Origin of the sequence: Pseudomonas sp. Pseusp16, from assembly GCF_047324915.1 — a bacterium.
In the GTDB taxonomy this organism is placed as follows: Bacteria; Pseudomonadota; Gammaproteobacteria; order Pseudomonadales; family Pseudomonadaceae; genus Aquipseudomonas; species Aquipseudomonas fluorescens_CD.
This window is the reverse complement of record NZ_CP168522.1, coordinates 517,555-743,511: the sequence shown is the minus strand read 5'-3', so window position 1 is coordinate 743,511 and position 225,957 is coordinate 517,555. Positions and strand designations below refer to the sequence as shown.

Here is a 225,957-nt window from a genome sequence, read left to right as displayed (position 1 = left end):
CGCCGACCACGATCTCGACGTTCTGCGCCAGGGCGGCGTCCATCAAGCGCTGCAAGGCGCGATCGTGGTCGAGAAGAGTGTAGCGACCCGCCAGCAGAAAACCGTCCGGCTGCGCCTCGCTCAGATCAAGGGTCAGCTCGCAGGGCTCTACCTTGTTCACCCCAAGGCCCCAGCCCTTGATCACACCTTCCTCACGCAGGCGGGTCAGCACCTTGAAGGCACCGGTACGGGCCTGGTTGAAGTACTCCAGCCATTGATCGCCATAGAAATCCTGGGCGATGTCGTGCACCCAGACGATGTCCAGGCGATCGGTCTGCAGCCGCTTGAGGCTGTCCTCGATCGAACGCAAGGTGGCGTCGGCGCTGTAGTCATTGACGATCCTGTTCGGGCGGCCGTGTTCGAACACCCCGCTCTTCTCGCCCAGGTCACGGGCAGCGGCGTCTTCGACTTCATCGAGAATCACCCGGCCGACCTTGCTGCTTAGCACATAGTCGTCACGGTTGTAGCGCGACAGTGCAGCGCCAAGGCGAATCTCCGACAGGCCCGAACCGTAGAACGGCGCAGTATCGAAGTACCGTACACCGGCATCCCAGGCCGCGTGGACGGTGGCTTGCGCTTCTTCCTCGGGAATGGCGCGGAACATGTTGCCCAAAGGGGCGGTGCCGAAACCCAGCGCGCCGGGCAGTTTGTCTTTCAAGCTCATGATGAATCCTCTGGAGTGTCAGGGGTCAGGTTGCTGACCGTTGAGCAGATCCTAGATTGCGATGTTCGGACCGTCCAAGACATAATACGCAGCACTTGAGTCCCTACAGGTCTGACATGATCGACATCCGCCAATTGCGCTACTTCGTTGCCGTCGCCGAGGAAGAACACGTCGGGCGCGCCGCCGAACGCCTGCACATTTCCCAGTCGCCCCTGAGCCGGCAGATCGCCCAGCTCGAAGAGCGCCTGGGCCTGACCCTGTTCGAACGCAGCCAGCAACGCATCCGCCTAACCCGCGACGGCCAGACCTTCCTCGCCGAAACCCGCGCCCTGCTGACCCACGCCAATCGCCTGGAGTCCCTCGGCAAGCGCCTGGGCCGCGGCGAAGAAGGCGGCTTGTGCATCGGCTACATCGAAAACGCCATGCACGCCGGCGTGCTGCCCAATGCCTTGCGCGTGCTGCGGGTCGACCGGCCGAACGTACACGTGGCGCTGTACAACCTCAGCTCGGCCGAACAGCTCGAAGGCTTGCGCCAACGCAGCCTGGACATTGCCCTGGTCAGCGAACCACCGACCGATGACGACCCGGACCTGCTGGGTTTTCAGGTGCTGGACGACCCGATGCTGCTGGCCCTGCCCGAGCACCATCGGCTGGCGCTGCAGCCCGTGCTGACCCCGACCGACCTCGCCGACCAGGAATGGATCGGCGTGCAGCACCGGCAGAACGCCAGTTGCCACGACGACTTCGTCAGCGCCTGCATCCGCGCAGGCTTCACCCCGGACATTCGCATGGAGGCCACCGAACCCTTCACCGCACTGGGGCTGGTCGCGTCGGGGCTGGGCATCGCGATGATCCAGAAAGGCCTGAGCCGCAACGCCCCGCCGGGGGTGGTGCTGCGGGAGGTGCCGTGGATTTGCTTCACCACGCCATTGTGGGCGGCGTGGCACCGGATCAACCTGCGGCCGCTGGTGGAGACGTTCCGCAAAATGCTCACCGAACCTGACACCTGTGGGAGCGGGCTTGCTCGCGAAAGCGGTGTGTTCGGCAACATTGATGTCGACTGACACTCCCTCTTCGCGAGCAAGCCCGCTCCCACAGGTCATCAGCGAATTCCAGATTCCGCAGCGTTTGGTGCTTTACTGAGAAGACTCCAAAACCCACCGAGAACCCGGGCATGAACCGCAACGACCTGCGCCGCGTGGACATGAACCTGCTGGTGATTTTCGAAACCCTGATGTTCGAGAAGAACCTGACCCGGGCCGGGGAAAAGCTGTTCCTCGGCCAGCCCGCTGTCAGCGCGTCGCTGGCAAAGTTGCGCGATCTGTTCGACGACCCGTTGCTGGTGCGCAACGGACGAACCCTGGAGCCGACCCCGAGGGCATTGCAGATTCTCAAGGAATTGCAGCCGGCGATGGACACCATTTCCGGTGCGGTCAGCCGGGCCAAGGATTTCGAGCCCTCCACCAGTCGCGACGTGTTTCGCATCGGCCTGTCCGACGACGCTGAATTCGGGTTGTTTCCGCCGCTGCTCAAGCAGATTCGCGAGGAGGCGCAGAACGTCGTGGTGGTGGTGCGCCGGGTGAACTTCCTGCTGATGTCGTCGATGCTGGCCAGCGGCGAGATCTCCGTCGGCATCAGCTACACCACGGAATTGCCGGCCAACGCCAAGCGCAGGAAGTTGCGCGACTTGAGTGTGAAGATCCTGCGCGGCGATGACCGTCCCGGCCCGTTGACCCTGGACGAGTTCTGCGAACGCCCCCACGCGCTGGTGTCGTTTTCCGGGGATCTGAGCGGCGCCATCGACAACGACCTGGCACGGATCGGCCGTTCGCGCCGGGTGGTGCTGGCGGTGCCACAGTTCGCGGGGTTGCGGGCCTTGCTAGCGGGTACTGACTTGCTCGCCACCGTGCCGGACTACGCGGCCAGTGCGTTGATCGAAGGCAGCAGCCAGTTACGGGCGGACGATGCACCGTTTGATATCAACCTGTCCGAACTGTCGATGGTCTGGAACGGGGTCAACGATAACGATCCGGCAGAACGCTGGTTGCGCTCGAAAATTGTACAGCACATGGCGGCGCCACTGTCGGGGCATTGATCGACTGCAGGACCACCGGTTCAGATTCGCGCAGGTACACCGGCATGTCGGTGACCGGTGGCATGGCCGGGATCTCGAAGTACATCTGCACCACCCAGCCACGGTGATAGCTGGCGTGGTTGACCACGTGCATCAGCATCGCGCCGGCGCTCATGACGCCGCTTTCGCCCGAGACAAAGGTGAACTCCACAGGTCTGTCCAGGGACGCATCGGTTTGCCGGGCGCTCCAGTCGCAATACCAGTGATCGATCTCTTTTTGCGCCATGCGCAGTTCGGACAGGTCGGCATGCAGCAGATCGTGTGAAGTCTTGAAGTTATGCCCCCGGCCTTCAAGGTGCGCCCGCCAGATGCAATCCACCACATAGACATGATTGAGGGTACCGATCATGTTCTTGAACACCGACACCCGTTCTTTTTTGACTTCGCCTGGAGGGAGCGCCGCAAGGCTGTCAAACAGGCGCTGATTGGCCCAGCGTTTGTAATCGGCCAGCAGACAGGCAGTGCGTACGGTGATCATCAGAATTCTCCGATGGCAGTAAGCGCACTCCCTAGCATAGACCCGATGCTCGCAAGGCAGCGCCGGCACTGATCATCGGTCGTCCAGGAGTGCCACCACGCGCTCGGCGAGCGCCAGGCAACTGGTCAGCCCCGGTGATTCGATGCCGAACAGACTCACCAGCCCCGGCACGCCGTGTTCGGCGCATCCGCTGATGAGAAAATCGGCGGCCGGCTCGGTCGGCCCGCTGATTTTCGGGCGAATGCCGCTGTAGGCCGGTTGCAGGCTGTTGTCTGGCAACCCCGGCCAATAACGGCGGATCGCCTGATAGAACCCTTCGGCCCGCCGGGGGTCGACGCGGTAATCAATGCGTTCGACCCATTCGACATCCGGCCCGAAGCGCGCCTGCCCGCCCAGGTCGAGCGTCATGTGCACGCCCAGTCCAGCGTTCTCCGGGGCCGGATACACCAGATGGCGAAACGGCGCCCGGCCGCTGAAACTGAAATAACTGCCCTTGCACAAATGCGCCCGGGGAATGAACTGCGCCGGTAGACCGACGATGCTGCTCGCCACCTCGGGAGCGGACAGCCCCGCGCAATTGATCAACTCGCGGCAGCCCAGCGTCATGGGTTGAATGCCGCCCATGTGCAGCTCGAAGCCCTGTTCGGTGCAACGGGCAGACAGCAGCGGCGTGCGCAAGGCCAGCGTCGCTCCGAACGTCTGTGCATCGCCCTGAAGCGCAAGCATCAGCCCGTGGGAATCGACGATACCGGTAGAGGGCGACCACAGTGCCGCGACGCAGGACAACGCCGGTTCAAGCTCCCGGACCTGTGCACCCTCCAGCCATTGCAGGTCATCGACGCCATTAAGACGCCCCTGCTCCAACAGACGCTGCAAAGCCGAGCGCTGTTGCTCATCGATGGCGACGATCAGCTTGCCCACGCGCCGGTAATCAACAGCGTGCCCGTCGCAATAAGCGTAGAGACGCTGCTTGCCCTCCACGCACAACTGCGCTTTGAGGCTACCGCCCGGGTAATAGATGCCGGCATGAATCACTTCGGAGTTACGCGAACTGATACCCGTGCCGATGCCCTCACCCGCTTCGACCACCAGCACGTCCCGCCCGCTCATGGCCAGGGCCCTGGCCACCGCCAACCCGACGACACCAGCCCCGATCACCACGCTTTGAATATCGACGTTCAACGGCCCTGCCTCCCTCTTGCCCCGTTCCTCGCTGCGGATAGTCGATCAGGCTGGAGAAAATCGCCAGCGGCAAGGCCATGAAATCACTGGTCCATGCGCAGAGTCGGCAATGCCGGGGAACTCTCGGGGACCGCCGCGCATCCTAAATTATGTGGTACTTCCCTTATGCTTCATGCTGTCGGAGGACACCGTCATGCGCCGTTTGTTTATCATTTCTTCCCTGTTACTTTGTTTACCCGCAGGTTCCGCTCTGGCCAAAGTCGATGCTGAAGATGTCGCCACCTCGGCCGGGGTTTCCGCCTCGCTGTACTCGACGTTCAAAGACGACAAACTCGTGATTCCCGCCCGGGATGACGCCTCCAGCTTCGTCGCCAGCGGCGGTGCGATTCGTGGTGCCTATCTGGAGGCGGTGTTGAAAAAGATCCGTCAGGACAATCCTGCCCTCAACAACGCAAGCGACGAAGACCTGGCCCGCGCCATTCTCGTCCAGGATGGCGTTGCCACCGATCACTGAAGATCGTCATCGCCAGTAGTGGGGCTTGTGACACCGGGATAGCGTTTACGGCCCTACCTGGCGTGCGTGGCAGCGGACAAGCGTGCCCACCCGGCCACCAGTTGCGCGTTGATACTCACCCCCCCGCACACCACGATCACCACGTCATTGGCGTCGGCAATCGCCGGGTGATCCAGGTAGGCAATCGCCAATGAAACGCCGCATGCCGGCTCGACCAACTGACGCAAGTCATTGGCGTAACGCACCACGCCCATGATCGCCTCATCATCACTGAGCACCACGCACTCATGGGGGAATTCGCCGATGTGCTTGACCGGCCAGGTGGCCACTTGTGCGGCGCCCAGAGACGTGGCGACAGTGTCGATTTTCGGCAGTCTGACCGGGTGCCCGGCCGCCACCGCCGCGGCGAACGACGCCGCGCCTTCGGTTTCGCAGGCAACGATGCGGCAATCGGTGCGCCGATGACGGATCAGGCCGGTGAGCAGCCCCGCCAGCAAGCCACCGCCGCCCACCGATGTCACCAGCACATCCACTGGCGGGCAGTCTTCAAGGATTTCATCGACCATGGTGCTGTGCCCTTCCCACAACACCGGGTGGTCGAAGGCCGGCACGAATTCACTGCGCGGGTCCTGGGCAAGTTCCCGTGCACGTTGATTGGCTTCGTCCCAGACCTTGCCGTGCACGATCACCTCGGCACCGGTATTGCTGATCCGCTCCCGGGTGCTTTGCGGGGTGGTGTGCGGCACCACGATGCATGCCTTGAGCCCCAGGCATGCGGCAGCCATGGCCGTGGCCAGTCCCGCGTTACCGCCGGAGGGACAGACCACCTTGCGCTTGCCCTGCTGCGCCGCCCGGCTGCACAGCAAGCCAATGCCGCGTATTTTGAACGAGCCGCCAGGTTGCAGGTTTTCCAGTTTCAGCCAGATACGGCGGGTCGGGGTCGACAGGCCAGGGTGCAGGATCAAAGGCGTTCGGATGTGAAGCATATGGGCTCCTGTTACACGCCACCGGCTCGACGAGCTTGCGCGAGCCGGTGGTGAACGGTCCTCTCTCCCAAGCTTAGTTCACCCGGCCTCGAGGTGACCGTCTCAGCGATAGCGCGGCGCCGGCGCGGTGTTGTGGAACAACCCGGACAGGGTCTTGCGCTGGGCTTCGTGGCGGTCCCACTGGCTGCCGTCGTGCAGGCCAGGAATGGTCACCACTTCGCCTGCCGCCAGGCCGACGAGCGCGGCATCGACCATGTCTTCGGCGGACATGACGATTTCCTTCGGCAAATTTTCCACCGGGTTGCCGGCCACGTTCCAGAAGTCGGTGGCAGTCGCTCCCGGCAACACAGCCTGAATGCGTACACCTTTGTCAGCCAGTTCGTGCTGCATCGATTGACTCAGGCCCAACACGAACGCCTTGGTGGCGCCGTATACGCCATTGAGCGTTTCCGGGGCGATGGCCACGATCGAGGCAATGTTGATCACGGTGCCGGTGCCCCGGGCTACGAAGCCCGGTACCACGGCATAAGCCAGGCGCATCAACGCGGTCACGTTGAGGTTGATCATCGCTTCCATGTCGTCCACGGGACTTGCAAGCAGCGAATTGACGGCACCGACCCCGGCGTTGTTGACCAACAGGGTGATGCTGGCGTCGCTGCGCAGAATCTGTTCGACCCGCAGCGAATCCGCCTTGTTCTTCAGGTCGGCGGCAACCACTTCCACGGTGCGTCCGGTCTGGTCGCTCAAATGATTGGCCAGGGTATTGAGCCTGGCCCGGCTGCGGGCCACCAGAATCAGATCGTAACCCTGCCGGGCAAGGCGATCGGCATACACCGCGCCAATCCCCGAAGAAGCGCCGGTGATCAGTGCAGTACCTTTGGATGAGAGCGCCATGGTGCAATTCCTCTACGGTAAGGCGAGAGACTCGCCGGGTGCAGACCGTTATAAAGGGACTTACGCCTGTCTCAAATGACGTTTAAAGTACGTTTTCAGGACATGACCATTTGAGGGCAGCTCCATGATCAGCGTGGCGTTCGTGGTATTCGAGGGTTTCCAGTCCATGGCGCTGGCCGCCATGCCGGTATTCGAGTACGCCAATTTCAGTGCCGCAGAGGCGCTGTATGACGTGCGCGTGCTGTCCGAAAACGGTGAAAACCTGCGAGCCTCTGGCGGTTTGAGCATCGGCACCGAACCCTTCGATGAGCGCGTGTACGACACCGTGATCGTGGTCGGTGGCGATTGCGTCATCGAACAGGCGCCCGAGGCCGTACTGGATTACCTGCGGGCCAGTATCAACACGGCACGCCGTACGGCGTCGATCTGCTCCGGAGCGTTCGTCATGGCCCAGGCCGGTTTGCTCGACGGACGGCGGGCAACCACCCACTGGGCCTACTCCCGGGAACTGCAGGCGCGGTTTCCGGCGATCAAGGTCGAGGCCGATCGCATCTATGTGATCGACGGTTCGATCTGGACCTCCGCCGGCATGACGGCGGGCATCGACCTCGCCCTGGCCATGGTGGAAAAGGACCACGGCGCCGAGCTGGCCCGGGCCGTGGCGCAAAAACTGGTGATGTACCACCGTCGCGCCGGAGGCCAGTCGCAGCACTCGGCGCTGCTGGAGCTGGCGCCGAAATCCGATCGTATTCAAACCGTGCTCGGCTACGCCCGGGAACACCTCGCCCAGCCCCTGTCGGTGGAGCAACTGGCGCAAGTGGCCAACCTCAGCCCCCGGCAATTCAGCCGGGCATTTCGCGCCGAAACCGGGCAATCGCCGGCCAAGGCCATCGAGAACCTGCGTCTGGAAGCAGCGCGACAGATGCTTGAACGCGGACGCCTGACCCTCGACCAGATCGCCCTGGAAACCGGGTTCACTGACCGCCGCCGCATGCGCGAAACGTTCCTGCGGGTGTTCGGGCAGCCGCCACAGGTGATTCGGCGCAACGCGAGAGCGTAGATGTTTGTGTAGGCGCCGGCTTGCCGGCGATTGCCTCTGAAGCCTGTGTCGAGTGCTCAAACGCCATCGCTGGCAAGTCGGAGCGCCGCACCGCAGCTCCTACAATAAAAGGAGGCACTTTCGCGTGTGAGGCACTTATGAAAATCTCCGCCAGACTGGCGTTTTTCGCCGTCGTCAGCACCCTCGCCTACCTTGGCCTGGCGATCTGGGGACTGGGTGGTTTCGCGGCTTATTTCAGTCACGGTTCACTGGTCGTCGTTGCCTTGGCCACCCTGATCATGGCCGTCGTATCACTGTTCAGCGAAGTCAACCTGAGTTCGGGAGAACGCGAAGACCGGGCCAATCGCTGGGTCCTCCCGGCTTTCGGCGTGATCGGTGTGCTGAGCGGCTTTCTGCCGGCCTATACCGACCGCATCGACTTCTGGACTTTCGGTGGAGAAGGCGTGCGCTGGCTCGGGGCGCTGCTGTTCATCGTGGGCGGCGCGCTGCGGTTGTGGCCCGTATTCGTGCTGGGCAAGCGCTTCAGCGGATTGGTGGCCATTCAACCGGGGCATCGACTGGTCACCGACGGCATTTACCGCAACCTGCGCAACCCCAGTTACCTGGGGATGATGGTCATCGCCGTGGGCTGGGCGCTGGCGTTTCGCTCGGGCGTCGGTCTGTTGCTGGCGGCGTTGACCTTGATCCCGCTGATAGCCCGGATTCATTCGGAAGAGGCCCTGCTGAAGGCGCAGTTCGGCAGCGAATACGAGGCCTATTGCGCCCGCTCCTGGCGGCTGGTTCCCGGACTTTACTGACTGGAACACTGATCCCCTGTGGGAGCGGGCTTGCTCCGCGCGGCGTTCCGACGAAAGCGTCCTTTCAGTCGACATGTTTGTTGAATGAGGGACCGCTTTCGCGAGCAAGCCCGCTCCCACATTAGACGGCGTGCAGGCGCAGACCGGCGGCATCCACCAGAACCCGCACCGATTCATAACTTGCCACCGTCGCATGCAAGGTCTTGATCGGCTGCTCATGGGTCGCAGTGACAATCATCACGTCCGCCCCCGCCGCCTCGGCCGCCAGAATCCCCACCGTGGCGTCCTCAAAAACCAGACACTGTGCGGGCTCGACATCCAGGCGCCGGGCCGCGAGCCTGTACCCCGCAGGGTCGGGTTTGCCGGCCGTGACGTCCTCGGCAGTCACCATCACCTCAGGCTCCGGAATCCCCGCCGCCGCCATCCGCCGCAACGCCAGTTGCCGCGGGGCGGAAGTGACGATGGCCCACTGTTTGGCTGGCAAAGACCGCAGGAACTTCGCCGCGCCGGCCACTTCCAAAACCCCGTCGACATCCTCGATTTCCGCTTCGGTAATCCACGCCGCTTCCGCTTCGGCATCCATCCCGGACAACCCCAGACGGCTGATGGTGTCGATGGCGCGGACACCGTGAATGGTCGGCAGGAAGCTGTCGACATCGACGCCATGGCGCACGGCCCAGGTTGTCCAGACCCGCTCGGCGGCGGCAATGGACGTCAGGACGGTGCCGTCCATGTCGAACAGAAAGGCACGGTAAGTCGAGTTGAAAACAGAGTGATCAGCCAAGGAAAAGAACCTCGCAGGCGCCAGACGGATTTGCCAGGCAATGTAGCATCTGCACGGGTCAGTTGATTCGCCTGGATTTGAAAGTATCGCCCACACAATCGAGCAACCCGCCGATCATCCAGGGCTTCTTGATGAAAGAGACCGTGTGCCGCACGCCTGAGCTTTCAGGGGTTTCGAAACCGGACATGATCATGATCGGCTTGTCCGGCCAGCGATCGCCGAACTGGTTGGCCAGGTCCGCGCCATTGAGCGTGCCGGGCATGCTGATGTCTGTCAGCAGCATGTGCACCTGCGGCGCATGCTGTTCCAGATAGATCACTGCCGCGTCGGCACTGATTTGCGGCTCGACGACAAAACCTTCCTCCTGAAGAATTTCACACAGAAACTCGAGGATCAGCGGGTCGTCCTCGACCACCAGGATCAACCCGCCAGGAAGATCTCCACCCGCCGTCGATGCTCGACTCATGACCGTGCCGCTCCCTGATTGCCTCTATGAATTCGCGGGCTCTAATCCGCTACCTAAAAGGTAGAGCTGCGGACTCGGCGGAAATTCATTTTTAATGCAGCCAGGTGACCGGCATCAAGCGTCCTGCAGGATCAGGTCGGCCCCCTTCTCCGCCACCATCAGCACGGCGGCGTGGGTATTGCCCGACGTCACGTTGGGGAAAATCGACGCATCGACGATGCGCAAACCGTCCAGCCCGTGGACCTTGAGACGCTTGTCCACCACCGATTTCCGCTCATCCGAGCCCATGGCGCAGGAACCGCACAAGTGGTAGATCGAGCCACTGTTTTCGCGGAAGTACTGCAACATCTGCTCGTCGGTTTCGACCACCGGTCCCGGCAACACCTCTTCGACGGTGATGCCCTTGAGCGCAGGTGCCTGCATGATCTTGCGCATCAGGCGGCTGCCCTGGATCACCTCGTCGATGTCTTTCTGGGTACTCAGGTAATTCGGGTCGATCAGTGCCGCATCCCGCGGGTTTTTCGAAGCGATTTCGATGTGCCCGCGACTGGTCGGCCGGCACGGGTTGAAGCACAGCAGGAAGCCTGAGTACGGCTCGGGCTTGAGGCTGGCCTTGTTGTTTTTCGGGATCTGGTACGACAGCGGGTTGAAGTACAACTGCAAATTCGGGTTGCTCTGCTGCTCGTCGCCACGGAAGAACCCGCCGGCCTGGTTCACGCTCATCGCCAGCGCGCCCTTGCGGGTCAACAGGTACTTCAGGCCCAGCTTTAACTGGCCGAACAGCGAACCGAGCTGGTCGTTCAGCGTCGGAATGTTGGCCTTGTAGTAGTAACTGGCGCACAGGTGATCCTGCAGGTTCTGCCCCACCGCCGGCAGGTGCTTGACCATCGGGATGTTGTGCCTGGCCAGCAGCGCCTGATCGGCCACGCCGGACAGTTGCAGGATCTTCGGCGTGTCCACGGCACCGGCGCACAGGATCACTTCCTTGTTGGCGATGAAGGTACGCACCACGCCATGCTGGCTGATGGAGACCCCGGTAGCGCGCTGCCGGTCGTCGAACAGTACCCGGTCCACCAGGGCGAAATGCTCGACCGTCAGGTTCGGCCGGATCAATGCCGGGTGCAAATGGGCGAAGCTGCTGGAGCAGCGCTGGCCGTCGCGGGTGTTGACGTCGTAGATGCCCGCACCTTCGAATTTCGGCCCGTTGAAGTCGTCGCTGATGGGGTAGCCCAGTTCATCGCAACCCTTGAGGAACACATCGCAGATCGGATGGGTCTGGCCCTTCATCGGCGTGATGCTGATCGGGCCGCTGCCGCCGTGGTAGTCGCTGTCACCCAGCGGGTGGTTCTCCAGCTTGCGGAAGTACGGCAGCACGTCCTTGAAACCCCAACCGTCGTTGCCGTTGGCCGCCCAGTCATCGAAGTCATGGGCCTGGCCACGCACGTAGACCATCGCGTTGATCGAGCCCGAACCACCCTGCACCTTGCCGCGCGGGGCGTAGATCTCGCGGTTGTTCAACTGCTTTTGCGGACGGCTGTAGTACATCCAGTTGAAGGTCGGGTTGTAATACATTTTGGCGAAGCCGACCGGGATCTTGAACCAGAAGGACGAGTCTTTCCCGCCGGCTTCCAGCAGCAGCACCGTGTATTTCCCGGAAGCCGAGAGGCGATTGGCCAGAACGCAGCCTGCAGCGCCGGCGCCAGCGATGATGTAGTCGTATGTCATGCACGGTTACCGCGTAAGTCGTTGTTCAAAAAAGCCGGAATGGGTAGAGCCCTGTAGGAGCGAGCTTGCTCGCGATGGTGGTCAACGATTACGCGGCGCACCTGACACCCCGCGGCGTTCTCGGATTCATCGCGAGCAGGCTCGCTCCTACAGAAGAGCGTCCCGTCAGCCCCTGGCCGGTGAGGTGTCTTTGACATCCGCCGGGGTGGGCGCCATTTGCAGGTGCAGGCGCTCGCCGGTGTATGGCGAATGCTTGCGCACCACGTCCATGTTCAGCTCCACGCCAAGGCCCGGCTCGGTGGACGGGATGATGTAGCCGTCCTCCCACTGCAACGGTTTGGTCAGGACTTCGGCATGGAAACCGCCCCAGGTCATGATGCTTTCCTGGATCAGGAAGTTCGGCGTGCACGTCGCCAACTGAAAACTCGCCGCCGCGCCAATGGGCCCGTTGTAGAGATGCGGGGCGATCTGCGCGTAATAGGCTTCGGCCATGCTCGCAATCTTCTTCGCCTCCAGCAGGCCGCCGCAGCGGGCGACGTTCATTTGCAGGATCGACGCACCGCCGGCCTGCAACAGCTTGAAGAACTCGTACTTGGTGGTCAGGCGCTCACCGGTGGCAATCGGGATGCTGGTCTTGGCCGCGACCTGCGCCATGGCGTCTTCCTGGCCCGGTGGCACCGGCTCTTCGAACCACAGCGGGTCGTACTTTTCCAGGCGCTTGGCCAGGCGAATCGCCGAAGACGGCACCATTTGCCCATGGGTGCCGAACAGCAGGTCGCACTTGTCACCCACCGCTTCGCGGATCTTGCGGCAGAAGGTTTCGCAGCGTTCCAGCACTTGCAGGGAAATCTGGTGCCCGGAGTACGCGGTGTATGGCCCGGCCGGGTCGAACTTCACGGCGGTGAAACCTTTGTTCATGTTCTCGATGGCGCACTCGGCGGCCAGGTCCGGGTCGTCATAGTCGTACTCGCCCTTGCTGTTGACCGGGTACAGGTAGGTGTAGGAACGCAGCCGTTCGTTGACCTTGCCACCGAGCAACTCGTAGACCGGCTTGTTCGCCGCTTTGCCGATGATGTCCCAGCACGCCATCTCCAGCCCGCTGACCACGCCCATCATGGTCAGGTCCGGACGCTGGGTGAAACCGCTCGAATAGGCCTGGCGGAAGAAACGCTCGATGTGGTGCGGATCCTGGTTCAGCAGGTAGCGTTCGAACACGTCTTCGATGATCGGCAGCATGGCCTTCGGGCCGAACGTCGCAGCGTAGATCTCGCCCACGCCTTCGATGCCGCAATCGGTCTTGAGCTTGACGAACAGCCAGTACATGCCGCCGATGTGTGGTGGCGGTACGGCAACGATGTGGGTTTCAAGGGCGACGATTTTCATCTCAGGCACCTGTCTTGTTCAAAGATTGACGATTGATTCGAGCGCGCAGGGTCAGGGCCGCCAGGGTCCCGAGCAGGCCGACGAAAGCGATGTAGCCGAAATACAGCTTGTAGCCAAAGGCACCGGGGAAATGTTCGGTCAGGTAGCCATTGATCAAGGGAATGAAGGCATCCGGCAGGTAACCCACCACCGAGACAATGCCGATGGCCAGGCCGGTGATGCGCAGCGGAATGTTGCAGGTGTCGAGGATCGCCCAGTACAGCCCGCGAATGGCGTAGGTCATCAGGCCGATGAAAATCACCGTGCCGATCAGCAGGCCCAGGCTGTTGAGCGCCGGGAACACGATCAGGCCGACCATCGCCAGTGTCGCCATGAACAAGGCAACGATCAGCACCGAGATATTGGAGAACTTGTCGCCGAGCCAGCCGCCGCCAATGCCGCCGATGGGGCGCATCCACAACTTGATGGTGGTGATGGTGCCGGCCATGACCGCCGTCATACCGCCGCCCTGCAGGTAATCGGAGAAACTGTAGGTGGCCCAGAAGATGTGATAACCGCAGAACACAATGGCCGTCACCAGCCACAGCTCAGGGATTTTCACCAGGGTGGTCAGGTCGCTGAGCAGGTTGTACTTGCCCTTCTCCACCGTCGCCGTGTCTTCCATCGACTTCGGGTCCTTGATCAACACCAGTACGCAGCCGATGGCGATGCAAGTGAAGGCATACAGGTAAACCACGTGCTTGAAGCCTTCGGCGGCCGACTCGCCACGGGTTTCGGTGGCGAAGGCGAACAGGCCCAGGGCAACTGTCGCCAGCAGCGCTTCGACCAAGCCACGGCCACCATCGAGGATGCCGAAAAACCGGCCCTGTTCAGTGTGATGGGCAATCATCTTCACCCGCTTGAGCACCGAGGCCCAGAAGGTCAGGCCGGTGGTCAGGCCCCAGCAACCGAAGATGATCATCAGGCCAGTCATCGACGGCGCGGTGGAGTACCACAGGCCCAGGGCACCGGTGGCCACCAGCGAGAAGAAGATCAAAAAGCGTGGCGCGATGCGATCCGCCAGCCAGCCGCTGGGCAGATACGAGAGCAGGAAGATCGTGCCGAGCATCGAGTACAGATAACCCAGCTCGCTGTGGCTGATCTGGAACACTTCGAGCATGGTGGTCTGGTAGACCTGGCGCAGGTACAGGATCGGGTAGATCGCACCGGCGGCGAGCACCAACAGCATCAGTTGGAAATAACGACTTCCCTTGTCGCTGTGGCTTTTTGAACCCGCGTTCGAACCCTGAACAGCGGCAACAGTGGTTGCAGGCTTGGACATCTGTGGGACCTCGGGCAGCCCGGTGGTCCGGGCGCCCTGAATAATTGTTTTTATGGGTGTGGCGTGTTGCGGGTGGATCAGTACTTCATGACCACCAAACGGGTCTGGGTAAATTCGAGCATGCCGTGCTTGCCGTCATCGCCACCCAAACCGGAGCGTTTCCAGCCAGCGTGGAAACCCTGGTACGGGTCGGCCGGGGTGCGATTGACGTACAACTCGCCGGCCTCGATGGCATTGGCGACTTTCTGCGCGGTGCGGTAATTCTCGGTGTACAGCACCGACGACAGGCCGAACTGGTGATCGTTGGCCATGGCCAGCGCTTCGTCTATGTCGCGGTACTTGAGCACCGGCAGCACCGGGCCGAAGATTTCTTCCTGGATGATTTCCATGTCCTGGCGGCAGCCGCTGAGCAGGGTCGGCGGATAGAAATGGCCGTTGCCCTCGGGCAGCACGCCGCCGGTCTCCAGCACCGCGCCATCGGCAATGGCGCGCTCGACCATGGCGTGGATGTTCTGCCGCGAACTGGCGTTGACCAATGGCCCCATCAGGCTGGCATCGGTGGCGCGGTCGCCGAATTTCACGGCACTGATTTTCTCTTTCAACAGGCCGAGGAATCTGTCGTAGACACTTTCCTGCACATAGACCCGCTCCACCGCCGTGCACAACTGGCCACAGTGGGTGGTCTTGGAAGCGACGATGGCGCTGGCGGCGGCTTCAAGGTCAGCGTCGGCCTCGATGATCGCCGGTGTCTTGCCCCCCAGTTCCAGGGACGGCTTGGCGATGTTGGCCTTGCAGTAATCGAGCACGATGCGCCCGGCGTTGACGCTGCCGGTCAGGGTGATCAGGCCCACGGCCTTATGGGTGCAGACAACAGCTGCGGTGCCGTGGTCCATGGTCAGGATGTTCACCACGCCTGCCGGCAGGCCGGATTGCTGCACGGCCTTGGCGATTTCGAAGGCCGAAGTCGGCGTGTTGTTGCTCGGTCGCACCACTACAGTGTTGCCGGCAATCAGCGCCGGGGCGATCTTGCGCAGCAGGGTGTAGACCGGGTAGTTGAACGGAATCAGGCACGCGACCACGCCAATCGGCTCGCGGTGCAGGAACAGGTTTTCGTTCGGGGAATCGCTGGGAATGATCTCGCCTTCGATACGACGCGCCCATTCGGCGTGATAGCGAGTGATCTGCGCCGCGTAACGGGCTTCGTTGCTGGCGTCGGCAACGCTTTTGCCGGATTCGCCGGCCAGGGCCTCGCCGATGTTTTGGGCGTTGGCTTCAAGGGCATCAGCGAAGGCACGCAGGTATTCGGCGCGCTCGATGCTGGTGAGCCTGCCCCATACTTTTTGTGCTGCCTGGGCCGCTTCGACCGCCGCCGTGGCTTCATCGGCGGTGGCCGCGGAGACGTGGCCCACCAGCGCTTCGGTCGCCGGGTTGTAGACCGCGATCAGTGCAGCGTTGGCCGGTTCAATGAAGTGGCCGTTAACAAAGTTTCGCTCGAGTCGCATGTGAATCGCCCATCGTTGTTTTTATCCAGTCCGGGCAGTCTTGGCATCTGACCCGCGTTGAACAAACGATTTATTGCGCGACGAAACATTCAAAAAACGCACGTTACCCCCTGTGAACGGTGTGATCCCCTGTAGGAGCGAGCTTGCTCGCGATGGTCTTGAGGGCACCGTGGGGTGTCAGGTTCCCAGCGTTATCGTTGACGCCCATCGCGAGCGAGCTCGCTCCTACAGGGGGGCTGTGGTGTTTCAGGAAGCCGCGGTAGACGGCTCCAGCTGCCTCTGCGCCAACCAGACCTCCTCCTGCAACCACTGGCTGAACACCTGTAACTGAGGCATCTGTGTCTGCTCCGGCCGGGTCACCAGCCAGTAGGACTGGTGCCCGTCGACATGCACGTTCAACACCTGGGTCAACTGCCCACTGGCCAATTCCGAGGCGACCATGTGCCAGTCGGCAATGGTGATCCCCAGGCCATCGATGGCGGCCTGGATCGCCAGGTCCAGCAAATCGAATTCATAACCGCCCTGGGTGTCGACCCCGCTGATGCGCGCCGCATCCAGCCAGTGTTTCCAGGTCAGGTAACGCTGGTCTTCCCGGGCCAGCACATGCAGCAGCGTCAGGCGATTGAGGTCCAGGCCCTGCTCGCTCCACTCCCGCGCATACAGGGACGGCGCGCACACCGCGATATGCCGTTCCTGGATCAGCAGCGAACTGTCCAGCCCGTCCCATTCGCCATCGCCAAAACGGATCGCGCAGTCCAGGGTGCTGGTCTCCGCCAGGCTGTCCTGCAGGCGCGTGGTGATGCTCAGTTCCAGCTCCGGATGCTGCTCGCGCAAGCGCCCCAGCCGTGGCATCAGCCAGCGGCTGGTGAAGGTCGGCGGTGCGTTGATGTGCAAACGGTTGGAGTGGGTTTTCTGCTGGATGCTGCGCACCGTCAGCTCGATCTTGTCGAACGACTGGTGCAATGCCCGCAACAGCACCCGGCCGGCGCTGGTCAGGTCGAGGTGATGATGCCGCCGCTCCAGAAGGTTCTCGCCCAATTGCTCTTCAAGCTGACGCACCTGGCGGCTGACTGCGCTCTGGGTGACATTGAGCAACTCGGCGGCCCGGGTGAAGCTGCCGGTGCTACCGGCCACTTCGAAGGCTTTGAGGGCATTCAGACCGGGCATTTTGCGTTTCATGAAAGACACTCGTGGAAGGCTGACCAGTTAATTAGCATCCCACGCCTCGTGGGAAATTTCCTGAGTAACATGCAATTTTGTGTTGCGTAGGACAACTCAGAAAGCACCGCGAACCGCTTTTCTGTGGGAGCGGGCTTGCTCGCGAAAGCGGTGTATCAGTCAACATTGATGTATCTGACACACCGCTTTCGCGAGCAAGCCCGCTCCCACAAGGATCGTGTCCAGCCTGTCTATTTCAGGCTCCGGCACAGCCCTGCGCCAGTAACATGCATTTATCGAAGGTTTCCCCGCTGAATTTATCGTTTGTCGTTCTTTGCCCCGCTGACAAAACTGCAGCCATCTCTAATAAAAACAACATGAGAGCTGCCCCATGCCTTACCTCACCCGCCCCCTCCCGAATACGCCCCGACCGCTTAAGCCTCCGGCTTCCCGCCCGCCTCGCCTGCGCCTGCACGGTGCTCGCCGCTGATTCTTTCGCTGACTTGATCCCTTGAGTTCCAGGCCGCCTGCGGCCAGTCGAAAAACGCACTTTGCTACGTATCGGAGAGGCTTTATGAACGAGCTGATGACACTGGACGGCACCGCGCCGCACCCTGCCGTCGACGACCTGTGCACACAGGTCAGGAATGGCCGGATCAACCGTCGACAATTCCTGCGCACCGCCGCCCTGCTGGGCGTCACCGTGGCCAGCGCCAGCACCTTTATCGGTTCGGCGCTGCTCGGCGATTCGGCGTTCGCCGCCGAGGATCAGCCGCCGCGCCAAGGGGGTAGCCTGCGTTTTGCCTGCGCCATCCAGGAAATCCAGGACCCGATGCTGATCACCTGGATCGAAGCGTCGAACCTGCTGCGCAATTCCCTGGAGTTCCTGACCTGGGTCGATGCGGAGAACATCACCCACCCGTACCTGGCCGAAAGCTGGAGCCCGTCCGAAGACCTCAAGGTCTGGACCTTCAACCTGCGCCAAGGCGTGAAGTGGAGCAACGGCGACGAGTTCACCAGCGACGACGTCGAGCACAACATCAATCGCTGGATCGCCGCCGACTCCAAGTCGGTCAACCGCACCGCGTTCCAGGACGTTGCAGCCTTCGAAAAAACCGGCCCGTACCAGTTCCGCCTGGTGCTCAAGCGCCCGATCCTGGCCGTTCCGGAAATGCTCAGTGCGTTCACCTGCACTCTGGTGCACCGCAGCTTCAAGAACGGCGACGACTGGACGAAAAACCCGATCGGCACCGGCCCGTTCAAGCTGGTTTCTTTCGCGGTCAACAAGCAGGCCACCTTCGCCAAACGCGCGGACTACTGGCGCAAGCCGGCCAACCTCGACGAACTGCGCTACGTCGACATGGGCACCGACATTTCCACCCACCTGGCTGCCTTGCAGGCCGGTCAAGTGGACGTGCTCTATCGCGTCACCGTCGCCGAGCTGGACCTGGCCAAACGCTTGCCGGGGGCGCAGCTACTGAGCTGCAAGTCGGCGCAAACCGTGGTCATGCGCATGGCCTGCGACCAGAAGCCGTTTACCGATGTGCGCATCCGCAAAGCCGTGGTGCTGTGTGCCGATAACGCACAGATGCTGAAGATCGCCTATCGCGGCATGGGCACCCTCGGTGAAGACCACCACGTCGCGCCTTCCCACCCGGAATACTCGCCACTGCCCAAGCGTGAGCGGGATGTGGCCGGGGCGAAAAAGCTGCTGGCCGAAGCCGGTTACCCCAACGGCATCGACATCGACCTGATCGTCGGCAACACCCAGGGCCGCTACGAACAGGACTGCGCGCAGATCCTGCAACAGAACTGCCTGGACGCCGGCATCCGCATCGCCCTCAAGGTGATCCCGGCCACCCAGTACTGGCCGATCTGGGACAAGGCGGCGTTCAGCCTGACCTATTGGGCACACCGCCCGCTGGGCGTGATGTCTCTGGAACTGGCCTACCGCAGCGGCGCCGCCTGGAATGAAAGCCACTACAGCGACCCGGCGTTCGACGCCGCGCTGGACAAGGCCATGGGCATCATCGATCCGCAGCAACGCGCCTTGGCGATGCAGGACGTCGAACGCATCCTGCAGGACGCCGCCGTGATGGTGCAGCCGTTCTGGGGTGACAAGTTCACCGCCACCAGCAAGAAGGTCCAGGGCTTCAAGGTTCACCCTTCGGACTTCTACCCAATGGATGAAGTCTGGTTGAGCGCCTGACCCGCAGCCCCGAAAGTGCCCGCCCACCGACCGGTGCGGCGGGCCGGCATCCCTTGATTAGCCGGAGCCTGCAAGCATGGCTGAATTTCTGTTACGCAAATTGATGGCGTTGATCGCGACCCTGTTGTCGGTGTCGCTGATCGTGTTCGTCGCCCTCGAACTGAATATCGAGGACGTGGCGATCAACGTCCTCGGCCCCTACTCCGCCGCCGACCAGCGCGCGGCGTGGCTGGTGGAACACGGCTACAACCAGCCGTTCCTGTGGCGCTACCTGGTATGGCTGAAGGATTTCGTCAGCGGCGACTGGGGCACCTCGGTGCACTTTCGCGAGCCTGTGATCAACCTGCTGCTGCCCAACCTTGGGCAAACCCTGATCCTCGCCGGGCTGGCGCTGTTGATCATGGTGCCGGTGGCTTTGACCCTGGGCATTCTGGCGGGCATTCGCCAGGGTTCGCCGGTGGACCGCCTGGTGTCGTTCCTGTCGATTGTCACCACGTCGATTCCGGACTTCGCCAGTGCGGTGTTCGTCTCGGCGATCTTCGTCTTCTGGCTCAACTGGCTGCCGGGCGTGAGCAGCATGAGCGAAGGCTTCAACGCCGCCGAACTGGCCCTGCCGCTGATGGTGCTGTGCCTGTTCGGCATCGGCTACCTGGCGCGCATCACCCGCGCCTCGATGGTCGAAGTGATGCAGGCGCCGTACATCCGCACCGCTCGCCTCAAGGGCGCGTCGACTTCGCGCATCGTCCTGCGCCATGCCCTGCGCAACGTGCTGATCGCACCGATCACAGTGATCATGCTGTACATCCCGTGGCTGCTGTCGAACGTGATCGTGGTCGAGGTGTTCTTCGCCTACAAGGGCTTCGGCTCATTGCTGTACACCGCCTCGCTGAACCACGACGTGTACCTGATCGAAGCCTGCGCCATGATCAGCGGCGCGGTGGTTGGCGCGACCAAAATCTTTTCCGACCTGGCCTACACCTGGCTCAACCCGCGCATCACCTTGCGCAGTCTTGGCGGAGGTGGCCAATGAGCTTCCTGCATTCGTTCAAACATCCTTTGGCCCTGCTCGGCCTGCTGCTGGTGGGCGGCTGGGTGCTGGTCGCCGTGTTTGCGCCGTGGCTGGCGCCCCACGACCCGCTGGAAAGCTTCAGCCCGTTGCTCACGCCGATGACCGCCGACCCCGGCGGCCAGAGCTTCCTGCTGGGCACCGACATGATTGGCCGGGACATTCTTTCGCGGCTGATCTGGGGCACCCGGACCGTGCTGTTCTGGTCGATCCTCGCCACCCTGACCGCGTTCGCCGCAGGCATCGCGATGGGCCTGTGTGCCGGTTACTTCAATGGCAAGGTCGACGCCTTCCTGTCCTATGTCGCCGACACCGTGCTGTCGTTCCCGGTGCTGGTGCTGTACATCGTGATCATCATCGCCCTCGGCGCTTCGGCGCTGAACATCCTGATCGCGGTGACCTTCACCAGCGCCCCGGCGATCTTCCGCATCATGCGCGCCCTGACCATCGACATCCGCTCCCGGGACTACGTGCTCAGCGCCATCACCCAGGGCGAAGGTTCGCTACGCATCATGCTGGTGGAAATCCTGCCCAACTGCGGCGGGCCGCTGATCGTCGATTTCTGCCTGCGCATCGGCTACACCGCGATCATGATCGGCGCCCTCGGCTTCCTCGGCCTCGGCCTGCCACCGCCGACCCCGGACTGGGGCGGCATGATCAACGAAGGCCGCAGCATGGCCATCGCGTTCCCGCACCTGGTGATCTTCCCGTGCATTGCCATCTCCACCCTGATGCTGGGCCTGAGCCTGCTGGCGGACGGCCTGGATGAACACGCCCAGAAAGGCGCAAGGAGCTGAGCATGAACAACCCACAGAAGCTGCAACAAGTGCTGCGCGTGGAGAACCTCTGCATCGAGCTGCCGGCCGGCGCCGACCGCAGCCACGCCGTGCACGGCATCAGCCTGGAGGTGCGCAAAGGCGAAATCCTCTGCGTGATCGGTGAGTCCGGCTCGGGCAAATCCGTACTGTCGGCGGCGATCATGGGCGACTACGCCAAAGGCCTGCGCCACAGCGAAGGGGTGATCGATTTTCTCGGTAACGACATCTGTCGCATGCCGGACGATGCCTTGCGTCAGCTGCGTGGCAATCGCATCGCGATGATTTTCCAGGAACCCATGGCGGCACTGAACCCGGCGATCCGCATCGGCCAGCAAGTCGAGGAAATCTTCGACATTCATGCACCGCAAATGCCCGCTACCGAACGCCGCGAACGCATGCTCGCCCTGCTCGACTCGACCCATTTGCCCGACCCGCCACGGATCGCCAACAGCTTCCCGCACCAGCTTTCCGGTGGCCAATGCCAGCGCGTGGTGATCGCCATGGCCCTGGCGATGAACCCGGACCTGCTGATCGCCGACGAACCGACCACGGCGCTGGACGTCACCACGCAAGCGCAAGTGCTGAAACTGGTGCGCGAACTGCGCGGGCGCGGCCAGCACGGGATTCTGTTCATCACCCATGACTTTGGCGTGGTCGCGGAGATCGCCGACCGGATTGCGGTGATGGAAGGTGGGCGGCTGGTGGAAATCGGTGAGCGCGACCAGGTGCTCAATGCCCCGACGCACCCGTACACCCGCAAGCTGATCGCGGCGGTGCCGGCGCTGCACCCGGAACTCCACGTACCGAGTGCCGACGGCGAACTGGCGTTGCGCATCGAGCACTTGAACAAGACCTACAACGTCGGCGGCCGCTCGGTGGCGGCGTTGCGGGATGTCTCGCTGCAACTGCCACGGGGCAAGACCCTGGCCATCGTCGGCGAGTCCGGCTCGGGCAAGAGTACGCTGGTCAAAGCGGCGATTCGCCTGGTGGACAGCGACAGCGGTCACGTCTGGCTCGGCGACACCGACTTCCTGGCTTTGCGCGGGGCTGCGCTGGCAGCCAACCGACGGCGCATCCAGATGATTTTCCAGGACCCTTATGGCTCGCTCAATCCACGCCATCGGGTCGGCGACATCATCGCCCGCGCCGCGCAATTGCGTGGTTTGTCGGCCAAGGATGCGTGGATCGAAGCCGGTGATCTGCTGGAGCAGGTCGGGCTCAAGCGCGACGCCCTCAAACGCAAGCCACGGCAGTTTTCCGGTGGTCAGCGCCAGCGCATCGGCATCGCCCGCGCGCTGGCCATGCGCCCGGAAGTGCTGATCGCCGACGAAAGCGTTTCGGCCCTGGATGTGTCAGTGCAGAAGCAAGTGCTGGAGTTGCTCGCCGAACTGCAACAGCGGCTGAACCTGAGCATCCTGTTCATCACCCACGACCTGCGGGTGGCGGCGCAGATCAGCGACTACATCGCGGTGATGCGCCAGGGTGAAGTGGTCGAGTACGGCACCGCTGAACAGGTACTGCTCAGGCCGCAGAACAGCTACACCCAGACGCTGCTGGCGGCGGCCCCCGGCGCTTCGGCGATACAGGCCAGCCCTGTCGATGGCCCGCCGTTGAGACTGATCCGACCCCAGGCCCGATAACCCGAACCCCTTTCCCCACGCCGCTGCGTTCGCTGCGGCTTGGGTTGCTGTTGCCAACATAAAATCAAAAACAGGAGTAAGACTTTGCGCACAACTACCCTTCGCGCGATTCATTCCATGGCCCTGATACCGGTGCTCGGCGCCCTGGCGGCACCGGCCATGGCGATCCAGGTCACCGACAACCTCGACCTTGGCGGTGCCGTCCGCGCCCGCTGGGACTACGACCCGGACCGCGACATCCAGAAGTTCGGCCTCGACACCGTGTTTCTCAGCGCCAAATACAACTCCGACACCTGGATCGGTGAGGCCCAGTACCGTTTCTACGGCCGTTCCTATCCCTACCAGTACACCAGGAACTATGGCGACATCCAATTCGCCAAGTACGCGTGGGCCGGCTACAAGTTCAACCCCGACCAGCAGGTGCAAGTGGGCCTGAACACGGTGCCGTTCGGTTTGCAGCCGTACTTCGGCAGCACCTTCTACGAAACCCTGGGCAACGTCATCGGCCTGGAAGATGTGCAACAGGTCGGCGCCAAGTACATCCAGCAAAGCGGTGACTGGAACATCCAGGCCGGTTACTACCTGCGCCCGGCCTGGCAAGGCAAAGGCACCAGCAACGGCGTCACCTACTCCAGCGTGGTGTCGGAGGCCGACAGCTATGTGGCCGACGGCAGCGACAACCAGGAACGCAATACCGTGGTGCTGCGCGTGGCCAAGGCGCTGGACCTGGGGCCATGGAAGTCCGAGGTCGGTGTTTCCGGCCTGACGTCGAGCATCCAGAACAGGGACACCGATAACGACGGCCGGCGCAATGCCGTGGCCGTGCACTACCTGGGCAAGAACGGCCCCTGGGGCGTGCAGTTGCAGGCAGCGCGGCAGCAGATGTCACCGCGCAACCCCGGCACTGATGAACTGGTGACCCTCGGCGGTTACGACGGCACCTACAACGTCGCCAGCCGCGGCAACCTGTACGTGGCGGACGTCAGCTATGACGTGGCCGGCAAGTACCTGTTCGACCAGGTCAGCGGGGTCAAGCTCTATGCCAACTACAGCGCCTTCGACAAATCCGCCGATGACTTCAAGACCTCCCAGCGGATGATCCTCGGCACCTCGTTCGCGGTCAGCAAATTGTGGGTCTACACCGAATGGCTGTTCGGCAAGAACGATCCGTACATTGGCGGCAGCAGCTATACCCAGAGCCTCGGGGCGGGTGGGACTGATCAGTGGGAGAACCAGTTGTACGTGAACATCGGCTACTACTTCTGATCCGGAATTTTTGGCGTCCTTGAGGACGCTTTCGCGGGCAAGCCCGCTCCCACAGGGATTTGTGGGAGCGGGCTTGCCCGCGAAGGCGTCAGCCCAAACAACACTTGCATCGGCTCGTTGCCAATAGTCAGATAGGCGCTACAAAACATCCTCGCAAATGAGCCCCCTCCCATGCGTCAACTGCCCTCGCTCAACATGCTGCGTGTCTTTGAAGAAGTCGCGCGGCATCGCAGTTTCAGCCAGGCGGCCCTGGGATTGAACGTCACCCAGGGCGCCGTCAGCCGGCAGATCAAACAGCTTGAAGATTATCTCGGCGTCGCGCTGTTCGTCCGCACGCCCCAGGGCCTGACCCTGACCGAAACCGGCACCGCCCTCTCGCCGCATCTGGCGCAAGCCTTCGACCATATCGAACGCGCCCTGCAAGCCGTACGGGTGCCCAATCTGCGCCAACGCCTGCGCATCGTCGCGCCGCCCACCTGGGCCACACGCTGGCTGTCGGCACACCTGCGCGCATTCGTGCAACGTTATCCCGATATCAGCCTGAGCGTGACCAACCAGATGGGCAATGAGAGCCTCGCGGAGATCGATTGCCACATCCGCTTCGGCCTTGAGGCGGCCAGTCATTGCAGCAGCCAGCTACTGGTGATGGAACGGCACATCGCCGTGGCCAGCCCGGAGCTGTTCAACGGTGACCAGCCGCCGGACCTGCGGCAGTTTCCATTGCTGCACATCCTGCACGACGGCAAACGCTTGAAGGTCTGGGAAAATTGGCTGGCGGCCATGGGCCGCAACGATGTCGATGCCGGGCAAGGGCTGGAATTCAGCACCCTGGACCAGGTGATCCACACCGCACTGGCGGGCGGCGGGCTGGCGGTGATCGACCGGCAGATGATCGAAAAGGAACTGGCCAATGGCAGCCTGCTGCCGATCACCCCGGTGGAAGTGGTCGGGCCGTATGGCTATTGGCTGGATGTGGCGAACGACAAGCAGGGCCTGTCGAAGGTACGGTTGTTTACCGAGTGGTTGGGGTTGGTCAGCAACCCTTAAGTCACCGACATTCCCCTTGTGGGAGCGGGCTTGCTCGCGAAAGCGGTGTGCCAGCCAACATCAATAGCGACTGACACGACGCCTTCGCGAGCAAGCCCGCTCCCACATTTGGATCTGCAACAGTCAGTCAGACCGGCGCTGCCACTTTCACCGCCACCGGCGATTGACCCTCAACCGGACTCTGCGCCTTGCACGCCTGGCTCAAGGTCAACGACTTGGTCTCCGGTGCCCACGCCCACGAAAGCAACGCACCGATGGCCAGGATCGCCGCGAGAATGCCCATGGTCGGGCTCAAACCGATCCCCGCCACGCTCACCGGCAACAGGAAGGTGCTGATCGCCGAACCCAGGCGACTCACCGCCGTGGCCAGGCCGATACCGCTGGCACGCACTTCGGTCGGGAAGCTCTCGGCCGGGAACACGCCCACCAGGTTGCTCACCGCCGACAGCACCAGGGTGAACACGCCGAACACCAGCACCATCAGCCATGCCGCGCTACCCGGCAACACCGCCAGCAGGAACAACGCTACCGCCAGAATGATGAACGAGTTGATCAGGAACCCGCGCCGGGTGAACTTGATGGTGCACCAGATGCCGATCAGCGCGCCGAGGATCAGCAACATGTTCAACATCAGTTCGGTGCCGAAGCCTTCGGCCAGGCCCATTTTCTGCAGGATCGACGGCAGGAAGGTGTAGATGGCGAAGTACGGCATCACGATGCACACGAAGAACAGGCAGTTGAACGCCGTGCGCTTGCGGTATTCACGGCTGAACAGCACGGCGTAACCGGAGCGGATTTCGCTGGACGGGGTTTCGTCGAGTTCGACGTGGTCGCCCAGGTGTTTCTTGACGATGGCGCGGGCCTCGGCGATGCGGCCCTGATTGACCAGCCAGCGGGGCGATTCCGGGGTGCCGATACGGGCAATCAGGATCAGTGCCGCCGGGATCGCCGACGAAGCCAGCATCCAGCGCCAGGCATCGTCGCCGAGGCTGAGCATGGCGGTGCCGACGAAGGTCGCGGCGACGTAGCCAAACGTCCAGATCACGCTGAACGAGCCGAGCAACACACCACGGTGCTTTCTCGGTGCGAACTCAGCGAGCATGGCGTGGCCGACACTGAAGTCACCGCCCAGGCCGATGCCGATCAGCACCCGGCACAGGAACAGCGCCATCGCCGATTCCACGTAGAACTGCATCACCGAAGCGACGGTGATCAGGATGAAACTGACCAGGAAGATTTTCTGCCGGCCGACCTTGTCGGAAATCCAGCCGAAGAACAGGCTGCCGAGAAACAGGCCGATCAGGGCCGAAGCGCCGATCAGGCCCTGCCAGAATGCATCCAGTTGCATCTGCGGGCTCAGCAGGGTGAAGGCGATACCGATCAGGCCGAGGATGTAGCCGTCGGTGAAGTGTGCGCCGAAGGTCAGGCCGGCGATCTTGATGTGAAAGCGGCCGATGGGCAGGTCATCGATTTTTACCGGTGTTACGGACATGTTCGTCTCCAGTTGTTGTTATTGATGGAGAAATGAAACGTGTATCCCTGTAGGAGCGAGCTTGCTCGCGATGGACTTCAGGGCACCGCGGGGTGTCAGGCTCCCAGCGTTATCGTTGACGTCCATCGCGAGCAGGCTCGCTCCTACAGGGGGGCGGCGTGGCGCTTACAGACCACCCATCAACAGGTATTTGAGTTCCAGGTAGTCATCCAGACCGTACTTCGATCCTTCGCGACCCAGGCCCGATTCCTTGATGCCGCCGAACGGCGCCACTTCCGTGGAAATGATCCCTTCGTTGATCCCGACCATGCCGGCTTCCAGGCCTTCGGCCATGCGCCAGACGCGGCCGATGTCGCGGCTGTAGAAGTAGGCCGACAAACCGAACGGCGTGTCGTTGGCCTTTTGCAGCACCTCGGCTTCGTCCTTGAAGCGGAAGCAGGCAGCCACCGGACCAAAGGTTTCATCCTGGGCGATCAGCATCTCGCTGTTGGCTTCGGCGAGGATGGTCGGTTCGTAGAACGTGCCGCCCAGCGCATGACGACGGCCGCCGCACAAGACTTTGGCGCCCTTCTCCACCGCGTCGCTCACGTGCAGTTCGACCTTGGCCAGCGCAGCGCTGTTGATCAGCGGACCTTGTTCGGTTTCGCCGTCCAGGGCGCTGCCGACACGCATGGCCGCTACGGCTTCAGCGAGTTTGCCGGTAAAGGCTTCGTACACGCCGTCCTGAATGAAGAAGCGGTTTACACAGACGCAGGTTTGCCCGGTGTTGCGGAACTTCGAAGCCATTGCGCCTTTCACCGCCGCATCCAGATCGGCATCGTCGAACACAATGAACGGCGCGTTGCCGCCCAGTTCCAGAGAGACCTTTTTCAAGGTGTCGGCGGCCTGGCGCATCAGCAATTTGCCGGTGCGGGTCGAGCCGGTGAACGACAGTTTTCGCACAACGCTGGACGCTTGCAGCGCGCCGCCAATCGCCACCGCATCGCCGGAAACGATGTTGAACACCCCGGCCGGAATCCCGGCCTGCTCGGCCAGCACCGCCAACGCAAAGGCCGACAACGGGGTTTCTTCCGAGGGTTTGAGGATCATCGTGCAACCGGCGGCCAGCGCCGGGCCGACCTTGCGGGTGACCATGGCCAACGGGAAGTTCCACGGGGTGATCGCCGCCACCACGCCGATGGCTTCCTTGACCACGATGATCCGCGCATCGGCCTTGTGGCTGGGGATCACGTCGCCGTAGGCACGCTTGGCTTCCTCGCCGAACCACTCCAGGAAGCTTGCGGCGTAGACCACTTCGCCCATGGCTTCGGCCAGTGGCTTGCCTTGTTCGCGACTGAGCAGCGTGGCCAGGTCCTTCTGGTTGCTCAGCATCAGTTCGCTCCAGCGCTTGAGGCGCTGGCTGCGTTCCTTGGCGGTCAGCTTGCGCCACGCTGGCAATGCACGGTTGGCGGCTTCGATAGCCAAATCAGTTTCTTCAGCGCCGGCCTTTTGCACCTCGGCGATCAGCTCTCCGTTGGCCGGGTTCAGCACCGGGTACGTGGCGCCACCGCTGGACCATTGGCCATCGATGAAGTTGCCGTGACGGATCAACGCGCTCATGCCACGGCCTCGGTCAGGTTGAAGCGCTCAAGGCCCGGACGGGCGGTACGCAGGATTCGTTTGCCGGCGGTGTAATCGTTGATCACGTCACACGGCGTGTAATTGCGTTCCAGCTCGTGCAGCTCTTCAGCATCGAGTTTGGTCTCCAGCGCTGCGAGGGCGCTGTCGAACTGTTCGGTGGTGTCGGCGCCGACCAGCATGCAATCCACGCCCGGATGGTTGGCCACCCACGCCTGGGCGATCTGCGCATTGGACACACCGCGGGCACGGGCCACGCGTTGCACCGAATGGGCAATTTCGAACGAGGCTTCGTCGCTGTACATCTGCTGGGTGAAGAAGTCGGTCTGATTGCGGGTCGATTGTGCGTCCCCCGTCAACAGGCCTCGCGCCAACGGGCTGAACACCGAGACACCGAGGCCCTGGTCGCGGCAGAACGGGATCATCTCGCGTTCTTCTTCGCGGTAGGCGCAGTTCAATTGCAGCTGCATGTTGATCGGCTTGACCCAGCCATTGCGCTCGCAGGCCATGAGGATCTTTGCCAACTGCCCGGTGAGCATGGTCGACACGCCGATATAGCGGGCCTTGCCGGAGCGCACGATGTCGTTCATGGCGCTCATGGTTTCTTCGACCGGGGTGTTCACGTCGAAGTAATGCAGCATGAAAACGTCGACGTAATCCATGTCCAGGCGCTTCAGTGAAGCATCGATGCTGTCCATGATGTGCTTGCGCGAGTGGCCGCTGGCGTTGATGCCGGAGCGGGTGCCGTAACCGACCTTGGTGGTGATCACCAGGTCTTCGCGACGGGCCAGGCGCTTGACGATGCGCCCCACCACTTCCTCGCCGACACCTGCGGAATAGAAGTCCGCCAGGTCGATGAAGTTCACGCCGTTATCCAGGGCGTGCCTGACGATCGGTTCGCTTTTCTTCTCATCGAAGATCCACGGTTTCCAGTCCGGGGTGCCCATGTTCATGGTGCCCAGGCACAGGCGGGAGACTTCAAGGCCGGAGTTGCCCAAACGGATGTATTGCATGGCGCGGACCTCAGGCTTTTGGCGTGTAGAAAGGGTTGCTGATGTGATTGACCACATCGGCCAGTTGCGCGGTTTCCGGCTTGCCGGTCAGGGCGGCGCGGATCGCGGTGCGGCAGGCGTTGTAGTTGTGCAGGTACACGGCGTCGAGGTCGTCGCAGGCCGGGTTGACCCAGTTGGCCGTCACGATGGCCCACTCGTCCTCGGCTTCCGGCGGCAGGGTGCCGTCGAGCAGCGCTTCGAGAACCGCCTTGGCGATGCCGGCCTGGGACGCGCCCCAGGTGGCGTTGCCGTGCAGGTCGCTGCTGATCGCGGCCTTGTTCACATACAGGGTCATCGGCTTGACCGGGATGTTCGGCTGGGCGATCACCATGAACGGGCAGTGTCCCTGGCTTGGCGAGGCCAGGCTGTTGGCGAACGCCTGCCCTGCCGGGCCGTTGCGCGGGCCGATCAGGATGTTGATGTGTGCGGCGTTCACGCCCGGGCCTTCGAAACCTTCACCGATGTACAGGTCGAGTTCTTTCATGATCATTACTCTTGGGGACGCAGAGGGATGTGTTTGGGTGTTCAGCAGCGCACGCAGGCACAGGGCCTGGCGTGGCAAATGTTCGGGTTCGAAGAGCGCAACAGGACGTTGGCGAAGACGCGGCAGTGATGATGAGTCATGGTTGCAAACGCTCTTTTTTGTTGTTGATGAGCTGGTTTGCGATTTTTTAACACCGGGGGTTGGCGGGGCTGTAACCATTAAAAGTCATGCGGGTATGACTTCAAGTCATACCCCTGCACAACACGACCCCCTGTAGGAGCGAGCTTGCTCGCGATGGAGTGTCAGTCGATGACGGGCTGACTGATACACCATCGCGAGCAAGCTCGCTCCTACAATGGATCGCGGTTGTCTGGACTTACTGCGACATTTCGCTTTTTTTCATCGCATCCTTGGACATCGCATCTTTTTTCATCGTGTCCTTGGACATTGCATCCTTGGACATGCTGTCTTTGGACATCGAGTCGGTCTTCTTCATCGCGTCTTTTTTCATCGCATCCTTGGACATGGCGTCCTTGGACATCGAATCCTTGCTCATGCTGTCGTTACTCATCGTATCGGCTGCAAAAACACTGGCAGCGCCAACGGCCAGGCACATGGACAGAACAACGGTGGTCAACTTTTTCATGATGAATCTCCTTGGAGCACGGGTTTGCGGACGGTGAATGTTTCGCACGTTCATCAGCTGCCACCGAACCAGTTGTAGCCCTGGTCTTCCCAGAAACCGCCGCTGTAGGTGTTGCTGACGAAAATCGCCTGAATGTGTTTGGGGTTCTTGTAGCCCAGCTTGGTGGGCATGCGCAGCTTCATCGGGAAGCCGTACTGGCGCGGCAGCACCTCGCCGTCATAAGTCAGTGTCAGCAGGGTTTGCGCATGCAGCGCAGTGGCCATGTCGATGCTGGTGTAGTAGTCGTCGGCGCATTTGAAACCGACGTACCTGGCATCGGTGTCGGCGCCGATGCGCTTGAGGAAATCGCTGAAACGCACGCCGCCCCAACGGCCGATCGCACTCCAGCCTTCGACGCAAATGTGCCGGGTGATCTGCTCGGTCTGCGCCATGGCGCGCAGTTCTTCGAGGCGCCAGCTGCGCTTGTCGGCGACCAGGCCGGTGACCTCCAGGCGATAGCTCTCCTCCTCCACCGTCGGCGCCTCGTCGATGCCGTAGAAGGCATTGAAGGGAAACGGCCGGGTAATCATCGACTCGGGATAGGTCGGCGCCATCGCGTTGGGGTTGAACAGCCAGCCCTGGACCCGATCGTTGAAGCGCGACATGGACGACAGCGCAGTCTCGACGCTGTCGTTGTCGGTGATGTTGCAGCCGGACAACATGGCCACGCCACCGAGGGTCAGGCCGCGCAGCAGGAACGAACGGCGCGAGCGGTCTTCGATTTGCGGGGCGAGGATCTTGCGGGCGTCGGTGAGGATCGAGGCCTCGTCCAGCCCGGGTACCTGAATGCGCTTTTTCATACCTGCTCCTTGCGGCCGACGATCATGGCCAACAGCGTTTTCGGAACCAGCGCGACCATCACCAGGTGCACCGCGACAAAGGCCACCAACAGCGCCATGGCGAAGAAGTGCACACGGCGCGCGCCTTCGTAACCGAACAGCAATTCACGCAACAGCGGGAACTGCACCGACTTCCACAACACCAGACCGGAGAGCACCAGCAGCGTGATGTCGACCATCACGAACAGGTAAGCGACGCGTTGCACCTGGTTGTAATGACTGAGGTCGGCGTGCCCGAGTTTTCCGCGTAACGCGGCCCACAGGTCCTGCAGCACGCCTTTGGGCGAAACCGGGAAAAACCGCCGCTTCAGGCGTCCGCTGAACAGGTTGAAGGCCAGGTAGATCAGGCCGTTGATCGCCAGGAACCACATCGCCGCGAAATGCCATTGCAGCGCGCCGCCCAGCCAGCCGCCGAGGGTGATCGCCTTGGGAAAGCTGAATTCGTAGATCGGCGAGGCGTTGTAGATGCGCCAGCCGCTGGTGACCATCACCAGCACCGCAAGGGCATTGAGCCAATGGGTCAGGCGTAGCCAGCGTGGATGACTGGACTTGGGTGAAGCAGTGGTCTGCGACATGTCCGGCTCCCGTTTGTTGTTCGTTGGGGCCGATTATGGGAGCGGGAAGATCGCCAAATCCTCACGCAGAGTTAAATTAATTGTGATAACTCGCTCCCAACGAACACCGAGAACCCTGTGGGAGCGGGCTTGCTCGCGAAGGCGCAGTGTCAGTCGCTATCAATGTTGACTGACACTGCGCTTTCGCGAGCAAGCCCGCTCCCACCCTGTTTTGTGGTGATTCACCAGTTGCGCAATTATGGTTAAATGCCGCCCCCTACAAATGACCGACCCGACCCGATGAACCCTGAAGCCCTCGCCATCCTCAACCAACAGGTGCTCACCGCCCTCGCGGCCGCCCCCGCAGAAACCCGCCGCCTGTTCCACGGCCGTGGCCGCTGCTGGCCGGGGCTGGAGCAAGTGACCGTGGACTGGTTGCAGGGCGTGGTGCTGGTGGCGTTGTTCAAGGAGCCGCAAGCGACGCAACTGGCAGACTTGAAGCAGGTGCTGATGGCGATCACCCAATCAGCGCAATGGACACAATCCGGTGCCCATACACTGCTGTTGCAGCATCGCTACCTGCTGCAAAGCACCACCGAGTGGCTGCTCGGGGACGTCATCGAGGAAATGAACATCACCGAGGGTGGCCTGAAGTACCGGGTCGACCTGGGCCGCAAACAGAACACCGGGCTGTTCCTCGACATGCGCTACGGTCGCGACTGGGTCCGCGCCAATGCCGAAGGCAAGCGGGTGTTGAACCTGTTCGCCTACACCTGCGGCTTCTCGGTGGCGGCCATCGAAGGCGGCGCGAGCCACGTGGTCAACCTCGACATGTCCAGCCCGGCCCTGAGCCGTGGTCGCGACAACCACCGCCTCAATGGCCACGACCTGAGCAAGGTGAGCTTCCTCGGCCACGACCTGTTCAAGTCCTGGGGCAAGGTGATCGGCAAGGGGCCGTACGATCTGGTGATCATCGACCCGCCGTCGTTCCAGAAAGGCAGTTTCCTGCTGACCAAGGATTACCAGCGCGTACTGCGCCGCTTGCCGGAACTGCTCAGCCCGCAAGGCACGGTTCTGGCCTGCATGAACGACCCGGCGTTTGGTGCCGACTTCCTGATCGATGGCGTGACCCGCGAAGCGCCGAGCCTGCGCTTTGAGCAGCGCCTGGAGAACCCGCCAGAGTTTCCCGATGCGGATGTGGAGTGCGGGTTGAAGGCGTTGGTGTTCAGGCTCGGAGACTGAGTCCCGCTTTTTTGTAGCCTGACTCAGATCACCGCGGCTGCAACACCAGTGCAAACAACTCGCCATGCCCGTTCACATTGAGCTTGTGATAGAGGTTGCGCCGATGCACCTTCACCGTCTCCGGGGAGATGCCCATTTTCTGGGCGATGGCCTTGCTGGAAAAACCCTGGAGAATCAGGCGCGCGGTTTCGATTTCCCGCAGCGTCAGGCGTGCGTCGAAGCGATCGAGTAACGTGGCCAGATCGCTGGCCGGCGGTTCGGCGACCGGCCCTTGCAGTGGCGTCAGATCCAGGTGTCGGCGCATCGCCGCCAATACCCAGTCACGCACGCACAGCAGGCGGCCTTGTTCCTCCAGGCTGAAGCGCACCGAACGCCCGAGGGACAGGCCGAGCACGGCGCCGTCGAGGTTCACCATGAACTGCAACTCGTCCCCACCGACCACGCGGCTGAAGTAACTCAGGTAGTACTCGCTGTGCTGGAACTGGTCGGGGGCCACCGATTCGAGGCTGTGCAAGCCGTCGGCGATGCCGGCGCAAGCGGCTTGATAGAACGGATCGAGCAGGTACATGCCGGCCCGGTAGTCCGCCAGCTCTTCCTGCTCGTCACCGTTGCCCTTGGCATCGAAATCAATCAGCAGGCGCGGCACATGGCCCGGCCGCATCAGCGCCACCAACGCGTTGTCCAGCGGCACCAGCAACCGCAGGGTGTCCACCAGTGCACGCCAGAAACCATCCCGCCCCACCGCCGTGAAGACCCGCGCCAGCCCCTGGTGCACCGGCAACTCTTTCAACAACGCGTCCACGCACTACCCCTTTTGAGTAACCCATGATGGGAATGGGTGAAGGCCACCCCGGTCGATACGCTGAAAACTCCTGAATACCACCGGCCGCAACAGGCCAGGAGTGCCGCATCATGAGTCGTCACCACTTGTATTTCAATCTGGGCTTTGGCGCCTGTCTGGCGGTGTCGCTGTCGGCGTTTGCGGTCCAAACCCCGACGGTGCACGTGTACAACTGGTACGACTACATCGGCCCCACCACTCTGCAGGACTTCAAGCGCGACACCGGGATCCAGCCGGTCTACGACACCTTCGACAGCGCCGAAGTGCTCGAGGGCAAGTTGCTCACCAGCCGCAGCGGCTACGACGTGGTGGTGGCCAGCAACTTCAGTTTGCCCACGCTGATCAAGGCCGGCGCCCTCGCCCCCTTGCCCCGTGCGCAGATGCCGGACTTCAAGAACATGGACACCGATCTGCTGGCGAAACTGGCCAACAACGATCCGGGCAACCAGTACGCCGTGCCCTACCTGTGGGGCACCAACGGCATTGGCTACAACGTCGACAAAGTGCGCGCGGTGCTGGGTGACAAGGCGCCGGTGGATTCCTGGGACCTGGTGTTCAAGGAAGAGAACCTGGCCAGGCTCGGCGAATGCGGCGTGGCCATGCTCGACTCGCCATCAGAGATGCTGCCGGTTGCCCTGCACTACCTCGGCCTGCCGCCCAACAGCACCAACCCCGAGGACTACAAGAAGGCCGAAGCCTTGCTGCTGAAGCTGCGTCCGCACATTGCCTACTTCAACTCGTCGAAGTTCATCAGCGACCTGTCCAACGGCAACATCTGCGTGGCGGTCGGCTGGTCCGGCGCGATGCTCGAAGCCAAGACCACCGCCGAGCAGGCCGGCAACGGCGTGAAGATCGCCTACAGCCTGCCGAAGGAAGGTGCGCCGGTGTGGTTCGACACACTGGTACTGCTCAAGGACGCCCCGCACCCGGAACAAGGGCTGGCCTTCATCGACTACCTGATGCGCCCCGAGGTCATCGCCCCGGTCAGCGACCACCTCAACTATCCCAACGGCAACCGCAGCGCCACGACACTGGTCGCCGAAGAGACCCGCAGCAACCCGGCCGTCTACCCGTCGGCCGAAGCCATGGCCACCTTGTTCACCCTCCAGCCCCTGCCGCCTGCGACCGAGCGCGTGCGGACGCGGATCTGGAGCAAGGTCAAGAATGGCCAGTAGACACACCACTAACCCTGTGGGAGCGGCGGTGCGGCGATCCGACTTGCTCGCGAAAGCGGTATGTCAGCCAACACTTTTGGCGACTGATACGACGCCTTCGCGAGCAAGCCCGCTCCCACAGGAACTGCAGTGCCCCACAGATTTTTTCTGCCACGACTCGAAGATGAGAAAACCATGAAACCACGTGCCCGCGACCTGAACATCCCGATCGGCCAACTGCAACCCGGCCCGCTCAATGCCATCACCGACGTTCCCGGCGTACGGGTCGGCCACAGCAATATACGAGGACGCACTGCCAATGGCCGCGACATCCTCACCGGCGTCACCGTCATCGAACCGCGCGCCGGTTCCACCAGCCAGCAACCGTGTTTTGCCGGTGTGCATGTACTCAACGGCAACGGCGATGCCACGGGGCTGGAATGGATTCGCGAAGCAGGCTTGCTGACCAGCCCTATCGCCTTCACCAATACCCACAGCCTGGGCGTGGTGCGCGATGCGCTGATCGTGATCGACCGCGAGCAGCAACCGGATGACGGGCGCCTCTACTGGAACATGCCGGTGGTGCTGGAAACCTTCGACGGCTTGCTCAACGACATCAACGGCTTTCACGTCAAACCGGAACACGTGGCTCAGGCCGTGCGTTCGGCGGCGGGTGGCCCGGTGGCCGAAGGCAATGTCGGCGGTGGCAGCGGCATGATCTGTCACGAGTTCAAGGGCGGCATCGGCACCGCGTCGCGACGGTTGAACAGCACCCAGGGCGGCTGGACAGTCGGGGCGATCGTCCAGGCCAACCACGGCATTCGCAATGAACTGCGCGTTGACGGGTATCCGGTCGGGCGCTACATGGAACAGGTCGATTCGCCGTTCCTCAAGGCATCGCTGCCCCATCCGGGCATGGGTTCGATCGTGGTCTGCCTGGCCACCGATGCGCCGTTGCTGCCGCACCAGTGCACCCGTCTGGCCCAGCGCGCCAGCCTCGGCCTGGCCCGCACTGGCGGCGGTAATGAAGACCACAGCGGCGACATTTTCATCGCCTTCGCCACCGGTAACGATCACGTGCCACCGGCCGCCTATGAGAGCAAGAAAGCGCCGACCACCCACAACCTGAGCATGGTCAACAACGACCACATCAGCGAGCTGTTCCTGGCCGCCACCGAGGCCGTGGAAGAAGCCATCATCAATGCCTTGCTCGCCGCCGACACCGCCGAAGGCAACGGGCACGCGGTACCGGGGCTGGATGCCGAGACCTTGCTCAAGGCCTTGCGTCGCGCCGGCTGGCCGGGGGATGCGACTAGCGGTACTTGAGTGAAACGCTAGGTCTTTTTAGGATGAAGTTGCGCAGTCGCTTGCTTGCTCAAGCCGCTGCGCAGGTGGTGAGTGAACTGAACCCCTACCAAGCTCACCGCCTGCTTCATGCGCATCTTGAGCCTCAATGGCTCTACTTCCTCCCCATCAAAGAGCTTTGAGGCTCTTTTTTTGCCTCTGAAAAACATCACAGCTCACTGTAGGAGCGGGCTTGCCCGCGATGGAGTGTCAGTGACACCACTCAGCCTGACACACCATCGCGAGCAAGCTCGCTCCTACAAGGGATGTTCATTGGAGTTGGGGATGCACAGTGACCGCCACGCCGCCTCGGCCAGCATGTCCCGGTACGCCTTCGGGCTGCCCTTGACCCGGCCCGACAACCAGGCGCGGCAGTAACTGTCTGCCTGGCCGACGATCAACGACGGTATCAACTCCGCCGGAAAACCACCCAGCTCGTTCCCCTGTGCGCCCAGCCATTCCAGCAACTGCTTGTTGCGTGTCTTGTTGCGGCTGGCGAGTTCGTCCTTGAACGGCCCCTTGGTGACGGAAAACCGCGCGTGGTACTGGAACCGCGCCCACTCCGGCTGGCTATCGACCCAATCCACGTAGCTGTGCACCAGCGCATGCACCCCCGTTTGTGTGGTGTGTGCCTCAGCCAGGTAGCTGTCGCGCAAGCGGGCCTGGTCGTCGAGAGCGGTAAAGAACAGCGCCGCCACCAGGCCTTCCTTGTTGCCGAAATGGTGATAGATCGCGCCGACACTGGTGTCGCATTCGGCGCGGATCATTTCGATGGTGGTGGCCTCGATCCCCTGTTCGTTGAACAGGCCGAGGGCCTTTCTGAAGATGTCGCGCTTGAGTTCGGCGCGTCGTCCGGGGTAGCAGCGTTCGAGCAGATCGGCGGTTTCCATGCTGAAAAACGGTCCAGAAAAGTCATAGGTGGAGCTGGCGGTTGCCAACGAACAAGTGGCACTAGGTTGACAGATTTCTCCTCGACAGAATACTGTTCCGTTGCAGAACATTATTCTGTTAAAGAATATTGTTCTTCAAACTGTCATCCTCAAGAGGCATCAAAATGAGTCAGTTCCTCAGCATGTTCAGCAGCGCAGGCCCGCAGGCGTTCAGCAAAATGGCCTGCCAGGTGGCGCCCTACTTCTCCACCATCAACCCGCTGGTCAAGGATTTGCGCAAAGGCAGCGCCACCGTGCACGTGCCGTTTGCCCGGGAAATCACCAATCATTTGGGTACGGTGCATGCGATTGCGATGTGCAACGCCGCCGAGCTGGCCGCCGGGATGATGACCGACGTTTCCATTCCCGCCGGCGCCCGCTGGATTCCCAAAGGCATGACCGTTGAATACCTGGCCAAGGCCAAGAGCGATGTGACGGCGGTAGCCGAGGGAGATGCCGTGGACTGGACCACCGAAGGCGACAAGATCGTGCCGGTGGACATTCACGATGCCGAGGGCAAGAAGGTGTTCACGGCGCGGATCACCATGAATGTGAAGCTGGCTTAAACGCTGAGCGAGCTCTCGCGGGCAACCAATCCCCTGTGGGAGCGGGCTTGCTCGCGAAGGCGTCGTATCAGTCGCCAAAAATGTTGGCTGACACACCGCTTTCGCGAGCAAGCCCGCTCCCACAGGGGGGGTGGTGTTTAGATGAACTCGGTCAGACCAACCGAAGTCGAGGACTACTGGCCGGTACGGCATCGTCCCCCAACCGCCCCCGCACAAATTCCTGGGCCTTGTGCGTCAACTGGTCCAGGTGCCGGTCGCGCTGTTTTTCCGCGTCGGTCATGGCCCGCTTGCCATGCTTTTGCAGCAAGTAGGTATGAATCTGCCGCACTTCCAGCGAGCTGTAGATCGACGCCACATCCAGCAGCGCCATCAAGCCATCGGTGGCGTGGTCACGGGTATTCATCAACACCTGGGTCGCACGCACGTCCACCACCTGAAAGCCCATCGCCTCGAAATACGGCACCTTGGCCACCGCGCAAGTCAGCTCGGCATGGGGATAGCGGCCGACCATTTCCCGCAGCATCCGCCGGGCCACGCCCTGGCGCCGATACTCGGCCTGCACCGCCATGTACGCCACGCCACACGCCTCGGGATCGTCCTGCACCGGCAGGTACAGCAAAAAGCCGATCACCTTTTCCGGGTCGTCTTCGTCAGTGGCAACGATCAACTCCACGGCAATGCCTTTCTCACCGTTCAACGCTTGCAGATACAGGTGCACCTCATAGCCGATCGCGTACTGATAAAGGTTGTACAGCAGGTTGCTTGGCGGGATCGCGACCATGCTGATGTCGGTCAGGTTGTCGACCACCATCTGCAGGATCTGGCTATTGACGTGCTCGGGGCACGGAGTCTTGAAGTGGCTGATCAGGGGCATTGCGGTGACAGGCTCCGGGAGGAAAAGGCGGCCTATCATAGCGCGCCTGACACCTGCGCGGTGGGGGGAACCGGGGGGTGAAGGCCCCCAACATTGAGGATTCCCCCCCACTGCGGCGCGATAACCGCCACCACAGCCATCAATCTTTTGATACAAAACGATTTTTCCTATCCCTCGGATCCACTCGCGATTGGCGCAGCTCTTGCAAAGAGCGAATTGCGAACGTCAGCCTCACCGGCGCGCCCCCGAGGAAATACAATATGAAGAGAATACCTGATCTCAAGTCGCTCGGCCTTTTCAGGAAACCGGGCATCGCCGCTGTGATGCTGATCAACATCAGCATCGGCAACGCCGCACCGCTTGATGATGTCAGCCAGCCGCCGCCAACAGATCCTTCGGCGTATACCAACCCGCCGGCCGACCCCAAGGCCGCGCTGGATGCCATACTGGCCATGCCACCCGCCTTCCAGGGCGCCATCGCCCTGCCCAATGGCGCCTTTGGCACCCGCCTCACCACGCCAACGACCGACAACGTGCTGCCGCCAGCCCTGCAGACATCCTTCAAGATCCCCACCAATGGCAAGCCCAGCCCATTGTTCGGGGCGCAGCCGTACACCCAGCAACTGCTGCTGTTCGAAGAATTCGGCACGGAAAAACTCGACCCGACACTGCCGGCACCGCCCCTGACCTTCCCGGTTCCGCTCGTCGGCCCGGCGCCCATGCAGGACCCGAACAACATCGCCCGCAGCGGTCCTTCGGCCGCGGCCCTGGAAGCCTTCATGCGCCAGCCGGGGCTGTACCCGTTTCCGTCGCAGTATTCCAACGTACTGGACCGCAACCCGTGGAAAGCGCAGATCGAAGCCTTCCTCAACCGCCATCCGGTCGGCTCGCCAGCCGAAGGTCGTCCGCCAGGAAAAGGCTGGTCGCACCAGCGCTGGAACGAGTTCTACCCGCAGGTCGCCTTCAAGACTGCTCAAGCGGGCGCCAAGCTCAATGGCGGCATGCGCGACCGTCGCCAGCTGCACAACTACGCCGTTGGTGAGTTCGGGCCTGGCGGGCTGTACTACCAGACTTCAGACCTCCCGACCACGACAGGCACCACCAAAGGCATCGACACCCGCTTCCACCCCAACATGCCGATCCAGAACCACAAGGCGCTCTGGACCTTCGACGGCACCTTTCCGCCAAAACTGCTGATGGTGCGCTACGGCCAACCGACGCTGATGCGTCACTACAACGCCCTGCCGATCGATCCGTCGGCCAACATGGGTTTTGGCCTGCACACCCTCAGCACCCACGAACACAACGGCCACACCCCGGCCGAAAGCGACGGCTTTGCCAATGCGTTTTTCTTTCCGGGGCAGTACTACGACTATCGCTGGCCAATTCAACTGGCCGGTTATGACACCATCAACACCAGCGCCCAGGATCCGCGCGCGGCGTTCCCCTGCGCCCCGGGCGAAACCCTGTTCGTCAACGATGCCACTCCGGGCCTGAAGACGTGCAACAACGGCAGCATCAAGATCCGTGGCGACTGGCGTGAAACCATGAGCACCCACTGGTTCCATGACCACATGAACGGTTTCACCGCACAGAACGTCTACAAGGGCAACGCGGTGATGATGAACTACTACAGCGCCCTGGATCGCGGTAACGAAGCCTTCGAAGACGGCGTCAACCTGCGCCTGCCCAGCGGTTCGGCGCTGCCCTGGGGCAACCGTGACTATGACGTCAACCTGATGGTGGCCGACAAGGCCTGGGACGCCAATGGCCAGCTGTGGTTCAACCCGTTCAACACCGACGGTTTCCTCGGTGATCAGATCCTGGTCAACTGGCAGTACCAGCCACGCCTGAATGTGCGCGCGCGCAGCTACCGCTTCCGCATCCTCAACGGCTCGGTGTCGCGCTACTTCAGGATCGCGCTGGTGCGTGAAGTCGCAGGCTCCGGTGGCGAATTCCCCGGCCCGGCAGGTTCCGGCGTGTCTTACACCCGCGTGCCGTTCCACATGGTCGGCAACGACGGCAACCTCATGGAACATGCCGTGCCGTTCGACGGCAGCATGGACCTGGACGGTGACGGCGACATGCAGAACCACAACGCCATCCTGCCCACCATGGGTATCGCCGAGCGTTACGACATCATCGTCAACTTCGCGAAAAACGGGATCAGCGTCGGCGACAAGCTGTACTTCGTCAACCTGATGGAGCACCAGAACGGCAAGGGTCCGGAGGCTACACTGCTGAGCCTGGCCGATGTCCTGTCCGGGAAGTACAAAGCGGTGCTCAAGCAGGGCAGCAAAGGGCTGGAATGGGACAACGGCGACCCGGGGGTGGGCAAGTTCCTGCAGCTGGTGGTCAAGCCTTATGCCGGCCAGGACGTGAGCATGAACCCCGCCGACTACGAACCCGCCAAACCGGGCAAAGCGGCCGGCAAGACCATGCTCCCGCTGACGATCAACCGCGACGATCCGGTAGTGCAGGCCAAGCTGAAGGTGGCACGCCATCGCGAGTTCATCTTCGGCCGCTCCGACGGCACCGACGACGCCCCCTGGACCATCAAGACCGACGGTGGTTTCGGCTACCCCATGGACCCTCGGATCATCAGCGCCGCTCCGCAACTGGCGAACGGCCCGACCGATGCCGGGTTCTCCGGCGACGGCACCATGGAAGTGTGGAAAATCAAGAGCGGCGGCAACGGCTGGAACCACCCTGTGCACGTGCACTTCGAAGAGGGGATCATCCTCCACCGTGACGGCAAGGCGCCACCAGAATGGGAAAAATGGGCACGCAAGGACGTCTATCGCATCGGCGAGGGCATCGACAGTTCGGTGGATGTGGAAATGGCGATCCGCTTCCGCGAATTCGCCGGGACCTACATGGAGCACTGCCACAACACCCAGCACGAGGACACCTCCATGCTGCTGCGCTGGGATATCGAGCACCCGGGCCAGTTCCAGTTGATGCCAACGCCCCTGCCTGGCTGGGACGGCGTCAACTACGTCAACTCCGCCGCGCTGCCAACCTTCCGCACTGGCGATACCCGTAACAACGACGGCGATAACAAAAATCCGATCGCCAACCCCGACAGCGCCATCAGCAACAACGGCCAACCAGTGCCCATCAACGTCCTGGCCAACGACTCCGACCCTGACGGTAACGTGCCGCTTAAAGTGGTGGGCCTGGAGCAACCGGACTCCGGCAAGGGCACGGTCAGCACCGATGGTCTGCGCGTGACCTACACACCACCGGCCACGGTCCCCGCGCCGTTCACCGCGACCTTTACCTATAAGGCCGCCGATGCCAAGGGTGCGGAGTCGGCACCGACGACGGTGTCCGTGGCGGTCTCGGCAGGTGTCGTCGAGAACCTGATCGTCACCAGCGCTACCGTCACCGCCCGCAGCAACAGCCGTTACTACTGGGTCCTGTCCGGCACCACCTCGCGTGGCACGGGCAATACCATCACGGCGACTGCCACGACCACCTCCGGTCCGGTGAGCCTTGGCACCGCCACCCTGACGCCGACGGCGACAGGCGCACGCTGGAATATAGCGGTGACCACCACCGGCAGTGGCCCGTCGCCTAACCCGACGGCGACCGTCACATCGGCCTTCGGCAAAACCGTGACGGTGCCAGTGCACTAGAGCGGATTGATCGACGCCCGGTCCATGCAATGTGGATCGGGCGTTTTTCTTTTGCGAATCGCAAGGTGGTACCGAGGTGAGGTTTACTGACTATCGGTTCTATCGGCAAAGTGCCTGGCATTTGCGCTGACGGTCACCGCTGCGGCGCCACCATCCGAAAGCGGATATTGATCTCGTTGGACACCACACTGTCCGCCCACTCGCCTTCGCCGATCTTGAAGTCGTCACGCTTGAGCACCAGCTGGCCCTCGAAAATGCCGATGGCGCTCTCCGATTTCAGCAGCACCGGTACACTCACTTCGCGAGTAAGCCCCCGCAGGGAAAGCTTGCCGGTGATGGTGTAGCGGTTATCGCCCAGGGCCTTGATGGACGTCGACTCGAAGGTCGCCACCGGATAAGTCGCGGTGTCGAACCACGCCGTTTTTTGCAGCTCGGTGTTGGCGTCGCTGCTGCCGGCGTCGATGCTCTTCAGGTAGATGGTCAGCGCGGCATGGGCGGCGCCGGGGTTATCGGTGTCGAAGTCCAGTTTGGCCTTGAACTTGCCAAAGGTGCCGTAGGCTCTCGAACCCATCTGCTCATAGGTGAAACTCAAGGTGCTGGCCCTGGCGTTCACATCCTTGTATTCCACGGCTTTAGCGAACGGCACCAGGCCGAACACCAGCGTGCCGGCCAGAACAACGCAACGCGCGGATCGAAGGTTCATGGCACTCTCCGGGAGGGCTCCCGTCTTGAGTTGGGGTGCCGCACAGGTCGGGTGGCATCAAATGACTTAAGCAAACAACCGGCGTTTATTCCACCTCACGCGGTGATTTGCGACCACCTGCCGATGGCCGTCAGCGCTACCCGCACTCCCCGCGTTGCCACGCCCGCTGCAACAGCGCGATCACCTCGGCATCCGAGGTCTGGGAAAAATCCATGTACCAATGCCCGATCGAAGTGAACCACTCGGGCATCAGCGGGCAGACCAGTTCATCCACCTCGTTGCGCAGCGCCTCCACCGTGTCGATCGGCGCCACCGGCACCGCCACCACGATGCGCAATGGCGCCTGCACCCGCAACGCCTGGATCGCAGCCCTCATCGAAGCACCGGTGGCCAGGCCGTCGTCGATCAGGATCACCACCTGATCCTTGAGCTGCACCGGCGGCCGCGTGCCGCGATAGACCTTCTCGCGGCGCAGCAACTCGCGGGTTTCCCGTTCGACCACGGCGTCGAACGCCGCGCGATCAATCGGGTGCACCCGCAGCGCCTCCTCATTGAGAATCCGGATACCGCCGCTGGCAATCGCGCCCATGGCGTACTCCGGGTGGGACGGCACACCGAGCTTGCGCACCAGCATCAGGTCCAGGCGAACCTTCAGCGCCGTAGCCACTTCATAGGCCACCGGTACACCGCCACGGGGCAAGGCCAGAACGATGACATCGGCCCGCTGGGCGTAAGGCAGCAGCGGCTCGATCAAACGCCGCCCGGCCGCCGGCCGGTCTTGCAGGATGGAATGGGACAAGGGGCTCATGTAAAAACCTCCCCAGGCGAACACGCCTGCCAACTTCCGCCAAACCTGCCTTCTGTAGCCACAGGTTTCGGTGCATAGCATTATCCGCCCCCTTCGTCCCGCCTACACCAACCGCTCAATCTTCTGATGCTGCCACACCAGTTTGTAATACAGCGTCTGCAACACCAGCATCCCCAGGTACGCCACCGGAAACGCCATCCACACCCCTTGCAGCCCGAACTTCGCATCCAGCAGATATGCCGCCGGCAACTGCACACCCACCACGCACACAATGGAAATCGCCACCGGCATCATCACCGTGCCGCTGGCACGCATGATGCCGCCGATAATCGCCTGGAAGCCGAACACCAACAGGCTCCAGAGCATGATGTGCAACAGGTGCTGAGCCATGTTCCGCGTCGCCTCCTCAGTAAGGAACGACGCCAGCAACCAATGCGACAGCAAATACCCCAGCACCACCAGGCCACCGGTCAGGCACACATTGATCATCAACCCCGTGCGCAAAATCGGCCCCATGCGCTCGATGCGCCCGGCCCCGATCGCCTGCGCCCCGAGGATCGACGCGGTAATCGCAATCGACAGCGCCGGGAACTGCACGTAATTGACGATCTGCGTCACCGCGCCATACGCCGCCGTCGCCTGGGAACCGTGCTGGTTCACCAGCGCCAGAATCACCAGTTCCGACAGCGACAACACCACCATCTGCAAGCCGGTGGGCAACCCGATGCGCAGCACCTTGCCGAGAATCGCCATGTCCAGCTTCATCGCCGCAAAGAACTCCCGGTCCGGCGCCAGCGGATGGCCCTTGCCAATCAAGCGCCACGCCAGCAACCCCATCGCCACCAGGTTACCCACCAACCCGGCAAACGCCGCACTCTGAATCCCCATCGGCGCAAAACCCAACCACCCGCGAATCAACGCCGGCGTCAGCGCCAGCCCAACAATGGTCGACACCACCAGCGCCAACAACGGCGACAAGGTATCGCTCACCCCACGCAACAACTGCGTGAACAACACAAACACCAACAGCGACGGCATGATCCACAACATCACATGGGCATACGCCACCGCATCGTCCAGCACATCCGTCGGCGTCCCCAACCCCACCAACGCCGACCGCGCAAACACACTCCCCACCACCGCCGCCACCAACCCGATCAATACCCCCAACAACAACGTCGCCCCGGCAATCGCCTTCACCAGATGCGCCTCCCGCGCACCCCACGCCTGCCCGATCAACACACCAGCCCCCGCACCGAGGCCGATGACCAGGGCGATGAAGAAAAACACGATGGGGAACATCCCCGACACCGCCGCCAGGGCCTGGGTGCCGAGCATCTGGCCGATGTAGACGCTGTTGACCGTGCCGGACATGGATTGCAGGAAGTTCGACAGGACCATCGGGGCGAGGAACAGCAGGTACGTTTGCCAGAGGGGGCGTTGGGGGGTTGCGGTTTGCATGAGCGAAGGTCCATCTCGACGGCAGGAGCGGTGATTAAGGATAGCGTTGGTGGCTGAAACCAAACGGCAGTGAACATCTCAGGTCTGTGTTTGTATTTCCAGCGACGTGATGTGAAAGGTCTGAAGTTTCATCGTCAAAGGTCCTACACAAAGCTCGGAATGCCTCACCTTCCCGCACTGATCCCGTGCGGCTTATAGTCGGCGCCGTCGCCCGTTATGGCGATTCGGGTTTGGCGACCTGACTTCAGAGAATGCGAAGGCTATCCGCTTTATTGCAGGTATCATCGCACCCGCAAAGCCGCTGTTATGGCGGCTGTGCGCGGGAGACCTTCGGGTTTGCCGGTTTTCTCTGTTGCCGGTTCGCCAACCTGCGCACAGCTGCCACCCAATCGTTTGGCGACGACTGAGTAACGGCCTTTAGCCAATCAAACAGAGATCTTCACAATGAATCGATACATGCCTCTCACCGGGATTGACCTGGTTCCGGCCTCCCTGCTCATTGATACCGAAGCTCCACTCGACGTTCTGCAAGCCATGGCGGATTACCGTATTCGTGCGGCTACGCAGGTGTTGGAGAATATTGCCTTCCGGGCTGAGATTGGTTGCGACACGGTGGTGCTTTCCGACTTTTCTAAACTACTGGCCATTCCGTTGAGGGATGGTTGTGATTTGATGGATGTGATTGGGCGGCGATTGCGGGCACAGGCGGCGGAGTGAATGAACGGGCGCTGAAGGCGCCCGTTTTTTTAACAAAAATATACACTATTTAATTCCGAGGCATCAGAAATGCCCACTAGTATCACAGAGCTCAAATATAGGACGAAACCACATCAAAACAGTGGATATATTACGAAAACGAGCGATAATAAAAGCATTATTTATGCCCCAAACCGCATTACTCTCAATAAGCTTCTGCAACACTGAACTAGTGCATTTTTTTGCACTATTATCAACACCTCTCAGTTGCGAAGCTTTATTTGGAGAACAAGATGCAAGAAATTTATGCTGAAGTGGCGAATATATGAAATATGAAATTTTTGATATATCAAACTTCAAACAGGAGGAATTCGAGCCTCTTGGCACCAAAGCCAAATACTGGTGCTCCGATCCTGCCGGAAATCATTATTTATTTAAGTCAATTGAGACATATGACTCTACCAACAAACTCATCTCAAGAGATGGGGAAGATTGGTCAGAAAAAATCGCATGCGAAATCTCCAAGAAATTATTTATTCCATGTGCGGATTACGAGTTAGCCCACAACAACACAACTCGCGGCGTAATAACTAAAAATTTCATCTCCAGCGATAATGCCTACCTTGTAACTGGTAACGAGATCCTAAAAAACTACAGCGCCCCAATCAATACTGAAATCCCAAAAAAATCTGAAAAACAAAACATTATGCATGTTTACATCATACTGCGACGAATAATAAGAAACAAACCTTTAGGATTTAACAGCTTACCCAACATTAAGAGCGCCGCTGATTTCTTCACTGGCTATTTGATGCTTGATGCACTGCTATCCAATCAAGACCGACACAGCGAAAATTGGGGATTAATTGTAACCGGCAAGGGACGTTTCCACCTTGCTCCGTCATTCGATCATGCAGCGGGCTTGGGTCGCAATGAATCTGATGCAACTAAGACGCATAGATTAAACTCACTCGACCAAGGGCAGCATGTTTCGACCTACGTGCAACGAGCGAAGTCGTACTTTTACTTAAAGGATAAAAGACTTCGCACTTTTAAAGCATTTGAATATTTTGGAATACTTAATCCGAGAGCGGCTTTGAGTTGGCTAGGCCAATTGAACGCATTGACTACTGACATAATGCAAGCTACTATCGACCCAATACCTGCGGAAATAATGAGCGATGTATCTAAAAAATTTGCTCTTGAAATGCTTCGTTGTAACAAAGCGAATATGATGACCTTGATACCTTTCTTTAAGGAAAACTTAGATCCATTATTTAGAAAGCGGCAGATAAAAACATATGAGTAGTGCATTCGTAATTTGGCAGGATCCCGAAACAACGATGTGGGAACCTGTGGCTAAGCTAACCGAGTCCCAGGGAATCTATAGCTTTGCCTACACCCAAGGAGCGCTTAACAAAAGCTTTATTCCGTTCCCGCGAATGAGCATCTTGAATAAAGAGTATGTATCAGCCGAACTTTTTCCTTTCTTTCAAAACAGATTAATTCCTGAAAGACGTCCAGAATATTTCACCATGCTTTCATGGCTAGATATGACGCCCGGTGCCAACGACCCTCTTGAAATTCTTAGCGCCTCAGGAGGCTCAAAAAAAACAGACAACTTTCGAATCATCAAAGTTCCGCAAAAAACAGCAAACAACGAATATAGATTAAAATTCTTTATGAGTGGCATTGCTTATATTTCAGATGCAGCCAAAAGAGAATTGCTCGCCCTAGAGAGCCATACGAAACTTACTTGTATCATTGAAGAAGGAAACCAAGCCGATTCAAATGCAATTTCGGTTGTGAACCCCGATACTGGACATCATCTTGGTTACTACCCTCACTACCTCAATGAAGATTTAATTCACGCAAATCGTATGCTCGGAGTTATGGGCAACCAACTTACCACTAGCATTCCTGTACTCAAAGTCAACCTTAGCGCTCCTGAGCAATACAGACTACTATGCGAGTCAGTAACTCCTTGGCCGGATGACTTCGTACCTTTCCAATCAGAAAAATACAAACTCCTTGCCGCGCGCAGCCGACTTTCTAGCCATCAAACAAGCTAAACTTGAAAAAACAAATAAATAAAATATTAAAGGGACAGATATATTTTTGACTGATAAATCCGTCCCCTTTCTCCACTCTTTCTGCAGCCCCCTTTCTGCATAGACAAAGGAAGAATGGGCAAGAGACTAGATCAGTCGAACCACAACCGCGACGACGACAAAGGTAGCCAGTGCCAGCGCGGCACCGATGCTGAACGGCACCACAGCAGAGCGGATCGCGTTTGGGGCGGGACGACGCATCTCTTCGGCAAAAGCTGCAACGTCGCGGTGCAGTTGTTCAATGCTGGATTGATTCGTAGGTTGTGTGGACATGCTGCTACTTCCTGTGCAGGTTACCGTTCGTGCCTGCTGAGTGAACCCATATCGGGCAAGGTGGGCTGCGCAACGGCAAAACTCAAGCGGCGACGATGGTGGTCACCCTACCAGCCCCTAACGCGAATGGATACCAGGAGGTCCCTTGCTTGAGTTTGCTTTGTTCCGCCATGAATTTTCGGGTTTCGACCATGAACCTTCGGATTTCACTCAGCGCACATTCCCCAAGCGCCAAACGACCCAGCCCACAGTCAATTAGCTAAACTTCACCAATAACCCACTTCGCAAATCCCTGAAAATTCAGGAGGCGAACCATGAGCAAACAACCGCAACCCCAAAGCCGCTCCAACCCCCAACCCAGATCTCGCCCGCTTGTACCGAACCTGCGGAGCAAAACCGGCAACAAGTCCGGTCGCCTGCGCGGCAACTATCCGCCGAAGAAATCGTAATTGCCCCTGGAGTACGACAGGCTTTGCAATGGAGCCCGTCGTAGTCCCCCGCCAATTCAGCATTAATTGCCTCTATATCGGACATTTTTTCCACGTGCGACGTCGTACCTGCCAAGAATGATGGCCAAGGGCTACGCTCTCCACGGCGTCTCAAATACAGCTAGGCCATGCCGCCAACAGATTCGCACCCCTGACTCTGAAAATGTCTGCCCCCTTAACGTACCCAAGCCTTCGCGATGTCCCGTGTTGCCATAAACCCTGCTTTTTCTGGCTCATTTACATGGAGTAAGCGTACATGCCCTTCCCCCCTCGTTTCCTAGACCACTACCGCAAAGCCGACCGCATCATGCTGGGCCTGATCTGGCTGATGTTCGTCTTCGCGGTGGGCCTGGCGTTCTGGCACGACACCTTCATGCAGGCATTGCTGGTGGGCGGTGGTACCAGTGTGCTGTTGACGCTGTTGTATCGCGCCATCGGCGGGTCGCGGTGGATGCGCTGTTTGCTGGGCGTTGGCCTGATGGTGATGGCCGCGCTGCATATCAATCAGGCCGAGGGGGTCATTGAGTCGCACTTCGGGATTTTTGCGTTGTTGGCGGTGTTGACGTTTTATCGGGACTGGCTGCCGATCCTGGTGGCTGCGGTGACGATTGCGCTGCATCACGTGGCGTTTCATGTGCTGCAGCATCAGGGTTTTCCGGTGTATGTGATGGCGCATCACGGGGGCTGGACGATGGTGTTCGTTCACGCTTTTTATGTGCTGATGGAGACGGTCGCGCTGCTCTATCTTGCGGTGCACAGCCAGGCCGATGCGGTGGAGAGCCAGGACATGCTGGACAAGATGCTCGCCACCACGTCTCAGTTCACCGGCGGTGCCGGCCAGGGTGACAAGGCGCGGGTGCATGTGTCGCTGGCCCAGCGCTTCGATCAGTTCCTGATGCAGATCACTGCGTTGGTGGACGGCGTGGTGCGTGACTCTCAGGGTTTGGGTGAGTTGGGCCAGGAGTTGGCCAAGGCCAGTAACACGCTGGAGAAAGGCGCGAAGCATCAGTTGACGGAAATCGCCCAGATGACCGGGTCGATGCAGCGCATGGGCGATGCGATGGAGCACATTGCGGTGCATGTCGAGCATGCCGTTGAGCACGCGGGCCAGGCCACTGTGCAGATCACCCGCGGGCAGGAAAGCGTGAACCGTGCGCAGCAGGAAATCACTCAGTTGGCGTCGCGCCTGAAAGGCACCAATGAAACCGTGCAGGTGCTGGCCGGGCAGGCACTGCAGATCGGCACGGTGCTGGAGGTGATCAGCAGCATTGCCGAGCAGACCAACTTGCTGGCGCTCAACGCGGCCATCGAAGCCGCGCGCGCCGGCGAGCAAGGCCGGGGCTTTGCGGTGGTGGCCGATGAAGTGCGCAGCCTGGCGCAGCGCACGGCGGTTTCCACCAAGGAAATCCGCACTATCATCGAGGCCTTGCAGCAAGGCAGCCGCAAAGCCGTGGAGGCCATGCAGGACAGTCGCGAAGGTGTGGAGCGTTGTGTCGAGGACAGTCAGTTGGCGGCGGCGATGTTGCGGGCGGTAGGCAGCGACATCTCGCAGATCGATGAGCTCAATGGGCGAATTGTCACTACCACCCGCGAACAATCCACGGCGAGCTTCGAGATTGTCGGGCGCTTGCAGTCGGTGCAGAGCATTGCGCAGAACACGGCCGATGATGTGCAGACGCTGGCGTCGAGCAGTCGGCGCTTGCCACCCATTGCCACGCGCCTGGATGCGTTGGGGCGTACTTTTCATCAATGATGGAGCCGTGGTTTGCATGAATAATTGTTCATCGTGCAGATCACGGCCTTGCGCCTATTGATGTAGCGGCCAGCTCCAGACCAGAGCTAATGGTTTATTCGCAATCTGCTGACAATCCCATCACATTTCGCCCGATAGCCTTGTTGCTCCAGCCGCTTCTCCGTCGCCACGGTGAGCGCAACGTGCGAAACAGTGATGAAAAATTCGTTAGTCCGGTTTGTGAAAAGTGACCAGGGTGCGCTGATCCTCTTGCTTGGCGTATCTGCGCTTCTATTGCTTTTCGGATTGGGCGCAAGGGAGCTTTGGGGGGCGGAAACGCGCTGGGCGAATATCGCGTTGCAGATGTTGCAGACCGGCGATTATTTCGACCCTTACCTCAAGGGCATGCCCTATTACGACAAGCCGCTGCCGTCCTATTGGTTGATTACCGCCACTGCCCATCTGATGGGTGGCCTCGGGCACTGGTCGCTACGCCTGCCTTCAGTTCTGTCGGCGTGGTTGAGTGTCTGGCTGGTCTACCTGATCGGTGAACGGCTCTATGGCAAAGGCACCGGTTTGATTGCCGGCTGGTTTCTGGCGACGACCTTCTTTTTCGTGTTCTGGGCGCGGGTCGCCACGGCAGACGTGCTGACGGTTTGCGGTGTGCTGGCGGCAGTGTGGTGGTATTGGCGCGGCCCGGATGACACGCGCCTGAGTCGCTACTGCGTGTTTTTCCTGATGCTGGCACTGACCTCGCTGTTCAAGGGCTTGATCGGGTTCATCCTGCCGGGGCTGATGCTGTTGCCGCATCTGCTTGGCGAGGGACGCTGGAAAAACCATCTCAATCCACGTCTGTTCCTGGCGATGCTGGTGGGTGGCGTGGTCTACATGCTGCCGTTCATATTGTCGCAACGTTACGGCACGCCGACTTTTGGGCCAAGTGGGCTGGGCCTGGTGTTTCAGGAGAACGTGGTTCGATTCTTCAAGCCATTCGACAACATTGGGCCGATCTATACCTATCTGCTGTATCTGCCGGTCTATACCCTGCCCTGGGCGCCCTGCTGGATGCTCGGCCTGTGGCTGGCAGTGCGAGGCTGGAAGCACACCGAAGCCAACGTTCGCTGGCTGATCCTGGGCCTCGGCCTGCTGTTCCTGTTCTTCACCGCCAGCGGCAGCCGGCGCAGCTATTACGTGTTGCCGCTGGTGCCGTTTGCGCAATTGCTGGCGGCCTGGTGGGTCACTCGGCGCATGGCCGCACGTCAGGCGGCCGGTAAAGCCGGCGGCCCCGGCTGGACGAAAGGCATTGCCGGGGCAGCCGGGTTCTTGTTGTTGATCCTTGGCGTTGTCTACCCCTGGACCAATGGCGGTGGCGGCGGAGTCATTCAGTTCACCCAGGATGTGCGCGCCGAAGCGATCAAGACGGCGCCATGGAACGAATGGCGCATGGTGCTGGTGGATGTCGACAACAAGCTGCCCATGTACCTGCAAAATCACGGCTCGCCGTTCTACTACGTGCTCCCGGATTCGGACATTCCACAAACCGGTGACAGTGCTGCGCTGATGGCGTGGCTGGAAAAGAAAAGTGGCGAGACCTGGAATCCGGACCGCACGATCATCGTGGAGCAATACAAGGATATCCATCAATTGCCGCTGGATTATCTGACGGCCGACCATCAGTTGATCACCACCAAGCCCAACAACGGCGCCCGGTTGTTCCATTCAACAGAAAATGGCAGTGCCGCCTTCATTCCCCATGGGAAAACGGCGGTGACCGGGCAAGCGGTAACGCAGGCATTGGATCAATGATGTATTGAGGTGAGCTATCAACAAAAACGGGCGCTTAAGGGGGCGTCCGTTTGTTTAGGTGCGAAAGTCCACTGGTCGCGGCAATATTGCTCTACAGATTCAATAAAACTACATTTGAATCTACAGATTCAGATAGAGCACACAAACATGGCCGTCCCCATCCAAGCCCAATCCTTCACAAAAAACCAATGCGTCACCGGCCTGCGTGCCGCGGTGAGCATTCTGGAAAAGTGGAAGGCCACCGGCGATCAGGCCTGTCGCATCCTGCGCATTTCCCGCAGCACTTACACCCGCGCCCGTCAGCGTGACCCGGATTGGGCGGTGGCGCTGGATGCGGACCAGATGCAGCGCATCAGCTTTGTGCTGAACATTCATGCGACGTTGCGGCTGGTGTTCGACAACCCGGACAACGTGTATGGCTTTGCCTCGATGGCCAACGACAACGAGTTTTTCAACGGGCGTTCGCCGCTGGAGATCATGGCCCAGGGCGACATGATTTCGCTGTATGAAACCTTCCGCCGCATCGACATGTTGCGGGGGGCGCAATGGTGATGGCGAGTGAGCTGACGGTGTTTGCCGGCCAGTCGTTGCAGGCTTATCGCCTGGTCAATTCGAAGTTTCCGCCCATTGCGTTGTTTGATGACGTGGCGGACGCGGATGAATTTGAAGTGTTGTTCGAGATTCAGGCGCTGACCAATCCGCGGTTGAAGAATGAAGTAGGTCAGCTTGAGTTGATTGCGCGCAGCGAGATTCCGTTCGGGATTGCGGGTTGCTCTTACGCCATCGCGCCGTTTACCCATGTGAATCCGGCGGGCTCGCGTTTCAGTGACGGCAGTTTTGGTGTGTTGTACCTGGCGGATTCGATGGAAGCGGCATTGGCCGAAGTACGGCATCACCAGGCCCTGTATTGGTCGAAGGTGCCGAGCCTGAACTATGAGCGCTTTGTGTTTCGCGGGTTGGCGTGTGCGTTTGGCGATGGCGGGATGAAGGACGCTGCGGCCCTGCCGATAAGCGATCCGGTGTATGCGCCGGACGACTACAGCCATTCCCGAGTCCTGGGGCGGTCGGTGCGGGACGCCGGTTGTCCCGGTCTGCGATATCACTCGGTGCGGATGCCGGGCAGTCATTGCTGGGCGCTGATGACACCGCGACCGGTTTCGTCGATTGTGCAGACGGCGCATTACGAGATGGTCTGGAATGGGCAGATCACCAGTGTGAGCCAGATTAGTGAGGCTTGAGCCCCGTTGTCAGACACATGAAAACCTGTGGGAGCGGCGGTGCGGCGATCCGACTTGCTCGCGAAGGCGGCGTGTCAGTCGCTAACGATACTGAATGTGCCGGCCTCTTCGCGAGCAAGCCCGCTCCCACAGGGATCTGCGATCCATTGACTGCGTCGATAGTCACCATTGATTCAATGAAGTTCTCTTAAAAAATCTCCGGCGTAACATCTGCTCCATACCAACCCATAAGCACCCCGGAGCACACCATCATGAAACGCCAAACCCTCCTCAGCATCGCTTTCTCGGTTTTCGCAGTTAACGCTTTCGCCGCTACCTCTGCTCAACCTGTGGTCGCTGAAGGCGGCTCGGATCGTCTGATTGAAAGCCTTGTCGCCGAGGGTGGTTCCGATCGTTTGATCGAGAATCGTGTGGCTGAAGGTGGTTCGGATCGCCTGTTGGAAAAACGTGTGGCCGAAGGCGGTTCCGACAAACTGCTGCAAAACCGCGTAGCCGAAGGTGGCTCCGACAAACTGCTGCAGAACCGCGTCGCTGAAGGCGGCTCCGACAAGCTCCTGCAAAACCGCGTCGCCGAAGGTGGTTCCGACAAACTGCTGCAAAACCGTGTCGCCGAAGGCGGCTCCGACAAACTGCTGCAGAACCGCGTCGCTGAAGGCGGCTCTGACAAACTGCTGCAAAACCGCGTTGCCGAAGGCGGTTCGGATCGCCTGATCGAAAGCCGCGCTGTCTGAATGCAGTGCTTTACCGCAGGACTCAACGAAAAGCCCGGCCTCAACAGCCGGGCTTTTTCGTGCGGGTCATCAATTCGCCGCTTGCTCATGCACTTTCGCGTATCGCGAGAGGCCAATTTTGATGCCGACCAGGATGGGCGCGGCAAAGACGAACAGCAGGGCCACGGCGAAGAATGCCGTATCGAAGGCAATCACCGTGGCCTGACCTGACACCGCTTTGCCCAGCAGGCTCGTGGCTGCCCGGCCAGCGGCCACCTGATCCATGCCCTTCCCTGCCAGCATCGTGGTTGTGGTCATCAGCCGTTCGATGAGCGCGTGCCCTCCCGGGGTGACGTTGGCGCCCAGGACCACGCCATTGCTGACCACCTGATGGTCGATCAAGGTCTGTAGCCCGGCGACCCCCATCAGGCCCCCCAACTGACGCCCTGTATTGAACAGGCCGATGCCGCTGGCCAGGTTGCGGCTGTTGAGGTGACTGAAGGCAATCAGCGTGATCGACAGAAACAGGAAGCCAAGCCCCAGGCCGCGCAACAGGATGGCCGCCATCATGTCGTCGCTGCCGCTTTCGCTGGTGGAGCCGGACAGCATCCACATCGCTGCCATGATCAGCAGGATGCCCAAGGGCACGGTCGCCACCGGCGGCACGCGGCGTACCTTGAACAGATAGGCGGCGATGAGCAGCGAACCGACAAAAAAACCGCCACTGGGCAACAGCAGCAAGCCGGCATCGGTCGGTGTGAAGGCGAGTACCGACAGGGCGAACGCCGGGATCAGGTAGGCGCTGCCGAACAGCGCGGCACCGGCAACGAAACTGACGCAAAAAGCAAAGGTAAAATCGCTTGATCTGAACAGGCTGAAGTCGAGCAGCCCCTGGCCGTTGGCCAACACCTGTTGGCCGAGAAAGACCAGCAGCGCGGCGCTACCGATCACCGTCAGCATCAGGATGCGCGGCTCCTCGAACCAGTCCCAGCGACTGCCCTGGCTGAGCACGTAGGTGAAACAGAACAGGGCTACAGAGAGCAGCGAGAACCCGAGCCAGTCGAACGAACGTTGCCGGCCCCGGGCAGGCACAGGGTGGTCAGCGATTAGCAAGAGGCCGGTCGCCGCCAGGGCCAGCGGCACCACGCTGAAGAAGATCCAGGTCCAGGACTGGCTATCGATCAACCACCCTTGCAGGGCTGGCGCGAGGGTCGCCGACGCGACCACCGCCGCCATGGCGAACAGGGCTTGCAGGATTGGCTGAAGCGCGCGTGGATAGCCACGAAAGATGATCGCCTGGCCCGCCACCAGCAGCGCACCGCCAGCGAAGCCTTGCAGGATGCGCAGTGTGATCAGCAACTCCAGCCGAGCGGTGATGGCAGCCACACCGCACGTCAGGCCCATGGCCAGGGTGGCGCCGATGATCACATTGCGCGCAGAAAATCGCTGCATCAGCCAAGGAGCGATCATGAACCCGATCAGCTTGAGTGCGATGTAGCCGACATCCAGCCAGGCGAACTCGTCGGGCGTGGCATGGGTGTCGCCGATGATGTCGCTGCGGCCGAGGGCCAGCACGGTGCTGGCGATCGCTTCCGTCAATGCCGCCAGGACGATGCCCGCGATGAGCAGGATGCCGGTCGACGGCCTGGCGCGGCTCATGACCCGGCCCCTTGTGATACCTCCACCCGTGCGGACAGGCCCGGCACGATGCGCCCCGGCAGCGGGTTGTCAGCCAGGCGGATCTTCACCGGAACGCGCTGCACGACTCGCACAAAGTTCCCGGTGGCGTTGTCGGGTGGCAGCAGACTGAACGCCGAGCCACTGCCCGGTGCAAAGCTGTCGACCACGCCATTGAGTGCCGCATTGGGGTAGCCATCGACCGTGACGCGCACGTGCTGGCCGGGGCGAATCTGTTCGAGCTGGGTTTCCTTGAAGTTCGCCACGACCCACACATCCTTGACCGGCACGATATCGAGCAGGGATACGCCCGGCGTGACGAAGCGGCCGAGGCGGACCTGACGGTTGCCGACCACGCCGTCCACCGGCGCATGCACCACGGTGTGCTCGAGATCGATCCGGGCGAGATCGCGCGCGGCCTCTGCCTGGCTTACAGCCGCTACGGCCGCCCCTCTCTCGGCCACCAACACCGCGATGTTTTGCTGTTGCGCCTCGACCGTTGCCGAAGCGGCCGATACCGAGGCGGCGGCTCTGGATTGCGCCGTGCCGGTTTCATCGACCAGGGCCTGGCTGACCGCGTTGCTGACGATCAGTTTGCGGCTGCGGTCGTGGGTCTTGGTCGCCAGGTTCATGTCGGCGGTGGCCGAGCGTCTTTGCGCTTCGGCCTGCCGGATCAGCGCATGCTGAAGCTGGATTTGCGCATCGACATGGGTCAGGCGCGCCTGGGCGGCGCTGACATTGGCCTCGGCTTGCGCGAGTCTGGCGCGATAGTCGCGGTCATCGATCCGAAACAGCACATCACCGGCGTGCACGGTCTGGTTGTCCTCGACCTCCAGCGCCGTGACATAGCCGGCGACCTTGGCGGCCAGCGAGGTGACGTCCCCGCGGACATAGGCGTTGTCGGTCGAGGTCACGCCACTTGAAAACGCCAGCGCCCCCCAGGCCGCCACGACCACCAGGGCACTGACGCACAGCAACACGCCGATGGTCTTGCGCCGGCTACGTGGTACCACGCCGCCCGGGGTGCTGGTGCTGGCGGCAATGGCCGCGTTGTCCTGGAGCGCGTTCATTTTTTCATTTCCTGTGCAGTACCTGGAACTCCAGCAGCCACAGGGCGGCAGTGGTCTGCCGCCCGGCTGTCGAGCCCTCATGAGCGCGTTGATCGGCTCACTGTTTGATCGGTGTCACGAGTACCTTTTCGTCGGTGTCGAGGACGAACACCGCCAACAGGCGTGCAGGTTGAGTGTCGCTGGCGTTGGCGCTGACCAGGTGCACGGAGCCCGGTTCCTCTACGAAGTTTTCGCCGGTCTTGTAGATCTTTTCCGGCTGGCCTTTGACCTGGATGCGAAACGAACCCTCCAGCACCGTTGCATAGATGAAGGCCGTTTTCGGATGGGTGTGGGCCGGCGACGCGGCACCCGGCCCATACTCGACGACCACGCCCCTCATGCTCTTGCCGGGGATGTTGGGAATGGGACGGTCGAACACCACCGTCACCTTGCCGGGGGGCGGCTCGGCGGCCGAGGCGGCGCTGATCGAGAGCACTGCGAAGACGGCGGCCATCAGCAATCGGGTAACCATGGGATTTCTCCTGGATTCGTGGGAAATGTAAGAGTGCGATCCGTTACTGCGCTGTCGACCGGGCCAGCCAGTCGTCGAAGCGAATCGCCCCCAGACGTGCGTTCTTGCCGGTGACCAGCGATTGGTCATTGAGTACGGCCCCGAAGTAGCGCGCATGCACGTCCGGCACGACCTTGCGGCTATCCTGGGTCGCTTTCAGATAACGCCTGGCCAGTTCGTCGATCGGCATGGTTTCCGGGCCGCCGACTTCAACCGTGCCATTGACCGCTGCTGCCAGCACGACATCGGCCAGCGCCGCTACCACGTCGTCGGAGGCGATCGGCTGGATCAGCGCCGGCGAAGCATGAATTTCCTCGCCAACGGCGAACGACTGGACAATGCCGCCGGCAAACTCGGAGAACTGCGTGGCACGCAGAATGGTGTAAGGCATGCCGGACGCCTTGATAAGGGCTTCCTGCGCGACCTTGGCCCGGAAATAGCCGGTATCGGGAAGCCGTTCGCTGCCGACAATCGACAGGGCAACATGATGACGAACCCCGGCAGCGGCTTCGGCGGCCAGCAGGTTACGGCTCGACGTTTCAAAGAAATCGAGAACGGCCTGGTCCTCCCACGACGGCGCGTTCGCCACGTCGACCACCACATCAGCGCCATCCATCGCTTCGGCCAGGCCTTCGCGGGTGATGCTGTTCACGCCCGTGCTGGGGCTGGCGGCGAGTGCGTCATGGCCGCGCTCGCGCAGGGTGTTCACAAGTTTCGATCCGATGAGGCCGGAGCCTCCGATGACGACGATCTTCATGGTTTTCTCTCTCCACTTGTCGAACGCAACCATTGCGTTGGTGTGTAGGAGAGTGCCTGCGTGCAGGAGGGAAGTCCTTGTGCCGGGCTTGGATTTGCCTTGGAGAAAGCCTTGAAATACGTCCAAGGCAGAGGCTGTTCGTCCCACCCCTCTGGCGCGGACGGTGCAGCGGGTGTCGAGCTGCCGTATCATCCGTCACAGTTAACAGCCGCCAGCCGCCCGGGACACGGCGTTGAGGGCGCTTCGCCAGGGGATGCTCGATTTGCAATTCGCTTTTGAAGACTACGTACTCGATCAAAAACGCCGGGAGCTGACCTTGCGCGGGCAGGTCGTGGCCGTCGGACCGCAGGTCTTCGACCTGTTGCTGCTGTTCGTCAACAATCCCGATTGCGTCCTTGGCAAGGACGAATTGCTCAAGGCGGTGTGGGGCGGCCGGATCGTTTCGGAGTCAACGATCACCAGCCACATCAATGCGGTGCGCAAGGCCATTGGCGATACCGGTGAGGAGCAGCGCCTGCTGCGCACCGTCGCCCGCAAGGGCTACCGCTTCGTTGGCCGGGTCCAGGTCGACATGACCGGGGAAGCGAAACAGCCTGATATCGATGAGCGCTCGACCGCCGCCCCGGAACAAATCCCCTCCCCTACGCTCGTCCTGCCGGAAAAACCCTCGATCACTGTCCTGCCCTTCCAGAACCTGAGCGGCGATCCGGAGCAGGAATATTTCGCCGATGGCGTCGTGGAGGACATCATCGCTGCCCTGTCGCGTATTCGCTGGCTGTTCGTCATCGCGCGCAATTCGAGCTTCACCTACAAGGGCCGGTCGGTGGACGCCCAGGGTGTCGGCCAGGAGCTGGGCGTTCGCTACGTGCTCGAAGGCAGCGTGCGCAAGTGCGGGAACAAGGTGCGCATGACCGGGCAACTGATCGACGCGACCAGCGGGACGCACATCTGGGCGGAGCGCTTCGAAGGCACGCTCGACGATATCTTCGAGCTGCAGGACCAGATCACCGAAAGCGTCGTCGGCGCTATCGCGCCACAACTGGAACGGGCGGAAATCGAACGCGCCAAGCGCAAGCCGACGGAAAGCCTGGACGCCTACGACTATTACCTGCGCGGCACGGCAAAACTGCACAGCGGCGGTCGGGAAGCCATCGAGCAGGCGCTGCCGATGTTCTACAAGGCTATAGAACTCGATGCGGAATTTGCCTCGGCCTATGGCATGGCCGCCTGGTGCCACTTCTGGCGCAAGATCAATGGCTGGATGATCGACCGGCCTGCAGAAATCGCCGAGGGCATACGGCTGGCGCGTCTGGCGGTGGCCCTCGGCCGGGATGATGCGGTTGCACTGACGCGCGGCGGACATGCCCTGAGCCATCTCGCCGGTGAAATCGACAGCGGCATTGCCCTGCTCGACAGGGCGCGCCTGCTCAATCCCAACCTCGCCCCCGCCTGGTTTCTGGGCGGTATCCTGCGAGCGCTGCACGGTGAAACAGACGCCGCCATCGAGCATTTGAACCATGCCGTGCGCTTGAGCCCGCTGGATCCGGAGATGTTCAGGATGCAGGTCGGGATGGCGCTTGCGCATTTCTTCGCCGGGCACTTCGATGTCGCTGCAGACTGGGCGGAAAAGGCACTGGGCAACCTGCCCAGCCTGCTGCCCGCGGCGACGCTGGTAGCGGCCAGTCATGCACTCGGCGGACGAATGGACAAAGCGAAGTGGGCGATGCAACGCCTGCAAGCGCTGGATCCCTCTTTGCGCCTGTGCACCCTCAAGGACTGGCTGCCCATTCAACGGCCTGAAGACTTCGCCCGTTTCGCCGATGGACTGCGGCTGGCCGGCCTACCGGAGTGAAGGCCCCTGACCTGTACCTGTACCTTTACCTGTACCTGTACCTGTACCTGTACCTGTACCTGTACCTGTACCTGTACCTGTACCTGTACCTGTACCTTTACCTTTACCTGTAGGAGCGAGCTTGCTCGCGAAGAACTCAAGAGCACCACGATTAGCCAGTAGCCCCTCGTAATCGTTGACGACCTTCGCGAGCAAGCTCGCTCCTACAGGGTTCAGGGTTCAGGGTTCAGGGTTCAGGGTTCAGGGTTCAGGGTTCAGGGTTCAGGGTTCAGGGTTCAGGGTCCGGCATCAAAGTTCATACGCCGTTTCGGTCGTGCGTTGGCTTTCACCTGGCAAAACTCACAGTTTGCAACGGTAGGCTAAGCTTTGATCAACTCGTTGCTCATGATGCTCGGTTCTGCAGGTTTTGGGTGTTTCTGGAGAGCGTCTGCAACAGCGATCTCAGACTGGCCCAAACCTTTCACGCAGGATTGACGTGATGACCGAGCCCCTCCTCAGTTTTGATGAACTCAAGCGCGCCGCGGCTGCCGGCGAAATCGATACCGTGCTGGTCTGCATGATCGACATGCAGGGACGCCTGGTCGGCAAACGATTCCAGGTCGAGTTTTTCATCGACAGCGGCCACGAAGAAACCCACTGCTGCAACTACCTGCTGGCCGATGACATTGACATGGAGCCGGTGCCGGGTTACGCCGCAGCCAGTTGGAGCAAGGGCTATGGCGATTTCGTACTCAAGCCGGACATGTCCACCCTGCGGCGCGTTCCCTGGCTTGAATGCACGGCGCTGGTGCTGTGCGACGTGCTCGATCATCACCATCGCCAGGACCTGCCCCACAGCCCTCGGGCGATTCTGAAAAAACAGGTCGAGCGCCTGCACGCGCGCGGCTATACCGGCATGTTTGCCTCGGAACTCGAGTTCTATCTGTTCGATGAGAGCTACGAGGCGATCCACGAGCGCAACTATCACAAACCGAAAACCGCCGGCCATTACATCGAGGACTACAACATCCTGCAGACCACTCGCGAAGAGCCAGTGCTGCGGGCGATTCGCAAGCATTTGCAGGCATCGGGAATTCCCGTGGAAAACTCCAAGGGGGAATGGGGCCCGGGCCAGGAAGAGATCAACATCCGCTACGCTGATGCCATGACCATGGCCGACCACCACGTCATCATCAAGCACGCCTGCAAAGAGATCGCGCAGTTGCAGGGCAAGGCGATCACCTTCATGGCCAAGTGGCGCTACGACGCCGCCGGCTCCAGCAGTCATATCCATAATTCGCTGTGGGACAAGAACGCCAAAAAGCCGCTGTTCTTCGACGTCAAAGCCGAATTCGGCATGTCGAAACTGATGCGTGCCTGGGTCGCCGGGCAGCTCAAGTACGCCAACGACATCACCTGCTTTCTCGCGCCCTACATCAACTCCTACAAGCGCTTTCAGGCTGGCACTTTTGCGCCGACCCGGGCGGTGTGGAGCCGCGACAATCGCACCGCCGGCTTTCGCTTGTGTGCCGAAGGCAGCAAGGCGATCCGCATCGAATGCCGCATCGGTGGCGCCGACCTCAACCCCTATCTGGCCTTCGCCGCGTTGATCGCGGCGGGCCTGGCCGGTATCGACGAGAAGCTCGACCTCGCGCCGCCGTTCGAAGGTGACGCCTACCTGGATGAGCATTTGCCGGAAGTGTCCAAGACCCTGCGCGAGGCGAGCGCCGCACTCAAGGCCTCCAGCATGTTGCGCAAGGCGTTCGGCGATGAGGTGGTCGATCACTACGTGCACACCGCCGAGTGGGAGCAGAAAGAGTACGACCGGCGAATCACCGACTGGGAATTGCAGCGCGGCTTCGAGCGCTATTGAGAACATCATGACTGCGAAGGTTCAACTGATCTCCCCGGTCGATGGCCGGGTGTACGTCGAACGCGAGGTGGCCGATGCGGCGCAGGTCGAGCAGGCGCTGACGGCCGCTGCCAGCGCACAGGTGTCATGGCAACGCCGCTCACTGAGCGAACGCGCAGCGTTTTGCACTGCCGCAGTGGACGCGATGCTGTCGATGCAGGCGGACATCGTGCCGGAGCTGGCCTGGCAGATGGGTCGCCCGGTGCGTTATGGCGCCGGCGAACTGCGCGGATTCGCCGAACGCGCCCGGCACATGATCGCTATCGCACCGCAGGCCCTTGGCCGGGTAGAACCCGAGCCTGTTGCGGGATTTCGACGCTATATCAAGCGCGAGCCGCTGGGCACTGTGCTGGTCGTCGCCCCGTGGAATTACCCCTATCTGACGGCGGTGAACACGATTATCCCGGCGCTGATGGCCGGCAACAGTGTGATCCTCAAACATGCGTCCCAGACGCTGCTGGTGGGCGAGCGTTTCGCCGAGGCCATGCGTCGCGCAAAACTGCCCGAGGGGCTGTTCCAGAATCTGCTGCTCGACCATGTGTCGACCGGGGCGATCATCGCTTGCGGGCGCGTGCAGCAAGTGAACTTCACCGGTTCCGTGGAGGCGGGCAAAGTCATGGAAAGCGCCGCCAGCGGACAATTTCTCGGCATGGGCCTGGAGCTCGGCGGAAAAGACCCGGCCTATGTCCGCGCAGACGCCAACCTTGAACATGCGGTGGAAAATCTGGTGGACGGCAGTTTCTTCAATTCCGGGCAGAGTTGCTGCGCCGTGGAACGTATCTACGTCGACCAGAAAATCTTCCCGGTGTTTGTCGAGCGCTTCGCCGAATTGACCCGCCAGTACGTGCTGGGCAACCCGCTGGACGAAGCCACCACCCTCGGTCCGCTGGTGACACCGGGCGCCGCATTCTTCGTTCGTGGCCAGATCGCCGAAGCGCTGGCCCAGGGCGCAACGGCGCTGATCGATCCGCAGGCATTTACCGCCGACGTACCGGGCAGTGCCTACCTCGCGCCGCAGGTCCTGGTCGATGTCACCCATCAAATGTCGGTCATGCGCGATGAAAGCTTTGGCCCGGTGGTCGGCATCATGCCGGTGGCCAGTGATGACGAGGCCATTGCCTTGATGAACGACAGTGAATTCGGGCTCAGCGCTTCTATCTGGACCCGGGATCTCGTAGCGGCCGAACGACTGGGCAACGAGATCGCCACCGGCACCGTATTCATGAACCGCTGCGATTACCTCGACCCGGCACTGGCCTGGACCGGCGTGAAGCACAGCGGGCGCGGCGTCACTCTGTCGCCATTGGGCTACGAGCACCTGACCCGCGCCAAATCCTTTCATCTGCGTCACGAGGTGTAGACCATGAACCTGACAGGAAACTGGAACTACCCCACCAGCGTTCGTTTCGGTGTCGGGCGCATCGCCGAACTGGCCGACGTCTGTCGCAGCCAGGGTATCCAGCGGCCGTTGCTGGTGACCGACAGCGGCCTGGCGCGCGCGCCGATCACCACGGCGGCGCTGGACGCGTTGCGTGCCGCCGGTCTTGGTGTCGCGCTGTTCTGTGACCTCAAGCCCAACCCGGTGGAAGCCAACCTGGCCGGCGGGCTCGACGCCTGGCGTGCCGGCGGGCACGACGGCGTGATCGCTTTCGGCGGCGGCAGTGGCCTGGACATGGGCAAGCTGATTGCGTTCATGAGCGGCCAGACCCGCCCGGTCTGGGACTTCGAAGACATCGGCGACTACTGGACCCGCGCCGACGACAGCCGCATCGCCCCGGTCATTGCGGTACCGACCACGGCGGGAACCGGTTCCGAAGTGGGTCGCGCGGCGGTGATTATCGACGAACGCACCCACACCAAACGCATCATCTTCCACCCGAAGATGATGCCGCGCGTGGTGATCAGCGACCCGGCCCTCACCGTCGGCATGCCGGCCAAAATCACCGCTGGCACCGGCATGGATGCATTCTCCCACTGCCTGGAAGCGTACTGCGCCCCCGGCTTTCACCCCCTGGCCGATGGCATTGCCGTGGAAGGCATGCGCCTGGTGGCCAATTCACTGGTGAAGGCGGTACACACGCCGTCGGACCTTGAGGCACGCGCGCAAATGCTCGCAGCGGCGGCGATGGGCGCCACGGCATTCCAGAAAGGCCTGGGCGGGATGCATGCGCTGTCGCATCCGGTGGGCGCGCTGTACGACACCCATCACGGCATGACCAATGCCACCTTCATGCCTTACGTCCTGCAGTTCAATCGCACGGCCATCGAGGAGCGCATCACCCGCCTGGCGGCGTACCTGCGCCTGCCCTCCCCGGGGTTCGACAGTTTCCAGGCCTTCGTCCTCAAGCTGCGCAAGGACATCGGCGTGCCCCATACCCTGGTTGAACTGGGCGTGGATGACCGGCAGGCCGACCTGATCGCGGACATGGCGATTGTCGACCCCTCCGCCGGTGGTAACCCGTTGCCATTGACCCGGGACGGCGTGGCAAGGATTTTCGACGCGGCGTTTCACGGCCGTCTGTAGGAGCGAGCCGGCTCGCGATGGACTTGAGGATGACGCGGGGTGTCAGGCTCCCCGCGTCATCGTTGACGCTCATCGCGAGCAAGCTCGCTCCTACAGAAAACCAAGGTCGAGCCTACGGCGGCTCAGTTCGGCCTGTCCAAAACCTGAAGGGGCACACATCATGAACCCAGCAAGCCAGCCCGGCACCGACGCGCACGACGATGACGTCAAGGTGCTGCACAGCATGGGCTATGCCCAGCAACTCTCACGACGAATGGGCGTTTTCTCAAACTTTGCCATTTCCTTTTCGATCATCTGCATCCTCTCGGGTGGCATCAACTCCCTGGCCCAGGGCACCTCGGGCGCGGGGGGTATATCCATCGGGATCGGCTGGCCGATCGGCTGCCTGATCTCCGGGGTGTTCGCCATGGCCATGGCGCAGATTTCCTCGGCCTACCCCACCGCTGGCGGCCTGTACCACTGGGGCTCGATCCTGGGTAACCGCTTCACCGGCTGGCTGACCGCGTGGTTCAACCTGCTGGGGCTGGTCACGGTACTCGGGGCGATCAACGTCGGCACCTATTACTTCTTTTTCGGGGCCTTCGGACCGGCACTGGGCATGGAGGACACGACCACGGTCAGGGTGATTTTCCTGGCGATCCTCACCGGCCTGCAGGCCTTGTGCAACCACTTGGGCATCGGGCTCACCGCCAAGCTCACCGACTTCTCCGGCTACCTGATCTTCGCCACGGCGCTGGCGTTGACCATCGTCTGCCTGATCTCGGCGCCCAGCTACGAGTTCGCCCGGTTGTGGACCTTCAACAACTATTCCGGCGAGTTGGGCGGCAGTGTCTGGCCGCAGGTCTCGAACGGCTGGATATTCATGCTCGGCCTGCTGTTGCCGATCTACACCATCACCGGCTATGACGCCTCTGCGCATACCTCCGAGGAAACCCGCAATGCGGCCATGTCGGTGCCCCGTGGCATGGTCATGTCGGTGGTCTGGTCGTTGCTGTTCGGCTGGCTGATGCTCAGCGCGTTCGTGCTGATGCTGCCGAGCATGGACGACGCGGCCAAACAAGGCTGGAACGTGTTTTTCTGGGCCATGAATACGCAAGTGAATCCGTTGCTTCGGGATGTGCTGTATGTGGCGATTTTCATCTCGCAGGTGCTCTGCGGACTGGCCACCGTGACCTCGGTTTCACGCATGATCTTCGCGTTCTCCCGGGATGGCGGCCTGCCTTGCTCGAAAGCGCTGGCCTCGGTGTCGCCAACCTTTCGCAGCCCGGTGGCGGCGATCTGGACCGGTGCCACCCTCGCCGTGCTGTTCGACTGGGGCTCGTCGGTGATCTCGGTCGGGGCAACGCCGGTCTATACGATCGTCGTCTCCTGTACGGTGATCTTCCTGTTCTTCTCCTTCGCCATCCCCATCGTGCTCGGCCTGTTTACCTTCGGGACTTCGAAATGGCCGACCATGGGGCCGTGGAACATGGGGCGTTTCTGGTACTCGGTGTTCGCCATCCTCTCGGTCCTGTCGATGATCATCATCTTCGTCATCGGCATCCAGCCACCCAACGATTGGGCGCTGTACATCACCATCGGCTTCCTGATCCTGACCGCCATCGTCTGGTTCGGTTTTGAAGCACGACGGTTCCAGGGGCCGCCGGTGGGCGACATGATCGTCAAGCGCCAGGCTGAAATTGCCGCGGCGGAAGCGGCGTTGAACAAATAATCTAAAGGGAATCACTGTAGGAGCGAGCTTGCTCGCGATGGTCGTTAACGATACCGCGTGTTTACTGGCTAAACGTGGTGCTCTTGAGTCCATCGCGAGCAAGCTCGCTCCTACAGGGTTCGGGCGTCATCAACCGGGCTTTTTTGCAGACCGATGATTTATCCTGTGCCTCCCCGATTCCGCCCCGGAGACACCCGTGCCCGCCCTCACCGCCCGCGAGGTTTACCAACAGTTGCGCGACGCCGCCCAGGGCATTCGCACGTTCAAGCGCCTCGATGAACACTGTGCGTCGAATCCTTTACAGGTCGACATCGACGGCTGGCGCCTGACGCTCGACGTCGACGCCGGCCACCTGCGCCACTGCCTGCACGGCCAGAGCCCCGATGGCCGCAAGTATGCGTTCGACAGCGGGCAGCGCTTCGGCACCGATCCGGTGAGTTTGCTCAGCACCTGGGAACTGGCGCAGATCGAACGGCTGCTGGCCTGAATCCTGCGCAACCTGTCGTTCCCTGGCCGCACTTGTGGTACACAAGCCGCAGTGATTTTTGCGTCCAAGGAGGTTCTGCCCATGCCCCGTTCCCCACGCCTGCCGCACTGGCTGGCCTGCGCCCTGCTCGCTTTGTCCGCTGGCGGTGTCCAGGCCAGCACGACGCCCCCGGCGCCCGATGCCTTGCAACCCTTGCTGGCAACGATGAATGAGCGGTTGAACATCAGTGAACTGGTGGCGCTGACCAAGTGGGACAGCGGCAAACCGGTCCAGGACAACGCCCGGGAAGCGCAGGTCATCGCCAACGCCAGGAAGCAGGCGGCCGAGCGCAAGCTCGACCCCGACGACGTCGCCGACCTGATCGCCGCCCAGATCGAGGCCAGCAAACTGGTGCAATACGGCCGGCTCGCGCAATGGCAAGCCGCGCACAAGGCACCGGACACACCACGGCCGGACCTCAACAACGAAATCCGGCCGAAGCTCGACAAACTGCAAAACCTGCTGCTCAAGCAGTACGCCGATTTCCTGCCCTACCGCAAAGACCCGAACTGCCCGCAATGGCTGGCCTCGGAACGCTCCGCGCTGATCAAGGATGACCTGCATGATCAGGCGTTGATTCGGGCAACCGGGGAGTTGTGTGTTGTGGGTCGATGGCAGTGATGTGATCGAGACGAAGAGCCCGGCCTGATCAGCCGGGCTTTTTCATGCTCCGGCCGACGATGTAAAACACCCTTTACATCCGTGAATTCTCCGGCGAATATGTAAAGGGACTTTTACATCAGGAGGATGCAATGAAACGCTTCTACATCGAAATGGGCGTCGCGATTACGCTGTACACCCTGTTGTTGCTGGTGTCGGTGATTTTGCTTAAAGACCAGCAAGAAATGGCCATGGCGCTGAAGGTCATCGTCACACTGTTGCCTGTAATTCCTGCGGGGCTGATGTGTTGGGCAGTGGTGCGCAATATGCGCACGCTGGACGAAATGCACCTGCGTATTCAGTACGAAGCGCTCGGTTTTGCCTTTGCCGCTTCGGCATTGCTGACCTTCACCTATGGTTTTCTGGAGAATGTCGGCTTTCCGCACGTGTCCTGGGTCTGTGTGTGGCCAGTGATGGGCCTGATGTGGATGATCGGGCTCAGACTTGCCAAGCGGCGGTATCAATGAAAAACCGGCTCAAGGAACTGCGCGCCGAACGCAAGTGGTCTCAGGTCGATCTGGCGGCGTTGTTGAATGTTTCGCGGCAGACCATCAATGCCATCGAAAATGGCCGCTATGATCCCAGCCTGCCCTTGGCGTTTCAGATTGCCCGGGCATTTGCGCTGCCAATCGAGAGCATTTTCGACGATGAGTTCGCTGGGTAATCTCCCTCTTCAATCAGGCGCCTGTCCATGAGCCGCACCGAAACCCTCGCCAAAATCCTGCTCGGCCCGTTGTTGCTGGTGCAGGGCCTGTACACACGGCGGGTGACGCCCCGGTTGCCGGAGGCCGAAGGTGAACGCCTGGGCGAGGCTGGCAGTGGCGACGTTCTGCGCCTGTTGATTGTGGGCGACAGCGCTGCTGCCGGCGTGGGTGCGGCGACTCAAGGTGAAGCCCTCAGCGGTCGGCTGGTCGAGCGCCTGGCCGATGATTATCAGGTGTCATGGAAACTCTGGGCGCGCTCCGGCCTGGATTCGCAAGGGTTGCTGGAGCTGTTGGAACAGCACGCCCCGGAGCCGTTCGATGTGGCGCTGTTGTCGATTGGTGTCAACGACGTCACCAGCTCACTCACCCTGGATCAGTGGCTCGCTCGGCAACAGCGATTGATCGCGCTGTTATGCGACAGATTCGCGGTGAGGCAGATTGTGCTGTCGCCGCTTCCGCCCATGCACCTGTTCCCCGCCCTGCCGCAGCCGCTGCGCTGGTTCCTGGGGTTCAGGGCGCGTCGTTTCAATGCACATCTTGCGGACCTGGCCGCACGCGTGGATCAATGTACGATGCTGAGCACCCCGCTGGCACCCGAACCGGGCTTGATGGCCAGCGATGGTTTTCATCCGGGGCCGATGCTCTACCGTCAATGGGCCGACGATGCCGCCAGGGTGATCGACCAACGTTTTCGCACCACAACAATAAAAAACAGGAGTTGAAGATGTCTGAGCTGAACCTGAACCCCAACGTCGCAGCGTCCCTGAAGCAGTGGCACGCGATGATCGGCAAGCGCGACTTGAGCGCCTTGCCCGAAATGCTCGACCCGCAGGCGGTGTTCCGTTCGCCGATGGCACACACGCCGTATCCGGGGGCGCCGGTGGTTTCGATGATCCTCAACACGGTCGTGAACGTGTTCGAGGATTTTGCCTATCACCGTGAGTTGGCCACGCCGGATGGCTTGAACGTGATTCTCGAATTCAGCGCCAAAGTCGGCGAGAAAGAGCTCAAGGGCATCGACATGATCCGCTTCAACGAACAAGGCAAGATCGTCGAGTTTGAAGTGATGGTGCGGCCGCTGAGTGGCTTGCAGGCGTTGGGTGAGGAAATGGGACGGCGGTTGGGGGCTTATCTGAAGGCCAGCAAGGCCTGACGTCCTGATCCCCACCTGTAGGAGCGAGCCTGCTCGCGATGAACTCAAGAGCGCCGCGTTTAGCCAGCAAGCACGCGTTTTCGTTAACGACCATCGCGAGCAAGCTCGCTCCTACAGGTACAGGTTTTGTGTAAAACCGGAAGCCATCACACCATCGGCTGGTGGCTGGTTACGCAGTGAATGCCGCCTCCACCCGCAGAGATCGCGTCAATGTCGATCTGCACCACCTCGCGGTCCGGGTAGAGTTCGGACAAGAGGTCGAAGGCTTTGGCGTCCGCTTCCTTGTCGCCGAATTGCGGTGCGATGATCGCGCCATTGATCACGAAGTAGTTGATGTAGCCGGCAGCGAAATCCGGGTTGTCCTTGCTGAACTTGCTGTTGCGCGGGTTGAGCGGCGGCGACACGGTATGCACCTGCAACTTGCGGCCATCGGCATCCGTGGCACTTTCCAGGATTTCCAGATGGGCGCGAGTGACCTTGTAGTCGTAGGACTCGGGGTCGTTGTCGAGGTTGGCGATCACCACGCCGGGCTTGACGAAGCGCGCATAGAAGTCGACATGGGCGTCGGTGATGTCCTTGCCCTTGATGCCCGGCAGCCAGATGATTTTGCGCAGACCCAGCCGCTCCTTCAGTTCCGCCTCGACCTCGGCCTTGCTCCAGTCCGGATTGCGATTGCGGTTGATCCAGCTGCTTTCGGTCATGATCCCGGTGCCGTGGCCATCCACTTCGATGCCACCGCCCTCACCCACCAGTTCGCTGCGCAGGTAATCCGCCTTGGCGTCTCCGGCGACCAGGGCGGCCAGTTGCGCATCGTCCTCATGCTGTTGTTTGTTGCCCCAGCCGTTGAAGTTGAAGTCCACGGCGCCGAGCTTTCCGTTGTCATCGATGACAAAATTGGCGCCGATGTCGCGCATCCAGATGTCATCCAGATCGGCGATCACGAAGGTCGTGTTGTGGCTGCCGCATTTGGCTTCGGCCAGGCGCCGTTCGCTCTGGCGACAGAACACGGTGACCGGCTCGTATTCCGCGATCGCGCGGGCAATCCGGCCAAGGGCGTCTTGCACGTGGGGCGTGAAATCCTCCCAGATCGCGGCCTGTGCCCCGAAGGCGATGAAGGCCCGCTGATGTTTGTCCCCTTCATCGGGCATGTACCACTTGCCGTTACCGGCCGCTCGCACCGGCAGGGAGGTAAAGCCCAATCCCATGGACGCCAGTGCGCCCAGTCCGGCGGCGACCGATACCTGCTTGATGAATGTTCGACGTGTCGGCATGTATTTTCCTGAAATCTCGGGTGTGGCCGGCCCTCGGGCCGGCCAGTGATCATTTAACGGTAGCGGTTTTGAACTTGGTCCAGGTGCGCATGCGTGCCCGCATGTCGGACTGGGGGATGTCCTTGCCGGGAATCAGCCGCGCGTAAGTGGCTTCATCAAGGTAGATGTCCGGGTTGTTGCGCATCACGGCATCGACGTCCGGCCGCGCCTTGGCGTTGGAGGTCGGATAGCCGGTGAAGTTGCTGATGGCTGCCATGTTCTGCGGGCGCATCACAAAGTTGATGAACGCGTAGGCGTACTCCGGATGCTGCGCGTCGACGGGAATGGCCATGGTGTCCATCCACACCGTGGTGCCTTCGCGGGGAATGCGGTAGTGGAAGGTGGTTTTCTTGCCGGCGCCGTCAGACGTGCGCTGCGCCTGGGTCATGTCGCCGCTGTAGCCGAGGGACACACACAGGTTGCCGTTGACCAGGTCGGTCACCGGTTGCGACTGGAACTTGCGAATGTACGGCCGCAGTTTCATCAGCAGCTCGCTCGCCGCTGCCAGGTCAGCCGGTTTGGCGCTGCGTGGATCGCGACCGAGGTAGTTGAGCACCACCGCCAGCACTTCGTCCGGCGAGTCGATCATCGAGATGCCGCAGTCGGCGAACTTCGCCGCCAGTTCCGGTTTGAACAGCATGTCCAGGCTGTCTACCGGCGCGTCTGGCGCACGCTTGGCAATCTGTTCGGCGTTGTAGGTCAGGCCGATGGTGCCCCAGGTATACGGGACCGTGGCCTTGCTCGAATGCTCATAGTGCGAGCGCAGCTTTTGCAAACCAGGCTCGACGTCGTTCAGGGCGGTGATTCTGGACTGATCCAGCGGCTGCAGACTGCCGGCGCGCATCAGGCGTTCAGCCACGGTGTCACCGGGGAAGATCAGGTCGTAGCCACTGCCGCCAGCGAGCATTTTCGCTTCCAGGGTTTCACTGCCATCCATGACATCGTAGATCACCTTGATCCCGGTTTCGGCGGTGAACCTGCTGAGGGTGTCCTCGGCAAAATAATCGGCCCAGTTGTACAGCCGCAGGGTTTTCTCCTCGGCGTGCAGCGCAGGCACCGCACAGGTCAGCGCCAGCCCCATGGCCAGGCACAGCTTGTTGATCGTGTTCATGTCACACCCCTTGGGTTGCCCAGCGTGAATGGATCTGACGACCGTCCTGGGTCAACAAGGCGCCGTACATTTCCGGACGGCGATCGCGGTAGATGCCCCAGGTCAGGCGGTCTTCGCGCATGGCCGCCAGGTCCAGGCTGTGGACCAGCACGCCGGTGCTGTCGCGGTCGGCTTCGGCGAGCAACTTGCCCTTGTGGTTGCAGATGAACGACGAGCCATAGAAGCTCATTTGCAGGGTCGGGTCGGTGGTCGCCGCTTCCCGGCCGACACGGTTGGCGGCCACCACCGGCAGCAGGTTGGCGGCGGCGTGGCCGCGCATGGTCATCTGCCAGTGATCGCGCGAATCCAGGGTGGCGCAGCCAGGCTCGGAGCCGATGGCCGTGGGGAACAGCAGCACTTCGGCGCCCATCAGGGCCAGGCAGCGGGCGGTTTCGGGAAACCACTGATCCCAGCAGATGCCCAGGCCGATGCGCCCGAACGCGGTGTCCCAGACCCGGAAACCGCTGTCGCCGGGGCTGAAGTATTCCTTCTCCTGATAGCCGATGGCGTTGGGGATATGGGTCTTGCGGTACACACCCAACAGGCGCCCGTCGGCGTCGGCCACGCTCAATGAATTGAAGTACGCATTGCCGGCCTTCTCGTACCAGCTCAGCGGCAGCACCACACCCAATTCCCGGGCCAGCGCGGCGAAGCGCTTGAGCACGTGGCTGTCGCGGTACTCCTCGGCCAGCGCCAGGTGTTTGTGGTGTTGCTCGATGCAGAAATACGGCGTGGCGAACAGCTCCTGCAGCAGGATGACCTGCGCGCCCTTGGCCGCGGCCTCGCGGACCAGTTGCTCGGCCTGGTCGAGGTTGTGTCTGAGGTCCCAGGTGCAGGGCATCTGGGTAGTGGCGATAGTCAGCAGTGTCATGGCATCAACCCCGCACCGGCCAGGCCGGCTGTTGCTGGGTGATGCAATGCACACCGCCGCCGCCATGGGCCAGATGGTTGATCCGCACCGGCACCACTTCACGACCGGGGAACGCCTGCGCCAGCACTTCGGCAGCAACCTTGTCGGCATCGATGCCATAGGCCGGCATGATGATCGCACCGTTGGCGATGTAGAAATTGGTGTAGGAAGCGCAGAACACTTCGGCCTCGGTGTCCACCGCATCGGTGGCTTCATGGAGTTCGATCAGCTCGAACTTGCGCCCCTGGGCGTCGGTGGCCAACTCCAGGGCGCGGCGGTTCTCACGGGCCACTTCGGCGTACACCGATTGCTTGTCGTGGGTGGCGTCCACCAGCAACACGCCGGGACGGGCAAACGCGCACACGCCATCGACGTGGCCGTCGGTCATGTCGCCGGTCACGTAATCCGGATCGCCCGGCAGCCAGATGGTTTTCTTCACGCCCAGCAGACGGGTGAAGATCTCTTCGATCTCGGCCTTGGTCACGCCCGGATTGCGATTAGGGTTGAGCAACACCGACTCGGTGGTGATCAGCGTGCCCTCGCCGTCCACATGAATCGCACCGCCCTCGTTGCTCAGCGCCGTACCGAAACACTCCAGCCCCAACTGGTTGAGCGCGCGACGGGCCAGGCTTTCGTCCAGATCGTGGGCCGACTTGCCGCCCCAGGCATTGAAGCGCCAGCTCACACCGGCCAGGCCTTGCTGCGGGTGGCAGACGAAGCTCGGGCCGGAGTCACGGCACCAGCTGTCGTTGACCGCCAGTTCGATCAACTCGATGTTCGGTCCGCACAAGGCTTTGGCACTGGCGACCGCTGACGGGTCGACCACCAGTTTCACCGGCTCAAAACGGGCGATGGCGTTGGCCACGCGGGCGAAGTCCTCCTGGACCTGTGGCAGTGTCACCCGCCAGCCTGACTCCCAAAGGGTCTTGTTGTGCGGCCAGACCATCCAGGTGGCGGCGTGGGTGACCCACTCGGCTGGCATCATCCAACCGCTGTTTTGAATTGCGTTCTGCTGCATGACAAGTACCTCTAAGTTAAGTCATTGTGTTCAATGAAAACGGCCTTGGCGGTCTTTGCATGCATGCTACGGCTGGAAAAACGGGCAAACAAACGATGGATTTTGCAGGCAACTGATTAGAGGAACTTATCGATATGCTCAAACACTGGCCGCCCCTGAGCACCCTGCGCGGCTTCGAAGCCGCCGCCCGGCTGGGCAGTTTTCATAAGGCCGCCGAAGAGTTGCACCTCACCCAATCGGCGATCAGCCAGCAGATCCGTAGCCTTGAGGCTTACCTTGAACAACCGCTGTTCTATCGCAGCGGGCGCAGCGTCAGCCTGACCGATGCCGGTCACGATCTGCTGAGCACCACCCAGGCGTTGTTGCAGCAACTGGCGGTGGGCATTCGCCGGCTGGGGCAATACCAGAAGCCCAATCAACTGGTGCTCAACACCACCCCGGCGTTTGCCCGGCACTGGTTGTTGCCGCGCCTGGGGGATTTTCGTCGGCAGCATCCGCAGGTCGACCTTTGGGTTTTCAGCACTAATGAAGTGCCGGACATGGCCAGCCAGACCATCGACCTGGCGGTGCGCGACGACATCAGCTCCCAGGCCGAATGCAGTTTCAAGGTGCTGCACGCCGACCGCCTCTACCCGGCGTGTCACCCGAGCCTGCTGGCCGTGCCCGTGGAACAGCGCACCACCCTGCATGGCGAGCGGGAAATGGACTGGAGCCACTGGGCGGTGGAATCGGGAATTGATGTGGGGCAGATGGATCAGGGGCTGAATTTTTCCGATCCGGGTTTACTGCTGGACGCGGCCTGCACCGGGCTCGGCATTGCGCTGGTGAGCCAGTTGCTGAGTCGGCAGGCACGGGCCACCGGGCTGTTGCAGCCGATGGTGGAGCAAACCATCCGCGGCCCGAACTGGGCACTGCTGACGCACCGTGACAGCGAGAACATCCCGATGGCGCGGGCCTTCACCGAGTGGCTGGTGGACAACCTGGCGGCCGACCAGCAGGCCACCGCGTGATTATTGCGCCGGGAAGGTTTGCAGGTAGGCGAGCAGGTCTTCGATTTTTTCCGGGTCACTGAGGCCCCAGAAAATCATGCGAGTGCCGGAGACGACCTTCTTCGGTGCTTCGAGGTAGGCGATCAGGGTTTCGCGGTCCCAGACCAGGTTGGCTGATTTCATCGCATCGGAATACACGTAGTCCGTGGTCACGGCGGAATGGCGACCGATCACGCCATTGAGCTGCGGGCCAAAGAAGGCGCGAGCCCCTTCGCCGATCTGATGGCAGCCGCTGCAGAGGCGCTTGAACACTTTCTCCCCGGCTTGTGCATCGCCTGCGGCAAGGGCGGGTATGCTGAACAGACCAGCGGTGAGCGCCGAGGCGAGGGTCAGTGCTGTGAGTTTCTTCATGTTCCATTTCCAGTCTGCGATTGCTCGCTATTGGAACATGACCGGCAATGATGTGCATTCCCTGTGGGAGCGGGCTTGCTCGCGAAGGCGGTCAACCCGCCACCTGCGATGTTGGAGGTGATGGCCTCTTCGCGAGCAAGCCCGCTCCCACAGAAGGGGATCTGTGTGCTGGCTTACTTTTTGGATCGGGATGTATTGAGCTCGATTGCCGCCTGAATCAACGCCTCCAGGGCCTTTTCATCGATTTGCTCACCCTCGCGGATATCGATCGCACGCCGCGTATTGCCTTCAAGGCTGGCGTTGAACAGCTTCGACGGATCGTCCAGCGAAGCGCCCTTGGCGAAGGTCATCTTCACCACTTGTTTGTACGTCTCGCCGGTGCAAATGATGCCGGCACGGGACCACACCGGCACGCCCCGCCACTTCCACTCTTCAATCACTTGCGGGTCGGCCTGGCGGATGATCCTGCGGATGCGGGCCAGGGTTTCGCCGCGCCAGTCGGCCAGTTCGCGGATTCGCTCGTCGATCAGCGCCGAGGCTTCATTTGAGTCAACCTTTTCCGTTTGCATACCCGCCTCCACCTTCTTCATGAGGGTTGTGACCGATGAGGGTAGACGGTGTTCGAAGCTTTTCAGGAATCGCTGACTGACGGCGCCTGGGCCACGTGTCGGGTTTTCACCATGACGAACATTTTGATGCGGTCGCCGATTTCCTGAAGGGTATGGCGGAACGGGTCGTGCCTTTCGCTGGTGGTCGGGTCTTCGAAACTCCAGACGATCACCTCACCGCTAAACGGCATGCGCGAGGCCTCTTCGGAGGACTTGTCGCACAGGGTGATGACGTAGTCGAACACCTGGCCTTCGAAATCCTCGAGGGACTTGCTGCGCAAGCCGCTGGCATCGACATTGATGTGTTCAAGGGATTCGAAGGTGCGCGGGTCGATCTCGGTGGCCTCAAGCCCGGCGCTGTAAGCCTGGAAGTCGGCAGGGTCGGTGTGGCGAAGCAAGGCTTCGGCCATGGGTGAGCGGACATCGTTTCTGGCACAGACGAACAGCACTCGACGGGGGTCGGTCATGGGTTTACCTCGGCTGGCAGGTTTCAGTGTTTGCTCATCAATCCGTGCAGCACGCCGAACCGCAAACCCGGTTCAGACGCAATCATATGCGTGATCCCGAACACCTTGAACGCCGCCAGCATCACCACCAGACCACCGGGCAGAATGCTCAGGCGGTGGGTGGGCAAACCCGCCAACTTCAGGTGTTTCACATGTTTGACTTCCAGCAGGCGCAACGACAGGCGCAACAGGCCGCCGTAGGTGATGCCGCTTTGACCGTCGTCATTGAGGCCATTGGCCTTGAGCACCTTGGCCAGCATCCGCGCCGTGCCTGAGGAACCGATCGCCTGCTGCCAGCCCATGGCCCGGTAACGCCGGGCAATGCGTTCGAATTGCACCGTGGCTGCGCGTTCGGCCTCCAGCAGCGCTTCGGCCACGATCCGCCCGCCGTGGAAGTAATGCGCACCGAAGGTTCCGCTGCCGATGGCAATGCTCTCGGTGACCAGCAACCGGTCGCCACGGCCGATGATCATTTCCGTGGAGCCGCCGCCGATATCCACCACCAGCCGCGTGCTTTGCGCCGGCAAGGTGTGGGCCACGCCGGCGTAGACCAGTTGCGCCTCTTCGTGACCAGAAATGACGTCGATGCGAAAGCCCAGGTGGCGCTCGGCGCTGGCCAGGAACAGCGGCGCGTTGTCCGCTTCGCGCACGGCACTGGTGGCCACCGCCCGCACGCGCCCGGCCTCGAAACCGCGCAATTTCTTGCCGAATCGCGCCAGCGCCTGCCAGCCCCGGTCCAGCGCCAGCTCATCGAGTGCCCCGCCCTGCAGGCCTTCGGCCAGACGCACCGGCTCACGCAGGGTCTTCACTTCCTGGATGACCATCTGCTGGTTCCGTCGCACCGACTGGCCAATCATCATGCGAAACGCATTGGAGCCCAGGTCGATGGCGGCAAACAGCGGGGCGTCTTTCATACGGGGTTCCTTGCACATTCATCTGCCGGCAGGCTGGCGGCCGCCGGGGACTCAAGACGGATTGCGAGGATCTTGCCATTGCTTCGATGACACCCGGATGACAACGCTGGGCATCACCACTTCGTAACAAACTGTGACTAACGTCGGCTGTGCCACCCATGACGCGAGTGTCTCACCATGCTTTCCAATCAGGACACCTTGATCCAGCGCATCCACCGCGAGCTGCTCGATATCAGTGACGAAGAGCTGGAACTGGAATTATCGGAAGACGGACACAACCTGGACGCACTGTTCGATGAACACATCGAGGATGGCAGCGAGAAAGAAGCCCGGCGCCGTTACTTCGCCGAACTGTTTCGCCTGCAAGGCGAACTGGTGAAATTGCAGAGCTGGGTGGTGAAAACCGGGCACAAAGTGGTGATTTTGTTCGAAGGCCGCGATGCCGCCGGCAAGGGTGGCGTGATCAAGCGCATCACCCAGCGCCTCAACCCCCGGGTTTGCCGGGTGGCCGCCCTGCCCGCACCCAATGACCGCGAACGCACGCAGTGGTATTTCCAGCGCTATGTATCGCACTTGCCCGCTGCCGGGGAAATCGTGCTGTTCGACCGCAGCTGGTACAACCGCGCCGGGGTCGAAAAGGTCATGGGGTTCTGCAATGACGACCAGTACGAGGAATTCTTTCGCACCGTGCCGGAGTTCGAGCGCATGCTCGCCCGCTCCGGCATCCAGCTGATCAAGTACTGGTTCTCGATTTCCGACCAGGAACAGAACCTGCGTTTTCTCAGCCGCATTCACGATCCGCTCAAGCAGTGGAAACTCAGCCCCATGGACCTGGAGTCGCGCCGCCGCTGGGAGGCCTATACCAAGGCCAAGGAAATCATGCTCGAACGCACCCACATCGCCGAAGCGCCCTGGTGGGTGGTGCAGGCCGACGACAAGAAGAAGGCCCGACTCAACTGCATTCATCACCTGCTCAGCCAGATGCCTTATGAAGAAGTCGAGTTGCCCACGATCGAATTGCCGCAGCGTGTGCGCCAGAAAGACTATTCGCGGGTGCCGGTACCGCAGGAAATCATCGTGCCGGAGATTTACTGAACACTCATGAATCAGCGGTGCCCTGCTTGGCGATGAGCAGGGTTACCCGATGAAAGGCCATCAATCCGTCATCGAATCGTCATGTACCAGGCGCCATACTCAGGCCATCCAATGCGTGCTTTAACTTTCTGCTGCCTCTCCCGGCGGCTTTTTTTTGCCTGAAATTGTGCTTACAGACATTCCTGCGCCGCTCGCTCGAACGTCGACGGCACGAACGCCGACGCCAGCAGCTTGCGCTCGTACAGGAACACCTTGCCACCATTCGAGGCCTTGTAGGTTTCGAGCACGTTGTCCGCCGCCACTTTGCTCGGGACGACGATCCGGTAGCTGCGCTGGGTCTGCGACACCGTTGGGTTGAGCGCATCGTGCTGCAACTTCGGCACCACGCAATGGGTGTATTCCTCAGGCGACTTGCTGGTCTGCAAGGTCAGCGTCGGATCGTTCGGTGTGGCACAACCGGCCAGCAGCAACGGGGCGAATACCAGGGTTGGGGCGAAAAAAGTGCGCATGAATCAGGTCCTGAAAAGAAATCCACGGTTCGGGTTGCCCGCCGCTCAATGGACGCCGGGCCAATTAATTTGTCGTAGCGGTCAATCCGGCGGTTACCAGCGCCTTCAACGACGCATCGAACTGTTTCAGTGCAGTCAGTTGCAGGTCGCGTTGCTGTTCGATTTGCGCGGCAATCTCGGGCGCGGCCTTGTCGTGTACCCACACCGACGGCAGTTGTTTCTCCACCGCGCCTTCGGCCTTGCCGATGTATTGCAGATTGGCGTCGTAGAACCGCGCGGCGAAACGCGCCTCGACCCGGTCGTTACGCTGGGTCAGCAATTGGTTGTGGGTATCGAGCATCACCACCACATCCGGGTGGGCCTGCACCAGGGCATCGAGGTTGTCGTAGACCGTCACCGACAGGAAGGTGTGGTGCAGCGAACTCATCAGCCAGTCGATGGCCAGGTCCGGATCTGAGCTGTTGACGAACGCCTGGCGAATCCGCGCATCCAGTGCGTTCTTCGCGCCGTTCACCGCGACCGAGTGGTATTGCTCAAGGTATTGCAGGTTTTCCAGGGTGTTTTCGCTGTAGAGCACCCCGACCGTCTGCCCGTATTGCAGCCCGCCCTGGCTCCCGGTGATGGGCGGCAAATGGCAGTCGCGCGCGCCCTCGGCGTAGGCCGATGCGGTGGATGCAACACTGCCCAGCAACAGGGCAATCACAGCCAGTCGGGTCAACATTTTCATCGCGCAGGTTCCTTGAGCAGCGTATTCAATGCAGGCGATTTTCCGCCTTTGCACAAAAAACAGAACTTGCGATTCTTGATGGTGACTATTGACTGAACCGATAGTGCGGGGCCGCCGACGTCAACCAGCGACAAGCACTTTGTGGCGAGGGAGCTTGCTCCCTCGCCACTGGGGGCACGTTCGTGTGCTTATTGAACGTTCTTCAGCTTGACCACATCGCCGGAGATTTTGGTGGTGTAACCGGTCAGAACCCACGCCCAGAACCAGCGTTCCTGCACCTGAGTGTTGATCATGGCGTCACCGCCCCTGGCCTTGATCGCCTCGTCCTGCGCACGCACGAAACGGCTGTTCTGACGGATCGGAATGACGCCGAACAGCAACAGGCCAGTGGCGCTCGCTTCGCTATGGCCCAGGACGGTGTACTGACTGCTGTCGTAATGCTGGGTATTCATGGGAGCACTGTTGCAACCGGCAAGCACCAGACCGAACAGGGTTACCGCGGCCACTTTACTGAGATATTTCACTGAAGACTCCATTGGAAAACGCCCGGGATCCATCTCTCGGACGGCGCGCATTCTAACGAAAATGATGGCCTATTGACATTGTCTCCATGGTAAAAACAGTCCACCCAAGGCATCCGGCGAAAATTCACCGGTCAAAGTCGCGTTCGCTGCTGTGCCGCGCACCGGATGCACATTAGAGTGACGACGGTCCTGAGCACCTCAATCAAGGAGAGAGAAATGGTCACTTGCTACCTGAAATACGTACTCGATCCCTACCAGCTCGACGCCTTCGAGCACTACGGCAAATTGTGGATTCCCCTGGTGGAAAAATTCGGCGGCCAGCACCACGGCTACTTTTTGCCGTCCGAAGGCGCCAACAACATCGCCATCGCCTTGTTTACCTTCCCCAGCCTGGCGGCGTACGAGCATTACCGGCAGCAGTCGATGAACGATCCGCAGTGCCTCGCGGCGTTCAAATATGCCGAAGAGAAGAAATTCATCCTCAGCTACGAGCGTTCATTCATGCGGCCGGTATTTGGCGAACAGGATCGCTGATTCAGTCTTTTTTCAGATCCAGGCAATAGGTGTAGTAACCGGGGTCACGCACCCAGCCCAGGGATTCGTACAAACGCTGGGCGGTGAAGTTGTCGGTGGCGGTTTCCAGGGTCATGCCTTTGCCGCCGGCCAGCTTGGCAAAGTCCCGGGCGGTGTTCATCAGCAATGTGCCGACGCCTTTGCCCCGGGCGGCGGGCGTAGTGAACAGGTCACCCAGCAGCCAGGTGCGGTGCGCGTCGATGGAGGAAAAGGTCGGGAACAGCTGGACGAAGCCGAGGTTTTCGCCGTCGCTGTCCCGGGCAAGAAAGATCACCGATTCGTCCCGGGCAATGCGCTCGGCGATGAAGGCGCGCGATTGCGCCAGGTTCGACGGCTGCTCGTAGAACATCCGGTAGGCGTCAAACAAAGGGGCGATCTGGTCGATATGCGATGCGTCGGCGCGCAGGGCCTGTATAGCCATGAGGGTGCTCCATTGCGGTCTCAAGGAATTACAGACTAGCAATGGCGACGGAACTGCGGGGTAAAACTTTCTGAATTCACCGCCGTCCACTGTGGGAGCGGGCTTGCTCGCGAAGAGGTCGTGTCAGTCGACATAAATGTTGAATGACACACCGCTTTCGCGAGCAAGCCCGCTCCCACACTGAGTTCCCACATTGGATCGCGGGTTGCGGTCAGACCCGCACGTTACGCCCCGGCAGCGAAGTACGCTGGCTGCTCTCCCAGCCTTCGACCAGCCCCACCGGTACATCCGACGCCGGCAACATCTGCACGCCACGCACCAGATCGGCGGCGCGTTCGGCGAGCATGATGGTCGGTGCATTGAGGTTGCCGTTCGGCTCGGTCGGGAACACCGACGAATCGATCACCCGCAGACCGGCGATGCCATGTACGCGCAATTGGGAATCGACCACCGCCATGTCGTCCTCGCCCATGCGGCACGAACCGCAGGGATGGTAGGTGCTTTCCAGGTTGTCGCGCACGAAGGCGTCGAGGTCTTCGTCGCTGGTCACCTGCGCGCCCGGGGCGATTTCGCCGTCGCGGAAACGGTCCATGGCTTTCTGGCCGATGATCTCGCGGGTCAGGCGGATACAGCGGCGGAAACCTTCGCGATCCTCTTCCCGCTCCAGGTAGTTGAAACGGATTTCCGGATGCTCGTACGGGTCGGCCGAACGAACCCGCACATAGCCGCGACTTTTCGGTTTGTTCGGCCCGGTAAGCACCATGAAGCCGTGGCCCTTGATCGGCTTGTTGCCGTCGTAGCGCATCGCTGCCGGCAGGAAGTGGAACTGGATGTCCGGCCAGCGCAGGCCCTTCTCGGAGCGGATGAAACCACCGGCCTCGAAGTGGTTGGTGGCGCCCAGGCCGTCCTTGAACAGCAGCCAGCGCAGACCGATCATCAGTTTGCTCAGCGGGTCCATCTTGCTGTTGAGGGTCACCGGTTCCTTGCAGCCGAACTGGATGTACACCTCGGCGTGATCCTGCAGGTTCTCCCCTACTCCCGGCAGGTCATGGCGTATGCCGATCCCGGCCTTGCGCAGGACGTGCGCCGGGCCGATGCCCGAGCGTTGCAGCAGGTGCGGCGAGCCGATCGGCCCGGACGAGATGAGCACTTCGCGGTTGCAATACACCTGATGGGTCTGGCCACCCTGGTCATACATGACCCCGACCGCACGCTTGCCTTCGAGGATGACCTGCCGCGTCATCGCATGGGTGATCACCGTCAGGTTCGGCCGGCCCATGGCCGGGCGCAGGTACGCGTTGGCGGTGGAGCAGCGCACGCCATTCTTCACGGTCATGTGCATGGCACCGAAGCCTTCCTGCATGTAGCCGTTGCAGTCTTCGGTCTTGATGTAGCCCGCCTCCGCACCGGCTTCGACCCAGGCACCGTACAGCGGGTTTTTCATGTGGTTGCCGTTGGTGGTGTGCAGCGGCCCGGTTTGCCCGCGGTAGCTGTCGCCACCCGATTCATAGCTCTCGGCGCGCTTGAAGTACGGCAGGCAGTTGCGATAGCCCCAGCCTTCAGCGCCCAGGGATTCCCACTCATCAAAGTCCAGCGCATGGCCACGGATGTACACCAGGCCGTTGATCGACGACGATCCGCCCAGCACCTTGCCCCGTGGGCAGTGAATGCGCCGGCCGTTGAGGTAAGTCTCCGGCTCGGTCTCGTAGCGCCAGTTGTACTTCTTGGTGTTCATCGGGATCGAGAAGGCACTGGGCATCTGGATCACTACGCTCTTGTCGCTGCCGCCGAATTCCAGGACCAGCACCGAGGTGGCCGGGTCTTCGCTCAGGCGGTTGGCCAACACACAACCTGCCGATCCTGCGCCAATGATGATGTAGTCGTATTTTTGCGTTGCCATTTTTTGCGTGGTCATGACTATCTCCCGACCGTCGATTCAGTGAATACCGGCAGTGGTTGCTGCTTGTGGGTCAGCGTGTCGCCGGTGGTGTATTGCGGGGAGGTCTTTTCGATCTGCTGGATAACCGCTTCTTCGCGCTTGAGGTCGATCGAGCGGCTCAGCCAGTAGTACGCCAGTCCCGACACGATCAGCCCGACCAGCCAGGCAATGTCGATGCTGCCTAGCGCCTTGGCGAGCGGGCCGACATACACCTCGCGCTGTTCAACGCCATCGAAGATGTAGAAGAACGGGATCATCGAGACAAAACCGATGGCATAGGCGGCGATACCGCGCAGTCCCCAGCTGCCATAGATGTTGCCGTGGGGCATGAAGAAGTGCGGGATGGCGTAGCGGCCCTTGCGCACGAAGAAGTAGTCGGTGAGGTTGACCGAGGTCCAGGGCACCAGGAAGTACAGCATCACCACCAGGTAGATCCCCAGCACCGACAGGCCTTTGCCGGAACTCTGGATGCTCAGGGCCACGCCCAGTTGCAGCAGGATCACGAAGCCGATGGCGAGGATGCGAGCCTTGCGCGTCGGTTCGATGTGCCTGATCGAGTCGACGCAGGTCAGCGTGGTCAGCTTGGCGCTGTAGATGTTCATCGCGATCACCGGCAGGAACGCCAGGATGGTGACCACCACCACCGCCGTGCCCACCAGCGGCGACACGGTGTTGCCGACTTGCCCGAGGGCGACCAGCACGTCAGTGGAGTGCAGGTGATCGGCCAACCAGCCGCCTACCGAAATCATCCACGCACCGGACAGTGAAGCCCCGAGGAACACCACCGCGATCAACTTGCCGCTGGACGTGTTCTTTGGCAGGTAGCGCGAGTAGTCCGACACATAAGGCGCATAGGCAATGTTGTAACTGGCGGCTGCGGCAAACTGCGCGATGAAACCGGTCCAGTTGAAACCCAGTGGCGCCGGGGCCGCTTCACCCGCCGCCAGCGCCGGCATGGCCGCGTCCGGCACCCAACCCATCAACACTGCCACGGTCACCAGGCCATACAGCGGCAGCGACAGGAACAACGCCCATTTGAAGCTGCGGTGCATCCAGTCATGGCCGAGAATCGCCAGCACCGCCGCCGGTATGGTCACCGCCACCGCGATCACCGCCGGGTTGAACCCGAACAGTGTGTGCAGCCCCTGCATCATCAGCACCAGGTTGACGATGTTGAAGCCGGCGAACACGAACAGCGTCGCCAGCAATACCAGGATCACCCCGCGATAACCGAACTGCGCACGGGACTGGATCATCTGCGGCAGGCCAAGGTGCGGGCCTTGCGAGCCGTGAAACGCCATGAACAGCGTGCCGAACATGATGCCCAGCGTGCCGGCGAGCGTGGTCCAGAGCGCGGTCAGGCCGACGCTTGGGCCAACGAAGCCGATGGTCATGGTGAAGAAGGTGAAATTGCCGAGGAACCAGAACGGGCCCTGGCTCGACAGTTTGTCGGTGCGCTCGTTCTCGGGGATGAAGTCGATCGAATGCCCCTCGACGACGGATTTTTCGTCGAGGGCGGACACGCTCGTGGCGGACTTGGCGTTAGTGTTCATGACGGACTCTTATTGTTGGAAGATCATGACGAGATAACCGCGTTCTTTTCGCGCGTCCGTGCCGATTAATTTGTAGGAGCGAGCCTGCTCGCGATGGTAGCCAACGATAACGCTGGCAACCTGACACCCCGTGTTGCTCCTGGGTTCATCGCGAGCGAGCTCGCTCCTACAGGGATTGAGTTCACTCGTGCCTACCTGGCGTTGTTGCTGAAACCGTACCGGACTGTAGGAGCGAGCTTGCTCGCGATGGTCGTCAACGATAACGCTGGCAACCTGACACCCCGCGGTGTTCCCGGGTTCATCGCGAGCGAGCTCGCTCCTACAGGGATTGAGTACACTCGTGCCTACCTGGCGTTGTTGCTGAAACCGTACCGGACTGTAGGAGCGAGCTTGCTCGCGATGGTCGTCAACGATAACGCTGGCAACCTGACACCCCGCGGTGTTCCCGGGTTCATCGCGAGCGAGCTCGCTCCTACAGAGGGCGGGTCAGCCTGGCAGCGTGATCCACACCGCCTTGGTTTCGAGCAGGTAATCGAGCTGCTCGGCGCCCAGGTCCTTGCCGAATCCGGACTGCTTGTAGCCACCGAACGGCATCGACGGATCGAGGGTGCCGTGGGCGTTGACGTAGACCGAGCCGGCCTTGAGGCGCGGGATCAGGCTGTGCACTTTCCCGAGGTCGTTGGAATACAGTGCGGCAGCCAGGCCATAAGGCGAGTCGTTGGCCAGGGCCAGTGCCTCTTCTTCATCGTCGAACGGTGCGGTGACCAGCACCGGGCCGAAGATCTCTTCCTGGACAATGCGCATGTCGTTGCGGCAGTGGGCGAAGATGGTCGGCTCGACGAAGAAGCCTGGGCCATCGACCGGTTGGCCGCCGTAGACCAGCTCGGCGCCTTCGGCCTTGCCGGTTTCGATGTACTCGGTCACGCGCTGCTTCTGCAGGGCCGAGACCAGCGGGCCGATGAAGCAGTCCGGGTCCAGGCCCGGGGCCATTTTCAGGGTGCGTGTGTAGGCGATCAGCTCACGCAGGAATTCGTCGTAGACGCTGCTATGAATATAGGCCCGCGTACCGGCGTCGCATACCTGCCCGGAGTTGAAAAACACGCCGTTGGCGACCGCTTGGGCGGCGGCCGGGATGTCGGCGTCGGCGCAAACGATGACCGGTGATTTACCACCGAGTTCGAGGGTCAGGCGCTTCATGTCATCCAGCGCTGCGCGGCCGACAGTCTGGCCGACCGGGGTCGAACCGGTGAAGGTCAGTTTGTCGATGCCGGGGTGGGTAGCCATGGCCGCACCGACCACGCTGCCACGCCCGGTGACGATGTTGATCACGCCGTCGGGGATGCCCGCTTCCTGCACCAGTTCAGCGAAACGCAGGGCCGACAACGAGGTCAGTTCGGCGGGCTTGACCACCACTGTGCAACCAGTCGCCAGTGCCGCGCCGAGCTTCCAGGCCATGGTCTGCAGCGGGAAGTTCCACGGCACGATGGCGCCGACGACGCCCACCGCTTCCTTGCGGGTATAGGCCAGGTAGTTGCCCGGCAGCGAAGGCTCGACGGTACGCCCATGCAGTTTGGTGGCCCAACCGGCGAAGTAACGCAGGGTATCCACGGTGCCCTGGATGTCCACGTCCCTGGCAAAGGCCACGGACTTGCCCATGTCGATCGATTCGATTTGCGCCAGTTCGGCGGCGTTCTGCTCGATCAGGTCGGCCAGGCGTTGCATCATCCGCTCGCGCTCGGCCGGTTTGGCCTGACGCCAGGCGCCGCCGTCGAACTGGGCGCGCGCGGCTTGTACGGCGCGGTCCAGGTCATCGACGGTACCCATGGGAATGCGGGTGAGCAGGCCTTCGGTCGAGGGTTCGATAACATCGGAGGTTTCGCCGTTGCCGGACTCGACCCAGGCGCCGCCGATGAACATTTTCTGGACCTTGCCGAGGAAGGTCTGGGTGGCTTCGCTGACGCCGAACTTCTGCAGGTAATTTTTGACGATCGTGTCCATTTTTGTTCTCTCTGCCCGGCAGACAGGTCCTGCCGGGTCACTGGTTTCGATGATCGGAAAGGCTGTCAGACCGGAACGGCTTCACTCTCGGCGGCCCGCACCTTGCCCCGCTCGTGGAAGATGAAACCGATGCTGTTGAGCAGCAGTTGCGCGGCGAGAATCGAGGTCATGCCGGTCGGGTCGTAGACCGGTGCCACTTCCACCAGGTCCATGCCGACGATGTTGCCTTTGCTGCGCTTGGCCAGGGCCTGGATGATTTCCAGCACTTCGTAGTAGAGGAAGCCGCCGTGGCTCGGGGTGCCGGTGCCGGGGGCGATGGACGGGTCGAAACCGTCGATGTCGATGGTGATGTAGTAGTTGATGTTCTGCGGGATCAGCGCCAGCACACCCTCGACGCCGAGGCGACGCACGTCGCGCACCGAGAGGATTTTCGAGCCGGCTTCGTGGGCTGCCTCATAGTCATCACGGTTGGAGGACGACACGTTGCGAATGCCCATCTGGGTCATGCCGACAATGTGATTCATTTCCGAGGCGCGGCGCAGCGGGTTGCCGTGGCCGTAGCGAACACCGTGGCGCTCGTCGACGAAGTCCAGGTGCGCATCGAAGTGAATGATGTGGATCGGGCCACGCCCTTCGAAAGCCTTGATCACCGGCGCGTGCACCGAGTGATCACCGCCGAGCACCACCGGCATCACGCCGGCATCGAGGATCTTGCGCACGGCGTATTCGGTGTTCTTGTTGCTGGTGGCCATGTCGGTGTGGACGATGTCGGCATCACCGACGTCGACCATGCGCACATCCGATGCGGTGAGGTACATCACGTCATCTTCGTGATCGTAGGCGCCGGCATGGCCGAAGGAAAACAGCGTCGATGCTTCACGAATCCCTCGTGGTCCGAAGCGTGCGCCGGAGCGCCACTGGGTGCCCATGTCGTTGGGCACGCCAAGTACCGCGACGTCGGCATCCAGTGCATCCCAATCGGTGCACACCGGGGATTTGCCAAAGGTGCAATGACCCACGAATGGCAGGTTCAGGCGACCGGATTCATAACCGTTGTTCGACATTTCTAGCCTCTCCACTTCTTGTTATCGGCCTGGCGGACTGCAAGGCGACCGCCGTTGGAAAGACTATGGGCGCAGGTTTTCGTGGAAAAAATGCTAAACATCAGATACTCATATCGGCATTACCGATGCATCCCCATGCCGGAGGTCCCCGATGATCCAGCTGCACGATGTCGACCTGAAACTGCTCAGGGTGTTTGCCACGATTGTGCGCTGCGGCGGCTTCTCGGCCGCGCAGGCAGCGTTGAATGCCGGGCAGTCGACCATCAGCGAACAGATGACCCACCTGGAAACCCGGCTCGGGGTCAAACTCTGCCAGCGCGGGCGCAGTGGCTTTCGCCTGACCGAACAAGGCGTGGCGATTCATGAAGCCACCCAGCGCCTGCTGTCGGCGGTGGAGAATTTCTGTATGGACGCCGACGTGCTCAAGCAGCACATCAGCGGCAAGCTCAACCTGGGGATCATCGACACCACGATTACCGACCCCGACTCGCCGATTCCGCGCACCACCCAGCGCTTCGTCTCCCGCGGGCATGACGTGCACCTGAACGTGTACGTCGGCACCCCGGCAGAACTCGAAGAACGGGTGCTCGACGGCCGCCTGCACCTGGCTATCGGGCACTTCCCGATCCATGTGCCGGGCCTGTTGCAATCGCCGCTGTACCAGGAAGCCCTGGGCTTGTATTGCGGCCGGCGACACCCGTTGTTCGGCAGCCAGGCCGAGGGCGCCGAGCTGCTCGAAGAGGTCGGCGCGGGGCGCATCGTCGTGCGTGGCTACATGCAGCAATACGACCTGGAACACCTGGGTATCACCAAGGCGGCGGCCACCGTGGACAACATCGAGGCGTCGGCCATCCTGATCATCTCCGGCGCCTATGTGGGCTTCCTGCCCGAGCACTTCGCCAGCCAGTGGGTCAAGAGCGGCGAGATGCATCAACTGGCACCCGCGAGCCTGCGCCTGAAGTCGCCGTTCGATGTGATCACCCGGCGCGGCACGGCACCGCCGCCGATCCTGCAGGCGTTCCTTGAGGACCTGGCCGCCAGCGCCCGTAAAACCGCCAAGCCCTGATGTGACGCTCGCCAAATTCAAATTTTGCCGGGCATACTGATTTTAGTTCGCCAACCTTGCAGGCCCGTCATGCGCATCCACGTCACCTTCATCGACCGCGTCGGAATCACCCAGGAAGTGCTGGCCCTGCTCGGTGGACGCAGTTTCAATCTGGACGCCGTCGAGATGGTGCCGCCGAACGTCTACATCGACGCCCCGACCCTCGGCGCCGACGTGCTCGAAGAACTGCGAGAGGCACTTTTCGACGTACGCGGCGTGCAAGCGGTGACCATGGTCGACATCCTTCCGGGGCAACGCCGGCGCCTGCAACTGGACGCCTTGCTGGCAGCGAGTTCCGACCCGGTGCTGGCGGTGGATGACCGTGGACATGTGCTGCTGGCCAACCCGGCGCTGATCGCCCTCTGCGGACGCGAACCGGCCGGTGAATCGCTGACCGCGCTGTTCGACGATGCCGACTTGCAACGCACCTTGATCGATCACCATTTCCGCCTGCCTATGCACGAGGTCAGTCTCGGTGGCCAGACGTTTCTTCTCGATGCAATGCCGATCACCGACGCCGGCGCCCTGCTCACCCTGTATCAACCCAATCGCATCGGTGAACGCCTGTCGGCGCTGCACCACGACCATGCCGAAGGCTTCGATGCGCTGCTCGGCGAATCACCGCCGATCCGCGCGCTCAAGGCGCGTGCGCAACGGGTGGCGGCCCTCGATGCGCCGCTGTTGATCCAGGGTGAAACCGGCACCGGCAAGGAGCTGGTGGCCCGCGCCTGCCACGCCATCAGCCCACGGCACGACGCGCCGTTCCTGGCCCTGAACTGCGCGGCACTGCCGGAGAGTCTGGCCGAGAGCGAGCTGTTCGGCTACGCCCCCGGCGCCTTCACCGGCGCGCAACGGGGTGGCAAGCTCGGCCTGCTGGAACTGGCCGACCAGGGCACGGTGTTCCTCGATGAAGTCGGGGAAATGTCACCGTACTTGCAAGCCAAGTTGCTGCGTTTTCTGAGTGATGGCTGCTTCCGTCGGGTGGGTGGCGACAAGGAGGTGCGGGTCAATGTGCGGGTACTCAGTGCGACCCACCGTGACCTGGAAAAAATGGTCGCCGAAGGGCGTTTTCGCGAAGACCTGTTCTACCGCCTCAACGTGCTCAACCTGCAAGTACCGCCGTTGCGCGAGCGCGGTCACGACATCCTGTTGATGGCCAATCACTTCATGCAACAGGCCTGTGCACAGATCCAGCGACCGGCGTGTCGTCTGGCACCGAGTACCTTCGGCGCCCTGCTCGGCAACCGCTGGCCGGGCAACGTGCGGCAACTGCAAAACGTGATCTTTCGCGCGGCGGCGATTTGCGAAAATCCGCTGGTGGACATCGACGACCTCGACATCGCCCGCACCGCTGTTGAACGGCAAAACGACGGCGAAGTCGGCAGCCTGGAAGAGGCTGTGGGCGACTTTGAAAAGAACCTGCTGGAACAGCTTTATCGCAGCTACCCGTCCAGCCGCTTGCTCGCTGCACGGTTGCAGACGTCCCATAGCGCGATTGCGATTCGCCTGCGCAAATACGGGATTCCCGCCAAACCCTGAACCTGGCTCGGTCAAAATTGTGGGAGCGGGCTTGCTCGCGAAAGCGGTGGGTCAGGCGACATTGACGGTGAATGACACACTGCATTCGCGAGCAAGCCCGCTCCCACAGGGGATCAGTGTTGTTGCCGGGTTCTTCGTCTTCAAATCGATACAGCGTAGCGAAATCAAGACAAAACCTTTCCCACCCGCCATTACGGCGTCCGCCCCCACAGCCCGGTTTACCTGTATTCATTTCAATACAGCAGAAATCTCCAGCGCCTTACAAAATCACTCCATGTGATTGATTTAAAACAAATAAATAACATTGGCACCGCCCTTGCTATCACTCCTCCAACCCCGCTCGTCGCCCCGCCTCGAGCCTTAAAACAATAAGGAGTTGATATGAGCCAATTGCGTTTTACCGTCGATCACGAATGGTTGCGCCTTGAGAGCAATGGCCTGGTCACCGTCGGCATCACCGCGTTTGCCCAGCAGGCGCTGGGGGATGTGGTATTCGTTCAGGTACCTGAACTGGGCGCCTTCGCTGCAGGCGCTGAAGTGTCGGTGCTGGAATCGGTGAAAGCCGCCAGCAGTATCGGCATGCCACTGGACGGTGAAGTGGTCGAGATCAACGCGACGCTCGAGAGCACTCCGGAACTGGTCAATGAAGACCCCTTGGGCGAAGGCTGGTTCTTTCGCTTCAAACCGGTCGATGTCGAGGCGTTGAGCGACTTGCTGGATCAGGACGCCTACGAGCGCCTGACCGCAGAACACGCCGACGCCTGAAGCCCACCCCTTCCACACAAGGATCACACCATGTTCAGCAAGCACGACCAGATCAAAGGCTATGACGACGAACTGCTGGCGGCGATGAACGCCGAAGATGCGCGGCAGGAACACCATATCGAACTGATCGCCTCGGAAAACTACACCAGCCAACGGGTGATGCAAGCGCAAGGCAGCGGCCTGACCAACAAGTACGCCGAAGGCTATCCGGGCAAGCGCTACTACGGCGGCTGCGAGCACGTCGATGTGGTCGAGCAACTGGCCATCGACCGCGCCAGACAGTTGTTCGGCGCCGATTACGCCAACGTCCAGCCGCACTCCGGCAGCCAGGCCAACGCGGCGGTTTATCTGGCCCTGCTGCAGGCCGGCGACACCGTGCTCGGCATGAGCCTGGCCCATGGCGGGCACCTGACCCACGGCGCCAAGGTGAGTTTTTCCGGCAAGCTGTACAACGCCGTGCAGTACGGCATCGACACCACCACGGGCCTGATCGATTACGACGAAGTCGAGCGCCTGGCTGTCGAACACAAGCCGAAGATGATCATCGCCGGGTTCTCGGCTTACTCGAAGACTCTGGACTTCCCGCGCTTTCGCCAGATTGCGGACAAGGTCGGCGCGTACTTCTTCGTCGACATGGCCCACGTCGCCGGCCTGGTGGCCACGGGTCTGTACCCCAATCCCCTGCCCTACGCCGACGTGGTCACCACCACCACGCACAAGACCCTGCGCGGTCCGCGTGGCGGTCTGATTCTGGCCAAAGCCAATGCGGAGCTTGAGAAAAAGCTCAACGCCGCAGTGTTCCCCGGCGGTCAGGGTGGCCCGCTGATGCACGTGATCGCCGCCAAGGCCGTGTGCTTCAAGGAAGCGCTGGAGCCAGGCTTCAAGACCTATCAGGCGCAAGTGATCCGTAACGCCCAGGCCATGGCGCAGGTGTTTATCGAGCGCGGGTATGACGTGGTGTCCGGCGGCACCGACAACCATCTGTTCCTGGTCAGCCTGATCCGCCAGGGCCTGACCGGCAAGGATGCCGACGCCGCCCTTGGGCGTGCCGGCATCACCGTGAACAAGAACGCCGTGCCCAACGATCCGCAATCGCCATTCGTGACCTCCGGCCTGCGCATCGGAACGCCGGCGATCACCAGCCGTGGCTTCAAGGAAGCGCAAAGCATTGCGCTGGCTGGCTGGATCTGCGACATCCTCGATCACCTCGGCGATGCCGACATCGAGGCCAATGTCGCCCGCCAGGCTGCCGCCCTGTGTGCGGACTTCCCGGTCTATCGCGACTGAGCAAACACAACCCCCCTGTAGGAGCGAGCTTGCTCGCGAAGAACCCAAAGGCACCGCGTTAATCCTGAATGCGCGCGTAATCATTGGCGACCATCGCGAGCAAGCTCGCTCCTACAGGTCTGTGCACAAGGAAAGCATCATGAACGCCATTGTCGAATCGGCCGGCAACAGCCCGGCCAAAGTGGAAGTCGGCACCAAACTGCGTGGCGCGCAAAAGGTCGCGCGGATTCCGGTGAAGATCATTCCCACGGATGAGTTCCCGCGCAAACCCGACTGGATTCGCGTGCGCATGCCGGTCTCTCCCGAGGTCGAGCGGATCAAGCAACTGTTGCGCAAGCACAAGCTGCACAGCGTCTGCGAAGAAGCCTCGTGCCCGAACCTCGGTGAATGTTTCTCCGGTGGCACCGCGACCTTCATGATCATGGGCGACATCTGCACCCGGCGCTGTCCGTTCTGCGATGTCGGCCATGGCCGGCCCAGGCCACTGGACGCTAACGAACCGATGAACCTGGCCGTGGCCATTGCCGAACTGCGCCTGAAGTACGTGGTGATCACTTCGGTGGACCGCGACGATTTGCGCGACGGCGGTGCCCGGCACTTTGTCGATTGCCTGCGCGAGATCCGCAAGCTGTCGCCCGGCGTGCAACTGGAAACCCTGGTGCCGGATTATCGTGGACGCATGGACGTGGCCCTGGCGATCACCGCCGATGAGCCGCCGGATGTGTTCAACCACAACCTGGAAACCGTACCGCGCCTGTACAAGGCCGCGCGGCCGGGCTCGGACTTCGAGTGGTCGCTGGACCTGCTGCAAAAATTCAAGCTCGCCGTGCCCCGCGTACCGACCAAATCCGGCCTGATGCTGGGCCTGGGCGAGACCGACGAGGAAGTCATCGAGGTCATGCAGCGCATGCGCGAGCACGATATCGACATGCTGACCCTCGGCCAGTACCTGCAGCCCTCGCGCAGTCACTTGCCGGTGCAGCGCTTCGTGCACCCGGACACCTTTGCCTGGTTCGCCGAGGAAGGCACGCGCATGGGCTTCAGGAACGTGGCGTCCGGGCCGCTGGTGCGTTCGTCCTATCACGCCGATCAACAACTTCATGGAGGTGCAGACGGTTTCAAGCCATCATGATGGTGACTGGTCATGCATGGAGCCGTTCCCGATGTTTCGTTCACCCTGTCTGTCGATGCTGTGCCTGAGCCTTGCCCTGCCGTGCATGGCCGACGAGGCGAAACCCGGGCACATGGTGTATGTGCGCAGCATTGCCCCGGGCATCGGGCAGGACATTCGCTACGCCAGCGCCCACAACTTTACCGGGCACCCGCTCGACGGCTACCAGGCGGCAGAATGCTTGCTGTCGGCGGATGCCGCCAACGCCCTGGTCCGGGTGCAAACGGCGCTTGAAGCCGAGGGCTACGGTTTGAAGGTGTTCGATTGCTATCGCCCGAGCCGTGCAGTGGCGGACATGGGCCGCTTTGCCAGCGAACCCGGTGACCCGCTCAAGACCGAGTTCTATCCACGGGTCGACAAGCAGGATTTCTGGCGCCTGGGTTATGTGGCCCGGGTGTCCAATCATTCCCGGGGCAACACCGTCGACCTGACCCTGACCGGCCCCGACGCCCTGCCCGCCGACACCTGGACACCTGCGGCCACGCCGGTGGATTGCACCGCGCCTTACGGCCAGCGCTGGCACGACGGTGCGCTCGACATGGGCACCGGTTTTGACTGCTTCGATGAGCGTGCACACACCGATTCGACATTGATCAACGCCACGGCCAAGGCCAATCGTCAGCGACTTACCCAGGCCATGGCCAAAGAAGGTTTTGTTGGTTACTCCGCCGAGTGGTGGCACTTCACGTACAGCGGGAATCCGCAGAAGCCGGACGTCATGGACTTCCCCATCACGCCGCTTGCGCCATGAACATTCACCTCAAGACCCTGTTGGTGGCGATTTTTCCGCTGGCCGCAATGGCTCAAGGACTCGACGGCAGCGATCAACTGATCGTGGTCACCAGCAAAAGCTGGGATGACAGTCAGGCCACTGCCCAGCGCTATGAACGGCACGGCCAGACTTTTGAAAAATTCGAAGCCCCCTTTGCGGTGGTGCTCGGCAAGAACGGTATGGGCTGGGGCAAGGGCCAACTCAACCCCGGACGACCTGAAGGGCCGGTCAAACAGGAAGGCGACGGCAAGGCCCCGGCTGGAGTGTTCGATCTGGGCACGGCGTTTGGCTACGAACCTTCAGCCGAAACCCGCCTGCCCTACCTGGCGCTGACAGCGACCATCGAATGCGTGGACGACAGCCAGTCAGCTCGCTACAACGAATTGGTCGACAGCTCGGCCGTAGCAAGAGACTGGAGCAGTTCCGAACGCATGCGCCGCAGTGATGACCTGTACCGCCAGGGCATATTCATCCGGCACAACACCCTGGCCACTCCCGCCGCCGGATCATGCATTTTCTTCCACATCTGGCGCGGCCCCACGGCGCCGACTCGCGGCTGCACCGCCATGGCCCCGGCGGATATCGCGCGGTTGTTCAACTGGCTGGACCCGGGCAAATCCCCGGTGCTGGTGCAACTGCCCGAAGCGCAGTACGAACAGTTGCGTGAGCGCTGGAGCCTACCGAAGCGTTAATCAAATACTTCCATAGGTGCTACCGGTATCAACCCCGCTCAACCGCCACCGCACTCATCGACGGTTTGGCCAGCGCGTAATAGATCACGCCCGGCACCAACAGCCCGACGATCCAGGAAATATCCACGCCGCCCAGTTGCGCAACCATCGGCCCGGAGTAGAAATGGGTATCGACAAAGGGCAGCTGGATCAACACGCCGATCACATAGACGCTGATCCCCAGCACGTTCCAGCGACCGTAGCGCCCGTTCGGGTCGGACAGCGCCGGGATGTCGTAACGCTCCTTGTTGATGAAGTAGTAATCCACCAGGTTGATCGCGCTCCAGGGTGTGAAGAACGTCAGCAAAAACAGGATGAAGTACTTGAACGAGTTGAGGAACGAGTACTGCCCGAGCAACGCCAGCGCAGTGGACGCCGCGACGATCAGCAGCACGAACAGCATGCGCTGGCGGGCAGTGATTTCCAGATGACGGCGAAAGCCGCTGAGGATGGTCGCCACGCACATGAAGCTGCCGTAGGCGTTGAGGGTGGACACCGTGACCTTGCCGAACACAATGCTCAGGTACAGCAAGGACGCGATCACACCGCTACTGCCCAGACCGACAATGGTCGCCACTTCATGCCCGCGGAAATTCGCCCCGGCCAACGCGGCGGCGAACACCCCCAGCACCATCGAAGCCTGAGCCCCCAATACGGTGCCTAGACCGACGGCGGCGAAGGTTTTCCACGACGAAGTCTTGCTCGGCAGGTAGCGCGAGTAGTCCGCCACATAAGGGCCGAAGGCGATCTGCCAGGACGCCGAGAGCGACACCGCCAGCAGGAAGGTGCTCCAGCCGAAATGCCGGTTGTCGAGCAGCACGCCGATGTCGTTGAGGGTCATCAACCGGGTGAACAGGTAGGCGAACGCGATGATGCCCAGCACGCTGGCCACCCGCCCGACCAGGTGAATCACCCGATAACCGAAGATCGTCAGGAACGCGATGCTCGCCGCAAAAATCAGGATGCCGGCGCTGTCGCTGACACTGATCAACTGCGCAATCGCCTGCCCCGACAGCACCGCGCCGGTGGCGCTGAAACCGAGGTACATCAGGCACACCAGAACGATCGGGATCGCCGCGCCATATACCCCGAACTGCACTCGGCTGGAGATCATCTGCGGCAGCCCAAGCTTCGGCCCTTGCGCCGCGTGCAGCGCCACCACCGCACCGCCGAATAGCTGCCCGACCAGCAAGCCGATCAGCGACCAGAACACATCGCCGCCCAGTACCACGGCGAGGGCGCCGGTGACGATGGCGGTGATTTGCAGGTTGGCGCCGAGCCACAGGGTGAACTGGCTGTAGAGACTGCCGTGACGCTCAGCCTCGGGAATGAAATCAATCGAGCGGGTCTCGATCAGCGGACTGCGTTGCGCACTCATGAGGGTGTTTCCTTTGAGGAACTGTTTTTGTTGTCAGGGATAGAACTTAGAAGGTCTTGGTGGCGCTCGCCACGACGGTGACCGAACACAGGTCGTCATAGCCGTACCAGCCACTGCACTCGCTTTTCGTCAGGTCGGTGTCGACATAGCTCAGGCCCCAGGTCACGCCGACGAAATCACGGGTCAGCCTGGCTTCCCACTCGTAGTAAGCCTCGCGGTTGTCGCCGTTGGCGGACCAGAAGGCCGGGTCTTTCACGTCATTGCGCCCCACCCGCAGCTCCAGGCCGACCTCGGCCGGCAGCGTGAACTTGTAGCCGACGTAGGTGTAGAGCGTGTCCTGGTCTTCACCGAAAACGTTCGGTGTGTCGTTCGAGTAATAGGCGCCGAGCTTCACGCCATAGACGTCGAGAATGGCGTAGATCTCGCTCAGGTTGAATTCCGAATTCTTCGGGTAGTCGTACTTGATGTAGCCCAGGTCGAGGCTGATCGCGTCCGTGGCCTGCCAGTAGTAACCGGCGTAGTACTCAAGCTCCTGGCGGGTATCGAAGTCGCCGCCGAAATCCACGCTGGAGGTCCAGGCGCCGATGTACAGGCCGCTGCCGTGCATCAGAGTCGCGCCGCCCTGCACGGCCGGATCGCCCAGGCTTTGCGAGATGCCGCGGGAACGGTAGTCGCTGACGACGCCCAGGGTCATGTCCAGGCTGAAATCGTCGTTGAGGACCAGGCCGTGGCTGGTCAACGGAGCCAAAGCCAGCGTAGCGAGGGTCAATGCTGAAAATGCGTTCATACAATTCTCTTGTTGTTATGGCGTACGGGGAATTTCAGGCATGGCGATGCCATACCCCTCGCGCTGCGAGGGGCTGGCGGTTTTTACGTGTGTCGGGGTGCGCGCAGGTCAGGACGCGGGGGCGTAGACCTGCTTGCCGGCGAAGAAGGTTTTCAGGACTTTGGTTTCGAACAGCTCGTCATCGCTGACCTTGAACACATCGCGGTCGAGGATGATCAGGTCGGCCTGCTTGCCCGGCGCCAGCGAACCGATCTGTTTCTCAAGGCGCAGGGTTTTGGCGGCGTTGAGGGTGTAGGCGTAGAACATGGTCTGGCGGTCGATGCTCTCCTTGGCATTGAGTACGCCCAATGGCCCCTTGCGCGTGCTGGCCTGGGCGATGGCGTTGAACGGATTCGGGCTGGACACCGGCCAGTCGCTGCCACCGGCAATCGTCGCGCCGGCGTTATGCAGGGACCGCGCGGGATACTGGTAGCCGTAGGCAAAGGCACTGATGTAGGGCTTGACCAATTCGACGGTGTAAGACTCGCCGGTGGCCCACAGCAGCTGCATGGAGGCAATCACGCCCAACTGCTTGAAGCGCGGAAACTCCTTGGGATTGACCAGTTGCAGGTGGGCGATGCTGTGCGGCACCGGCGTCGGGTTGAGCTTGCGTGCATACGCCACGCCGTTGAGCGACTCACGCACGGCACGGTCGCCGACCGCATGCATGTGCACGATCCAGCCGCGCTTTTCCGCCGCCACCACCAGTTCACCGAAGTGCGCCGGGTCGGTCAGCAGTTGCCCGTCCTTGTGGCTGTTCTTGTACGGCACGATGACCGCAGCGGTTTGCCCCGGGAACTCGAGAATGCCGTCGACAAACACCTTGATGCCGGGGAATGTCAGGTTCGGCACGCCCTCGAACTGTTTCATCACCGTGGCGATCACTTCCAGATCGGCGGGTTTGCTCTTCGGGTTGGTGACCATCAACGCGGCAACGTGAGCACTCAGTTCGCCGTTCTGCGCCAGCGCCTTGTACAGCGGCAGTACGCCGACGGTTTCCGTTGTGGCTTTGAAGTCAAACAGCGAATCTTCACTGCCGCCGTTCGCCGCAGCGTCCATCCACGCAGTGATACCGTATTGGTTGTTGACCCGCACCGCCTCTTTCGCGGCTTTGAGCATGGTCTCCGGGCTTGGCGCAGGAATGCCGTTGCGCACCAGGTCCCAGCGGGATTCGGCAAAGTAGCCATTGGGGGTGAAGTCCGCTTCATGGCCGACGTAACCGCGCTCCTTCTCCGGCAGGCTTTTGACCAGTGCGGCGTCGATGTTCAGACGCTTGAGCATCGCGTTGTTGGCCCAACCGGTGTGTCCGTCGATGCCGCTGAAGACAATCGGCTGATCGGCCCAGCGTCCCTGATTGAACACCTTGCCCAGCTCACGGCTTTTCTCCCAGTAGGCCGAGCTGACCCCGGCGACGCTGATCACATCGCCGGCCCGGGCACGCCCTGCCTTGTCTTCCTCAATCAGCCACTGTTCAAGCTCCGGCATCGGTTTGACTTCGTCCAGCAGGTTGGCCTTCATGCTGTCGAACGCCCCCACCACCGGGTGGCTGTGGGTGTCGATCATGCCAGGCATCAGCACCTTGCCCGCCAGGTCGATACGTTGGGTCCCGGCATCGGCCAGGGCATTGATTTCGGCATCGCTGCCGACTTTCAGAATCTTGCCGTCCTGCACGGCCACCGCTTGCACCAGAGCCTGGCCAGGTTCGGCGGTAAAGACCTTGCCGTTGAACAACACCAGGTCGGCGGCGGCCATGGCTTGTAGCGAGGACAAGGCCAGCGCGGCGGCCAACAGGTTTGGAATGAATCGCATCGGAACGCTCTCTGGTTTTTATTGGACGGATCGGGAACTGACGACTTGGGAAACCACCTGTGGCGCCAGCCCGAGGAACGGCGCCCTGGCCCATACGACCTTGCCGCCGACCAGCGTCAGCAGCACGTCGTTGCGCCCCAGTTCCTCCTCGGGCAACTGCATGAAGTTCTTGTCGAGTACGATCAGGTCAGCGAACTTGCCGACTTCGACCGAACCCACCACGGCGTCCAGCTTCAGCTGTTCGGCGGCATTGAGGGTGATGCTGCGCAGCACTTCGGCACGGGACAGCGCCGGATCGGCATTGAGTCGCCCGGCGTACTTGGGGCCATAACTGTGCGGGTTGGTGGGGTCGCCGGAACGGGTGACACCGACTTTCAGCGCCAGGAACTCATCGAGGGGATCGACCGGCCAATCGCTGCCAAACGCCACGCGACCGCCGGCATGGGCGATGCTGCCCGAGGGTTCCATGCGTTCGAATCGTTCGGCGCCAAGGTGATCACTGGTGCCGTCGACCGTGGACGGTGCCTGCTGCGCCCACTGGAACGACATGGTGGCCGTGACGTCCAGGGCCTTGAAACGTGAATAGTCGGCAGGATCGACTGATTCGGCGTGAGCGATGGCCGGGCGGAAGTCTTGACCGGGCAGTTGCTGACGCACGTAGGCGACGCTGTCCAGCGCGTCCCGTACCGCGCGCTCGCCGGTGGCATGCAGGTGCGGATCGAAACCGGCCTTGACCGCTTGCAGCAACAGCGGCTTGAGCACCTGCGGCGGGAAGTACAGCTCGCCCAGGTTTTTGCCCGGCGTCCACTTCGGTGCCTGATCGGTGCCGCTGTTGTGCAGATACGGCGTCAACATGGCGCCGGTGTCCGCCGGGGCATTGATGATGCCGTCCATGAACAGTTTGACGTGGCGCATGTTCACGCCCGGCATGACTTTCACTTCGCCCTGGTCGTAAGTGCTGGCCAAGGCCTTGGCCTCGGCGATGGTTTTAACCGGGTCGGCGGCAGCGGCGGCCGGGTCCAGCTTGATCGACAGCAAGGCCCGGGCGGTCAGCTCGCCGGACTGTTGCAGGCGGGTGAAGGCTTTGCCGTTTTCCGGGCCGGACAGTGCATCGAAGAAACTGGTGATGCCTTGCTGGCGCATGGCGTCGAGGGCTGCGCGAACCTGATTGAGTTTTTCCGCGTCGGTCGCGGGCGGCACCACAGCGGCCAACGATTCGGCGGCGCCATCTTCACAGATGCCGTTCGGGTTGCCGGCACTGTCACGTCGGTATTTGCCGTCTTCCGGATCGACGGTGTGCTTGTTGATCCCGGCCAGTTCAAGACCGCGAGAGTTGGTCAGCACGGTGTGGAAGTCGGTGGAGCGCACCTGGATCGGGCGCTTGGTCTTGAGCGCGTCCAGGGTCGACTTGTCGGCGTCGCCGTCGAGCCCGGTCATGCCCATGCGATCCCAGCTGCCGACTTCCAGCCACACGTCCGGGCCCTTGTCCTTTTCGGCATCGAGACAGGCCTGGATGCTTGCCTGAAACTGCGCGCGGGTCATGGTCTGGTATTTCAGGTCGCACAAGGTCATGGCGCGACCGCCATCCCCCGGGTGCATGTGCGCATCGACGAAGCCCGGCATCAGCATGCGTCCGGCCAGGTCGATCAGTTGGGTTTGCTTGCCGATGTAGCCACCGACCCCGGCATCGCTGCCGACATAGATGATCTTGCCACCCGCAATGGCGATGGCCTGCTGCACGGAATCCTGGCCATCGACGGTATAGATGTAGCCATTACGCATGACCGTATCGGCGGGCGTCGCGCCCAACGCCATGCAGGAAAACGCCGTTGTCGATGCAACGGCGATGAACAACCTGGAAAGTCTCAAATGCCTCACCCCTGTTCTTATTGTTTTGAAGCGGCCCGAAGCGACTGCGCAAGCCCTTGTATAGACAGGGCCTACCCTATAGGGCGCAGGGCGCGAATGGACCTCCGCAAATGAGGAGGGGTCAGGCAAATAATTGAAACGGCCGGGATCAGTCCCGGCGCGCGGACTCCGCCAGCGCACCCGGCGAACGCAGGACGGAACCCAGCTCCACCTTGCTTTTCACGCCGAGCTGCAAGTAGCAGTTACGCAAATAGGTGCGCACGGTCGCGGGGCTCAGGGCGAGGATTTTCGCGATCTCTTTGTAGGAATGACCGGCGGCGAACAGCATCGCCGCCGTGCGCTCCCGTGGCGCCAGACCGTCCCCACCCGAGGGGGCTTCGAGGGACAGGATGACGTGTTCGGCGTTGGGGCTCAGGGTCAGGGCGCAGCGGCCCAGACGGATCACGCAGGGGGCTTTGGACAATTGCGCGATCACCTCCGGTGGCAGCGTGGAACCGCTCCAGCCGGGCAGTTCGCGCTGGATGGCGACGCACAACCTGGCGCCGACATACAGCAGGCTGCCGTCCATGCGCGCGACGCCAAAATCACTCGCGCCGTTTTCGCTGTCGAAGCGAATCATGTCCTGCACCTGAAACCGCCACAGCTGGAACAGGTGATCGCAGAACGCCAAAAACAGCTCGGCTTCGTTCTCCTCGAACGCCTGTTCATCCTGCCCCCGGTAGAGGCAGACGAAAAACATCAGGCCGCTTTCGGGCAATTCGTAGGTGATGCTCATCAAGTGATAGAGATCGAAGCGCCGGGCGAAATCATTTACCGCCTCGCAAGGGTCGTTGAAACCCGTGTCGCACACCACCTCACCGGGACGATTGAGCGTGGCGTAGGAGAACTGATCGTTGGCCGCCACCGGATGCCATTCGGCGGCAAAGGACTCAGGAAGATTGATGCTGCCATGCATCCAGCTTTGCATGGGCACCTCAGGACCTGGTGCAGACATTTCGCCCCACCAGGCAGATGCGAAGGGCACCAGCTGACCGAATGCCTGCAGGCCATCGGCGATGAACCGCGACGCCCCGCTCTCCCGCGCCAGCCGCCCCAGGTGCAATACGCAATGATTGAACGCCTTCAGCGTGGCCAACGACCCGTCGGCGCCGACCTTGTTCCCCTCCTCCATCATGGCGATCCCGTTCACTGCATGGTCTGTTGCCGGGACGATGCCATAGCGCCGGGAATGGCGTCCAGTTCGCCGTGGCATCAGCAGTTACAAACAGCCGCTCAGCCGTACAACTGCGGCCGCCGGTCCCCATGCAGGTCATTGCGCGCACTGATGCGCTTGTTGCGCGCCTCGGCGAGATTCAGGGTGGCCAGCAACAACTGCTCGCCGCCCTGCTCCGCTGGCCCCGCCAAGGGGTAACCGTCGGCATCGACGATCACCGATCCTTGCACCCAGCCAACCCCACGTTCATGGCCATAGCGATCGCATGCCGCAATGAACATGCGGTTCACCGAGGCATTGGCCTGCACCCGCAGCACTTCGGCCGGGCGCTCGGTCTGCGGTCGCGGACCGTCGGGCCAGTTGACCGGCGCGCACAACAGATCGGCCCCGGCCAACGCCGGAAGACGCACCCACTCGGGGAACTCCAGGTCGTAGCAAATCAGCATGCCGAGCCGTCCGTGCACCGTCTCGACCACTGGCGGTGCAGCATCGCCGGCGGTGAAAATGTCCTTCTCGGCATCCCACAGATGTGCCTTGCGGTACACCGCGCGCAGGCCATTGGCGTCGATCATCGCCGCGCTGTTGGCCAGCTCATCACCGGGCAAGCGCTCGCAGAATCCGCCGACGATCACCAGGTTCAGCTCACGGGCCAGGGCCTGCCACAGGTGCAAGGTCGGCCCCTCAACGGTTTCCGCCAGGCCGAGCGCCTCAAAGCGGTCGGCAAACAGATAACCGCTCTGTACCAGCTCGGGCAGCACGACGACTTGCGCGCCCTGAAAGGCTGCCTGGCGAATCGCGCGTTCGGTGAGCGTGCGGTTGTAGACCAGGTCGCCTATTTTCGGCGCCAGTTGGCAGCAGGCGACCACGGTATTTTTAGCGTTGTTCAACGCACTGCCTCCGCAGATGAATGGGTCATGGCGACGATGTCGCTTTCACTCAGCGCGTCGATCACCCGGCGCTCGGCGGCCAGATCAATCGAGCGACTGAGGACGTAATAGGTCAACCCCGACACCACAAGGCCCACCAGCCAGGCGATGTCCACGCCTTCCAGCATCCGCGCCAGCGGGCCGACGAACACTTCCTTGTTGGCCGCTGCGTCGAAGATGTAGAAGAACGGCACCATGGCGGCGAAGCCGATCAGGTACGAAACGATGCCGCGAAATTGCCAGGCGCCGTAGATGCCGTTTGGCGTGAAGAAATGCGGGATCGCATAACGGCCCTTGCGCACGAAGAAGTAGTCCACCAGGTTGACGGCGGTCCACGGCACGAGGAAGTACAGCAACAACACCAGGAAGGTGTTCAGCAGAGCGATGCCGTCACCTTTGATCGACAGCACGCAGGTCAACAGGATGACGCTGATCACACTGATCGACAGCACACGGGCGCGGGGTGTCGGGGTTATTTTCCTGATCGAGTCGACGCCGGTCAGCAGCGTCAGCATGGCGCTGTAGGTGTTGAGCGCGATGATCGGCAGGAAGCCCGCCACCGAGACGATCACCAGCAAATTGCCCAGCCCCGGGACCATCGAGGAACCGACCTGATTCAGCGCCACCAGCGCATCCGCCGCTTTCAATTGCTGCGCCAGCCAGGCACCGAGGCCGATCATCCAGCTGCCCGACAACGAGGCACCGATGAACACCGCCGCGATCAGTTTTGGTCGGCTGGTGTTTTTCGGCAGGTAACGGGAATAGTCGGACACGTAGGGCGCATAGGAAATGTTGTAGCTGGCACCGATGGCGAACAACGTGGCGAAGGCCACCCAGTTGAAGCCCAGGTCGGTCGCCGGCGTGACGCCTTCCTGACCCGCACCGAACATCAGGGCGATGGTCACCAGTGCGTACAGCGGCAAGGTCGCCAGCAAGGCCCACTTGAAGGCCTTGTGCATCAGGTCGTGGCCGTAGATCGACAACAGCGCGCCGATCAGCACCACGGCCACGGCGACGATGGTCGGGTCGATGCCGAACACATGTTCAAGGCCGTTCATGATCAGCGAGATGTTCACCACGTTGAAACCGACGAACACAAACATCGTCGCCATCAACGCCAGGATCACCCCGCGATAGCCGAACTGGGCGCGGGACTGGATCATCTGCGGCAGGCCCATTTCCGGCCCCTGGGAGCCGTGAAACGCCATGAAGATGGTGCCGAACATGATGCCCAGGGCACCGGCGAGCATGGTCCACAGAGCGGACAGACCGAGGCTGGGGCCGACAAAGCCGATGGAGATGGTGAAGAAGTGGAAATTGCCGAGAAACCAGAAGGGTCCCTGACTGCTGAGTTTGGCGTGGCGTTCGTTTTCCGGGATGTAGTCGATGGAATGGCCTTCGATGGCCAACCCGCCGCTCGCCTCGGCGGCGTGCGCAGACACTGGGGAACCTGACATACGATTGTTCCTATGCTGTTGTTTGTTGTTTTTGTGGGTACAGCGCTCGCTACGACGTCCGGTTCGGGTGAAACTCCAGAAAAAGCTGACGATGACGCTGGTTTCACGGCAATGTAGGGCGTGAGTCCGGGCAGTAAAATATCGCAGGCACACTGTTCACATAGATCGACATCTATGTAAGCGAAAATCGGGAGTCCCCATGCTGGGAACTGTAACGGAGCTGGATCTGCGTCTGATCCGGGTATTTCTGACCGTCGTCGAAGCGGGCGGCATTTCGGCGGCACAAACCGCCCTCAACACCACGCAACCCACGATCAGCGCGCAACTGGCGACGCTGGAAGCGCGGGTTGGCTTCCGCCTGTGCGAACGCGGACGCGGCGGTTTTTCGGTCACGCCCAAAGGCACTCAGTTCATCGAAGCAGCCCGACGCCTGTTGGCGGCGGCCGAGGGTTTCCGGGTTGAAGTGCAGCACATCAACCGCAAAGTCTCGGGCAATATCAACATCGGTTTGCTAGGGCAAATCGACCCGGTGGCGAACAGGAAAATCGGCCAGGCCATTGCCCGTTTGCGGGCCCGGCACGAAGGGCTGTACTTCCACTTCACCGAGCTGTCGTCGTCCCTGCTGGAAGAAAAAATCATCAACGGCCATATCGACCTGGCCATCGGTTACTTCTGGCACCGCTTGCCCAACATCGATTATTTCCCGCTGTTCCCGGAAACCCAGATTGCCTATTGCGCGCCTTCCCATCCGCTGTTCGACCAGGTCGGCGCGCTGACCCGCGAAGATGTCAGCGGGTTTGACTGGGTCTGGCCGAGCCATCCGCTGCCGGAAATGCCGGCCCCCACCTCCATCGAACGCCTGACCGTACTCACCGACAGCATGGACGGCGCGGCCCTGCTGATCCTGTCCGGCCAGCACCTGGGGTTTCTGCCACAGCACTACGCAACCCGGCATGAACAGCTGGGGCAGTTGCACCCGCTGAACCCGGATCTGCTGCGCTATGAGGTGAGTTTTCATGCGGCGGTGCGGCATTCATCTCGGCAGCGGGACCTGGTGAGTGCGTTCCTGAACGAGCTGATCGAGATTTTCGGTTCACCCTTGTAGGAGCGAGCTTGCTCGCTCCTACAAGGGTGGCGCAATGGTGTTATCAGAAGCAGATTTCAGCAGCCGGGACCACATCGATCCGCGCCACCGAACCGCTCAGGTCGGCCCAATCCTTGTTGTGCTGGGCAATGATGTCTTCGGCAGTGGTATTGCCATTGTCGATGGTGGAATGCGCGTCGGCGGCCAGCACCACGTCATACCCCATTTGATGCGCCTGACGCAGGGTTGCATTCACACAGTAATCGGTTTGCAGGCCGCAGATGACCAGCCTTTCGAAGTCCTGTACCGGCAACAACCGTTGCAGGTTGGTCTGATAGAACGAATCGCCAGTGGTCTTGCGCACGCGATGATCCCTGGGCGAGGTTTCCAGCCCTTCGGCCAGTTGCCAGCCTGGGGCACCGTGTTTCAACAGATCACCCTCTTCTTCGTGCTGGATCAGCACCACCGGAACACCGGCCTTGCGCGCCCGGGTAGAAAGGTCATTGATGGTGTTGATGACCCGCCCAATCTCGAAGCATTCGTACTCACCGGAACACAAAGCCTGCTGGACGTCGATGATTAATAACGCAGTGGTCATGATTTCCTTCCTTGATATGTCGAGGGATCAGGGGACGAACATAAGCCCGTCCCCCTCCAGACACAACCCTCAATAACCCAGCGACAACCCGGTATTGCGCCGAGGATCGTTGGCCCCGTAGAAACGGTTCTTGCCTACCGGTTTGCCACCCAGGGATGGCGCGCCGACCAGGATCGCCGCCAGGTGGTTGGCGTCCTGCGGACCGGTAAACTTGTGCCCCCAGCTTTCGAGGATTTTCACCGTGTCCGGGCTGGTGGTGAAGGCTTCCAGGTTGGTCTGCTCCGGCAGCCACTGTTGGTGGAAACGCGGCGCATCCACCGCTTCCTGGATGTTCATGCCGTAGTCGATCACGTTGAGCATGGTCAGCAAGGTCGCGGTGATGATGCGGCTGCCCCCCGGAGTGCCGACCACCATCACCACTTTGCCGTCCTTGGTGACGATGGTCGGGCTCATGGACGACAGCGGCGCCTTGCCGGGTGCGATGGCATTGGCCTCGCCCTGCACCAGGCCGTACATGTTCGGCACGCCGATTTTCGAGGTGAAGTCGTCCATTTCGTCGTTGAGGATGACCCCGGTCTTGCTCGCCATCACGCCAGCGCCGAACCAGTCGTTAAGGGTGTAGGTCACCGACACCGCGTTGCCCCATTTGTCGACGATGGAGTAATGCGTGGTGTTGTTGCCTTCATGGGGCGCTACACCGGGTTTGAGTTCGCTGGATACCGCGGCCTTTTGTGGCTTGATCGCTTCGCGCAGCTTGGTTGCGTAGTTTTTATCCAGCAGGTGGGCAATCGGGTTCTTCACGAAATCCGGGTCGCCGAGGTAGCTGTTGCGGTCCACATAGGCGTGGCGCATCGCCTCGATCTGGTAGTGCATGCCCTGGGCCGAGTGATAGCCCAGGTCCTTCATCGGATAGCCTTCGAGGATGTTCATGATCTCGCAGATCACCACGCCACCGGAGCTCGGCGGCGGTGCCGAGACCACGTGGTAGCCACGGTAGTCGCACTCGATGGGCGCCAGTTCGCGGGTCTTGTATTTGTCGAGGTCGGCCTGGGTGATGATGCCTTTGTTGGCCTGGCTGGAGGTGACGATGGCGTCGGCCACCCACCCCTTATAGAAACCGTCGGCGCCTTTCTCGGAGATCTCCCGCAAGGTCTTGCTCAGGTCCTTCTGCACCAGTTTCTGGCCGACCTGCATCGGTTCGCCGTTGCTGAGGAAGATCGAGCCGGAATCCTTGATGTCCTTCTTGAACATGTCGGTGGCGTAGTCCAGCAGATCGACGTCGCCCTGCTCGAGCACAAAACCGTCTTCAGCGAGCTTGATGGCCGGGGCGATGATTTCCTTGCGCGGTTTGGTGCCGTACTTGGACAGCGCCAGCTCCATGCCCGAAACGGTGCCCGGCACACCCACGGCCAAGTGGCCACGGGTACTCAAATCGGGAACGACGTTGCCCTCCTTGTCCAGGTACATGTTGGCGGTTGCGGCCAGCGGCGCTTTTTCACGGAAGTCGAGAAAGGTCTTGCGCCCGTCCGCCAGTTGAATGGTCATGAAACCGCCGCCACCGAGGTTGCCGGCCGCGGGGTAGACCACCGCCAGCGCATAGCCGACCGCGACCGCCGCATCGACGGCGTTGCCGCCGTTCTTGAGCACATCCACGCCCACATGGCTGGCCAGGTGCTGGGCCGTGACCACCATGCCGTTTTCCCCGGTAGCCGGGGCCACGGAGGCGGCATGGGCGGTCAGGCAGCTGAGTGCCAATGCGGTCGTAATCAGCGATTTGGCAAAAGGTTCGTACTTCATGAGTCGGTCTCTTCTTGTTATTTCGTAGGAAAACGCTTCAAAAGCCGTAGCCAAGTATGGTCGGGATTACGTATTGCGCCTCCCCGTCGAGACAGTATCCTTAACGCCTGTTCAGCAATTTCGCGCGAGCCCTGACATGACCTATACCTGCATCACCGTGGCTTCCCCGGTCGGCCAGTTGAAGCTGGTCGCGAACGGTTCACGACTGGCGGCCATCCTCTGGGAAAACGACAAACCCGGCCGGGTGCGCCTCGGTCCGATGAGCGAAGCGCCGGACAACCCGATCCTGCTGCGCACGGCTGCGCAGTTGCGCGAATATTTTTCCGGCACCCGCGACCGCTTCGAACTGGAACTGGATTTTGCCGGCACGGAATTTCAAAAGAAGGTCTGGTCGGCACTGCTGACCATCCCGTTCGGCGAGACCCGCAGCTACAGCGAGATCGCCGAACAGATCGGCAACCCGACGGCAGTCAGGGCCGTGGGTGCGGCGAATGGCAAGAACCCGATTTCGATCGTGGCACCGTGTCACCGGGTGATAGGCGCGTCGGGCAAGCTCACCGGGTTTGCCGGTGGGCTTGAGGCGAAGGAGTTGTTGCTGACGCTGGAAGGTGGGCAATGGCCCGGCACGGCACGCCTGCCAGGCTTTTGATCATGCCTGGGCGAAGAGGTTTTTCATCGCCGCATACTGCAACAGCATGATGGTCTTGGCATCGCAGATCTCACCGCGGTAGAACGCTTGGAGCGCGTCCTCGAACGCCCACTCCAGCACTTCCAGCTCCTCGGTTTCCGCCTCCAGCCCGCCGCCGTCGCTGACCTTCGACTTCGCGTCGTATTCGGCAATGAAGAAGTGCAACTTTTCCGTCACCGATCCCGGGCTCATGTACGCCTCGAATACCTTCTGCACATGGTGCACGCGATACCCCGTCTCTTCCTCCGCTTCATCGCGGATGCGGTCTTCAGGCGCCGCGCCTTCCAGCAGCCCCGCTGCCACTTCGATCAACAGCCCGTCGTGACCGTTGACGAACACCGGCAGGCGAAATTGCCGGGTCAGTACCACGGTTCGCTTTTCGCGGTTGTACAGGAGAATCGCCGCACCATTGCCACGGTCATAGACTTCCCGGGTCTGGCGTTGCCACACGCCATTGTTGCGTTGGTAATCGAAGGTGATTTTCTTGAGCAGGTACCAGTCGTGGGACAACACCTGAGACTCGACGATGTTGACCCGTTCGGCCGTGTTCGACATGACAACACATCCTGTTATTGGTCTGAGGGTGCACATGTTAAGTGAAAAAGATCAGCGCGTGCTCCCTCAAGCAAGCTGCGCGTTGGCGACGGCTCAACTTTTCGGGGGATGGAACAATCGCTGCAACCGGGATAGGCTGCGGCTTCAATGCCATAAGGATATAGCCATGAACCTGCGTATCGAACTGACGCCAAACCCCACGGAAGAACAACGCCAGGCCATCCTCAAACCGCTTCGCGCCTACAACGGCTCGAAGGCCGAAGGTAACGTGCCTGAGCACATCGCCTTGCTGGTGCGCGACGACAACGACGAGATCCTCGGCGGCCTGCATGGCCGATTGTTTTACCAGTGGCTGTACATCGACTTGCTGGTGGTGCCGGAACAGGCGCGGGGACAGGGCCTGGGTTCGAAACTGATGCGGATGGCCGAGGACCTGGCGCGGGAACGGCGCTGCGTCGGGCTGTGGCTCGACACCTTTGAATTCCAGGCGCCTGGGTTCTACAAGAAATGCGGCTACAGCGAGATCGGGCACATTGCCGATTACCCGCCGGGCCACAAGCACTTCTTCTTCCAGAAACGCTTGAACTACTGATCCATACCGCCCCTGTAGGAGCGAGCTTGCTCGCGATGGTCGTCAACGAAAACGCTGGATGCCTGACACCCCGCGGCGTTCCGATTTTTTTCGCGAGCAAGCTCGCTCCTACAGGGGGAACAGCGTCAGATCAAAGGCAAGTCGCCAACGCCGCCAGCCGGCGCTTGGCCACGAAATCATCCTGCTGTGCGTAGTAGTTCAACACCGTGCCCGAGGCATCGCTGGTCACGTCAACGAAGGACTCCGCCGAGCGGGTGTAGACGGTCGTACCGCCCTTCTCCCCCGGTTGCAGATAGGCAGCGGCATCGACGCCGAACACGGCCTCGTCCTGCCAGGAGAACTGCACGCACTGGGCAACGTCTTTTGCCGGTTTTTCCGAGTTCAGGGTCTTGTACGGGGCCTTGGTGCGGGCATCGTTCATTGCCGAGCCAGCGCATCCAGCCAGCAACGTTACGGCCAGCGCCACCATCAGAATTCGCATTGCATTCACTCATCAGGAAAAAGCGGACTTTATCACCCCGGCAGCCCGTATCGTTCTGCTTTACTGCATTTATACCGCGACAGCGCGCAACGATTCGCGCACCCTGTCGCGCCAATAACGCAGCATCGCTGCCCATGACTGGAAATCTAATGACACCTAATGCCGAGTTCTACAAACCGAGCACTGAATATGCCGACAAGCTGATCAGCCAGATCGGACAGACGCCTTCCTGGATCGCCAAGCGAATCGGCGTCACCGACAAGCGGATTCGCTACATCCTCGACGGCGAAAGAACCGTCAAAGGCGAAACCACGCCAATCCAGATGACCTACACCGAACAGTTTGCCCTCGAATGCCTGGCGGCAGCGGCCAAGGCCAGCAAGAAGCAGTCTTCGTAACCCCCACTCAAGGAGCGACCATGGCGGCAACCGAACAACAACACGAGCTGGCACTGAAAAGGTTTCTCGACGAACGCCCCGGGTTGCGCGAAGAACTCGACCACCTCAACCCGCTGTTGGCTCAGGCCAAGGGCGAAACGGCGGCACAGTATCGCGAGGAACGACTGCACGAAGCGTTTGAAGCTGAAGCAGAACGGCAAAAGTTGTTCGCTTGGGAACTGACGTTGCAGTTAACCGCCGCCACGCCCCTGGACTACGAAGCGCAGCGCCTGGAAGTGCACCGGGAAGTGGCGGAAATGGCCGGCATGGACTGGCTGGAATATTGCGAGTTGAATGGGATAAAACCCTAAGCACTGTTCAGGAAAACCATCACCGATGCTGCCCAACACCACCAGGACCCACGCCAGCCCCGGTCACTTGCACACGCAGAAATGGCGCGGGCGTATAGGCTTGAGCCTGGTGGCCATGCTCTCGGTACTCGCCGGCATGACCGACGCCATCGGCTTCATGGCCAGCGGCGACTTCGTCTCGTTCATGAGCGGCAATACCACCCGGATGGCGGTCGCCATCAGTGCTGGCGACCTTGGGTTGACCCTGCGCCTGGTGATCCTCGTCGCCACCTTCATCGTCGGCAACGCGCTGGGCATTATCGTCAGCCGGCTAGGTGGCCGCCGGGCCCTGCCGCTGCTGCTGTGCATCGCCACCCTGCTGTGCGCCGCCGCGGCCTGGCCCTATGACGCGCAACTGCCGGCCCTGCTGGCGGCGATCATCGCAATGGGCATGCTCAATGCCGCGGTGGAAGAAGTGAACGGCCTGCCGGTTGGCCTGACGTACGTCACCGGCGCCCTGTCGCGTTTCGGCCGCGGACTGGGCCGCTGGATACTCGGCGAGCGCCGTAATGGCTGGCGCGTGCAACTGATCCCCTGGACCGGCATGTTCGCCGGCGCGGTACTCGGTGCCGTGCTGGAACATCACTTGGGGCTCAAGGCGTTGTTTGCCAGTGGCCTGCTGGCTGCAGGGCTCGGGGTGTTGTCGTTGAAGATCCCGCGGCGCTGGCAGTTGGGGTATATGCCGCGCTGACCGAGTGATCGGATCCGACATTTACATTGCTCGCGAAGGGGGCGACACGGTCTACGAGTAAACGCTCTTCGCCGCCCCGCCGATAAAGCATTATCATGGCCGCAGTTTCGCTGATCGAGTCCGTCATGAAGTTCGCCATCGCCGTGTTTTCCGCCGCCCATGCGCCCTCCTCGCGCCGCGCCCTGCTGTTCGCCCAAGCGGCGCTGGCCGGCGGGCACGAGATTGTCCGGCTGTTTTTCTATCAGGACGGCGTCTACAACGCGTCCGCCAGCGTGGTCACGCCTCAGGATGAACCGGACTTGCCCAGGCAATGGCGCACCTTTGTCAGCGACCATCAGCTTGATGGCGTGGTGTGCATCGCCGCAGCCCTGCGTCGTGGCGTGCTGAACGAGGAAGAAGCCAGGCGCTATCAGCGCGAGGCCGTTGCCGTCGGTGCGCCGTGGGAATTGTCCGGCCTCGGCCAATTGCATGACGCGGCGCAGGATGCCGACCGCCTGATCTGTTTCGGAGGCGCATGACATGGCCAAATCCTTGTTGATCATCAGCCGTCAGTCGCCATGGTCCGGCCCGGGCGCGCGGGAAGCGCTGGATATCGTACTGGCCGGGGGCGCCTTCGATCTGCCGATTGGCCTGTTGTTTCTCGATGACGGCGTGTTCCAGCTGGCCGCGAAACAGGACGCCAAGGCCCTTCAGCAGAAAGACCTGAGCGCCAACCTGCAAGCCCTGCCGATGTTCGGTGTCGAGGAACTGTTCGCCTGCGGCGACAGCATCAGCCAGCGCGGCCTGGATCCGAATGGACTGTCGCTGGAAGAAGCCCGGGTATTGACCGCCCACGAAATCACCGCCCTCATTGACCGTTACGACCAGGTGATCACTCTCTGATGTCGACTTTGCATGTGTTGTCTCATTCCCCGTTCGGCGACGAACGCCTGACCAGTTGCCTGCGCGTGATCGGCGCCAACGACGGCTTGCTGCTGTCCGGTGATGCGGCCTATGCGTTACAGCCCGGCACTGCGCCGTTCACTGCGCTCAGCGCCCGAGGCCTGAAGCTGTTCGTCCTGGCCGAAGATGCCCAGGCCCGTGCGCTTGCGGTTCCAGACTGGGCCTTGGCCATCGATTACCCGGCCTTCGTCGAACTGTCGATTCACTACGACAAGGTCAACAGTTGGCTATGAATGCATTGACGGTCGGCGCCCGCGCCATCGAGCTGGACAAGGACGGTTTCCTGGTGGAACTCAGTGACTGGTCCGCCGATGTGGCCAGTGCCCTGGCGGCTGCCGAAGACATCGAGTTGACGCCCGAACACTGGGAAGTCCTCGAACTGCTGCGCAGCTTCTACGCCGAATTCCAGCTGTCACCGGCCACCCGCCCGTTGATCAAGTACACCGCCCTGAAACTCGGCCCGGAAAAAGGCAACAGCCTGCACCTGAACCGACTGTTCAAAGGCACTCCCGCCAAACTCGCCGCGAAACTGGCGGGCCTGCCCAAACCGACGAATTGCTTATGACCGACTACCCAGCACTGACACTCGAAACGCCTGCCGAGCATCCGTTCGCCCAATTCGTGCGGATCCTTGGCAAAGGCAAACGCGGCGCCCGTGACCTGACCCGGGCCGAGGCTCGCGAGGCCATGGGCATGGTGCTCGATGAAAAGATCGAGGAAACCCAGCTCGGCGCCTTCCTGATGCTGTTGCGGCACAAGGAAGAAAGCGCAGAGGAGATGGCGGGCTTCACCGAGGCATTGCGCGAACGCCTGAATCCTCCGGCACTGGCGGTAGACCTGGATTGGCCGACCTACGCCGGCAAGAAGCGGCACTTGCCGTGGTATCTGTTGGCGGCCAAGTGCCTGGCACAGAACGGCGTGCGGATATTCATGCACGGCGGCGGCGCCCACACGGCCGGTCGCCTGTACACCGAGCAACTGCTGGGCGAATTGAACATCCCGCTGTGCCGCAATTGGCAACAGGTCGGCTCGGCGCTGGATAACGGCGGCCTGGCCTTCATGCCGCTGGTGGACTGGGCACCGCAGCTGCAACGGATGATCGACCTGCGCAACACCCTCGGCCTGCGCTCGCCGATCCACTCGCTGACGCGGATTCTCAATCCGCTGGGCGCGCGTTGCGGCCTGCAGAGCATTTTCCACCCCGGCTATCAGGCCGTTCATCGCGATGCCAGCGGGCTGCTCGGTGATACCGCCATCGTGATCAAGGGCGATGGCGGCGAAATCGAGATCAACCCGGACGCCGACAGCCACCTGTACGGCACCACCGGCGGTGCGAGCTGGGATGAGGAATGGCCGCAGTTGTCCGCGCAGCGTCACGTCAAACCCGCCTCGCTTGAACCTGAACATTTGAAAGCGGTGTGGCGTGGTGACGTGGTCGACAGCTACCCGCAAATGGCCTTGATTTCGACCATGGCCCTGGCACTGCGTGGCCTCGGACAGAACCGCGAACAAGCCTTCGAAACCGCCGAGCAATACTGGGCCGCTCGCAATAAATCGATTTAACCGATCATTCGCGCCCGATATTTGCGCTTTTTGTTCGAACTCATCGGAATAGACTCAACCCCAACGATTATCGGTTTCGGGAGTCTTGAACATGGGATTGTTAGTGGATGGCCGCTGGCAGGACAAGTGGTACGAAAGCAGCAAGGACGGCGCGTTCCAGCGTGAACAGGCGCAGCGTCGCAACTGGCTGACCGCAGACGGCAAGCCGGGACCGAGCGGCGTCGGTGGTTTTGCGGCCGAACCCGGGCGCTATCACCTGTACGTGTCCCTGGCCTGTCCGTGGGCCCATCGCACGCTGATCCTGCGCAAGCTCAAAGGCCTCGAAAACCTGATCGACGTTTCGGTGGTCAGTTGGTTGATGCTGGAAAACGGCTGGACCTTCGAGCGGAACCTGGGTTCGACCGGCGACAAGCTCGACCACTTCGAATTCATGCACCAGCGCTACACCGCCGACACTGCCGACTACACCGGCCGCGTCACCGTACCGGTACTGTGGGACAAACAGCTCAAGCGCATCGTCAACAATGAATCATCGGAAATCATCCGCATGTTCAATGGTGCTTTCGACGATTTGACCGGTAACGACCTGGACTTTTACCCGGCGCCGCTACGCGCAGAGATCGATGCGCTGAACGAGCGGATTTATCCGGCGGTGAACAATGGCGTGTACCGCGCCGGGTTTGCCACGTCGCAACAGGCCTATGAAGAAGCGTTCGATGATGTGTTTGCCGAGCTGGACCGACTGGAGCTGCTGCTGGGCGCCAACCGCTATCTGGTTGGGGAGTACCTGACCGAAGCGGACATCCGCCTGTTCACCACGCTGATTCGCTTCGATGCGGTGTACTACGGGCACTTCAAGTGCAACCTGCGCCGGATTGCGGATTATCCGAACCTGTCGAACTGGCTGCGGGAGATTTACCAGTGGCCCGGGATTGCCGAGACCGTCGACTTCACCCACATCAAAAACCACTACTACGCCAGCCACCGCACCATCAACCCGACAGGAGTGGTGCCGAAAGGTCCAGCGCAGGACTTCACTGCGCCCCATGATCGGGAGCGGTTGAGCGGGAAAGGGGTTTGGCGCAAGGGCCGGGGTTGATCCGGGTACTGCAGAGCTTTCAAGGGCCTCTTCGTCGGATCGCCGCCCGGAGCAAGCCCGCTCCCACATTTAACCGCGTTCTTCAGAGAGTACTCGGTCGAATGTGGGAGCGGGCTTGCTCGCGAATGGGGGCGACCCGATTGCTAGACCTGCCCCTGAGCCCCTTCGAACCACGCCAGTTTCTCGCGCAATTGCACCACTTCCCCCACGATCACCAATGTCGGCGCATGCACTTCATGCTCCGCCACCAGCCGTGGCAAGTCCGCCAGGGTGCCGGTAAACACCCGCTGGTTGACCGTGGTGCCCTGCTGGATCAACGCTGCCGGGGTATCTTTGCCGCGACCATGCTTGATCAACTGCTCGCAGATGATCGGCAAGCCCACCAGTCCCATGTAGAACACCAGGGTTTGCGCCGGCGCGACCAAGTCGGCCCATGGCAAATCGCTGGAGCCGTCCTTAAGGTGGCCAGTGATGAAACGCACCGACTGCGCATAATCGCGGTGAGTCAGCGGAATCCCGGCATAGGCCGCGCAACCGCTGGCCGCCGTGATCCCCGGTACGACCTGGAACGGGATGCCCTGCGCCGCCAGTTCTTCAATCTCTTCACCACCACGACCGAAGATGAACGGATCACCGCCCTTCAGTCGCACCACACGCTTGCCCTGTTTGGCCAGATCCACCAATTGCTGGTTGATCTGATCCTGCGGCACGGCGTGATCGGCACGGCGCTTGCCGACATAAACCCGCTCGGCGTCGCGACGGCACAGTTCGAGAATCGCCGGCGCCACCAGGCGGTCGTACAGCACCACGTCGGCTTGCTGCATCAGGCGCAAGGCACGGAAGGTCAGCAGGTCGGGATCGCCCGGGCCGGCGCCCACCAGATAGACTTCGCCGGTGGCAACCGGCGCTTCGCCATCGATCTTCGCTTGCAACAACCGCTCGGCTTCAGCACCCTGCCCGGCCAGTTGCCGATCGGCAACCGGGCCCTGGAATACATCTTCCCAGAACGCCCGACGCTGCTGCACATCCGGAAACAGGCCTTTGACCTGATGACGGAAACGCGCCGCCAACCCGGCCAATTGACCGTAGGTGGAAGGAATCCAGGTTTCGATCTTGGCGCGGATCAGGCGTGCCAGCACCGGCGCATCGCCGCCGCTGGACACCGCGATGATCAGCGGAGAACGGTCGACGATCGCCGGGAAGATCACGCTGCACAGGGCTGGCGCGTCCACCACGTTGACCGGCACGCAACGCCGATGGGCATCGGCGGAGACCTGCGCGTTCAGCACTTCGTCGTCGGTGGCGGCGATGATCAGCCCGCAACCGTCCAGGTCCGTTTCGGCGTAGCCACGCAACAGGCACTCGCCACCGCTGCCGGCAACCAGTTCGCGCAGTTGCGCTTCGATTTCAGGTGCAACCACCCGCAGCAGCGCACCGGCATCGGCCAGCAGGCGGGATTTGCGCAAGGCAATCTCCCCCCCACCGACGACCAACACACGACTGCCGCGAAGGTTGTGAAACAGCGGCAGATATTTCATTTAGCCGATGACCTCAATGCCACCCATGTACGGCTTCAGGACCTGCGGTACACGGATCGAACCGTCGGCCTGCTGATAGTTCTCGAGCACCGCGACCAGGGTACGCCCCACCGCCAGGCCGGAGCCGTTCAGGGTGTGCACCAGTTCCGGCTTGCCGGTTTCCGGGTTGCGGAAGCGTGCTTGCATGCGACGGGCCTGGAAGTCGCCGCAGTTGGAGCACGACGAGATTTCGCGGTATTTGTCCTGGCTCGGGATCCACACTTCCAGGTCGTAGGTCTTGACCGCGCTGAAGCCCATGTCACCGGTGCACAGCGCCAGGGTGCGATAAGGCAGATCCAGCAGTTGCAGGACTTTCTCGGCGTTGGCGGTCAGGCCTTCCAGTGCTTCCATCGACTTCGACGGCTCGACGATCTGCACCATTTCAACCTTGTCGAACTGGTGCTGGCGGATCATGCCGCGGGTGTCACGACCCGATGCGCCCGCTTCGCTGCGAAAGCACGGTGTATGGGCAACGAACTTGATCGGCAGCAGTTTCGAATCGACGATTTCGCCAGCAACGATGTTGGTCAGCGACACTTCGGCGGTCGGGATCAAGTACAGATCGGCTTCGCCTTCGCGCGCGATCTTGAACAGGTCTTCTTCGAACTTCGGCAACTGGCCGGTGCCTTGCAGCGCCGGGGCCTGGACCAGATAAGGCGTGTAGGCCTCTTCATAGCCGTGCTCGGTGACGTGCAGGTTGATCATGAACTGCGCCAGGGCGCGGTGCAGACGGGCAATCGGGCCGCGCAGCAGGGCGAAACGGGCGCCGGACAGTTTCGCGGCGGTTTCGAAGTCCAGCCAGCCGAACTTCTCGCCCAGGGCCACGTGGTCCTGGACCGGGAAGTCGAAAGCCTTCGGCGTGCCCCAGCGGCGCACTTCAACGTTGCCGTCTTCGTCATCGCCAACCGGCACCGATTCGTGCGGCAGGTTCGGAATGCCCAGCAGGATCGAATCCAGCTCGGTCTGGATCGTGTCCAGTTCGACTTTACCGGCGCTCAACTCGCCCGCCATGCGCTCGACGTCCGCCATCAGCGGCGCGATGTCTTCGCCGCGCTGCTTGGCCTGACCGATGGATTTGGAGCGCGCATTACGTTCAGCCTGCAGTGCTTCGGTGCGGGTCTGGACGGTCTTGCGCTGTTCTTCCAGCGCTTCGATGCGCGCAACATCCAGCACAAAGCCACGGGATGCCAGGCGGTCCGCTACGTCCTGAAGGTTGCTACGTAACAGTTTGGAATCGAGCATGTCGGTTTCTCGTTTATCAAAGTTTGGTCAAGGACAGGCCGGCCCAGGTGGCAAGCAGCCCGCCGAATACGCTGAGCGCCGCATAGCCCAGGGCCAGCGGCACTTGCCCGCTTTCCAGCAGGCGCACCGTATCCAGTGAAAAGGATGAAAAAGTCGTCAGCCCCCCGAGGAAGCCGACCATCAACCCGGCACGCACCTCGACAGGCACCTCCGGGCGTATCAAAAACAGACCGTATAGAACGCCGATCAGCAAACAGCCCACGATATTAACGGCCAGCGTCGCGGTATAGAAGTGCCGCGGCCAATTCGCGTTGATCCAGTTGCCCGTGGCGAAGCGCAACAATGTACCGGCTACCCCGCCAACGGATACCGCAACGATCAAAGGAAGCACTATTTTCTCCGCTGCCGGGGGCTTAAACGGTCGAGTTTCGCCAGGTGATTGAGCTTTTCGCCGATTTTCAGTTCCAGGCCACGGGGCACCGGCTGATAGAACGGAATCGGCTCGAGCTCTTCCGGGAAGTAATCTTCCCCGGCGGCATAGGCGTCCGGCTCATCATGGGCATAACGGTATTCATCGCCGTAGCCCAACTGCTTCATCAGCTTGGTCGGTGCGTTGCGCAGGTGCAGCGGCACCTCCAGCGAGCCGTGCTCGGCGGCGGCGCGCAATGCAGTTTTGAAGCCCATGTACACCGCATTGCTTTTCGGCGCGCAGGCCAGATAGGTGATGGCCTGGGCCACCGCCAGTTCACCCTCGGGGCTGCCAAGGCGTTCCTGCACTTCCCAGGCCGCCAGGCACAAACTCAGGGCGCGCGGGTCGGCATTGCCGATGTCTTCGCTGGCCATGCGCACCACGCGCCGGGCCAGGTACAACGGATCGCAGCCACCGTCGATCATCCGCGCAAACCAGTACAGCGCGCCGTCGGGATTGGAGCCGCGCACCGATTTGTGCAGCGCGGAAATCTGATCGTAGAACGCTTCGCCACCCTTGTCGAAACGCCGACGGGTATCACCGAGCAGGCTTTGCAGCAGGTCGGTGCCCATCTCGTTGTTGTCTTCGGCCAGATCCGAGGCGTTCTCCAGCAGATTCAGCAGGCGCCGGCCATCGCCATCGGCGGCGGACAGCAGCATCTGGAAGCCCTCATCGCTGAGGGTCAGGTTACGCTTGCCCAGACCCCGCTCTTCGGTCAGCGCACGGTGGACCAGCTTGCGCAGAGCCGCTTCGTCGAGGCTCTTGAGCACATAGACCCGTGCCCGCGAGAGCAACGCGTTGTTCAATTCAAACGAGGGGTTCTCGGTGGTGGCGCCGATGAAAATCAGCGTGCCGTCTTCGACATAGGGCAGGAACGCATCCTGCTGGGACTTGTTGAAACGGTGCACTTCGTCGACGAACAGGATGGTGCGCTTACCGTATTGCCCGGCCTGCTGCTTGGCGATTTCCACCGCCTGACGGATTTCCTTCACGCCGGCGAGCACCGCCGACACCGTTTCGAAGTGCGCATCCGAGACTTCCGCGAGCAATCGCGCCAGCGTGGTCTTGCCCACACCCGGCGGCCCCCAGAAAATCATCGAATGCAGGGCACCCTGCTCCAGCGCTTCGCGCAAGGGCTTGCCGCGAGCGAGCACGTGTTCCTGGCCGACGTACTCATCCAGATTGGTCGCGCGCAAACGGGCGGCCAGGGGCTGGGCGATGGGAGTGCTGCGAAACAGATCCATGACTACTTGTGAAACCTCACTGGGCCCTGATGTCGATCAACACAATTCCTGTAGGAGCGAGCTAGCTCGCGATGGTCGTCAACGATAACGCTGGCGACCTGACACCCAGCGGCGCGCTCAGGTTCATCGCGAGCGAGCTCGCTCCTACAGAGGTTCTGCGTTTTATTCCTGGATTACATCGGCACCCTTGGGGATGTCGAACTTGAACTTGGACGCCGGGATCGGCTCGTTGGCCTTCACGCCGGTGAACAGGATATTGGTACGCTGACCGACACTGTCGATCAACTGCATATCATTGACCAGGCCATTGCGGAACGACAGGCGCAGGCTGTCGAACAAGGTGTCCTTGGTTTTCGGTTTCAGGGTGAAGTCGATCACGCCGCCGGCTTCCTTGGCGCTGATGTCGAAGCTCTGGCTGATCTTGGACACGTCACCGGACAGCAGCAACGCGGGCGTCTGGGTCAGACGCTCATCGAGTTTCTTGATGGTGGCCTGTTCCAGGTCCGGGTCCCACAGGGTGACCTTCTTGCCATCGGAGACCATGGTCTGCTCGGCTGGCGCATCGGTGTGCCAGTAGAACAGGCCCGGACGCTGCAACGACATGTCGCCAGCAGTTTCCTGCAACTGGGTGCCGGTGCCGTCCAGGGTCAACTGAGAGAAACGTGCGGTCAGGGTCTGGGATTTTTCCAGCAATTGGGTCAGGCGTGCCACGTCCTTGTCATCGGCCTGGGCCGAAAGCGTGGTCAAAGCCAGTACCGGCAGCAACAGCATGCGGATCAGACGCATGGGAGTCCTCATAACATTCGTGGGAGTGCGAGCGGTGCCACAGGCACCACCCCTTTCATACTCGGGTCAGTCGCGCACCGGGCCCGGGGCCAGGACTTCACGCGAACCGTTGGTGTTCATGGACGTCACGACCCCAGCCATTTCCATGGCTTCGATCATGCGCGCGGCGCGGTTGTAGCCGATTTTCAGCTTGCGCTGAACCGCGGAAATGGAGGCGCGACGGCTTTCCAGCACGAACTGCACCGCTTCGTCGTACAGCGCGTCGGCCTCAGGATCATCGCCATCGCCGCCACCGCTGCTGCCTTCAAAGCCGCTACCCGCCTCTTCGACGCCATTGAGAATGTCGTCGTTGTATTCCGGCGCGCCACGCAGCTTCCAGGCTTCCACCACGCGGTGAACCTCGTCGTCGGACACGAAAGCACCGTGCACACGAATCGGCAGGCTGGTACCCGGCGGCATGTAGAGCATGTCACCGTGGCCCAGCAGTTGCTCGGCGCCGCCCTGGTCGATGATGGTCCGGGAGTCGATCTTGCTCGATACCTGGAACGCCATGCGGGTCGGGATGTTGGCCTTGATCAGGCCGGTGATCACGTCCACCGACGGACGCTGGGTCGCGAGGATCAAGTGAATACCCGCCGCACGAGCCTTTTGCGCGATACGTGCGATCAGCTCTTCAACCTTCTTGCCGACGATCATCATCATGTCGGCGAATTCGTCGACCACCACCACGATGGTCGGCAGCTTGCTCAGCAGCGGCGCTTCGTCGTGAATGCTCTCGCGCTTGTACAGCGGATCGCTCAACGGTTCGCCGGCATCCTGGGCTTCCTTGACCTTGGCGTTGAAGCCCGACAGGTTGCGCACGCCCATCTTGGCCATCAGCTTGTAGCGGCGTTCCATCTCGGCAACGCTCCAGCGCAGGGCGTTGGCGGCGTCCTTCATGTCGGTGACCACCGGGCACAACAGATGCGGAATGCCTTCGTAGATCGACAGCTCCAGCATTTTCGGGTCGATCATGATCAGCTTGGCGTCTTCCGGGCCGGACTTGAACAGGATCGACAGGATCATCGCGTTCACACCCACAGACTTACCGGAACCGGTGGTACCGGCCACCAGCAGGTGCGGCATCTTCGCCAGGTCGGTGATGACCGGTTTACCGCCGATATCGTGGCCCAGGGCCAGGGTGACCGGGGATTTGAAGTTGTCGTATTCGGGGGTCGACAACACCTCGGAGAAACGCACGATCTGCCGGTCTTCGTTGGGAATCTCGATACCGACCGTAGTCTTGCCCGGAATCACTTCCACCACGCGCACACTGGTCACGGCCAGGGAACGGGCCAGGTCCTTGGCCAGGTTGGCGATGCGGCTGACCTTGACGCCGGCGGCCGGCTGAATTTCGTAACGGGTAATCACCGGCCCCGGATGAATCGAGTCGACCGTGACTTCAACGCCGAACTCCTTGAGCTTGATTTCCAGCAGGTGGCCAACCGCAGCCAGGGATTCAGGCGAGTAATTGAGCTGTTTCTTTTCCGCGGGATCGAGAATCGAGATCGGCGGCAAGGTGCCTTCCACGGCGCTGTCGACGAACAGAGGCGCCTGCTTCTCTTTTTCGACGCGTTTGCTCGGTGCGGCAGGCTTTGGTGGCGCGGGCGCGATCACCGGCGGCACCTGCTTCTCGCGTTCGGACATGTGCTTGCTCAGGGCTTGCTCACGCTCGATCAAGCGTTCCTTGACCTTGGCCTGCTCGCGCTTGTCGGAGACGGTCGGCGCAACCACTTCATCCATACGGTCGTCGACTTCACGCAACTGGGCGACCAGCTGCTTGCGCTCGGTACGGGCCGCCCACCAGCGATTGGCCGCGCCCTGGAACAGTTCGAACAGGTCGAGGGTGATCTTGCCGGTGATATCCATCACCTTGAACCAAGACAGGTCGGTAAACACCGTCAGGCCGAACAGAAACAACGCGATGAACAACAGGGTACTGCCCTGGATATTCAGGGCGTTCCGGGCCAGGTCACCGAGGCTTTCGCCCAGCGCACCGCCCGCACCGGCCGGCAGACCGGTCGCGGCATGGAAATGGATATGGGCCAGAGCGGCGCCCGACAGTACCAGGAACACCAGGCCGATCAGGCGCCAGGAGAACAGCCAACCGCTCCACTGCCACGGCTCGTGACGCTGGCGGAAGATCTGGTACGCCTTGATCGCCAGCAGCAACGGGAAGATGTAGGCAAAGTAACCCAGCACCATGAACAGGATATCGGCGCTGTAGGAGCCCGCTGGCCCGCCGAAGTTCTGCACGTCGTCGATCTTGCTGTTATGGCTCCAGCCCGGATCATCCTTGCCATAGGTCAACAAGGCCATCATCAGGAACAGGCACAAGGCACCGATGGCGATCAGCGCACCTTCCTTGAGTCGGTAGTGCAAGTGCTGGCGCCAGAGCGGAACGACGGCTGGTTTAGGTGCTGCGGTGGATTTCTTCAAAACGCTTCTTTTCCTGCGCCATGGGCGCGTCCATCTGGTGAATGTCTAAAAAAACTGGCAAAAAACTGCCCAATCCAGGCAGGTAAAAAGTTAACACGCGTAACCGGGACTACTTTTAACACTGCGCCCCGGTTTTTATAAACACGGCGCGCACTGAATATATGTAGCACGCACGGCATTGTACGGGTTTGTACGCACGACGCCATGCTTGAGACCCTTGGGTGTAGCATAGTCAACAGCACATGACATGCTGTTCAATTTGAGCATGCATTCTCTTTTGTGACAAAGGCTTATGAGGTGTTTTTATGAGCGAAGCGAAGCATTCCCGCCTGATTATCCTGGGCTCCGGCCCTGCCGGTTACAGCGCAGCCGTTTATGCCGCCCGCGCCAACCTCAAGCCCGTTGTCATTACCGGCATACAGGCAGGTGGCCAGCTCACCACCACCGTCGAAGTCGATAACTGGCCAGGCGACGTCGAAGGCCTGACCGGGCCGGTCCTGATGGAGCGCATGCAAAAACATGCCGAACGCTTTGCCACCGAGATTGTTTACGACCACATCCATACTGCCAAGTTGCAACAACGGCCGTTCGAACTGATCGGCGATGGCGGAACTTACACCTGCGATGCGCTGATCATTGCCACCGGCGCTTCTGCGCAATATCTGGGCCTGTCCTCGGAAGAAGCGTTTGCCGGCAAAGGGGTTTCGGCGTGCGCGACCTGCGATGGTTTTTTCTATCGCAATCAGGTGGTTGCGGTGGTCGGCGGCGGCAACACGGCGGTCGAAGAAGCGTTATACCTGTCGAACATCGCCAAAGAAGTGCACCTGATCCATCGGCGCGACAAACTGCGCTCGGAGAAAATCCTCCAGGACAAACTCTTCGAAAAGGCCGCCAATGGCAATATCCGCCTGCACTGGAACCAGAATCTGGACGAAGTGCTTGGCGACGCCAGTGGCGTGACCGGTGCCCGCCTGCGGGACAGTCACACCGGCGAAACCAGGGAACTGCCGCTGGCCGGGGTGTTTATCGCCATCGGGCACAAGCCCAACACCGACCTGTTCAACGGACAGCTGGAAATGCGCAACGGGTATCTGCTGGTCAAGGGTGGCAGCGAAGGCGATGCCACCGCTACGGCGATAGCAGGCGTGTTTGCCGCCGGCGACGTGGCCGACCACGTTTATCGCCAGGCCGTTACGTCTGCCGGGGCCGGTTGCATGGCGGCGCTGGACGCTGAAAAATACCTCGACGACATTCCTGCCGTTTGAAGGCAAACTTGATCGCGAGCCAACACCCACCACTGCCCTCCCCTTCTGCAAGCCCGGATGCCATGCTGACTTGGTTACAACGTAACACCTTGCATTTCCCACCGCTGGAAAAGGCCATGCGCGACCCCAACGGACTCCTGGCTGCCGGCGGTGATCTGTCCGCCGACCGGCTGGTCTCGGCTTATCGCCACGGCTGCTTCCCATGGTTCTCCGAAGGCCAGCCGATCCTCTGGTGGTCTCCGGACCCGCGCACGGTTTTGTTTCCCGACGAACTGCACGTCTCGCGCAGCCTGAACAAACTGCTGCGCCAGCAACGCTATCAAGTGACGTTCGACGCGGATTTCGCCGCCGTCATCCGCGCCTGCGCGGCCCCCCGGGATTATGCCGATGGCACCTGGATCACCGAGGCGATGCAGGATGCCTACATCGAACTGCACAGGCGCGGTCACGCGCACTCGGTGGAAGTGTGGGACGGGGATGAACTGGTCGGCGGGCTGTATGGCCTGGCGATGGGCCGGCTGTTTTTCGGCGAGTCCATGTTCAGCCGCGTCGACAACGCCTCGAAATTCGGCTTTGCCACACTGGTTCGACACCTGAAAGACTCGGGTTTTGTACTGATCGATTGCCAGATGCCCACCGATCACCTGCACAGCCTCGGAGCCCGGGCGATACCCCGCCGCGAGTTTGCCGGCTATCTGGCCAGGTATCTGGACCAGCCCAACGCCGCCACCTGGGTTTGCTGAGCGACTTTTGCGCGCGTGGCTTACACTTAATCCAAAGCACCACCCCCGAGGGTTGATCATGACCGAGTTGGCGCGTTTGAAGTTCTATGCCACTCAGCCGCACTCTTGCAGTTATCTGCCCGACGAGCAGGCCACGACCCTGTTCCTCGACCCTAGCCAGCCCATGGATGTGCATGTCTATGCAGACCTGTCAGAGATGGGCTTTCGTCGCAGCGGCGACCATCTCTACCGGCCGCATTGCCAGAACTGCAATGCGTGCGTTCCGGCGCGCATTCCCGTGGGGCAGTTCACGCCCAATCGGCAACAGAAACGCATTTTCAAGCGCAACGCGGATTTGCAGGTGCGTCCGGCCAGGCCCTGCTTCAACGAAGAGTACTTCAACCTTTACCAACGCTATATCGAACAGCGTCACGCCGATGGCGATATGTACCCGCCAAGTCGCGACCAGTTTTCGACATTCCTGGTGCGGGACCTGCCGTTTTCACGCTTTTATGAGTTCCGCCTGAACGGCCGGCTGCTGGCCGTCGCCGTCACTGATTTACTGCCGAACGGTCTTTCGGCGGTCTACACCTTCTACGAGCCCTCCGAAGAGCGTCGCAGCCTTGGGCGCTACGCGATCCTCTGGCAAATCGCCGAGGCCAGCCGGCTTGGGCTGGAAGCCGTCTACCTCGGCTACTGGATCAAAAACTGCAAAAAAATGAACTACAAGACTCAATATCGCCCCATTGAGTTGCTGATTAATCAGCGCTGGGTGGTTCTAAACTAGAGCCAGCCCTAAACCCCTTGGCTTAAACCCCACTTTTCGGGCACAATGCACGCCGCTTTTGCCTGGCGCAGTTGCACCGGGCCATTCACTGGACACCGAGGGCTTTACTGCATGTCGAAAGAAGACAGCTTCGAAATGGAAGGCACTGTCGTCGACACCCTGCCCAACACCATGTTTCGTGTGGAGTTGGAAAATGGGCACGTCGTAACCGCGCACATCTCCGGCAAGATGCGCAAGAACTACATCCGTATTCTTACCGGCGACAAAGTGCGCGTCGAGCTGACTCCCTATGACTTGAGCAAAGGGCGCATCACCTACCGCGCGCGCTAAGGTTGGAGCGAGCTTGCTCGCGAAGAACCTGAGGGCGCCGCGTCAAGTCAGACTCCCCGCATCATCGTTGACGACCATCGCGAGCAAGCTCGCTCCTACAGAGACAGAGCTCGCTCGCGAAACAAGTCAATACAAGACGCCCGGCTTATGCCGGGCGTTTTTGTTTGCTTGTAATTTACTCCCCCCTCCTCCTGTAGGAGCGAGCTTGCTCGCGAAAAACCTGAGAGCACCACGTCAAGTCAGACTCCCCGCATCATCGTTGACGACCATCGCGAGCAAGCTCGCTCCTACAGACAGCGGACATGCCGATCAACAGGCAGCAAAAAGGCGCCTCTCGGCGCCTTTTTGTTTTGCCTTTGAACGTCAGGCCATCTCGGCCGTGGTCTCGAACTCGAAGGTCAGCTCGCCGTCCTTGATGTCGATGTGCACCACACCGCCATGTTCGGCCAGTTCGCCAAAGAGAATCTCCTCCGCCAGCGGACGCTTGATCTTGTCCTGGATCAGGCGCGCCATTGGGCGAGCACCCATTGCCGCGTCGTAGCCACCTTCGGCGAGCCAGCTGCGAGCCGCATCGGTGACCTCCAGCAACACTCGCTTGTCTTCCAGCTGCGCCTGAAGCTCGGTAAGGAACTTGTCCACCACGCTCTTGATGACCTCATGACTGAGGCGACCAAACTGGATGATGGTGTCCAGGCGGTTGCGGAACTCCGGCGTGAAGCTCTTCTTGATCACTTCCATCGCATCGGAGGAGTGATCCTGATAGGTGAAACCGATCGAAGCGCGAGCTGCAGTCTCGGCACCGGCGTTGGTCGTCATGATGACGATAACGTTACGGAAATCCGCCTTGCGCCCGTTGTTGTCGGTCAACGTACCGTGATCCATGACCTGCAACAGCAGGTTGAAGACTTCCGGATGCGCCTTCTCGATCTCATCGAGCAACAGCACGCAGTGTGGCTGCTTGGTAATGGCTTCGGTGAGCAGACCGCCCTGATCGAATCCGACATATCCCGGAGGCGCACCGATCAGACGCGATACGGTGTGGCGCTCCATATACTCGGACATGTCGAAACGAATCAACTCGACACCCAGTGCCTTGGCCAACTGACGCGCCGCTTCGGTTTTACCGACACCGGTAGGCCCTGCGAACAGGAACGAACCGACAGGCTTGTCAGGGGACTTGAGGCCGGCACGGGACAGCTTGATCGCGGTTGCCAGCGAGTCGATCGCGGCATCCTGACCGAACACGGTCAACTTCAGGTCACGCTCGAGGTTACGCAACAGCTCCTTGTCGGAACTGGTGACGTGCTTTGGCGGAATCCGCGCAATTTTCGCGACGATGTCCTCGACCTGAGGCACTTCGATACGTTTAACGCGCATCTCGACCGGTTGCAGGCGCTGGTAGGCACCCGCCTCGTCGATCACATCGATGGCCTTGTCCGGCATGTGCCGGTCATTGATATAGCGCGAAGCCAGCTCGGCGGCGGCGCGCAGGGCTTCATCACTGTATTCGATATTGTGATGGAGCTCGAAACGCCCTTTCAGGCCGCGCAGGATGCCGATGGTGTCTTCCACCGAAGGCTCCGACACATCGACTTTCTGGAAGCGTCGTGCCAGGGCACGGTCCTTCTCGAAGATCCCGCGGAATTCCTGGAAGGTGGTCGAACCGATGCAACGGATATCACCCGAGGACAGCAGCGGCTTGAGCAGGTTCGAGGCATCCATGACACCACCGGACGCAGCACCCGCACCAATGATGGTGTGGATCTCGTCGATGAACAGGATCGCCTGCGGACGTTTTTTCAGTTCATTGAGCAGCGCCTTGAAGCGCTTCTCGAAATCACCACGATACTTGGTACCGGCCAGCAAGGCACCCAGGTCAAGGGAGTAAACCACGCTGTTGGCCAACAGGTCCGGCACCTGGTTGTCGACAATACGCTTGGCCAGGCCTTCGGCAATCGCGGTTTTACCCACGCCCGCCTCGCCCACCAGCAGCGGATTGTTTTTGCGACGACGCGCCAGGATCTGCGCGACACGCTCGACTTCCAGCTCACGGCCCACCAACGGATCGATTCGACCCTGGCGCGCGAGTTCATTAAGGTTACTGGCATAAGCATCCAGGGGATTGCCAGAGGAAGAAGACTCACCGCCCTCGTCGTCCTGCATATCTTGCTCACCTTCAGAATGATCGCCATGCCCCGGCACCTTGGAAATGCCATGGGCGATGTAGTTGACGACATCTATACGGGCAACGCTCTGCTGTTTCAGCAGGAACACTGCCTGACTCTCTTGCTCACTGAAGATCGCGACCAGCACGTTGGCGCCAGTCACTTCGCGTTTGCCCGAGCTCTGTACGTGAAACACAGCACGTTGCAGTACACGCTGGAAGCCCAGGGTTGGCTGGGTTTCGCGATCCTCATCATGCACAGGGATCAATGGCGTGGTGGAGTCGATGAACTCCTGCAGGTCATGCTTGAGTTTGTCGAGGTTTGCGCCGCAGGCACGCAAAACGGTGGCGGCAGCCTCATTGTCCAATAGGGCCAGCAGGAGATGCTCGACGGTCATGAATTCATGACGCTTCGAACGGGCCTCCTTGAAGGCAAGATTGAGGGTGACTTCGAGCTCGCGGTTTAACATAGCTTCACCTCATACCCAAGTGTCCGGCGATTAACCGTCCTTCTCGATTTCACAGAGTAGCGGATGCTGGCTTTCCCTGGCGTACTGGTTGACCTGCATGGCCTTGGTCTCGGCGATGTCGCGGGTAAACACTCCACATACTGCCCGTCCTTCCGTATGGACGGCCAGCATGACCTTGGTCGCCAGCTCGCGATTCAGGTTAAAAAACACCTCGAGCACTTCGACCACGAAATCCATCGGTGTGTAGTCATCATTGAACAAAACCACCTTGTACATCGGCGGCGCCTGCAGTGCAGGCTTTGCCTCCTGAACAGCAATGCCTGTGGAATCGTCGTCGTGTAAATCAGGGTGATCCTGATTGAATGTTAGTCGAATCTGGCTGATTGCATGCATGGAAAGAAAGGTTCGTCAGTGGTTCAAATACAGTGGTGGGGACGGCTATCAGCGTTTTCAACTCCGACTGCCTGGTCAGCTTGACTATCGGCAAAACGGTGTTACAACCAATAGAGCCCACAGTGGGTAAAAAAGGTCCGCGGAGTCAATCTTATTTACAGATTCGACTGCGGATGTACTGGATGATACTCCAGTGATGGAGTCTGTTGCAGAGGGATATGGGTATGGCTGTCGGCAAGGTGAAGTGGTTCAACAATGCCAAGGGTTACGGATTCATCAACGAGGAAGGCAAGACAGAAGATCTGTTTGCCCACTACTCAGCCATTAAAATGGATGGTTATAAAACCCTGAAAGCCGGGCAAGCTGTCGTATTCGAGATCATCCAGGGCCCCAAAGGTCTGCACGCGATCAACATCGGCAACCCGATGGATGCCTCGAAAGCGGCTACATCCTCCGTGCAACAGACCGTTACGGTGTAAGCCCCCCATCATCATCCCGCCATAAAAAAACCGCCTGACTCAAACGCTTGAATCAGGCGGTTTTCATATGCCTGCGTTTTCTTACATGTGCGAGATCAGCGCATCGCCGAAACCGGAAGACGACACCAGTTTCGCGCCTTCCATCAGACGCTCGAAGTCATAGGTCACGGTCTTGGCGGAAATCGCGCCGTTGGTGCCCTTGATGATCAGGTCGGCTGCTTCGGTCCAGCCCATGTGGCGCAGCATCATTTCAGCGGACAGGATCAGCGAACCCGGGTTGACCTGGTCCTTGCCTGCGTACTTCGGTGCCGTACCGTGGGTGGCTTCGAACATGGCCACGGTGTCGGACAGGTTGGCACCCGGCGCGATACCGATACCGCCCACTTCCGCCGCCAGGGCGTCGGAGAGGTAGTCACCGTTCAGGTTCAGGGTTGCGATCACATCGTACTCGGCCGGGCGCAGCAGGATCTGCTGGAGCATGGCGTCGGCGATGGCATCCTTGACGACAACGTTCTTGCCGGTTTTCGGGTTCTTGAACTGCATCCACGGGCCACCGTCGAGCAGGGTCGCGCCGAACTCTTCAGCCGCCACTTCGTAAGCCCATTCCTTGAAGGCACCCTCGGTGAACTTCATGATGTTGCCTTTGTGCACGATGGTCAGCGAATCGCGATCGTTGTCGACCACATATTGCAGGGCCTTGCGCGCCAGACGCTTGGTGCCTTGCAGGGACACCGGCTTGACGCCGATACCGCAGTTCTCGTCGAAACGGATCTTGGTAACGCCCATTTCTTCCTTGAGGAACTTGATGACCTTGGTGGCTTCCGGCGTACCGGCCTTCCACTCGATGCCGGCGTAGATGTCTTCGGAGTTCTCACGGAAGATGGTCATGTCGACATCGCCTGGCTTCTTGACCGGGCTAGGCACGCCTTCGAACCAGCGCACCGGGCGCAGGCAGACGTACAGGTCGAGTTGCTGACGCAGGGCCACGTTCAGGGAACGGATGCCGCCACCGACCGGGGTGGTCAGCGGGCCCTTGATGGAAACCACATAATCCTTGACCGCGTCCAGGGTTTCCTGAGGCAGCCAGGTGTCCTGATCGTAAACCTGAGTCGCTTTCTCCCCGGCGTACACTTCCATCCAGGAAATCTTGCGCTCGCCACCGTAGGCCTTCTTAACAGCAGCATCGACAACCTTGATCATGACCGGGCTGATGTCGACACCAATGCCGTCGCCTTCGATGAAGGGGATGATCGGGTTATTAGGAACATTGAGAGAATGGTCTGCATTGACGGTGATTTTGTCGCCGACGGCTGGAACCTGAATCTTCTTGTAACCCATGCTGAACTCCATTGATTGGATTGAACATCTGGCTTGGTTCGAGCGTAACCCAGTTGAATCGGCGCGCAAACCCTATGTTCCATCCAACTGCCGCAAAGCCTTGCAACTCGCGCGCTACAAGCCTGAAAGCAAAGGGAAAAGCGCCAAATTCAAGCACGACGAATGACCTTACGCCTTGCTCGCCCCTGCGACCTTTAGACCAATGGACGACATTCGTTGCGTATGAACCATCGGCAGATTGCCAGCTACCTATGTATAATGCCGCCGCTGACTAAAGGGTCACGACGGGCCAAACAGCTCTACGACGAGTGTTTACGCCCGATAAGCCGGTCTGTTACCGCAGCCCGGCTGCTTGACACCCTACTGATGCACCCAACATCACAGCAACGAAACCTCGATATTCGGCTCATGGATGACTTTGAACGAACGCGCTTACCCGGCGCCCTCGAGTTTCTGCGCACGCTTTAGCAAAGAAGAGAGAGTTAATCCGAATATGCCCACCCGCTCGAAGATCATCTATACCTTCACCGACGAAGCCCCAGCCCTCGCCACCTATTCTCTGTTGCCTATCATCGAGGCCTACACCGCTTCGGCCGATATCGCCGTTGAAACCCGCGATATCTCTCTTGCAGGGCGCATCCTGGCCAGCTTCCCCGAGCAACTGGGCGACAAAGCCGTAGCCGACCACCTCGCCGAACTGGGCGCCCTGGCCGTTACGCCTGAAGCCAACATCATCAAGCTGCCGAACATCAGCGCTTCGGTTCCACAGCTGCAAGCCGCGATCAAGGAACTGCAAGCCCAGGGCTACAACCTGCCGGACTACCCGGAAACCGTGACCTGCGACGCCGACAAAGAAGCCAAGGCGCGCTACGACAAGGTCAAGGGCAGCGCCGTGAACCCGGTTCTGCGTGAAGGCAACTCCGACCGTCGCGCTCCGCTGTCGGTCAAGAACTACGCACGCAAGCACCCGCACAAAATGGGCGCCTGGGCCAAGGACTCCAAGTCCCACGTCGCGCACATGAGCACCGGCGATTTCTACGGCAGCGAAAAAGCCGCCCTGATCGACGCCGCTGACGCCGTGAAAATCGAACTGATCGCTCAGGACGGCACCTCCACCGTCCTGAAAGAAAAGACCACCGTACAAGCCGGTGAGATCCTCGATTGCGCGGTCATGAGCAAAAACGCCCTGCGCAGCTTCATCGCGGCCGAAATCGAAGACGCCAAGGCACAAGGCGTGCTGCTGTCGGTTCACCTGAAAGCCACCATGATGAAGGTCTCCGACCCGATCATGTTCGGCCAGATCGTTGCCGAGTTCTATAAGGACGCACTGGCCAAGCACGCTGAAGTGCTGGCACAGATCGGCTTCAACCTGAACAACGGCATTGGCGACCTGTACGCTCGCATCAAGGCATTGCCTGCCGAGCAACAAGCTGCCATCGAAGCTGACATCCAGGCGGTCTACGCCGTTCGCCCTTCCCTGGCGATGGTCAACTCCGACAAAGGCATCACCAACCTGCACGTGCCGAGCGACGTGATCGTCGACGCCTCGATGCCGGCCATGATCCGTGACTCCGGCAAGATGTGGGGCACCGACGGTCAGCTGCACGACACCAAGGCCGTGATCCCGGATCGCTGCTACGCCACCATCTACCAGGCCGTGATCGAAGACTGCAAGGTAAACGGCGCCTTCGATCCAACCACCATGGGCAGCGTGCCGAACGTTGGCCTGATGGCGAAGAAAGCCGAAGAGTACGGTTCCCACGACAAGACTTTCCAGATCAAGGCTGACGGCGTTGTTCGCGTCACCGACAGCAAGGGCAACCTGCTGCTGGAGCAGTCGGTTGAAGCCGGCGACATCTTCCGCATGTGCCAGACCAAAGACGCGCCGATCCAGGACTGGGTCAAACTGGCCGTCAACCGCGCTCGCGCCAGCAGCACTCCGGCGATTTTCTGGCTGGACCCGCTGCGCGCCCACGATGGCGTGGTGATCGAGAAAGTTCAGGCTTACCTGAAGGATCACGACACTGCCGGTCTGGACATCCAGATCATGTCGCCGGTCGACGCCATGAAGTACACCCTGCAGCGCACCCGCGCAGGCAAAGACACCATCTCGGTGACCGGCAACGTACTGCGTGACTACCTGACCGACCTGTTCCCGATCATGGAACTGGGCACCAGCGCCAAGATGCTGTCGATCGTGCCGCTGATGAACGGCGGTGGCCTGTTCGAAACCGGCGCCGGCGGTTCGGCTCCGAAGCACGTTCAGCAGCTGCTGGAAGAGAACTTCCTGCGCTGGGATTCGCTGGGTGAGTTCCTGGCCCTGGCTGCGTCCCTGGAACACCTGGGCGTGACCTACAACAATCCAAAGGCGCTGGTTCTGGCCAAGACCCTGGACCAGGCCACCGGCCAGTTCCTGGACAACAACAAGTCGCCATCGCGCAAAGTCGGCAACATCGACAACCGCGGCAGCCACTTCTACCTGGCGCTGTACTGGGCTCAAGCCCTGGCTGCCCAGACCGAAGACACTGCACTGCAAGCGCAGTTCGCGACCCTGGCCAAGACCCTGACCGAGAACGAGGCGACCATCGTTGCCGAGCTCAACGCCGTTCAAGGCAAGCCAGTGGACATCGGCGGTTACTACCACGCCGACGCCGAGCTGATCAGCAAGGCCATGCGCCCAAGCGCAACCTTCAACGCGGCTGTCGCTGCGCTGGTTTAAGGTTGTAAGGGAACATCACAAACCCCGGCCCTGTGCCGGGGTTTGTGTTTTTTAGCGTTCACATAAATTTATCTGAGAAATCCGATCCATGTGGGAGCGGGCTTGCTCGCGAATGCGGTTTATCATTCAACATCGATGTTGACTGACCCACTGCTTTCGCGAGCAAGCCCGCTCCCACATTGACCGCACTCCAACATCTGAAGTTGAGGAAATCCCATGGACTGGCAACCCCACATCACCGTCGCCACCATCATCGTAGACAACGGCCGCTTCCTGATGGTCGAGGAACTCAAGCACGGACGCGTGGTGCTCAACCAGCCCGCCGGCCATCTGGATCCGAACGAAACCCTGACCGAAGCCGCTGTCCGTGAAACCCTCGAGGAAACCGGCTGGGACGTCGAACCGACCGGCGTGCTGGGCATTTACCTCTACACCGCCCCCAGCAACGGTGTGACATACCAGCGGGTCTGCTTCATCGCCAAAGCGTTGAAACACCATCCCGATTACCAGCTGGACGACGGCATTGTCGGCGCCAAGTGGCTGACCCGCGAAGAATTAATCGAACAGCGTGCCAACTGGCGCAGCGAGTTGATCATCCGCTGTATCGATGATTATCTGGACGGTAAACACTTCGGCCTCGAATTGATCCGTCCTTCTCTTTAGCCTTGCAGGCTGGAGCCTGTTAGAATCGCGTCCTTTTTCAAGACACTCATTGAATCCCTATGCGTGATCCAGCCCCTTCTGACACACAAAAGAAGCGCGTCATTGTCGGCATGTCCGGCGGCGTGGACTCTTCCGTTTCCGCCCTCCTGCTGATCGAGCAGGGTTATGAGGTGGAAGGCCTGTTCATGAAGAACTGGGAAGAAGACGACGGAACCGAATACTGCACCGCAATGGACGACCTGGCGGACGCCCAGGCCGTGTGCGACAAGATTGGCATCAAACTGCACACCGCCAACTTCGCCGCCGAGTACTGGGACAACGTGTTCGAGCATTTCCTGGCCGAATACAAGGCCGGACGCACGCCGAACCCGGACATCCTGTGCAACCGCGAAATCAAGTTCAAGGCGTTCCTCGACTACGCCATGATGCTCGGCGCCGACCTGATCGCCACCGGTCACTACGTGCGTCGCCGCGACATCGATGGCCGCACCGAACTGCTCAAGGGCCTGGACCCGAACAAGGATCAGAGCTACTTCCTGCACGCCGTCGGCGGCGAACAGATCGCCAAGACCCTGTTCCCGGTCGGCGAACTGGAAAAACCGCAAGTGCGTGCCATTGCCGAGAAATACGAGCTGGCGACCGCGAAGAAAAAGGATTCCACCGGGATTTGCTTTATCGGCGAGCGCCGCTTCAGCGATTTCCTCAAGCAGTACCTGCCGGCGCAACCGGGCGAGATCAAGACCACCGAAGGCGAAATCATCGGCCGCCACCACGGCCTGATGTATCACACCATCGGCCAGCGCCAGGGCCTGGGCATTGGCGGGCTGAAAGATGCCAGCGATGAGCCGTGGTACGTGCTGATCAAGGACCTGGAACACAACGAACTGATCGTTGGCCAGGGTAATGATCACCCGTGGCTGTTCTCCCGCGCCCTGCTCGCTTCCGATATCTATTGGGTCAACCCGATCGATCTGAGCCAGCCGCGCAAGCTGACCGCCAAGGTCCGTTATCGCCAGGGCGACCAGCCCTGCACCCTGGAAAAGACCGCCACGGGTTATCGCGCAACCTTCGATGATCCGCAACGCGCAGTCACTCCGGGCCAGTCCGTGGTGTTCTACGACGGTGAAGTCTGCCTCGGCGGCGGCGTTATTGAAGTGGCTGAGCCATGGACCAGCAAGGGCACCCCTCAAGGCGAGCAACAATGAGCCCCATTCAGGAGCAATTGACAGCACTGGGCGGCGTGTTTCTCGCCGCCGTGCTGGTGGACAGGATTGCCAAGACCGGCCAGACCAACGAGGCCGGCCTGACCTGCATGCTCGGCAGCTTGCTGATTCGCGACCCCAAGGACACTCTGGAAGTCTATGGCGGCGATGACATCAACCTGCGTGAAGGTTATCGCGCCCTGATCGGCGCCCTTGAACGCGACCCAAGCGCCCTGCAGCGCGAGCCGCTGCGCTACGCCCTGGCCATGCTCGGTCTTGAGCGCCAACTGGCAAAGCGCAACGACATGCTCGACGTGATCGGCAAGCGCCTGCCGCAGATTCAATCCCAGGTCGAACACTTCGGCCCGGCGCACGAAAACGTGATCGCAGCGTGCGGCGCGCTGTATCAGGACACCCTGAGCACCCTGCGCCAACGCATCCAGGTGCATGGCGACATGCGTAACCTGCAACAACCGAGCAATGCCTCGAAAATTCGCGCCCTGCTGCTGGCCGGCATTCGTTCGGCGCGCCTGTGGCGGCAATTGGGCGGTCATCGCTGGCAGCTGGTGATCAGCCGCCGCAAATTGCTGAAAGAGCTTTACCCATTGATGCGTAACGAATAACCCGCATCGACAGTACCGAACTTAGCAATACGCGTAATACGCCGGTCAGTTGGCGACGGACCGGCGGATTTTTTCATGTATGATACGCGCCCCATTTCGTTGCCCGACTGTCCGAGAACACCCCATGCAGCTCTCTTCGCTCACTGCGGTTTCCCCTGTTGACGGCCGCTACGCCGGCAAAACCCAGGCCCTGCGCCCAATTTTCAGCGAGTACGGCCTGATCCGTGCCCGCGTCCTGGTTGAAGTGCGCTGGCTCCAGCGCCTGGCCGCTCACCCTGCCATCAGCGAAGTGCCGGCGTTCTCCGCCGAAGCCAACGCTGTGCTCAACACCCTGGCGGAAAACTTCTCTCTGGAGCACGCCGAGCGCGTCAAAGAGATCGAGCGCACCACCAACCACGACGTCAAAGCCATCGAATACCTGCTCAAAGAGCAAGCGGCCAAGCTGCCGGAACTGGCCAAGGTCAGCGAGTTCATCCACTTTGCCTGCACCAGCGAGGACATCAACAACCTGTCCCACGCCCTGATGCTGCGTGAAGGCCGTGATGACGTGATGCTGCCGCTGATGCGCCAGACCGCCAATGCCATCCGCGAACTGGCCATCCGCTTCGCCGACGTGCCGATGCTGTCGCGTACTCACGGTCAACCGGCCTCGCCGACCACCCTGGGCAAAGAACTGGCGAACGTGGTTTACCGCCTGGAGCGCCAGATCGCCCAGGTCGCTGCCGTTCCACTGCTGGGCAAGATCAACGGCGCTGTCGGCAACTACAACGCACACCTGTCGGCCTACCCTGAGATCGACTGGGAAGCCAACGCCCGCGCCTTCATCGAAGACGAGCTGGGCCTGGGCTTCAACCCGTACACCACGCAGATCGAACCGCACGACTACATTGCCGAACTGTTCGACGCGATCGCACGCTTCAACACCATCCTGATCGACTTCGACCGCGACATCTGGGGCTACATCTCCCTGGGTTATTTCAAACAGCGCACCATCGCAGGCGAAATCGGTTCGTCGACCATGCCGCACAAGGTGAACCCGATCGACTTCGAGAACTCCGAAGGCAACCTGGGCATCGCCAACGCACTGTTCCAGCACTTGGCGAGCAAGCTGCCGATCTCCCGCTGGCAGCGCGACCTGACCGACTCCACCGTGCTGCGCAACCTCGGTGTCGGCTTCGCCCACAGCGTGATCGCGTACGAAGCCAGCCTCAAAGGCATCAGCAAACTTGAGCTCAACGAGCAGAAGATTGCCGCTGACCTGGACGCCTGCTGGGAAGTATTGGCCGAGCCGATCCAGACCGTGATGCGTCGCTACAACATCGAAAACCCCTATGAAAAGCTGAAAGAACTGACCCGCGGCAAGGGCATCAGCCCTGAAGCGCTGCAGACTTTCATCGACGGCCTGGACATGCCAGCTGCCGCCAAGGCTGAGCTGAAACTGCTCACCCCGGCCAACTACATCGGCAACGCTGTAGCACAAGCCAAACGCATCTGATCGACCGCTAGACCCTTTTAAGACGCCCGGCCGCGCCGGGCGTTTTTATTCCCGTCTGAAAAGTGCATTTTTTCAATAGGTTACACATGAATCCTGATACTCCTCTTCAACTTCTGGGCGGCATCACGGCACGGGAATTCCTGCGCGACTACTGGCAGAAAAAGCCGCTGTTGATCCGCCAGGCGATTCCTGATTTCGAAAGCCCGATCGACGCCGACGAACTGGCCGGCCTGGCGCTGGAAGAAGAAGTCGAATCGCGCCTGATCATCGAGAATGGCGAGCGCCCGTGGGAACTGCGTCGCGGCCCGTTCGCCGAAGATGAATTCAGCAAGCTGCCTGAAACTGACTGGACCTTGCTGGTGCAAGCTGTGGATCAGTTCGTCCCGGAAGTCAGCGAACTGCTGGAAAACTTCCGTTTTCTGCCGAGCTGGCGCATCGACGACGTGATGATCAGCTACGCCGCGCCAGGTGGCAGCGTTGGTCCGCACTTCGACAACTACGACGTGTTCCTGCTGCAAGGCCACGGCAAGCGCAACTGGAAGATCGGCCAGATGTGCAACACCGAGAGCCCGCTGCTGGCCCACGCCGACCTGCGCATCCTCTCCGAGTTCGAAGCCACCGACGAATGGGTGCTGGAACCGGGCGACATGCTCTACCTGCCACCGCGCCTGGCCCATTGCGGCGTTGCCGTTGATGAATGCATGACCTACTCGGTCGGCTTCCGCGCGCCGAGCGCTGCCGAAGTGCTGACCCACTTCACTGACTTCCTCAGCCAGTTCCTGTCGGACGAAGAACGCTACACCGACGCCGACGCCTTGCCGACTGCCGATCCTCACCAGATCCAGCGCGACGCACTCGACCGCCTGAAAGGCTTGCTGGCCGAACACATGAGCGACGAGCGCCTGCTGCTGACCTGGTTTGGCCAGTTCATGACCGAGCCACGCTACCCGGAACTGGTGGTGGGCCCGGAGGACGTCGAAGAAGACGACTTCATGTCTGCCCTGGAACAAGGCGCAATCCTGATTCGCAACCCGAGCGCACGCCTGGCATGGTCCGAAGTCGACGACGACCTGCTGCTGTTCGCCAGCGGCCAGAGCCGTTATCTGCCGGGCAAACTGCGCGAACTGCTGAAGATGATCTGCGCCGCTGACGCGCTGCACGCCGACAACCTCGGCGAATGGCTGAGCGATGAAGACGGCCGCGGCCTGTTGTGCGAACTGGTCAAGCAGGGAAGCCTGGGGTTTGCCGATGAATAAGATTCACGTACGTGTCGCAGACTGGCAGAAGGACAACGCCGAGATCCGGCGCATTCGTGAAACGGTGTTCGTCGCCGAGCAGTGCGTTCCACCTGAACTGGAATGGGATGCCGACGATGCAACCGCCGTGCACTTCCTCGCGTTCGAAGGCGACTTTCCGATTGGCACCGCCCGTTTGCTGCCCGATGGTCACATCGGCCGAGTGTCGGTGCTCAAGGATTGGCGCGGCCTGAAAGTCGGCGACAAGCTGATGCAGGCGGTGATTGGCGAAGCCGAAGAACGCGGCTTGAAGCAACAGATGCTCAGCGCCCAAGTGCAAGCCACGGCGTTCTATGAGCGCCTGGGCTTCAACATGGTCAGTGAGGAGTTCCTGGAAGCCGGGATTCCGCATGTGGACATGGTGCGGCACTCGACCTGATACCCTATGGCGAGGGAGCCTGCTCCCTCGCCACAGCACCACAAAACGCCCTGACATCACGCGATGCCGGGGCGTTTTGCTGTCTACGATTCAACTTACCCCACCCCGAGCCGACAAACTTGTAGGAGCGAGCTTGCTCGCGATGGGCGTGAACGATAATGCTGGAAGCCTGACACCCCGCGGCGTCCTCAAGACCATCGCGAGCAAGCTCGCTCCTACAAACCCCGGGCCGACAAAGTGGCAATATCAAGCCTTTATAACGCGGAGATAACGGACATGTCCCTACGCACCCTGCTCACCACCCTGCTGCTCGGCTGCAGTTTTTCGGTGCTGGCAGCCACAGAAATCATCCCCCTCAAATACCACACCAGCGCCGACCTGCTGCCGGTTGCGCAGGATTTCGTCGGCAAGGAAGGCCAGGTCAGCGCCTACGGCAGCCAACTGATTGTCAACGCCGATGAGCGCAAGATCGACGAACTTAAAGCCCTTCTTTCGCAACTCGATACAGCGCCCAAACGGCTGCTGATCACCGTCGACACCAGTGACAACAACTTCCAGGGTGACCAGCGTCAAGCGGTGAACGGCGCCAAGCCAGGCCAGACCCGCATCATCAACTACAGCACCGACAGCCGCGACGGCGGCATTCAGCAGGTACAGGCCAGCGAAGGCGCACCGGCACTGATCCAGGTCGGCCAGAGCGTGCCGGTCACCAGCAGCCAGAGCGATTCCTATGGCGGCTACAGCAGCCAGACCGAGTATCGCAATGTCACCCAGGGTTTCTACGTCACCGCAAACGTCACTGGCGACATCGTTCACCTGTCGATCAGTACCAACCGTGACCGCATGAGCCAGGAGCGTCCCGATGTAGTGAACGTACAAAGCACCGACACAACCGTCACCGGCCACCTCGGTGAGTGGATCCTGCTGGCCGGGGTCAATGGCCAGACCCAGGCCGACAAACAGGGCCTGACCCGCAGCTACTCGACCCAGAGCCGCAACGACATGACTTTGCGGGTTAAAGTCGACACCCTGGACTAAAGCACCAAAAACTGACTGCCGAGTCGTATTAGACCAAAGATGTAGTGCTCGAAAAAAAGCACTACAAAACGTTTGACGAGCCAAAAAAGCGAAGGCATGATGGCCTCGCTCCCGCTAATCAGGGGCCCTGGCAAGGGCCTTCGAGGCGATGTTCGCAACCTACCCCCGCGAACCGCTTCGTGTCTGTACCGCCCACAAGGTGTGTTTGACGAGGTTGTCGACTGGAACGAAGTTGTCCCGAGGGACGGAAGCGTAATTAGGTAACCCGGCAGCACACTGATGTTCGTACCAAGGCCCACGACGCCCGAATGCGCCCGCAGTTCGCCTTTACCTGCTCACTTCCCCTCGAGCCGATCGTTCATCCCGTCGCCCTCCCCGCCGAATCCGACTTGACCGCTTAAGCTTCTGGTCAGCGAGCGCAGGAATTTTCCACCGCAGAACAACTTTTCATAAAGACGCGACGAGGTTTATCTCCCATGGCACTGACACGCGAACAGCAAATTGCAGCCCTCGAAAAAGACTGGGCTGAAAACCCGCGCTGGAAAGGCGTGACACGCACTTACTCCGCTGCTGACGTCGTCCGCCTGCGTGGCTCGGTTCAACCTGAGCACACCTTTGCAAAAATGGGCGCCGAGAAGCTGTGGAACCTGGTCACCCAGGGTGCCAAGCCGGCCTTCCGTCCTGAGAAAGATTTCGTCAACTGCATGGGCGCCCTGACCGGCGGCCAGGCTGTACAACAAGTCAAAGCCGGTATCCAGGCGATCTACCTGTCGGGCTGGCAAGTGGCTGCGGACAACAACTCCGCCGAATCGATGTACCCGGACCAGTCGCTGTACCCGGTGGACTCGGTTCCAACCGTGGTCAAGCGCATCAACAACGCGTTCCGTCGTGCCGACCAGATCCAGTGGAAAGCCGGCAAGAACCCGGGCGACGCTGGCTACATCGACTACTTCGCACCCATCGTGGCTGATGCCGAAGCCGGTTTCGGCGGCGTACTGAACGCTTACGAGCTGATGAAGAGCATGATCGAAGCAGGCGCCGCCGGCGTTCACTTCGAAGACCAGCTGGCTTCCGTGAAGAAATGCGGCCACATGGGCGGCAAGGTACTGGTTCCTACCCAGGAAGCCGTACAGAAGCTGACCGCTGCCCGTCTGGCGGCCGACGTTGCCGGTACTCCGACCATCATCCTGGCTCGTACCGACGCCAACGCCGCTGACCTGCTGACTTCCGACTGCGACCCGTACGACCAGCCATTCGTGACTGGCGAACGCACCCAGGAAGGTTTCTACAAGGTTCGCGCCGGTCTGGACCAGGCCATCGCTCGCGGCCTGGCCTACGCGCCGTACGCCGACCTGATCTGGTGCGAAACCGCCAAGCCGGACCTGGAAGAAGCCCGTCGCTTCGCTGAAGCGATCAAGAAGGAATACCCGGACCAACTGCTGTCGTACAACTGCTCGCCTTCCTTCAACTGGAAGAAAAACCTGGACGACGCAACCATCGCCAAGTTCCAGCGCGAACTGTCCGCCATGGGCTACAAGCACCAGTTCATCACCCTGGCCGGCATTCACAACATGTGGCACAGCATGTTCAACCTGGCGCACGACTACGCCCGCAACGACATGACTGCCTACGTGAAGCTGCAAGAGCAGGAATTCGCCGACGCCGCCAAGGGTTACACCTTCGTGGCTCACCAGCAGGAAGTGGGCACCGGCTACTTCGACGACATGACCACCGTGATCCAGGGTGGCTCGTCTTCGGTAACAGCACTGACCGGTTCGACCGAAGAAGAACAGTTCCACTGATCTGCTTCGCTTGAGACATCAGCCGTTGCGGACCGGATAAAAAGCTAACCGCAACGCTGCACATCTGACGCCCCGACTGGTTCGGGGCGTTTTTTTTTCCTGCGATTTAACAAACAACGCAAGCCCCCCCCCCTGTAGGAGCGAGCCTGCTCGCGATGACCCTGAGGGCGCCGCGGGGTGTCAGGCCCCCAGCGTCATCGCTGACCACCATCGCGAGCAAGCTCGCTCCTACGGGTACAGGGGATGGTGGTGACCTGGAAAAACATTGATCCAGAGCGACATCAACGTCAGAAAAATCCGCTAAAACGCACACCGCTGCTACTTGCTGTAACGCTCAAATAAGACAACTTCCCGAGTATCCGAGGGGCAAACAGTTTGAAAACCACCACAAACAATATTGATTATCATTTAGCTGCAACTATGTTCGTTACATTCCCTACAAAACATTATTTGCGAAAAGCCCCCTAATGCCCGCAACGCAAGGGCTGCCGGCTTTTGCAGACTCGCTATGTCCTTATTCCTATAAATAATTTCGCTATAGGAATTTTACTTGCCGGGTGTTTAGCCATAAAATCAGCGGGATTGATTGCTGCGACATATCGTCACTGCTTTGTTTCTTTTCAAGCTCAGAGACCTTTGCTCTCTGTTAAGGATTACCAGCATGCCCGAAGCGACAGGACTCATGGCCCACAACTGGGGCTTTGCCATTTTCCTTCTAGGCGTTGTCGGCCTCTGTGCCTTCATGCTGGGCGTTTCCAGCCTACTCGGGTCAAAAGCCTGGGGCCGCAGCAAAAACGAACCGTTCGAGTCCGGCATGCTACCTACAGGTGGCGCCCGCTTGCGGCTCTCAGCCAAATTCTATCTGGTCGCGATGCTCTTCGTGATCTTCGATATCGAAGCCCTCTTTCTCTTTGCATGGTCTGTGTCCGTCCGCGAAAGCGGCTGGACCGGATTCGTCGAAGCTCTCGTTTTCATAGCAATTCTGTTGGCAGGCCTTGTCTACCTATTCCGAGTGGGCGCCCTTGACTGGGCTCCGGAAGCTCGGCGCAAGCGGCAAGCGAAGCTGAAACAATGAGGCTTTGGCAATGCAATACAATCTCACCAGGATCGACCCCGATGCTCCTAACGAGCAGTATCCGATTGGCCAACGGGAAACCGTTTCCGATCCGTTAGAAGATCAAGTCCACAAAAACATTTTCATGGGCAAGCTCGAAGACGTGCTCAACGGCACGATCAACTGGGGGCGCAAGAACTCCCTGTGGCCGTACAACTTCGGTCTTTCGTGCTGCTACGTGGAAATGACCACCGCCTTCACGGCGCCCCACGACATCGCGCGCTTTGGCGCCGAGGTTATCCGGGCATCGCCGCGTCAGGCGGATTTCATGGTTATCGCCGGTACCTGCTTCATCAAGATGGCGCCGATCATTCAGCGTCTCTACGAGCAAATGCTCGAGCCTAAATGGGTCATCTCCATGGGTTCGTGCGCCAACTCCGGTGGCATGTACGACATCTACTCCGTCGTTCAAGGGGTGGACAAGTTCCTGCCCGTGGACGTCTACGTGCCTGGCTGCCCGCCCCGCCCTGAAGCTTTCCTGCAAGGCCTGATGCTGTTGCAGGAGTCGATTGGCCAGGAGCGTCGCCCACTTTCCTGGGTCGTTGGCGATCAAGGCGTGTACCGCGCCGAGATGCCGTCCGAAAAGGAAAAGCGCCGCGAACAGCGTATTCAGGTAACCAACCTGCGCAGCCCCGACGAAGTCTGATCCAGTTCTGCTGTTTCAAAGAAACGAAAAACTGGCTTCATTCTTTACGTTGACCGAAAGCGATAAATAACCATGACTACAGGCAGTGCTCTGTACATCCCGCCTTACAAGGCAGACGACCAGGATGTGGTCGTCGAACTGAACAACCGTTTTGGCCCGGAGGCGTTCACCGCCCAGCCTACCCGCACCGGCATGCCGGTGCTTTGGGTTGCCCGCGCCAAACTCGTCGAAGTCCTGACGTTCCTGCGTAACCTGCCCAAGCCGTACGTCATGCTCTATGACCTGCACGGCGTGGACGAGCGCCTGCGCACCAAGCGTCAAGGGCTGCCGAACGGCGTCGACTTCTCCGTGTTCTACCACCTGATGTCGATCGAACGTAATAGTGACGTGATGATCAAGGTCGCCTTGTCCGAGAGCGACCTCAGCTTGCCGACCGTCACCAGCATCTGGCCGAATGCCAACTGGTACGAGCGTGAAGTCTGGGACATGTACGGTATCGACTTCAAAGGCCACCCTCACCTGTCGCGCATCATGATGCCGCCGACCTGGGAAGGTCACCCGCTGCGCAAGGACTTCCCGGCCCGCGCCACCGAATTCGACCCGTTCACCCTGAACCTGGCCAAGCAACAGCTCGAGGAAGAGTCTGCGCGCTTCAAGCCTGAAGACTGGGGCATGAAGCGTTCCGGCCCGAACGAGGACTACATGTTCCTCAACCTCGGCCCGAACCACCCGTCCGCGCACGGTGCGTTCCGTATCATCCTGCAGCTGGACGGTGAAGAGATCGTCGACTGCGTACCGGACGTCGGCTACCACCACCGTGGTGCCGAGAAAATGGCCGAGCGTCAGTCCTGGCACAGCTTCATCCCGTACACCGACCGTATCGACTACCTCGGCGGCGTGATGAACAACCTGCCGTACGTGCTCTCGGTCGAGAAGCTGGCCGGCATCAAGGTGCCGGAGAAGGTCGACGTCATCCGCATCATGATGGCCGAGTTCTTCCGGATCACCAGCCACCTGCTGTTCCTGGGGACCTACATCCAGGACGTCGGCGCCATGACCCCGGTGTTCTTCACCTTCACCGACCGTCAGCGTGCCTACACCGTGATCGAAGCCATCACCGGTTTCCGTCTGCACCCGGCCTGGTACCGCATCGGTGGCGTCGCCCACGACCTGCCGCGCGGCTGGGAAAAACTGGTCAAGGATTTCGTCGAGTGGATGCCCAAGCGTCTGGACGAATACCAGAAAGCCGCCCTGGACAACAGCATCCTGCGTGGCCGGACCATCGGCGTCGCCGACTACAACACCAAAGAGGCCCTGGAATGGGGCGTCACCGGTGCCGGCCTGCGTTCGACCGGTTGCGATTTCGACCTGCGTAAAGCGCGCCCGTACTCGGGCTACGAGAACTTCGAATTCGAAGTGCCGCTGGCTGCCAATGGCGATGCCTACGACCGCTGCATCGTGCGTGTCGAGGAGATGCGCCAGAGCATCAGGATCATCGACCAGTGCCTGCGCAACATGCCGGAAGGCCCGTACAAGGCGGATCACCCGCTGACCACGCCGCCGCCGAAAGAGCGCACCCTGCAGCACATCGAAACCTTGATCACGCACTTCCTGCAAGTTTCGTGGGGCCCGGTCATGCCGGCCAACGAATCCTTCCAGATGATCGAAGCGACCAAGGGCATCAACAGTTATTACCTGACGAGCGATGGCGGCACCATGAGCTACCGCACCCGGATTCGTACACCAAGCTTCCCGCACCTGCAGCAGATCCCTTCGGTGATCAAAGGCAGCATGGTCGCGGACTTGATTGCGTACCTGGGTAGTATCGATTTCGTTATGGCCGACGTGGACCGCTAAGCATGAACAGCACGCTTATCCAGACAGACCGTTTCACCTTGAGTGAAACCGAGCGCTCGGCCATCGAGCACGAGCTGCATCACTACGAAGACCCGCGCGCGGCGTCTATCGAAGCCCTGAAGATCGTCCAGAAGGAACGCGGCTGGGTGCCGGATGGCGCCCTGTACGCCATCGGCGAGATCCTCGGCATCCCGGCCAGCGACGTTGAAGGTGTGGCGACGTTCTATAGCCAGATCTTCCGTCAGCCAGTGGGTCGTCACATCATTCGCGTCTGCGACAGCATGGTCTGCTACATCGGCGGCCACGAGTCCGTGGTCAGCGAAATCCAGAGCAAGCTTGGCATCGGCCTGGGTCAGACCACCGCCGACGGTCGTTTCACCCTGCTGCCGGTCTGCTGCCTCGGCAACTGCGACAAGGCGCCGGCGCTGATGATCGACGACGACACTTTCGGTGATGTTCAGCCAGCCGGCGTTGCCAAATTGCTCGAGGGCTACGTATGACCCTGACTTCCTTCGGTCCCGCCAACCGCATCAAGCGTTCGGCCGAGACTCACCCGCTCACCTGGCGCCTGCGTGACGACGGCGAAGCCGTCTGGCTCGACGAATACCAGGCCAAGAACGGTTACGCCGCAGCGCGCAAGGCCTTCGCTGACATGGCTCAGGACGACATCGTCCAGACCGTGAAGGATTCCGGCCTCAAGGGCCGCGGCGGTGCAGGCTTCCCCACTGGCGTGAAGTGGGGCCTGATGCCCAAGGACGAATCCATCAACATCCGCTACCTGCTGTGCAACGCGGATGAAATGGAGCCGAACACCTGGAAAGACCGCATGCTGATGGAGCAACTGCCCCATCTGCTGATCGAAGGCATGCTGATCAGTGCCCGCGCACTGAAAACCTACCGTGGCTACATCTTCCTGCGTGGTGAATACACCACCGCCGCCAAGCACTTGAACCGTGCCGTGGAAGAAGCCAAGGCAGCGGGCCTGCTGGGTAAAAACATTCTGGGCAGCGGCTTCGATTTCGAGCTGTTCGTCCACACCGGCGCCGGGCGTTACATCTGCGGTGAAGAAACCGCACTGATCAACTCCCTCGAAGGCCGTCGCGCCAACCCGCGCTCCAAGCCGCCCTTCCCTGCCGCCGTGGGCGTGTGGGGCAAGCCGACTTGCGTGAACAACGTTGAAACCCTGTGCAACGTCCCGGCGATCATTGCCGACGGCGTGGACTGGTACAAATCACTGGCTCGCGAAGGCAGTGACGACATGGGCACCAAGCTCATGGGCTTCTCCGGCAAGGTGAAGAATCCGGGCCTGTGGGAACTGCCATTCGGCGTCACTGGTCGCGAGCTATTCGAAGACTACGCCGGTGGCATGCGCGACGGTTACAAGCTCAAGGCCTGGCAGCCAGGCGGCGCCGGCACCGGCTTCCTGTTGCCGGAGCACCTGGACGCACAAATGTACGCCGGCGGCATTGCCAAGGTGGGCACCCGTATGGGTACTGGCCTGGCGATGGCGGTGGACGACAGCGTCAACATGGTGTCCCTGCTGCGCAACATGGAACAGTTCTTCGCTCGCGAATCCTGTGGCTTCTGCACCCCGTGCCGTGATGGCTTGCCATGGAGCGTCAAGCTGCTGATGGCCATCGAGAACGGCGAAGGCCAGCCAGGCGACATCGAGACCCTGCTGGGTCTGGTCGGTTTCCTCGGCCCGGGCAAGACCTTCTGTGCTCACGCACCGGGTGCCGTGGAGCCGTTGGGCAGCGCCATCAAATACTTCCGCCATGAGTTCGAAGCCGGCATCGCGCCTGTCAGCGCCGCCGTCCCGCCTCTGGCAAGGCCGATCGTAGTCGGCGCGTAAATGCTTAAAAAGGCGAAGGGTCCGTGCCCTTCGCTTTTCGTGTGATGACGCCGCAAGCGGCTGTGTTGATTCACGCGAATGACAAGATTCCATTAGCCACGCCCGCTGACACCGGGCCAACGAAGAACTTTGAACCATGGCCACTATCCACGTAGACGGCAAAGCGCTCGAAGTCGACGGGGCAGACAACCTGTTACAGGCATGTCTGTCGCTAGGCCTCGATATTCCTTACTTCTGCTGGCACCCTGCCCTTGGCAGCGTTGGCGCTTGCCGCCAGTGCGCGGTCAAGCAGTACACCGACGAGAACGACACCCGTGGTCGCATCGTCATGTCCTGCATGACCCCTGCCACCGATGGCACCTGGATCTCCATCGACGATGAAGAATCCAAAGCGTTTCGCGCCAGCGTTGTTGAATGGCTGATGACCAACCACCCTCACGACTGCCCGGTCTGTGAGGAAGGCGGTCACTGCCACCTGCAAGACATGACGGTAATGACCGGCCATAACGAGCGCCGTTACCGCTTCACCAAGCGCACCCACCAGAACCAGCAACTGGGCCCGTTCATTTCCCACGAAATGAACCGCTGCATCGCTTGCTACCGCTGCGTGCGCTTCTATAAAGACTACGCTGGCGGCACCGACCTCGGCGTGTACGGCGCCCACGACAACGTGTACTTCGGTCGCGTTGAAGACGGCACCCTGGAAAGCGAGTTCTCCGGCAACCTCACCGAGGTTTGCCCGACCGGCGTGTTCACCGACAAGACTCACTCCGAGCGCTACAACCGTAAATGGGACATGCAGTTCTCGCCGAGCATCTGCCATGGCTGCTCCAGCGGCTGCAACATCTCCCCGGGCGAGCGTTATGGCGAACTGCGTCGCATCGAAAACCGTTTCAACGGTTCGGTGAACCAGTACTTCCTGTGCGACCGTGGCCGTTTCGGCTATGGCTACGTCAACCGCGAAGACCGTCCACGCCAGCCGCTGCTGGCCAATGGCACCAAGTTGAGCCTTGACGACGCACTGGACAAGGCCGCCGACCTGCTGCGCGGTCGCAACATCGTCGGTATAGGTTCGCCACGCGCCAGCCTCGAAAGCAACTACGCGTTGCGTGAACTGGTGGGCGCCGAGCACTTCTACTCGGGTATCGAAGCCTCCGAACTGGAGCGCATCCGCCTGGTCCTGCAAGTGCTCAAAGACAGCCCGCTGCCAGTACCGAACATGCGCGACATCGAAGACCACGACGCCATCTTCGTCCTCGGTGAAGACCTGACCCAGACCGCCGCCCGTATGGCGTTGTCGCTGCGTCAATCGGTCAAAGGCAAGGCCGAAGACATGGCCGACGCCATGCGCGTCCAGCCCTGGCTCGACGCCGCGGTGAAGAACATCGGCCAGCACGCACTGAACCCGCTGTTCATCGCCAGCCTGGCTGAAACCAAGCTCGACGATATCGCCGAAGAATGCGTTCACGCAGCTCCCGACGACCTGGCCCGCATCGGTTTCGCCGTGGCTCACGCCCTCGACGCCAGCGCTCCAGCCGTTGAAGGCCTGGACGCTGAAGCCCTCGAACTGGCCAAGCGCATTGCCGACGCCCTGCTCGCGGCCAAGCGTCCACTGATCATCGCCGGCACCTCGTTGGGTTCCAAGGCGCTGATCGAGGCTGCTGCCAACATTGCCAAAGCCCTGAAGCTGCGCGAGAAGAACGGTTCCATCAGCCTGATCGTGCCAGAGGCCAACAGCCTCGGCCTGGCCATGCTCGGTGGCGAATCGGTCGACGCCGCGCTGCAAGCGGTGATCGACGGCCGTGCCGACGCCATCGTCGTGCTGGAAAACGATCTGTACACCCGTACCGACAAGGCCAAGGTTGATGCTGCCCTGACCGCCGCGAAAGTGCTGATCGTCGCCGACCATCAGCAGACCGCCACCAGCGATCGCGCACACCTGGTTCTGCCAGCTGCCAGCTTCGCTGAAGGCGACGGTACCCTGGTCAGCCAGGAAGGCCGCGCCCAGCGCTTCTTCCAGGTCTTCGATCCGAAATACCTGGATGCGAGCATCCTGGTTCACGAAGGCTGGCGCTGGCTGCATGCCCTGCGCGCTACCCTGCTGAACCAGCCGATCGACTGGACCCAACTGGACCACGCCACCGCTGCCGTTGCTGCCAGTACGCCGCAACTGAACCGCATCGTCGATGCCGCACCGTCCGCCGCGTTCCGCATCAAGGGCATGAAACTGGCCCGTGAACCGCTGCGTTACTCCGGTCGTACCGCCATGCGCGCCGACATCAGCGTGCACGAACCGCGTACCCCGCAGGACAAGGACACCGCGTTCGCCTTCTCGATGGAAGGTTACTCGGGCTCGGCCGAACCGCGTCAGCAAGTGCCATTCGCCTGGTCTCCGGGCTGGAACTCGCCGCAAGCCTGGAACAAGTTCCAGGACGAAGTCGGTGGTCACATCCGCGCTGGCGACCCGGGCACCCGCCTGATCGAAAGCACTGGTGACTCGCTGAACTGGTTCGCCAGTGTTCCGCGCGCGTTCAATCCGGCCCAGGGCACCTGGCAGGTCGTACCGTTCTTCCACCTGTTCGGCAGCGAAGAGAACTCTTCGAAAGCCGCTCCGGTTCAGGAACGCATTCCGGCTGCCTACGTCGCACTGGCCAAATCCGAAGCCGACCGCCTGGGCGTCAACGACGGTGCCATGCTGAGCTTCAATGTCGCCGGCCAGACCTTGCGTCTGCCGCTGCGCATCAATGAAGAACTGGGCGCCGGTCTGGTGGCACTGCCTGCGGGCATCGCCGGCATTCCGCCAGCGATCTTTGGCAAATCCGTTGACGGTCTGCAGGAGGCAGCTCAATGACCTGGTTCACTCCTGAAGTGATCGACATCATCATCGCGGTCCTCAAGGCCGTGGTGATTCTGCTCGCCGTGGTGATCTGCGGCGCCCTGCTCAGCTGGGTCGAGCGTCGCTTGCTCGCCCTCTGGCAGGACCGTTACGGCCCGAACCGCGTGGGCCCGTTCGGTGCGTTCCAGATCGCTGCCGACATGATCAAGATGTTCTTCAAGGAAGACTGGACGCCGCCGTTCGCCGACAAAGTGATCTTCACGCTGGCACCGGTCGTGGCCATGAGCGCCCTGCTGATTGCCTTCGCGATCATCCCGATCACCCCGACCTGGGGCGTGGCGGATATCAACATCGGCATCCTGTTCTTCTTCGCCATGGCCGGTCTGTCGGTCTACGCGGTGCTGTTCGCCGGCTGGTCGAGCAACAACAAGTTCGCCCTGCTGGGCAGCTTGCGGGCCTCGGCACAAACCGTGTCGTACGAAGTGTTCATGGGCCTGTCGCTGATGGGCATCGTGATCCAGGTTGGCTCGTTCAACATGCGCGACATCGTTGAATACCAGGCGCAGAACCTGTGGTTCGTCATTCCGCAGATCTTCGGATTCCTGACCTTCTTCATCGCTGGCGTGGCCGTGACTCACCGTCACCCGTTCGACCAGCCGGAAGCGGAACAGGAACTGGCCGACGGTTACCACATTGAATACGCCGGCATGAAATGGGGCATGTTCTTCGTCGGCGAGTACATCGGCATCGTGTTGATTTCGGCGCTGCTGGTGACCTTGTTCTTCGGTGGCTGGCACGGTCCGTTCGGCATCCTGCCGCAGATCCCGTTCATCTGGTTCGCGCTGAAAACCGCGTTCTTCATCATGTTCTTCATTCTGCTGCGCGCTTCGATTCCGCGCCCACGGTATGACCAAGTGATGGACTTCAGCTGGAAGTTCTGCCTGCCGCTGACCCTCGTCAACATGCTGGTGACCGCTGCGATCGTGTTGCTCAACACGCCCGCCGTCGCGGCTCAGTGAGGATAGAGAATCATGAAGTACATTTTTGACATCGTGCATGGCTTCTTCACCCAGCTTCGCAGCCTGGTGATGATTTTTAGCCACGCCTTCCGCAAGCGCGACACGCTGCAGTACCCGGAAGAAGCCGTGTACCTGCCGCCGCGCTTCCGTGGCCGTATCGTGCTGACCCGCGACCCCGACGGCGAAGAGCGTTGCGTAGCCTGCAACCTGTGCGCCGTCGCGTGCCCGGTCGGTTGCATCTCGCTGCAGAAAGCTGAAACCGAAGACGGTCGCTGGTACCCGGACTTCTTCCGCATCAACTTCTCGCGCTGCATTTTCTGCGGCCTCTGCGAGGAAGCCTGCCCGACCACCGCGATCCAGCTGACGCCGGATTTCGAAATGGCCGAGTTCAAACGTCAGGACCTGGTTTACGAGAAAGAAGATCTGCTGATCTCCGGCCCCGGCAAAAACCCTGATTACAACTTCTATCGTGTTGCAGGTATGGCGATTGCCGGTAAGCCCAAAGGCTCCGCGCAGAATGAAGCCGAACCGATCAACGTGAAGAGCTTGCTGCCTTAAGGAAGAAAGATGGAATTCGCTTTCTATTTCGCATCGGGTATCGCTGTGGTGTCCACGCTTCGCGTGATCACCAACACCAACCCTGTGCACGCCCTGCTCTACCTGATCATTTCGCTGATTGCCGTGGCGATGACGTTCTTCGCCCTCGGCGCACCGTTTGCCGGTGTCCTGGAAGTGATCGCCTACGCTGGCGCCATCATGGTGCTGTTCGTGTTCGTGGTGATGATGCTGAACCTGGGCCCGGCCTCGGTTCAGCAAGAGCGCGCCTGGCTCAAGCCCGGTATCTGGGGCGGCCCGGTCGCCCTCGCCGCCTTGCTGCTGGTGGAACTGCTGTATGTACTGCTCTCCCACCAGAGCGGCCAGGCCGTCGGCCACACCACCGTAGACGCCAAGGCCGTGGGCATCAGCCTGTTCGGTCCTTACCTGCTGGTGGTCGAACTCGCCTCGATGCTGCTGCTCGCCGCAGCCGTCACGGCGTTCCATCTGGGCCGTAACGAAGCCAAGGAGCAATGACGATGCCTGCTATCCCCATGGAGCATGGTCTGGCGGTTGCCGGCATCCTGTTCTGCCTCGGTCTGGTCGGCCTGATGGTCCGCCGCAACATCCTCTTCGTGCTGATGAGCCTGGAGGTCATGATGAATGCCTCCGCTTTGGCGTTCATCGTTGCCGGTAGCCGCTGGGCGCAGCCGGATGGACAGATCATGTTCATCCTGGTGATCAGCCTGGCAGCCGCCGAGGCCAGTATTGGCCTGGCGATCCTGCTGCAACTGTATCGCCGCTTCCACACGCTCGATATCGACGCTGCCAGTGAGATGCGCGGATGAATCTTCTCTATCTGACTTTCCTGTTCCCTCTCATCGGTTTCCTGCTGCTGTCGTTTTCACGCGGCCGCCTCTCGGAAAACCTGTCGGCACTGATCGGCGTCGGTTCAGTCGGCTTGTCTGCCATCGTCGCGGCTTACGTGATCTGGCAATTCAACGTCGCGCCACCGGAAGGCGGTCACTACACCCAGGTGTTGTGGCAGTGGATGGCGGTGGAAGGCTTCAAGCCGAACTTCGCCCTGTACCTGGATGGTCTGTCCCTGACCATGCTGGGTGTGGTGGTTGGCGTCGGCTTCCTGATCCACCTGTTCGCTTCCTGGTACATGCGCGGTGAAGACGGCTACTCGCGTTTCTTCGCGTACACCAACCTGTTTATCGCCAGCATGCTGTTCCTGGTGCTGGGCGATAACCTGCTGTTCCTGTACTTCGGCTGGGAAGGCGTGGGCCTGTGCTCGTACCTGTTGATCGGTTTCTACTACAGCAACCGCAACAACGGCAACGCGGCACTCAAGGCCTTCATCGTGACCCGTATCGGTGACGTGTTCATGGCCATCGGCCTGTTCATCCTGTTTGCCCAACTGGGCACGCTGAATGTCCAGGAACTGCTGGTGCTGGCACCGCAGAAGTTCCAGGCCGGCAATATCTGGATGGTCCTGGCCACCCTGATGCTGCTGGGCGGCGCTGTCGGTAAATCGGCGCAACTGCCGCTGCAAACCTGGCTGGCGGACGCGATGGCCGGCCCTACTCCGGTTTCGGCACTGATCCACGCCGCAACCATGGTGACCGCGGGTGTCTACCTGATCGCCCGTACCCACGGCCTGTTCACCCTGGCGCCGGAAATCCTGCATCTCGTGGGAATCGTCGGCGGTGTGACCCTGGTCCTGGCCGGTTTTGCTGCACTGGTTCAGACCGACATCAAGCGTATCCTCGCTTACTCGACCATGAGCCAGATCGGCTACATGTTCCTGGCCCTGGGCGTTGGTGCCTGGGATGGCGCGATCTTCCACCTGATGACCCACGCCTTCTTCAAGGCCCTGCTGTTCCTTGCTTCCGGTGCGGTGATCGTTGCCTGCCACCACGAGCAGGACATCTTCAAGATGGGCGGTCTGTGGAAGAAACTGCCACTGGCCTACGCCAGCTTCATCGTCGGCGGCGCGGCCCTGGCGGCCCTGCCTCTGGTAACCGCAGGCTTCTACTCCAAGGACGAAATCCTCTGGGAAGCGTTCGCCAGCGGCAACCACGGTCTGCTGTATGCGGGCCTGGTCGGCGCATTCATGACCTCGCTGTACACCTTCCGCCTGATCTTCATCGCGTTCCACGGTGAAGCGAAGACCGAAGCCCATGCCGGTCACGGCATCGCCCACTGGCTGCCACTGTCGGTGCTGATCGTATTGTCCACCGCCATCGGTGCGATGATCGTTCCACCGCTGCACGGCGTACTGCCGGAAAGCGTCGGCCATGCCGGCGGCGAAGCCAAGCACAGCCTGGAAATCGCCTCGGGCGCCATCGCCCTGTCCGGTATCCTGCTGGCCGCGCTGCTGTTCCTCGGCAAGCGTCGCTTCGTGACCGCCATCGCCAACAGCGGCATCGGCCGTATCCTGTCGGCCTGGTGGTTCGCTGCCTGGGGCTTCGACTGGATCTACGACAAACTGTTCGTCAAGCCATACCTGGCGATCAACCACATCCTGCGCAAAGACCCGCTGGACCAGACCATCGGTCTGATCCCGCGTATGGCCAAAGGCGGTCACACCGCCCTGAGCCGTACCGAGACCGGTCAACTGCGTTGGTACGCCGCCTCGATGGCTGCTGGTGCCGTGCTGGTTATCGGCGCCGTCGTGCTGGTAGCGGTCTGATATGAACCTTGCGAACTTGCGAAAGGAATTGAGCCCGTCATGATTCTGCCTTGGCTAATCCTGATCCCCTTCATCGGCGGCCTGCTGTGCTGGATGGGTGAGCGCTTCGGCGCCACCCTCCCCCGCTGGATTGCGCTGATCACCATGTCCCTGCTGCTCTCCCTCGGCCTCTGGCTGTGGGCCAACGGTGACTATTCATTTGCTCCGGCACCGGGTGCCGATCCGACCTGGGCGCTTGAGTTCAAGCACGTCTGGATCCAGCGCTTCGGCATCAACGTGCACCTGGCCCTCGACGGCCTGTCGCTGCTGATGATCATGCTGACCGGCCTGCTGGGTGTCCTCTCGGTACTCTGCTCGTGGAAAGAGATCCAGCGTCACGTTGGCTTCTTCCACCTGAACCTGATGTGGATCCTGGGCGGTGTTGTCGGCGTGTTCCTCGCCCTCGACCTGTTCATGTTCTTCTTCTTCTGGGAAATGATGCTGGTGCCGATGTACTTCCTCATCGCGCTCTGGGGTCACAGTTCTTCGGACGGCAAGAAAACCCGGATCTACGCGGCGACCAAGTTCTTCATCTTCACTCAGGCTTCCGGCCTGATCATGCTGGTGGCGATCCTGGGTCTGGTACTGGTCAACTTCAACGACACCGGCGTGATTACCTTCAACTACGCCGACCTGTTGAAGACCAAGATGTCGACGACCACCGAGTACATCCTGATGCTCGGCTTCTTCATCGCCTTCGCCGTGAAGCTGCCAGTGGTGCCGTTCCACTCCTGGTTGCCTGACGCTCACGCCCAGGCACCGACCGCAGGTTCCGTCGACCTCGCCGGTATCTTGCTGAAGACAGCGGCCTACGGCCTGTTGCGTTTCGCCCTGCCGCTGTTCCCGAACGCTTCGGCCGAGTTCGCACCGTTCGCCATGACCCTGGGTCTGATCGGGATTTTCTACGGTGCGTTCCTGGCGTTCGCGCAAACCGACATCAAGCGTCTGATTGCCTTCTCGTCCGTTTCCCACATGGGCTTCGTACTGATCGGCATCTACTCCGGCAGCCAACTGGCACTGCAGGGCGCTGTAATGCAAATGCTGGCGCACGGTCTGTCGGCCGCGGCACTCTTTATCCTGAGTGGCCAGTTGTACGAACGCACCCACACCCGCGACATGCGCGAGATGGGTGGCCTGTGGTCGAAAATCGCTTACCTGCCGGCTCTCAGCCTGTTCTTCGCAGCCGCGTCGCTGGGCCTGCCGAGTACCGGTAACTTCGTCGGTGAGTTCCTGATCCTGATCGGCACCTTCCCGATTGCCCCGTGGGTCACCATCATCGCGACGTCCGGCCTGGTGTTCGGTTCGGTCTACTCGCTGATCATGATCCACCGCGCCTACTTCGGCCCGGCCAAATCGGACGTGGTGCTGCACGGCATGGACGGTCGCGAAATGATCATGGTGGTCGGTCTGGCAGCGCTGCTGATCTACATCGGCGTCTACCCGCAACCGTTCCTCGATACCTCTGCCGCTACGATGCATGGCGTGCAGCAGTGGCTCGGCACCGCCTTCACTCAACTCGCTTCGGCCCGGTAAGAGCGCTATGGAATTCACGACTCAACACTTTATCGCGCTAGCGCCGCTGTTGATTACCAGCGCCACGATCATCGTGGTGATGCTGGCAATTGCCTGGCGCCGCAACCACTCCCAGACCTTCCTGCTGTCGGTGGCGGGTCTGAACCTGGCGTTGCTGTCGATCCTGCCAGCCTTGAAGGTCGCGCCATTGGCTGTGACCCCACTGCTGCAAATCGATAGTTTCGCTTGCTTGTACATGGCGCTGATCCTGGTCGCCACCCTCGCTTGTGTGACCCTTGCCCACGCCTACCTCGGCGATGGCGGCACGGGTTACCCGGGCAACCGTGAAGAACTGTACCTGCTGATCCTGATGGCCGCCGCCGGTGGCCTGGTGCTGGTCAGCGCACAGCACCTGGCCGGGTTGTTCGTCGGTCTGGAACTGCTGTCGGTGCCGGTCTACGGTCTGGTGGCTTATGCCTTCTTCAACAAGCGCTCGCTGGAAGCCGGTATCAAGTACATGGTGCTGTCGGCGGCCGGTTCCGCGTTCCTGTTGTTCGGTATGGCCCTGCTCTACGCTGACGCCGGCTCCCTGAGCTTCGTCGGCATCGGCCAGGCGCTGGCGGCTACCGGTCTGCCAAGCTCGCTTGCGCAACTGGGCCTGGGCATGATGCTGATCGGCCTGGCGTTCAAGCTGTCGCTGGTACCCTTCCACCTCTGGACTCCGGACGTTTACGAAGGTGCCCCGGCGCCGGTTGCCGCGTTCCTGGCGACCGCTTCCAAAGTGGCTGTGTTCGCAGTGATGGTGCGCCTGTTCCAGATCTCCCCTGCTGCGAGCAGCGGCGTGCTGAGCAACGTGCTGACCATCATCGCCATCGCGTCGATCCTGTTCGGTAACCTGCTGGCCCTGACCCAGAGCAACCTCAAGCGTCTGCTGGGTTACTCGTCCATCGCCCACTTCGGTTACCTGCTGATCGCCCTGGTGGCGAGCAAGGGCCTGGCCGTGGAAGCCATCGGCGTGTACCTGGTCACCTACGTGATCACCAGCCTCGGCGCGTTCGGCGTGATCACCCTGATGTCCTCGCCATACAAAGGCCGTGACGCAGACGCCCTGTACGAATACCGCGGCCTGTTCTGGCGCCGTCCGTACCTGACTGCCGTGCTGACCGTGATGATGCTGTCCCTGGCCGGTATCCCGCTGACCGCGGGCTTCATCGGCAAGTTCTACATCATCGCCACCGGCGTCGAGTCGCATCAGTGGTGGCTGGTCGGCTCCCTGGTACTGGGCAGTGCCATCGGCGTGTTCTACTACCTGCGAGTGATGGTCACCCTGTACCTGATCGAGCCAAACCTGCGCCGCGTCGACGCTCAACTGCACTGGGAACAGAAGGCAGGCGGCGTGATGCTGCTGGCCATCGCGGTGCTGGCGTTCTTCCTCGGCCTGTACCCACAACCGCTGTTGAACCTGGTTCAACAGTCGGGCCTGGCGGGTTGATCGCATAGCGATACCCGGTAGTAAACAGAAACGGCACCTTCGGGTGCCGTTTTTGCGTTTGTGGGATTTGTTACCAGCACGCTCCCCTCCTCCGACAATCCCCGAAAGCTCTCGCCGTATTACCCGCCTCGTCCTACATCAAGATCGAGCACTCGGTTTTATCTTTAATGACTGCTGGATCGAGAAACCAATACGAGAGCGAACAATGAACCGTGACATCTTTTCCGAACTGGCTCCCGCCATCCCTCAGAAACCACGCATTTTTGCCCTCCGTGAATATTCTGGCTATATTTGTCCAGAATATTCACGGAGGGAAATCATGATCGTCGTTCCGTTGGCCGAAGCAAAAAACAATCTATCCAAACTCGTTGATGACGCAGCCGCTGGACAGATCATCACGATTGCCAAACACGGTCGGGCTCTCGCACGGCTGGTGCCGGTGGGGAAAACCTGCGGCCAGCGCATCGGAACGATGAAAGGCAAACTTGTACTTCCCGATGATTTCGACGCGCCACTGTCGGACGACATGTTCGATATTTTTGAAGGCGCTCACGAATGAGGCTTCTGCTCGACACGCACATTTTGCTCTGGACACTCAGTGATGATCCCAGACTTTCCGGCAAAGCCAGAAAGCTCATCGAGAACGCTGCCGACATATATGTCAGCGCAGCGTCATTCTGGGAGATGGCGATCAAGATCGGATTGGGAAAGCTGAACGTTGATCTGGAGGAAATCCGGCAGTACAGCCTCGAAAGCGGGTTCATCGAATTGCCCGTAACTTCCGAGCATGCCATTGCCGTGAAAGACCTCGAACATCATCATCGTGACCCGTTCGACCGCCTCATTGTTGCAACAGCCATGACTGAACCCATGAAACTGCTGACCGCCGACCCATTGGTTGCCAGGTACACGGATTTGGCTGTTTTGGTCTGATTGGTTCAAAACACCACAAATGATGAATGTTTCTGTGAGTGATTTTGCTCGGCTGGAGAACTTTGTTATCTGGAGTGGCCTCTTCGCTGGCAAGCCAGCTCCTGCACGAGACCGCGTCTGAGTCGAAAATGAAGTGACCTCCAAACCATTGCGCAATAAAAAAGCCCACCATCGGTATTCGATGACGGGCTGGTTCCAGTGCGACACGCTTACAAGTCTTTGGTCTTGTCGTCCTTTTTTTCATTCAAGACGACGGGGGTACGCGCCTGTTCCTTCGCGACAAACTTCTCCACCGAGCGGTCATTGGCCGCCATCATTTTTTCGAACGTCTTGTCACCGCCACCTTCTGCCAAAACAACAGAAGACATCACCAACGCCGCTACAAACGCACTCAGTTCTGCAAGTTTCATGTTTGATTCCTCGTTTAATTGACTAACGAGGTCAAGGTAACAATCCGAACCTTTCATGACAGTGGCGCGCAAATTACATATCCGTTATGTAGCCTGAAAGGTATCTGTGGCGAGGGAGCTTGCTCCCGCGGGGTCGCTTGCTCGCGAAAGCGGTCCATCGGGCACAAAGTAAAACGGCACCTTTCGGTGCCGTTCGCCTTTCACACTCCCAAACAGTTACTTACGCGCATCCGCCCACGATTTGAGCAACTCGTTGTAGCTCACCGTTTCGCCCTTCGGCTTTTCGTTGGCCAGTTTCGGCTTCGGTGCACCCGGCTGATCGAACCAGTATTGCGCATCGCGCTCGGGGTTCATTTTCGGTGCGCAGGTGGCTTGGGCTTTCGAACGCTCCAGACGAGTCATGATTGCATCCTGATCCTTGGCCAGACCGTCCAGTGCCTGTTGCGGGGTCTTGTCGCCGCTGGCGGCTTCGGCGCTGTAGCTCCACCACAGTTGCGCCAGACGCGGATAATCCGGCACATTGGTCCGAAGAAAAAGGGGACGGATTTATTTTGCGGTTAAAACGGGCGTCTAAATGGCGCCCGTTCCCTTCTCCACTTTCCCTCTGCTATTCAATTATTCCGAAGAATTTTCCGCAGAGAAGGACCACGCAAAATCCAACGATTGAATAGGCAAGCATCCGATTGGGAATAGCAACTAGTCGTTGAAGGGATAGTGGGAGGCGAGCGATGTCTTTTATCGCACCTGGATCACTTGTCGACAAAAATTTATCACTCAATAAAAGCATGGTCGATATGTGGGATAAGCGACTGTAACGACCATATACGCCGTCTCCCAACACTCGACGATTCCGACCGACAAAGTAGGAATCCAACAAGAAAGACTCAAGTTTGTCCAGTTCGAACAAACTGATATATATCCGCACCAACACACCAAGAAGGGCCAAGATGAAACATGAGATCAATGTAGCGATGCAGAGAATCTCAAGGTCGCTTAGTGGTTTGGACAAGGTTGTGCATAGCCACTCGAAACTGTGCCAAAGCAGCAACAGACCACTGACTACAAGAGCGGCCCGTAATATGTGTCCAGGGATATTCACCCATTTTTTCAGATGCTCCGGAATCATCTCGGCCTCCATGAACGCCCATGGATCCAGCATATGGTGAAGCGAAGAACGGCCTGTTAATGCTCCTATCAGCCTTACCCTGTTCATCCGCCCAAAGGGTCCATTCCCTTTTCTATCTCGATTGAAGCGAACATGGGAGACAGTGAAGTGATCTTCCATTTGATCAAGACGAAAATAGGCAGCAAACAACAGGATCGCCCGACTAACTAGAGCAAGGAAAAATACAACAACCCATGCTATTAAGTAGATGAGTTCAAGATGGGGCGTAGTCACCGATACTCCTTCACGTTTATTGAAATCAAAGTTCTAAAGCGCGCATATCCACCACCGCTGTTTAGCCTGGTACAGCATCGAATCTGGCGGGTTGATCGCTTAGCGACACTCGGTAGTGAACAGAAACGGCACCTTCGGGTGCCGTTTTTGCGTTTGGTGCTTCAATGACAACTGGGCTATCGAGTTATCTGAGTTTCAATAACAGGTATGCGACCCCCATCCAGACCACAGTAATGATCATCATCGATACATAAATGACCAAAAGACGTTTCAGACGAGGAGGAAAGTTTTCGATATCCGTAGAATCCAGTCTGCCATAGCGGATGTCCGCTTTCGGCCACACCACTATCCCGGCGATTACAGAGATCAGAACAAAGCCTCCGAACCAGCCTCGATTCCGCCATGCGGGACCCCAGATGTATATGAAGCGACAACTTTTCAAGGCTCCCATTATGGCGTCCAGGTGACGTCGACTTAGGTACAGGCAGTATCCGATACTCATAAAAGCCAACAGGATCGGGCCACCAGTCACAATAATCGCTACCCAAGGAGTCCAAGCGTCGAGGCTAGTCATGGCTGTGTTGCTTCAAATATTTTCTCTCCAAATACTTCACCTAAGGCTCCACCCCCCTCTGTCCCTCCCCATGCTCCAACCCCTACCAACGCCGCAAAACAAACAACTCCCCCAACGACATGGCGAGATCCCAGCGCCGCGCAAACAGAACGACCAGCCCACGGGACAACTGCCCCGCCTGCTATCCCACCGCCAGTGGCCCCGATAAATTTCCCTCCCTCCGTGAGCTTGACCTTCTCACAAGCGGCGCCTGAGTCTCCAATGCAGACCTCCTGAACAGCCAGCAACGAAGAAACCCCGCCAATCCCGATACCGATGTACCCACCTGCACTCATGTACTTGGCTGCACGACTGATCGCATTCACATGAGTGGCATACCCCGGTATCTGCCCCGGCGCACCCGCCTTGTCCCAGCGATGCACGAGGCTGCGGCTGGAAATGCCAAGCGCCGTCTTCAGCTTGGAGAGGGAGCGCCCCAGAAATCACTCCAAAGTCATCAACCCATATGCAATCAATCCCCAAACAGCAATACCAACCAGCATCACTGCTTTGATTTTCAGAAGGCGCTTTAGATGAGGGGGAAAGTTATTAATATCCTCGGGATCCAATTCACCAATGCGGATTGAAGCCCTTGGCATCGTCACCATCCCGGCGATTTTTGCTATCAGCAGGAAGCCCCCAAACCACCCCAGCTTTCTCAAGCCTGGCCCCCAAGTGTGGACATAACGACTATTTTTCAAAGCCTCAAGCATGGCGTCAAGGTAACGCCATCTGAGGTACAGACTGTATGCACTACTTGCAATGGCCAGAAAAATCGGACCGGCCAAAAGCCAAAAAGCTAGCCAGGACATCCAAAAATCCTTTCCCATCATGGCTGGGTTTTTTCGTACAAAATTTCACCCATTAACTCACCGCCATCACCCATGTAAGTCGATCCCACCCATGCTCCAGCACCTATCAAAGTCGCGGCGCAGACAATTCCCCCAACTCCTGTAGAGACGCCAAGCGCCAGACAGATAGGTCCACTCACATATTTACCTATCTCTACACCCGCAACGCCACCAAAGGTGGACCCGACAAACTTTCCTCCCTCTGTAAACCTCACCTTCTCGCAAGCGGCTTTTGAGTCGCTAGTACATACCGCCTGAATACTCAGTAACGAAGAAATTCCGCCTATTCCAATTCCGATATACCCTCCCGCCTGCATGTACTTCGCCGCGCGACTCGTCGCATCCACATGAGTGGCATATCCGGGTATCTGACCCGGAGCGCCGGCCTTGTCCCAACGATGCACAAGGCTGCGGCTGGAAATGCCAAGCGCCGTCTTCAGCTTGGGATGATCGCCCAAGGTCGTCTGGCCACGCAGTCGAGTGGAGTTCAGCAGGTGCGCATCCAGTTGCGCGAGCAAGCGTTGTCTATCGGCGAAGAACTGAGGTGATCTGAGATGGCCGTGTTGACGATAGCTGTCCTGATGCAAACGCTCCATCGCTTGTAGAGTGTCGCGCAGGCTGGTCAGATGCTTTTCCATCACCGCCGCGCTGACGCCAAGCCAAGTCGAGGTGTCGCCGATAAAACCAGCGATTTCCGCCGCGTGACGGTGCATAAACTCGGCCTCGTCCGGCGTCAGAGGATCAATGGCAGCGTTAACCTGTTGCGCAGCCTGCATCAGTTGGGCTTCTTGATAGGTACAGGAGGTGTTGTTCGGATCGCTGAGCACAATTAGCGAGCCGGCTTTGATATTGTCTGACGCCGGGTTGAGTGCCCGAAACTTGCTCATCACCGCCGGATCCGGCGTGGCGAATAGCGTCGCCTCCAACGCTTCGCGGGTCATGCTTTTGGGCACTACATAAAAACCCGGTTCTTGGGGCTCCGGACGGGCGAATATTGCAGGTGCGGGAGAGTTCGAAGAGGCGAAACCGGAAGGACGTGACGCTATCGGTTGACTGGTTGCAGCACTGGAAACTGGTTGCACAGCGCTCCTGCCCGCTCGCGGTGCGGAGTTGGCGCTTTGATAGGTTGCCCCAAATACCGAGGGGATCAATTGAGCCTTGCAGGGGCAATTGCTATAGCTATAGCTATAGCTATAGCTATCCAGCGTGCCCGCTATGGCCGCGCCATGACTGATCATGTACGAGATGCCGCCGACAATCCTGTAAGTCTTGCCATCCTTGCCACAGGTGACCCGATCACCTTCGCGGGCATGGAGGATGCCGAACATAATAATTCCGTCATGGCCATCCAGGACCGTACCGCCACAGGTGGTCTTGTCATGCAGGCCAATGAAATGTCCTTCGTTCATTGATGTTCCTCCTGCTTGACGGAGGGCAGAAAATCCTCGGCCTTCGGGACACCTTCACGCCCCACCAATAAAAAACCGCCCTGCAATGTGTTGATGATCTCGTCGCCATTGCAAAGCCGGCTGCCGACCAGCGCCGCATGGTCAAAGTCTTGGCCCGCGCCCGTGACGATCTGCGCCGTACGCCCATCCGGGTACAAGACGCAATCGCCTTTCTGTGCCGCGCGCACTTTCTGGCCGTCTCCTAACGTGAACTCGAAGGGCGACGTCGCTTGCTGGATTACTCCACCATCACGGGTTTGACTGCCTTCGGTTGCTAACCGATAAACGGCGCGAGCGGGATGAGCAACTATGTAAGCTTGCTGCTGGCGAACAACCGCCAGAGTTTCGTCGCAACATTTCGCAAGTCGCTCTTCCGTGAAGTGTTGGGCGTCCAGGTTACGGAGAAATTCAGGAGAGACTTCGTTGGTATACAAGCTGTGCAGAGGTGCATTCATTTGAGAAACCTTCTTCCGGGAATGGCGTTCAGAAATAATGCGGCGGACGCTAACAGCGTCGCGACTCCTCCGGCAGGGCCATCTGAACGATTAGGAAGTTTCGTCAAAAGGAAATGTCTTTTTCCTACAGCATCCTTCAAAGGAGCCTTTGTAGAGAAATGCAAGTTCGTTTTGTGGTTCCAACACAAACAAAAACGGCACCTTACGGTGCCGTTCGCCTTTCACACTCCCAAACAGTTATTTACGCGCATCCGCCCACGATTTGAGCAGTTCGTTGTAGCTCACCGTTTCGCCTTTCGGCTTTTCGTTCGCCAGTTTCGGCTTCGGTGCGCCCGGCTGATCGAACCAGTATTGCGCATCGCGCTCGGGGTTCATTTTCGGCGCGCAGGTGGCTTGCGCTTTCGAACGTTCCAGACGGGTCATGATTGCGTCCTGATCCTTGGCCAGTCCGTCCAGTGCCTGTTGCGGGGTCTTGTCGCCGCTGGCGGCTTCGGCGATGTGGCTCCACCACAGTTGCGCCAGACGCGGATAATCCGGCACGTTGGTCCCGGTCGGGGTCCATTGCACACGGGCCGGGCTGCGATAAAACTCCACCAGGCCACCGAGTTTCGGTGCCAGGTCGGTCATGGCTTGCGAGTTGATGTCCGACTCGCGGATCGGGGTCAGGCCGACGATGGTTTTCTTCAGCGATACGGTTTTCGAGGTCACGAACTGCGCGTAAAGCCAGGCCGCCAGTTTCTGCTTCTCGGGCGTGGACTTCATGAAGGTCCAGGAGCCCACGTCCTGGTAGCCCAGCTTCATGCCCTCTTCCCAGTACGGGCCACGCGGCGACGGCGCCATGCGCCATTTCGGCGTGCCGTCGGCGTTCATCACCGCCAGGCCCGGTTTGGTCATGTCGGCGGTAAAGGCGGTGTACCAGAAAATCTGCTGGGCGATGCTGCCCTGGGATGGCACCGGACCCGATTCGGAGAAGGTCATGCCCGCCGCTTCCGGTGGCGCGTACTTCTTCAGCCAGTCGACGTACTTGGTGGTGGCGAACACCGCCGCCGGACCGTTGGTATCGCCGCCGCGGGTCACGCTGGAACCCACCGGGTGGCAGTCCTCGACACGAATGCCCCACTCGTCGACCGGCAAGCCGTTGGGGATGCCCTTGTCGCCGCCACCGGCCATGGAGAACCAGGCATCGGTGAAGCGCCAGCCCAGGGACGGGTCTTTCTTGCCGTAGTCCATGTGCCCGTAGACGCGCTTGCCGTCGATTTCCTTGACGTCTTCGCTGAAGAATTTCGCGATGTCTTCATAGGCCGACCAGTTCACCGGCACGCCCAACTCATAGCCGTACTTTTCCTTGAACTTGGCCTTGAGGTCCGCGCGCTCGAACCAGTCGGCGCGGAACCAATAGAGGTTGGCGAACTGTTGGTCGGGCAGTTGATAGAGCTTGCCGTCGGGCGCGGTGGTGAAGGAAAGGCCGATGAAATCCTTGAGGTCCAGGGTCGGCGAGGTGAAGTCCTTGCCCTCATTGGCCATCAGATCGGTGATCGCTTCGGTCTTGCCGTAGCGAAAGTGCGTACCGATCAGGTCCGAGTCGTTGACCCAGCCGTCATAGATGCTCTTGTCCGATTGCATCACCGTCTGCAGTTTTTCCACCACGTCGCCTTCCTGCAGCAGGTCGTGGGTGACTTTGATCCCGGTGATCTCGGTGAAGGCCTTGGCCAACACCTTGGACTCGTACTCGTGGGTGGCGATGGTTTCCGAGACGACCTTGATGTCCATCCCGCGGAACGGCTCGGCGGCCTTGATGAACCACTTCAATTCCGCCAGTTGCTGATCGGCCGTCAGGGTGGATGGCTTGAACTCGCTGCCAATCCATTTCTTCGCAGCGTCTTCATAGGCATCGGCCCAGGCCGCTGCGCTCAACCCGCTGAGTGCCAGCATGGCTGCCAATGAAATGCTATGTCGCAGCTTATTGTTTTTGTCGAACATAGAGACCTCCTGTATGGGATTTCGGAGCAACATTGCCGAGCGACTCGACTAGCCCCAACGCATCACAGCCAACAGCCACACCAGGGACAACGCGAAAGCGACCCAGATGCTCCAGTCGGTGACGCCGATTACCAGCAAATGCAGGTAGGCGCTGCCGAGAAGACCGATAAACAACCGATCGCCACGGGTGGTGGCAATCGGCAGGAAACCTCGCCGAAGCACGCTCGGCGAACGCAACTCCCAGGTGGTCATGCCCACCAGGATCAAGGCAATGACGCCGAAGAACGCCGTCGTGGGGACGGTCCAACTCATCCATTCCATCATCAGTTCCTCATACCCGGCCCAGGGCAAAGCCCTTGGCCACGTGGTTGCGAACAAACCAGATCACCAGCATGCCCGGCAGGATGGTCAACACCCCCGCCGCCGCCAGCACGCCCCAGTCGATACCGGATGCCGAGACAGTGCGGGTCATCACCGCTGCGATCGGTTTGGCGTTCACCGACGTCAGGGTGCGCGCCAACAGCAGTTCGACCCAGGAAAACATGAAGCAGAAGAACGCCGTGACGCCGATGCCGGAGCCGATCAGCGGGATGAAAATCTTCACGAAGAACTTGGGAAAGCTGTAGCCATCGATGTAGGCGGTCTCGTCGATTTCCTTGGGCACGCCGGACATGAAGCCTTCGAGGATCCACACCGCCAGCGGCACGTTGAACAGGCAGTGGGCCAAGGCCACGGCGATGTGGGTGTCGAACAACCCGATCGATGAATACAGCTGGAAGAACGGCAACAGGAACACCGCCGGTGGCGCCATGCGGTTGGTCAGCAGCCAGAAGAACAGGTGTTTGTCGCCGAGGAAGCGATAGCGCGAGAACGCATAGGCCGCCGGCAGTGCCACGCTCAGGGAAATGATCGTGTTCAGGCTCACGTAGTACAGCGAGTTGAGGTAGCCGGTGTACCAGCTCGGGTCGGTGAAGATCACCTTGTAGTTGTGGAAGGTGAAATCCTGCGGAAACAGCGTCAGGCCGCCGAGGATTTCGGTGTTACTCTTGAACGACATGTTCAGCAGCCAGTAGATGGGAACCAGCAGGAACAGGATGTAGAGCAGCAGGGGAATCACTTTCTTCATAGGGGTAGCCTCTTGCTCATGGCGGGCCTCAGCTGGCGTCAGAGTGAGTCATGGCGGTGTAGAACAGCCAGGACACCAACAGGATGATCAGGAAGTACACCAGCGAGAATGCCGCTGCCGGCCCCAGGTCGAATTGCCCTACGGCCATCTGGGTCAGGGTCTGGCTGAGGAAGGTCGTGGCATTGCCCGGACCGCCGCCGGTGAGTACGAACGGCTCGGTGTAGATCATGAAACTGTCCATGAACCGCAGCATCACGGCGATCAGCAGTACGCTCTTGAGCTTGGGCAACTGGATATGCCGGAACACCGCCCAGGCCGAGGCACGGTCGATCCGCGCCGCCTGGTAATACACATCCGGAATCGCCCGCAACCCGGAGAAGCACAACAGCGCCACTAACGAAGTCCAGTGCCAGACGTCCATCACCAGCACGGTGACCCAGGCGTCCATGGTGCTCGCCGCATAGTTGTAGCTGATGCCCATGGCATTGAGGCTCGAACCGAGCAGGCCGATATCGGCGCGGCCGAAGATCTGCCAGATGGTGCCGACCACGTTCCACGGGATCAGCAACGGGATCGCCAGCACGATCAACACCACCGAAGACCAGCGGCCCTTGGTCGGCATGGTCAGGGCTATGGCGATGCCCAAAGGGATTTCGATCAGCAGCACACAGGCGGAATAGATGAACTGACGCAGCAGCGAGTCATGCAGCCTCGGGTCGAGCAGTACCTGCTTGTACCAGTCGGCGCCGACGAAATAGCGGCTGGACTGGTCGAAAATGTCCTGCACCGAATAGTTGACCACGGTCATCATCGGGATCACCGCACTGAATGCCACCAGCAGGAACACCGGCAGCACCAGCCACCAGGCCTTGTTGTTCTGCACCTTGTTCATGGCTGTGCCTCTTTTTTGTTGGCAGACGCTTCATTAATGCTTTGGGTTTCCAGGAGAAATTCGTCGGCGTAGACCATCAGCCATTGCGCCGGAAAACTGATGAAGGCCGTGCCTTGCGGCACTGCTTTGTCTTCGGCCAGGCGCACCTTCAGCGGCACGCCATCGAGGTTGAGGGTCATGATCTTGTAGGTGCCCAGGTCTTCGACGTGTACGACCTGTGCCCGCAGCGCGTCATCAAAGGCTTCGTCCCACACATGGACGAACTCCGGACGAATGCCGACTTTCAGGGTTTTCCATTCGGATTCGGCGATGCGCTGTTGCATGGCCGCGGACAGCGGCAGGTGAGTCGAGGCGAACCCGACGCCACCCGGCTGCGGCTGCACCTCGATCAGGTTCATCCCCGGGCTGCCAATGAAGTAGCCGACAAAGGTATGGCTCGGCCGCTCGAACAACTCCCTTGGCGTGCCGAACTGCACGATCTGCCCGCCGTACATCACCGCGATCTTGTCGGCGAAGGTCGAGGCCTCCAGTTGATCGTGAGTGACGTAGACCATGGTGATGTTGAACTGCTCGTGGATCTGCTTGAGCTTGCGCCGCAGTTTCCACTTCAGGTGCGGGTCGATCACCGTCAGTGGCTCGTCGAACAGGATCGCCGACACGTCATCGCGCACCAGCCCACGGCCCATGGAGACTTTCTGTTTTTCGTCGGCGGTGAGGTTGCGAGCCTTTTTGCTCAGCAGATTCTGAAGGTCGAGGACTTCGGCAATTTCCTGCACCTTGGTGTGAATTTTCGCTTCGGCCATGCCCTGGTTACGCAAGGGGAAGGCCAGGTTGTCGAACACCGTCATGGTGTCGTAGACCACCGGGAACTGGAAAACCTGGGCAATGTTGCGCTTCTCCGGGGTCAGGTTGTTGACCGCTTTGCCGTCGAACAGCACATGGCCCTGGGACGGGCTGAGCAGCCCGGAAATGATGTTGAGCAAGGTCGACTTGCCACAGCCCGATGGACCGAGCAACGCGTAGGCGCCACCCTGCTCCCAAATGTGGTCCATCTCGCGGATCGCGTAGTCCTCAGGTCCCACCGGGGTCCTGGTGTAGCTGTGGGCGAGGTTCTGCAAACGGATTTCGGCCATCAGGCAACCCTCGCGACACGCCGGCCCGGCGCCTGTACCAGCCGCCCCTGCGTATCGAACACAAACAGTTTATGGGTCGGGATGTAGATGCGGATTGGCGCATCGACGTCGTATTCGTGGACACCGGGCAAGTGCAGCACCAGCAGGAAATGCTCGTTGCGCACGTGCAGGAAGGTTTCCGAACCGCTGATCTCGGCCACCTCGACGGTCACCGCCAGTTCGAGGTCATCGTCGTTGCTCGGCACCAGCGAGATATGGCTGGGCCGCACGCCGAAGCGAAACTCGCCCTCGCCCACCGGACGCAAGTCGACGTTCAACGGAAAGTGCACGAAGTTGGCGAAACTCACTTCGTTGCCGACAATGCGTCCCGGCATCAGGTTGATCGGCGGCTCAGAGAACAGCTCCGCCGCCAGCACCGATTGCGGTTGGTGATAGACCGAGGAAGACTGGCCACTCTGGATCACCCGGCCTTCGTGAAGAATGGTCGTGGTGCCCCCCAGGGCCAGGGCTTCGTTGGGTTCGGTGGTGGCGTAGATCGCGATGGTATGGTGCGCCTTGAACAACTCGCGCATTTCCTGACGCAGCTCTTCGCGCAACTTGTAGTCGAGGTTGACCAGCGGCTCGTCGAACAGGATCAGCTCGGCATCCTTGACCAGCGCCCGGGCCATGGCCGTGCGTTGCTGCTGGCCGCCGGAGAGTTCGAGGGGATGGCGCTGGAGGAATTTCTCGATGCGCAACATCTTCGCGGTTTCCAGCACCTTGCTCTGGATCAGCTCGTTGGATACGCCGGCCTGGCGCAGCGGCGAGGCGATGTTCTCGAAGACGGTCATGGTCGGGTAATTGATGAACTGCTGATAAACCATCGACACGTTGCGCAAGCGCACCGGGCGTTGGGTGACGTCGACGCCATTCATCAGGATGCGACCGCTGTCGGGCTTGTCCAGCCCGGCCATCAAGCGCATCAGGCTGGTTTTGCCGGACAGCGTGCGCCCGAGCAAAACGTTGAAGGAACCGGGTTCGAAACTCAGGTTGGCATCGTCGATCCAGGTCTGGCCCTCGACGGTGCGGCTGACATGCTCCAGGGTTAATGACATGGCTCGGCCTTTTTTTATTTTTGGAATCAAGCGACCGGAGCTGTATAGCGACATTTGTGCCAGAAAATGCAAACGATTGATTCAGTTTGAAATTCTTGAAAATGACTACGGAGTCACGTTCGTTGCTGAACACAAATGAACAACCGCGACTGAACAACTGAACACTTCAACGGTTGACAATGAACATTAGTGAACAACACTCTACAGACCGTTTTCCGGCCCTTGTAGGAGCGAGCTCGCTCGCGATGGAGGTGAGGTCGCCTCGTTCCTTCAGGCAGCCCGCGCCATCGTTAGCGTCCATCGCGAGCATGCTCGCTCCTACAGAGTTGTATGTCGTTGATATATCCATAACAACAATAAAAGCGTTAACCAGAGGCTGACTTGAATGGCCGTACCTGCCCCCGCGTTATCCCACGACGCCATCATCCAGGACTCCTGGTCCCGCTGTCGCGCATTCGGCCTCGACCATCAGAGCACGCCGGCCTTCGACCAGTTGCCGGCCGAGGGCATCGCGCAACTGCTGGAGAGCCAGCATTCACTGGTGCAAACCACCCATCAGGAAGTGCTGCCGTATTACGAGAACATCCTGAGCAATTCCAATTGCCTGATCATGCTCGCCGACCATCAGGGCCAAGTGCTCACGTCATGGGGAACACAGCGCTTCATCGAACCCAAACTGGCCCGGGGTTTCAGCGCCGGCGCCAGCTGGATGGAACGCTGCACCGGGACCAATGCCATTGGCACCGCCCTGGCCTGTGAACAAGCCGTGCACATTGAGCACGACGAACATTTCCTCAAGGCCAACCGCTTCATGACCGGTTCCGCCGCGCCGATTTTCGATGCCGAGCGTAAGGTGATCGCGGTGCTGGACGTGTCCAGTGACAGCTATCTGCCGCCATCCCACACCTTGGGCATGGTCAAGATGATGAGCCAGACCGTGGAAAACCGGCTGATCCTCAACCTGTTCCATGGCCAACATTTCCAACTGACCTTCAATACCGGCCTGAACAACCTCGACAGCCAATGGGCCGGCCTGCTGATTTTCGATGAAACCGGTCAGGTGCTGTCGGCCAACCGCCGGGCCGACAATCTGCTGGGCATCAGCCTGTCGCGGGTCAGTGTCGAGAGCCTGTTCAAGGTCTCGTTGCTGGAATTGTTGAATCAACCCGAAGGCCTGCCCTTCTCCCTGCAAGCCTCGGGACGCAATCGCTTCCAGTGCCTGCTGAAACGGCCGAAGCAGGTTCCGATCCAGCCGCGGCTATTTTCTGAAAACAAGAGCGCCGAACCTGCCGTGGCAATCCCGACACCGGCGGTGATCAGCCTCAACACCCTGCACTTCGGCGACAGCCGCGTGGAAAAAGCCGTGCGCCAGGCCGAACGCCTGCTGGAAAAAGACATCCCGTTGTTGATCCACGGCGAAACCGGGGTCGGCAAGGAAGTGTTCGTCAAAGCCCTGCACCAGGCCAGCTCGCGCAGCAAACAAGCGTTCATCGCGGTCAACTGCGCAGCGATTCCCGCCGAACTGGTGGAATCCGAGTTGTTCGGCTACGAGAAAGGCGCGTTCACTGGGGCCAACCAGAAAGGCAGTATCGGGCTGATCCGCAAGGCCGACAAAGGCACACTGTTCCTCGACGAAATCGGCGACATGCCGCTGCCGACCCAGGCCCGTCTGCTGCGCGTGTTGCAGGAGCGTTGTGTGCAGCCGGTGGGCAGCAGCGAGTTGTTCCCGGTGGACCTGCGGATTATCTCCGCCACCAACCGTTCACTGCGCGAACAGGTGCAACTGGGACGTTTCCGCGAGGATTTGTACTACCGTATCGGCGGATTGACCCTGGAGTTGCCACCGCTGCGCTTGCGCAGCGACAAGCAGGCGCTGTTCAAACGTCTTTGGGAGCAGCATCGAGAGCCGAGTCAGTGGGCCGGTTTGAGCCGTGAGGTGCTGGAGTTGTTCGACCGACATCCGTGGCCGGGCAACCTGCGTCAGGTCAGCAGCGTGATTCAGGTGGCGCTGGCCATGGCCGAGGAACAACCGGTGCGGCCGGAGCATTTGCCGGATGACTTTTTTGTCGATCTGGAGATGGAGCCCGTGGAGACGCAGGAGCCGCTGGCGGTTGATCTTGATGATGCCGAGGAGTTGAACCGGCAGTTACAGGCGGTTGGGGGGAATATTTCCCATTTGGCGCGCAGGCTCGGAGTAAGCCGTAATACCCTTTACAAGCGACTGCGCCAGGTGGAATGACGAGTGATCGGCACTGGCGATGTTCGGTTTGAGGCCATTCGCGAGCAAGCCCGCTCCCACATTTGATCTGTGGTGTGTCTGAGTTTTCAGTACGACACAAATCCAATGTGGGAGCGGGCTTGCTCGCGAAGGCGCCAGCACTGCTGGAACAGCATTTTCCGCCATTCCCAAAAACAAAAACCCGCACAAGGCGGGTTTTGTTTTCAAGCACTACAGCTGTCAGTCAGCCAGACGCCAGGTCGTGCCGCCCTTGCCGTCTTCCAGCACCACACCCATGGCGGTGAGCTGGTCGCGGATGCGGTCGGATTCGGCCCAGTCCTTGCCGGCACGTGCCGCCAGACGCGCTGCAATCAGCGCCTCGACTTGCGCGGCATCCACCCGCCCTTCGGCACCGGCCTGCAGGAAGTCATCGGCTTCCAGCTGCAACACACCCAGCACGCTGGCCAGTTCTTTCAAACGGGCTGCCAGACCGGCCGCTGCGTTCAGATCGCTCTCGCGCAGGCGGTTGATCTCGCGGACCATCTCGAACAGCACCGCGCAGGCTTCCGGCGTACCGAAGTCGTCGTTCATCACCTGGGTGAAGCGCTCGACGAAGGCTTCGCCGCCAGCCGGAGCCACGTTCGGCAGGCCTTTCAACGCGTGGTAGAAACGCTCCAGGGCGCCCTTGGCGTCCTTGAGGTTGTCTTCCGAGTAGTTGATGGCGCTGCGATAGTGGCTCGACACCAGCAGGTAACGCACGACTTCCGGGTGGTACTTGTCGAGCACGTCGCGGATGGTGAAGAAGTTGTTCAAGGACTTGGACATCTTCTCGCCATTGATACGGATCATGCCGCAATGCATCCACGCGTTGGCGTAGGTCTTGCCGGTGGCCGCTTCGCTCTGGGCGATTTCGTTTTCGTGGTGCGGGAACTCAAGGTCGCTGCCGCCGCCATGAATGTCGAAAGTCTCGCCCAGGCAGCAGGTGGACATCACCGAGCACTCGATGTGCCAGCCCGGACGTCCGGCGCCCCACGGCGATTCCCAGCTCGGCTCGCCAGGCTTGGCGGCTTTCCACAGCACGAAGTCCAGCGGGTCCTGTTTCGACTCGTCGACTTCGATGCGGGCGCCGATGCGCAGGTCTTCGATCTTCTTGCGCGACAGCTTGCCGTAGCCCATGAACTTGCCGACGCGGTAGTACACGTCGCCATTGCCCGGGGCGTAGGCGTAACCCTTGTCGATCAGGGTCTGGATCATCGCGTGCATGCCCGGGATGTGGTCCGTGGCACGCGGCTCCATGTCCGGCTTCTTGATGTTCAGGCGCGCTTCATCTTCGTGCATCGCCGCGATCATGCGCTCGGTCAAGGCTTCGAACGACTCGCCGTTCTCGTTGGCCCGATTGATGATCTTGTCGTCAATGTCGGTGATATTGCGTACATAAGTCAGATCGTAGCCGCTAAAGCGCAGCCAGCGCGTCACCAGGTCGAAGGCGACCATGCTGCGGCCGTGGCCCAGGTGGCAGTAGTCGTACACGGTCATGCCGCACACGTACATGCGCACCTTGTTGCCATCGAGCGGCTTGAAGACTTCTTTGCTCTTGGTGAGCGTGTTGTAAATCGTAAGCACGTTAACTTCCTTGAATCACTGGCCCCACGAATCACGCAGGGTCACGGTACGGTTGAATACCGGCTGACCTGGTTTCGAGTCCTTGAGATCGGCTACGAAGTAACCTTCGCGCTCGAACTGGAAACGGTCTTCCGGCTGTGCGTTGCCCAGCGAAGGCTCGGCACGACAACCGGTGAGTACCTGCAGCGAGTCAGGGTTGATGTTGTCCAGGAAACTGGCGCTGTCTTCGGCCTTCTCCGGGTTCGCAGAACGGAACAGACGATCGTACAGACGCACTTCGCACTCGACGCTGGCGGCGGCCGGCACCCAGTGGATCACGCCTTTGACCTTGCGGCCTTCCGGGTTCTTGCCCAGGGTGTCCGGATCGTACGAGCAGCGCAGTTCGACGATGTTGCCATCGGCGTCCTTGATCGCTTCGTCGGCACGGATCACGTAGCTGCCACGCAGACGCACTTCACCGGCCGGTTCCAGGCGCTTGTAGCCCTTCGGCGGCTCTTCCATGAAGTCTTCACGGTCGATGTAGATTTCACGGGCGAATGGCAACGCGCGCACGCCCATGTCTTCTTTCGGGTGGCACGGCAGCTCGAGGTTCTCGACCTGGCCTTCCGGGTAGTTGGTGATCACGACTTTCAGCGGACGCAGCACGCACATGGCACGCGGGGCGCTGTGGTCGAGGTCGTCGCGGATGCTGAATTCGAGCATGCCGAAGTCGACCACGCCGTCGGAACGGTTGGTGCCGATCATTTCGCAGAAGTTGCGGATCGATTTCGGCGTGTAGCCACGGCGGCGGAAACCCGACAGCGTGGACATGCGCGGGTCGTCCCAGCCGTTGACGTGCTTTTCATCGACCAGCTGCTTGAGCTTGCGCTTGCTGGTGATGGTGTAGTTCAGGTTCAGGCGGCTGAACTCGTACTGGCGCGGGTTGGCCGGTACCGGCAGGTTGTCGAGGAACCACTCGTACAGCGGACGGTGGCTTTCGAACTCCAGGGTGCAGATCGAGTGAGTGATGCCTTCGATGGCGTCCGACTGACCGTGGGTGAAGTCGTAGTTCGGGTAGATGCACCACTTGTCGCCGGTCTGGTGGTGGTGAGCGTGGCGGATGCGATACATGATCGGGTCGCGCAGGTTCATGTTCGGCGAGGCCATGTCGATCTTGGCCCGCAGCACGCGTGCGCCGTCCTTGAACTCGCCGGCCTTCATGCGGGCGAACAGGTCGAGGTTCTCTTCCACCGAACGGTCGCGGAACGGGCTGTTCTTGCCAGGTTCAGTCAGGGTGCCACGGTATTCCCTGGCCTGCTCAGGGGTCAGGTCATCGACGTAGGCCTTGCCGGACTTGATCAGTTCGACGGCCCAGTCGTGCAACTGGTCGAAATACTGCGAGGCGTAGCGCACTTCACCGGACCACTCGAAGCCCAGCCATTTGACGTCGCTTTCAATCGCGTCGATGTATTCCTGGTCTTCCTTGGCCGGGTTGGTGTCGTCGAAACGCAGGTGCGTGACGCCGCCGAACTCCTGGGCGAGACCGAAGTTCACACAGATCGACTTGGCGTGACCGATGTGCAGGTAGCCGTTGGGTTCAGGCGGGAAACGGGTGACGATTTGCGTGTGCTTGCCCGAGTCCAGGTCTGCCTGGATGATCGGCCGCAGGAAGTTGACCGGCACGGCAGGGCCGGTCTTGGCATTCGAGGTAGGGTCGACAGTGGGCTTGCTCATAGGATCCTTGAACGTACAGGTGCATGGCCGTAATGAAGGCCGGACAAAACAAAGCCGCTATCATAGCCGATGCTGTCAAGGCCCTGACAGAGCGCGCTCTGTAAACCGTCGCATTTAATAGGCCGTAAATGAAAAAACAGCCTCGAAATTCGTGCCTGTCACGCTAAACTGCGCACCTTGGCCGAGACAGGCTGAACCGGTTGCGGGATCGAATGTCCCAAAACCACGAATTCCTCAAGTGAGTAACGATCATGACCCAAGTCAAACTGACTACCAACTTCGGCGACATCGTCCTCGAACTGAACGCCGAAAAAGCCCCGATCACCGTGGCCAACTTCGTCGAGTACGTTAAAGCCGGTCACTACGAAAACACTGTTTTCCACCGTGTCATCGGTAACTTCATGATCCAGGGCGGCGGTTTCGAGCCAGGCATGAAAGAAAAGAAAGACAAGCGTCCAAGCATCCAGAACGAAGCTGACAACGGTCTTTCCAACGACAAATACACCATCGCCATGGCCCGCACCATGGAGCCGCATTCGGCTTCCGCCCAGTTCTTCATCAACGTGGCGGACAACAGCTTCCTGAACCACAGCGGCAAGAACGTTCAAGGCTGGGGCTACGCGGTATTCGGTAAAGTGACCGCCGGCACCGACGTTGTCGACAAGATCAAAGGCGTGGCCACCACTTCCAAGGCCGGCCACCAGGACGTACCGGCAGACGACGTGATCATCGAGAAAGCCGAGATCATTGAGTGATACTGCTGATTTCAGACTTGCATCTGGAAGAGGAGCGCCCGGACATCACCCGGGCGTTTCTGGATTTGCTCGCCGGACGCGCCCGCTCGGCGAGTGCGTTGTACATTCTGGGCGACTTCTTCGAGGTGTGGATTGGCGACGACGCCATGACCCCCTTCCAGCGTTCCATCTGCCAGGCCCTGCGCGACCTCAGCGACAGCGGCACGGCCATTTTCCTGATGCACGGCAATCGCGACTTCATGCTCGGCAAGGCGTTCTGCAAAGAAGCCGGCTGCACATTGTTGAAGGATCCGAGTGTCGTGCAACTCAACGGCGAGCCGGTGCTGCTGATGCACGGCGACAGCCTCTGCACCCGCGACGAAAGCTATATGAAGCTGCGGCGCTACCTGCGCAACCCGATCACCCTGTTCATCCTGCGGCATCTACCGCTGCGCACCCGGCACAAACTGGCGCGCAAGCTGCGCAGTGAAAGCCGTGCGCAAACACGGATGAAGGCCAATGACATCGTCGATGTCACGCCCGAAGAGATTCCGCGGATCATGCAGCAGTTCGGGGTGAAAACCTTGATCCACGGGCATACCCACCGTCCCGCGATTCACAAGTTGCAGCTTGGCGAACAGGCGGCCCGACGCATTGTGCTGGGGGATTGGGATCGTCAGGGGTGGGCGTTGCAGGTCGACGAACAAGGGTTTGCCCTGGCGCCGTTCGATTTCGCCCCGCCACCGCAATTGGCCGCACCTACAAACTGACTGCCAAACACAAAACCTTGTAGGAGCGAGCCTGCTCGCGATGGACGTTAACGGTAACGCGTATTTCCTGACTAATCGCGCTGCCCTGAAGTCCATCGCGAGCAGGCTCGCTCCTACAGTGGTTGTGTGGTGTTTAGTGGCCCGCAGAAGTCGCTGGCCCGGCCTTGGCGGTAAACGGCGGCTTGGCCAGCCACACAATCAGGATCAGCCCCAGGAACATCCAGCCCAGCAAGGTGAAGTAATCCACCGTGGACATGATGTACGCCTGGCTGATCACCGTCTGCTCCAGCTGCGTGTAAGCCTTGGCCCCTGCCCCGCCCAGTTGGGTCAGCGCTTCGCGGGTCGCCGGATCGAACGGGGTGATGCTTTCGGTCAGATAGGCATGGTGTTGATCGGCCCGGCGAATCCAGATCCAAGTGGTCAACGACGCCGCGAAACTGCCGCCCAGGGTCCGCAAAAACGTCGCCAGCCCGGAACCGTCGGCAATCTGGCTCGGTGGCAGGTCCGACAGCAGGATGGTCAGCGTCGGCATGAAGAACAGCGCCACGCCGATCCCCATGAACAACTGCACCAGCGCGATGTGCTGAAAGTCCACTTCATTGGTGAACCCGGCGCGCATGAAGCAGCTCAGGCCGATGGCCAGGAACGCCCCGCCTGCCAGCACGCGCATGTCGAAACGCGGCGCGTACTTGCCGACAAACGGCGACAACAGTACCGGCAGGATCCCCAGCGGCGCCACGGCGAATCCGGCCCAGGTCGCGGTGTAGCCCAGTCGCGTCTGCAACCACTGCGGCAGGATCAGGTTGATCCCGAAGAACCCGGCATACCCCAGAATCAGCACGATGGTGCCGTAACGGAAGTTGCGATGGGCGAACAGGCGCAGGTTGACCACCGGATGCTCGTCGGTCATTTCCCAGATCACGAAGAACGCCAGGGCCACCACTGAAATCACCGAACCGATCACGATGAAGCTGGACTCGAACCAGTCGGCATCGTTGCCCTTGTCGAGCACGATCTGCAGGGCCCCGACGCCGATGATCAGCGCGATCAACCCGACGTAATCCATCGGTTGGCGGCTGGTGACCACCGGGCGCTTTTTCATCTGTTGCGTCACCACCCAGGCCGCGAACAGTCCGATCGGCACGTTGATGAAGAAAATCCATGGCCAGCTGTAACTGTCAGTGATCCAGCCGCCGAGGATCGGCCCGGCAATCGGCGCGACCACCGTGACCATCGCCAGCAACGCCAGGGCCATGCCCCGTTTCGCCGGGGGGTAAACAGCGATCAGCAGGGTCTGGGTCATTGGGTACAGCGGCCCGGCTACAACCCCTTGCAGCACCCGGAAGCCCACCAGCTCGGGCATGGACGTGGAAATCCCGCACAAAAACGAGGCCAGCACAAACAGCAATGTTGCCCAGACAAACAGCTTCACCTCGCCAAAACGACGACTGAGCCAACCGGTCAGCGGCAAGGCGATGGCGTTGCTCACCGCAAACGAGGTGATCACCCAGGTGCCCTGCTCCGAACTCACGCCCAGATTACCGGAGATCGTTGGCAACGCCACATTGGCGATGGTGGTGTCGAGCACTTGCATGAAGGTCGCCAGCGACAGGCCGATGGTGCTGAGCAACAGGCTGGGCGGTGTGAAAGACGCGTTATTGCTCATCGCGGATCCTTTGAAACCAGACGGGCGCAGCTAACCCTGTGGGAGCGGGCTTGCCCGCGAAGAGGTCGGCACATTCAACATGGATGTCGCCTGACGCTCCGCCTTCGCGAGCAAGCCCGCTCCCACAGGGTCGATGTAATGGCATATCAGCGTTGCGCGGTCTTGCTGACCGCGGCGCTGTTGTCGTGGATCAACTGGGTGATCATCGCGTCGGCCTCGGCCAACTGACGGTCGTAGACGTTGGTGCTGAACGAAGCTTTCTGCGGTGGCTGTTGCGCCAACACCGGCCCGCTCTGGTCGCGCAGGTTCACGTCGACCATGGTCGACAGGCCGACCCGCAACGGGTGCCTGGCCAGCTCTTCGGCGTTGACGTGGATCCGCACCGGCACACGCTGCACGATCTTGATCCAGTTGCCGGTGGCGTTCTGCGCCGGCAGCAGGGCAAAGGCGCTGCCGGTCCCGGCGCCGAGGCTGTCGATGGTGCCGCTGTATTTGACGTCGCTGCCATAGAGGTCGGTTTCGATCTCGACCGGCTGGCCGATGCGCATGTCACGCAGCTGGGTTTCCTTGAAGTTGGCGTCGATCCACAGCTGATCCAGCGGAATCACCGCCATCAGCGCGGTGCCCGGTTGCACGCGTTGGCCCAGTTGAACAGAACGCTTGGCCACGTAACCGGTGACCGGTGCAATCAGGACGCTGCGTGAGTTGTTCAGGTAAGCCTGGCGCAGTTGCGCAGCGGCGGCCATCACGTCCGGGTGCGATGAAACCACGGTGTCATCGACCAGCGCGCTGGTCGTCTTGAGCTTTTGCTCGGCGTTGGCCAGGGCGTTTTGCGCCGAGGTCAGGTCGTCGCGGGCGTGGGACAGCTCTTCCTGGGAAATCGCCCCGCCGGCAGCGAGATTCTTGCGCCGGCTGAAGTTGTCCTGGGCCTTTTGCACTTCGGCTTTCTGGGCATTGACCTGGGCTTTCATGCCATCCACATCGCTGTACAGGCCACGCACCTGACGCACGGTACGAGCCAGATTGGCCTGGGCATTTTCCAGGCCGATTTCGGCGTCGTTCGGGTCGAAGTTCACCAGCACCTGGCCTTCATGCACCAGGTCGCCGTCATCGGCGCCGATGCTGACCACGGTGCCGGTGACCAGCGGCGTGATTTCCACCACGTTGCCGTTCACATAGGCGTCGTCGGTGCTTTCGCTCCAGCGCCCGTAAAACTCGTGGTAGGCCCAGACGCCCGCGCCGCTGAGCACGACGGCAACAGCCAGCACCAACAGCATGAACTTGCGCTTGCCCGAGTTGGGGTTGCCTTGGGTGTTTTCCGGAGGTTGAGTTGTATCGGCAGTGGCCATGACAAGTACCTTGAATTAGTGGGTCAGCGTGGCTGGAGTGGCATCGGCCGAGGCTATGGCCTCAGGCTGGAAACCGCCGCCCAGCGCCTGCATCAGTTGGATCGACAGGTCAATCTGCTCGGCATTCAGGTTGGCCAGCTGACGCTGGGCCTGGAGCAATTGCTGCTCGATGCTGAGCACGTCCAGGTAGTTGCCGATGCCGGAACCGTAACGCTGGACCACGGTGTTGTAGGAATCCTGGGCGATGTCGGTGGCGTGCTGCTGGGCAGCGATTTGCCGGCCGATATCGCGCAACTGGTTGATGCTGTCACTGACATCCCCCAGCGCCTTTACCAGGCTTTTGTTGTACTGCGCCACGGCGAGGTCGTAATCGGCGTCACGCGAATCGAGGTCGGCGCGCAAGCGGCCACCGTCGAAGATCGGTACCGAGATCGTCGGTGCAATGTTGAAGAAGCGGCTGGCCGAACCAAACATCGCATCGCCCAGCAAGGATTCGGCACCGGCGGCGGCGCTGAGGTTCAAGTTGGGATAGAACCGGGTCTTGCCGGCGTCGATGCTCTTGCTCGCCGCCTCGACCCGCCAGCGCGCGGCCACCAGGTCCGGGCGACGCCCGAGCAGTTCGGCCGGCAGCACCGAAGGTAGCGCTACCGCGCTCGGCTGAAGAATGTTGGGTCGGGCAATTTCATTGCCGCGGTCAGGGCCTTTGCCGAGCAGCACCGCGAGGGCGATTTTCGCGCTGTTCAGGCGCTTTTGCGCGTCGATCAGGTTGGCCTGGGAGGTGGCTTCCAGGCTTTCGGTCTGCTGGAACTGGTACTGGCTGTCGATCCCGGCAGTCAGGCGCCGCTGGCTCAGCTCGAGCATTTGCCGGGTGCGCTTGAGGTCTTCGCTGGACAGGTCGTAGACGATGTGCGCCTGACCGAGATCGCTATAGGCCCGGGCGACATCGGCGGCCAGCGTCAGTTGCGCAGCCTGCTGGTCGACTTCGGCAGCACGGGCCTGGCCGAGGGCGGCTTCCCAGGCATCGCGCTGACCGCCCCACAGGTCGAAGTTGTAATTGAAACTGGTGCTGATGTTGCGAATGGTGGCGTAAGCGTCACCCTGCCCGCGCGGGTCCTGGTCCCGGGCCAGGCGCGAGCGGCTGACACCGGCGCTGGCATCCAGGGTCGGCATCCGCTCGGCGTCAGCTGCAGAAGCGGCAGCGTTGGCCTGATGGGCACGGGCGTCGGCAATTTGCATGTCCGGGCTGTCGCGCAGGGCCTCGCGGATCAGGCCGTCGAGTTGCGGGTCGCCGAGGCTTTTCCACCAGTCGCTTTTCGGCCAGGCGGCCGGCGACAGGGTCACGCCACCAAGGGATTGCCCGGCCTTGAGGCTTTTCGCGTCGAGTTTGACACCTTCGGTCTTCAGGCCGCTGTAACTGGCGCAACCGGCCAGGCTCATGGCCAACAACACCAGGCCAAGGCCGGTACGCAAGGGTTTACTGCTCATTTGTCACCTACACGCAGCAAGGTGATCGGGTCACCGGCTGCCAGCAAAATTTTCTTCAGGATCAGCTCCAGGGTTTTCAACTCTTCCGGAGTGATGGCACCGGCCAGTTCATTCATGGCTTCGGCGCCGATGTGCGGCAACAGCCCGGCGAGCTTCTGGCCCTCTTCCGTGAGTACAAGCTGCACCTGACGGCGATCCGCGTCGGAGCGTTGGCGGGCAAGGAAACCTTTCTGTTCCAGACGATCGAGCATGCGCGTCATCGAACCGCTGTCGAGGGACAGGTGGCGGCACAACTCGCCCGGCGAGTCGACGCCGTACTGGGCCATGATGATCAACACCTTGAACTGCGCGGCGGTGATGCCGTGGGGTTCCATGCGGGTGTCGAGGATCCGGTCCTTGAGCAGCGCGGCACGTCCGAGCAACAGGCCGAGATGGCAATTGTGGAAATCGTCTGGAGAGAAATGTTTCATCTGACCACCAGTTAGCTGCCTAGGCAGTGAATGTATGTCGAGATGTTACTGCCTAGGCAGCGAATGTCAACGTAATAGTTAGCAGGCTTGGTAAATAGTTGACCGGTGGTTTCGGGTTTTGTGGTCATAGACGGATGTCACCGCTTTTCTGACCTTATTGTTGATGGTGTACATATCCATTGCTGCGGTAACGGCGACTATTGGTTCCGCTCTTACAGCGGGTTACTTGGAAAAGCGGAGCGCCGCCCGCCCCCAAGTAATCAAGGGTTCTTGCCCCTGACGTTCGGCCTCACGAGGGGGCAAGAAGATCAAAAGCAAAAGCGAGGCGGCCTACCGGCCGGCCTGATCGCAATTGAACGCGTTCCCCTGTAGGAGCGAGCTGGCTCGCGAAAAACGCCAGGACACTGCGGGCATTCAGGCAGCCCGCGTCATCGTTGACGTCCATCGCGAGCAAGCTCGCTCCTACAGGAGCGAGCGTTAGCTCGCCTGCCGCTCTTGATCTTGATCCACCCGCCCCCTCGGCAGGCCTCGTTCCGGTGTTCATCCGGGGATAGGCGCGCAGCGTCGTGCGGCGCAGCCGCACACATTGCAGGGAGGTGCAGCGAAGCAAACCGTAGAGCAATGCCCCCGGATGAATGCCGGAGCGAAGGAACCCCGAGCCTAAGCGAGGGGCCGGACGTTCGGGGCGAGCGTTTTTTTGCTTACTTTTTTTAGGCGCTTGTAAAAAAAGTGAGTCGCCGTCAGGGCGAAACCCTAAGTCGCCGTTGCCGAAGAAACGGATATGTACACCGCAAACAAAAGACAGGCTATCAGGCCGCCTGAGCAGGCAAACCGGATTGCCGAACCGCCGCTTGATTGAGAATTAGAAGTCCCGCTTGTAAAAGATGTCCAGCGAACTGGCCACGCCGCCGGCGGCTTCGAGGTAGACCTTTTTGCTCAGCTTGTAGCGCAAGGCAATGGTGTTGGCCGGTTCGAACACGCCAACGCCATAGCGCAGGCTGAGCTTCTCGGACAGGTTGCCGCTGGCCACCACACTGGTGGTGGTGCCGCTGCCCTGGGTGTCGAGCTGGAAGTCCTGGATCCCCAGGTTCTTCGCCAGATCGCCAGTCACCCCGGCACTGCCCATCAAGCCCAGACCGAGGGCCGCCTGGGCGAGCATGTTGTTGTCTTCGCCGTTGCTGCTCAGCGGACGCCCGAGCACCAGATAAGACAGGGCCTGCTCCTGGCTCATGGCCGGTTCGGAGAAGATCTGTGTGGTCGGCTGCTCGGCGCTGCCACTCAAACGAATGCCGGCGATGATGTCGTCAGTCTTGCGAATGGCCTCGATGTCCAGGTACGGCTGGTCGATGGGCCCGGCAAACAGCAAGCGTGCCCGGCGCACCGAAAGCCGCTGGCCGTAGGCGCGATAGCGACCGTCGTTGAGCCACAGCTCGCCACGGGTGTCCATGTTGTCGCCGATGTGCACATGCCCCTGCACATTGGCCGTCAAGCCAAACCCGGCAAAGCTCAGCTTGTCCTCGCCGACCAGCACTTCGATATCCATCCTCATGGCCAGCGGCGGCTTGCCCTGCTCGGTTTGCTGCCCGACGATCACCGTGTCATCGGAGACCTTGACCGTCGACGGCGGCAACTCGCGAATGGTGATCTCGCCTTTGGGCACCAGCACTTTGCCGGCGATGGCCAGTTCGTCGCCCTTCATCGAAATCTTCAGGTCCGGTGCGACTTCAAGCTTGGCGTAAGGCTCGACGGTGACCGGCAACTGCGTCCCCTTGAGCGCCAGATCCACCACCAGCGCCTGACCCCAGGCGATGTTGCCGTTCAGGCTGCCCTGCCCGGCCTTGCCGCTGTTCCAGCCGCCATTGAGCTGTACGCTTTCACCGGAGATCAGCGCTTGAACGTGCAGGTTTTGCAGCTCCATCGGTAGCTCGGGCCCGGCCACCACGCCGTCGCTGAGTTGCAGGCTGCCATTGACCTGCGGCGCCAACAGCCCACCGGAAATCGTGCCACTGCCATTCAGGCGCCCGGCCAGCTTTTCGACCATTGGCACAAACGGCCGCGCCACCGACAGGTCCAGCCCGTTCAAGCGGAACGAGCCGCTTAGCGGTTTGTTCTTCGGCAACGGATTGAGCTGCGCCTGCACCATCAGTTCACCGAGTTTGCCACCGACGAAATCAAGTTCGGTGTCGATGCGTTTGGGCGTGAGTTTGCTGGTGAGTTTCAGGGTCTGGTACGGGAAGTCCAGCCACTGGTCCTTTTCCTTGATGCGCAACGTGCCGCCACCGGCATCGACGCTGATCTGGCCATTCGGGCCACTGGCCGGCAGGTCCAGTTGCAGGTCGGCATTGAGCCGGCCCTGCCAGGCGAAATCCTTCGGCAACCACTGCGCGAGGCTGTCGATCGGGAATTGCTTGAGGTGATAACGCAGCTTCGGCTCGGGCATCAGGCGCGAGTCTTCACCGCACAGGCTGGCCTGGCCGGACGCCCAGCAATGAGCGCCGAAGTTGATTTTGCCGTCCGCCAGGCGTTCGAGTTTCGCCGGCCCTTGCAGCTTCCAGTCCTGGCCACCGGCCTGGATATCACCGCTGGCCAGGCGTCCGCGCCAATTGCCTTTGTCCAACGTACCGTCCAGGCCCAGGGCCAGTTTCAGCTTCGGCCCTTGCAGGTCGAGGCTCAGCTTCTGGTTTTTGATGTCGCCCTGGCCGCTGGCGGTCAGCGTTCCCAGCGAGGTGTCGCCGGCCCGGATGCCGCTGCCCTTGAGGTCGATTTTCGCCCGTTGCGCACTGTCCAGCGTGGCGTCGAGGTTCAGGCTTTGCAGGCGATTGTCCTGGAAGGCCAGTTGCGAGCCTTGCAGGTCAAGCTTGCCTTGGGGCGCCGTGAGTGTGCCGGCGACATCCACGCGGCCATTGAGTTGGCCACGCAGTTGCGGCCAGAGCTGGGCCAGGTGCGGCAGCTTGAGATCGATCTGCCCGGCGAGTTTCTGTTGCAGGCTGCCTTTGCCGCTGATGCTGTTATCGCCGAGGCGAACTTGCAGGGCGTTGAGGTTCCATTGCTCACCACGGCCATCGGCCTTGGCCTGGATCACCGCCGGTTGACCGCGCAGTTTGCCCTTGAGGTCCAGGTCTGCATTGAGGCTGAGCGTTTCGTTCTTCATCTCGCCCTGGCTGCGCAACGGCCCGGCCAGCGTGCCCGGCAGCTCCGCAACCCAGTACGCCGGGTTGATCGCCGACAAGTCCAGCGCGGTGTCCCAGGCAATGCCGTCGGCGAATTGCAGGTTCAAGTGCCCCTCGGCCTTGCCCTGCCCGGCCTGGAGTTGAATCTGTTGCAGGTAGATTTTCGTCAGGTCGCCCGCGAACGGGCTGGCCAGGGTGAAAGCGCCGGCAGGACCATCCGCAGCGGCGTCAAAGTGACCGAGGTATTTGCCGTCGGTGTAGGACACCTCGCCGTTGAAGCGGCGCAACGTCACCTCCGGCTCGTCGATCACCGGATAGAGCCGGTGCCACGGGAAGTCCAGCCAGTCGATCTTCGCCTCGGCGCTCAGGCCTTTGCTCCAATCCAGCTGCCCGGTGAGCTTGAGGCTTTGCTTGTCATTGGCGGTCAGGTCCAGCGCGGCGATCTGCGCGCCGCTGGCGTCGACCTTGCCTTGCAGCGCCAAGGCGACCGGCCCTTGCTCGGCGGGTAACGTGGCTTTGCCGAGCAGCGCGTAGCCGCTCTTCAAGTCACCGGCACCAGTGAGCTCAAGCTGATTGAGTTGCAGGGTGTCCGGCAGATCGGCACCGGGCTTGAAGCCATCGGCGGTGATTCGTACCTTGGCCGGCAGGTTTTCCACCAGCGGTTGCAGTTCGCCTGTCAGTTGCCCGTTGAGGTAACCGCTGCTGTCGGCTTTCAGGTTCAGGGTTTTCAGCAGGTCGCCGTCGATCTTCAACGCCAGCGCCAAGGGCTCGGGTGTCGACAACAAGGTCAGTTTGCCTTCGGCGCTGAGCGGCCAGTTACCGCTCGGTTGCAGCAGGCCGGACAGACTCAGGCTCAGGTCTTCGCGCTGTAACGATGCAGAGTCGATCTGCAAACCGGCCGTCGTCCAGTGCGCCGCGAGTTGCAAACCCTTGAGCTCTTCGCTGCCGTTGAACAACAGGCTGCCGACCTTGATCTCTCCAAGTTCGATGGCCAATGGCAACTTCAGTTCCGGTAGCGTGATCGGACCGCTGCCCGGTTCTTCTGCACCCGGCGGGAAGGTCAGGCTGACCTGACCGGCCTGCAATTGCTCGACGCACAAGGTCATGCGGGTCAGGCACAGCGGCGACCAGGCAAAAATCACCTGGCTCAGCTCGACCCGGTTGTTGTCCTGTTGCCACAACACCCGGTCGGCACTCCATTGCCCGCCCAGCCGGCCCTGGAAGTTGTCCAGGGTCAAACCCGGTACGAAGCCCAACGCCCAGCGGCTGCCCGTCGCCGTGCCCAACACCGTGGCCAGCGTCAGCACAACCAGCATCAACAGCGCCGCCATCGCCAGCAGCGTTACTTTCAAACCACGCTTCACAGCTCAGGCCCCATGGAAAAGTGCAGTCGAATGCCGCCATCGTCGTCCAGCGCATGCGCCAGGTCGAGGCGGATCGGCCCCACCGGCGATACCCAACGCACGCCGATACCGACCCCGGTCTTGAGGTTCGGCAGTTCGAGTGTATTGAATGAGTTGCCCTGATCGACAAAGGTCGCGATCCGCCATTTTTCGGCGATGGAATACTGATATTCCGCGCTGGCAGCCACCATGTAGCGGCCACCGATGCGGTCACCGTCGGAGTTTTCCGGGGACAGGCTCTGATAGTCGTAACCGCGCACACTCTGGTCGCCACCGGCGAAGAAGCGCAACGACGGCGGTACCGATTTGAAACCGTTGGTGGCACTGCCGCCGACCTGCACCCGCCCGAGGAAGCGATGGTTGTCGAACACCGTGGTCAAGCCTTTGACCAATGCCGTGCCGTAGATCAGGTTGCTGTCGGAACCCAGACCTTCCTTGGCCACTTTGCTTTCGAATTGCAGGCGATAACCGTTGTGCGGGTCGATGCGGTTGTCGCTCTTGAGGTATGAGTAGCTCACACCGGGCATCAGCAAGGTACTGAGTCCCGAGTCGTCACCCAGTTGGTAATCCTCGCGCTGCCATTTCAGCGACACCACCCGTTGCCAGCCGCTGGGCAATTTGCTGTGCCACTCGGGGCCAAGGGTCAGCAGCTTGCTGTGGGTGTCGGTGCCCGCGATGTCCTCATTCTGATAGCCGCCGGCAAAACGCAGTTTGTCCGTCAGCGGTGGGTCCAGCGGAATGTCGTAGAACAGCCCGACGTTTTGCCGTGGCGCCGAGATCTCGGCCTCCCAGCCGTAACTGTGCCCTTGCGCGTTAACCCAGTGCCGGGTCCAGTTGGCCTTGGCCCGTGGGCCGACGTCGGTGGAAAAACCCAGGCCCAGGCCCATGGTCCGTGGCTTGCGGGTTTCAAGCTTGACGTCGACCGGGATCGCATCGTTCCTGGACGCCGTGGGTGCCGCGTCCACGCGCACGCCTTCGAAGTAACCGCTCGATTGCAGGTTCTGATTGAGTTCGGCGATCAGTTCCGAGTCATAGGGCGTACCGGCCTTGAAGGGCACCATGCGCTGCAGCAGCTCGTCATCGAACGGCGTATCACCCTGGAAACTGACTTTGCCCAAGGTATAGCGCGGACCACTTTCATAGATCAATTCGATATCGGCGACGCCGGCCCGTGGGTCGACCGACAGTTTTGAACGGGTGAAACGGCCGCTGAAAAAGCCATAGCGCGAAGCCTGATTCTGGATCAGGCGCTTGGCGTCCTCGTAGCGGCCATGATTGAGTACGGCACCGGGCTTGAGCGCGTCGCTTTTGGGGACTCGAAAGGACTTGAGGGAGGCAGCCGGACCGTCGACACGCACCGTGACATTGCGCAGATGCACCGGTTCGCCGGGGTCGACCTTCAACACCAGGCGCGGCGTGTCGCCACCCTTCACCTCGCTGTCGATCTGCGGCTGGTAATAACCCAAGGCCTGGGCGGCCTTGCGCGCCTGTTCTTCGGCGCCACGGCCGAAGCGCAGCAACGCCTGTTCGTCGCGATCGCCGAGGCTGCCGATATAGCCTTCTATATTGGCCTTGAGCTCATCATTGGACGGTTTGACACGCACATCCAATTCACTTTGTGCCAGCGCCGCGCAGCTGATCATCAGCATCAGCACACCGCTGGTATTTCTTCCTGGAAACTTCATAGGCGCGGATGCTATCACGAGCTTGAGAGCGTGATAGAGCATGACTTCCCCGGAAAGTTCTCGGTTCAGGCCGATGCGGTGTGCAGCACCTGAGGATTGGGGTGAAAAAACACGTGCTCGCGAACCGGTCCTACGGCGACCTCGCCGATTTCCTCATAGCCCTGACGCTTGTAGAACTCCAGATAACGCGGATTGCCGGTGTCGAGAATTACCCCCTGTGAGTTTTCATCCACCGCGCACCAGTTGTGCACGGCCTGCAGCAACTGCTCGCCGAAGTGTTTGCCCTGGAACTGCGGATGTACCCCCAGCAATGGCAGGACGTGCACCGAGTCGTTCGGCACGCAGGCCTCCACGGCAGCGTGATATTCGAGGTAGCGACGAGTACAGCGAAACCCCGTGCTGAGCACCATGCGCAGGCGCCAGGCCCAACTTTCGGTGATGCCAAGACGACGTTGCGGCGGTGCGATCAGGGCGATGCCGATCAGGCGGTCGTTGACCAGCAGGCCGATGGCCGGCAGGTCCTGGAGAAAATGCTGGTTCACCAGTTCGCGCACGGTGGCGCGAACCCGCTGTTCGTAACCGGGGCGCTCGGCTTCGAACAAATAGCCGAAGGTCGGCTCATGTCGATACGCCTGGTACAGCAGCGAACGCGCTTCGCGGGCGTAGCCGCTGTCGAGCATGTGAATATCGGCAATGGCGGTCGAGGTTTCGGGCATGACGGTCGATCTCCCCGGCACAGCTCGGAAGGCTGCGCTCTTGTTGTTACGAGCTGATTGACACTGACACAATTCCTTACAGATCCGAAATCAGTGTAGGCAATGAAATCGCCTTTGCTTTTGTGGGAGCGGGCTTGCTCGCGAAGGGGCCATCACTGCCCACATAAAGCTGACAGGCAAAACCGAATCCCCTCACCCCACACTGGCCCGATTCCCCCATGTCAGCTAGCATCGCCCTTTTGCCAGGACTGCCGACCATGAAGATCGTCTCCTTCAACATCAACGGGCTGCGCGCCCGTCCCCATCAGCTGGCGGCGCTGATCGAAAAGCACCAGCCCGATGTGATCGGCCTGCAGGAAACCAAGGTCCACGACGACCAGTTCCCTCTCGAGGAAGTCAGTGCCCTGGGCTATCACGTGTATTTCCACGGGCAAAAAGGCCACTACGGCGTCGCCCTGCTCTCGCGCCAGGAGCCGCTGGCCCTGCATAAAGGTTTCGCCACCGACGAAGAAGACGCCCAACGGCGCTTCATCTGGGGCACCTTTGCCGACGCCAACGGCGTGCCGGTGACCATCATGAACGGTTATTTCCCACAGGGCGAAAGCCGCGACCACCCGACCAAATTCCCGGCCAAGGAACGCTTCTACAACGATTTGCAGCTATTGCTGGAAAGCCAGTTCAAGAACGACCAGCCACTGGTGGTGATGGGCGATGTGAACATTTCCCCGGAAGACTGTGACATCGGCATCGGCCCGGACAACATGAAGCGCTGGCTGAAAACCGGCAAATGCAGCTTCCTGCCCGAAGAGCGCGAGTGGATGGCCCGCCTGAAAAACTGGGGCCTGGTCGACAGTTTCCGTCACTTGAACCCGGACGTGACCGACACCTTCAGCTGGTTCGACTACCGCAGCCGTGGCTTCGAAGACGAGCCCAAGCGTGGCCTGCGTATCGACCTGATCCTCGCCTCCCACGGCTTGCTGCCGCGGGTGAAGGCCGCCGGGGTGGACTACGAACTGCGCGGCATGGAAAAACCCTCGGACCATGCGCCGATCTGGCTTGAGTTGAGCTGATCCCTGACGGCTGCATCAATTCCCTGTGGGAGCGGGCTTGCTCGCGAAGGCGGTCCTACATTCAACATCGACATTGAATGTTATGGCCCCTTCGCGAGCAAGCCCGCTCCCACATTTGCAAAGTGTCATTTTTCGGAAACCTTACTGACTTAATCTCCCGACACCTCCTTTGGCTATACAAGGTGCCGGCATGATGCTGCGCGTGTTGTTCCTGTTGATGCTGTGCATGGGCTTGCCGCAGGCAGGCTCGGCCGGCGACTTGCCGACACCCGAACACGGCCCGGTGCTGCGCATTCAGGGTTCCAATACCATCGGTGCGGCATTGGGGCCGGCGCTGGTCGAGGGGTTGTTGAGCGCGCAGGGCCTGCGCAGGATTCACCGCGAAACCCCGGACACCGCCAACGAACTGCGCATTGTCGGTGAAACCGCCCAGGGCCGTCGGATCGTGGTGGAGGTGGCAGCCCATGGTTCCAGTACCGGTTTCACTGCGCTAAAAGCAGCCCGTGCCGATCTGGCCGCCTCATCGCGCCCGATCAAGGACAGCGAACTGGCCAGCCTGCAGTCCCTCGGTGACCTGAAAAGCCCCAGCGCCGAACAGGTCATCGCCATCGACGGCCTGGCGATCATTCTTCACCCGGACAATCCGCTGAGTCAACTCGACACCGTGCAACTGGCGCGTATTTTCAGTGGCGAAGTGAAGACCTGGGAAGACATCGGCGGCCATGGCGGGCCGATTCATCTGTATGCACGGGACGATCAGTCCGGGACCTACGACACCTTCAAGGAACTGGTCCTCAGTAATCGTGGGAAAACCCTCGGCAGCGCGGCGAAGCGCTTCGAGTCCAGCGAACAACTGTCCGATGCGGTCAGCGCTGATCCACAAGGCATCGGTTTCATCGGTTTACCCTACGTGCGCCAGGCCAGGGCTGTTGCCATTGTCGACGGTCAATCGCAAGCCATGCTGCCGCTCAACAGCCTGATTGCCACCGAAGACTATCCGCTGTCCCGCCGATTGTTCTTCTACCTGCCACCCAACGAAAAAAATCCCTGGGCCAATGCCCTGGTGGCCTTTGCCCAAAGCGCTGACGGTCAAGCCATTGTGGCCGCCAACGGATTTATTGCCCAAACCGTCCAGGCCATGGCCGTGACGCCCAATGCGTTGATGCCCGAGGGTTATCAGGCGCTGAGCCGTCACGCGCAACGGTTGTCGGTGAACTTCCGCTTCGAGGAAGGCAGCGCCACCCTGGACAACAAGGCCCGACAGGACCTGTGGCGGGTGCTCGACTATATCAAACAGCACGGCAAGGCCGAGGGACAGGTCACGCTGGTGGGGTTTGGCGATGCCAAGAGCGACCCGGCGCGCGCCGATCTGTTGTCGAAACTGCGGGCCATGGCGGTACGCCGGGAGTTGGTGAAGAGCGGCGTGGTGTTTCGCGAGATTCGTGGATTCGGTGCCGAAATGCCGGTGGCGGCCAATAGCGCCGATGAAGGAAGGATCAGGAATCGACGGGTTGAGGTTTGGGTGTATTGAATCTGATGTTGCTGCATTGAAGGGAATGACGCCTTCGCGAGCAAGCCCGCTCCCACATAATACCTGTGGGAGCGGGCTTGCCCGCGAATGGCAACACCGCGGTCTTAATGCCCGCTACGCATCATTTCCTTCGGCACGTACTTGCCGATCTCGAACTTGCCAATCGCCGCACGGTGCACTTCATCCGGGCCGTCGGCCAGGCGCAGGGTGCGCTGCATCGCATACATGTAGGCCAGCGGGAAATCGTTGGAAACCCCTGCCCCGCCATGGATCTGGATCGCCCGGTCGATCACTCGCAACGCAACGTTTGGCGCGACGACCTTGATCTGCGCGATCTCGCTGCGGGCCACTTTGTTGCCAACCGTGTCCATCATGTACGCCGCCTTCAGTGTCAGCAGGCGTGCCATGTCGATCTCCATCCGCGAGTCGGCGATCTTGTCGACGTTACCGCCCAGCCGCGCCAGGGGTTTGCCGAATGCCGTACGGCTCACCGAGCGTTTGCACATCAGTTCCAGCGCACGCTCGGCCATGCCGATCGAACGCATGCAGTGGTGAATCCGGCCCGGGCCAAGGCGACCTTGAGCAATTTCGAAGCCACGGCCTTCGCCCAGCAGGACGTTTTCGTACGGCACCCGGACATTTTCAAACAGCACTTCGGCGTGACCGTGGGGAGCGTCGTCGTAGCCGAACACCGGCAGCGGACGCAGGATTTTTACCCCGGGGGTGTCCACCGGCACCAGAATCATCGAGTGCTGGGCGTGACGTGGCCCGTCCGGATTGCTCAGCCCCATGAAAATCAGGATCTTGCAGCGCGGGTCGCAAGCACCCGAGGTCCACCATTTCTTGCCATTGATCACCCACTCGTCGCCATCGCGCACCGCACGGGCAGCCATGTTGGTGGCGTCGGAGGATGCTACATCCGGTTCGGTCATGGCGAATGCCGAGCGGATCTCGCCGCGCAGCAAGGGTTCGAGCCAGCGTTGTTTCTGCTCTTCGTTGGCGTAACGCACCAGCACTTCCATGTTGCCGGTGTCCGGTGCCGAGCAGTTGAACGGCTCTGGCCCCAGCAGCGAGCGGCCCATGATTTCCGCCAGCGGCGCGTATTCGAGGTTGGTCAGGCCGGCACCCAGTTCTGACTCAGGCAGAAACAAATTCCACAGGCCTTCGGCCTTGGCCTTGGCCTTGAGCTCTTCCATGATCGCGGTCGGCTGCCAGCGATCGCCTTCGGCGACCTGCCGTTCGAACACGGCTTCGGCGGGATAAACGTAGGTGTCCATGAACGCTGTCACGCGCTCGCGCAGTTCCTGAACCTTGGGCGAATAAGCGAAATCCATGAGCAAGATACCTTCTTGGGGGAGGTTGTTTAGATCATGCAATCGATGCTAGAACAGCGTTGATAATTTACCTAGCCTATTCTCGGCGTGTATTAACATTCATCACCGATATATGATCGACTGATCGTCACGGTCAGTCCGCCCACACAATAAGAGAGCCCGCGTAATGAATCTGAGCAAGGTCGATCTCAACCTTTTCATCGTCTTCGACGCGATCTACACCGAAGCCAACCTGACCCGCGCCGGGCAAATCGTCGGCATCACCCAACCGGCGGTGTCGAATGCGCTGGCGCGTCTACGCGAGACCTTCAACGACCCGCTGTTCGTGCGCACCGCCCAGGGCATGGTGCCGACGCCCATGGCCCAGAACATCATCGGCCCGGTGCGCAACGCACTCTCGCTGCTGCGCGTGTCGGTGCAGGAAAGCCGCATATTCAACCCGCAGCAGGCGGTCAAGACCTACCGCATCAGCATGACCGACCTCACCGAAGCTGTGATCCTGCCGCCGCTGTTCCAGCGCCTGCGCCGCCTGGCGCCGACGGTGATCATCGAAAGCTTCCTGTCCAAACGTCGCGAAACCACCAAGGAACTGGCCGCCGGACGCCTCGACTTCGCGGTCGATGCGCCGCTCAACACCGACCCGCAGGTACGTCATGTCAAATTGATGGAAGACCGCTACGTGTGCGCCATGCGCAAGGGGCATCCGCTGGCGGGCAAAGAGAAACTCACGCTGGATGATTACCTGGGCCTGACCCACATCCACATTTCCAGCCGCCGCAGCGGCCTCGGCTATGTCGACCTGGCGCTGGGCAAGATGGGCATCCAGCGCAAGATCGCCCTGCGCTCCCAGCATTACCTGATGGCCTCGCAGGTGTTGCAGCAGACGGACATGGTCATGACCGTGCCGGAACGCTTCGCCCGCCGCAACGACCTGCACGCCTTTTATCTGCCGGTCAACGATGTACCGCCGGTGGAAACCCACCTTTACTGGCACGAAAGCACTGACCAGGACCCGGCGAACCGCTGGATGCGCGAGCAGATGATCGAGTTGTGCCAGCAAGTGACGGCGCAGGAGAAAAAGCTCGAGAAGGTGTAGGGCACTACACCTGGTTATCGTTCTTCGCGAGCAAGCCCGCTCCCACATTTGGAATGCGTTCCCCTGTGGGAGCGGGCTTGCTCGCGAAGGGGCCGGTGAGAACACTGAAAAACCCTGCCCCTTGACGTAAACGTCAACCTGCCATTAGCTTAGCGCCATGACCTTTTGCGAGCGCGCCCATGAGCAGCCAGACCTACAGCATTTCCGATCTCGCCCGCGAGCTCGACATCACCACCCGCGCCATTCGCTTTTATGAAGAGCAAGGCCTGCTCAGCCCCGAGCGCCGTGGCCAGGAACGCATTTACTCGCCTCGCGACAAGGTCAGCCTGAAGCTGATCCTGCGGGGTAAACGCATCGGTTTCTCACTGGCTGAATGCCGCGAGTTGATCGAGCTCTACGACCCGTCCAGCGGTAACACCAAGCAACTGCACAGCATGCTGGCGAAAATCAGCGAGCGCCGTGAGCAGCTTGAGCAGCAGTTGCTGGACATCGAACAGATGAAACTGGAGCTGGACACTGCCGAAGAGCGCTGCGTGCAGGCGCTGGAGCAGACGCTCAAAAGCCAGGAATCGATTCAGTAAATCCACACCGCCCCCTGTAGGAGCGAGCTTGCTCGCGATGGCCGTTAACGATAACGCGTGTCTGCTGGACAAACGCGGTGCCTGGGAGCCCATCGCGAGCAAGCTCGCTCCTACAGGGTTCTCTCAGCATTCAGACAATCAGCACAGGTCGAAGCCCATGTCCCTCCCCTCCCACGTACGCATTGTCGAAGTCGGCCCCCGCGACGGCCTGCAGAACGAAGCCCAGCCCATCAGCGTCGCCGACAAGGTGCAACTGGTCGATGCACTGACCGCAGCCGGACTTGGCTATATAGAAGTCGGCAGTTTCGTTTCGCCCAAGTGGGTGCCGCAGATGGCCGGTTCCGCCGATGTCTTCGCGCAGATCCAGCGCAAACCGGACGTCACCTACGGCGCACTCGCCCCCAACCTGCGCGGTTTCGAAGATGCCCTCGCGGCCGGAGTGAAGGAAGTGGCGGTGTTCGCGGCGGCATCCGAAGCTTTTTCCCAACGCAACATCAACTGCTCGATTAGCGAAAGCCTGGAGCGTTTCGTACCGATCATGGACGCGGCAAGACAACACGGCGTGACGGTTCGCGGTTACGTGTCCTGTGTGCTGGGCTGCCCCTATGAAGGTAACGTCGCCCCGGAGCAAGTCGCCGTGGTCGCTCGCGAACTCTATGCCATGGGCTGCTATGAGGTTTCGCTGGGCGACACCATCGGCACCGGCACCGCTGGCGCAACCCGCAAGATGTTTGAAGTGGTATCAAAGGATGTGCCCCGGGAAAAACTCGCAGGGCATTTCCACGACACCTACGGTCAGGCTGTGGCCAACATCTACGCCAGTCTGCTGGAAGGCATCGCGGTGTTCGACAGCTCCATCGCCGGCCTGGGCGGTTGCCCCTATGCCAAGGGCGCCAGCGGTAACGTCGCGACCGAAGACGTGGTTTACCTGCTCAACGGCCTGGGCATCGACACCGGAATCGATCTCGACGCCTTGGTGCTCGCCGGTCAGCGGATTTGCAGCGTATTGGGTCGTCCTACCGGCTCCCGCGTGGCCAAGGCCCGCAGCGCACAGTGAGTGCACTGAGTGTGTCCAGGTGTTACCGCGCGGACTCAAACGTGGGCGCAAGCGAGTAACACGGAAACAAAATGTAGGGTGTTGCCTGAGGCGCAAAACCCTACAAAACTCCAAACCATTGATTTTAAAGGCTTTTAAAAAGTTGGCATGCCTCCTGCTATATCTATCGCATAACAAGAATAAAAAAATTGCGGCAAACCTAATAAAAACAAGACGTAACGACTCTGACATAACAAAAACAACACGGCAGAGACGCAGCTAACAGATTTTTTTGGAGAAGATGTGCTTTTCAGGGTGCTTTTCGGAGTTACCCGCAACCGGGCAGAGAACAATAAAACTACCTTCAGGTAGCTCCCGAACTGGTTGGATCGCTTGGCGAAAAAGTAGATCAGCGCTCAAAAAAATACGTTTGCTCTTGATCCCGGATGGGGATCGCCAAAAACAGCGGTAAAGGGCAACGGTTGCCAAAAACAAAAACAGACCGACCCTCAATAATAAAAAAAGAGCACGCGCAACGACAAATTAAAGGGGAGCCTCGGCTCCCCTTTGTGCTGTCTGGCATTTGAGATTTCACCACCCCCTGTAGGAGCGAGCTTGCTCGCGAAGGTCGCCAACGATAACGCGCACATTCTGAATGAACGCGGCATCCTTGAGTTCTTCGCGAGCAAGCTCGCTTCTACAAGAGGCCTCGTCATGCCTTGTTGATGCGCAACTCCTCGATACTGATCTCGCGCATCCGGAATTTCTGGATCTTGCCGGTCACGGTCATAGGAAACTCCTCGACGAACTTGAAGTAGCGCGGCGTCTTGAAGTGTGCGATGCGCTCCTTGCACCAGGTTTGCAGCTCTTGCTCGGTGGCGCTGTGGCCGGGGTGGAACTTGATCCAGGCGACGATCTCTTCGCCGTAGCGCGAGCAAGGAATGCCGATCACCTGAACGTCCGCAACAGCCGGATGAGTAAAGAAAAACTCTTCCAGCTCCCGCGGGTAAATGTTCTCACCGCCACGGATGATCATGTCCTTGTTACGCCCGGCAATGCACACGTAACCCTCATCATTCATGCTCGCCAGGTCGCCGGTGTGCATCCAGCCTGCCTGATCAATGGCTTCTGCGGTGCCTTGCGGGTTGTTCCAGTAGCCGAGCATCACGCTGTAGCCACGGGTACAGAGTTCACCGATGGTGCCACGGGGCACCAGGTTGCCCGCCTCGTCAATGATCTTGCTTTCCAGTTGCGGCTGGGTGCGCCCGACCGTGGTGACGCGCAATTCCAGATCGTCCGACGGACCGGTCTGCAACGACACGGGGCTGGTTTCCGTCATGCCGTAGGCAATCTGCACTTCACTCATATGCATTTCGCTGATGACCCGGCGCATGACTTCGATAGGACAGGTTGCGCCCGCCATGATGCCAGTGCGCAGGCTCGACAGGTCGAACCCGGCGCGTTGCGGCTGATCGAGCATGGCAATGAACATGGTCGGCACGCCGTACAGCGCCGTGGCCTTTTCTTCAGCCACGGTGCCAAGGGTCAGCAATGGATCGAACGCGTCGTTTGGATAAATCATGGTGCTGCCATGGGTGATGCAGCCGAGGTTGCCCATGACCATGCCGAAGCAGTGATACAGCGGCACCGGGATCACCAGGCGATCGGCCGCCGTCAGGCCCAGGCTTTCGCCGACCATGTAGCCATTGTTGAGAATGTTGTAGTGACTGAGGGTCGCGCCCTTGGGGAACCCGGTGGTGCCGGAGGTGTACTGGATATTCACCGGCTGATCGAAATGCAGGCTGTCCTGGCGCTCATGCAGTTGCTCGACCGTCACGCTGCCCGCCAGATCGGCCAGTTGCGACCATGGCAGGAACCCCGACGGTGGCTGCGCATCCAGGCTGATGACACCGCGCAACTCCGGCAAGCGCTCGCTGTGCAACTTGCCGATGGATTGCTCGGCCAGTTCCGGCACCAGGCCTTGCAGCATCGAGTGATAGTTCGAGGTCTTGAAGGCCCCGGCGCATACCAGCCATTGGCAACCGGATTGCTTGAGTACGTATTCGAGTTCGGAACTGCGATACGCGGGATTGATGTTGACCAGAATCACGCCGATTTTCGCGGTGGCAATCTGGCTGATGCACCACTGCGCACAGTTTGGTGCCCAGATGCCAAGCCGGTCACCGGCTTGCAACCCCAACGCCAACAGCGCCCTGGCGTGCAGGTCAGCGGCCTCGGCCAATTGCCGCCAGGTGTAACGCAGCTGTTGATGGCGCACCACCAGCGCCTCCCCGTCCGGGTACTGCGCAACCGTGTTGTCGAACGTCTGGCCGATAGTCATCGCCAGCAAGGCTTTATCCTGGGAACCACGGGTGTAACTGCGTTGCGGGCTTGCACTGGGTTGATCCATGACGACCCCTATTGTCTTTATTAATGGGCTACCGGCGGTTACCTGTAGGAGCGAGCTTGCTCGCGATGGAGGTCAACGATGACGCGTACCGCCTGAAAAATGCGTCGCCTTCAATTTCATCGCGAGCAAGCTCGCTCCTACAGGGTTGGTCCGCTTTTCTATCTTGAACTGCCTCTACTCTCGCTCAAGTTGACGTTAACGTAAAGGGTGATTGACAGCCATTCGTCACAGGTTTACGTTAACGTAAAGGTGAGAACTGAATCACGACCCTCCCCACCCGACAAAAAAGCCAAAAGGTGACCCATGAGCTACCCATCCCTGAACTTTGCCCTCGGTGAAACCATCGACATGCTGCGCGATCAGGTTCAGTCCTTCGTCGCCAAAGAGATCGCCCCGCGCGCCGCTCAGATCGACACCGACAACCTGTTCCCCGCCGACCTGTGGCGCAAATTCGGCGACATGGGCCTGCTGGGCATTACCGTGCCGGAAGAATACGGCGGTGCCGGCCTGGGTTACCTGGCCCACGTGGTGGCCATGGAAGAAATCAGCCGTGGCTCGGCCTCGGTGGCGTTGTCCTACGGCGCCCACTCCAACCTCTGCGTCAACCAGATCAATCGCAACGGCAACCACGAACAGAAATCCAAATACCTGCCGAAGCTGATCAGCGGCGAGCACATCGGCGCATTGGCCATGAGCGAGCCGAATGCCGGTTCCGACGTGGTCTCGATGAAACTGCGTGCCGACAAACGCGGCGACAGGTACGTGCTCAACGGCAGCAAGACCTGGATCACCAACGGTCCGGACGCCAACACCTATGTGATCTACGCCAAGACCGACCTGGAAAAAGGCCCCCACGGCATCACCGCCTTCATCGTCGAGCGCGACTGGAAAGGCTTCAGCCGCAGCAACAAGTTCGACAAGCTCGGCATGCGTGGTTCGAACACCTGCGAGCTGTTTTTCGATGACGTCGAAGTGCCGGAAGAAAACATCCTCGGCGTGCTCAACGGCGGCGTGAAAGTGCTGATGAGCGGCCTCGACTACGAGCGCGTTGTCCTGTCCGGTGGCCCGACCGGGATCATGCAGGCGTGCATGGACCTGATCGTGCCGTACATTCACGACCGCAAGCAGTTCGGCCAGAGCATCGGCGAATTCCAGTTGATCCAGGGCAAGGTCGCCGACATGTACACCCAACTCAACGCCAGCCGCGCCTACCTGTACGCCGTGGCCCAGGCTTGCGAGCGTGGCGAAACCACGCGCAAGGACGCCGCCGGGGTGATCCTCTATTCCGCCGAACGTGCCACGCAAATGGCCCTCGACGCGATCCAGATTCTCGGCGGAAACGGTTACATCAACGAATTCCCGGCGGGCCGTCTGCTACGTGACGCCAAGCTGTACGAAATCGGCGCCGGCACCAGTGAGATCCGTCGCATGCTGATCGGTCGCGAACTGTTCAACGAAACCCGCTAAACGGAGCTGTCCATGGCTATCCTGCATACCCAGCTCAACCCTCGTTCAGCGGAGTTCACCGCCAACAGTGCGGCGATGCTCAAACAGGTCGACGCCCTGCACACCCTGCTCGCCCAAGTCGCCCAAGGTGGCGGCCCGAAAGCGCAGGAGCGCCACACCTCGCGGGGTAAACTGCTGCCCCGCGAGCGCATCAACCGTTTGCTGGATCCGGGCTCGCCGTTTCTGGAGATCAGCCAACTGGCGGCCTACCAGGTGTATGGCGAAGACGTTCCCGCTGCTGGCGTGATTGCCGGGATTGGCCGCGTGGAAGGCGTCGAATGCATGATCGTCGCCAACGACGCCACGGTAAAAGGTGGCTCGTATTACCCTCTGACGGTAAAAAAACACCTGCGTGCCCAGACCATCGCCCAGCAAAATCGCCTGCCGTGCATCTATCTGGTGGATTCGGGCGGTGCCAACCTGCCGCGTCAGGATGAAGTGTTTCCGGACCGCGAGCACTTCGGGCGGATCTTCTTCAACCAGGCCAACATGAGCGCCATGGGCATTCCGCAGATTGCCGTGGTCATGGGCTCCTGCACCGCTGGCGGCGCCTATGTGCCGGCGATGGCCGATGAAGCGATCATGGTCCGCGAACAAGCGACGATCTTCCTCGCCGGCCCGCCACTGGTGAAAGCCGCGACCGGCGAGGTGGTCAGTGCCGAAGACCTCGGTGGGGCTGACGTGCATTGCAAGATTTCCGGGGTAGCCGACCATTACGCCGAGAGCGATGAGCACGCTCTGGCGCTGGCGCGCCGCAGCGTTGCCAACCTCAACTGGCGCAAGCAAGGTGAGGTTCAGCAACGCACTCCGATCGCCCCGCTCTACAGCAGTGACGAGTTGTACGGTGTGGTCCCGGCCGACGCCAAGCAACCGTTTGACGTGCGCGAAGTGATTGCGCGACTGGTGGACGGATCGGTGTTCGACGAGTTCAAGGCGCTGTTCGGGACAACGCTGGTCTGCGGTTTTGCTTACCTGCACGGTTACCCGATCGCGATCCTCGCCAACAACGGCATTCTCTTCGCTGAAGCGGCGCAGAAAGGCGCGCACTTCATTGAGCTGGCCTGTCAGCGCGGCATTCCTTTGCTGTTCTTGCAGAACATCACCGGCTTCATGGTCGGCCAGAAATACGAAGCCGGCGGTATTGCCAAGCACGGCGCGAAATTGGTGACGGCGGTGGCTTGCGCCAAGGTGCCGAAGTTCACGGTGATCATTGGCGGCAGCTTCGGCGCAGGTAACTACGGCATGTGTGGCCGTGCCTACGATCCGCGTTTCCTGTGGATGTGGCCAAATGCGCGCATCGGTGTGATGGGCGCCGAACAGGCTGCCGGTGTTCTGGTACAGGTCAAGCGCGAACAGGCTGAACGCGGTGGGCATGGTTTCAGTGCCGAGCAGGAAGCCGAGATCAAGCAACCGATCCTCGACCAGTACGAAGAACAGGGTCACCCCTACTATTCCAGCGCGCGTCTGTGGGACGACGGTGTCATCGACCCGGCCCAGACTCGCGACGTACTGGCCCTGGCCTTGTCCGCGTCGTTGAACGCGCCAATCGAACCGAGCCGCTTCGGCGTGTTCCGGATGTGATCCGACCTCTGTAGGAGCGAGCTCGCTCGCGATAGGCGTTAACGATAACGCGGGGCATCAGGTAGCCAGCGTCGGTTGAGCGTTCATCGCGAGCAAGCTCGCTCCTACAGAAGAACAGAGTTGTGGAGACGGACAATATGAGCGACTTCAACACCCTCGAACTGCTGACCGACCCGCGTGGTTTTGCCACCCTGTGGCTCAGCCGTGAAGAAAAGAACAACGCCTTCAACGCCGAAATGATTCGCGAGCTGATCCTCGCCCTCGACAAAGTCGCGAGCGATGCCAGCCTGCGGTTTCTGATCGTGCGCGGCCGCGGCAAACACTTCAGCGCCGGCGCCGACCTGGCCTGGATGCAGCAATCGGCCGAACTCGATTACGCCACCAACCTCGATGACGCCCGGGAACTGGCGGAGTTGATGTACAACCTGGCCAAACTGAAAGTTCCGACCCTGGCCGTGGTGCAAGGCGCGGCCTTTGGCGGCGCGCTGGGCCTGATCAGTTGCTGCGACATGGCCATCGGTGCCGATGACGCGCAGTTCTGCCTGTCGGAAGTGCGCATCGGCCTGGCGCCGGCGGTGATCAGCCCATTCGTGGTGCAAGCCATCGGCGAGCGCGCTACACGTCGCTATGCCTTGACCGCTGAGCGCTTCGGCGGGCAACGGGCACGGGAAATCGGTCTGTTGTCGGAAAGCTATGCAAGTGCCGAGCTGGAACAGAAAGTCGAGCAGTGGATCGACAACCTGCTGCTCAACAGTCCGGCCGCGATGCGCGCCAGCAAGGATCTGTTGCGCGAAGTCGGCGACGGCTCACTGACCCCGGCATTGCGCCGCTACACCGAAAACGCCATCGCCCGCATCCGCGTCAGCCCGGAAGGTCAGGAAGGCCTGCGCGCCTTCCTGCAAAAACGTCCGCCGAGCTGGCAAGCCGAAACCACCAAGGAGCCCCGTTGATGAGCGCACCTGTCCTCACCACCCTGCTGGTGGCCAACCGTGGCGAAATCGCTTGCCGGGTAATGCGTACCGCCAAGGCGCTGGGCCTGACGACCGTGGCCGTGCACAGCGCCACCGACCGTGACGCCCGGCACAGCCGCGAAGCCGACATTCGTGTCGACCTCGGCGGCAGCAAAGCCGCCGACAGCTACCTGCAAATCGACAAACTGATCGCTGCCGCCAAGGCCAGTGGCGCCCAGGCGATTCACCCTGGCTATGGCTTTCTGTCGGAAAACGCCGGGTTCGCCCGCGCCATCGAAAGCGCCGGCCTGATATTCCTCGGCCCGCCTGCCTCGGCCATCGACGCCATGGGCAGCAAGTCCGCCGCCAAAGCCTTGATGGAAACCGCCGGCGTGCCATTGGTGCCCGGTTATCACGGCGAAGCCCAGGACCTGGAAACCTTCCGCGCCGCCTGCGAGCGCATCGGCTACCCGGTGCTGCTCAAGGCCACCGCCGGTGGCGGCGGCAAAGGCATGAAAGTGGTCGAGGACGTCAGCCAACTGGCCGAAGCCCTGGCCTCGGCACAGCGTGAGGCACAATCGTCGTTCGGCGATTCGCGGATGCTGGTGGAGAAATACCTGCTCAAGCCACGCCACGTGGAAATCCAGGTATTCGCCGACCAACACGGCAACTGCCTGTACCTCAACGAACGTGATTGCTCGATTCAGCGGCGGCACCAGAAAGTCGTCGAGGAAGCGCCGGCGCCAGGCCTGAGCCCGGAACTGCGTCGCGCCATGGGTGAGGCCGCCGTGCGTTCAGCGCAGGCCATCGGTTATGTCGGCGCCGGCACCGTGGAATTTTTGCTGGATGCGCGCGGCGAGTTCTTCTTCATGGAGATGAACACCCGCCTGCAAGTGGAACACCCGGTTACCGAAGCCATCACCGGCCTCGACCTGGTGGCCTGGCAGATTCGCGTGGCACGCGGCGAAGCGTTGCCGATGACCCAGGATCAGGTGCCGCTGGTGGGGCACGCGATCGAAGTGCGACTGTATGCCGAAGATCCGGGCAATGACTTCCTGCCGGCGACCGGTCGCCTGGAGCTGTATCGCGAATCCGCCCAGGGGCCTGGGCGTCGAGTGGACAGCGGCGTTGAAGAAGGCGATGAAATTTCGCCGTTCTACGACCCGATGCTCGGCAAGCTGATTGCCTGGGGCGAAGATCGTGAACAGGCGCGCTTGCGCCTGCTGAGCATGCTCGACGAATTCGCCATCGGCGGCCTGAAGACCAACATCAATTTCCTGCGGCGCATCGTCGGTCACCCGGCGTTCGCCGCTGCCGAACTGGATACCGGCTTCATTCCGCGCTATCAGGAACAGTTGCTGCCGACGCCAGCGGAACTCAGCGATGATTTCTGGCAAGCAGCCGCCCAGGCGTTTGCCCAGAGCCAACCGTCTGCAACCCGTGCCGATGACCCGAGTTCGCCATGGGCGGCAGGTAGTGGGCTGCGTGCCGGCTTGCCGAGAGAAATCACCCTTCACTTGAGTTGTGAGGGCCAGGACCGCGCGCTGACGCTGGGCGCCATCGATGCCCACAGCGCTCGGCTCAAGGGCGAGCATCTGCTGACCGAGCATGCTGGCGTGCGCCTTCAACACCGGGCCATACGTCGTGGCGAGTATGTGTATTTGCAGTGGGATGGCGAGTTGCGCCGCATCGAGGCTTACGACCCGATCAGCGCCGTCGAGGCCAGCCATAGCCATCACGGCGGGCTGACCGCACCGATGAACGGCAGCATCGTCCGTGTGCTGGTGGAGGCCGGACAATCGGTCGAAGCCGGGGCGCAACTGGTGGTGCTGGAAGCGATGAAAATGGAGCACAGCATTCGTGCACCGCACGCCGGGGTGATCAAGGCGCTGTATTGCCAGGAAGGCGAGATGGTCAGCGAAGGCAGTGCGCTGGTCGAACTGGAAGAAGCGTGAAATGAAGATCGGTCCTACGCCCTGCGAGGACCGATCTGATCAGAACTTGGTCGTTGCCTGAACCACTACGCCGATGATTCGACATTCTTCGGTGTACAAGGCTTTCGGATACGTCGGATTGAGCGGGACCAGGTAACGCTGCCCGCCCTCTTCGATCAACTTGCGGAATGTGGCTTCGGCGCTGTCCGGCCACTGGGCAATCACCAGTTTGCCGGGCACGGCTTCCACGGCCGGGTCCACCAGAATCAGCATGCCTTCCGGGATGCTGATGCCATTGGGTGCGGTCATCGCATCGCCTGCCACTCTCAGCCAGAACGCAGCCCCCCGGGCGTGGTAATCGGACAGCTCAGAGCGCCCCTTTGCATACACCGCGACCTCGCCGTCGCGCACTTCGGCAGGTTCGCGCCAGTCACTGATCGGGTAGCGAAAGTACGGGTTGTACTTCTGTGTCAGGGGGATATCGTCGTCTGTTGACGCCTGCGGTTCCCGGATCACCAGCGCCACCTCGAGAAACTCGAGGCCCAGCGCCCGCAGTACACGGTTCATGTCTTCGATGCCGGGTTCACGACGTTTGTTGAGCCAGTGGCCAATGCCGCCCTGGGACATCCCGAGGCGCTCGGCGAGTATCTCTTGAGTGATTTTGAGTTCACTCATCTTGGCCTTGACCAATTCGATCCATTTATCCATGTGCGGCACGATACGTGGATGACTCCGGCCATCAAAACACAAATTGTAGTATTTAAATTATCGTCATAAATACAGTCCGTATTAGTATCGATTCACGGATCTGAATCTAACACGGAGTTTGCCATCACCATGAACCCACCCGCCAATGACCTGTCGGACATGCAAATCGACACCACCCTCACCTCGCCCCAAGGCTCAGCAGCGGCACAACGCGCGCTGGACTATTACTTGAAACCAGCTATTTCAGAGGACGTTGCCGAGCTGCGTTTTTTTGATGTGAACCGCAATATCAGCGGCGAAGAGGCACTGGTCCATGCCTTGGACCTGTTGCGCTGCGCTGCCGCCACCGCGTACGAGTCAGCCAATCACCTGCAAGGCGCAAACCGCGACCTGGCGTTTTCGGCTGTGCATATGATCGACATGGCCAAGGCGATGGTCGATCGGTCGCTGGAGAAGTATGAAAACGGTTGAGGTGAGAAGGTAAATCGAGAGGACAGGAAAGAATTTTCCTATCGCGCAGGTGAAAACGTTTGACTTGCAAACGAGAATGATTATTATTGCATCGACTGATCGCGAGATCAGTCGATGGACCAGGTGACCTTAGGTCGGTCTCCCGGACTATCTCCTCATCAGGCTAATCACGGTTTTTGACCCGGCTTTTTGCCGGGTCTTTTTTTGCCAGTTTTCTGGCTTTTGGCTTCAGGCTAATGAAGTCTTCGGGTGTCGCAAATTCGATGGCGCGGATGATATCAAAAGAATGCCGCTTGGCAAGAGAAGCCCGGCATCATTGGTTAAAACCAGCGACAAATAGCACTTGAGAATCAATCGCACAGCCTCTAAGCTGCGACGGCGTCAAGGAGGACGCCCCCCCTGCACCCCGCAATTTCCCTCGGTTTCGCCCCACTCTTGCGTGTAAAGTAGCCGCCATAAAAATCATATTCAGGACTCGATTATGACCGTGGGAAAATCCTCTTTCGACATCACTGCCAACTTCGACAGCGGCAACATCCAAGTCATCGACATCAGCGACCCGCTCAAACCTCTTCTGGCCATTCGCCCGGACACTCGCAGTGCTCATTTCCAGTGGTTCCACTTCAAGGCCAGCGGCCTGCATGTCGGGCAGGAGCACTGGTTTCGCCTGAACAATGCCAGCCAGTCTTCCTATAACAAGGCCTGGACCGGTTATCAGGCGGTGGCGTCCTACGATCACGTCAACTGGTTCCGCGTACCGACCATTTTTGAAGGCGACTGCCTGCGCTTCAGCCTCGAAGCCGAGCAGACTCACGCCTGGTTCGCTTACTTCGAACCCTACAGCCGTGGCCGCCACGACTGGCTGATCGAGCAAGCACTGAGCAAGGCTGGCACTGAGTTGCTGGCCACCGGCAAAAGTGTCGAAGGTCGCGACATCCAGTTATTGCGCAAAGGCACCGGGGCCGAAGGCCGGCGCAAGGTGTGGATGATTGCCCAGCAACATCCGGGCGAACACATGGCCGAGTGGTTCATGGAGGGCGTGATCGAACGCCTGGAAAAACACGACGACCCGGTGCTGAATAAACTGCTGGCCAGCGCCGACCTGTACCTGGTGCCGAACATGAACCCGGATGGTGCTTTCCATGGCCACCTGCGCACCAACGCCATGGGCCAGGACCTCAATCGCGCCTGGCAGAGCGCCAGCCAGGAAATCAGCCCGGAGGTCCTGTTCGTTCAGCAACAGATGGAAAAATACGGCGTCGACATGTTTCTCGACGTCCACGGTGACGAGGAAATCCCCCACGTATTCACCGCCGGTTGCGAAGGCAACCCCGGTTACACGCCGCGGATCGAAAAGCTCGAGGAGCACTTCCGCACTCATCTGAAGCACACCACCAAGGACTTCCAGACCAGGTACGGCTACACCCGCGATGAACCGGGCCAGGCTAACATGACGTTGGCCTGCAACAGCGTAGGGCAGAAGTACGACTGTCTGTCGCTGACCCTGGAAATGCCGTTCAAGGATCACGACGATCATCCGAACGCGGAAACCGGTTGGTCGGGCAAGCGTTCGAAACAGCTGGGCAAGGATGTGCTGACCACGCTGGCGGATATGGTCGATACCCTGCGCTGACCACCTGTGGCGAGGGGCTTGCCCCCTCGCCACAATGATTGATCGGCAGCTTTCAACCGCGACCCCTACCCCGCAACATACTGTCCAGCACCTCATCACGGCGCACCCAGCCGTGAAACAGCGCCGCCGCCAAATGCAGCAACACGGTCAGAAACAGCAGATACGCCAGATACCCGTGCGCCTTGCGCAGGAAGGCAAAGACCTGCGCGTTCGCCGGCACAATCGAGGGTAGTTGCAGCGAACTGCTGAGCATTACCGGCTCGCCAGACGCCGAAATCATTGCCCAACCCAGCAGCGGCAAGACCAGCATCAATGCATACAACAAGACATGCGAAGCCTTGGCCGCGAGTACTTGCACACCCGGCATGTCCGCCGGCAGCGGTGGCTGCGTAGTGGAAAAACGCACCACCAGTCGCACGATCACCAACAGCAAGATCGCGACGCCCAGGGGTTTGTGCAGATGAATCAGCCACTCATGCCGCTCGGATACCGAGGCGACCATGCCGGCGCCGATAAACAGCATGGCGATGATCATCAGCGCCATCAGCCAGTGCAGCAGGCGCGCCAGCGGAGCGAAGTGGTTCGGTTGGGTGCTCATTGCTGGGCCTCCTGTTTGGCGGCGGGCAACTGGCCCACTTCGCTGGTGCGACGCAGGTAGGAATTGGCGTAACCGGCTGAACGAGCGGCGAGCAACGGGTCGTCGGAACCTTCGATCCCGGCAGGCAACACCAGCGGGTCGTAGTTGATGTCACGGCATTCACCGTTGAGTTGCGGCTGAGTCTTTTCCAGCACCAGGGTGCCAGCGTTCAACACCTTGCGCCCCTCGGGCCAGGCCTTGCTGGCGTCGTTGAGCGGATCGCCGGGGTTGGCCAGGGTGATGTTCAACTGCCAGCGCAACGGGCCGGCGGCGATGCGCTGAACCAGGTCTTTCTCCAGGAAATCACTGCCTTCCGGTGCCGTCGCACCTGGTGCGTCCTGGGCCATCGGCACCATATTCCAGCGCACGGCCTGGCGTTGCCCGGCGGCATTGACCAGATAGAACGCGTTGACGCTGTTGTAGGTTTCCGTCACGTAACTGGCCGAGGGTTTGGCGGTCTTGATCCAGGCCAGGAACGGCGCAGATTCCGGGTGCGAGCCGAAGAACGCCGGCACCGCTGCGGGGTCCGGTTTGCCGATAGCGGGAACCGGCGACTGGGCCTGCTGCAACTGATAGAACGCCTCGGGCGTGCCCACCGGGAACACCGGCATGCTGTTCATCCCCGTACGCCACTGCTGGCCGTTGGCCTGAGTGAAACGCAAGGCCATGCTGCGGATCGGCACGGCACTGTCCGGCGCATATGGATTACCGGCCGGCAAGGCGAAACGCCCGACCACCGGTGTCCGTGCTTCGTTGAACACCTGAGCGCTGGAATAGCTGCGCGCCTCGCCACTGCTCTCGAAATGCCCGATCACGCACACGCCTTTGGCATGGTTGCGACGGAAACCCGGATGCACGCCATTGTTGGTTTCCAGCACGTTGATCAGTTTCTTCGGGGTCAGGCGCTGTGGGTCGAAGGTGCCGTTGACGTAGGCAAACGCCCCAGCCACTGCGGCAACGACCACGGCAATGCCAGCCAGACGCAACGTCAGGCTCGCCGCACTCAAGGGTGGCCGGGTTGGCGGTGATGATCGATCTACCATGAAAGACTCCAGGGCCATCGGCCACAAGTGAGAAGAATCAAGCAGACGAACCGCACACAGGATTATTCCCATGCGCGGTATTTATTTTTTCAAGCGTGGAATAACCTCCAGCACGGGGCGTCTTCCTAGTCCCAAGCGTAGTGACTTGTCGGAACCTGATGAACGATATCGACGAAAAACTGAGAGAAATCATTCCCGGTATGCGCCGGTTTGCCGTGTCGTTGACGCGTAACCCGAGCAGCGCCGACGACCTGGTACAGGCGAGCCTGGAGCGGGCACTGTCAAGTTGGGGCGGCAAACGCGCCGAGGGCGACTTGCGCGCCTGGTTGTTTTCGATTCTCTATCGACAGTTTCTCGATGCGCACCGCCGCTCCCGGCGCTATACGCGCATGCTCGAATTCTTCACCGGGCGTGACGATCCCCAGCCCTCGGTGGAACGCACCGTGATGGCACAATCCACCCTCAACGCCTTCGATCAACTGCCCACGGAGCAACGCGCGCTGCTGCTCTGGGTGTCGGTGGAAGGCTTGAGTTACAAAGAGGTCGCCGAGATTCTCGACGTCCCCATCGGCACCGTGATGTCCCGCCTGTCCCGGGCTCGCCAGGCCCTGCGCCAACTCAGCGATGGCGAAATCAACCGCCCATCCCTGCGGAGACTCAAATGATCAGCATGCCCCCCAGCGAGCGTGACCTGCACGCCTATGTCGACCACCAGTTGAGCGACGCCGACCGACGCCTGGTCGAGACTTTTCTGGCGAGCAATCCAGAAATGTCCGCGCAAGTGCGCGCCTGGCAACTGGACGCCCAGCAACTGCGCGCAGCCCTTGGTGGTGCCTTGCAGCAACCGGCCAACCCGAACCTCGATCCGGCACTGATTCGCCAACGCCTCAAACGTCAGTCCCGCCGACACCTGGCCAGCGCCGCGGTGCTGCTGATCGCTGTCGGCATCGGCGGTTTCAGTGGCTGGCAGGCACGACAAATGACCCTGGTCGGCGCCCCGCTTCCAATGACCGACGCCCTGCAAGCCTATCGCCTGATTGCCCAGCAAGAGATCCTGCCGGCGGACTACAAGGCCAGCGATGACGGCGATATGCAAGGCTGGCTCGACCGCTATTTCAACCGGGCCAATCGCTTGCCCGACCTCGCCGGCGCCGGATTCAAACCGGTCAGCGGGCGCTTGCTCAGCACCGATCAAGGGCCAGCAGCGATGGTGGTTTACCAGAACCTGACGGGACAAAAGATCAGCTTCTACGTGCGCCCACCGGGACCGAAAAACTTCATGCTGCCAAGGGGCAGTCGTAGCGATGGCGGGTTGCAGGCCGAATATTGGTCGGGTGGCGGCTACAACTACGCGATGGTCAGCCCGGCAGATACGGCGATGGCGCAGATGCTGAGGCAGACCAATCAGTTCTGAACACAACACCACCTCCTGTGGGAGCGGGCTTGCTCGCGAAGGCGGAGTGTCAGTCGACATTCACTTATCTGATACACCGCTTTCGCGAGCAAGCCCGCTCCCACACTTGGTCTTGTGGTGGTTTCAATTCTGTCCAAACACCTGCGACGGCCGCCGCAGCAGCGGATCGAACGGATTGATCCTTGGCCCGATCAACGCTGCTTCGCGCTTGAGCATCTCCACCACCGTCGGCAACCGATCCGGCCCCAGGCGGTCACTTACGGTCGCCACGCTCAACGCCGCCACCGCCCGGCCCTCGCGATCGAGAATCGGCACCGCCACCCCGGCCATGCCCTGCAGCACGCCGGTGTTGCGCCCGGCGTAACCGAGCTTGCGCACGTTCTCGACTTCCGAGCGCAGGAACACCTCGTCATACAGATGGAAGTCCTTGAGCCGCGGCAAGTTGTAGTGGATCACTGTGTCGCGTTCCTCTTCCGGCAGGAACGCGAGAATCGCCAGGCTGCCCTGCCCCACGCCCAAGGCCACCCGCCCACCGATGTCACCGGTAAAGGTGCGGATCGGAAACGGCCCTTCGCTGCGGTCCAGACAGATCGCGTCGAAACCGCTGCGCGCCAGCAGAAACAACGAATCGCCCAGCGACGCTGATAGCCGCAGCAGTGCCGGGCGCACCAGTTCGCGCAGGTTGCCGCTGTTGCCCGCGCGGGCGGCCAGGGCGAAAAAGTCCAGGCTGAGCCGATAGCGCTTGCTGCGCGCATCCTGCTCGACCATGCCTTCGTCCATCAGGCTGCGCAGCAAGCGGTGGGTGGTCGGTTGCGACAAACCGATGTGCTGGGCCAGTTGCGTCACGCGTTCGCCACCCTCGACCGTATCGCCCAGCGCACGCAGCACCGCAAACAGTCTTGAGACGGCACCTACGCCGACTTCATTTTTATTTTCATTCCGCTCAATGGAATCTGCCATGGATTTTCTCGTCAATTAATTTACTCATCGAATGAAACTGAAAATAGTCATCGCTTCAGTGAAATAGGCCATTGAGCCCATCCTAGTCTTCGTCCTAATCTGCGTCCAGACAGGGGCGATTCGAACAACAGTGGCAGCCGACTCAAGTCGAGCGCCAACGCACCCCGGCAACATTTTTCGTATCTGCCCATACAAGAAAGCGCGCCTGCGGGCGACGCATAACAATCTCAGGTGGAGGCGCACTCATGGCTTTTGTGCAACTTGAAAAACTCGGCAAACGCTACGGCGAAATCGACGCCGTGGTCGCCACTGACCTCTCGGTGGAGAAAGGCGAATTCGTTTCCCTGCTCGGCCCCTCCGGATGCGGTAAAACCACCACCCTGCAAATGATCGCCGGCTTCGTCGAAGTCACCAGCGGGCGCATCGTCCTGGACGGTCGAGACATCACCCATGCCAAGCCCGCCAGTCGTGGCCTGGGCGTGGTGTTCCAGAGTTACGCGCTGTTCCCGCACATGACCGTCAAGGACAACGTCGCCTTCGGTCTGCGCATGCGCAAGGTGCCGAACGCCGAGATCCGGCAACGGGTCGAGCGGGTGCTCAAACTGGTGCGCCTGCACCAGCACGCGGAGCGTTATCCACGGGAGCTGTCCGGCGGCCAGCGCCAGCGTGTCGCCCTGGCTCGGGCATTGGTGATCCAGCCACCGGTGCTGCTGCTCGATGAACCACTGTCCAACCTCGACGCCAATCTGCGCGAAGAGATGCAATTCGAGATCCGCCGCATCCAGCGCGAAGTCGGCATTACCACGTTGATGGTCACCCACGACCAGTCCGAAGCCCTGTCGATCAGCGACCGCGTGGTGGTGATGCAGGCCGGGCGCATCACCCAGATCGACGCGCCCTACACCCTCTACGAACACCCGCGTACCGAGTTCATTTCCGGGTTCGTCGGCAAAGCCAACCTGCTGCCCGGCGAGCGCGACACGGCCGGTGTGGTTCAGGTGTGCGAACGTGGCGATGGCGACCTGACCCTGAGCCTGCGCCCGGAGAAAATCGATCTGCGCGATGCAGGCCACGGTCGCTTGCAAGGCAAGGTCAGCAGCCGTTTCTTCCTCGGCAGCCAATGGCTGTACGGCGTATCGACGACTCTCGGCGAACTCTGCGTGGTGCGCCGCAATGACGGTTCGGCACCATTGAGCGAAGGCACATCGGTCGGCCTGGACTGGGACGCGGCGCTGCTGCGGGTGCTGAGTGTCGACGAGGTGACGGCATGAGTGCACTCGCAGCCATTCACCAGGGACGTCAGGGTTACTTGCTGTCGGCCCCCGCCCTGACATTGTATTTCAGCCTGCTGGTGATCCCGCTGATGCTGACGCTGCTGTTGTCGTTCAACGTCTTCGACTACGGCTCGGGGATCAAGAGCGACGCCTACACCGTCGACCACTACGGCAGCCTGCTGGGCGACCCGTACTTCTACGAAATCTTCCTGCGCACCCTGTGGATCAGCGCGCTGACCACCCTGCTCTGCGTGCTGATCGGTGTTCCCGAGGCTTACATCCTCAGCCGCATGGGCACGCCATGGCGCTCGATCTTCCTGATCCTGATCCTCACCCCGCTGTTGATCTCGGTGGTGGTGCGCGCTTTCGGCTGGAGCCTGCTGCTCGGCGCCGACGGCCTGGTCAATCAGGTCCTGCAAGCTCTCGGGGGCTCGCCGATGAAGCTTTTGTACACGCCGTTCGCAGTGGTGATTGCGCTGGTTCACGTGATGCTGCCGTTCATGATCATACCGGTGTGGACCTCGCTGCAGAAACTCGACCCGGCCGCCGAGCAAGCCGCGCTGTCGCTGGGCGCCGGCCACTTCACGGTGATTCGTCAGGTGGTGCTGCCCCAGGTCATGCCCGGGATCCTGTCCGGCACCTTGATCGTGTTCGGCCTTGCCGCCAGCTCCTTCGCCATTCCCGGCCTGCTCGGCGGACGCCGCCTGAAGATGGTCGCCACGCTGATCTACGACCAGTACCTGTCGGAACTCAACTGGCCCATGGGTGCGGCCATCGCCGTAGCCCTGCTGCTCATCAACCTGCTGATCATGCTGTCGTGGAACCGCATGATCGAAGGCCGCTACAAGAAGTCATTGGGATAATTCGTCATGTCCAGGAACGGTCCTTTCGCCCTGCTGTTTCACGCCCTGGTGGTGTTGTTCATGCTCGCACCGCTGGTGGTGGTGTGCCTGGTTGCCTTCACTCCGGAGAACACCCTGAGCCTGCCGACCACCGAGTTTTCCCTGCGCTGGTTCCGGGCGGTGTTCGAGCGTGCCGACTTTGTCGATGCGTTCTACAACAGCCTGATCCTGGCGTTCAGCGCGGCCAGTCTGGCGACGCTGATTGCGGTGCCGGCGGCGCTGGCGATCACCCGTTTCGAGTTTCCCGGCCGGGATTTTTTCAACGGGCTGTTTCTGTCGCCAATCATCATTCCGCACCTGGTACTGGGTGTGGCGTTGCTGCGCTTGTTTGCGCTGATGGGAGTCAACGGCAGCTTTGCCTGGCTGATCTTCGCCCATGTGCTGGTGATCACGCCGTACGTGCTGCGACTGGTGCTGGCCTCGGCCATCGGACTGGACCGCAGTGCCGAACACGCCGCGCAATCCCTGGGTGCCGGGCGTTTCACGCTGTTCCGCCAGATCACCTTGCCGATGATCCTGCCGGGAGTCGCCGGAGGCTGGCTGCTGGCGTTCATCAACAGTTTCGACGAAGTCACCCTGTCGATCTTCGTCACCTCGCCGGCCACGCAAACCCTGCCGGTACGCATGTACGTCTACGCCACCGAGTCAATCGATCCGATGATGGCGGCGGTGTCGGCGCTGGTCATCGCGCTGACCGCGCTGACCATGATTCTGCTCGATCGGGTGTATGGCCTGGATCGGGTCCTGGTGGGCAAACAATGAGGGCGCCATGGCTCTGCTGAAACGACTGGCCGAAGGCGACCGCCCGGTCCTGGACTTTACCCTCGACGGCCAACCGGCCAGCGGCTTGCTCGGCGACACCGTGCTGACGGCGGTGCTGACCTGCAGCGAACACCTGCGCGGCAGCGACTTCAGCGCCGAACCGCGCGCCGGCTTCTGCCTGATGGGCGCCTGCCAGGACTGCTGGGTGCGCCTGGACGATGGCCGCCGGGTGCGCGCGTGCTCGACCTTGCTGGAAGCCGGGCAACACATCAACCGCGAACCGGGGCGATCGATATGAACCTGCATTCCATCTGCAGAAACCCAATCCCCTGTGGGGGCTGGCTTGCCAGCGAAAGCGATCTGCCAGTCAACATCTCTACTGGATGTGCCGCCCTCTTCGCGAGCAAGCCCGCTCCCACAAAAGCACAGCAGCCGAGGTGCGCATGAAACCCGTGGTCATCATCGGCGCCGGCCCTGCCGGTATTCGTGCGGCGCAAACCCTGGTTGCCCACGGTGTTCGCCCGGTGCTGCTGGACGAAGCTTCGCGCGGTGGCGGGCAGATTTATCGGCGTCAGCCGGCCAATTTCAAGCGCTCGCCGGTCAAGCTGTATGGCTTCGAAGCACGCAAGGCCAACGCCCTTCACCAGACCATCGATGAGCTGCGCGAGCAGATCGATTACCGCCCTGAAACCCTGGTGTGGAACGCCGAGGACGGCGCCCTCGACACCGTGCAGGACGGACGTGCCGCACGACTGGAGTTTTCCCGGGTGATCGTCGCCACCGGCGCCACCGACCGGATTCTGCCAGTGCCGGGCTGGACGCTACCCGGGGTCTACAGCCTCGGCGCGGCGCAGATCGCCTTGAAATTCCAGGGCTGTGCCATTGGCGAGCGTGTGGTGTTTGCCGGCAGCGGCCCGCTGCTGTACCTGGTCGCGTATCAATACGCCAAGGCCGGCGCCAAGGTGGTCGCGGTGCTCGACAGCTCGCCCTTCAGCGCCCAGGCCCGCGCCCTGCCCGGCCTGCTGTCGCAACCGGCCACGTTGGCCAAAGGCATCTATTACCGTGGCTGGCTGGCCGCCCATGGCATCCCGGTGCATCAGGGCGCAACCTTGAAACGCGTCGAAGGCGAACAACGGGTGCAGGCGCTGATCTGGTGTGACACAAAAGGCGAACATCGACTGGACTGCGATGCCGTCGCCTTCGCTCACGGCCTGCGCAGCGAAACCCAGCTCGCCGACCTGCTCGGTTGCGAGTTTGCCTGGAACCCGCTCAACCGCGCCTGGCTGCCACAACGTGAGCGCGCCGGGCGCAGCAGCGTCGCCGAGGTCTACCTGGCCGGTGACGGTGCCGGGATCATGGGCGCCGACGCCGCGGAAATGGCTGGCGAGCGCGCCGCATTGGCGCTGCTCGAAGACATCGGCTGCCTGATCCCGACGCAACGCGCCGCACAGCTTGAACAGGTGCTGGAACGCATCGGCGATTTTCGCCGGGGCCTGGAACGCGCCTTCGCCTTTCCCGAGAACTGGGCCTCCAGCATCGCCGATGACGTGATGGTTTGCCGCTGCGAGGAAGTCCGCGCCGGCGATATTCGTGAAGTGGTGCGCGAGGGTCATTGGGAAATCAATCGGGTCAAGGCCCATTGCCGGGTCGGCATGGGTCGCTGTCAGGGGCGGATGTGTGGTGCGGCCGCAGCGGAAATCATTGCCTGTGAAAGTGGGCGCGCCGTGTCCGACATCGGCCGGCTGCGGGCTCAGGCCCCCATCAAGCCGCTGCCCTTTGGCCTGGAGATCGACGCATGACCGAAGTCGACGCAATTATCATCGGCGGCGGTATTGTCGGTGCTTCGGCGGCGCTGTTTCTCGGCAAGGCCGGGCGTCGCGTGGCGCTGCTGGAGCGGGACTTCTGCGGTTCGCATTCCAGCGGCGTCAACTACGGTGGCGTTCGCCGCCAAGGCCGACCGTTGTCGCAATTGCCGCTGTCGCAACGGGCACACGCCATCTGGGCGCAACTGCCGCAATTGATCGGCATCGACGGTGAATATCAACGCAGCGGCCACCTGAAACTCGCCCGCAGTACAGACGATTTGCGTGCCCTGCAAGACTACGCCGCCAGCAGCCAGGGCTTCGGCCTCGATTTGCAGGTGCTTGAGCGCACCGAACTGCGCCGGCGTTTTCCATGGGTGGGAGATGTCGCGGTGGGCGCCTCGTATTGCCCGGATGACGGTCACGCCAACCCGCGTCTGGTGTCCCCTGCATTCGCCCGGGCGGCGCGGCGCCACGGTGTGCAGGTACATGAGCAATGCACGGTCACCACCGTGGAACACGACGGCCAGCGCTTTCGCGTGCGCACGCAAACCGGCCTGGAGCTGCACGCGCCCTGGCTGTTGAACTGCGCCGGGGCCTGGGCCGGCAGCCTGGCCGCGCAATTCGGCGAGCCAGTGCCGATGCACTCCGGACACCCGGCGATGCTGGTCACCGAACCCTTGCCGCTGGTCATGGATGCCAGCACTGGCGTCGAGGGTGGCGGCATCTATGCGCGTCAGGTCGCGCGCGGCAATTGCGTGTTGGGCGGCGGCCAGGGGTTCGCTCTGGACGACGCCCGCGCCCGCCCCGGTCAAGGCGCCGTGCTGGAAATCCTGCGCCAGGCCGTCGAGCTCTACCCGTTTCTTGAGGGCGCCCAGGCGATTCGGACCTGGAGCGGCACTGAAGGTTATCTGCCCGATCGCCAACCGGTGATCGGCCACAGCCGTACCCAGCCTGGTCTGTTGCATGCGTTCGGCTTTGCCGGCGCCGGTTTCCAGATCGGCCCGGCGGTGGGCCAGGCGCTCACCGAGATCATCTGTAGCGGCGCGTCAAAGACGTCGCTGGATGCGTTTTCCATCACCCGGTTTCACTCCATCTCCGTAGCTTGATAGAGGAAGGTCGCGCCAATGAAAAACCTCAAACGCAACGCACTGCTCGGTTTGTCCTGCATGAGCGCCCTGCTCACCATCACCCAGGCCAACGCCGAACCGGTGCTTTACCTGGGCATGAACGGCGGGACCATGGAGCGGCTTTACGCCGACAAGGTACTGCCGGCTTTCGAGAAGGCCAACAACGTCAAGGTGGTGATCGTGCCGGGCACCTCCGCCGATATCCTGGCCAAGGTCCAGGCCAGCAAGGACAACCCGCAGATGCACGTGATGTTCCTCGACGACGGCATCATGTACCGCGCCATCGCCATGGGCCTGTGCGGCAAACTCCAGGACAACCCGACCCTTGCGCAAATTCCGGCCAAGGGGCGCATCAAGGATGAAGCGGTGGCCGTCAGCCTCGGCGTCACCGGGCTGGCCTACAACACCCGCCTGTTCAAGGAGAAAGGCTGGAATGCGCCGACCTCGTGGATGGACATGGCCGATCCTCGATACAAGGACAAGGTTGTGTTCCAGTCGATGGCCTCCTCTACCTTCGGCCTGCACGGCTTCCTGATGTTCAACCGGATTCAGGGCGGTAGCGAAACCAACGTCGATCCGGGCTTCAAGGCCTGGCCAGACACCGTCGGGCGCAACGTGCTGGAATATATTCCGAGCTCGGCAAAGATTTCAGAAATGCTCCAGACCGACGAAGCCGCGCTGTTCCCGCTGACACCGACCCAGGTCACCGCGCTGAAACTCAAGGGCATGCCGGTGGAATACGCACAGCCCAAGGAAGGCGCCGTGGTGCTCAACGTCGCCGAATGCGCCATCGCCAACAACACGCAGCCGGAACTGGCGCAAAAACTCGCCGCGTTCCTGCTCACCCCGGAAGCCCAGGCCGCTGCGCTTGAGGACGGCGACCAGATTCCTTCCAACCCCAATACCCCGACCTCCGACCGGACCCGCGGCCAGGTCGAAGCGATGAAAAAATACCTGCAGACGGCCATCGCGGTGGATTGGGATCAGGTCAACGAACAGCGCCCCGCGTGGAATGCCCGGTGGAACCGGAATATCGAGCGATAGGCGACCGACACGACTGCACTTTGCAAACGAAGCCCCCTGTAGGAGCGAGCTTGCTCGCGAAAAACTCTGGATAACGCAGACACTCAGGCAGCGCGCGTTATCGTTGACGTCCATCGCGAGCAAGCTCGCTCCTACAGGCCCTCCTGGGTGACCCGTCGGAACCGCTCAGACGCGCACCGACACAGCTGGAAGCAAATTCCCTGCTCTGGTTACACTATGCCGCCGCAGCTCGGAGAGCCTGCCCGCAGACCAGAGGTGATATCCCAGTGGCCGTTCGACCACCTAATCGTTCGCGAATCAAATCGCGCTGGCAATCGTTGCGTCGCCTTTTCGGCAAGGCACCGGCTGCCGGCAGCGTCGCGGCGGGCCAAGTCATCCACGACTACTTCCGCCACCAGGCCCACTTCCAGGGCTACACCCTCAGCCACAGCCAGCAGCGCGTGATCGACTGCATGGCCCGGCAGGCGTCCATACTGGCGAGCGCTGCGCCGAACCCCCTTCCCGGCCTTTACCTGCATGGTGCCGTGGGGCGCGGCAAAAGCTGGCTGCTCGACGGTTTTTTCCGGGCCATTCCCCTCGCGAAAAAACAACGCCTGCACTTCCATCAGTTTTTCGCCCAACTGCACCAGGGCATGTTCGAGCACCGCGAACGTGCCGACGCCTTGGCGATCACCCTCGACGCACTGCTCAGCGATTGCCGGGTGCTGTGTTTCGATGAGTTCCATGTGCACGACATCGGTGATGCGATGCTCATCGCCCGGTTGTTCAAGGCACTGTTTCAGCGCGGCATCCTGTTGCTGGTCACCTCCAACTACCCGCCCGAAGGCCTGCTGCCCAATCCGCTGTACCACGCCCGTTTCAAACCGGTGATCGACTTGATCAATGCGCGCATGCAGGTGATGGAAGTCGGCGGTCCGCACGACTATCGCAGCCAGGTCCGCAACCACGCGCAACAGCTGTTCACCCAAGGCCATTACGTGTGGCCGGCCAGTGCGGTGCAGCGACGATCATTGAATCTGCCGGATCGCGGCGCCCAGCCCGTGGCGCTACCCGTGGGCACCCGGCATTTCCAGGCCCGTTTCTGCGATGAGCGGCGCATCGGTTTTACCTTCGCCGACCTGTGTGACCAACCTACCGCCGTGATGGACTACCTGGAACTGTGCCGCCGTTTCGATAGCTGGATCATCGATGAGCTGCCGCGGCTCGGTGAATGCTCGATTGCCGCCCAACAGCGTTTCATCAACCTCATCGACGTGCTGTACGACCAGGACAAGCACCTGACGCTGCTCGGGCAACACGCCCTGCGGGAAAGCCTGGACGGTGATGCCACTGATCTGGCACGCACCCGCAGTCGATTGGGGCAACTGGTTGAAGTCTGCGAGCCGACCTGACAGATCACCCGACTTTGCCGCTATCATGTCGCGCATTTCCGGGGCCACGCGCCTATTCCTTTTTTAATAGCGAATCTGTTCATGCATACCCTTGCTCAATTGCGCGCCGGCGAGTTGTCAGGCATCACGCGGCTGGATCTGGTCGATGGCCTCACCGAATTCCCCCGGGAGATTTTCGATCTGGCGGACTCGCTGGAAGTGCTCAACCTCAGCGGCAATGCCTTGAGCGCCCTGCCGCAGGACTTGTATCGCCTGACCCGTTTGCGCGTGCTGTTCTGTTCCGATAACCGCTTCACCGAGTTGCCGGCCTGCCTGGGCCAATGCGCTGCACTGACGATGATCGGCTTCAAGGCCAACCGCATCGCCCACGTGCCCGCAGCGGCACTCCCACCGCTGCTGCGCTGGCTGATCCTGACCGACAACTGCATCGAAACCTTGCCGAGCGAACTGGGAGAGCGCCCTTTCCTGCAAAAGCTCATGCTCGCCGGCAACCGTTTGCAAGCGCTGCCGGAGTCGTTGCGCCAGTGCCACCGGCTGGAACTGATCCGCATCGCCGCCAACCGGTTGACCGGGTTACCGCAATGGCTGCTGGAATTGCCGAGCCTGACCTGGCTGGCGTACGCCGGCAACCCGCTGGAAACCGAAGCCGATGCCGCGGCCCTCGACGCCACACCGCGCATTGACTGGTCGGCATTGCGTCTGGAGAAAAAACTCGGGGAAGGTGCGTCGGGGGTGATTCATCAGGCCGCCTGGCAACCGGCCGACCAGCCGTCCATGGCCGTTGCGGTGAAGCTCTACAAGGGCGAAATGACCAGCGACGGTTCGCCACTGCACGAGATGAACGCCTGCATCACCGCGGGCCTGCACCCGAACCTGATCCGCGTCGAAGGGCGGATTGTCGGTCACCCGCAGCAAACCGCCGGGCTGGTGATGCAACTGATCGCACCGAGCTACCGCAACCTCGCCGCATTGCCGAGCCTGGCGTCGTGCAGCCGCGATATTTACCCCGACGACTTGCGCTTCAGTGCTGCCGTGGCGCTGCGCATTGCCTCGGGCATTGCCTCGGTGGCCGAGCACCTGCACGGCCATGGCATCACCCACGGCGACCTCTATGGGCACAACATTCTATGGAATGAACAGGGTGATTGCTTGCTGGGGGACTTTGGTGCGGCGTCGTTCCACGCGATTTCCGACAGCCTTGAAAGCCGTGCCTTGCAGCGGATCGAAGTGCGGGCGTTCGGAGTGTTGCTGGGGGAGTTGCTGGAGCGGATCGACTCGGGGTTGAGCGATGAATTGCGCGGGGTGCTGGTGGATCTGGAGCAGCGTTGCTGTCAGCCACTGGTGCTGGCGCGGCCGGGGTTTGACGAAGTCGTGCAGCAATTGAAAAATCTGTGACCGCTGCGCGGTCAATCGCCGGATCGCCGCCCGGAGCCGGCTCGCTCTCACAGGGACAGCGCTAAACCTGTGGGAGCGGGCTTGCTCGCGAAGACGGTGTCACTGACGAATCAGATCAACCCGCCAACCCGACAAACATGTCCTGCACATCGTCGTGGTTATCAAGGCCTTCGAGGAATGCCTCGACTTCCGCCATCTGCTCGTCGCTCAGGCCGCTGACCGGGTTTTTCGGCTGGTAGCCCAGTTTGGCCGACAGCACGGTGAAGCCTTGTTCCGGCAGGGCTTTCTGTACCGAGTCGAGGTCGGTTGGCTCGGTCAGGAACAGGGTTGCACCGTCTTCACCCGGTTCGAAATCCTGTGCACCGGCTTCGATGGCAGCCATTTCCGGATCGGCGTCCGGGGTGTCCGGCGATGCTTCGATCATGCCGACATGGTTGAAGTCCCAGGCCACCGAACCGGAAGCCCCCAGTTGGCCCTTGCGGAACGCCACGCGGATCTCGGCGACGGTACGGTTGATGTTGTCGGTCACGCATTCAACGATCAGGGGTACCTGATGCGGGGCGAACCCTTCATACGTCACGCGATGGTATTGCACGGTTTCGCCCAACAAGCCCGCACCTTTCTTGATGGCGCGATCCAGTGTTTCCTTGGGCATCGAGGCCTTCTTGGCCTGTTCAACGACCAGACGCAAGTGTGCGTTGGTAGCAACATCAGCGCCGTTGCGCGCAGCAATAGTGATTTCTTTCACCAGTTTGCCGAAGATCTTGCCCTTGGCATTGGCTGCCGCTTCTTTGTGTTTAACCTTCCACTGTGCGCCCATTTCTCACTCTCTTATCTGTGGCATCTGTGGCGCCGAGACAATGATTGGCCGGCGCTTTGCGCAAGTTTATACGGCCTAAAGTTGGCAATCGACCAAAAAATCCCGACTGGTATCGACATCTTCACCAGCGGTTGTAGGGCGATTCGGAAATATCGCTTTAGCCTGCCCGCAATGTGCCGGGGTTTCGTACGCTCTGCCCCCTATTCCACGGCAGCGGCGTGTTCGATGCACAACGACAAGGAAAGTCCCACCACCCTGACCCTTCTCGATGACGACCTGAGCTTCCAGGTGGTCCGGTTCAGTGGTCATGAAGCACTCAACCAGCCCTATCGATTCGACATCGAGGTGATCGGGCTGGCACCGGCCCTGAACCTTGAACGACTGCTGCACCAACCGGCGTTCCTCGAATTTGGCCACGACCAAGGCATTCATGGCCTGCTGGACAGCGCCAGTTGTGAACACCGAAGCGGGCACCGGGTCGCTTACAAACTGGTGCTGGTGTCCCGTCTCCAGGCGCTGGATCGGCAACGATGCCGGCGGGTTTTCCAGTGCGCCAGCGTACCCATGATGCTGCGCCAGTTACTGGAGGAACACGGGTTGCCCGCCAGCAGCTATCGCTTTGAACTGACAACCGGGAATTATCCCCTGCGACCTTTTTGCATCCAGTACGAAGAAACCGACCTGGCGTTGCTGCAACGGCTGTGCGAGGAAGAAGGCATCCACTATCACTTCGAACATCAGCGCGACGGCCATGTGCTGGTGTTGGCCGATGACAGCCTGAGTTTCCCCCAGGAACCGCTGCTCATGCCGTTGCGCAGCGACGCCCTCGGCGAACATCACGAACCTGTGATCAGCGAACTGTTCCAGCGCCATGACGCTCCGCTCTCCCCCTGGTGCCCAAGTGCCAGGAGCCCGGGTGCACCGGACATCGGCGACGGCGCAGCCAATCACTCGTTCGCCACGGCGAGACACTTTCGCGCTCGCGAACAACAACATCGCGAACAGCTCAGCCGTCGACAACTGGAACGCCTGCGTTGCCGGCACCTGCAGATTCACGGTCAGAGTAACCAGGGAGCATTACGCAGCGGCCGGATCGTACAGGTGGCCGGGCACCCGCTGGCGAATTTCAACGATCAATGGCTGGTCACCGAAATCCGCCATGAGGGGCGTCACGCCTCCATTCTGCTCGACGACGCTGCGGGCGTGGCCAAGGGTTACCGCAATCAATTCAGCGCCATCCCGTGGTCGACGGTGTTCAGGCCAGCGCTCAATCAATCCCGGCCGAGTATCCCCGGGTATCAGCCCGGCCAGGTGTGCGGCCCGGTCGGGCAACCGGCGACAGTGGATGAGGATGGCCGGGTTCAGGTAATCCTCTGGCCCGCCACGCAATCACCCAACGAGGTGTCCACCGGCCTGTGGTTACCGCTGGCGCTGACCACCGTCGAGGACTGGATCGATCCGGCCCGCTTGCCCGTGGCCGGCAGCGAGGTACTGGTGATTTTCCTCGACAGTGACCCGGATCGCCCGGTGCTCTGTACGGCCATGAGCCCAAAGCCACAACCTCGCCGCCCTCGTCCGCGCGAGCCCCGCGGCGATACCCGCCTGCTGTTCGACTGGCTGCTCAACCGCTCGGACCTTGCGCCCTGACGCTCAGCCCTTGTCAGCCTTTCCGGCCGCTGCGGCGAACTTTGCCAGACGCACATCCAGATGCCGCGGCCGACGCCCGTGATCCTCCGCGCGCTCTTTGCGGCGGATGGCGTTACGCACCATCAGCGAGCCGATGTAGCGAATCGGCTCCGGTGGAAAGAAACCCAGCGGTCCGTTGACCAGCGGCGAACGGGTCCAGGGGTTATCCAGGCCCTGGACCATCGACGCCAGAATCTGCCCACCCATGTGACAGGGCCCGACACCGCTGCCGGAATAGCCAAAACCATAGAACACATTGCCACTGGCGCTCATCTGCCCAAAAAACGGCAGCCCGGTCACCGAACGGTCCGACGGACCGTTCCAGGTCGCTTCGACCTTGACGTCGGCAAACGCCGGGAAGAAATCCGCCAGGCTGTTCTGCAACAATCCGGCATAGGGTGAAGGCTGATCGAACACCGGCAACATGCGTCCGCCATAAGCGAAGGTATTGCCGCCCTTGCCAAGCATGATCCGGCCGTCCGGGGTGTTGTGGTAGTAGTGCACGAAAATCCGCGAATCGAGCACTGTGACTCCGCTGGTCAAGCCGACTTCCTCGAGCAAATCCGGCCGGGGCTCGGTGATCAGCATGTCGCTGGAAACGATCGCCACGCTGCGCTCGAACTGCGGGAACGCCCGGGCCATCCACGCATTCATCGCCAGTACCACACGATCGGCGCGAACAGTGCCATTGGGGGTTTGAATACCCGCCGGCTTGCCTTCTTCCAGCCCGGTCATCGCGGTGTTTTCGTGAATCCTCACACCCAATTGCAAGGCGACCCGGCGCAGACCGCGCACCAGTTTGCCCGGCTGCACACTGGCCGCGGCCGGGGAAAACCAGCCTTCCAGGTGTTTGCTGGATCCGGCCATGCGCTGCACATCGGCCACCGGCCGCTGAGTGAACGAGTTGATGCCATTGCGCTCCAGTGCGGCGATGACCGCATCGGTCGAGCCGCATTGCGCACGATTGGTGGCGGTGTAGAGCGTACCGTCGAGGCGGTAATCGGCGTCCACCGCATACTGTTCGCAGAAGGCGCCGATGGCATGGATGCTGCGCTCGGACTCCTTGACCAGGCGCACGGCCTCTTCGACGCCGAACAACCGTTCCAGGGTGAAATACTTGGCCGACCACGACAACGCACAACCGCCATTGCGTCCACTGGCCCCGGCGCCGCAGATGTCCGCTTCGATGAGCAACACGTCCAGCTCGGGGTTCTGCTCCTTGAGCATGATCGCGGTCCACAACCCGGTGTAACCGCCACCGACGATGCACACGTCGGCACGGCTGTCGCCTTCCAGCGGCGGGCAGGTTTCGGATGCATCAGCCTTCAAGGCCTGGTCCAGCCAAAAGGGTCTCATGGGGGAAATCTCCAGTCAGTGGCCCACACGCCAGCCTGCCGCAGACGCAGCAGGCCGCGAGGGACAGGATTCAGGTACGCAGGGGTTTGATGTTCATCGCCCGATTGGGCACGAAGGGGTAGTTGGTTTTCAGGCCGCCCGGGCGGCTGTTCCAGTGCGGGATCAACACCAGCGCCGAGAACATGGCGCAGCCGGCGAAGACGATGAACACGGTAACGGTGTCGAAGTAGCCCGGCAGCAGCCCGCCGAGAATCGCCCCGACCGAGCCGCAGCCGTTGACGAAACCGGCTGCCGTGGCGCCGGCCTTGGCGGTGCCGAAGTCGATGGCCGCCGCGCCGCTGATCATCGAGTCCGGTCCGTAGAGGGTCAGGCCCATGACAAACAGCAGTGCCACCACCAGGACCACGCTGCCGGTGTGCAGGGCGCCCATGAACAGTGCCAGAGACACCGTCAGCGCCAACAGGCTGAGCACGCAAGCGGGCATGCGTCGGGCGCCGAACAGTTTGTCCGAGGCCAGGCCAATCATGATTGGCCCCAGCAACCCGGCAAGTTCGAACGAGGTCGGAATGATCGCCGCACCGACCTTGCCCACCGAAGGCATCTGTTCGAAGACGATCACCGGCCCCCACAGCAGAATCGCGTAGCGCGCCGGCTTGAGCATGAAGTACGCCAGCCCCAGCACCAGCACCGTACGGTTGCGCAGGATTTCCTTCAACGGCTCCCACATGCTGATTTTGCTTTGCGCGTCGGCCTGTTCGGCGGTCAGCTCAGGTTCCGGCTCCACCGCCGGCAAGCCGACGTCTTCCGGTTTGTTGCGTTGGAAAATAAAAAACAGCACGGCGACCAGCCCAACCACCGCCGCACTGGAAATGAACGCCGCATGCCAGCTGCCGATGAGCGTGTACGCCCACCAACCGGCAAACGGCGAGGCCACCAGACCGCCAAAGGCGTAGCAGGAACTCCACAGGCCCAAAACCCGTCCGCGTTGCTCGGAGGGAAAGAAGCTGCCGAGGTTCTTGCACAGCCCCGACCAACCAGTGGACTGCGCCAGGCCTTGTATCAGCATGCAGGTAGCGAAAATCGGTAAGGTTGCAAAGTTGCCCATCACCAGCG

Annotated in this window: 209 protein-coding genes and 1 pseudogene (2 of these 210 cut by a window edge); 114 read left to right on the top strand and 96 right to left on the bottom strand. The window is 60.9% G+C overall.

Translation table 11 applies throughout. The features are described 5' to 3' along the window. On the bottom strand, positions 1-703 hold the 5' portion of the coding sequence (locus tag ACEN8Q_RS03195) for an aldo/keto reductase (RefSeq protein ID WP_413428087.1). The gene continues 314 nt to the left of window position 1, outside the view; the window shows 703 of its 1,017 coding nt (coding positions 1-703); its start codon is at positions 701-703; its stop codon lies off the left edge, out of view. A gap of 116 nt (positions 704-819) precedes the next feature. Between ACEN8Q_RS03195 and ACEN8Q_RS03190 the strand changes: the two genes are divergently transcribed. Together ACEN8Q_RS03190 and ACEN8Q_RS03185 are read left to right on the top strand one after the other, a co-directional pair. Beyond that, positions 820-1,767 (top strand): LysR substrate-binding domain-containing protein, encoded by a 948-nt coding sequence (locus ACEN8Q_RS03190; protein WP_413704491.1) that lies wholly within the window; start codon positions 820-822, stop codon positions 1,765-1,767. A 110-nt stretch (positions 1,768-1,877) separates the two neighbouring features. Beyond that, the gene (locus tag ACEN8Q_RS03185; protein ID WP_413428085.1) at positions 1,878-2,798 is read left to right on the top strand and encodes a LysR substrate-binding domain-containing protein; all 921 of its coding nucleotides are present in this window, start codon (positions 1,878-1,880) and stop codon (positions 2,796-2,798) included. Here ACEN8Q_RS03185 and ACEN8Q_RS03180 read toward each other — a convergent pair. Together ACEN8Q_RS03180 and ACEN8Q_RS03175 are read right to left on the bottom strand one after the other, a co-directional pair. After that, positions 2,719-3,315 (bottom strand): DinB family protein, encoded by a 597-nt coding sequence (locus tag ACEN8Q_RS03180; protein ID WP_413428084.1) that lies wholly within the window; start codon positions 3,313-3,315, stop codon positions 2,719-2,721. The two genes, ACEN8Q_RS03185 and ACEN8Q_RS03180, sit on opposite strands and share 80 nt — an antisense overlap. Positions 3,316-3,387: 72 nt before the next feature. After that, on the bottom strand, positions 3,388-4,497 hold the full coding sequence (locus ACEN8Q_RS03175) for an NAD(P)/FAD-dependent oxidoreductase (RefSeq protein ID WP_413704490.1): 1,110 nt from the start codon (positions 4,495-4,497) through the stop codon (positions 3,388-3,390). 193 nt (positions 4,498-4,690) lie between these two features. Here ACEN8Q_RS03175 and ACEN8Q_RS03170 point away from each other — a divergent pair, with 193 nt between their 5' ends. After that, the gene (locus ACEN8Q_RS03170) at positions 4,691-5,011 is read left to right on the top strand and encodes a DUF2388 domain-containing protein (protein ID WP_413428082.1); all 321 of its coding nucleotides are present in this window, start codon (positions 4,691-4,693) and stop codon (positions 5,009-5,011) included. Positions 5,012-5,064: 53 nt separating this feature from the next. Here ACEN8Q_RS03170 and ACEN8Q_RS03165 read toward each other — a convergent pair whose 3' ends face one another. Together ACEN8Q_RS03165 and ACEN8Q_RS03160 are read right to left on the bottom strand one after the other, a co-directional pair. Further along, complete coding sequence (locus ACEN8Q_RS03165) at positions 5,065-5,997, bottom strand: pyridoxal-phosphate dependent enzyme (RefSeq protein ID WP_413704489.1); 933 nt, start codon at positions 5,995-5,997, stop codon at positions 5,065-5,067. Between the two features lie 102 nt (positions 5,998-6,099). Next, a complete protein-coding gene (locus tag ACEN8Q_RS03160; RefSeq protein WP_413704488.1) occupies positions 6,100-6,891 on the bottom strand; it encodes an SDR family NAD(P)-dependent oxidoreductase in 792 nt (263 codons plus the stop codon). 124 nt (positions 6,892-7,015) lie between these two features. Between ACEN8Q_RS03160 and ACEN8Q_RS03155 the strand changes: the two genes are divergently transcribed. After that, complete coding sequence (locus tag ACEN8Q_RS03155; protein ID WP_413428079.1) at positions 7,016-7,951, top strand: GlxA family transcriptional regulator; 936 nt, start codon at positions 7,016-7,018, stop codon at positions 7,949-7,951. Between the two features lie 137 nt (positions 7,952-8,088). After that, positions 8,089-8,748: a methyltransferase family protein gene (locus ACEN8Q_RS03150; RefSeq protein ID WP_413704487.1), complete on the top strand. Its 660-nt coding sequence runs from the start codon at positions 8,089-8,091 to the stop codon at positions 8,746-8,748. A 121-nt stretch (positions 8,749-8,869) separates the two neighbouring features. On the opposite strand, the gene ACEN8Q_RS03145 is transcribed toward ACEN8Q_RS03150, so the two are convergent. The 7 genes from ACEN8Q_RS03145 to ACEN8Q_RS03115 all read right to left on the bottom strand — a co-directional run bounded on the left by ACEN8Q_RS03145 (position 8,870) and on the right by ACEN8Q_RS03115 (position 17,108). Beyond that, positions 8,870-9,532, bottom strand: a complete 663-nt coding sequence (locus ACEN8Q_RS03145; protein WP_413704486.1) for an HAD-IA family hydrolase — start codon at positions 9,530-9,532, stop codon at positions 8,870-8,872. 58 nt (positions 9,533-9,590) lie between these two features. Then, the gene (locus ACEN8Q_RS03140; RefSeq protein WP_413428076.1) at positions 9,591-9,998 is read right to left on the bottom strand and encodes a response regulator; all 408 of its coding nucleotides are present in this window, start codon (positions 9,996-9,998) and stop codon (positions 9,591-9,593) included. A 114-nt stretch (positions 9,999-10,112) separates the two neighbouring features. Further along, complete coding sequence (locus ACEN8Q_RS03135; protein WP_413704485.1) at positions 10,113-11,723, bottom strand: GMC family oxidoreductase; 1,611 nt, start codon at positions 11,721-11,723, stop codon at positions 10,113-10,115. Positions 11,724-11,888: 165 nt separating this feature from the next. Next, positions 11,889-13,106, bottom strand: coding sequence for a mandelate racemase/muconate lactonizing enzyme family protein (locus ACEN8Q_RS03130; RefSeq protein WP_175379011.1), 1,218 nt, complete (start codon positions 13,104-13,106; stop codon positions 11,889-11,891). A gap of 1 nt (position 13,107) precedes the next feature. Then, entirely contained in the window at positions 13,108-14,427 is a 1,320-nt protein-coding gene (locus tag ACEN8Q_RS03125; protein WP_413428074.1) for an MFS transporter, read from the bottom strand. A gap of 77 nt (positions 14,428-14,504) precedes the next feature. Then, the gene (gene aldA, locus ACEN8Q_RS03120; protein WP_413428073.1) at positions 14,505-15,929 is read right to left on the bottom strand and encodes an aldehyde dehydrogenase; all 1,425 of its coding nucleotides are present in this window, start codon (positions 15,927-15,929) and stop codon (positions 14,505-14,507) included. A 246-nt stretch (positions 15,930-16,175) separates the two neighbouring features. Continuing rightward, positions 16,176-17,108, bottom strand: coding sequence for a LysR substrate-binding domain-containing protein (locus ACEN8Q_RS03115; protein ID WP_413428072.1), 933 nt, complete (start codon positions 17,106-17,108; stop codon positions 16,176-16,178). Positions 17,109-17,661: 553 nt separating this feature from the next. Here ACEN8Q_RS03115 and ACEN8Q_RS03110 point away from each other — a divergent pair. The 6 genes from ACEN8Q_RS03110 (at position 17,662) to ACEN8Q_RS03085 (ending at position 25,133) form a co-directional block, all read left to right on the top strand. Continuing rightward, on the top strand, positions 17,662-19,296 hold the full coding sequence (locus tag ACEN8Q_RS03110; RefSeq protein ID WP_413704484.1) for an ABC transporter substrate-binding protein: 1,635 nt from the start codon (positions 17,662-17,664) through the stop codon (positions 19,294-19,296). Positions 19,297-19,372: 76 nt separating this feature from the next. Further along, positions 19,373-20,326 carry an ABC transporter permease gene (locus ACEN8Q_RS03105; protein WP_413428811.1) on the top strand — a complete coding sequence of 318 codons (954 nt, stop codon included), beginning with the start codon at positions 19,373-19,375 and terminating at the stop codon, positions 20,324-20,326. After that, entirely contained in the window at positions 20,323-21,159 is an 837-nt protein-coding gene (locus ACEN8Q_RS03100; RefSeq protein ID WP_413704483.1) for an ABC transporter permease, read from the top strand. Before ACEN8Q_RS03105 ends, ACEN8Q_RS03100 begins: the two co-directional genes overlap by 4 nt. A 2-nt stretch (positions 21,160-21,161) precedes the next feature. Beyond that, positions 21,162-22,820 carry a dipeptide ABC transporter ATP-binding protein gene (locus ACEN8Q_RS03095; RefSeq protein WP_413704482.1) on the top strand — a complete coding sequence of 553 codons (1,659 nt, stop codon included), beginning with the start codon at positions 21,162-21,164 and terminating at the stop codon, positions 22,818-22,820. 117 nt (positions 22,821-22,937) lie between these two features. After that, on the top strand, positions 22,938-24,086 hold the full coding sequence (locus ACEN8Q_RS03090; RefSeq protein ID WP_413705465.1) for a hypothetical protein: 1,149 nt from the start codon (positions 22,938-22,940) through the stop codon (positions 24,084-24,086). A 171-nt stretch (positions 24,087-24,257) separates the two neighbouring features. Then, positions 24,258-25,133, top strand: a complete 876-nt coding sequence (locus tag ACEN8Q_RS03085; RefSeq protein WP_413428925.1) for a LysR substrate-binding domain-containing protein — start codon at positions 24,258-24,260, stop codon at positions 25,131-25,133. A 127-nt stretch (positions 25,134-25,260) separates the two neighbouring features. Here ACEN8Q_RS03085 and ACEN8Q_RS03080 read toward each other — a convergent pair whose 3' ends face one another. From ACEN8Q_RS03080 to ACEN8Q_RS03050, 7 genes are all read right to left on the bottom strand, one after another. Then, positions 25,261-26,625 carry an MFS transporter gene (locus tag ACEN8Q_RS03080; RefSeq protein ID WP_413704481.1) on the bottom strand — a complete coding sequence of 455 codons (1,365 nt, stop codon included), beginning with the start codon at positions 26,623-26,625 and terminating at the stop codon, positions 25,261-25,263. Between the two features lie 165 nt (positions 26,626-26,790). Further along, a complete protein-coding gene (locus ACEN8Q_RS03075; RefSeq protein WP_413428799.1) occupies positions 26,791-28,224 on the bottom strand; it encodes an NAD-dependent succinate-semialdehyde dehydrogenase in 1,434 nt (477 codons plus the stop codon). Continuing rightward, on the bottom strand, positions 28,221-29,255 hold the full coding sequence (locus tag ACEN8Q_RS03070) for an aldo/keto reductase (RefSeq protein ID WP_413428798.1): 1,035 nt from the start codon (positions 29,253-29,255) through the stop codon (positions 28,221-28,223). The genes ACEN8Q_RS03075 and ACEN8Q_RS03070 overlap by 4 nt, the downstream gene beginning before the upstream one ends. 10 nt (positions 29,256-29,265) lie before the next feature. Continuing rightward, positions 29,266-29,778 (bottom strand): formaldehyde-activating enzyme, encoded by a 513-nt coding sequence (gene fae / locus ACEN8Q_RS03065; protein WP_413704480.1) that lies wholly within the window; start codon positions 29,776-29,778, stop codon positions 29,266-29,268. A gap of 376 nt (positions 29,779-30,154) precedes the next feature. Further along, positions 30,155-30,424, bottom strand: coding sequence for a pentapeptide MXKDX repeat protein (locus tag ACEN8Q_RS03060; protein ID WP_413704479.1), 270 nt, complete (start codon positions 30,422-30,424; stop codon positions 30,155-30,157). 53 nt (positions 30,425-30,477) lie between these two features. After that, positions 30,478-31,263: a molybdopterin-dependent oxidoreductase gene (locus tag ACEN8Q_RS03055; RefSeq protein ID WP_413704478.1), complete on the bottom strand. Its 786-nt coding sequence runs from the start codon at positions 31,261-31,263 to the stop codon at positions 30,478-30,480. Continuing rightward, positions 31,260-31,877, bottom strand: coding sequence for a cytochrome b/b6 domain-containing protein (locus ACEN8Q_RS03050; protein WP_413428795.1), 618 nt, complete (start codon positions 31,875-31,877; stop codon positions 31,260-31,262). Before ACEN8Q_RS03050 ends, ACEN8Q_RS03055 begins: the two co-directional genes overlap by 4 nt. A 279-nt stretch (positions 31,878-32,156) precedes the next feature. On the opposite strand from ACEN8Q_RS03050, the gene ACEN8Q_RS03045 reads away from it, so the two are divergent. Next, positions 32,157-33,098, top strand: coding sequence for a class I SAM-dependent methyltransferase (locus ACEN8Q_RS03045; RefSeq protein ID WP_413427510.1), 942 nt, complete (start codon positions 32,157-32,159; stop codon positions 33,096-33,098). Between the two features lie 28 nt (positions 33,099-33,126). On the opposite strand, the gene ACEN8Q_RS03040 is transcribed toward ACEN8Q_RS03045, so the two are convergent. Then, entirely contained in the window at positions 33,127-33,900 is a 774-nt protein-coding gene (locus ACEN8Q_RS03040) for a helix-turn-helix transcriptional regulator (RefSeq protein ID WP_413427511.1), read from the bottom strand. Between the two features lie 110 nt (positions 33,901-34,010). Between ACEN8Q_RS03040 and ACEN8Q_RS03035 the strand changes: the two genes are divergently transcribed. Further along, complete coding sequence (locus tag ACEN8Q_RS03035) at positions 34,011-35,114, top strand: extracellular solute-binding protein (protein ID WP_413704477.1); 1,104 nt, start codon at positions 34,011-34,013, stop codon at positions 35,112-35,114. A 174-nt stretch (positions 35,115-35,288) separates the two neighbouring features. After that, positions 35,289-36,419 carry a P1 family peptidase gene (locus tag ACEN8Q_RS03030; protein ID WP_413427513.1) on the top strand — a complete coding sequence of 377 codons (1,131 nt, stop codon included), beginning with the start codon at positions 35,289-35,291 and terminating at the stop codon, positions 36,417-36,419. A gap of 275 nt (positions 36,420-36,694) precedes the next feature. Here ACEN8Q_RS03030 and ACEN8Q_RS03025 read toward each other — a convergent pair whose 3' ends face one another. Next, positions 36,695-37,327: a TetR/AcrR family transcriptional regulator gene (locus ACEN8Q_RS03025; RefSeq protein WP_413427514.1), complete on the bottom strand. Its 633-nt coding sequence runs from the start codon at positions 37,325-37,327 to the stop codon at positions 36,695-36,697. Positions 37,328-37,491: 164 nt separating this feature from the next. On the opposite strand from ACEN8Q_RS03025, the gene ACEN8Q_RS03020 reads away from it, so the two are divergent. Next, the gene (locus tag ACEN8Q_RS03020) at positions 37,492-37,932 is read left to right on the top strand and encodes a hotdog fold domain-containing protein (protein ID WP_413427515.1); all 441 of its coding nucleotides are present in this window, start codon (positions 37,492-37,494) and stop codon (positions 37,930-37,932) included. Positions 37,933-38,083: 151 nt separating this feature from the next. Here ACEN8Q_RS03020 and ACEN8Q_RS03015 read toward each other — a convergent pair whose 3' ends face one another. Next, the gene (locus ACEN8Q_RS03015) at positions 38,084-38,806 is read right to left on the bottom strand and encodes a GNAT family N-acetyltransferase (RefSeq protein ID WP_413704476.1); all 723 of its coding nucleotides are present in this window, start codon (positions 38,804-38,806) and stop codon (positions 38,084-38,086) included. A 260-nt stretch (positions 38,807-39,066) separates the two neighbouring features. On the opposite strand from ACEN8Q_RS03015, the gene ACEN8Q_RS03010 reads away from it, so the two are divergent. Beyond that, positions 39,067-42,447, top strand: coding sequence for an Ig-like domain-containing protein (locus ACEN8Q_RS03010; RefSeq protein ID WP_413704475.1), 3,381 nt, complete (start codon positions 39,067-39,069; stop codon positions 42,445-42,447). 133 nt (positions 42,448-42,580) lie between these two features. Here the strand turns inward: ACEN8Q_RS03010 and ACEN8Q_RS03005 are convergent, their stop codons facing one another. From ACEN8Q_RS03005 to ACEN8Q_RS02995, 3 genes are all read right to left on the bottom strand, one after another. Continuing rightward, positions 42,581-43,150, bottom strand: coding sequence for a YceI family protein (locus tag ACEN8Q_RS03005; RefSeq protein WP_413704474.1), 570 nt, complete (start codon positions 43,148-43,150; stop codon positions 42,581-42,583). A gap of 136 nt (positions 43,151-43,286) precedes the next feature. Then, positions 43,287-43,958 carry a phosphoribosyltransferase gene (locus tag ACEN8Q_RS03000; protein WP_413704473.1) on the bottom strand — a complete coding sequence of 224 codons (672 nt, stop codon included), beginning with the start codon at positions 43,956-43,958 and terminating at the stop codon, positions 43,287-43,289. 102 nt (positions 43,959-44,060) lie between these two features. Beyond that, positions 44,061-45,419 (bottom strand): MATE family efflux transporter, encoded by a 1,359-nt coding sequence (locus ACEN8Q_RS02995; protein ID WP_413427520.1) that lies wholly within the window; start codon positions 45,417-45,419, stop codon positions 44,061-44,063. Between the two features lie 444 nt (positions 45,420-45,863). Between ACEN8Q_RS02995 and ACEN8Q_RS02990 the strand changes: the two genes are divergently transcribed. The 3 genes from ACEN8Q_RS02990 (at position 45,864) to ACEN8Q_RS02980 (ending at position 48,187) form a co-directional block, all read left to right on the top strand. Further along, positions 45,864-46,136, top strand: a complete 273-nt coding sequence (locus tag ACEN8Q_RS02990) for a hypothetical protein (protein WP_413704472.1) — start codon at positions 45,864-45,866, stop codon at positions 46,134-46,136. Positions 46,137-46,440: 304 nt separating this feature from the next. Continuing rightward, positions 46,441-47,424 carry a hypothetical protein gene (locus ACEN8Q_RS02985; protein WP_413704471.1) on the top strand — a complete coding sequence of 328 codons (984 nt, stop codon included), beginning with the start codon at positions 46,441-46,443 and terminating at the stop codon, positions 47,422-47,424. After that, positions 47,417-48,187, top strand: coding sequence for a hypothetical protein (locus tag ACEN8Q_RS02980; RefSeq protein WP_413704470.1), 771 nt, complete (start codon positions 47,417-47,419; stop codon positions 48,185-48,187). The genes ACEN8Q_RS02985 and ACEN8Q_RS02980 overlap by 8 nt, the downstream gene beginning before the upstream one ends. Positions 48,188-48,313: 126 nt before the next feature. Here the strand turns inward: ACEN8Q_RS02980 and ACEN8Q_RS02975 are convergent, their stop codons facing one another. Continuing rightward, entirely contained in the window at positions 48,314-48,499 is a 186-nt protein-coding gene (locus ACEN8Q_RS02975) for a hypothetical protein (protein ID WP_413704469.1), read from the bottom strand. A 314-nt stretch (positions 48,500-48,813) separates the two neighbouring features. On the opposite strand from ACEN8Q_RS02975, the gene ACEN8Q_RS02970 reads away from it, so the two are divergent. The 6 genes from ACEN8Q_RS02970 to ACEN8Q_RS02945 all read left to right on the top strand — a co-directional run bounded on the left by ACEN8Q_RS02970 (position 48,814) and on the right by ACEN8Q_RS02945 (position 54,494). Continuing rightward, a complete protein-coding gene (locus ACEN8Q_RS02970) occupies positions 48,814-48,948 on the top strand; it encodes a hypothetical protein (protein ID WP_413704468.1) in 135 nt (44 codons plus the stop codon). 295 nt (positions 48,949-49,243) lie between these two features. Further along, on the top strand, positions 49,244-50,740 hold the full coding sequence (locus tag ACEN8Q_RS02965) for a methyl-accepting chemotaxis protein (RefSeq protein WP_413704467.1): 1,497 nt from the start codon (positions 49,244-49,246) through the stop codon (positions 50,738-50,740). Between the two features lie 195 nt (positions 50,741-50,935). Then, entirely contained in the window at positions 50,936-52,525 is a 1,590-nt protein-coding gene (locus tag ACEN8Q_RS02960) for an ArnT family glycosyltransferase (RefSeq protein WP_413704466.1), read from the top strand. Positions 52,526-52,672: 147 nt separating this feature from the next. Then, entirely contained in the window at positions 52,673-53,077 is a 405-nt protein-coding gene (locus ACEN8Q_RS02955) for an antitoxin Xre-like helix-turn-helix domain-containing protein (RefSeq protein WP_057399936.1), read from the top strand. Further along, positions 53,071-53,763 (top strand): RES family NAD+ phosphorylase, encoded by a 693-nt coding sequence (locus ACEN8Q_RS02950; RefSeq protein ID WP_413427527.1) that lies wholly within the window; start codon positions 53,071-53,073, stop codon positions 53,761-53,763. The genes ACEN8Q_RS02955 and ACEN8Q_RS02950 overlap by 7 nt, the downstream gene beginning before the upstream one ends. A gap of 251 nt (positions 53,764-54,014) precedes the next feature. Beyond that, on the top strand, positions 54,015-54,494 hold the full coding sequence (locus ACEN8Q_RS02945; RefSeq protein WP_413704465.1) for a phage infection protein: 480 nt from the start codon (positions 54,015-54,017) through the stop codon (positions 54,492-54,494). Positions 54,495-54,563: 69 nt separating this feature from the next. On the opposite strand, the gene ACEN8Q_RS02940 is transcribed toward ACEN8Q_RS02945, so the two are convergent. The 4 genes from ACEN8Q_RS02940 to ACEN8Q_RS02925 all read right to left on the bottom strand — a co-directional run bounded on the left by ACEN8Q_RS02940 (position 54,564) and on the right by ACEN8Q_RS02925 (position 58,527). After that, on the bottom strand, positions 54,564-56,132 hold the full coding sequence (locus tag ACEN8Q_RS02940; protein ID WP_413704464.1) for a DHA2 family efflux MFS transporter permease subunit: 1,569 nt from the start codon (positions 56,130-56,132) through the stop codon (positions 54,564-54,566). Then, a complete protein-coding gene (locus tag ACEN8Q_RS02935; RefSeq protein WP_413704463.1) occupies positions 56,129-57,220 on the bottom strand; it encodes an HlyD family secretion protein in 1,092 nt (363 codons plus the stop codon). The genes ACEN8Q_RS02940 and ACEN8Q_RS02935 overlap by 4 nt, the downstream gene beginning before the upstream one ends. Positions 57,221-57,317: 97 nt before the next feature. Beyond that, complete coding sequence (locus tag ACEN8Q_RS02930; protein WP_413704462.1) at positions 57,318-57,731, bottom strand: cupin domain-containing protein; 414 nt, start codon at positions 57,729-57,731, stop codon at positions 57,318-57,320. A 43-nt stretch (positions 57,732-57,774) separates the two neighbouring features. Continuing rightward, entirely contained in the window at positions 57,775-58,527 is a 753-nt protein-coding gene (locus ACEN8Q_RS02925) for an SDR family oxidoreductase (protein ID WP_413427531.1), read from the bottom strand. Positions 58,528-58,789: 262 nt separating this feature from the next. Here ACEN8Q_RS02925 and ACEN8Q_RS02920 point away from each other — a divergent pair, with 262 nt between their 5' ends. From ACEN8Q_RS02920 to ACEN8Q_RS02870, 11 genes are all read left to right on the top strand, one after another. Then, a complete protein-coding gene (locus tag ACEN8Q_RS02920) occupies positions 58,790-60,379 on the top strand; it encodes a winged helix-turn-helix domain-containing tetratricopeptide repeat protein (RefSeq protein ID WP_413427532.1) in 1,590 nt (529 codons plus the stop codon). Positions 60,380-60,857: 478 nt separating this feature from the next. Next, positions 60,858-62,231 carry a glutamine synthetase family protein gene (locus ACEN8Q_RS02915; protein ID WP_413428266.1) on the top strand — a complete coding sequence of 458 codons (1,374 nt, stop codon included), beginning with the start codon at positions 60,858-60,860 and terminating at the stop codon, positions 62,229-62,231. 7 nt (positions 62,232-62,238) lie between these two features. Continuing rightward, positions 62,239-63,630: an aldehyde dehydrogenase family protein gene (locus ACEN8Q_RS02910; protein ID WP_413428267.1), complete on the top strand. Its 1,392-nt coding sequence runs from the start codon at positions 62,239-62,241 to the stop codon at positions 63,628-63,630. Positions 63,631-63,633: 3 nt separating this feature from the next. After that, positions 63,634-64,794, top strand: a complete 1,161-nt coding sequence (locus tag ACEN8Q_RS02905; RefSeq protein ID WP_413428268.1) for an iron-containing alcohol dehydrogenase — start codon at positions 63,634-63,636, stop codon at positions 64,792-64,794. A 160-nt stretch (positions 64,795-64,954) separates the two neighbouring features. Beyond that, the gene (locus ACEN8Q_RS02900; protein WP_413428269.1) at positions 64,955-66,505 is read left to right on the top strand and encodes an amino acid permease; all 1,551 of its coding nucleotides are present in this window, start codon (positions 64,955-64,957) and stop codon (positions 66,503-66,505) included. Between the two features lie 196 nt (positions 66,506-66,701). Then, complete coding sequence (locus ACEN8Q_RS02895) at positions 66,702-66,992, top strand: hypothetical protein (RefSeq protein ID WP_413428270.1); 291 nt, start codon at positions 66,702-66,704, stop codon at positions 66,990-66,992. An 81-nt stretch (positions 66,993-67,073) separates the two neighbouring features. After that, a complete protein-coding gene (locus ACEN8Q_RS02890) occupies positions 67,074-67,652 on the top strand; it encodes a chorismate mutase (RefSeq protein WP_413428271.1) in 579 nt (192 codons plus the stop codon). Between the two features lie 131 nt (positions 67,653-67,783). Beyond that, on the top strand, positions 67,784-68,158 hold the full coding sequence (locus ACEN8Q_RS02885) for a hypothetical protein (protein ID WP_413428272.1): 375 nt from the start codon (positions 67,784-67,786) through the stop codon (positions 68,156-68,158). Beyond that, complete coding sequence (locus tag ACEN8Q_RS02880) at positions 68,155-68,355, top strand: helix-turn-helix transcriptional regulator (RefSeq protein WP_007988375.1); 201 nt, start codon at positions 68,155-68,157, stop codon at positions 68,353-68,355. Before ACEN8Q_RS02885 ends, ACEN8Q_RS02880 begins: the two co-directional genes overlap by 4 nt. 27 nt (positions 68,356-68,382) lie before the next feature. Beyond that, the gene (locus ACEN8Q_RS02875; protein WP_413704461.1) at positions 68,383-69,117 is read left to right on the top strand and encodes an SGNH/GDSL hydrolase family protein; all 735 of its coding nucleotides are present in this window, start codon (positions 68,383-68,385) and stop codon (positions 69,115-69,117) included. Positions 69,118-69,119: 2 nt separating this feature from the next. Continuing rightward, complete coding sequence (locus tag ACEN8Q_RS02870; RefSeq protein WP_413428274.1) at positions 69,120-69,548, top strand: nuclear transport factor 2 family protein; 429 nt, start codon at positions 69,120-69,122, stop codon at positions 69,546-69,548. Positions 69,549-69,694: 146 nt separating this feature from the next. Here the strand turns inward: ACEN8Q_RS02870 and ACEN8Q_RS02865 are convergent, their stop codons facing one another. From ACEN8Q_RS02865 to ACEN8Q_RS02850, 4 genes are read right to left on the bottom strand one after another with little or no spacing between them, the layout of a single operon-like run. Beyond that, positions 69,695-70,819 (bottom strand): agmatine deiminase family protein, encoded by a 1,125-nt coding sequence (locus tag ACEN8Q_RS02865; protein WP_413428275.1) that lies wholly within the window; start codon positions 70,817-70,819, stop codon positions 69,695-69,697. Between the two features lie 49 nt (positions 70,820-70,868). Then, a complete protein-coding gene (locus ACEN8Q_RS02860) occupies positions 70,869-71,969 on the bottom strand; it encodes an extracellular solute-binding protein (RefSeq protein ID WP_413704460.1) in 1,101 nt (366 codons plus the stop codon). Position 71,970: 1 nt separating this feature from the next. Then, a complete protein-coding gene (gene aguB / locus ACEN8Q_RS02855) occupies positions 71,971-72,879 on the bottom strand; it encodes an N-carbamoylputrescine amidase (protein WP_413704459.1) in 909 nt (302 codons plus the stop codon). 4 nt (positions 72,880-72,883) lie between these two features. Next, positions 72,884-73,936 carry an agmatine deiminase family protein gene (locus ACEN8Q_RS02850; protein ID WP_413428278.1) on the bottom strand — a complete coding sequence of 351 codons (1,053 nt, stop codon included), beginning with the start codon at positions 73,934-73,936 and terminating at the stop codon, positions 72,884-72,886. Between the two features lie 134 nt (positions 73,937-74,070). Between ACEN8Q_RS02850 and ACEN8Q_RS02845 the strand changes: the two genes are divergently transcribed. After that, on the top strand, positions 74,071-74,946 hold the full coding sequence (locus ACEN8Q_RS02845) for a LysR substrate-binding domain-containing protein (protein ID WP_413428279.1): 876 nt from the start codon (positions 74,071-74,073) through the stop codon (positions 74,944-74,946). Here the strand turns inward: ACEN8Q_RS02845 and ACEN8Q_RS02840 are convergent, their stop codons facing one another. The 4 genes from ACEN8Q_RS02840 to ACEN8Q_RS02825 all read right to left on the bottom strand — a co-directional run bounded on the left by ACEN8Q_RS02840 (position 74,947) and on the right by ACEN8Q_RS02825 (position 77,364). Continuing rightward, on the bottom strand, positions 74,947-75,336 hold the full coding sequence (locus ACEN8Q_RS02840; RefSeq protein WP_413704458.1) for a c-type cytochrome: 390 nt from the start codon (positions 75,334-75,336) through the stop codon (positions 74,947-74,949). 173 nt (positions 75,337-75,509) lie between these two features. Then, positions 75,510-75,905: a DUF1801 domain-containing protein gene (locus tag ACEN8Q_RS02835; RefSeq protein WP_413428281.1), complete on the bottom strand. Its 396-nt coding sequence runs from the start codon at positions 75,903-75,905 to the stop codon at positions 75,510-75,512. A 62-nt stretch (positions 75,906-75,967) separates the two neighbouring features. Beyond that, the gene (locus ACEN8Q_RS02830) at positions 75,968-76,411 is read right to left on the bottom strand and encodes an arsenate reductase ArsC (RefSeq protein ID WP_413428282.1); all 444 of its coding nucleotides are present in this window, start codon (positions 76,409-76,411) and stop codon (positions 75,968-75,970) included. 23 nt (positions 76,412-76,434) lie between these two features. After that, positions 76,435-77,364 carry a Ppx/GppA family phosphatase gene (locus ACEN8Q_RS02825; RefSeq protein WP_413704457.1) on the bottom strand — a complete coding sequence of 310 codons (930 nt, stop codon included), beginning with the start codon at positions 77,362-77,364 and terminating at the stop codon, positions 76,435-76,437. A 177-nt stretch (positions 77,365-77,541) separates the two neighbouring features. Between ACEN8Q_RS02825 and ppk2 the strand changes: the two genes are divergently transcribed. Next, positions 77,542-78,459: a polyphosphate kinase 2 gene (gene ppk2, locus ACEN8Q_RS02820; RefSeq protein WP_413426589.1), complete on the top strand. Its 918-nt coding sequence runs from the start codon at positions 77,542-77,544 to the stop codon at positions 78,457-78,459. A gap of 170 nt (positions 78,460-78,629) precedes the next feature. On the opposite strand, the gene ACEN8Q_RS02815 is transcribed toward ppk2, so the two are convergent. The 3 genes from ACEN8Q_RS02815 to ACEN8Q_RS02805 all read right to left on the bottom strand — a co-directional run bounded on the left by ACEN8Q_RS02815 (position 78,630) and on the right by ACEN8Q_RS02805 (position 80,219). Then, positions 78,630-78,968, bottom strand: coding sequence for a hypothetical protein (locus ACEN8Q_RS02815; protein WP_413426591.1), 339 nt, complete (start codon positions 78,966-78,968; stop codon positions 78,630-78,632). A gap of 64 nt (positions 78,969-79,032) precedes the next feature. Then, entirely contained in the window at positions 79,033-79,695 is a 663-nt protein-coding gene (locus tag ACEN8Q_RS02810) for an ATPase (protein ID WP_413426593.1), read from the bottom strand. 188 nt (positions 79,696-79,883) lie between these two features. Continuing rightward, positions 79,884-80,219, bottom strand: coding sequence for a hypothetical protein (locus ACEN8Q_RS02805; RefSeq protein WP_085718368.1), 336 nt, complete (start codon positions 80,217-80,219; stop codon positions 79,884-79,886). A gap of 216 nt (positions 80,220-80,435) precedes the next feature. On the opposite strand from ACEN8Q_RS02805, the gene ACEN8Q_RS02800 reads away from it, so the two are divergent. Further along, positions 80,436-80,753: an NIPSNAP family protein gene (locus ACEN8Q_RS02800; RefSeq protein WP_413426595.1), complete on the top strand. Its 318-nt coding sequence runs from the start codon at positions 80,436-80,438 to the stop codon at positions 80,751-80,753. 1 nt (position 80,754) lies between these two features. On the opposite strand, the gene ACEN8Q_RS02795 is transcribed toward ACEN8Q_RS02800, so the two are convergent. The 5 genes from ACEN8Q_RS02795 to speB all read right to left on the bottom strand — a co-directional run bounded on the left by ACEN8Q_RS02795 (position 80,755) and on the right by speB (position 87,767). Further along, a complete protein-coding gene (locus ACEN8Q_RS02795; protein ID WP_413426597.1) occupies positions 80,755-81,213 on the bottom strand; it encodes a GNAT family N-acetyltransferase in 459 nt (152 codons plus the stop codon). A 211-nt stretch (positions 81,214-81,424) separates the two neighbouring features. Then, positions 81,425-83,113 carry a choline dehydrogenase gene (gene betA, locus ACEN8Q_RS02790; RefSeq protein WP_413426664.1) on the bottom strand — a complete coding sequence of 563 codons (1,689 nt, stop codon included), beginning with the start codon at positions 83,111-83,113 and terminating at the stop codon, positions 81,425-81,427. Positions 83,114-83,130: 17 nt separating this feature from the next. Continuing rightward, positions 83,131-84,705: a purine-cytosine permease family protein gene (locus ACEN8Q_RS02785; protein WP_413704456.1), complete on the bottom strand. Its 1,575-nt coding sequence runs from the start codon at positions 84,703-84,705 to the stop codon at positions 83,131-83,133. Positions 84,706-85,191: 486 nt separating this feature from the next. Next, complete coding sequence (locus ACEN8Q_RS02780) at positions 85,192-86,703, bottom strand: aldehyde dehydrogenase family protein (RefSeq protein ID WP_413704455.1); 1,512 nt, start codon at positions 86,701-86,703, stop codon at positions 85,192-85,194. A gap of 65 nt (positions 86,704-86,768) precedes the next feature. Further along, positions 86,769-87,767, bottom strand: coding sequence for an agmatinase (gene speB / locus ACEN8Q_RS02775; protein WP_413426603.1), 999 nt, complete (start codon positions 87,765-87,767; stop codon positions 86,769-86,771). Between the two features lie 151 nt (positions 87,768-87,918). Here speB and ACEN8Q_RS02770 point away from each other — a divergent pair, with 151 nt between their 5' ends. From ACEN8Q_RS02770 to ACEN8Q_RS02740, 7 genes are all read left to right on the top strand, one after another. Next, positions 87,919-88,833 (top strand): LysR family transcriptional regulator, encoded by a 915-nt coding sequence (locus ACEN8Q_RS02770; RefSeq protein WP_413426605.1) that lies wholly within the window; start codon positions 87,919-87,921, stop codon positions 88,831-88,833. 69 nt (positions 88,834-88,902) lie between these two features. Further along, positions 88,903-90,411 carry a sigma-54-dependent transcriptional regulator gene (locus tag ACEN8Q_RS02765; RefSeq protein ID WP_413704454.1) on the top strand — a complete coding sequence of 503 codons (1,509 nt, stop codon included), beginning with the start codon at positions 88,903-88,905 and terminating at the stop codon, positions 90,409-90,411. A gap of 381 nt (positions 90,412-90,792) precedes the next feature. Next, entirely contained in the window at positions 90,793-91,176 is a 384-nt protein-coding gene (gene gcvH / locus ACEN8Q_RS02760) for a glycine cleavage system protein GcvH (protein WP_413426609.1), read from the top strand. A 30-nt stretch (positions 91,177-91,206) separates the two neighbouring features. Next, positions 91,207-92,463 carry a serine hydroxymethyltransferase gene (gene glyA, locus ACEN8Q_RS02755; RefSeq protein WP_413704453.1) on the top strand — a complete coding sequence of 419 codons (1,257 nt, stop codon included), beginning with the start codon at positions 91,207-91,209 and terminating at the stop codon, positions 92,461-92,463. Between the two features lie 139 nt (positions 92,464-92,602). Then, positions 92,603-93,595, top strand: coding sequence for a lipoyl synthase (gene lipA / locus ACEN8Q_RS02750; protein WP_413426613.1), 993 nt, complete (start codon positions 92,603-92,605; stop codon positions 93,593-93,595). 31 nt (positions 93,596-93,626) lie between these two features. After that, the gene (locus tag ACEN8Q_RS02745) at positions 93,627-94,385 is read left to right on the top strand and encodes a M15 family metallopeptidase (RefSeq protein ID WP_413426615.1); all 759 of its coding nucleotides are present in this window, start codon (positions 93,627-93,629) and stop codon (positions 94,383-94,385) included. Continuing rightward, positions 94,382-95,098, top strand: coding sequence for a L,D-transpeptidase family protein (locus tag ACEN8Q_RS02740; protein ID WP_413426617.1), 717 nt, complete (start codon positions 94,382-94,384; stop codon positions 95,096-95,098). Before ACEN8Q_RS02745 ends, ACEN8Q_RS02740 begins: the two co-directional genes overlap by 4 nt. Positions 95,099-95,126: 28 nt before the next feature. Here the strand turns inward: ACEN8Q_RS02740 and ACEN8Q_RS02735 are convergent, their stop codons facing one another. The 7 genes from ACEN8Q_RS02735 to ACEN8Q_RS02705 form a co-directional block, all read right to left on the bottom strand. After that, the gene (locus ACEN8Q_RS02735; RefSeq protein WP_413426619.1) at positions 95,127-96,515 is read right to left on the bottom strand and encodes a purine-cytosine permease family protein; all 1,389 of its coding nucleotides are present in this window, start codon (positions 96,513-96,515) and stop codon (positions 95,127-95,129) included. A gap of 46 nt (positions 96,516-96,561) precedes the next feature. Then, positions 96,562-97,302: a TorF family putative porin gene (locus ACEN8Q_RS02730; protein ID WP_413426621.1), complete on the bottom strand. Its 741-nt coding sequence runs from the start codon at positions 97,300-97,302 to the stop codon at positions 96,562-96,564. Positions 97,303-97,410: 108 nt separating this feature from the next. Continuing rightward, positions 97,411-99,150 carry an amidohydrolase gene (locus ACEN8Q_RS02725; protein ID WP_413426623.1) on the bottom strand — a complete coding sequence of 580 codons (1,740 nt, stop codon included), beginning with the start codon at positions 99,148-99,150 and terminating at the stop codon, positions 97,411-97,413. 18 nt (positions 99,151-99,168) lie between these two features. After that, positions 99,169-100,965 carry an amidohydrolase gene (locus ACEN8Q_RS02720; RefSeq protein ID WP_413705464.1) on the bottom strand — a complete coding sequence of 599 codons (1,797 nt, stop codon included), beginning with the start codon at positions 100,963-100,965 and terminating at the stop codon, positions 99,169-99,171. 202 nt (positions 100,966-101,167) lie between these two features. Then, on the bottom strand, positions 101,168-102,190 hold the full coding sequence (locus ACEN8Q_RS02715) for a helix-turn-helix transcriptional regulator (RefSeq protein WP_413705463.1): 1,023 nt from the start codon (positions 102,188-102,190) through the stop codon (positions 101,168-101,170). Between the two features lie 101 nt (positions 102,191-102,291). Beyond that, the gene (locus ACEN8Q_RS02710) at positions 102,292-103,119 is read right to left on the bottom strand and encodes a nitrilase family protein (RefSeq protein ID WP_413704452.1); all 828 of its coding nucleotides are present in this window, start codon (positions 103,117-103,119) and stop codon (positions 102,292-102,294) included. Next, positions 103,116-104,615, bottom strand: a complete 1,500-nt coding sequence (locus ACEN8Q_RS02705) for a purine-cytosine permease family protein (protein ID WP_413704451.1) — start codon at positions 104,613-104,615, stop codon at positions 103,116-103,118. Before ACEN8Q_RS02705 ends, ACEN8Q_RS02710 begins: the two co-directional genes overlap by 4 nt. Before the next feature lie 199 nt (positions 104,616-104,814). Between ACEN8Q_RS02705 and ACEN8Q_RS02700 the strand changes: the two genes are divergently transcribed. Beyond that, positions 104,815-105,720 (top strand): LysR family transcriptional regulator, encoded by a 906-nt coding sequence (locus ACEN8Q_RS02700; protein ID WP_413704450.1) that lies wholly within the window; start codon positions 104,815-104,817, stop codon positions 105,718-105,720. A gap of 43 nt (positions 105,721-105,763) precedes the next feature. Here ACEN8Q_RS02700 and ACEN8Q_RS02695 read toward each other — a convergent pair whose 3' ends face one another. Next, positions 105,764-106,297, bottom strand: coding sequence for a cysteine hydrolase family protein (locus tag ACEN8Q_RS02695; RefSeq protein WP_413704449.1), 534 nt, complete (start codon positions 106,295-106,297; stop codon positions 105,764-105,766). Positions 106,298-106,366: 69 nt separating this feature from the next. Beyond that, entirely contained in the window at positions 106,367-108,094 is a 1,728-nt protein-coding gene (gene ggt / locus ACEN8Q_RS02690) for a gamma-glutamyltransferase (RefSeq protein ID WP_413704448.1), read from the bottom strand. A 136-nt stretch (positions 108,095-108,230) separates the two neighbouring features. Between ggt and ACEN8Q_RS02685 the strand changes: the two genes are divergently transcribed. Continuing rightward, a complete protein-coding gene (locus ACEN8Q_RS02685; protein ID WP_413704447.1) occupies positions 108,231-108,743 on the top strand; it encodes a methylated-DNA--[protein]-cysteine S-methyltransferase in 513 nt (170 codons plus the stop codon). Here the strand turns inward: ACEN8Q_RS02685 and ACEN8Q_RS02680 are convergent, their stop codons facing one another. Then, the gene (locus ACEN8Q_RS02680; RefSeq protein WP_413426631.1) at positions 108,744-109,337 is read right to left on the bottom strand and encodes an NUDIX domain-containing protein; all 594 of its coding nucleotides are present in this window, start codon (positions 109,335-109,337) and stop codon (positions 108,744-108,746) included. A gap of 166 nt (positions 109,338-109,503) precedes the next feature. Between ACEN8Q_RS02680 and ACEN8Q_RS02675 the strand changes: the two genes are divergently transcribed. Then, on the top strand, positions 109,504-109,929 hold the full coding sequence (locus ACEN8Q_RS02675; protein ID WP_413426633.1) for a GNAT family N-acetyltransferase: 426 nt from the start codon (positions 109,504-109,506) through the stop codon (positions 109,927-109,929). A 130-nt stretch (positions 109,930-110,059) separates the two neighbouring features. On the opposite strand, the gene ACEN8Q_RS02670 is transcribed toward ACEN8Q_RS02675, so the two are convergent. After that, entirely contained in the window at positions 110,060-110,410 is a 351-nt protein-coding gene (locus ACEN8Q_RS02670; protein WP_413426635.1) for a hypothetical protein, read from the bottom strand. Between the two features lie 149 nt (positions 110,411-110,559). Here ACEN8Q_RS02670 and ACEN8Q_RS02665 point away from each other — a divergent pair, with 149 nt between their 5' ends. The 9 genes from ACEN8Q_RS02665 (at position 110,560) to ACEN8Q_RS02625 (ending at position 115,492) form a co-directional block, all read left to right on the top strand. Then, complete coding sequence (locus ACEN8Q_RS02665) at positions 110,560-110,808, top strand: hypothetical protein (protein WP_008015571.1); 249 nt, start codon at positions 110,560-110,562, stop codon at positions 110,806-110,808. 20 nt (positions 110,809-110,828) lie between these two features. Further along, entirely contained in the window at positions 110,829-111,158 is a 330-nt protein-coding gene (locus tag ACEN8Q_RS02660; RefSeq protein ID WP_413426637.1) for a DUF6388 family protein, read from the top strand. 25 nt (positions 111,159-111,183) lie between these two features. Beyond that, positions 111,184-111,888, top strand: a complete 705-nt coding sequence (locus tag ACEN8Q_RS02655; RefSeq protein WP_413426639.1) for a YoaK family protein — start codon at positions 111,184-111,186, stop codon at positions 111,886-111,888. Between the two features lie 125 nt (positions 111,889-112,013). Further along, positions 112,014-112,406 (top strand): sulfurtransferase complex subunit TusD, encoded by a 393-nt coding sequence (gene tusD / locus ACEN8Q_RS02650; RefSeq protein WP_057399841.1) that lies wholly within the window; start codon positions 112,014-112,016, stop codon positions 112,404-112,406. 1 nt (position 112,407) lies between these two features. After that, a complete protein-coding gene (gene tusC, locus ACEN8Q_RS02645; protein ID WP_413426641.1) occupies positions 112,408-112,770 on the top strand; it encodes a sulfurtransferase complex subunit TusC in 363 nt (120 codons plus the stop codon). Further along, complete coding sequence (gene tusB / locus ACEN8Q_RS02640; protein WP_007986875.1) at positions 112,770-113,063, top strand: sulfurtransferase complex subunit TusB; 294 nt, start codon at positions 112,770-112,772, stop codon at positions 113,061-113,063. The genes tusC and tusB overlap by 1 nt, the downstream gene beginning before the upstream one ends. Beyond that, positions 113,060-113,395 (top strand): TusE/DsrC/DsvC family sulfur relay protein, encoded by a 336-nt coding sequence (locus ACEN8Q_RS02635; RefSeq protein ID WP_046037873.1) that lies wholly within the window; start codon positions 113,060-113,062, stop codon positions 113,393-113,395. Before tusB ends, ACEN8Q_RS02635 begins: the two co-directional genes overlap by 4 nt. Then, the gene (locus ACEN8Q_RS02630; RefSeq protein WP_413704446.1) at positions 113,392-114,393 is read left to right on the top strand and encodes a glycosyl transferase family protein; all 1,002 of its coding nucleotides are present in this window, start codon (positions 113,392-113,394) and stop codon (positions 114,391-114,393) included. Before ACEN8Q_RS02635 ends, ACEN8Q_RS02630 begins: the two co-directional genes overlap by 4 nt. A 91-nt stretch (positions 114,394-114,484) precedes the next feature. Continuing rightward, entirely contained in the window at positions 114,485-115,492 is a 1,008-nt protein-coding gene (locus ACEN8Q_RS02625; protein ID WP_413704445.1) for a glutathione S-transferase family protein, read from the top strand. Between the two features lie 143 nt (positions 115,493-115,635). On the opposite strand, the gene cysG is transcribed toward ACEN8Q_RS02625, so the two are convergent. The 6 genes from cysG to ACEN8Q_RS02595 form a co-directional block, all read right to left on the bottom strand. Then, positions 115,636-117,030, bottom strand: coding sequence for a siroheme synthase CysG (gene cysG, locus ACEN8Q_RS02620; RefSeq protein WP_413426647.1), 1,395 nt, complete (start codon positions 117,028-117,030; stop codon positions 115,636-115,638). Then, a complete protein-coding gene (gene serS, locus ACEN8Q_RS02615; protein WP_413426649.1) occupies positions 117,031-118,311 on the bottom strand; it encodes a serine--tRNA ligase in 1,281 nt (426 codons plus the stop codon). It lies immediately after the preceding gene. Between the two features lie 16 nt (positions 118,312-118,327). Beyond that, on the bottom strand, positions 118,328-118,702 hold the full coding sequence (crcB, locus tag ACEN8Q_RS02610; protein ID WP_008015556.1) for a fluoride efflux transporter CrcB: 375 nt from the start codon (positions 118,700-118,702) through the stop codon (positions 118,328-118,330). Next, the gene (locus ACEN8Q_RS02605) at positions 118,702-120,024 is read right to left on the bottom strand and encodes a replication-associated recombination protein A (RefSeq protein WP_413426652.1); all 1,323 of its coding nucleotides are present in this window, start codon (positions 120,022-120,024) and stop codon (positions 118,702-118,704) included. The genes crcB and ACEN8Q_RS02605 overlap by 1 nt, the downstream gene beginning before the upstream one ends. Before the next feature lie 162 nt (positions 120,025-120,186). Then, positions 120,187-120,810, bottom strand: a complete 624-nt coding sequence (lolA, locus tag ACEN8Q_RS02600; RefSeq protein WP_413426654.1) for an outer membrane lipoprotein chaperone LolA — start codon at positions 120,808-120,810, stop codon at positions 120,187-120,189. A gap of 66 nt (positions 120,811-120,876) precedes the next feature. Beyond that, positions 120,877-123,288 carry a DNA translocase FtsK gene (locus ACEN8Q_RS02595; protein ID WP_413426656.1) on the bottom strand — a complete coding sequence of 804 codons (2,412 nt, stop codon included), beginning with the start codon at positions 123,286-123,288 and terminating at the stop codon, positions 120,877-120,879. 305 nt (positions 123,289-123,593) lie between these two features. Here ACEN8Q_RS02595 and trxB point away from each other — a divergent pair, with 305 nt between their 5' ends. The 4 genes from trxB (at position 123,594) to infA (ending at position 126,392) form a co-directional block, all read left to right on the top strand. Next, entirely contained in the window at positions 123,594-124,553 is a 960-nt protein-coding gene (gene trxB / locus ACEN8Q_RS02590) for a thioredoxin-disulfide reductase (RefSeq protein WP_413426658.1), read from the top strand. A gap of 62 nt (positions 124,554-124,615) precedes the next feature. After that, positions 124,616-125,296, top strand: a complete 681-nt coding sequence (aat, locus tag ACEN8Q_RS02585) for a leucyl/phenylalanyl-tRNA--protein transferase (RefSeq protein ID WP_413704444.1) — start codon at positions 124,616-124,618, stop codon at positions 125,294-125,296. 58 nt (positions 125,297-125,354) lie between these two features. Then, on the top strand, positions 125,355-126,062 hold the full coding sequence (locus ACEN8Q_RS02580) for an arginyltransferase (protein ID WP_413426662.1): 708 nt from the start codon (positions 125,355-125,357) through the stop codon (positions 126,060-126,062). Between the two features lie 111 nt (positions 126,063-126,173). Beyond that, positions 126,174-126,392 (top strand): translation initiation factor IF-1, encoded by a 219-nt coding sequence (gene infA / locus ACEN8Q_RS02575; RefSeq protein WP_002553999.1) that lies wholly within the window; start codon positions 126,174-126,176, stop codon positions 126,390-126,392. A 363-nt stretch (positions 126,393-126,755) separates the two neighbouring features. Here the strand turns inward: infA and clpA are convergent, their stop codons facing one another. Continuing rightward, positions 126,756-129,026 (bottom strand): ATP-dependent Clp protease ATP-binding subunit ClpA, encoded by a 2,271-nt coding sequence (clpA, locus tag ACEN8Q_RS02570; RefSeq protein ID WP_111287929.1) that lies wholly within the window; start codon positions 129,024-129,026, stop codon positions 126,756-126,758. Between the two features lie 30 nt (positions 129,027-129,056). Continuing rightward, on the bottom strand, positions 129,057-129,419 hold the full coding sequence (gene clpS / locus ACEN8Q_RS02565) for an ATP-dependent Clp protease adapter ClpS (protein WP_033052565.1): 363 nt from the start codon (positions 129,417-129,419) through the stop codon (positions 129,057-129,059). A 224-nt stretch (positions 129,420-129,643) separates the two neighbouring features. On the opposite strand from clpS, the gene cspD reads away from it, so the two are divergent. Next, positions 129,644-129,898, top strand: a complete 255-nt coding sequence (gene cspD / locus ACEN8Q_RS02560; RefSeq protein ID WP_413704443.1) for a cold shock domain-containing protein CspD — start codon at positions 129,644-129,646, stop codon at positions 129,896-129,898. A gap of 81 nt (positions 129,899-129,979) precedes the next feature. Here cspD and icd read toward each other — a convergent pair whose 3' ends face one another. After that, positions 129,980-131,236: an NADP-dependent isocitrate dehydrogenase gene (gene icd, locus ACEN8Q_RS02555; RefSeq protein WP_057399856.1), complete on the bottom strand. Its 1,257-nt coding sequence runs from the start codon at positions 131,234-131,236 to the stop codon at positions 129,980-129,982. Here icd and ACEN8Q_RS02550 point away from each other — a divergent pair. The 25 genes from ACEN8Q_RS02550 to ACEN8Q_RS02430 all read left to right on the top strand — a co-directional run bounded on the left by ACEN8Q_RS02550 (position 131,235) and on the right by ACEN8Q_RS02430 (position 158,984). Then, positions 131,235-131,402 (top strand): hypothetical protein, encoded by a 168-nt coding sequence (locus ACEN8Q_RS02550; protein ID WP_413426010.1) that lies wholly within the window; start codon positions 131,235-131,237, stop codon positions 131,400-131,402. The genes icd and ACEN8Q_RS02550 overlap by 2 nt on opposite strands. Positions 131,403-131,729: 327 nt before the next feature. Beyond that, the gene (locus ACEN8Q_RS02545; protein ID WP_413704442.1) at positions 131,730-133,955 is read left to right on the top strand and encodes an NADP-dependent isocitrate dehydrogenase; all 2,226 of its coding nucleotides are present in this window, start codon (positions 131,730-131,732) and stop codon (positions 133,953-133,955) included. Positions 133,956-134,171: 216 nt separating this feature from the next. Next, positions 134,172-134,618 (top strand): NUDIX hydrolase, encoded by a 447-nt coding sequence (locus ACEN8Q_RS02540; protein ID WP_413704441.1) that lies wholly within the window; start codon positions 134,172-134,174, stop codon positions 134,616-134,618. A gap of 59 nt (positions 134,619-134,677) precedes the next feature. Beyond that, on the top strand, positions 134,678-135,823 hold the full coding sequence (mnmA, locus tag ACEN8Q_RS02535) for a tRNA 2-thiouridine(34) synthase MnmA (protein ID WP_413426016.1): 1,146 nt from the start codon (positions 134,678-134,680) through the stop codon (positions 135,821-135,823). After that, positions 135,820-136,443: a high frequency lysogenization protein HflD gene (gene hflD / locus ACEN8Q_RS02530; protein ID WP_057399860.1), complete on the top strand. Its 624-nt coding sequence runs from the start codon at positions 135,820-135,822 to the stop codon at positions 136,441-136,443. Before mnmA ends, hflD begins: the two co-directional genes overlap by 4 nt. 124 nt (positions 136,444-136,567) lie before the next feature. Next, positions 136,568-137,938 carry an adenylosuccinate lyase gene (gene purB / locus ACEN8Q_RS02525; protein ID WP_007940861.1) on the top strand — a complete coding sequence of 457 codons (1,371 nt, stop codon included), beginning with the start codon at positions 136,568-136,570 and terminating at the stop codon, positions 137,936-137,938. Between the two features lie 86 nt (positions 137,939-138,024). Then, positions 138,025-139,194 (top strand): JmjC domain-containing protein, encoded by a 1,170-nt coding sequence (locus ACEN8Q_RS02520; protein WP_413704440.1) that lies wholly within the window; start codon positions 138,025-138,027, stop codon positions 139,192-139,194. Beyond that, complete coding sequence (locus ACEN8Q_RS02515) at positions 139,187-139,612, top strand: GNAT family N-acetyltransferase (protein WP_413704439.1); 426 nt, start codon at positions 139,187-139,189, stop codon at positions 139,610-139,612. Before ACEN8Q_RS02520 ends, ACEN8Q_RS02515 begins: the two co-directional genes overlap by 8 nt. Positions 139,613-139,888: 276 nt before the next feature. Continuing rightward, entirely contained in the window at positions 139,889-140,650 is a 762-nt protein-coding gene (locus ACEN8Q_RS02510) for a secretin N-terminal domain-containing protein (protein ID WP_413426021.1), read from the top strand. A gap of 476 nt (positions 140,651-141,126) precedes the next feature. After that, positions 141,127-142,452: an isocitrate lyase gene (gene aceA, locus ACEN8Q_RS02505; protein ID WP_096510123.1), complete on the top strand. Its 1,326-nt coding sequence runs from the start codon at positions 141,127-141,129 to the stop codon at positions 142,450-142,452. 661 nt (positions 142,453-143,113) lie between these two features. Beyond that, positions 143,114-143,527, top strand: a complete 414-nt coding sequence (locus tag ACEN8Q_RS02500) for an NADH-quinone oxidoreductase subunit A (RefSeq protein WP_003223812.1) — start codon at positions 143,114-143,116, stop codon at positions 143,525-143,527. Positions 143,528-143,537: 10 nt separating this feature from the next. Next, positions 143,538-144,212, top strand: coding sequence for a NuoB/complex I 20 kDa subunit family protein (locus ACEN8Q_RS02495; protein WP_007970441.1), 675 nt, complete (start codon positions 143,538-143,540; stop codon positions 144,210-144,212). 72 nt (positions 144,213-144,284) lie between these two features. After that, complete coding sequence (gene nuoC / locus ACEN8Q_RS02490; RefSeq protein WP_095966501.1) at positions 144,285-146,069, top strand: NADH-quinone oxidoreductase subunit C/D; 1,785 nt, start codon at positions 144,285-144,287, stop codon at positions 146,067-146,069. A gap of 2 nt (positions 146,070-146,071) precedes the next feature. Next, positions 146,072-146,569, top strand: coding sequence for an NADH-quinone oxidoreductase subunit NuoE (gene nuoE, locus ACEN8Q_RS02485; RefSeq protein WP_008020715.1), 498 nt, complete (start codon positions 146,072-146,074; stop codon positions 146,567-146,569). After that, positions 146,566-147,921 carry an NADH-quinone oxidoreductase subunit NuoF gene (gene nuoF, locus ACEN8Q_RS02480; protein ID WP_413426025.1) on the top strand — a complete coding sequence of 452 codons (1,356 nt, stop codon included), beginning with the start codon at positions 146,566-146,568 and terminating at the stop codon, positions 147,919-147,921. Before nuoE ends, nuoF begins: the two co-directional genes overlap by 4 nt. A gap of 136 nt (positions 147,922-148,057) precedes the next feature. Next, on the top strand, positions 148,058-150,772 hold the full coding sequence (gene nuoG / locus ACEN8Q_RS02475; RefSeq protein ID WP_413426027.1) for an NADH-quinone oxidoreductase subunit NuoG: 2,715 nt from the start codon (positions 148,058-148,060) through the stop codon (positions 150,770-150,772). Then, positions 150,769-151,776 (top strand): NADH-quinone oxidoreductase subunit NuoH, encoded by a 1,008-nt coding sequence (gene nuoH, locus ACEN8Q_RS02470; RefSeq protein ID WP_111287957.1) that lies wholly within the window; start codon positions 150,769-150,771, stop codon positions 151,774-151,776. Before nuoG ends, nuoH begins: the two co-directional genes overlap by 4 nt. A gap of 12 nt (positions 151,777-151,788) precedes the next feature. Continuing rightward, positions 151,789-152,334 (top strand): NADH-quinone oxidoreductase subunit NuoI, encoded by a 546-nt coding sequence (gene nuoI, locus ACEN8Q_RS02465; protein ID WP_218278330.1) that lies wholly within the window; start codon positions 151,789-151,791, stop codon positions 152,332-152,334. Positions 152,335-152,343: 9 nt separating this feature from the next. Continuing rightward, entirely contained in the window at positions 152,344-152,847 is a 504-nt protein-coding gene (gene nuoJ / locus ACEN8Q_RS02460; protein WP_057399869.1) for an NADH-quinone oxidoreductase subunit J, read from the top strand. Positions 152,848-152,849: 2 nt separating this feature from the next. Next, complete coding sequence (nuoK, locus tag ACEN8Q_RS02455; protein ID WP_007946416.1) at positions 152,850-153,158, top strand: NADH-quinone oxidoreductase subunit NuoK; 309 nt, start codon at positions 152,850-152,852, stop codon at positions 153,156-153,158. Next, entirely contained in the window at positions 153,155-155,008 is a 1,854-nt protein-coding gene (gene nuoL, locus ACEN8Q_RS02450; protein WP_008020702.1) for an NADH-quinone oxidoreductase subunit L, read from the top strand. The genes nuoK and nuoL overlap by 4 nt, the downstream gene beginning before the upstream one ends. Positions 155,009-155,047: 39 nt before the next feature. Continuing rightward, positions 155,048-156,580 carry an NADH-quinone oxidoreductase subunit M gene (nuoM, locus tag ACEN8Q_RS02445; RefSeq protein WP_111287961.1) on the top strand — a complete coding sequence of 511 codons (1,533 nt, stop codon included), beginning with the start codon at positions 155,048-155,050 and terminating at the stop codon, positions 156,578-156,580. A gap of 7 nt (positions 156,581-156,587) precedes the next feature. Next, on the top strand, positions 156,588-158,051 hold the full coding sequence (gene nuoN, locus ACEN8Q_RS02440; RefSeq protein WP_008020698.1) for an NADH-quinone oxidoreductase subunit NuoN: 1,464 nt from the start codon (positions 156,588-156,590) through the stop codon (positions 158,049-158,051). A gap of 205 nt (positions 158,052-158,256) precedes the next feature. Beyond that, positions 158,257-158,610: a type II toxin-antitoxin system Phd/YefM family antitoxin gene (locus ACEN8Q_RS02435; RefSeq protein WP_413704438.1), complete on the top strand. Its 354-nt coding sequence runs from the start codon at positions 158,257-158,259 to the stop codon at positions 158,608-158,610. Further along, positions 158,607-158,984, top strand: coding sequence for a type II toxin-antitoxin system VapC family toxin (locus ACEN8Q_RS02430; protein ID WP_413704437.1), 378 nt, complete (start codon positions 158,607-158,609; stop codon positions 158,982-158,984). Before ACEN8Q_RS02435 ends, ACEN8Q_RS02430 begins: the two co-directional genes overlap by 4 nt. Positions 158,985-159,193: 209 nt before the next feature. On the opposite strand, the gene ACEN8Q_RS02425 is transcribed toward ACEN8Q_RS02430, so the two are convergent. The 12 genes and pseudogenes from ACEN8Q_RS02425 to ACEN8Q_RS02370 form a co-directional block, all read right to left on the bottom strand. Continuing rightward, entirely contained in the window at positions 159,194-159,394 is a 201-nt protein-coding gene (locus ACEN8Q_RS02425; RefSeq protein ID WP_413704436.1) for a co-regulatory protein PtrA N-terminal domain-containing protein, read from the bottom strand. Positions 159,395-159,610: 216 nt separating this feature from the next. Continuing rightward, a pseudogene (locus tag ACEN8Q_RS02420) lies at positions 159,611-159,919 on the bottom strand (carbohydrate ABC transporter substrate-binding protein); the annotation flags it as partial. Between the two features lie 82 nt (positions 159,920-160,001). Beyond that, positions 160,002-160,793 (bottom strand): hypothetical protein, encoded by a 792-nt coding sequence (locus ACEN8Q_RS02415; RefSeq protein ID WP_413704435.1) that lies wholly within the window; start codon positions 160,791-160,793, stop codon positions 160,002-160,004. Positions 160,794-161,849: 1,056 nt separating this feature from the next. After that, positions 161,850-162,218, bottom strand: coding sequence for a hypothetical protein (locus ACEN8Q_RS02410; RefSeq protein ID WP_413704434.1), 369 nt, complete (start codon positions 162,216-162,218; stop codon positions 161,850-161,852). Between the two features lie 17 nt (positions 162,219-162,235). Further along, positions 162,236-163,666, bottom strand: a complete 1,431-nt coding sequence (locus ACEN8Q_RS02405) for a PAAR domain-containing protein (RefSeq protein WP_413704433.1) — start codon at positions 163,664-163,666, stop codon at positions 162,236-162,238. Then, positions 163,663-164,160 carry a hypothetical protein gene (locus ACEN8Q_RS02400; RefSeq protein WP_413704432.1) on the bottom strand — a complete coding sequence of 166 codons (498 nt, stop codon included), beginning with the start codon at positions 164,158-164,160 and terminating at the stop codon, positions 163,663-163,665. The genes ACEN8Q_RS02405 and ACEN8Q_RS02400 overlap by 4 nt, the downstream gene beginning before the upstream one ends. 237 nt (positions 164,161-164,397) lie before the next feature. Next, positions 164,398-166,140, bottom strand: a complete 1,743-nt coding sequence (locus tag ACEN8Q_RS02395) for an ABC transporter substrate-binding protein (protein WP_322616743.1) — start codon at positions 166,138-166,140, stop codon at positions 164,398-164,400. Positions 166,141-166,188: 48 nt separating this feature from the next. Then, on the bottom strand, positions 166,189-166,461 hold the full coding sequence (locus ACEN8Q_RS02390) for a DUF2160 domain-containing protein (RefSeq protein ID WP_057399940.1): 273 nt from the start codon (positions 166,459-166,461) through the stop codon (positions 166,189-166,191). A gap of 10 nt (positions 166,462-166,471) precedes the next feature. After that, on the bottom strand, positions 166,472-167,266 hold the full coding sequence (locus ACEN8Q_RS02385) for a carbohydrate ABC transporter permease (RefSeq protein WP_413426038.1): 795 nt from the start codon (positions 167,264-167,266) through the stop codon (positions 166,472-166,474). Between the two features lie 28 nt (positions 167,267-167,294). Then, positions 167,295-168,158: a carbohydrate ABC transporter permease gene (locus ACEN8Q_RS02380; protein WP_413426040.1), complete on the bottom strand. Its 864-nt coding sequence runs from the start codon at positions 168,156-168,158 to the stop codon at positions 167,295-167,297. Continuing rightward, on the bottom strand, positions 168,155-169,291 hold the full coding sequence (locus tag ACEN8Q_RS02375; protein WP_413426042.1) for an ABC transporter ATP-binding protein: 1,137 nt from the start codon (positions 169,289-169,291) through the stop codon (positions 168,155-168,157). Before ACEN8Q_RS02375 ends, ACEN8Q_RS02380 begins: the two co-directional genes overlap by 4 nt. Continuing rightward, the gene (locus ACEN8Q_RS02370) at positions 169,291-170,385 is read right to left on the bottom strand and encodes an ABC transporter ATP-binding protein (protein ID WP_413426044.1); all 1,095 of its coding nucleotides are present in this window, start codon (positions 170,383-170,385) and stop codon (positions 169,291-169,293) included. The genes ACEN8Q_RS02375 and ACEN8Q_RS02370 overlap by 1 nt, the downstream gene beginning before the upstream one ends. A 385-nt stretch (positions 170,386-170,770) precedes the next feature. Here ACEN8Q_RS02370 and ACEN8Q_RS02365 point away from each other — a divergent pair, with 385 nt between their 5' ends. Then, positions 170,771-172,624, top strand: coding sequence for a sigma-54-dependent Fis family transcriptional regulator (locus tag ACEN8Q_RS02365; protein WP_413426046.1), 1,854 nt, complete (start codon positions 170,771-170,773; stop codon positions 172,622-172,624). Between the two features lie 219 nt (positions 172,625-172,843). Here ACEN8Q_RS02365 and cysS read toward each other — a convergent pair whose 3' ends face one another. Together cysS and ACEN8Q_RS02355 are read right to left on the bottom strand one after the other, a co-directional pair. Further along, entirely contained in the window at positions 172,844-174,226 is a 1,383-nt protein-coding gene (gene cysS, locus ACEN8Q_RS02360; RefSeq protein WP_322616746.1) for a cysteine--tRNA ligase, read from the bottom strand. Positions 174,227-174,241: 15 nt separating this feature from the next. Beyond that, entirely contained in the window at positions 174,242-175,939 is a 1,698-nt protein-coding gene (locus ACEN8Q_RS02355) for a glutamine--tRNA ligase/YqeY domain fusion protein (RefSeq protein ID WP_413426049.1), read from the bottom strand. A gap of 251 nt (positions 175,940-176,190) precedes the next feature. Between ACEN8Q_RS02355 and ACEN8Q_RS02350 the strand changes: the two genes are divergently transcribed. Further along, positions 176,191-176,694 carry a peptidylprolyl isomerase gene (locus ACEN8Q_RS02350; protein WP_008020681.1) on the top strand — a complete coding sequence of 168 codons (504 nt, stop codon included), beginning with the start codon at positions 176,191-176,193 and terminating at the stop codon, positions 176,692-176,694. Continuing rightward, positions 176,691-177,443, top strand: a complete 753-nt coding sequence (gene lpxH, locus ACEN8Q_RS02345; RefSeq protein WP_413426051.1) for a UDP-2,3-diacylglucosamine diphosphatase — start codon at positions 176,691-176,693, stop codon at positions 177,441-177,443. The genes ACEN8Q_RS02350 and lpxH overlap by 4 nt, the downstream gene beginning before the upstream one ends. A gap of 133 nt (positions 177,444-177,576) precedes the next feature. Here lpxH and ACEN8Q_RS02340 read toward each other — a convergent pair whose 3' ends face one another. The 7 genes from ACEN8Q_RS02340 to ACEN8Q_RS02310 form a co-directional block, all read right to left on the bottom strand. Beyond that, positions 177,577-179,109, bottom strand: coding sequence for a DHA2 family efflux MFS transporter permease subunit (locus tag ACEN8Q_RS02340; RefSeq protein ID WP_413426053.1), 1,533 nt, complete (start codon positions 179,107-179,109; stop codon positions 177,577-177,579). 146 nt (positions 179,110-179,255) lie between these two features. Beyond that, positions 179,256-180,458, bottom strand: a complete 1,203-nt coding sequence (locus ACEN8Q_RS02335; protein ID WP_413426055.1) for an HlyD family efflux transporter periplasmic adaptor subunit — start codon at positions 180,456-180,458, stop codon at positions 179,256-179,258. Between the two features lie 15 nt (positions 180,459-180,473). After that, the gene (locus ACEN8Q_RS02330) at positions 180,474-181,943 is read right to left on the bottom strand and encodes an efflux transporter outer membrane subunit (protein ID WP_413704431.1); all 1,470 of its coding nucleotides are present in this window, start codon (positions 181,941-181,943) and stop codon (positions 180,474-180,476) included. Further along, on the bottom strand, positions 181,940-182,413 hold the full coding sequence (locus ACEN8Q_RS02325) for a MarR family winged helix-turn-helix transcriptional regulator (RefSeq protein WP_008020670.1): 474 nt from the start codon (positions 182,411-182,413) through the stop codon (positions 181,940-181,942). The genes ACEN8Q_RS02330 and ACEN8Q_RS02325 overlap by 4 nt, the downstream gene beginning before the upstream one ends. Positions 182,414-183,275: 862 nt before the next feature. After that, a complete protein-coding gene (locus tag ACEN8Q_RS02320; protein WP_413704430.1) occupies positions 183,276-186,947 on the bottom strand; it encodes a translocation/assembly module TamB domain-containing protein in 3,672 nt (1,223 codons plus the stop codon). After that, complete coding sequence (locus ACEN8Q_RS02315; protein WP_413427506.1) at positions 186,944-188,671, bottom strand: autotransporter assembly complex protein TamA; 1,728 nt, start codon at positions 188,669-188,671, stop codon at positions 186,944-186,946. The genes ACEN8Q_RS02320 and ACEN8Q_RS02315 overlap by 4 nt, the downstream gene beginning before the upstream one ends. A gap of 65 nt (positions 188,672-188,736) precedes the next feature. Then, on the bottom strand, positions 188,737-189,387 hold the full coding sequence (locus ACEN8Q_RS02310; RefSeq protein WP_413427505.1) for a GNAT family N-acetyltransferase: 651 nt from the start codon (positions 189,385-189,387) through the stop codon (positions 188,737-188,739). A gap of 257 nt (positions 189,388-189,644) precedes the next feature. On the opposite strand from ACEN8Q_RS02310, the gene xthA reads away from it, so the two are divergent. Continuing rightward, positions 189,645-190,457 carry an exodeoxyribonuclease III gene (gene xthA, locus ACEN8Q_RS02305; RefSeq protein ID WP_413704429.1) on the top strand — a complete coding sequence of 271 codons (813 nt, stop codon included), beginning with the start codon at positions 189,645-189,647 and terminating at the stop codon, positions 190,455-190,457. Positions 190,458-190,647: 190 nt separating this feature from the next. Next, positions 190,648-191,988, top strand: a complete 1,341-nt coding sequence (locus tag ACEN8Q_RS02300; protein ID WP_413704428.1) for a substrate-binding domain-containing protein — start codon at positions 190,648-190,650, stop codon at positions 191,986-191,988. A gap of 104 nt (positions 191,989-192,092) precedes the next feature. Here ACEN8Q_RS02300 and ACEN8Q_RS02295 read toward each other — a convergent pair whose 3' ends face one another. After that, the gene (locus tag ACEN8Q_RS02295) at positions 192,093-193,322 is read right to left on the bottom strand and encodes an acyl-CoA dehydrogenase (protein ID WP_413427502.1); all 1,230 of its coding nucleotides are present in this window, start codon (positions 193,320-193,322) and stop codon (positions 192,093-192,095) included. Positions 193,323-193,488: 166 nt separating this feature from the next. On the opposite strand from ACEN8Q_RS02295, the gene ACEN8Q_RS02290 reads away from it, so the two are divergent. From ACEN8Q_RS02290 to ACEN8Q_RS02280, 3 genes are all read left to right on the top strand, one after another. Then, positions 193,489-194,418, top strand: coding sequence for a LysR family transcriptional regulator (locus tag ACEN8Q_RS02290; protein ID WP_008053617.1), 930 nt, complete (start codon positions 193,489-193,491; stop codon positions 194,416-194,418). A gap of 179 nt (positions 194,419-194,597) precedes the next feature. Beyond that, on the top strand, positions 194,598-194,999 hold the full coding sequence (locus ACEN8Q_RS02285) for a MerR family transcriptional regulator (protein ID WP_007980992.1): 402 nt from the start codon (positions 194,598-194,600) through the stop codon (positions 194,997-194,999). Between the two features lie 157 nt (positions 195,000-195,156). After that, positions 195,157-196,056 (top strand): hydroxymethylglutaryl-CoA lyase, encoded by a 900-nt coding sequence (locus ACEN8Q_RS02280; RefSeq protein WP_413427501.1) that lies wholly within the window; start codon positions 195,157-195,159, stop codon positions 196,054-196,056. 691 nt (positions 196,057-196,747) lie between these two features. Here ACEN8Q_RS02280 and ACEN8Q_RS02275 read toward each other — a convergent pair. After that, complete coding sequence (locus tag ACEN8Q_RS02275) at positions 196,748-198,445, bottom strand: AMP-binding protein (protein WP_413704427.1); 1,698 nt, start codon at positions 198,443-198,445, stop codon at positions 196,748-196,750. A gap of 303 nt (positions 198,446-198,748) precedes the next feature. Here ACEN8Q_RS02275 and ACEN8Q_RS02270 point away from each other — a divergent pair, with 303 nt between their 5' ends. From ACEN8Q_RS02270 to ACEN8Q_RS02255, 4 genes are all read left to right on the top strand, one after another. Next, the gene (locus ACEN8Q_RS02270) at positions 198,749-199,912 is read left to right on the top strand and encodes an isovaleryl-CoA dehydrogenase (protein WP_413704426.1); all 1,164 of its coding nucleotides are present in this window, start codon (positions 198,749-198,751) and stop codon (positions 199,910-199,912) included. A 12-nt stretch (positions 199,913-199,924) separates the two neighbouring features. Beyond that, on the top strand, positions 199,925-201,532 hold the full coding sequence (locus ACEN8Q_RS02265) for a carboxyl transferase domain-containing protein (RefSeq protein WP_413427498.1): 1,608 nt from the start codon (positions 199,925-199,927) through the stop codon (positions 201,530-201,532). A gap of 137 nt (positions 201,533-201,669) precedes the next feature. Continuing rightward, entirely contained in the window at positions 201,670-202,482 is an 813-nt protein-coding gene (locus tag ACEN8Q_RS02260; protein ID WP_085718284.1) for a gamma-carboxygeranoyl-CoA hydratase, read from the top strand. Beyond that, positions 202,482-204,437: an acetyl/propionyl/methylcrotonyl-CoA carboxylase subunit alpha gene (locus ACEN8Q_RS02255; RefSeq protein WP_413427497.1), complete on the top strand. Its 1,956-nt coding sequence runs from the start codon at positions 202,482-202,484 to the stop codon at positions 204,435-204,437. The genes ACEN8Q_RS02260 and ACEN8Q_RS02255 overlap by 1 nt, the downstream gene beginning before the upstream one ends. Positions 204,438-204,476: 39 nt before the next feature. Here the strand turns inward: ACEN8Q_RS02255 and ACEN8Q_RS02250 are convergent, their stop codons facing one another. Next, on the bottom strand, positions 204,477-205,124 hold the full coding sequence (locus ACEN8Q_RS02250; RefSeq protein WP_413427496.1) for a LexA family protein: 648 nt from the start codon (positions 205,122-205,124) through the stop codon (positions 204,477-204,479). 129 nt (positions 205,125-205,253) lie between these two features. Between ACEN8Q_RS02250 and ACEN8Q_RS02245 the strand changes: the two genes are divergently transcribed. Both ACEN8Q_RS02245 and ACEN8Q_RS02240 read left to right on the top strand, forming a co-directional pair. After that, positions 205,254-205,595 (top strand): DUF6124 family protein, encoded by a 342-nt coding sequence (locus tag ACEN8Q_RS02245; protein ID WP_413427509.1) that lies wholly within the window; start codon positions 205,254-205,256, stop codon positions 205,593-205,595. Between the two features lie 481 nt (positions 205,596-206,076). Further along, positions 206,077-207,228: a M14-type cytosolic carboxypeptidase gene (locus tag ACEN8Q_RS02240; RefSeq protein ID WP_413427495.1), complete on the top strand. Its 1,152-nt coding sequence runs from the start codon at positions 206,077-206,079 to the stop codon at positions 207,226-207,228. A gap of 52 nt (positions 207,229-207,280) precedes the next feature. Here the strand turns inward: ACEN8Q_RS02240 and ACEN8Q_RS02235 are convergent, their stop codons facing one another. Then, positions 207,281-207,826, bottom strand: coding sequence for a cytochrome b (locus tag ACEN8Q_RS02235; RefSeq protein ID WP_413427494.1), 546 nt, complete (start codon positions 207,824-207,826; stop codon positions 207,281-207,283). Then, positions 207,823-208,908 (bottom strand): catalase family peroxidase, encoded by a 1,086-nt coding sequence (locus ACEN8Q_RS02230; RefSeq protein ID WP_413704425.1) that lies wholly within the window; start codon positions 208,906-208,908, stop codon positions 207,823-207,825. The genes ACEN8Q_RS02235 and ACEN8Q_RS02230 overlap by 4 nt, the downstream gene beginning before the upstream one ends. Before the next feature lie 158 nt (positions 208,909-209,066). Between ACEN8Q_RS02230 and ACEN8Q_RS02225 the strand changes: the two genes are divergently transcribed. Together ACEN8Q_RS02225 and ACEN8Q_RS02220 are read left to right on the top strand one after the other, a co-directional pair. After that, positions 209,067-209,573, top strand: a complete 507-nt coding sequence (locus ACEN8Q_RS02225; RefSeq protein WP_413704424.1) for a sigma-70 family RNA polymerase sigma factor — start codon at positions 209,067-209,069, stop codon at positions 209,571-209,573. Beyond that, positions 209,570-210,322: an anti-sigma factor family protein gene (locus ACEN8Q_RS02220; RefSeq protein ID WP_413427491.1), complete on the top strand. Its 753-nt coding sequence runs from the start codon at positions 209,570-209,572 to the stop codon at positions 210,320-210,322. The genes ACEN8Q_RS02225 and ACEN8Q_RS02220 overlap by 4 nt, the downstream gene beginning before the upstream one ends. 123 nt (positions 210,323-210,445) lie before the next feature. Here the strand turns inward: ACEN8Q_RS02220 and ACEN8Q_RS02215 are convergent, their stop codons facing one another. Beyond that, positions 210,446-211,282: an IclR family transcriptional regulator gene (locus ACEN8Q_RS02215; RefSeq protein WP_413428860.1), complete on the bottom strand. Its 837-nt coding sequence runs from the start codon at positions 211,280-211,282 to the stop codon at positions 210,446-210,448. A gap of 245 nt (positions 211,283-211,527) precedes the next feature. Between ACEN8Q_RS02215 and ACEN8Q_RS02210 the strand changes: the two genes are divergently transcribed. The 9 genes from ACEN8Q_RS02210 (at position 211,528) to ACEN8Q_RS02170 (ending at position 220,982) form a co-directional block, all read left to right on the top strand. Next, entirely contained in the window at positions 211,528-212,553 is a 1,026-nt protein-coding gene (locus ACEN8Q_RS02210) for an ABC transporter ATP-binding protein (protein ID WP_413704423.1), read from the top strand. After that, a complete protein-coding gene (locus ACEN8Q_RS02205; protein WP_413428858.1) occupies positions 212,550-213,419 on the top strand; it encodes an ABC transporter permease in 870 nt (289 codons plus the stop codon). Before ACEN8Q_RS02210 ends, ACEN8Q_RS02205 begins: the two co-directional genes overlap by 4 nt. 6 nt (positions 213,420-213,425) lie before the next feature. Beyond that, a complete protein-coding gene (locus ACEN8Q_RS02200; RefSeq protein ID WP_205887700.1) occupies positions 213,426-214,220 on the top strand; it encodes an ABC transporter permease in 795 nt (264 codons plus the stop codon). A gap of 7 nt (positions 214,221-214,227) precedes the next feature. After that, positions 214,228-214,518, top strand: a complete 291-nt coding sequence (locus ACEN8Q_RS02195) for a (2Fe-2S)-binding protein (RefSeq protein WP_413428857.1) — start codon at positions 214,228-214,230, stop codon at positions 214,516-214,518. A 145-nt stretch (positions 214,519-214,663) separates the two neighbouring features. Further along, complete coding sequence (locus ACEN8Q_RS02190; protein ID WP_413428879.1) at positions 214,664-216,019, top strand: FAD-dependent oxidoreductase; 1,356 nt, start codon at positions 214,664-214,666, stop codon at positions 216,017-216,019. After that, on the top strand, positions 216,016-217,131 hold the full coding sequence (locus ACEN8Q_RS02185; protein ID WP_413428878.1) for an NAD(P)/FAD-dependent oxidoreductase: 1,116 nt from the start codon (positions 216,016-216,018) through the stop codon (positions 217,129-217,131). Before ACEN8Q_RS02190 ends, ACEN8Q_RS02185 begins: the two co-directional genes overlap by 4 nt. Before the next feature lie 18 nt (positions 217,132-217,149). Beyond that, complete coding sequence (locus tag ACEN8Q_RS02180; protein ID WP_413428877.1) at positions 217,150-218,196, top strand: ABC transporter substrate-binding protein; 1,047 nt, start codon at positions 217,150-217,152, stop codon at positions 218,194-218,196. A gap of 266 nt (positions 218,197-218,462) precedes the next feature. Continuing rightward, positions 218,463-219,587 (top strand): cell division protein ZapE, encoded by a 1,125-nt coding sequence (zapE, locus tag ACEN8Q_RS02175; RefSeq protein ID WP_413428684.1) that lies wholly within the window; start codon positions 218,463-218,465, stop codon positions 219,585-219,587. Between the two features lie 81 nt (positions 219,588-219,668). Beyond that, positions 219,669-220,982 (top strand): leucine-rich repeat-containing protein kinase family protein, encoded by a 1,314-nt coding sequence (locus ACEN8Q_RS02170; RefSeq protein ID WP_413704422.1) that lies wholly within the window; start codon positions 219,669-219,671, stop codon positions 220,980-220,982. Positions 220,983-221,097: 115 nt separating this feature from the next. On the opposite strand, the gene ACEN8Q_RS02165 is transcribed toward ACEN8Q_RS02170, so the two are convergent. Beyond that, a complete protein-coding gene (locus ACEN8Q_RS02165) occupies positions 221,098-221,802 on the bottom strand; it encodes a YebC/PmpR family DNA-binding transcriptional regulator (RefSeq protein ID WP_413428686.1) in 705 nt (234 codons plus the stop codon). A 225-nt stretch (positions 221,803-222,027) separates the two neighbouring features. Between ACEN8Q_RS02165 and ACEN8Q_RS02160 the strand changes: the two genes are divergently transcribed. Beyond that, positions 222,028-223,449, top strand: coding sequence for a type VI secretion system Vgr family protein (locus tag ACEN8Q_RS02160; RefSeq protein WP_413704421.1), 1,422 nt, complete (start codon positions 222,028-222,030; stop codon positions 223,447-223,449). A gap of 3 nt (positions 223,450-223,452) precedes the next feature. Here the strand turns inward: ACEN8Q_RS02160 and ACEN8Q_RS02155 are convergent, their stop codons facing one another. Together ACEN8Q_RS02155 and ACEN8Q_RS02150 are read right to left on the bottom strand one after the other, a co-directional pair. Continuing rightward, on the bottom strand, positions 223,453-224,844 hold the full coding sequence (locus ACEN8Q_RS02155; RefSeq protein ID WP_413704420.1) for an FAD-dependent oxidoreductase: 1,392 nt from the start codon (positions 224,842-224,844) through the stop codon (positions 223,453-223,455). A gap of 70 nt (positions 224,845-224,914) precedes the next feature. Next, positions 224,915-225,957, bottom strand: partial view of an MFS transporter gene (locus tag ACEN8Q_RS02150; RefSeq protein ID WP_413428689.1) — the 3' portion only. Its footprint extends 283 nt past the window's final position; the window shows 1,043 of its 1,326 coding nt (coding positions 284-1,326); the start codon falls outside the window, past its right edge; the stop codon is at positions 224,915-224,917.

What these genes read in the sequence shown, in the direction of transcription:
- ACEN8Q_RS03190 (WP_413704491.1), top strand. Translation starts at nt 820, where the DNA reads ATGATCGACATCCGCCAATTGCGCTACTTCGTTGCCGTCGCCGAGGAA.
- ACEN8Q_RS03185 (WP_413428085.1), top strand. Translation starts at nt 1,878, where the DNA reads ATGAACCGCAACGACCTGCGCCGCGTGGACATGAACCTGCTGGTGATT.
- ACEN8Q_RS03180 (WP_413428084.1), bottom strand. Translation starts at nt 3,315, where the DNA reads ATGATCACCGTACGCACTGCCTGTCTGCTGGCCGATTACAAACGCTGG.
- ACEN8Q_RS03170 (WP_413428082.1), top strand. Translation starts at nt 4,691, where the DNA reads ATGCGCCGTTTGTTTATCATTTCTTCCCTGTTACTTTGTTTACCCGCA.
- ACEN8Q_RS03165 (WP_413704489.1), bottom strand. Translation starts at nt 5,997, where the DNA reads ATGCTTCACATCCGAACGCCTTTGATCCTGCACCCTGGCCTGTCGACC.
- ACEN8Q_RS03160 (WP_413704488.1), bottom strand. Translation starts at nt 6,891, where the DNA reads ATGGCGCTCTCATCCAAAGGTACTGCACTGATCACCGGCGCTTCTTCG.
- ACEN8Q_RS03155 (WP_413428079.1), top strand. Translation starts at nt 7,016, where the DNA reads ATGATCAGCGTGGCGTTCGTGGTATTCGAGGGTTTCCAGTCCATGGCG.
- ACEN8Q_RS03150 (WP_413704487.1), top strand. Translation starts at nt 8,089, where the DNA reads ATGAAAATCTCCGCCAGACTGGCGTTTTTCGCCGTCGTCAGCACCCTC.
- ACEN8Q_RS03140 (WP_413428076.1), bottom strand. Translation starts at nt 9,998, where the DNA reads ATGAGTCGAGCATCGACGGCGGGTGGAGATCTTCCTGGCGGGTTGATC.
- ACEN8Q_RS03135 (WP_413704485.1), bottom strand. Translation starts at nt 11,723, where the DNA reads ATGACATACGACTACATCATCGCTGGCGCCGGCGCTGCAGGCTGCGTT.
- ACEN8Q_RS03130 (WP_175379011.1), bottom strand. Translation starts at nt 13,106, where the DNA reads ATGAAAATCGTCGCCCTTGAAACCCACATCGTTGCCGTACCGCCACCA.
- ACEN8Q_RS03125 (WP_413428074.1), bottom strand. Translation starts at nt 14,427, where the DNA reads ATGTCCAAGCCTGCAACCACTGTTGCCGCTGTTCAGGGTTCGAACGCG.
- aldA (WP_413428073.1), bottom strand. Translation starts at nt 15,929, where the DNA reads ATGCGACTCGAGCGAAACTTTGTTAACGGCCACTTCATTGAACCGGCC.
- ACEN8Q_RS03115 (WP_413428072.1), bottom strand. Translation starts at nt 17,108, where the DNA reads ATGAAACGCAAAATGCCCGGTCTGAATGCCCTCAAAGCCTTCGAAGTG.
- ACEN8Q_RS03110 (WP_413704484.1), top strand. Translation starts at nt 17,662, where the DNA reads ATGAACGAGCTGATGACACTGGACGGCACCGCGCCGCACCCTGCCGTC.
- ACEN8Q_RS03105 (WP_413428811.1), top strand. Translation starts at nt 19,373, where the DNA reads ATGGCTGAATTTCTGTTACGCAAATTGATGGCGTTGATCGCGACCCTG.
- ACEN8Q_RS03100 (WP_413704483.1), top strand. Translation starts at nt 20,323, where the DNA reads ATGAGCTTCCTGCATTCGTTCAAACATCCTTTGGCCCTGCTCGGCCTG.
- ACEN8Q_RS03095 (WP_413704482.1), top strand. Translation starts at nt 21,162, where the DNA reads ATGAACAACCCACAGAAGCTGCAACAAGTGCTGCGCGTGGAGAACCTC.
- ACEN8Q_RS03090 (WP_413705465.1), top strand. Translation starts at nt 22,938, where the DNA reads ATGGCCCTGATACCGGTGCTCGGCGCCCTGGCGGCACCGGCCATGGCG.
- ACEN8Q_RS03085 (WP_413428925.1), top strand. Translation starts at nt 24,258, where the DNA reads ATGCGTCAACTGCCCTCGCTCAACATGCTGCGTGTCTTTGAAGAAGTC.
- ACEN8Q_RS03080 (WP_413704481.1), bottom strand. Translation starts at nt 26,625, where the DNA reads ATGTCCGTAACACCGGTAAAAATCGATGACCTGCCCATCGGCCGCTTT.
- ACEN8Q_RS03075 (WP_413428799.1), bottom strand. Translation starts at nt 28,224, where the DNA reads ATGAGCGCGTTGATCCGTCACGGCAACTTCATCGATGGCCAATGGTCC.
- ACEN8Q_RS03070 (WP_413428798.1), bottom strand. Translation starts at nt 29,255, where the DNA reads ATGCAATACATCCGTTTGGGCAACTCCGGCCTTGAAGTCTCCCGCCTG.
- fae (WP_413704480.1), bottom strand. Translation starts at nt 29,778, where the DNA reads ATGAAAGAACTCGACCTGTACATCGGTGAAGGTTTCGAAGGCCCGGGC.
- ACEN8Q_RS03060 (WP_413704479.1), bottom strand. Translation starts at nt 30,424, where the DNA reads ATGAAAAAGTTGACCACCGTTGTTCTGTCCATGTGCCTGGCCGTTGGC.
- ACEN8Q_RS03055 (WP_413704478.1), bottom strand. Translation starts at nt 31,263, where the DNA reads ATGAAAAAGCGCATTCAGGTACCCGGGCTGGACGAGGCCTCGATCCTC.
- ACEN8Q_RS03050 (WP_413428795.1), bottom strand. Translation starts at nt 31,877, where the DNA reads ATGTCGCAGACCACTGCTTCACCCAAGTCCAGTCATCCACGCTGGCTA.
- ACEN8Q_RS03045 (WP_413427510.1), top strand. Translation starts at nt 32,157, where the DNA reads ATGAACCCTGAAGCCCTCGCCATCCTCAACCAACAGGTGCTCACCGCC.
- ACEN8Q_RS03035 (WP_413704477.1), top strand. Translation starts at nt 34,011, where the DNA reads ATGAGTCGTCACCACTTGTATTTCAATCTGGGCTTTGGCGCCTGTCTG.
- ACEN8Q_RS03030 (WP_413427513.1), top strand. Translation starts at nt 35,289, where the DNA reads ATGAAACCACGTGCCCGCGACCTGAACATCCCGATCGGCCAACTGCAA.
- ACEN8Q_RS03025 (WP_413427514.1), bottom strand. Translation starts at nt 37,327, where the DNA reads ATGGAAACCGCCGATCTGCTCGAACGCTGCTACCCCGGACGACGCGCC.
- ACEN8Q_RS03020 (WP_413427515.1), top strand. Translation starts at nt 37,492, where the DNA reads ATGAGTCAGTTCCTCAGCATGTTCAGCAGCGCAGGCCCGCAGGCGTTC.
- ACEN8Q_RS03015 (WP_413704476.1), bottom strand. Translation starts at nt 38,806, where the DNA reads ATGCCCCTGATCAGCCACTTCAAGACTCCGTGCCCCGAGCACGTCAAT.
- ACEN8Q_RS03010 (WP_413704475.1), top strand. Translation starts at nt 39,067, where the DNA reads ATGAAGAGAATACCTGATCTCAAGTCGCTCGGCCTTTTCAGGAAACCG.
- ACEN8Q_RS03005 (WP_413704474.1), bottom strand. Translation starts at nt 43,150, where the DNA reads ATGAACCTTCGATCCGCGCGTTGCGTTGTTCTGGCCGGCACGCTGGTG.
- ACEN8Q_RS03000 (WP_413704473.1), bottom strand. Translation starts at nt 43,958, where the DNA reads ATGAGCCCCTTGTCCCATTCCATCCTGCAAGACCGGCCGGCGGCCGGG.
- ACEN8Q_RS02995 (WP_413427520.1), bottom strand. Translation starts at nt 45,419, where the DNA reads ATGCAAACCGCAACCCCCCAACGCCCCCTCTGGCAAACGTACCTGCTG.
- ACEN8Q_RS02990 (WP_413704472.1), top strand. Translation starts at nt 45,864, where the DNA reads ATGAATCGATACATGCCTCTCACCGGGATTGACCTGGTTCCGGCCTCC.
- ACEN8Q_RS02985 (WP_413704471.1), top strand. Translation starts at nt 46,441, where the DNA reads ATGAAATATGAAATTTTTGATATATCAAACTTCAAACAGGAGGAATTC.
- ACEN8Q_RS02980 (WP_413704470.1), top strand. Translation starts at nt 47,417, where the DNA reads ATGAGTAGTGCATTCGTAATTTGGCAGGATCCCGAAACAACGATGTGG.
- ACEN8Q_RS02975 (WP_413704469.1), bottom strand. Translation starts at nt 48,499, where the DNA reads ATGTCCACACAACCTACGAATCAATCCAGCATTGAACAACTGCACCGC.
- ACEN8Q_RS02970 (WP_413704468.1), top strand. Translation starts at nt 48,814, where the DNA reads ATGAGCAAACAACCGCAACCCCAAAGCCGCTCCAACCCCCAACCCAGA.
- ACEN8Q_RS02965 (WP_413704467.1), top strand. Translation starts at nt 49,244, where the DNA reads ATGCCCTTCCCCCCTCGTTTCCTAGACCACTACCGCAAAGCCGACCGC.
- ACEN8Q_RS02960 (WP_413704466.1), top strand. Translation starts at nt 50,936, where the DNA reads ATGAAAAATTCGTTAGTCCGGTTTGTGAAAAGTGACCAGGGTGCGCTG.
- ACEN8Q_RS02955 (WP_057399936.1), top strand. Translation starts at nt 52,673, where the DNA reads ATGGCCGTCCCCATCCAAGCCCAATCCTTCACAAAAAACCAATGCGTC.
- ACEN8Q_RS02950 (WP_413427527.1), top strand. Translation starts at nt 53,071, where the DNA reads ATGGTGATGGCGAGTGAGCTGACGGTGTTTGCCGGCCAGTCGTTGCAG.
- ACEN8Q_RS02945 (WP_413704465.1), top strand. Translation starts at nt 54,015, where the DNA reads ATGAAACGCCAAACCCTCCTCAGCATCGCTTTCTCGGTTTTCGCAGTT.
- ACEN8Q_RS02940 (WP_413704464.1), bottom strand. Translation starts at nt 56,132, where the DNA reads ATGAGCCGCGCCAGGCCGTCGACCGGCATCCTGCTCATCGCGGGCATC.
- ACEN8Q_RS02935 (WP_413704463.1), bottom strand. Translation starts at nt 57,220, where the DNA reads ATGAACGCGCTCCAGGACAACGCGGCCATTGCCGCCAGCACCAGCACC.
- ACEN8Q_RS02930 (WP_413704462.1), bottom strand. Translation starts at nt 57,731, where the DNA reads ATGGTTACCCGATTGCTGATGGCCGCCGTCTTCGCAGTGCTCTCGATC.
- ACEN8Q_RS02925 (WP_413427531.1), bottom strand. Translation starts at nt 58,527, where the DNA reads ATGAAGATCGTCGTCATCGGAGGCTCCGGCCTCATCGGATCGAAACTT.
- ACEN8Q_RS02915 (WP_413428266.1), top strand. Translation starts at nt 60,858, where the DNA reads ATGACCGAGCCCCTCCTCAGTTTTGATGAACTCAAGCGCGCCGCGGCT.
- ACEN8Q_RS02910 (WP_413428267.1), top strand. Translation starts at nt 62,239, where the DNA reads ATGACTGCGAAGGTTCAACTGATCTCCCCGGTCGATGGCCGGGTGTAC.
- ACEN8Q_RS02905 (WP_413428268.1), top strand. Translation starts at nt 63,634, where the DNA reads ATGAACCTGACAGGAAACTGGAACTACCCCACCAGCGTTCGTTTCGGT.
- ACEN8Q_RS02900 (WP_413428269.1), top strand. Translation starts at nt 64,955, where the DNA reads ATGAACCCAGCAAGCCAGCCCGGCACCGACGCGCACGACGATGACGTC.
- ACEN8Q_RS02890 (WP_413428271.1), top strand. Translation starts at nt 67,074, where the DNA reads ATGCCCCGTTCCCCACGCCTGCCGCACTGGCTGGCCTGCGCCCTGCTC.
- ACEN8Q_RS02885 (WP_413428272.1), top strand. Translation starts at nt 67,784, where the DNA reads ATGAAACGCTTCTACATCGAAATGGGCGTCGCGATTACGCTGTACACC.
- ACEN8Q_RS02880 (WP_007988375.1), top strand. Translation starts at nt 68,155, where the DNA reads ATGAAAAACCGGCTCAAGGAACTGCGCGCCGAACGCAAGTGGTCTCAG.
- ACEN8Q_RS02875 (WP_413704461.1), top strand. Translation starts at nt 68,383, where the DNA reads ATGAGCCGCACCGAAACCCTCGCCAAAATCCTGCTCGGCCCGTTGTTG.
- ACEN8Q_RS02870 (WP_413428274.1), top strand. Translation starts at nt 69,120, where the DNA reads ATGTCTGAGCTGAACCTGAACCCCAACGTCGCAGCGTCCCTGAAGCAG.
- ACEN8Q_RS02865 (WP_413428275.1), bottom strand. Translation starts at nt 70,819, where the DNA reads ATGCCGACACGTCGAACATTCATCAAGCAGGTATCGGTCGCCGCCGGA.
- ACEN8Q_RS02860 (WP_413704460.1), bottom strand. Translation starts at nt 71,969, where the DNA reads ATGAACACGATCAACAAGCTGTGCCTGGCCATGGGGCTGGCGCTGACC.
- aguB (WP_413704459.1), bottom strand. Translation starts at nt 72,879, where the DNA reads ATGACACTGCTGACTATCGCCACTACCCAGATGCCCTGCACCTGGGAC.
- ACEN8Q_RS02850 (WP_413428278.1), bottom strand. Translation starts at nt 73,936, where the DNA reads ATGCAGCAGAACGCAATTCAAAACAGCGGTTGGATGATGCCAGCCGAG.
- ACEN8Q_RS02845 (WP_413428279.1), top strand. Translation starts at nt 74,071, where the DNA reads ATGCTCAAACACTGGCCGCCCCTGAGCACCCTGCGCGGCTTCGAAGCC.
- ACEN8Q_RS02840 (WP_413704458.1), bottom strand. Translation starts at nt 75,336, where the DNA reads ATGAAGAAACTCACAGCACTGACCCTCGCCTCGGCGCTCACCGCTGGT.
- ACEN8Q_RS02835 (WP_413428281.1), bottom strand. Translation starts at nt 75,905, where the DNA reads ATGCAAACGGAAAAGGTTGACTCAAATGAAGCCTCGGCGCTGATCGAC.
- ACEN8Q_RS02830 (WP_413428282.1), bottom strand. Translation starts at nt 76,411, where the DNA reads ATGACCGACCCCCGTCGAGTGCTGTTCGTCTGTGCCAGAAACGATGTC.
- ACEN8Q_RS02825 (WP_413704457.1), bottom strand. Translation starts at nt 77,364, where the DNA reads ATGAAAGACGCCCCGCTGTTTGCCGCCATCGACCTGGGCTCCAATGCG.
- ppk2 (WP_413426589.1), top strand. Translation starts at nt 77,542, where the DNA reads ATGCTTTCCAATCAGGACACCTTGATCCAGCGCATCCACCGCGAGCTG.
- ACEN8Q_RS02815 (WP_413426591.1), bottom strand. Translation starts at nt 78,968, where the DNA reads ATGCGCACTTTTTTCGCCCCAACCCTGGTATTCGCCCCGTTGCTGCTG.
- ACEN8Q_RS02810 (WP_413426593.1), bottom strand. Translation starts at nt 79,695, where the DNA reads ATGAAAATGTTGACCCGACTGGCTGTGATTGCCCTGTTGCTGGGCAGT.
- ACEN8Q_RS02800 (WP_413426595.1), top strand. Translation starts at nt 80,436, where the DNA reads ATGGTCACTTGCTACCTGAAATACGTACTCGATCCCTACCAGCTCGAC.
- ACEN8Q_RS02795 (WP_413426597.1), bottom strand. Translation starts at nt 81,213, where the DNA reads ATGGCTATACAGGCCCTGCGCGCCGACGCATCGCATATCGACCAGATC.
- betA (WP_413426664.1), bottom strand. Translation starts at nt 83,113, where the DNA reads ATGGCAACGCAAAAATACGACTACATCATCATTGGCGCAGGATCGGCA.
- ACEN8Q_RS02785 (WP_413704456.1), bottom strand. Translation starts at nt 84,705, where the DNA reads ATGAACACTAACGCCAAGTCCGCCACGAGCGTGTCCGCCCTCGACGAA.
- ACEN8Q_RS02780 (WP_413704455.1), bottom strand. Translation starts at nt 86,703, where the DNA reads ATGGACACGATCGTCAAAAATTACCTGCAGAAGTTCGGCGTCAGCGAA.
- speB (WP_413426603.1), bottom strand. Translation starts at nt 87,767, where the DNA reads ATGTCGAACAACGGTTATGAATCCGGTCGCCTGAACCTGCCATTCGTG.
- ACEN8Q_RS02770 (WP_413426605.1), top strand. Translation starts at nt 87,919, where the DNA reads ATGATCCAGCTGCACGATGTCGACCTGAAACTGCTCAGGGTGTTTGCC.
- ACEN8Q_RS02765 (WP_413704454.1), top strand. Translation starts at nt 88,903, where the DNA reads ATGCGCATCCACGTCACCTTCATCGACCGCGTCGGAATCACCCAGGAA.
- gcvH (WP_413426609.1), top strand. Translation starts at nt 90,793, where the DNA reads ATGAGCCAATTGCGTTTTACCGTCGATCACGAATGGTTGCGCCTTGAG.
- glyA (WP_413704453.1), top strand. Translation starts at nt 91,207, where the DNA reads ATGTTCAGCAAGCACGACCAGATCAAAGGCTATGACGACGAACTGCTG.
- lipA (WP_413426613.1), top strand. Translation starts at nt 92,603, where the DNA reads ATGAACGCCATTGTCGAATCGGCCGGCAACAGCCCGGCCAAAGTGGAA.
- ACEN8Q_RS02745 (WP_413426615.1), top strand. Translation starts at nt 93,627, where the DNA reads ATGTTTCGTTCACCCTGTCTGTCGATGCTGTGCCTGAGCCTTGCCCTG.
- ACEN8Q_RS02740 (WP_413426617.1), top strand. Translation starts at nt 94,382, where the DNA reads ATGAACATTCACCTCAAGACCCTGTTGGTGGCGATTTTTCCGCTGGCC.
- ACEN8Q_RS02735 (WP_413426619.1), bottom strand. Translation starts at nt 96,515, where the DNA reads ATGAGTGCGCAACGCAGTCCGCTGATCGAGACCCGCTCGATTGATTTC.
- ACEN8Q_RS02730 (WP_413426621.1), bottom strand. Translation starts at nt 97,302, where the DNA reads ATGAACGCATTTTCAGCATTGACCCTCGCTACGCTGGCTTTGGCTCCG.
- ACEN8Q_RS02725 (WP_413426623.1), bottom strand. Translation starts at nt 99,150, where the DNA reads ATGCGATTCATTCCAAACCTGTTGGCCGCCGCGCTGGCCTTGTCCTCG.
- ACEN8Q_RS02720 (WP_413705464.1), bottom strand. Translation starts at nt 100,965, where the DNA reads ATGGCGTTGGGCGCGACGCCCGCCGATACGGTCATGCGTAATGGCTAC.
- ACEN8Q_RS02715 (WP_413705463.1), bottom strand. Translation starts at nt 102,190, where the DNA reads ATGGAGGAGGGGAACAAGGTCGGCGCCGACGGGTCGTTGGCCACGCTG.
- ACEN8Q_RS02705 (WP_413704451.1), bottom strand. Translation starts at nt 104,615, where the DNA reads ATGTCAGGTTCCCCAGTGTCTGCGCACGCCGCCGAGGCGAGCGGCGGG.
- ACEN8Q_RS02700 (WP_413704450.1), top strand. Translation starts at nt 104,815, where the DNA reads ATGCTGGGAACTGTAACGGAGCTGGATCTGCGTCTGATCCGGGTATTT.
- ACEN8Q_RS02695 (WP_413704449.1), bottom strand. Translation starts at nt 106,297, where the DNA reads ATGACCACTGCGTTATTAATCATCGACGTCCAGCAGGCTTTGTGTTCC.
- ggt (WP_413704448.1), bottom strand. Translation starts at nt 108,094, where the DNA reads ATGAAGTACGAACCTTTTGCCAAATCGCTGATTACGACCGCATTGGCA.
- ACEN8Q_RS02685 (WP_413704447.1), top strand. Translation starts at nt 108,231, where the DNA reads ATGACCTATACCTGCATCACCGTGGCTTCCCCGGTCGGCCAGTTGAAG.
- ACEN8Q_RS02680 (WP_413426631.1), bottom strand. Translation starts at nt 109,337, where the DNA reads ATGTCGAACACGGCCGAACGGGTCAACATCGTCGAGTCTCAGGTGTTG.
- ACEN8Q_RS02675 (WP_413426633.1), top strand. Translation starts at nt 109,504, where the DNA reads ATGAACCTGCGTATCGAACTGACGCCAAACCCCACGGAAGAACAACGC.
- ACEN8Q_RS02670 (WP_413426635.1), bottom strand. Translation starts at nt 110,410, where the DNA reads ATGCGAATTCTGATGGTGGCGCTGGCCGTAACGTTGCTGGCTGGATGC.
- ACEN8Q_RS02665 (WP_008015571.1), top strand. Translation starts at nt 110,560, where the DNA reads ATGACACCTAATGCCGAGTTCTACAAACCGAGCACTGAATATGCCGAC.
- ACEN8Q_RS02660 (WP_413426637.1), top strand. Translation starts at nt 110,829, where the DNA reads ATGGCGGCAACCGAACAACAACACGAGCTGGCACTGAAAAGGTTTCTC.
- ACEN8Q_RS02655 (WP_413426639.1), top strand. Translation starts at nt 111,184, where the DNA reads ATGCTGCCCAACACCACCAGGACCCACGCCAGCCCCGGTCACTTGCAC.
- tusD (WP_057399841.1), top strand. Translation starts at nt 112,014, where the DNA reads ATGAAGTTCGCCATCGCCGTGTTTTCCGCCGCCCATGCGCCCTCCTCG.
- tusC (WP_413426641.1), top strand. Translation starts at nt 112,408, where the DNA reads ATGGCCAAATCCTTGTTGATCATCAGCCGTCAGTCGCCATGGTCCGGC.
- tusB (WP_007986875.1), top strand. Translation starts at nt 112,770, where the DNA reads ATGTCGACTTTGCATGTGTTGTCTCATTCCCCGTTCGGCGACGAACGC.
- ACEN8Q_RS02635 (WP_046037873.1), top strand. Translation starts at nt 113,060, where the DNA reads ATGAATGCATTGACGGTCGGCGCCCGCGCCATCGAGCTGGACAAGGAC.
- ACEN8Q_RS02630 (WP_413704446.1), top strand. Translation starts at nt 113,392, where the DNA reads ATGACCGACTACCCAGCACTGACACTCGAAACGCCTGCCGAGCATCCG.
- ACEN8Q_RS02625 (WP_413704445.1), top strand. Translation starts at nt 114,485, where the DNA reads ATGGGATTGTTAGTGGATGGCCGCTGGCAGGACAAGTGGTACGAAAGC.
- cysG (WP_413426647.1), bottom strand. Translation starts at nt 117,030, where the DNA reads ATGAAATATCTGCCGCTGTTTCACAACCTTCGCGGCAGTCGTGTGTTG.
- serS (WP_413426649.1), bottom strand. Translation starts at nt 118,311, where the DNA reads ATGCTCGATTCCAAACTGTTACGTAGCAACCTTCAGGACGTAGCGGAC.
- ACEN8Q_RS02605 (WP_413426652.1), bottom strand. Translation starts at nt 120,024, where the DNA reads ATGGATCTGTTTCGCAGCACTCCCATCGCCCAGCCCCTGGCCGCCCGT.
- lolA (WP_413426654.1), bottom strand. Translation starts at nt 120,810, where the DNA reads ATGCGTCTGATCCGCATGCTGTTGCTGCCGGTACTGGCTTTGACCACG.
- trxB (WP_413426658.1), top strand. Translation starts at nt 123,594, where the DNA reads ATGAGCGAAGCGAAGCATTCCCGCCTGATTATCCTGGGCTCCGGCCCT.
- aat (WP_413704444.1), top strand. Translation starts at nt 124,616, where the DNA reads ATGCTGACTTGGTTACAACGTAACACCTTGCATTTCCCACCGCTGGAA.
- ACEN8Q_RS02580 (WP_413426662.1), top strand. Translation starts at nt 125,355, where the DNA reads ATGACCGAGTTGGCGCGTTTGAAGTTCTATGCCACTCAGCCGCACTCT.
- infA (WP_002553999.1), top strand. Translation starts at nt 126,174, where the DNA reads ATGTCGAAAGAAGACAGCTTCGAAATGGAAGGCACTGTCGTCGACACC.
- clpA (WP_111287929.1), bottom strand. Translation starts at nt 129,026, where the DNA reads ATGTTAAACCGCGAGCTCGAAGTCACCCTCAATCTTGCCTTCAAGGAG.
- clpS (WP_033052565.1), bottom strand. Translation starts at nt 129,419, where the DNA reads ATGCATGCAATCAGCCAGATTCGACTAACATTCAATCAGGATCACCCT.
- cspD (WP_413704443.1), top strand. Translation starts at nt 129,644, where the DNA reads ATGGCTGTCGGCAAGGTGAAGTGGTTCAACAATGCCAAGGGTTACGGA.
- ACEN8Q_RS02550 (WP_413426010.1), top strand. Translation starts at nt 131,235, where the DNA reads ATGCTGAACTCCATTGATTGGATTGAACATCTGGCTTGGTTCGAGCGT.
- icd (WP_057399856.1), bottom strand. Translation starts at nt 131,236, where the DNA reads ATGGGTTACAAGAAGATTCAGGTTCCAGCCGTCGGCGACAAAATCACC.
- ACEN8Q_RS02545 (WP_413704442.1), top strand. Translation starts at nt 131,730, where the DNA reads ATGCCCACCCGCTCGAAGATCATCTATACCTTCACCGACGAAGCCCCA.
- ACEN8Q_RS02540 (WP_413704441.1), top strand. Translation starts at nt 134,172, where the DNA reads ATGGACTGGCAACCCCACATCACCGTCGCCACCATCATCGTAGACAAC.
- mnmA (WP_413426016.1), top strand. Translation starts at nt 134,678, where the DNA reads ATGCGTGATCCAGCCCCTTCTGACACACAAAAGAAGCGCGTCATTGTC.
- hflD (WP_057399860.1), top strand. Translation starts at nt 135,820, where the DNA reads ATGAGCCCCATTCAGGAGCAATTGACAGCACTGGGCGGCGTGTTTCTC.
- purB (WP_007940861.1), top strand. Translation starts at nt 136,568, where the DNA reads ATGCAGCTCTCTTCGCTCACTGCGGTTTCCCCTGTTGACGGCCGCTAC.
- ACEN8Q_RS02520 (WP_413704440.1), top strand. Translation starts at nt 138,025, where the DNA reads ATGAATCCTGATACTCCTCTTCAACTTCTGGGCGGCATCACGGCACGG.
- ACEN8Q_RS02515 (WP_413704439.1), top strand. Translation starts at nt 139,187, where the DNA reads ATGAATAAGATTCACGTACGTGTCGCAGACTGGCAGAAGGACAACGCC.
- ACEN8Q_RS02510 (WP_413426021.1), top strand. Translation starts at nt 139,889, where the DNA reads ATGTCCCTACGCACCCTGCTCACCACCCTGCTGCTCGGCTGCAGTTTT.
- aceA (WP_096510123.1), top strand. Translation starts at nt 141,127, where the DNA reads ATGGCACTGACACGCGAACAGCAAATTGCAGCCCTCGAAAAAGACTGG.
- ACEN8Q_RS02500 (WP_003223812.1), top strand. Translation starts at nt 143,114, where the DNA reads ATGCCCGAAGCGACAGGACTCATGGCCCACAACTGGGGCTTTGCCATT.
- ACEN8Q_RS02495 (WP_007970441.1), top strand. Translation starts at nt 143,538, where the DNA reads ATGCAATACAATCTCACCAGGATCGACCCCGATGCTCCTAACGAGCAG.
- nuoC (WP_095966501.1), top strand. Translation starts at nt 144,285, where the DNA reads ATGACTACAGGCAGTGCTCTGTACATCCCGCCTTACAAGGCAGACGAC.
- nuoE (WP_008020715.1), top strand. Translation starts at nt 146,072, where the DNA reads ATGAACAGCACGCTTATCCAGACAGACCGTTTCACCTTGAGTGAAACC.
- nuoF (WP_413426025.1), top strand. Translation starts at nt 146,566, where the DNA reads ATGACCCTGACTTCCTTCGGTCCCGCCAACCGCATCAAGCGTTCGGCC.
- nuoG (WP_413426027.1), top strand. Translation starts at nt 148,058, where the DNA reads ATGGCCACTATCCACGTAGACGGCAAAGCGCTCGAAGTCGACGGGGCA.
- nuoH (WP_111287957.1), top strand. Translation starts at nt 150,769, where the DNA reads ATGACCTGGTTCACTCCTGAAGTGATCGACATCATCATCGCGGTCCTC.
- nuoI (WP_218278330.1), top strand. Translation starts at nt 151,789, where the DNA reads ATGAAGTACATTTTTGACATCGTGCATGGCTTCTTCACCCAGCTTCGC.
- nuoJ (WP_057399869.1), top strand. Translation starts at nt 152,344, where the DNA reads ATGGAATTCGCTTTCTATTTCGCATCGGGTATCGCTGTGGTGTCCACG.
- nuoK (WP_007946416.1), top strand. Translation starts at nt 152,850, where the DNA reads ATGCCTGCTATCCCCATGGAGCATGGTCTGGCGGTTGCCGGCATCCTG.
- nuoL (WP_008020702.1), top strand. Translation starts at nt 153,155, where the DNA reads ATGAATCTTCTCTATCTGACTTTCCTGTTCCCTCTCATCGGTTTCCTG.
- nuoM (WP_111287961.1), top strand. Translation starts at nt 155,048, where the DNA reads ATGATTCTGCCTTGGCTAATCCTGATCCCCTTCATCGGCGGCCTGCTG.
- nuoN (WP_008020698.1), top strand. Translation starts at nt 156,588, where the DNA reads ATGGAATTCACGACTCAACACTTTATCGCGCTAGCGCCGCTGTTGATT.
- ACEN8Q_RS02435 (WP_413704438.1), top strand. Translation starts at nt 158,257, where the DNA reads ATGAACCGTGACATCTTTTCCGAACTGGCTCCCGCCATCCCTCAGAAA.
- ACEN8Q_RS02430 (WP_413704437.1), top strand. Translation starts at nt 158,607, where the DNA reads ATGAGGCTTCTGCTCGACACGCACATTTTGCTCTGGACACTCAGTGAT.
- ACEN8Q_RS02425 (WP_413704436.1), bottom strand. Translation starts at nt 159,394, where the DNA reads ATGAAACTTGCAGAACTGAGTGCGTTTGTAGCGGCGTTGGTGATGTCT.
- ACEN8Q_RS02410 (WP_413704434.1), bottom strand. Translation starts at nt 162,218, where the DNA reads ATGTCCTGGCTAGCTTTTTGGCTTTTGGCCGGTCCGATTTTTCTGGCC.
- ACEN8Q_RS02405 (WP_413704433.1), bottom strand. Translation starts at nt 163,666, where the DNA reads ATGAACGAAGGACATTTCATTGGCCTGCATGACAAGACCACCTGTGGC.
- ACEN8Q_RS02400 (WP_413704432.1), bottom strand. Translation starts at nt 164,160, where the DNA reads ATGAATGCACCTCTGCACAGCTTGTATACCAACGAAGTCTCTCCTGAA.
- ACEN8Q_RS02395 (WP_322616743.1), bottom strand. Translation starts at nt 166,140, where the DNA reads ATGTTCGACAAAAACAATAAGCTGCGACATAGCATTTCATTGGCAGCC.
- ACEN8Q_RS02390 (WP_057399940.1), bottom strand. Translation starts at nt 166,461, where the DNA reads ATGGAATGGATGAGTTGGACCGTCCCCACGACGGCGTTCTTCGGCGTC.
- ACEN8Q_RS02385 (WP_413426038.1), bottom strand. Translation starts at nt 167,266, where the DNA reads ATGAAGAAAGTGATTCCCCTGCTGCTCTACATCCTGTTCCTGCTGGTT.
- ACEN8Q_RS02380 (WP_413426040.1), bottom strand. Translation starts at nt 168,158, where the DNA reads ATGAACAAGGTGCAGAACAACAAGGCCTGGTGGCTGGTGCTGCCGGTG.
- ACEN8Q_RS02375 (WP_413426042.1), bottom strand. Translation starts at nt 169,291, where the DNA reads ATGGCCGAAATCCGTTTGCAGAACCTCGCCCACAGCTACACCAGGACC.
- ACEN8Q_RS02370 (WP_413426044.1), bottom strand. Translation starts at nt 170,385, where the DNA reads ATGTCATTAACCCTGGAGCATGTCAGCCGCACCGTCGAGGGCCAGACC.
- ACEN8Q_RS02365 (WP_413426046.1), top strand. Translation starts at nt 170,771, where the DNA reads ATGGCCGTACCTGCCCCCGCGTTATCCCACGACGCCATCATCCAGGAC.
- ACEN8Q_RS02355 (WP_413426049.1), bottom strand. Translation starts at nt 175,939, where the DNA reads ATGAGCAAGCCCACTGTCGACCCTACCTCGAATGCCAAGACCGGCCCT.
- ACEN8Q_RS02350 (WP_008020681.1), top strand. Translation starts at nt 176,191, where the DNA reads ATGACCCAAGTCAAACTGACTACCAACTTCGGCGACATCGTCCTCGAA.
- ACEN8Q_RS02340 (WP_413426053.1), bottom strand. Translation starts at nt 179,109, where the DNA reads ATGAGCAATAACGCGTCTTTCACACCGCCCAGCCTGTTGCTCAGCACC.
- ACEN8Q_RS02335 (WP_413426055.1), bottom strand. Translation starts at nt 180,458, where the DNA reads ATGGCCACTGCCGATACAACTCAACCTCCGGAAAACACCCAAGGCAAC.
- ACEN8Q_RS02330 (WP_413704431.1), bottom strand. Translation starts at nt 181,943, where the DNA reads ATGAGCAGTAAACCCTTGCGTACCGGCCTTGGCCTGGTGTTGTTGGCC.
- ACEN8Q_RS02325 (WP_008020670.1), bottom strand. Translation starts at nt 182,413, where the DNA reads ATGAAACATTTCTCTCCAGACGATTTCCACAATTGCCATCTCGGCCTG.
- ACEN8Q_RS02315 (WP_413427506.1), bottom strand. Translation starts at nt 188,671, where the DNA reads ATGAAGTTTCCAGGAAGAAATACCAGCGGTGTGCTGATGCTGATGATC.
- ACEN8Q_RS02310 (WP_413427505.1), bottom strand. Translation starts at nt 189,387, where the DNA reads ATGCCCGAAACCTCGACCGCCATTGCCGATATTCACATGCTCGACAGC.
- xthA (WP_413704429.1), top strand. Translation starts at nt 189,645, where the DNA reads ATGAAGATCGTCTCCTTCAACATCAACGGGCTGCGCGCCCGTCCCCAT.
- ACEN8Q_RS02300 (WP_413704428.1), top strand. Translation starts at nt 190,648, where the DNA reads ATGATGCTGCGCGTGTTGTTCCTGTTGATGCTGTGCATGGGCTTGCCG.
- ACEN8Q_RS02295 (WP_413427502.1), bottom strand. Translation starts at nt 193,322, where the DNA reads ATGGATTTCGCTTATTCGCCCAAGGTTCAGGAACTGCGCGAGCGCGTG.
- ACEN8Q_RS02290 (WP_008053617.1), top strand. Translation starts at nt 193,489, where the DNA reads ATGAATCTGAGCAAGGTCGATCTCAACCTTTTCATCGTCTTCGACGCG.
- ACEN8Q_RS02285 (WP_007980992.1), top strand. Translation starts at nt 194,598, where the DNA reads ATGAGCAGCCAGACCTACAGCATTTCCGATCTCGCCCGCGAGCTCGAC.
- ACEN8Q_RS02280 (WP_413427501.1), top strand. Translation starts at nt 195,157, where the DNA reads ATGTCCCTCCCCTCCCACGTACGCATTGTCGAAGTCGGCCCCCGCGAC.
- ACEN8Q_RS02275 (WP_413704427.1), bottom strand. Translation starts at nt 198,445, where the DNA reads ATGGATCAACCCAGTGCAAGCCCGCAACGCAGTTACACCCGTGGTTCC.
- ACEN8Q_RS02270 (WP_413704426.1), top strand. Translation starts at nt 198,749, where the DNA reads ATGAGCTACCCATCCCTGAACTTTGCCCTCGGTGAAACCATCGACATG.
- ACEN8Q_RS02265 (WP_413427498.1), top strand. Translation starts at nt 199,925, where the DNA reads ATGGCTATCCTGCATACCCAGCTCAACCCTCGTTCAGCGGAGTTCACC.
- ACEN8Q_RS02260 (WP_085718284.1), top strand. Translation starts at nt 201,670, where the DNA reads ATGAGCGACTTCAACACCCTCGAACTGCTGACCGACCCGCGTGGTTTT.
- ACEN8Q_RS02255 (WP_413427497.1), top strand. Translation starts at nt 202,482, where the DNA reads ATGAGCGCACCTGTCCTCACCACCCTGCTGGTGGCCAACCGTGGCGAA.
- ACEN8Q_RS02250 (WP_413427496.1), bottom strand. Translation starts at nt 205,124, where the DNA reads ATGGATAAATGGATCGAATTGGTCAAGGCCAAGATGAGTGAACTCAAA.
- ACEN8Q_RS02245 (WP_413427509.1), top strand. Translation starts at nt 205,254, where the DNA reads ATGAACCCACCCGCCAATGACCTGTCGGACATGCAAATCGACACCACC.
- ACEN8Q_RS02240 (WP_413427495.1), top strand. Translation starts at nt 206,077, where the DNA reads ATGACCGTGGGAAAATCCTCTTTCGACATCACTGCCAACTTCGACAGC.
- ACEN8Q_RS02235 (WP_413427494.1), bottom strand. Translation starts at nt 207,826, where the DNA reads ATGAGCACCCAACCGAACCACTTCGCTCCGCTGGCGCGCCTGCTGCAC.
- ACEN8Q_RS02230 (WP_413704425.1), bottom strand. Translation starts at nt 208,908, where the DNA reads ATGGTAGATCGATCATCACCGCCAACCCGGCCACCCTTGAGTGCGGCG.
- ACEN8Q_RS02225 (WP_413704424.1), top strand. Translation starts at nt 209,067, where the DNA reads ATGAACGATATCGACGAAAAACTGAGAGAAATCATTCCCGGTATGCGC.
- ACEN8Q_RS02220 (WP_413427491.1), top strand. Translation starts at nt 209,570, where the DNA reads ATGATCAGCATGCCCCCCAGCGAGCGTGACCTGCACGCCTATGTCGAC.
- ACEN8Q_RS02215 (WP_413428860.1), bottom strand. Translation starts at nt 211,282, where the DNA reads ATGGCAGATTCCATTGAGCGGAATGAAAATAAAAATGAAGTCGGCGTA.
- ACEN8Q_RS02210 (WP_413704423.1), top strand. Translation starts at nt 211,528, where the DNA reads ATGGCTTTTGTGCAACTTGAAAAACTCGGCAAACGCTACGGCGAAATC.
- ACEN8Q_RS02205 (WP_413428858.1), top strand. Translation starts at nt 212,550, where the DNA reads ATGAGTGCACTCGCAGCCATTCACCAGGGACGTCAGGGTTACTTGCTG.
- ACEN8Q_RS02200 (WP_205887700.1), top strand. Translation starts at nt 213,426, where the DNA reads ATGTCCAGGAACGGTCCTTTCGCCCTGCTGTTTCACGCCCTGGTGGTG.
- ACEN8Q_RS02195 (WP_413428857.1), top strand. Translation starts at nt 214,228, where the DNA reads ATGGCTCTGCTGAAACGACTGGCCGAAGGCGACCGCCCGGTCCTGGAC.
- ACEN8Q_RS02190 (WP_413428879.1), top strand. Translation starts at nt 214,664, where the DNA reads ATGAAACCCGTGGTCATCATCGGCGCCGGCCCTGCCGGTATTCGTGCG.
- ACEN8Q_RS02185 (WP_413428878.1), top strand. Translation starts at nt 216,016, where the DNA reads ATGACCGAAGTCGACGCAATTATCATCGGCGGCGGTATTGTCGGTGCT.
- ACEN8Q_RS02180 (WP_413428877.1), top strand. Translation starts at nt 217,150, where the DNA reads ATGAAAAACCTCAAACGCAACGCACTGCTCGGTTTGTCCTGCATGAGC.
- ACEN8Q_RS02170 (WP_413704422.1), top strand. Translation starts at nt 219,669, where the DNA reads ATGCATACCCTTGCTCAATTGCGCGCCGGCGAGTTGTCAGGCATCACG.
- ACEN8Q_RS02165 (WP_413428686.1), bottom strand. Translation starts at nt 221,802, where the DNA reads ATGGGCGCACAGTGGAAGGTTAAACACAAAGAAGCGGCAGCCAATGCC.
- ACEN8Q_RS02160 (WP_413704421.1), top strand. Translation starts at nt 222,028, where the DNA reads ATGCACAACGACAAGGAAAGTCCCACCACCCTGACCCTTCTCGATGAC.
- ACEN8Q_RS02155 (WP_413704420.1), bottom strand. Translation starts at nt 224,844, where the DNA reads ATGAGACCCTTTTGGCTGGACCAGGCCTTGAAGGCTGATGCATCCGAA.